This window comes from Leisingera sp. S132 (genome assembly GCF_025144465.1).
Classification (GTDB): Bacteria; Pseudomonadota; Alphaproteobacteria; order Rhodobacterales; family Rhodobacteraceae; genus Leisingera.
The window spans coordinates 2,443,649-2,666,535 of record NZ_CP083553.1 but is presented as its reverse complement, the minus strand read 5'-3'; the positions used below and the strand labels follow the sequence as shown (position 1 = coordinate 2,666,535).

At 63.8% G+C, this 222,887-nt stretch carries 219 protein-coding genes, 2 tRNA genes, 6 pseudogenes and 2 riboswitches (2 of these 229 running past the window's edge); of the genes and pseudogenes, 136 read left to right on the top strand and 91 right to left on the bottom strand.

The annotated features are described in order from the left end of the window. The 3 genes from cobN to K3725_RS13230 form a co-directional block, all read right to left on the bottom strand. Positions 1–2,030: the 5' portion of a cobaltochelatase subunit CobN gene (cobN, locus tag K3725_RS13240; RefSeq protein ID WP_260015785.1), read on the bottom strand. It extends 1,216 nt beyond the left edge of the window; only the first 2,030 of its 3,246 coding nucleotides appear in the window; it begins with the start codon at positions 2,028–2,030; its stop codon lies off the left edge, out of view. 152 nt (positions 2,031–2,182) lie between these two features. Then, positions 2,183–3,217 (bottom strand): cobalamin biosynthesis protein CobW, encoded by a 1,035-nt coding sequence (gene cobW, locus K3725_RS13235; protein ID WP_260015784.1) that lies wholly within the window; start codon positions 3,215–3,217, stop codon positions 2,183–2,185. A 2-nt stretch (positions 3,218–3,219) separates the two neighbouring features. Further along, positions 3,220–3,630: a DUF1636 domain-containing protein gene (locus tag K3725_RS13230; RefSeq protein WP_260015783.1), complete on the bottom strand. Its 411-nt coding sequence runs from the start codon at positions 3,628–3,630 to the stop codon at positions 3,220–3,222. A 96-nt stretch (positions 3,631–3,726) separates the two neighbouring features. Next, positions 3,727–3,936, bottom strand: a riboswitch (cobalamin riboswitch). Between the two features lie 51 nt (positions 3,937–3,987). Here K3725_RS13230 and cobO point away from each other — a divergent pair. Further along, a complete protein-coding gene (cobO, locus tag K3725_RS13225; RefSeq protein ID WP_039173313.1) occupies positions 3,988–4,623 on the top strand; it encodes a cob(I)yrinic acid a,c-diamide adenosyltransferase in 636 nt (211 codons plus the stop codon). 132 nt (positions 4,624–4,755) lie between these two features. On the opposite strand, the gene glpD is transcribed toward cobO, so the two are convergent. The 12 genes from glpD to metG form a co-directional block, all read right to left on the bottom strand. Beyond that, positions 4,756–6,333: a glycerol-3-phosphate dehydrogenase gene (gene glpD, locus K3725_RS13220; RefSeq protein WP_260015782.1), complete on the bottom strand. Its 1,578-nt coding sequence runs from the start codon at positions 6,331–6,333 to the stop codon at positions 4,756–4,758. Continuing rightward, positions 6,326–7,111, bottom strand: coding sequence for a DeoR/GlpR family DNA-binding transcription regulator (locus tag K3725_RS13215; RefSeq protein WP_260015781.1), 786 nt, complete (start codon positions 7,109–7,111; stop codon positions 6,326–6,328). Before K3725_RS13215 ends, glpD begins: the two co-directional genes overlap by 8 nt. Before the next feature lie 139 nt (positions 7,112–7,250). Then, a complete protein-coding gene (locus tag K3725_RS13210; RefSeq protein WP_260015780.1) occupies positions 7,251–8,330 on the bottom strand; it encodes a DUF1513 domain-containing protein in 1,080 nt (359 codons plus the stop codon). Between the two features lie 15 nt (positions 8,331–8,345). Next, complete coding sequence (locus K3725_RS13205) at positions 8,346–9,341, bottom strand: imelysin family protein (protein ID WP_260015779.1); 996 nt, start codon at positions 9,339–9,341, stop codon at positions 8,346–8,348. Then, a complete protein-coding gene (locus K3725_RS13200; RefSeq protein WP_260015778.1) occupies positions 9,341–10,870 on the bottom strand; it encodes a di-heme oxidoredictase family protein in 1,530 nt (509 codons plus the stop codon). Before K3725_RS13200 ends, K3725_RS13205 begins: the two co-directional genes overlap by 1 nt. Continuing rightward, positions 10,860–11,348 (bottom strand): bacterioferritin, encoded by a 489-nt coding sequence (gene bfr, locus K3725_RS13195; protein WP_260015777.1) that lies wholly within the window; start codon positions 11,346–11,348, stop codon positions 10,860–10,862. Before bfr ends, K3725_RS13200 begins: the two co-directional genes overlap by 11 nt. Beyond that, positions 11,296–11,589: a bacterioferritin-associated ferredoxin gene (locus K3725_RS13190; protein WP_260018609.1), complete on the bottom strand. Its 294-nt coding sequence runs from the start codon at positions 11,587–11,589 to the stop codon at positions 11,296–11,298. The genes bfr and K3725_RS13190 overlap by 53 nt, the downstream gene beginning before the upstream one ends. A gap of 188 nt (positions 11,590–11,777) precedes the next feature. Further along, entirely contained in the window at positions 11,778–13,046 is a 1,269-nt protein-coding gene (locus K3725_RS13185) for an imelysin family protein (RefSeq protein ID WP_260015776.1), read from the bottom strand. Positions 13,047–13,074: 28 nt separating this feature from the next. Continuing rightward, positions 13,075–13,554: a hypothetical protein gene (locus tag K3725_RS13180; protein WP_260015775.1), complete on the bottom strand. Its 480-nt coding sequence runs from the start codon at positions 13,552–13,554 to the stop codon at positions 13,075–13,077. After that, positions 13,551–13,721 (bottom strand): hemin uptake protein HemP, encoded by a 171-nt coding sequence (gene hemP, locus K3725_RS13175; protein ID WP_019297511.1) that lies wholly within the window; start codon positions 13,719–13,721, stop codon positions 13,551–13,553. Before hemP ends, K3725_RS13180 begins: the two co-directional genes overlap by 4 nt. Continuing rightward, positions 13,718–13,885, bottom strand: a complete 168-nt coding sequence (locus K3725_RS13170) for a hypothetical protein (RefSeq protein WP_260015774.1) — start codon at positions 13,883–13,885, stop codon at positions 13,718–13,720. The genes hemP and K3725_RS13170 overlap by 4 nt, the downstream gene beginning before the upstream one ends. Before the next feature lie 201 nt (positions 13,886–14,086). Beyond that, positions 14,087–15,805 (bottom strand): methionine--tRNA ligase, encoded by a 1,719-nt coding sequence (metG, locus tag K3725_RS13165; RefSeq protein ID WP_260015773.1) that lies wholly within the window; start codon positions 15,803–15,805, stop codon positions 14,087–14,089. A gap of 216 nt (positions 15,806–16,021) precedes the next feature. Here metG and K3725_RS13160 point away from each other — a divergent pair, with 216 nt between their 5' ends. Both K3725_RS13160 and K3725_RS13155 read left to right on the top strand, forming a co-directional pair. Further along, positions 16,022–16,792 (top strand): YqiJ family protein, encoded by a 771-nt coding sequence (locus K3725_RS13160; protein ID WP_260015772.1) that lies wholly within the window; start codon positions 16,022–16,024, stop codon positions 16,790–16,792. A gap of 75 nt (positions 16,793–16,867) precedes the next feature. Beyond that, positions 16,868–18,619, top strand: coding sequence for a flotillin family protein (locus K3725_RS13155; RefSeq protein ID WP_260015771.1), 1,752 nt, complete (start codon positions 16,868–16,870; stop codon positions 18,617–18,619). Between the two features lie 81 nt (positions 18,620–18,700). On the opposite strand, the gene K3725_RS13150 is transcribed toward K3725_RS13155, so the two are convergent. Further along, complete coding sequence (locus K3725_RS13150) at positions 18,701–18,922, bottom strand: hexameric tyrosine-coordinated heme protein (RefSeq protein WP_260015770.1); 222 nt, start codon at positions 18,920–18,922, stop codon at positions 18,701–18,703. A 104-nt stretch (positions 18,923–19,026) separates the two neighbouring features. Here K3725_RS13150 and K3725_RS13145 point away from each other — a divergent pair, with 104 nt between their 5' ends. Beyond that, the gene (locus K3725_RS13145; protein WP_260015769.1) at positions 19,027–19,467 is read left to right on the top strand and encodes a MarR family winged helix-turn-helix transcriptional regulator; all 441 of its coding nucleotides are present in this window, start codon (positions 19,027–19,029) and stop codon (positions 19,465–19,467) included. A 23-nt stretch (positions 19,468–19,490) separates the two neighbouring features. Here K3725_RS13145 and K3725_RS13140 read toward each other — a convergent pair whose 3' ends face one another. The 4 genes from K3725_RS13140 to K3725_RS13125 all read right to left on the bottom strand — a co-directional run bounded on the left by K3725_RS13140 (position 19,491) and on the right by K3725_RS13125 (position 22,931). Beyond that, positions 19,491–20,714, bottom strand: a complete 1,224-nt coding sequence (locus tag K3725_RS13140) for an MFS transporter (protein WP_260015768.1) — start codon at positions 20,712–20,714, stop codon at positions 19,491–19,493. A 114-nt stretch (positions 20,715–20,828) separates the two neighbouring features. Continuing rightward, positions 20,829–21,419 (bottom strand): YceI family protein, encoded by a 591-nt coding sequence (locus tag K3725_RS13135; protein WP_260015767.1) that lies wholly within the window; start codon positions 21,417–21,419, stop codon positions 20,829–20,831. Between the two features lie 205 nt (positions 21,420–21,624). Next, positions 21,625–22,383 (bottom strand): ImuA family protein, encoded by a 759-nt coding sequence (locus K3725_RS13130; protein WP_260015766.1) that lies wholly within the window; start codon positions 22,381–22,383, stop codon positions 21,625–21,627. A 146-nt stretch (positions 22,384–22,529) separates the two neighbouring features. Next, the gene (locus tag K3725_RS13125) at positions 22,530–22,931 is read right to left on the bottom strand and encodes a rhodanese-like domain-containing protein (RefSeq protein ID WP_260015765.1); all 402 of its coding nucleotides are present in this window, start codon (positions 22,929–22,931) and stop codon (positions 22,530–22,532) included. A 122-nt stretch (positions 22,932–23,053) separates the two neighbouring features. Here K3725_RS13125 and K3725_RS13120 point away from each other — a divergent pair, with 122 nt between their 5' ends. Then, complete coding sequence (locus tag K3725_RS13120) at positions 23,054–24,097, top strand: aldo/keto reductase (RefSeq protein WP_260015764.1); 1,044 nt, start codon at positions 23,054–23,056, stop codon at positions 24,095–24,097. Between the two features lie 218 nt (positions 24,098–24,315). On the opposite strand, the gene K3725_RS13115 is transcribed toward K3725_RS13120, so the two are convergent. Then, on the bottom strand, positions 24,316–25,299 hold the full coding sequence (locus K3725_RS13115) for a GlxA family transcriptional regulator (RefSeq protein ID WP_260015763.1): 984 nt from the start codon (positions 25,297–25,299) through the stop codon (positions 24,316–24,318). 133 nt (positions 25,300–25,432) lie between these two features. Here K3725_RS13115 and K3725_RS13110 point away from each other — a divergent pair, with 133 nt between their 5' ends. The 4 genes from K3725_RS13110 to K3725_RS13095 all read left to right on the top strand — a co-directional run bounded on the left by K3725_RS13110 (position 25,433) and on the right by K3725_RS13095 (position 29,042). After that, a complete protein-coding gene (locus K3725_RS13110; protein ID WP_260015762.1) occupies positions 25,433–26,350 on the top strand; it encodes a 3-keto-5-aminohexanoate cleavage protein in 918 nt (305 codons plus the stop codon). A 117-nt stretch (positions 26,351–26,467) separates the two neighbouring features. Then, positions 26,468–26,803 carry a hypothetical protein gene (locus K3725_RS13105; RefSeq protein WP_260015761.1) on the top strand — a complete coding sequence of 112 codons (336 nt, stop codon included), beginning with the start codon at positions 26,468–26,470 and terminating at the stop codon, positions 26,801–26,803. Continuing rightward, a complete protein-coding gene (locus tag K3725_RS13100) occupies positions 26,800–28,272 on the top strand; it encodes a carnitine 3-dehydrogenase (RefSeq protein WP_260015760.1) in 1,473 nt (490 codons plus the stop codon). Before K3725_RS13105 ends, K3725_RS13100 begins: the two co-directional genes overlap by 4 nt. A gap of 11 nt (positions 28,273–28,283) precedes the next feature. Then, positions 28,284–29,042: an SDR family oxidoreductase gene (locus K3725_RS13095; RefSeq protein WP_260015759.1), complete on the top strand. Its 759-nt coding sequence runs from the start codon at positions 28,284–28,286 to the stop codon at positions 29,040–29,042. Between the two features lie 108 nt (positions 29,043–29,150). Here K3725_RS13095 and K3725_RS13090 read toward each other — a convergent pair whose 3' ends face one another. Further along, on the bottom strand, positions 29,151–30,011 hold the full coding sequence (locus K3725_RS13090) for a helix-turn-helix domain-containing protein (protein ID WP_260015758.1): 861 nt from the start codon (positions 30,009–30,011) through the stop codon (positions 29,151–29,153). A gap of 114 nt (positions 30,012–30,125) precedes the next feature. On the opposite strand from K3725_RS13090, the gene K3725_RS13085 reads away from it, so the two are divergent. From K3725_RS13085 to K3725_RS13075, 3 genes are read left to right on the top strand one after another with little or no spacing between them, the layout of a single operon-like run. Continuing rightward, positions 30,126–30,332 carry a DUF2061 domain-containing protein gene (locus K3725_RS13085; RefSeq protein WP_260015757.1) on the top strand — a complete coding sequence of 69 codons (207 nt, stop codon included), beginning with the start codon at positions 30,126–30,128 and terminating at the stop codon, positions 30,330–30,332. Next, positions 30,325–31,239: a fatty acid desaturase gene (locus K3725_RS13080; RefSeq protein WP_260015756.1), complete on the top strand. Its 915-nt coding sequence runs from the start codon at positions 30,325–30,327 to the stop codon at positions 31,237–31,239. Before K3725_RS13085 ends, K3725_RS13080 begins: the two co-directional genes overlap by 8 nt. An 18-nt stretch (positions 31,240–31,257) precedes the next feature. After that, positions 31,258–32,160, top strand: a complete 903-nt coding sequence (locus K3725_RS13075) for an EamA family transporter (protein ID WP_260015755.1) — start codon at positions 31,258–31,260, stop codon at positions 32,158–32,160. 93 nt (positions 32,161–32,253) lie between these two features. Here K3725_RS13075 and K3725_RS13070 read toward each other — a convergent pair whose 3' ends face one another. Both K3725_RS13070 and K3725_RS13065 read right to left on the bottom strand, forming a co-directional pair. After that, positions 32,254–32,985 (bottom strand): NUDIX hydrolase, encoded by a 732-nt coding sequence (locus tag K3725_RS13070; RefSeq protein WP_260015754.1) that lies wholly within the window; start codon positions 32,983–32,985, stop codon positions 32,254–32,256. Between the two features lie 4 nt (positions 32,986–32,989). Continuing rightward, positions 32,990–33,412, bottom strand: coding sequence for a DUF983 domain-containing protein (locus tag K3725_RS13065; protein ID WP_260015753.1), 423 nt, complete (start codon positions 33,410–33,412; stop codon positions 32,990–32,992). A 200-nt stretch (positions 33,413–33,612) separates the two neighbouring features. Between K3725_RS13065 and K3725_RS13060 the strand changes: the two genes are divergently transcribed. The 4 genes from K3725_RS13060 (at position 33,613) to K3725_RS13045 (ending at position 35,587) form a co-directional block, all read left to right on the top strand. After that, a complete protein-coding gene (locus K3725_RS13060) occupies positions 33,613–34,083 on the top strand; it encodes an EF-hand domain-containing protein (RefSeq protein ID WP_260015752.1) in 471 nt (156 codons plus the stop codon). 67 nt (positions 34,084–34,150) lie between these two features. Further along, positions 34,151–34,732 carry an RNA polymerase sigma factor gene (locus K3725_RS13055; protein WP_260015751.1) on the top strand — a complete coding sequence of 194 codons (582 nt, stop codon included), beginning with the start codon at positions 34,151–34,153 and terminating at the stop codon, positions 34,730–34,732. Next, positions 34,725–35,099 (top strand): hypothetical protein, encoded by a 375-nt coding sequence (locus K3725_RS13050; protein WP_260015750.1) that lies wholly within the window; start codon positions 34,725–34,727, stop codon positions 35,097–35,099. The genes K3725_RS13055 and K3725_RS13050 overlap by 8 nt, the downstream gene beginning before the upstream one ends. Then, a complete protein-coding gene (locus tag K3725_RS13045) occupies positions 35,096–35,587 on the top strand; it encodes a periplasmic heavy metal sensor (protein ID WP_260015749.1) in 492 nt (163 codons plus the stop codon). The genes K3725_RS13050 and K3725_RS13045 overlap by 4 nt, the downstream gene beginning before the upstream one ends. A gap of 99 nt (positions 35,588–35,686) precedes the next feature. Here the strand turns inward: K3725_RS13045 and K3725_RS13040 are convergent, their stop codons facing one another. After that, the gene (locus tag K3725_RS13040) at positions 35,687–37,081 is read right to left on the bottom strand and encodes a diguanylate cyclase domain-containing protein (protein ID WP_260015748.1); all 1,395 of its coding nucleotides are present in this window, start codon (positions 37,079–37,081) and stop codon (positions 35,687–35,689) included. A 115-nt stretch (positions 37,082–37,196) separates the two neighbouring features. Between K3725_RS13040 and K3725_RS13035 the strand changes: the two genes are divergently transcribed. The 5 genes from K3725_RS13035 (at position 37,197) to K3725_RS13015 (ending at position 42,030) form a co-directional block, all read left to right on the top strand. Then, complete coding sequence (locus K3725_RS13035; RefSeq protein ID WP_260015747.1) at positions 37,197–37,481, top strand: DUF3572 domain-containing protein; 285 nt, start codon at positions 37,197–37,199, stop codon at positions 37,479–37,481. Between the two features lie 56 nt (positions 37,482–37,537). Beyond that, positions 37,538–38,227 (top strand): HAD family hydrolase, encoded by a 690-nt coding sequence (locus tag K3725_RS13030; protein WP_260015746.1) that lies wholly within the window; start codon positions 37,538–37,540, stop codon positions 38,225–38,227. Between the two features lie 246 nt (positions 38,228–38,473). Next, entirely contained in the window at positions 38,474–40,033 is a 1,560-nt protein-coding gene (locus tag K3725_RS13025) for a trimethylamine methyltransferase family protein (RefSeq protein WP_260015745.1), read from the top strand. 360 nt (positions 40,034–40,393) lie between these two features. Next, positions 40,394–40,981, top strand: a complete 588-nt coding sequence (locus K3725_RS13020) for a heme NO-binding domain-containing protein (protein WP_260015744.1) — start codon at positions 40,394–40,396, stop codon at positions 40,979–40,981. Continuing rightward, positions 40,978–42,030 carry a GGDEF domain-containing protein gene (locus tag K3725_RS13015; protein ID WP_260015743.1) on the top strand — a complete coding sequence of 351 codons (1,053 nt, stop codon included), beginning with the start codon at positions 40,978–40,980 and terminating at the stop codon, positions 42,028–42,030. Before K3725_RS13020 ends, K3725_RS13015 begins: the two co-directional genes overlap by 4 nt. A gap of 220 nt (positions 42,031–42,250) precedes the next feature. Here K3725_RS13015 and K3725_RS13010 read toward each other — a convergent pair. Both K3725_RS13010 and K3725_RS13005 read right to left on the bottom strand, forming a co-directional pair. Beyond that, positions 42,251–42,325 (bottom strand) — tRNA-Glu (locus K3725_RS13010). Between the two features lie 181 nt (positions 42,326–42,506). Continuing rightward, the gene (locus K3725_RS13005) at positions 42,507–42,779 is read right to left on the bottom strand and encodes a hypothetical protein (RefSeq protein ID WP_260015742.1); all 273 of its coding nucleotides are present in this window, start codon (positions 42,777–42,779) and stop codon (positions 42,507–42,509) included. 135 nt (positions 42,780–42,914) lie between these two features. Here K3725_RS13005 and K3725_RS13000 point away from each other — a divergent pair. Beyond that, a tRNA-Thr gene (locus K3725_RS13000) sits at positions 42,915–42,990 on the top strand. A 117-nt stretch (positions 42,991–43,107) separates the two neighbouring features. Here K3725_RS13000 and K3725_RS12995 read toward each other — a convergent pair. Next, positions 43,108–43,356 carry a hypothetical protein gene (locus tag K3725_RS12995; RefSeq protein WP_260015741.1) on the bottom strand — a complete coding sequence of 83 codons (249 nt, stop codon included), beginning with the start codon at positions 43,354–43,356 and terminating at the stop codon, positions 43,108–43,110. 32 nt (positions 43,357–43,388) lie between these two features. Here K3725_RS12995 and K3725_RS12990 point away from each other — a divergent pair. The 3 pseudogenes from K3725_RS12990 to K3725_RS12980 all read left to right on the top strand — a co-directional run. Then, positions 43,389–43,765, top strand: a pseudogene (locus tag K3725_RS12990) (hypothetical protein); the annotation flags it as partial. A gap of 19 nt (positions 43,766–43,784) precedes the next feature. Next, positions 43,785–44,153, top strand: a pseudogene (locus K3725_RS12985) (transposase); the annotation flags it as partial. A gap of 24 nt (positions 44,154–44,177) precedes the next feature. Further along, positions 44,178–44,741: pseudogene (locus tag K3725_RS12980) on the top strand (tyrosine-type recombinase/integrase); the annotation flags it as partial. 329 nt (positions 44,742–45,070) lie between these two features. Here the strand turns inward: K3725_RS12980 and K3725_RS12975 are convergent. Beyond that, on the bottom strand, positions 45,071–45,547 hold the full coding sequence (locus K3725_RS12975) for an Lrp/AsnC family transcriptional regulator (RefSeq protein WP_260015740.1): 477 nt from the start codon (positions 45,545–45,547) through the stop codon (positions 45,071–45,073). 88 nt (positions 45,548–45,635) lie between these two features. Here K3725_RS12975 and K3725_RS12970 point away from each other — a divergent pair, with 88 nt between their 5' ends. The 5 genes and pseudogenes from K3725_RS12970 to K3725_RS12950 all read left to right on the top strand — a co-directional run. After that, positions 45,636–46,685 carry a diaminopropionate ammonia-lyase gene (locus K3725_RS12970; RefSeq protein WP_260015739.1) on the top strand — a complete coding sequence of 350 codons (1,050 nt, stop codon included), beginning with the start codon at positions 45,636–45,638 and terminating at the stop codon, positions 46,683–46,685. A gap of 24 nt (positions 46,686–46,709) precedes the next feature. After that, positions 46,710–47,759: a TRAP transporter substrate-binding protein DctP gene (gene dctP, locus K3725_RS12965; RefSeq protein ID WP_260015738.1), complete on the top strand. Its 1,050-nt coding sequence runs from the start codon at positions 46,710–46,712 to the stop codon at positions 47,757–47,759. A 97-nt stretch (positions 47,760–47,856) separates the two neighbouring features. After that, the gene (locus tag K3725_RS12960; protein ID WP_260015737.1) at positions 47,857–48,393 is read left to right on the top strand and encodes a TRAP transporter small permease; all 537 of its coding nucleotides are present in this window, start codon (positions 47,857–47,859) and stop codon (positions 48,391–48,393) included. Position 48,394: 1 nt separating this feature from the next. Continuing rightward, the gene (locus K3725_RS12955; protein WP_260015736.1) at positions 48,395–49,726 is read left to right on the top strand and encodes a TRAP transporter large permease; all 1,332 of its coding nucleotides are present in this window, start codon (positions 48,395–48,397) and stop codon (positions 49,724–49,726) included. Between the two features lie 83 nt (positions 49,727–49,809). Next, positions 49,810–50,604, top strand: a pseudogene (locus tag K3725_RS12950) (IS5 family transposase); the annotation flags it as partial. 125 nt (positions 50,605–50,729) lie between these two features. Here K3725_RS12950 and K3725_RS12945 read toward each other — a convergent pair. From K3725_RS12945 to K3725_RS12930, 4 genes and pseudogenes are all read right to left on the bottom strand, one after another. Next, positions 50,730–50,918: pseudogene (locus K3725_RS12945) on the bottom strand (hypothetical protein); the annotation flags it as partial. A gap of 176 nt (positions 50,919–51,094) precedes the next feature. Beyond that, positions 51,095–51,433 carry a hypothetical protein gene (locus K3725_RS12940; protein ID WP_260015735.1) on the bottom strand — a complete coding sequence of 113 codons (339 nt, stop codon included), beginning with the start codon at positions 51,431–51,433 and terminating at the stop codon, positions 51,095–51,097. Between the two features lie 44 nt (positions 51,434–51,477). After that, positions 51,478–52,857 (bottom strand): aminotransferase, encoded by a 1,380-nt coding sequence (locus K3725_RS12935; RefSeq protein WP_260015734.1) that lies wholly within the window; start codon positions 52,855–52,857, stop codon positions 51,478–51,480. Positions 52,858–52,875: 18 nt separating this feature from the next. Further along, positions 52,876–53,091, bottom strand: a complete 216-nt coding sequence (locus K3725_RS12930; RefSeq protein WP_260015733.1) for a hypothetical protein — start codon at positions 53,089–53,091, stop codon at positions 52,876–52,878. 274 nt (positions 53,092–53,365) lie between these two features. On the opposite strand from K3725_RS12930, the gene K3725_RS12925 reads away from it, so the two are divergent. The 11 genes from K3725_RS12925 (at position 53,366) to K3725_RS12875 (ending at position 67,575) form a co-directional block, all read left to right on the top strand. Next, positions 53,366–54,082, top strand: coding sequence for a TetR family transcriptional regulator C-terminal domain-containing protein (locus tag K3725_RS12925; protein WP_260015732.1), 717 nt, complete (start codon positions 53,366–53,368; stop codon positions 54,080–54,082). Positions 54,083–54,547: 465 nt separating this feature from the next. Next, positions 54,548–55,525 carry a putative 2-aminoethylphosphonate ABC transporter substrate-binding protein gene (locus K3725_RS12920; RefSeq protein WP_260015731.1) on the top strand — a complete coding sequence of 326 codons (978 nt, stop codon included), beginning with the start codon at positions 54,548–54,550 and terminating at the stop codon, positions 55,523–55,525. 137 nt (positions 55,526–55,662) lie between these two features. Further along, positions 55,663–56,769: a putative 2-aminoethylphosphonate ABC transporter ATP-binding protein gene (locus K3725_RS12915; RefSeq protein ID WP_260015730.1), complete on the top strand. Its 1,107-nt coding sequence runs from the start codon at positions 55,663–55,665 to the stop codon at positions 56,767–56,769. Positions 56,770–56,774: 5 nt separating this feature from the next. Continuing rightward, positions 56,775–58,790: a putative 2-aminoethylphosphonate ABC transporter permease subunit gene (locus K3725_RS12910; protein WP_260015729.1), complete on the top strand. Its 2,016-nt coding sequence runs from the start codon at positions 56,775–56,777 to the stop codon at positions 58,788–58,790. A gap of 191 nt (positions 58,791–58,981) precedes the next feature. Next, positions 58,982–61,243, top strand: a complete 2,262-nt coding sequence (locus tag K3725_RS12905) for a PAS domain S-box protein (protein ID WP_260015728.1) — start codon at positions 58,982–58,984, stop codon at positions 61,241–61,243. 27 nt (positions 61,244–61,270) lie between these two features. After that, positions 61,271–62,125: a protein-glutamate O-methyltransferase CheR gene (locus K3725_RS12900; protein WP_260015727.1), complete on the top strand. Its 855-nt coding sequence runs from the start codon at positions 61,271–61,273 to the stop codon at positions 62,123–62,125. Continuing rightward, positions 62,116–62,607, top strand: a complete 492-nt coding sequence (locus K3725_RS12895; RefSeq protein WP_260015726.1) for a chemotaxis protein CheD — start codon at positions 62,116–62,118, stop codon at positions 62,605–62,607. The genes K3725_RS12900 and K3725_RS12895 overlap by 10 nt, the downstream gene beginning before the upstream one ends. Continuing rightward, complete coding sequence (locus K3725_RS12890) at positions 62,604–64,214, top strand: chemotaxis protein CheW (RefSeq protein ID WP_260015725.1); 1,611 nt, start codon at positions 62,604–62,606, stop codon at positions 64,212–64,214. Before K3725_RS12895 ends, K3725_RS12890 begins: the two co-directional genes overlap by 4 nt. 213 nt (positions 64,215–64,427) lie before the next feature. Beyond that, positions 64,428–64,620, top strand: a riboswitch (cobalamin riboswitch). Between the two features lie 140 nt (positions 64,621–64,760). Further along, positions 64,761–65,771, top strand: a complete 1,011-nt coding sequence (locus K3725_RS12885; protein WP_260015724.1) for an ABC transporter substrate-binding protein — start codon at positions 64,761–64,763, stop codon at positions 65,769–65,771. Next, positions 65,768–66,817, top strand: coding sequence for an iron ABC transporter permease (locus K3725_RS12880; RefSeq protein ID WP_260015723.1), 1,050 nt, complete (start codon positions 65,768–65,770; stop codon positions 66,815–66,817). Before K3725_RS12885 ends, K3725_RS12880 begins: the two co-directional genes overlap by 4 nt. Beyond that, positions 66,814–67,575: an ABC transporter ATP-binding protein gene (locus K3725_RS12875; RefSeq protein ID WP_260015722.1), complete on the top strand. Its 762-nt coding sequence runs from the start codon at positions 66,814–66,816 to the stop codon at positions 67,573–67,575. The genes K3725_RS12880 and K3725_RS12875 overlap by 4 nt, the downstream gene beginning before the upstream one ends. A 40-nt stretch (positions 67,576–67,615) precedes the next feature. Here the strand turns inward: K3725_RS12875 and K3725_RS12870 are convergent, their stop codons facing one another. Next, the gene (locus K3725_RS12870; RefSeq protein WP_260015721.1) at positions 67,616–68,500 is read right to left on the bottom strand and encodes a LysR family transcriptional regulator; all 885 of its coding nucleotides are present in this window, start codon (positions 68,498–68,500) and stop codon (positions 67,616–67,618) included. A gap of 104 nt (positions 68,501–68,604) precedes the next feature. Between K3725_RS12870 and K3725_RS12865 the strand changes: the two genes are divergently transcribed. The 7 genes from K3725_RS12865 to K3725_RS12835 all read left to right on the top strand — a co-directional run bounded on the left by K3725_RS12865 (position 68,605) and on the right by K3725_RS12835 (position 76,759). After that, positions 68,605–70,050 carry an aldehyde dehydrogenase family protein gene (locus K3725_RS12865; RefSeq protein ID WP_260015720.1) on the top strand — a complete coding sequence of 482 codons (1,446 nt, stop codon included), beginning with the start codon at positions 68,605–68,607 and terminating at the stop codon, positions 70,048–70,050. A 136-nt stretch (positions 70,051–70,186) separates the two neighbouring features. Further along, positions 70,187–71,170, top strand: coding sequence for a dipeptidase (locus K3725_RS12860; protein ID WP_260015719.1), 984 nt, complete (start codon positions 70,187–70,189; stop codon positions 71,168–71,170). A gap of 3 nt (positions 71,171–71,173) precedes the next feature. Then, the gene (locus K3725_RS12855; protein WP_260015718.1) at positions 71,174–72,886 is read left to right on the top strand and encodes a hypothetical protein; all 1,713 of its coding nucleotides are present in this window, start codon (positions 71,174–71,176) and stop codon (positions 72,884–72,886) included. Continuing rightward, positions 72,883–73,530, top strand: a complete 648-nt coding sequence (locus K3725_RS12850) for a DUF3726 domain-containing protein (RefSeq protein ID WP_260015717.1) — start codon at positions 72,883–72,885, stop codon at positions 73,528–73,530. Before K3725_RS12855 ends, K3725_RS12850 begins: the two co-directional genes overlap by 4 nt. A 13-nt stretch (positions 73,531–73,543) precedes the next feature. Continuing rightward, on the top strand, positions 73,544–74,551 hold the full coding sequence (locus K3725_RS12845; protein WP_260015716.1) for an Ldh family oxidoreductase: 1,008 nt from the start codon (positions 73,544–73,546) through the stop codon (positions 74,549–74,551). 106 nt (positions 74,552–74,657) lie between these two features. Continuing rightward, positions 74,658–74,858 carry an Ldh family oxidoreductase gene (locus K3725_RS12840; protein ID WP_260015715.1) on the top strand — a complete coding sequence of 67 codons (201 nt, stop codon included), beginning with the start codon at positions 74,658–74,660 and terminating at the stop codon, positions 74,856–74,858. A 77-nt stretch (positions 74,859–74,935) separates the two neighbouring features. Further along, positions 74,936–76,759: a BCCT family transporter gene (locus tag K3725_RS12835; protein ID WP_260015714.1), complete on the top strand. Its 1,824-nt coding sequence runs from the start codon at positions 74,936–74,938 to the stop codon at positions 76,757–76,759. 186 nt (positions 76,760–76,945) lie between these two features. Here the strand turns inward: K3725_RS12835 and katG are convergent, their stop codons facing one another. Continuing rightward, a complete protein-coding gene (gene katG / locus K3725_RS12830) occupies positions 76,946–79,147 on the bottom strand; it encodes a catalase/peroxidase HPI (protein ID WP_260015713.1) in 2,202 nt (733 codons plus the stop codon). Between the two features lie 207 nt (positions 79,148–79,354). On the opposite strand from katG, the gene K3725_RS12825 reads away from it, so the two are divergent. The 4 genes from K3725_RS12825 (at position 79,355) to K3725_RS12810 (ending at position 83,090) form a co-directional block, all read left to right on the top strand. Further along, positions 79,355–80,272 (top strand): LysR substrate-binding domain-containing protein, encoded by a 918-nt coding sequence (locus tag K3725_RS12825; RefSeq protein WP_260015712.1) that lies wholly within the window; start codon positions 79,355–79,357, stop codon positions 80,270–80,272. A 187-nt stretch (positions 80,273–80,459) separates the two neighbouring features. Beyond that, a complete protein-coding gene (locus tag K3725_RS12820) occupies positions 80,460–81,521 on the top strand; it encodes a Hint domain-containing protein (RefSeq protein ID WP_260015711.1) in 1,062 nt (353 codons plus the stop codon). A gap of 213 nt (positions 81,522–81,734) precedes the next feature. Beyond that, positions 81,735–82,355, top strand: coding sequence for a 30S ribosomal protein S4 (gene rpsD / locus K3725_RS12815; protein WP_260015710.1), 621 nt, complete (start codon positions 81,735–81,737; stop codon positions 82,353–82,355). Positions 82,356–82,517: 162 nt separating this feature from the next. Continuing rightward, on the top strand, positions 82,518–83,090 hold the full coding sequence (locus K3725_RS12810) for a PA14 domain-containing protein (RefSeq protein ID WP_260015709.1): 573 nt from the start codon (positions 82,518–82,520) through the stop codon (positions 83,088–83,090). Positions 83,091–83,132: 42 nt separating this feature from the next. Here K3725_RS12810 and K3725_RS12805 read toward each other — a convergent pair whose 3' ends face one another. After that, complete coding sequence (locus K3725_RS12805; protein WP_260015708.1) at positions 83,133–83,594, bottom strand: Lrp/AsnC family transcriptional regulator; 462 nt, start codon at positions 83,592–83,594, stop codon at positions 83,133–83,135. Positions 83,595–83,698: 104 nt separating this feature from the next. Between K3725_RS12805 and K3725_RS12800 the strand changes: the two genes are divergently transcribed. From K3725_RS12800 to K3725_RS12780, 5 genes are all read left to right on the top strand, one after another. Then, the gene (locus K3725_RS12800) at positions 83,699–85,123 is read left to right on the top strand and encodes an aminotransferase class V-fold PLP-dependent enzyme (protein ID WP_260015707.1); all 1,425 of its coding nucleotides are present in this window, start codon (positions 83,699–83,701) and stop codon (positions 85,121–85,123) included. 170 nt (positions 85,124–85,293) lie between these two features. Beyond that, positions 85,294–86,940, top strand: coding sequence for a peptidoglycan-binding protein (locus K3725_RS12795; protein ID WP_260015706.1), 1,647 nt, complete (start codon positions 85,294–85,296; stop codon positions 86,938–86,940). A gap of 122 nt (positions 86,941–87,062) precedes the next feature. Next, positions 87,063–88,163: a histidinol-phosphate transaminase gene (gene hisC, locus K3725_RS12790; protein ID WP_260015705.1), complete on the top strand. Its 1,101-nt coding sequence runs from the start codon at positions 87,063–87,065 to the stop codon at positions 88,161–88,163. Beyond that, on the top strand, positions 88,160–89,080 hold the full coding sequence (locus K3725_RS12785) for a prephenate/arogenate dehydrogenase family protein (RefSeq protein WP_260015704.1): 921 nt from the start codon (positions 88,160–88,162) through the stop codon (positions 89,078–89,080). Before hisC ends, K3725_RS12785 begins: the two co-directional genes overlap by 4 nt. Continuing rightward, entirely contained in the window at positions 89,077–89,895 is an 819-nt protein-coding gene (locus tag K3725_RS12780) for an extensin family protein (protein ID WP_260015703.1), read from the top strand. The genes K3725_RS12785 and K3725_RS12780 overlap by 4 nt, the downstream gene beginning before the upstream one ends. Positions 89,896–90,107: 212 nt before the next feature. Here K3725_RS12780 and K3725_RS12775 read toward each other — a convergent pair whose 3' ends face one another. After that, complete coding sequence (locus K3725_RS12775; protein ID WP_260015702.1) at positions 90,108–91,106, bottom strand: DUF2125 domain-containing protein; 999 nt, start codon at positions 91,104–91,106, stop codon at positions 90,108–90,110. 67 nt (positions 91,107–91,173) lie between these two features. On the opposite strand from K3725_RS12775, the gene K3725_RS12770 reads away from it, so the two are divergent. The 3 genes from K3725_RS12770 (at position 91,174) to K3725_RS12760 (ending at position 94,818) form a co-directional block, all read left to right on the top strand. Then, on the top strand, positions 91,174–91,704 hold the full coding sequence (locus K3725_RS12770) for a gamma-glutamylcyclotransferase (RefSeq protein WP_260015701.1): 531 nt from the start codon (positions 91,174–91,176) through the stop codon (positions 91,702–91,704). Positions 91,705–91,782: 78 nt separating this feature from the next. Continuing rightward, positions 91,783–92,973: a biopolymer transporter ExbB gene (locus K3725_RS12765; protein WP_260015700.1), complete on the top strand. Its 1,191-nt coding sequence runs from the start codon at positions 91,783–91,785 to the stop codon at positions 92,971–92,973. Positions 92,974–92,976: 3 nt separating this feature from the next. Then, positions 92,977–94,818 (top strand): peptidoglycan -binding protein, encoded by a 1,842-nt coding sequence (locus tag K3725_RS12760; protein WP_260015699.1) that lies wholly within the window; start codon positions 92,977–92,979, stop codon positions 94,816–94,818. Between the two features lie 364 nt (positions 94,819–95,182). On the opposite strand, the gene K3725_RS12755 is transcribed toward K3725_RS12760, so the two are convergent. The 3 genes from K3725_RS12755 to gloB all read right to left on the bottom strand — a co-directional run bounded on the left by K3725_RS12755 (position 95,183) and on the right by gloB (position 99,428). Beyond that, positions 95,183–96,154, bottom strand: coding sequence for a M23 family metallopeptidase (locus K3725_RS12755; RefSeq protein WP_260015698.1), 972 nt, complete (start codon positions 96,152–96,154; stop codon positions 95,183–95,185). Then, positions 96,154–98,478, bottom strand: coding sequence for an ATP-dependent Clp protease ATP-binding subunit ClpA (clpA, locus tag K3725_RS12750; protein ID WP_260015697.1), 2,325 nt, complete (start codon positions 98,476–98,478; stop codon positions 96,154–96,156). Before clpA ends, K3725_RS12755 begins: the two co-directional genes overlap by 1 nt. Before the next feature lie 176 nt (positions 98,479–98,654). Further along, positions 98,655–99,428 (bottom strand): hydroxyacylglutathione hydrolase, encoded by a 774-nt coding sequence (gene gloB, locus K3725_RS12745; protein ID WP_260015696.1) that lies wholly within the window; start codon positions 99,426–99,428, stop codon positions 98,655–98,657. A 55-nt stretch (positions 99,429–99,483) separates the two neighbouring features. Between gloB and K3725_RS12740 the strand changes: the two genes are divergently transcribed. From K3725_RS12740 to K3725_RS12695, 10 genes are all read left to right on the top strand, one after another. Continuing rightward, a complete protein-coding gene (locus tag K3725_RS12740) occupies positions 99,484–100,230 on the top strand; it encodes a class I SAM-dependent methyltransferase (protein ID WP_260015695.1) in 747 nt (248 codons plus the stop codon). 375 nt (positions 100,231–100,605) lie between these two features. Continuing rightward, positions 100,606–101,166, top strand: coding sequence for a F0F1 ATP synthase subunit delta (locus tag K3725_RS12735; protein WP_260015694.1), 561 nt, complete (start codon positions 100,606–100,608; stop codon positions 101,164–101,166). Continuing rightward, a complete protein-coding gene (atpA, locus tag K3725_RS12730) occupies positions 101,167–102,705 on the top strand; it encodes a F0F1 ATP synthase subunit alpha (protein ID WP_260015693.1) in 1,539 nt (512 codons plus the stop codon). A gap of 15 nt (positions 102,706–102,720) precedes the next feature. After that, complete coding sequence (locus tag K3725_RS12725) at positions 102,721–103,596, top strand: F0F1 ATP synthase subunit gamma (protein ID WP_260015692.1); 876 nt, start codon at positions 102,721–102,723, stop codon at positions 103,594–103,596. A gap of 21 nt (positions 103,597–103,617) precedes the next feature. Continuing rightward, positions 103,618–105,042, top strand: a complete 1,425-nt coding sequence (gene atpD, locus K3725_RS12720) for a F0F1 ATP synthase subunit beta (RefSeq protein ID WP_260015691.1) — start codon at positions 103,618–103,620, stop codon at positions 105,040–105,042. Positions 105,043–105,097: 55 nt separating this feature from the next. Further along, positions 105,098–105,511, top strand: coding sequence for a F0F1 ATP synthase subunit epsilon (locus tag K3725_RS12715; protein WP_222507776.1), 414 nt, complete (start codon positions 105,098–105,100; stop codon positions 105,509–105,511). Between the two features lie 470 nt (positions 105,512–105,981). Continuing rightward, entirely contained in the window at positions 105,982–106,776 is a 795-nt protein-coding gene (locus K3725_RS12710; protein ID WP_260015690.1) for a hypothetical protein, read from the top strand. Positions 106,777–106,815: 39 nt separating this feature from the next. Beyond that, a complete protein-coding gene (locus K3725_RS12705) occupies positions 106,816–107,748 on the top strand; it encodes an IS5 family transposase (RefSeq protein WP_260015482.1) in 933 nt (310 codons plus the stop codon). Positions 107,749–108,462: 714 nt separating this feature from the next. Beyond that, positions 108,463–110,052: a class I SAM-dependent methyltransferase gene (locus tag K3725_RS12700; protein ID WP_260015689.1), complete on the top strand. Its 1,590-nt coding sequence runs from the start codon at positions 108,463–108,465 to the stop codon at positions 110,050–110,052. 126 nt (positions 110,053–110,178) lie between these two features. Beyond that, positions 110,179–111,396 carry a PAS domain-containing protein gene (locus K3725_RS12695; protein ID WP_260015688.1) on the top strand — a complete coding sequence of 406 codons (1,218 nt, stop codon included), beginning with the start codon at positions 110,179–110,181 and terminating at the stop codon, positions 111,394–111,396. Between the two features lie 12 nt (positions 111,397–111,408). Here K3725_RS12695 and K3725_RS12690 read toward each other — a convergent pair whose 3' ends face one another. Together K3725_RS12690 and nhaC are read right to left on the bottom strand one after the other, a co-directional pair. Next, positions 111,409–112,425 carry a GlxA family transcriptional regulator gene (locus tag K3725_RS12690; protein WP_260015687.1) on the bottom strand — a complete coding sequence of 339 codons (1,017 nt, stop codon included), beginning with the start codon at positions 112,423–112,425 and terminating at the stop codon, positions 111,409–111,411. A 76-nt stretch (positions 112,426–112,501) separates the two neighbouring features. Beyond that, a complete protein-coding gene (nhaC, locus tag K3725_RS12685) occupies positions 112,502–113,974 on the bottom strand; it encodes a Na+/H+ antiporter NhaC (RefSeq protein ID WP_260015686.1) in 1,473 nt (490 codons plus the stop codon). Between the two features lie 335 nt (positions 113,975–114,309). Here nhaC and K3725_RS12680 point away from each other — a divergent pair, with 335 nt between their 5' ends. Next, positions 114,310–114,660: an H-type lectin domain-containing protein gene (locus K3725_RS12680; RefSeq protein WP_260015685.1), complete on the top strand. Its 351-nt coding sequence runs from the start codon at positions 114,310–114,312 to the stop codon at positions 114,658–114,660. On the opposite strand, the gene K3725_RS12675 is transcribed toward K3725_RS12680, so the two are convergent. Next, positions 114,657–115,058: a helix-turn-helix domain-containing protein gene (locus K3725_RS12675; protein ID WP_260015684.1), complete on the bottom strand. Its 402-nt coding sequence runs from the start codon at positions 115,056–115,058 to the stop codon at positions 114,657–114,659. The two genes, K3725_RS12680 and K3725_RS12675, sit on opposite strands and share 4 nt — an antisense overlap. Positions 115,059–115,127: 69 nt before the next feature. On the opposite strand from K3725_RS12675, the gene K3725_RS12670 reads away from it, so the two are divergent. Further along, positions 115,128–116,321 (top strand): MFS transporter, encoded by a 1,194-nt coding sequence (locus K3725_RS12670; RefSeq protein ID WP_260015683.1) that lies wholly within the window; start codon positions 115,128–115,130, stop codon positions 116,319–116,321. A gap of 53 nt (positions 116,322–116,374) precedes the next feature. On the opposite strand, the gene K3725_RS12665 is transcribed toward K3725_RS12670, so the two are convergent. Continuing rightward, the gene (locus K3725_RS12665; RefSeq protein ID WP_260015682.1) at positions 116,375–117,397 is read right to left on the bottom strand and encodes a ribose-phosphate pyrophosphokinase; all 1,023 of its coding nucleotides are present in this window, start codon (positions 117,395–117,397) and stop codon (positions 116,375–116,377) included. Between the two features lie 169 nt (positions 117,398–117,566). On the opposite strand from K3725_RS12665, the gene K3725_RS12660 reads away from it, so the two are divergent. Next, entirely contained in the window at positions 117,567–118,385 is an 819-nt protein-coding gene (locus tag K3725_RS12660) for an alpha/beta fold hydrolase (RefSeq protein WP_260015681.1), read from the top strand. A gap of 15 nt (positions 118,386–118,400) precedes the next feature. Here the strand turns inward: K3725_RS12660 and K3725_RS12655 are convergent, their stop codons facing one another. Next, a complete protein-coding gene (locus K3725_RS12655; RefSeq protein WP_260015680.1) occupies positions 118,401–118,808 on the bottom strand; it encodes a hypothetical protein in 408 nt (135 codons plus the stop codon). A gap of 98 nt (positions 118,809–118,906) precedes the next feature. On the opposite strand from K3725_RS12655, the gene K3725_RS12650 reads away from it, so the two are divergent. Further along, on the top strand, positions 118,907–119,752 hold the full coding sequence (locus tag K3725_RS12650) for a LysR family transcriptional regulator (RefSeq protein ID WP_260015679.1): 846 nt from the start codon (positions 118,907–118,909) through the stop codon (positions 119,750–119,752). A 10-nt stretch (positions 119,753–119,762) separates the two neighbouring features. Here K3725_RS12650 and K3725_RS12645 read toward each other — a convergent pair whose 3' ends face one another. The 4 genes from K3725_RS12645 to K3725_RS12630 form a co-directional block, all read right to left on the bottom strand. Continuing rightward, positions 119,763–120,797: a low specificity L-threonine aldolase gene (locus K3725_RS12645; protein ID WP_260015678.1), complete on the bottom strand. Its 1,035-nt coding sequence runs from the start codon at positions 120,795–120,797 to the stop codon at positions 119,763–119,765. An 85-nt stretch (positions 120,798–120,882) separates the two neighbouring features. After that, positions 120,883–121,089, bottom strand: coding sequence for a hypothetical protein (locus tag K3725_RS12640; RefSeq protein WP_260015677.1), 207 nt, complete (start codon positions 121,087–121,089; stop codon positions 120,883–120,885). Positions 121,090–121,201: 112 nt separating this feature from the next. Then, positions 121,202–121,684: a YcgN family cysteine cluster protein gene (locus K3725_RS12635; protein ID WP_260015676.1), complete on the bottom strand. Its 483-nt coding sequence runs from the start codon at positions 121,682–121,684 to the stop codon at positions 121,202–121,204. Next, the gene (locus K3725_RS12630) at positions 121,681–122,613 is read right to left on the bottom strand and encodes a bifunctional riboflavin kinase/FAD synthetase (protein ID WP_260015675.1); all 933 of its coding nucleotides are present in this window, start codon (positions 122,611–122,613) and stop codon (positions 121,681–121,683) included. Before K3725_RS12630 ends, K3725_RS12635 begins: the two co-directional genes overlap by 4 nt. Before the next feature lie 317 nt (positions 122,614–122,930). Here K3725_RS12630 and K3725_RS12625 point away from each other — a divergent pair, with 317 nt between their 5' ends. Next, on the top strand, positions 122,931–123,362 hold the full coding sequence (locus K3725_RS12625; RefSeq protein ID WP_260015674.1) for a hypothetical protein: 432 nt from the start codon (positions 122,931–122,933) through the stop codon (positions 123,360–123,362). 383 nt (positions 123,363–123,745) lie between these two features. On the opposite strand, the gene K3725_RS12620 is transcribed toward K3725_RS12625, so the two are convergent. Further along, positions 123,746–124,189: a MaoC family dehydratase gene (locus K3725_RS12620; protein ID WP_260015673.1), complete on the bottom strand. Its 444-nt coding sequence runs from the start codon at positions 124,187–124,189 to the stop codon at positions 123,746–123,748. A gap of 223 nt (positions 124,190–124,412) precedes the next feature. Here K3725_RS12620 and K3725_RS12615 point away from each other — a divergent pair, with 223 nt between their 5' ends. Next, positions 124,413–125,102, top strand: coding sequence for a DUF1194 domain-containing protein (locus tag K3725_RS12615; RefSeq protein WP_260015672.1), 690 nt, complete (start codon positions 124,413–124,415; stop codon positions 125,100–125,102). Positions 125,103–125,168: 66 nt separating this feature from the next. On the opposite strand, the gene K3725_RS12610 is transcribed toward K3725_RS12615, so the two are convergent. Continuing rightward, complete coding sequence (locus K3725_RS12610; RefSeq protein WP_260015671.1) at positions 125,169–126,044, bottom strand: TIGR01459 family HAD-type hydrolase; 876 nt, start codon at positions 126,042–126,044, stop codon at positions 125,169–125,171. 227 nt (positions 126,045–126,271) lie between these two features. On the opposite strand from K3725_RS12610, the gene K3725_RS12605 reads away from it, so the two are divergent. Next, on the top strand, positions 126,272–128,248 hold the full coding sequence (locus K3725_RS12605; protein ID WP_260015670.1) for a methyl-accepting chemotaxis protein: 1,977 nt from the start codon (positions 126,272–126,274) through the stop codon (positions 128,246–128,248). Positions 128,249–128,375: 127 nt separating this feature from the next. On the opposite strand, the gene K3725_RS12600 is transcribed toward K3725_RS12605, so the two are convergent. Further along, the gene (locus tag K3725_RS12600; protein ID WP_260015669.1) at positions 128,376–129,107 is read right to left on the bottom strand and encodes a response regulator transcription factor; all 732 of its coding nucleotides are present in this window, start codon (positions 129,105–129,107) and stop codon (positions 128,376–128,378) included. Between the two features lie 62 nt (positions 129,108–129,169). Here K3725_RS12600 and K3725_RS12595 point away from each other — a divergent pair, with 62 nt between their 5' ends. Then, on the top strand, positions 129,170–129,580 hold the full coding sequence (locus K3725_RS12595; protein WP_260015668.1) for a DUF995 domain-containing protein: 411 nt from the start codon (positions 129,170–129,172) through the stop codon (positions 129,578–129,580). Between the two features lie 133 nt (positions 129,581–129,713). On the opposite strand, the gene K3725_RS12590 is transcribed toward K3725_RS12595, so the two are convergent. The 3 genes from K3725_RS12590 to K3725_RS12580 form a co-directional block, all read right to left on the bottom strand. Continuing rightward, the gene (locus K3725_RS12590) at positions 129,714–130,634 is read right to left on the bottom strand and encodes a manganese-dependent inorganic pyrophosphatase (RefSeq protein WP_260015667.1); all 921 of its coding nucleotides are present in this window, start codon (positions 130,632–130,634) and stop codon (positions 129,714–129,716) included. 154 nt (positions 130,635–130,788) lie between these two features. Continuing rightward, positions 130,789–131,769 carry a TraB/GumN family protein gene (locus tag K3725_RS12585; protein WP_260015666.1) on the bottom strand — a complete coding sequence of 327 codons (981 nt, stop codon included), beginning with the start codon at positions 131,767–131,769 and terminating at the stop codon, positions 130,789–130,791. Between the two features lie 44 nt (positions 131,770–131,813). Further along, positions 131,814–132,797 carry a TraB/GumN family protein gene (locus K3725_RS12580; protein ID WP_260015665.1) on the bottom strand — a complete coding sequence of 328 codons (984 nt, stop codon included), beginning with the start codon at positions 132,795–132,797 and terminating at the stop codon, positions 131,814–131,816. 150 nt (positions 132,798–132,947) lie between these two features. On the opposite strand from K3725_RS12580, the gene K3725_RS12575 reads away from it, so the two are divergent. From K3725_RS12575 to K3725_RS12555, 5 genes are all read left to right on the top strand, one after another. After that, positions 132,948–133,622 carry a DUF2161 domain-containing phosphodiesterase gene (locus tag K3725_RS12575; RefSeq protein WP_260015664.1) on the top strand — a complete coding sequence of 225 codons (675 nt, stop codon included), beginning with the start codon at positions 132,948–132,950 and terminating at the stop codon, positions 133,620–133,622. A gap of 277 nt (positions 133,623–133,899) precedes the next feature. After that, positions 133,900–134,187: a co-chaperone GroES gene (locus K3725_RS12570; RefSeq protein ID WP_019298592.1), complete on the top strand. Its 288-nt coding sequence runs from the start codon at positions 133,900–133,902 to the stop codon at positions 134,185–134,187. A gap of 75 nt (positions 134,188–134,262) precedes the next feature. Then, positions 134,263–135,912, top strand: a complete 1,650-nt coding sequence (gene groL / locus K3725_RS12565; protein WP_260015663.1) for a chaperonin GroEL — start codon at positions 134,263–134,265, stop codon at positions 135,910–135,912. A 205-nt stretch (positions 135,913–136,117) separates the two neighbouring features. Then, positions 136,118–136,702: a GNAT family N-acetyltransferase gene (locus K3725_RS12560; protein ID WP_260015662.1), complete on the top strand. Its 585-nt coding sequence runs from the start codon at positions 136,118–136,120 to the stop codon at positions 136,700–136,702. Positions 136,703–136,779: 77 nt separating this feature from the next. Continuing rightward, on the top strand, positions 136,780–138,093 hold the full coding sequence (locus K3725_RS12555) for an alpha/beta hydrolase (RefSeq protein WP_260015661.1): 1,314 nt from the start codon (positions 136,780–136,782) through the stop codon (positions 138,091–138,093). Between the two features lie 95 nt (positions 138,094–138,188). On the opposite strand, the gene K3725_RS12550 is transcribed toward K3725_RS12555, so the two are convergent. After that, a complete protein-coding gene (locus tag K3725_RS12550) occupies positions 138,189–138,641 on the bottom strand; it encodes a hypothetical protein (RefSeq protein ID WP_260015660.1) in 453 nt (150 codons plus the stop codon). Positions 138,642–138,900: 259 nt separating this feature from the next. Here K3725_RS12550 and K3725_RS12545 point away from each other — a divergent pair, with 259 nt between their 5' ends. The 4 genes from K3725_RS12545 to K3725_RS12530 all read left to right on the top strand — a co-directional run bounded on the left by K3725_RS12545 (position 138,901) and on the right by K3725_RS12530 (position 142,494). Continuing rightward, positions 138,901–139,758, top strand: a complete 858-nt coding sequence (locus tag K3725_RS12545; RefSeq protein ID WP_260015659.1) for a DMT family transporter — start codon at positions 138,901–138,903, stop codon at positions 139,756–139,758. A 46-nt stretch (positions 139,759–139,804) separates the two neighbouring features. Then, complete coding sequence (locus K3725_RS12540) at positions 139,805–140,581, top strand: triacylglycerol lipase (RefSeq protein ID WP_260015658.1); 777 nt, start codon at positions 139,805–139,807, stop codon at positions 140,579–140,581. Continuing rightward, entirely contained in the window at positions 140,578–141,726 is a 1,149-nt protein-coding gene (locus K3725_RS12535) for an alpha-D-ribose 1-methylphosphonate 5-triphosphate diphosphatase (RefSeq protein ID WP_260015657.1), read from the top strand. The genes K3725_RS12540 and K3725_RS12535 overlap by 4 nt, the downstream gene beginning before the upstream one ends. Positions 141,727–141,870: 144 nt before the next feature. After that, a complete protein-coding gene (locus tag K3725_RS12530; protein ID WP_260015656.1) occupies positions 141,871–142,494 on the top strand; it encodes an RNA ligase family protein in 624 nt (207 codons plus the stop codon). A gap of 44 nt (positions 142,495–142,538) precedes the next feature. Here the strand turns inward: K3725_RS12530 and K3725_RS12525 are convergent, their stop codons facing one another. Continuing rightward, complete coding sequence (locus K3725_RS12525) at positions 142,539–143,615, bottom strand: 5-(carboxyamino)imidazole ribonucleotide synthase (RefSeq protein WP_260015655.1); 1,077 nt, start codon at positions 143,613–143,615, stop codon at positions 142,539–142,541. Beyond that, complete coding sequence (gene purE / locus K3725_RS12520; RefSeq protein ID WP_260015654.1) at positions 143,608–144,096, bottom strand: 5-(carboxyamino)imidazole ribonucleotide mutase; 489 nt, start codon at positions 144,094–144,096, stop codon at positions 143,608–143,610. Before purE ends, K3725_RS12525 begins: the two co-directional genes overlap by 8 nt. Positions 144,097–144,389: 293 nt before the next feature. Here purE and K3725_RS12515 point away from each other — a divergent pair, with 293 nt between their 5' ends. Continuing rightward, positions 144,390–144,704, top strand: a complete 315-nt coding sequence (locus K3725_RS12515; RefSeq protein WP_260015653.1) for a DUF1272 domain-containing protein — start codon at positions 144,390–144,392, stop codon at positions 144,702–144,704. A 203-nt stretch (positions 144,705–144,907) separates the two neighbouring features. After that, positions 144,908–145,267 carry a thermonuclease family protein gene (locus K3725_RS12510; RefSeq protein WP_260015652.1) on the top strand — a complete coding sequence of 120 codons (360 nt, stop codon included), beginning with the start codon at positions 144,908–144,910 and terminating at the stop codon, positions 145,265–145,267. 31 nt (positions 145,268–145,298) lie between these two features. On the opposite strand, the gene K3725_RS12505 is transcribed toward K3725_RS12510, so the two are convergent. Then, positions 145,299–146,582 (bottom strand): uracil-xanthine permease family protein, encoded by a 1,284-nt coding sequence (locus K3725_RS12505; RefSeq protein ID WP_260015651.1) that lies wholly within the window; start codon positions 146,580–146,582, stop codon positions 145,299–145,301. A gap of 236 nt (positions 146,583–146,818) precedes the next feature. Between K3725_RS12505 and K3725_RS12500 the strand changes: the two genes are divergently transcribed. After that, complete coding sequence (locus tag K3725_RS12500; protein WP_260015650.1) at positions 146,819–148,858, top strand: NADH:flavin oxidoreductase; 2,040 nt, start codon at positions 146,819–146,821, stop codon at positions 148,856–148,858. Positions 148,859–148,969: 111 nt separating this feature from the next. On the opposite strand, the gene K3725_RS12495 is transcribed toward K3725_RS12500, so the two are convergent. Continuing rightward, positions 148,970–149,995, bottom strand: a complete 1,026-nt coding sequence (locus K3725_RS12495) for an alpha/beta fold hydrolase (protein WP_260015649.1) — start codon at positions 149,993–149,995, stop codon at positions 148,970–148,972. Positions 149,996–150,123: 128 nt separating this feature from the next. Between K3725_RS12495 and K3725_RS12490 the strand changes: the two genes are divergently transcribed. Next, entirely contained in the window at positions 150,124–151,170 is a 1,047-nt protein-coding gene (locus tag K3725_RS12490; protein ID WP_260015648.1) for an AraC family transcriptional regulator, read from the top strand. 182 nt (positions 151,171–151,352) lie between these two features. Here K3725_RS12490 and K3725_RS12485 read toward each other — a convergent pair whose 3' ends face one another. Next, positions 151,353–151,577 carry a YdcH family protein gene (locus K3725_RS12485; protein WP_039185773.1) on the bottom strand — a complete coding sequence of 75 codons (225 nt, stop codon included), beginning with the start codon at positions 151,575–151,577 and terminating at the stop codon, positions 151,353–151,355. A gap of 181 nt (positions 151,578–151,758) precedes the next feature. Between K3725_RS12485 and K3725_RS12480 the strand changes: the two genes are divergently transcribed. The 3 genes from K3725_RS12480 to K3725_RS12470 all read left to right on the top strand — a co-directional run bounded on the left by K3725_RS12480 (position 151,759) and on the right by K3725_RS12470 (position 153,418). Further along, entirely contained in the window at positions 151,759–152,172 is a 414-nt protein-coding gene (locus K3725_RS12480) for an Hsp20 family protein (RefSeq protein WP_019298576.1), read from the top strand. A gap of 5 nt (positions 152,173–152,177) precedes the next feature. Beyond that, positions 152,178–152,402 carry a DUF1150 domain-containing protein gene (locus K3725_RS12475; RefSeq protein ID WP_260015647.1) on the top strand — a complete coding sequence of 75 codons (225 nt, stop codon included), beginning with the start codon at positions 152,178–152,180 and terminating at the stop codon, positions 152,400–152,402. A gap of 131 nt (positions 152,403–152,533) precedes the next feature. Beyond that, a complete protein-coding gene (locus K3725_RS12470) occupies positions 152,534–153,418 on the top strand; it encodes a PhzF family phenazine biosynthesis protein (RefSeq protein WP_260015646.1) in 885 nt (294 codons plus the stop codon). Between the two features lie 71 nt (positions 153,419–153,489). Here K3725_RS12470 and K3725_RS12465 read toward each other — a convergent pair whose 3' ends face one another. After that, positions 153,490–154,233: an ABC transporter substrate-binding protein gene (locus tag K3725_RS12465; protein ID WP_260015645.1), complete on the bottom strand. Its 744-nt coding sequence runs from the start codon at positions 154,231–154,233 to the stop codon at positions 153,490–153,492. A gap of 101 nt (positions 154,234–154,334) precedes the next feature. On the opposite strand from K3725_RS12465, the gene K3725_RS12460 reads away from it, so the two are divergent. Both K3725_RS12460 and K3725_RS12455 read left to right on the top strand, forming a co-directional pair. After that, complete coding sequence (locus tag K3725_RS12460) at positions 154,335–155,822, top strand: ATP-binding protein (RefSeq protein WP_260015644.1); 1,488 nt, start codon at positions 154,335–154,337, stop codon at positions 155,820–155,822. Further along, on the top strand, positions 155,782–156,183 hold the full coding sequence (locus K3725_RS12455; protein ID WP_260015643.1) for a response regulator: 402 nt from the start codon (positions 155,782–155,784) through the stop codon (positions 156,181–156,183). The genes K3725_RS12460 and K3725_RS12455 overlap by 41 nt, the downstream gene beginning before the upstream one ends. Positions 156,184–156,284: 101 nt before the next feature. On the opposite strand, the gene K3725_RS12450 is transcribed toward K3725_RS12455, so the two are convergent. Beyond that, positions 156,285–158,360: a bifunctional sulfate adenylyltransferase/adenylylsulfate kinase gene (locus K3725_RS12450; RefSeq protein WP_260015642.1), complete on the bottom strand. Its 2,076-nt coding sequence runs from the start codon at positions 158,358–158,360 to the stop codon at positions 156,285–156,287. Positions 158,361–158,596: 236 nt separating this feature from the next. Continuing rightward, positions 158,597–160,276, bottom strand: a complete 1,680-nt coding sequence (locus K3725_RS12445) for an adenylate/guanylate cyclase domain-containing protein (protein ID WP_260015641.1) — start codon at positions 160,274–160,276, stop codon at positions 158,597–158,599. Between the two features lie 133 nt (positions 160,277–160,409). Here K3725_RS12445 and K3725_RS12440 point away from each other — a divergent pair, with 133 nt between their 5' ends. Further along, on the top strand, positions 160,410–161,696 hold the full coding sequence (locus K3725_RS12440) for a caspase family protein (protein WP_260015640.1): 1,287 nt from the start codon (positions 160,410–160,412) through the stop codon (positions 161,694–161,696). A 40-nt stretch (positions 161,697–161,736) separates the two neighbouring features. On the opposite strand, the gene K3725_RS12435 is transcribed toward K3725_RS12440, so the two are convergent. Beyond that, positions 161,737–162,069, bottom strand: a complete 333-nt coding sequence (locus tag K3725_RS12435) for a hypothetical protein (RefSeq protein ID WP_260015639.1) — start codon at positions 162,067–162,069, stop codon at positions 161,737–161,739. 5 nt (positions 162,070–162,074) lie between these two features. Next, positions 162,075–163,016: a thioredoxin-disulfide reductase gene (gene trxB / locus K3725_RS12430; RefSeq protein WP_260015638.1), complete on the bottom strand. Its 942-nt coding sequence runs from the start codon at positions 163,014–163,016 to the stop codon at positions 162,075–162,077. A gap of 242 nt (positions 163,017–163,258) precedes the next feature. Between trxB and K3725_RS12425 the strand changes: the two genes are divergently transcribed. Then, the gene (locus K3725_RS12425) at positions 163,259–163,759 is read left to right on the top strand and encodes an Lrp/AsnC family transcriptional regulator (protein WP_174146456.1); all 501 of its coding nucleotides are present in this window, start codon (positions 163,259–163,261) and stop codon (positions 163,757–163,759) included. A gap of 87 nt (positions 163,760–163,846) precedes the next feature. Here K3725_RS12425 and K3725_RS12420 read toward each other — a convergent pair whose 3' ends face one another. The 4 genes from K3725_RS12420 to lgt form a co-directional block, all read right to left on the bottom strand. Beyond that, positions 163,847–164,629: a Hint domain-containing protein gene (locus tag K3725_RS12420; RefSeq protein ID WP_260015637.1), complete on the bottom strand. Its 783-nt coding sequence runs from the start codon at positions 164,627–164,629 to the stop codon at positions 163,847–163,849. Between the two features lie 699 nt (positions 164,630–165,328). Beyond that, complete coding sequence (gene pgeF / locus K3725_RS12415; protein ID WP_260015636.1) at positions 165,329–166,084, bottom strand: peptidoglycan editing factor PgeF; 756 nt, start codon at positions 166,082–166,084, stop codon at positions 165,329–165,331. A 9-nt stretch (positions 166,085–166,093) separates the two neighbouring features. Continuing rightward, on the bottom strand, positions 166,094–167,161 hold the full coding sequence (locus tag K3725_RS12410; protein ID WP_260015635.1) for a class I SAM-dependent methyltransferase: 1,068 nt from the start codon (positions 167,159–167,161) through the stop codon (positions 166,094–166,096). Continuing rightward, positions 167,158–168,057 (bottom strand): prolipoprotein diacylglyceryl transferase, encoded by a 900-nt coding sequence (lgt, locus tag K3725_RS12405; RefSeq protein ID WP_260015634.1) that lies wholly within the window; start codon positions 168,055–168,057, stop codon positions 167,158–167,160. Before lgt ends, K3725_RS12410 begins: the two co-directional genes overlap by 4 nt. Positions 168,058–168,154: 97 nt before the next feature. Here lgt and K3725_RS12400 point away from each other — a divergent pair, with 97 nt between their 5' ends. Next, complete coding sequence (locus tag K3725_RS12400; protein WP_065270086.1) at positions 168,155–168,400, top strand: accessory factor UbiK family protein; 246 nt, start codon at positions 168,155–168,157, stop codon at positions 168,398–168,400. A gap of 265 nt (positions 168,401–168,665) precedes the next feature. Next, positions 168,666–169,217, top strand: coding sequence for a 2OG-Fe(II) oxygenase (locus tag K3725_RS12395; RefSeq protein WP_260015633.1), 552 nt, complete (start codon positions 168,666–168,668; stop codon positions 169,215–169,217). 107 nt (positions 169,218–169,324) lie between these two features. Here the strand turns inward: K3725_RS12395 and K3725_RS12390 are convergent, their stop codons facing one another. Beyond that, positions 169,325–169,480 carry a hypothetical protein gene (locus K3725_RS12390; protein ID WP_260015632.1) on the bottom strand — a complete coding sequence of 52 codons (156 nt, stop codon included), beginning with the start codon at positions 169,478–169,480 and terminating at the stop codon, positions 169,325–169,327. 220 nt (positions 169,481–169,700) lie between these two features. Between K3725_RS12390 and K3725_RS12385 the strand changes: the two genes are divergently transcribed. The 5 genes from K3725_RS12385 (at position 169,701) to K3725_RS12365 (ending at position 173,704) form a co-directional block, all read left to right on the top strand. Beyond that, complete coding sequence (locus K3725_RS12385) at positions 169,701–170,777, top strand: DUF2652 domain-containing protein (RefSeq protein ID WP_260015631.1); 1,077 nt, start codon at positions 169,701–169,703, stop codon at positions 170,775–170,777. Positions 170,778–171,062: 285 nt separating this feature from the next. After that, on the top strand, positions 171,063–171,563 hold the full coding sequence (locus tag K3725_RS12380; protein ID WP_260015630.1) for a YbjN domain-containing protein: 501 nt from the start codon (positions 171,063–171,065) through the stop codon (positions 171,561–171,563). 39 nt (positions 171,564–171,602) lie between these two features. Beyond that, positions 171,603–172,418: a pyrroline-5-carboxylate reductase gene (proC, locus tag K3725_RS12375; RefSeq protein ID WP_260015629.1), complete on the top strand. Its 816-nt coding sequence runs from the start codon at positions 171,603–171,605 to the stop codon at positions 172,416–172,418. Then, complete coding sequence (locus K3725_RS12370; RefSeq protein ID WP_260015628.1) at positions 172,411–172,749, top strand: tRNA-binding protein; 339 nt, start codon at positions 172,411–172,413, stop codon at positions 172,747–172,749. The genes proC and K3725_RS12370 overlap by 8 nt, the downstream gene beginning before the upstream one ends. A gap of 1 nt (position 172,750) precedes the next feature. Then, the gene (locus K3725_RS12365; RefSeq protein WP_260015627.1) at positions 172,751–173,704 is read left to right on the top strand and encodes a D-glycerate dehydrogenase; all 954 of its coding nucleotides are present in this window, start codon (positions 172,751–172,753) and stop codon (positions 173,702–173,704) included. A gap of 37 nt (positions 173,705–173,741) precedes the next feature. Here the strand turns inward: K3725_RS12365 and K3725_RS12360 are convergent, their stop codons facing one another. After that, complete coding sequence (locus tag K3725_RS12360; RefSeq protein WP_260015626.1) at positions 173,742–174,347, bottom strand: thymidine kinase; 606 nt, start codon at positions 174,345–174,347, stop codon at positions 173,742–173,744. A gap of 372 nt (positions 174,348–174,719) precedes the next feature. Here K3725_RS12360 and K3725_RS12355 point away from each other — a divergent pair, with 372 nt between their 5' ends. The 3 genes from K3725_RS12355 to K3725_RS12345 all read left to right on the top strand — a co-directional run bounded on the left by K3725_RS12355 (position 174,720) and on the right by K3725_RS12345 (position 177,124). Next, entirely contained in the window at positions 174,720–175,184 is a 465-nt protein-coding gene (locus tag K3725_RS12355; protein WP_260015625.1) for a hypothetical protein, read from the top strand. Then, positions 175,177–175,905 carry an arsenical resistance protein ArsH gene (arsH, locus tag K3725_RS12350; protein ID WP_311202203.1) on the top strand — a complete coding sequence of 243 codons (729 nt, stop codon included), beginning with the start codon at positions 175,177–175,179 and terminating at the stop codon, positions 175,903–175,905. The genes K3725_RS12355 and arsH overlap by 8 nt, the downstream gene beginning before the upstream one ends. 499 nt (positions 175,906–176,404) lie before the next feature. Next, entirely contained in the window at positions 176,405–177,124 is a 720-nt protein-coding gene (locus tag K3725_RS12345) for a serine protease (protein WP_260015624.1), read from the top strand. A 186-nt stretch (positions 177,125–177,310) separates the two neighbouring features. On the opposite strand, the gene carB is transcribed toward K3725_RS12345, so the two are convergent. Then, the gene (carB, locus tag K3725_RS12340) at positions 177,311–180,667 is read right to left on the bottom strand and encodes a carbamoyl-phosphate synthase large subunit (RefSeq protein ID WP_260015623.1); all 3,357 of its coding nucleotides are present in this window, start codon (positions 180,665–180,667) and stop codon (positions 177,311–177,313) included. Positions 180,668–180,866: 199 nt separating this feature from the next. Here carB and K3725_RS12335 point away from each other — a divergent pair, with 199 nt between their 5' ends. The 5 genes from K3725_RS12335 to K3725_RS12315 all read left to right on the top strand — a co-directional run bounded on the left by K3725_RS12335 (position 180,867) and on the right by K3725_RS12315 (position 187,814). After that, positions 180,867–182,072, top strand: a complete 1,206-nt coding sequence (locus K3725_RS12335; protein ID WP_260015622.1) for an aminodeoxychorismate synthase component I — start codon at positions 180,867–180,869, stop codon at positions 182,070–182,072. Continuing rightward, positions 182,015–182,668, top strand: a complete 654-nt coding sequence (locus tag K3725_RS12330; RefSeq protein ID WP_260015621.1) for an aminotransferase class IV family protein — start codon at positions 182,015–182,017, stop codon at positions 182,666–182,668. Before K3725_RS12335 ends, K3725_RS12330 begins: the two co-directional genes overlap by 58 nt. Positions 182,669–183,018: 350 nt before the next feature. After that, positions 183,019–184,911, top strand: a complete 1,893-nt coding sequence (gene aspS / locus K3725_RS12325; RefSeq protein WP_260015620.1) for an aspartate--tRNA ligase — start codon at positions 183,019–183,021, stop codon at positions 184,909–184,911. Between the two features lie 284 nt (positions 184,912–185,195). Next, positions 185,196–186,581, top strand: coding sequence for a DUF1800 family protein (locus tag K3725_RS12320; RefSeq protein WP_260015619.1), 1,386 nt, complete (start codon positions 185,196–185,198; stop codon positions 186,579–186,581). Positions 186,582–186,596: 15 nt separating this feature from the next. Continuing rightward, positions 186,597–187,814, top strand: a complete 1,218-nt coding sequence (locus K3725_RS12315) for a DUF1501 domain-containing protein (RefSeq protein ID WP_260015618.1) — start codon at positions 186,597–186,599, stop codon at positions 187,812–187,814. A gap of 332 nt (positions 187,815–188,146) precedes the next feature. Here K3725_RS12315 and K3725_RS12310 read toward each other — a convergent pair whose 3' ends face one another. Then, the gene (locus K3725_RS12310) at positions 188,147–188,290 is read right to left on the bottom strand and encodes a hypothetical protein (protein ID WP_260015617.1); all 144 of its coding nucleotides are present in this window, start codon (positions 188,288–188,290) and stop codon (positions 188,147–188,149) included. 1 nt (position 188,291) lies between these two features. After that, entirely contained in the window at positions 188,292–189,011 is a 720-nt protein-coding gene (locus K3725_RS12305; RefSeq protein WP_260015616.1) for a response regulator, read from the bottom strand. Positions 189,012–189,188: 177 nt separating this feature from the next. Between K3725_RS12305 and mce the strand changes: the two genes are divergently transcribed. Continuing rightward, the gene (mce, locus tag K3725_RS12300) at positions 189,189–189,593 is read left to right on the top strand and encodes a methylmalonyl-CoA epimerase (protein WP_260015615.1); all 405 of its coding nucleotides are present in this window, start codon (positions 189,189–189,191) and stop codon (positions 189,591–189,593) included. A gap of 56 nt (positions 189,594–189,649) precedes the next feature. Beyond that, positions 189,650–189,925 carry a DUF1467 family protein gene (locus K3725_RS12295; protein WP_260015614.1) on the top strand — a complete coding sequence of 92 codons (276 nt, stop codon included), beginning with the start codon at positions 189,650–189,652 and terminating at the stop codon, positions 189,923–189,925. A gap of 310 nt (positions 189,926–190,235) precedes the next feature. On the opposite strand, the gene K3725_RS12290 is transcribed toward K3725_RS12295, so the two are convergent. Together K3725_RS12290 and K3725_RS12285 are read right to left on the bottom strand one after the other, a co-directional pair. Next, entirely contained in the window at positions 190,236–190,925 is a 690-nt protein-coding gene (locus tag K3725_RS12290; protein WP_260015613.1) for an EI24 domain-containing protein, read from the bottom strand. Beyond that, entirely contained in the window at positions 190,922–191,500 is a 579-nt protein-coding gene (locus tag K3725_RS12285; RefSeq protein WP_260015612.1) for a nitroreductase family protein, read from the bottom strand. Before K3725_RS12285 ends, K3725_RS12290 begins: the two co-directional genes overlap by 4 nt. 197 nt (positions 191,501–191,697) lie before the next feature. Here K3725_RS12285 and K3725_RS12280 point away from each other — a divergent pair, with 197 nt between their 5' ends. Then, positions 191,698–191,979 carry a DUF167 domain-containing protein gene (locus K3725_RS12280; protein ID WP_260015611.1) on the top strand — a complete coding sequence of 94 codons (282 nt, stop codon included), beginning with the start codon at positions 191,698–191,700 and terminating at the stop codon, positions 191,977–191,979. Positions 191,980–191,997: 18 nt separating this feature from the next. On the opposite strand, the gene K3725_RS12275 is transcribed toward K3725_RS12280, so the two are convergent. Then, positions 191,998–192,234, bottom strand: a complete 237-nt coding sequence (locus tag K3725_RS12275; protein WP_039185684.1) for a hypothetical protein — start codon at positions 192,232–192,234, stop codon at positions 191,998–192,000. Between the two features lie 149 nt (positions 192,235–192,383). Here K3725_RS12275 and K3725_RS12270 point away from each other — a divergent pair, with 149 nt between their 5' ends. The 5 genes from K3725_RS12270 to K3725_RS12250 all read left to right on the top strand — a co-directional run bounded on the left by K3725_RS12270 (position 192,384) and on the right by K3725_RS12250 (position 194,398). Beyond that, positions 192,384–193,097 (top strand): M48 family metalloprotease, encoded by a 714-nt coding sequence (locus K3725_RS12270; protein ID WP_260015610.1) that lies wholly within the window; start codon positions 192,384–192,386, stop codon positions 193,095–193,097. Between the two features lie 2 nt (positions 193,098–193,099). Beyond that, entirely contained in the window at positions 193,100–193,483 is a 384-nt protein-coding gene (locus K3725_RS12265) for a YigZ family protein (protein WP_260015609.1), read from the top strand. A 98-nt stretch (positions 193,484–193,581) separates the two neighbouring features. After that, positions 193,582–193,845: a DUF6455 family protein gene (locus K3725_RS12260; protein ID WP_260015608.1), complete on the top strand. Its 264-nt coding sequence runs from the start codon at positions 193,582–193,584 to the stop codon at positions 193,843–193,845. Between the two features lie 14 nt (positions 193,846–193,859). Further along, positions 193,860–194,120, top strand: coding sequence for a DUF6455 family protein (locus K3725_RS12255; RefSeq protein WP_260015607.1), 261 nt, complete (start codon positions 193,860–193,862; stop codon positions 194,118–194,120). Beyond that, positions 194,117–194,398 (top strand): DUF6455 family protein, encoded by a 282-nt coding sequence (locus K3725_RS12250; RefSeq protein WP_260015606.1) that lies wholly within the window; start codon positions 194,117–194,119, stop codon positions 194,396–194,398. The genes K3725_RS12255 and K3725_RS12250 overlap by 4 nt, the downstream gene beginning before the upstream one ends. Before the next feature lie 2 nt (positions 194,399–194,400). Here K3725_RS12250 and K3725_RS12245 read toward each other — a convergent pair whose 3' ends face one another. The 5 genes from K3725_RS12245 to K3725_RS12225 all read right to left on the bottom strand — a co-directional run bounded on the left by K3725_RS12245 (position 194,401) and on the right by K3725_RS12225 (position 197,770). Next, positions 194,401–194,643, bottom strand: coding sequence for a CDGSH iron-sulfur domain-containing protein (locus tag K3725_RS12245; protein WP_260015605.1), 243 nt, complete (start codon positions 194,641–194,643; stop codon positions 194,401–194,403). A gap of 144 nt (positions 194,644–194,787) precedes the next feature. After that, positions 194,788–195,384 carry a hypothetical protein gene (locus tag K3725_RS12240; RefSeq protein WP_260015604.1) on the bottom strand — a complete coding sequence of 199 codons (597 nt, stop codon included), beginning with the start codon at positions 195,382–195,384 and terminating at the stop codon, positions 194,788–194,790. Positions 195,385–195,473: 89 nt separating this feature from the next. Then, a complete protein-coding gene (gene rimO / locus K3725_RS12235) occupies positions 195,474–196,889 on the bottom strand; it encodes a 30S ribosomal protein S12 methylthiotransferase RimO (RefSeq protein ID WP_260015603.1) in 1,416 nt (471 codons plus the stop codon). Positions 196,890–197,066: 177 nt separating this feature from the next. Further along, positions 197,067–197,588, bottom strand: coding sequence for a hypothetical protein (locus tag K3725_RS12230; protein WP_260015602.1), 522 nt, complete (start codon positions 197,586–197,588; stop codon positions 197,067–197,069). 2 nt (positions 197,589–197,590) lie between these two features. Beyond that, positions 197,591–197,770 carry a hypothetical protein gene (locus K3725_RS12225; protein ID WP_260015601.1) on the bottom strand — a complete coding sequence of 60 codons (180 nt, stop codon included), beginning with the start codon at positions 197,768–197,770 and terminating at the stop codon, positions 197,591–197,593. 633 nt (positions 197,771–198,403) lie between these two features. Between K3725_RS12225 and K3725_RS12220 the strand changes: the two genes are divergently transcribed. Beyond that, positions 198,404–200,356 carry an AsmA family protein gene (locus K3725_RS12220; RefSeq protein WP_260015600.1) on the top strand — a complete coding sequence of 651 codons (1,953 nt, stop codon included), beginning with the start codon at positions 198,404–198,406 and terminating at the stop codon, positions 200,354–200,356. A 214-nt stretch (positions 200,357–200,570) separates the two neighbouring features. On the opposite strand, the gene K3725_RS12215 is transcribed toward K3725_RS12220, so the two are convergent. The 4 genes from K3725_RS12215 to K3725_RS12200 are packed head-to-tail and all read right to left on the bottom strand — an operon-like array spanning position 200,571 to position 205,251. After that, on the bottom strand, positions 200,571–202,067 hold the full coding sequence (locus K3725_RS12215) for a phosphomannomutase/phosphoglucomutase (protein WP_260015599.1): 1,497 nt from the start codon (positions 202,065–202,067) through the stop codon (positions 200,571–200,573). 21 nt (positions 202,068–202,088) lie between these two features. Further along, complete coding sequence (kdsA, locus tag K3725_RS12210) at positions 202,089–202,922, bottom strand: 3-deoxy-8-phosphooctulonate synthase (protein WP_260015598.1); 834 nt, start codon at positions 202,920–202,922, stop codon at positions 202,089–202,091. Between the two features lie 15 nt (positions 202,923–202,937). Further along, positions 202,938–204,614, bottom strand: a complete 1,677-nt coding sequence (locus K3725_RS12205; protein ID WP_260015597.1) for a capsule biosynthesis protein — start codon at positions 204,612–204,614, stop codon at positions 202,938–202,940. Continuing rightward, positions 204,592–205,251, bottom strand: coding sequence for an ABC transporter ATP-binding protein (locus K3725_RS12200; RefSeq protein WP_039185658.1), 660 nt, complete (start codon positions 205,249–205,251; stop codon positions 204,592–204,594). The genes K3725_RS12205 and K3725_RS12200 overlap by 23 nt, the downstream gene beginning before the upstream one ends. A 267-nt stretch (positions 205,252–205,518) precedes the next feature. On the opposite strand from K3725_RS12200, the gene K3725_RS12195 reads away from it, so the two are divergent. The 3 genes from K3725_RS12195 (at position 205,519) to K3725_RS12185 (ending at position 207,406) form a co-directional block, all read left to right on the top strand. Further along, a complete protein-coding gene (locus K3725_RS12195) occupies positions 205,519–206,112 on the top strand; it encodes a uracil-DNA glycosylase family protein (RefSeq protein ID WP_260015596.1) in 594 nt (197 codons plus the stop codon). Beyond that, positions 206,109–206,900: an SseB family protein gene (locus tag K3725_RS12190; protein ID WP_260015595.1), complete on the top strand. Its 792-nt coding sequence runs from the start codon at positions 206,109–206,111 to the stop codon at positions 206,898–206,900. The genes K3725_RS12195 and K3725_RS12190 overlap by 4 nt, the downstream gene beginning before the upstream one ends. Positions 206,901–206,992: 92 nt before the next feature. Beyond that, a complete protein-coding gene (locus tag K3725_RS12185; protein WP_260015594.1) occupies positions 206,993–207,406 on the top strand; it encodes an ester cyclase in 414 nt (137 codons plus the stop codon). Between the two features lie 73 nt (positions 207,407–207,479). Here the strand turns inward: K3725_RS12185 and yghU are convergent, their stop codons facing one another. Next, positions 207,480–208,355 (bottom strand): glutathione-dependent disulfide-bond oxidoreductase, encoded by an 876-nt coding sequence (gene yghU / locus K3725_RS12180; RefSeq protein WP_260015593.1) that lies wholly within the window; start codon positions 208,353–208,355, stop codon positions 207,480–207,482. Positions 208,356–208,627: 272 nt separating this feature from the next. On the opposite strand from yghU, the gene K3725_RS12175 reads away from it, so the two are divergent. From K3725_RS12175 to K3725_RS12135, 9 genes and pseudogenes are all read left to right on the top strand, one after another. After that, on the top strand, positions 208,628–209,146 hold the full coding sequence (locus tag K3725_RS12175; RefSeq protein WP_260015592.1) for a YHS domain-containing (seleno)protein: 519 nt from the start codon (positions 208,628–208,630) through the stop codon (positions 209,144–209,146). Positions 209,147–209,345: 199 nt separating this feature from the next. Beyond that, positions 209,346–210,321: pseudogene (locus K3725_RS12170) on the top strand (IS5 family transposase). Between the two features lie 335 nt (positions 210,322–210,656). Beyond that, positions 210,657–211,646, top strand: coding sequence for a UDP-glucuronic acid decarboxylase family protein (locus K3725_RS12165; protein ID WP_260015591.1), 990 nt, complete (start codon positions 210,657–210,659; stop codon positions 211,644–211,646). Next, the gene (gene galE, locus K3725_RS12160; protein ID WP_260015590.1) at positions 211,646–212,644 is read left to right on the top strand and encodes a UDP-glucose 4-epimerase GalE; all 999 of its coding nucleotides are present in this window, start codon (positions 211,646–211,648) and stop codon (positions 212,642–212,644) included. Before K3725_RS12165 ends, galE begins: the two co-directional genes overlap by 1 nt. After that, complete coding sequence (locus tag K3725_RS12155) at positions 212,628–214,484, top strand: glycosyltransferase family 2 protein (RefSeq protein ID WP_260015589.1); 1,857 nt, start codon at positions 212,628–212,630, stop codon at positions 214,482–214,484. Before galE ends, K3725_RS12155 begins: the two co-directional genes overlap by 17 nt. 4 nt (positions 214,485–214,488) lie before the next feature. Beyond that, positions 214,489–215,409, top strand: coding sequence for a glycoside hydrolase family 26 protein (locus tag K3725_RS12150; protein WP_260015588.1), 921 nt, complete (start codon positions 214,489–214,491; stop codon positions 215,407–215,409). A 294-nt stretch (positions 215,410–215,703) separates the two neighbouring features. After that, entirely contained in the window at positions 215,704–215,955 is a 252-nt protein-coding gene (locus K3725_RS12145; RefSeq protein ID WP_260015587.1) for a hypothetical protein, read from the top strand. A gap of 61 nt (positions 215,956–216,016) precedes the next feature. Continuing rightward, positions 216,017–216,862: a glycoside hydrolase family protein gene (locus K3725_RS12140; RefSeq protein ID WP_260015586.1), complete on the top strand. Its 846-nt coding sequence runs from the start codon at positions 216,017–216,019 to the stop codon at positions 216,860–216,862. A 157-nt stretch (positions 216,863–217,019) separates the two neighbouring features. Continuing rightward, on the top strand, positions 217,020–217,538 hold the full coding sequence (locus K3725_RS12135; protein WP_260015585.1) for a DUF995 domain-containing protein: 519 nt from the start codon (positions 217,020–217,022) through the stop codon (positions 217,536–217,538). Between the two features lie 350 nt (positions 217,539–217,888). Here the strand turns inward: K3725_RS12135 and K3725_RS12130 are convergent, their stop codons facing one another. Next, complete coding sequence (locus K3725_RS12130; RefSeq protein ID WP_260015584.1) at positions 217,889–218,488, bottom strand: GcrA family cell cycle regulator; 600 nt, start codon at positions 218,486–218,488, stop codon at positions 217,889–217,891. Positions 218,489–218,648: 160 nt separating this feature from the next. On the opposite strand from K3725_RS12130, the gene K3725_RS12125 reads away from it, so the two are divergent. Then, complete coding sequence (locus K3725_RS12125; RefSeq protein ID WP_260015583.1) at positions 218,649–219,461, top strand: ABC transporter permease; 813 nt, start codon at positions 218,649–218,651, stop codon at positions 219,459–219,461. A 5-nt stretch (positions 219,462–219,466) separates the two neighbouring features. Here the strand turns inward: K3725_RS12125 and K3725_RS12120 are convergent, their stop codons facing one another. Together K3725_RS12120 and K3725_RS12115 are read right to left on the bottom strand one after the other, a co-directional pair. After that, the gene (locus K3725_RS12120; RefSeq protein ID WP_260015582.1) at positions 219,467–220,705 is read right to left on the bottom strand and encodes an MFS transporter; all 1,239 of its coding nucleotides are present in this window, start codon (positions 220,703–220,705) and stop codon (positions 219,467–219,469) included. A 132-nt stretch (positions 220,706–220,837) separates the two neighbouring features. Next, positions 220,838–221,749: a DMT family transporter gene (locus K3725_RS12115; RefSeq protein WP_260015581.1), complete on the bottom strand. Its 912-nt coding sequence runs from the start codon at positions 221,747–221,749 to the stop codon at positions 220,838–220,840. Positions 221,750–222,187: 438 nt separating this feature from the next. Here K3725_RS12115 and K3725_RS12110 point away from each other — a divergent pair, with 438 nt between their 5' ends. After that, positions 222,188–222,887 carry the 5' portion of an aspartate aminotransferase family protein gene (locus tag K3725_RS12110; RefSeq protein ID WP_260015580.1) on the top strand. It continues 482 nt past the right edge of the window, so the window shows 700 of its 1,182 coding nt (coding positions 1–700); it begins with the start codon at positions 222,188–222,190; its stop codon lies off the right edge, out of view.

Here is a 222,887-nt window from a genome sequence, read left to right as displayed (position 1 = left end):
CATTGGCCGGTGCCGAAGATGTGCAGCCCCTCGCCGTACTGGCTTTCCTTGATGTCGCAGACAAAGGCGTCGATGCGGGTGATCGCCTCAGCCGGGGAGGTATTGGGGGTGAGGCCCAGGTCGGCCTCCACGCCGGTTCCCTGCGCCTCGGCTCGGATGTCATTGATCAGCCGGTCGCGGCGGGCAGGATCCAGGCCGTCGGCGGTGGAATATTCGTCCAGCAGGCTTTCCAGCCGCGCCATGCCTTCGGGCAGGCTGGTCTGTGCCAGTGGCGGCGGCAGGTGGCCGATGGTGACGGCGCCGATACGGCGCTTGGCCTGGGCGGCCTCGCCGGGATCGTTGACGATGAAGGGGTAGGCGACCGGCAACGGGCCGGTCAGTACCTCGGGCCAGCAGGCACCCGACAGCGCCACGGCCTTGCCCGGAAGCCATTCCAGCGTGCCATGGGCGCCAATGTGAACAAGGGCGTCACACTGGTTCTGCAGCCACAGGTAAAACGCCACATAGGCGTGGCGCGGGGTGCGGTCGAGATCGTGGTAGTCGTCGACCCGGGTTTTCACCTCGCCGCGCTCGGGCTGCAGCGCGATCAGGGCGTTGCCTGCGCGCAAGGCTTTGAAGTGAAAGGCGCCATCGCGGCAGTCAAGATCTTCTTCCGGTGTGCCCCAGGCCTCGGCCAATGTGTCCTGCAGGTCCTGCGGTAAGGTGGCGAGAGTGGCTTTGTACTCTGTGAGCGGGACGCTCAGCGTTTCCTCCATCAGCCGCAGTCCGGAGTTTTCCTGCGGCTCAACGGAATAGCCCTGATCCCAGAGCGCGCGCAGGATTTCATCGCAGGAGGCCAGTGCGTCCAGCCCTACGGCATGAGCGAGGTTGTGATCTTTCCCGGGATAGGTGGAGAGGATCAGGGCAAGGCGCTTGTCCGCATTCGGCAGTTTGGCGAGGCGCAGCCAGCCCTCGACGCGGTCGACGGCGGATTTGATGCGGTTCGCGTCGGCGCGGTGGGCAAAGCGGGAATACTGCAGGTCCGGGTCTTTCTTGCCCGGCGACTTGAAGCTGACAACGCCTGCGAAGATGCGCCCGTCAACCTCGGGCAGGACGACATGCATGGCGAGGTCGGCGGGCGAGAGGCCGCGATCGGCCTCGGCCCAGTCTTTTTTGCGCGCGGTGGAGAGGGCGACCTGGAACACCGGGCAGCCGGTGGTGCTGAGCGGCGAGGCGCTGCCGTCGGTGCCTTGGGCGGAAAAGGCGGTGGCGTTGATAATGGCCGCCGGGTTCAGTTCAGGCAGTTTTTGGCGCAGCCAGTCCGCAGCGGCGGACGCCTTGAGGCTGGCAGCAAAGGTGCCATAGGCCGCGTAGCCGCGGGCGCGCAGTTCCGCGATCAGCGCATCTACCGGGGCAGTGTCGGCGGCGGTGAGGTAGGAGCGGTAGAAGCTTACCAGCACCAGCGGCTGGTCCTGCGGCGGCAGCTCCGCGAGCACGCCCTTGGCCGGGTCATAGAAGCCGTGCTCGGGCATGGACTTGAGGCCGAGCACGGGCCCCGCGTAAAGCCCTGCTGCCAGCGACAGCTGGGCAAGTGCTGCCTGGGCGGCAACGGCACCGCCGGCATCGCACAGGGATTGCAGGCGGCGCAGGGTGGAGACGGGCAGGGTGGAGAGCTCATCGAGCCGCGCATCCTCGCGGCCGTCGGCGGGCAGGATCGCCAGCGCGATGCCCTTGCGGCGGGCCAGGTCCTGAAGAGTGGCAAGGCCGTAGGACCAGTAGCTTTCGCCACCGATCAGACGGACGAGGACGCCCTTGGCGCCCTCCAATGTCTGTTCCGCGTAGACGTCGACCGACAAGGGGTGCTTCAGCGCGACCAGGTTGGCGAGGCGCAGGGAGGGCAGTTTGCCGTCTGCGCGGTGCCAGCCTGCGGCAAAAGCGCCGAGGTCGCTGTCGGAGAAGGACAGCACCACAAGATCCGCAGGCGTCTGCCCGAGGTCCTGCGGGGTGTCGGTCTCGTCAAGGCCGTGGCTTTCGCGGAAGACGACGTGCATTAATTTCTGCCTTTCCCGGCCTTCGAAATGGAGTCCCGGGGCGAAAGCCCCGGATCGCGCCCGACCCGCCCCCATGGGCGGGCGCGATTGCGCCCACCCCGGGACGGGCGCGATCCTTTCCGCTCATGAAGTTTACGGGTCGGAAGCATAGCTTACGCTCCCAGCTCGGCGCGGATGGCCTGTTCGTCGATGTCGTCATGCTCGGCGATGACCACCAGGGCGGTCTTGCGCGGCTGCGCGCCCCAGGGCTGATCGTACTGGGCGCGCAGGCGCTCGCCCACGGCCTGAACCAGCATCCGCATTGGTTTCCCCTCCACTGCGACATAGCCTTTGACGCGCAGGATGTTGCGCTCGCGGGCGAGTTTCACGATGGCATTCTGCAACGCTTCCGGATCGGAGACTTCGCCCATTTCGACAACGATGCTTTCAAAATCGTCATGCTCGTGGTCGTGGTGGCCGTCATGGTGGCTGGGGCGGGCGTCCAGATCGTCCTCAGCAGCCGCACCCAAGCCCAGGATGATGCGCGGGTCGATCACGCCCTCGCTCATCGGAAGGATCGGCAGCTTGCGGGGTGCCTCGGCCTCGATCACCGCGCGGGCCTTCTCGATGCCTTCCTCGCCGGCCAGATCGGCCTTGGAAAGAAGTACGATGTCGGCGCAGGAGATCTGGTCCTCGAACACTTCGCTGAGCGGGGTTTCGTGGTCGATGCTGTCATCCGCCTCGCGCTGGGCTTGCACGGCGTCCAGATCGGGAGCGAACTGGCCCTTGGCAACCGCCTCGGCATCGGCCAGCGCAATCACGCCGTCGACGGTGATGCGGGAGCGGATGGCGGGCCAGTCAAACGCCTTCAGGAGCGGCTTGGGCAGCGCCAGGCCGGAGGTTTCGATCACGATGTGATCCGGCTTCTCCGGCAGCTCCATCAGCTGTTCGATGGTGGGGATGAAGTCATCGGCCACGGTGCAGCAGATGCAGCCGTTCGCCAGCTCCATGATGTTTTCCGCCGGGCAGTTCTCATCAGCGCAGGATTTCAGGATGTCGCCGTCAACGCCGGCGGTGCCGAATTCATTGACCACCACCGCCAGGCGCTTGCCCTGCGGGTTCTGCATCAGGTGGCGGATCAGGGTGGTCTTGCCCGCACCGAGGAAGCCGGTGATGACGGTGACGGGGATCTTGTTGAGGTCGCTCATGTTTACTCCTCGGAGAAGAACTTGGCCGGCGGGATGCGGGCAACGGATTGCTTGCGGAAGGTTTGCGGGCGTTCGCGCCACGGCACGACGCCGTCTGCAGTGGCGGCATAGGCGGCGGCGCCTTCCAGGATTTCGGGGACGTGCTGGTCCGGGTCGAGGTCGCCATAGACATAGGTCCAGCGCTCTTCGCCGCCGACCAGGGCAACAGCACAGCCGCGTTTGCAGGAGGACAGGCATTCCACGCCCCGCAGGCGGACGCCTTCGGGCATCCCGGCCTCTTCCAGCGCGGCGTGCAGAATGGCGCCGGGGCGGGCTGCCTCCGGGTCAGTGCCTTCGCGGCGGCAGGTAAGGCATACGGTCAGCGTGACCGGTCCCGGGTTTCTGGCAGTTTTGCCTGCCCTATCGTCAGCCATCAGTGCGTCTCCTGTCGCGGCAGGGCGTGCGGGATGGCCAGAAAGGTGCTGTCTCAAACCAGCCCCTCACCCGGTCGCAGAACACCCCGTCTGCCCGTTGATCTCGTCGTCGCTGGCAGGTCTCCCGGCTTGCGGATGCCAAGGCGCGGGGCCTTGCCGGCCATCCTGCCTTCCCGGGGTGTTTTCCCAGTGGCATGGCGGCCTCATCCGGTCACGGTCGCGGGGGCGGCTGTGCTTGAGCCTTGGCAAGGCCTTCACATTCCCTCTTCGCCTGTTTTCACAGGAACCAGCTGAACCCCCTTGCGCTATGGCGGGCTTCTTTGTCAAGACATGGGGTCAAACAGCTGGAGAGCCCCCATGAGCGAAAAGTCTGAAACCGGCATTTCAGAAGAAGAAGCCGCCCGCCACGCATCGAAAATGGCGAAGAAAAAGGCCGCGCGCGACCGGATGATGAAGACGAAGGAGGGCGAGAAGGGCCTGATCATCGTTCACACCGGACCGGGCAAGGGCAAATCCTCCTCGGGCTTTGGCATGATCATGCGCTGCATTGCCCATGGGATGCCGTCTGCCGTGGTGCAGTTCATCAAGGGCGCCTGGCAGACCGGTGAGCGCACCCTGATCGAGGAGAACTTCAGCGATCTCTGCCAGTTCTATGCGATGGGCGAGGGCTTTACCTGGGAGACCCAGGACAAGGCCCGCGATATCGCAGCCGCCCAGAAGGGCTGGGAGAAAGCCAAGGAGATGATCCTGGACGAGAGGAACACCATGGTGCTGCTCGACGAGATCAACATTGCGCTGCGGTATGAGTATCTGGATCTGGAGGAAGTGCTGGAGTTCCTGGTGGAGCAAAAGCCGCCGATGACCCATGTGGTGCTAACGGGGCGCAACGCCAAGGAGGAGCTGATCGAGATCGCTGATCTGGTGACCGAGATGGGGCAGATCAAGCACCCGTTCCGCGCCGGCGTGAAGGCGCAGAAGGGCGTCGAGTTTTAAGACCCTTTCTGAATGTCCCGCCCGGCCGATAGGCCGGGCCGCGCCAACCCGCCCCGTCAAACCAAAGGTTTGCCTCCGGCTAAACGGGGCGGCGCGACTGCGCCTCCCCTCGGGTTGGCCCGTCCCTCAGCTCTATGCGGCGAGCTGTGCAGCTTTGCCATGGATATAGGCATCCACCGCTGCGTGCTGGGTTTCATCCAGCCGCAGGCCCAGCTTGGTGCGCCGCCACAGGTAATCGTCGCCTGCACGCACCCATTCCCGGGCAATCGCCCAGTCGAGTTCACGCTCAGTGATGGTGGCGCCAAAATCCTGGCCCAGATCGCCGGCGGATTTGGCCTCGCCCAGCACCTCCCAGGCCTCGGTGCCGTAGGCGCGGATCAGGCGGCGGGTCCAGTAGGGCGAAAGGAACGGATAGTCCGCCGCCAGTTTGGCGCGCAGCGTTTCCACATCGGCTACAGCGAAATCGCCTCCGGGCAGGGCCACGCCTGCGGTCCAGTCCGCGGGCAGCTGGGGGAAAACCTCGCCGATTTTGGCCAGTGCCGCCTCCGCCAGCTTGCGGTAGGTGGTGATCTTGCCGCCAAAGACATTCAAGAGCGGCGCCTGCGCGCGGTCCAGTGTCAGCACATATTCGCGGGTGGCCGCGGTGGCGGAGCTGGCGCCATCATCATAAAGCGGGCGCACGCCGGAATAGGTCCAGACGATATCCTCTCGTGCAAGCGGCTGATTGAAGTATCCGGATGCGAAATCAATCAGATAGTCCTGCTCGGCCGCGGTGCATTCGGGCGCGGTGTCCGGGTTTGGGTGGTCGGCATCGGTGGTGCCGATCAGGGTGAAATCCTCCTCGTAGGGAATGGCGAAGATGATCCGTCCGTCGGTGCCTTGGAAGAAATAGCAGCGGCCGTGATCAAACAGTTTCGGCACCACGATATGGCTGCCGCGCACCAGGCGGACGTTTTCGCGGCTGTTCTGGCCCAGCTTCTGGTGCAGCACGTCGGCAACCCAGGGGCCGCCCGCGTTGACCAGCATTTTCGCGCGGCGCTGATGGGTGTCGCCGCTGGCCTGATCCTGCAGAGTGATCACCCAGTGATCCGCGTGGCGTTCGGCGGACAGCACCTTGGTCCGGGTCAGGATCTCGGCGCCGCGGGTTTCGGCGTCGCGGGCATTCAGCACCACCAGGCGGGCGTCCTCGATCCAGCAGTCGGAATACTCGAACGCGGTTTTGAACTTGTCCTTCAGCGGGCGGCCGGCCGGGTCGGCGGCCAGGTCCAGCTTGGCGGTGCCGGGCAGGATACTGCGTTTGCCAAGCGAGTCGTAGAAGAACAGCCCCAGACGGATCAGCCAGGCCGGGCGGCGGCCCTTCATCCAGGGCATGAAGGTCGTCAGCAGTTTCGACGTCGGCGTCTCGCTGTCGAACCGCATGTCCTTGTGGAACGGCAGCACGAACCGCATCGGCCAGGAGATATGCGGCATCGCTTTCAGGAGCACTTCGCGCTCGATCAGCGCTTCGCGCACCAGGCGGAACTCAAAATATTCGAGATAGCGCAAGCCGCCGTGGAACAGCTTGGTGGATGCGGAGGAGGTGGCCGAGGCCAGGTCGTTCATCTCTGCCAGCGTCACCGACAAGCCGCGGCCGGCCGCATCGCGGGCGATGCCGCAGCCGTTGATGCCGCCGCCGATGATGAAAAGGTCCGTTACAGGCGTGTCAGTCATTTTCGCTGCTTTCGTTTTGTCCTGCGGTCAGGATGCGGGTGCCGGCCGCCTGTGCGGCCTCGGCAAATTCTGCGGGAACCGGGCGGTCGGTGATCACCACGTCCAGATCCGACACATCGCAGATCCGCACGGGGGCGGAGCGGTCGAACTTGCTGCCGTCACAGACCAGAACTTTCTGACGCGCGTTTTTCAGGATTGCGCGGGCGACCGAAACCTCGCGCGCGTCGTGGTCCATCACCGCGCCGTCGGTGTCCAGCGCGGAGGCGCCAATGATGGCGAAATCCACCTTGTAGCGGGCGAAGAAACCGACGGCGTCCTCACCGACGATGGCGCCGTCGCTTTGCCGCACGGTGCCGCCGGCCAGGATCAGTTCCTTGGCCTGTCCGCCCATCATCATGTTGATAATGTTTATGTTGTTGGACATCACCGTCAGGCCGCTGTGGCCGGACAGCGCCCGGGCAACCTGTTCAGTGGAGGTGCCGATGTTGAGAGAAAGCGAGCAGTTGTCGGGGATCAGCTCAGCTGCCAGGGCGGCCATCGCCAGCTTGTTGCCGGCGTTCAGCTTGCGCCGGTCCTCGTAGCCCTGGCTGGCGGCGGAGCTGACGCGGACCGCGCCCCCATGCACGCGGGACAGCGCGCCCCGGGCCGACAGGTCGCGCAGGTCCGCGCGCACGGTCTGCAGGGACACGCCGAAGCGGCGGGAGAGATCCTCGACCTCGACCCGGTCCTGACGGTTCAGGAGGGAGATGATTTCGTTCTGACGGCTGGCGGCATCCATCTGCTTTCCTTTCGCTGCGATTCTGTAGCGCATCGCGTCAAAGGAGTCACCATATGTTTTCGGTTTGGTTTCGATTTCCGCGCAAACGAATGGGCGCGCCATTTCTGACGCGCCCCGCGGATGTTCCGGCTGTTCTGGGTCAGTTGAGAGGGATCAGGTGGTTGTCCCATGCCAGGTCTGCGCGGTGCAAGGGCTGCAGGCCGATGTCTGAAACCGCATAGACCTGGCCGGTTCCCGTAGTGGCTGTAAAACCGGTGGCGGAGGGAGCCAGCCCGCAGACATCTGCCATTCTGTGCTCTGCCAGCAGCACGCCGCTGACCGTGTCCATCACTTGCAGCACGCCGCCGCGCGGGGAGGTGACGCCGATTTGGCTGCCATCGGCAGAAAAGGCGATGGAGCCGCCGTAGCCCTGCATGTTCAGCACCCGCGCGTCGTCCTCGGCCAGCAAACGCGGCGTGCTGCCGGGACGGTGAAGCCCGGCAGTGGGGACTTGTTCGCCCAGATCGCCCTGCCATTGCGTGGCGAAACCAACGGTGCCGTCCGCCCGCACCGCCAGGTGGCGGATCGAATTGAGACGCAGCTCTAGCGGCAGCTCCATCTGTTCCTGCATTTCGCCGTCCAGGCTCAGGTAGCTGAGGTTGGGGCGCATGTCAGGCAGGTTCAGCTTGGCGCGGCCGCTGTCGGGGTGGGTTTCGATGCCGCCATTGGCCACCGCCAGTCCCGGCGCATCGCGGCGCAAGAGCATATCATGCGGGCCGATGCCGCCGGAGGAGAACGCGGAAATGCGGCGGTAGCCGTCTGCAGCATCCCAGACGCCGATTACGCCGCGGGCGTTCTCATAGTCGTTTTCTGTGGTGAACAGGCGGCTGCCGTCCGGGGAAAACACCCCGTGGCCGTAGAAATGGTGGCCTGCGGGAGGCTCCAGCCGGGCGAGGGCGGCACCGGTCCGGCAGTCGATGACATCGGCAAACCGGCCCGGGCGGCGGGCAAAGGCAACGGCTTCGGGACGGATGGGATGCGCGGCCGCCGCGTGGCCGCGGCCGGGCAGGGGGTGGCGGAACAGGACCCCGCCCGTTTCGGAGAGGCCCGCCAGCAGGAAGGTGCCGCTGGCATCTTTGCCCGCCGACAGGAAAGCCGGGCTGCCGGCATTGGCCCAGCTTTCCTGCGGGGCGAGGGCAGAGGCCATCAGGCCTGCCAGAAATCCGCGGCGGGAGGTCATGCAGGGCCCTTTCCGTTAGTCGCCGTCGAGCGCGTTGAACCCTGCCGCCACCCCGAGAGAGGGGCCAAGGCGTTCAGAAACAATCGCACGGAGGTCTTTCACTTGCTGGCGCAGGGCCTCGATACGGATGCGGGCGGCGGGGTCGGCGACGCCTGCAAAGACGGGGTCCTCCAGCGCTTCGGCGCGGCTGCGAACCTTGCCGAAACCCTGTGCGAGGTCTGCCTTCAGCCCAGCATCGTCCTGCGCCAGGGCCAGCGCCAGCGGTTCCATCGCGTTCAGGGACAGCAGCACATGGCGAAGGCTGCGGCCGGAGCGGCGGGTCTCGGCGCGGTTGGGGCGGGGCTTGTCATAGGTGCCAAGCGGGCGGCCCAGGCGCATATCGTCCAAGACCTGCAATCCGGTCGTCAGCGCCTTCAGTAGTTCCTGGGTGATTTCGTCTTCGCTGCGGTAGCGGGCGGCGGGCGCGTGCATTTCGGTGGCATAAGGCCCGGCCCAGTCCGCGGCGATGGCCTGTGCGGTGGCTGCAATATCCGCGCTGATGGCGCGGGTCAGGGCGCAGCGGTAATCTGCGCTGCCCGCGGTGGAGAGTTCTGGGTCATAGAGCAAGTATTCCAGCGCATAAAACCCGCGGGCGGCAATGGAATAGCTGGCGAATGCGGCCGGGTCGGTGATGCCGTCATCCTCGCGGCGGATCAGGTTGGCCAGGGCTTTGGGCGTCTTGCTGCGGCTGTCGGGCCAGAAGGCCAGCGCAAAGGCCCGGCTGTCCGTTTCCGTCGGCCCGAAGCGGTAGTGGCTGGCGGTAATCCAGGCGTCGAAGGCCGCGCCGTATGCGGAACGAAGGGTTTCGGACTGCGGTGTGCAATCTGCCTGGGCTGTGTCTGCCAGCACTGCCGCATCTTCTGCCAACTCCTTAAAAGCAGGGACGATCAACTGATCGGTAATGCTGCTGGAGAGATCCGAGGCAGCGGCAGGCGCTGCCGCGAGGGCCAGAGTCAGGGCAAGGGTGCGCATCAAAGGCTTTCCAGAAAGGAAATCAGGGCGGCGCGGTCCTGCGGCGGCAGCTCCACAACGCGGGTTTTCGCGGCTTCGGCTTCGCCGCCATGCCACAGGACGGCTTCCAGCAGGGTGCGGGCACGGTCGTCGTGCAGGAAGGCGGCGCGGGGCGAGACCTGCTGCGTCAGGCCAATGCCCCAGAGCGGTGCGGTGCGCCATTCGCGGCCCGTGGCGCGGGCTTCAGGGCGGTTGTCGGCCAAGCCCTCGCCCATGTCGTGCAGCAACAGGTCGGAGTACGGCCAGATCAGCTGGAAACTCTGCTCGGGCCGGTCTTCCAGCCGGTGGGTCACGTATTTCGGCACATGACAGGAGGCGCAGCCCGTGTCGTAAAACACCTGTTTTCCGCGTAGCACTTCGGGGTCGCCGGTGCTGCGGCGGGCGGGCACGCCGAGGTTGCGGCTGTAGAAGGTCACCAGATCCATATTGGGCTGGTCGATCTCGGTTTCACGGGAATCACCGCCGCCATGCGGAGCGGAATGGCAGGCCGCTTGCAGATCCGTGCATTCGCCCGCATGGGCCGGAAACAGCGGAGTTGAGATGCCGATATCACCGGAAAACGCGCCTGCGGACTGCTCATGCACGGTTGGCGAGCCGGCCTTCAGCCCGAAGCGGCCCAGCATGATCTGGCCGAATTCCCGCGACCAGACCAGATTGGCGCGGCCCGAAATACCGTCGCCATCCGCATCGTCCTCGTCCGTATGGGCCAGGATGTCGGCGGCGGGGATCGCCTCCAACAGGCCGAGGCCGATCATTGGCGGTGCAACGCGGGGGCTGAGCATGGCGCCCTCCGCCAGCGGGCCATAGCCGAGGCTGGCCGCTGTGTAGCTGGGGCGCCGAAGGGTGGCGGTCTCATTGCCATTCAGGGCGACCTCGATTTCCTCGTATTCGACCTGCAGCTTGTATTCCGGCGTGACGCCGGGGGCTGAGAAATCCTGCAGTTGGGTGCCATAGTTCGGATCCGGCGCGGTCCCGATGTAGCCGGTGATCTCCTGCATCTCCGGCGGCACCGGGCCGGGAATGGATATCCGCAGGAACATTGTTGTTGAACTGTAATCCGGCTGCTCCGGCACGTGGCCGCGCCCGTCCTTCAGATGGCAGCGCTGGCAGGATCGCGCGTTATAAAGCGGCCCAAGCCCGTCCGAGGCCTTGGTAGAGGCGGGCGAGAACACCCAGATCTTCTTGAACAGCCCGTTGCCGAGCTTGAATTCCAATTCCTGTTCAAAGCTGAGGCCGGCGGAATGCTGGGAGAACGCCTCGTCATCGGACCGGGCGCGCACGGTGGCCGCCCCTGCCGGCAGATCCTCGAACTGTTCCGGCGCCGAGAAATCCGTGGCGGGTGCAACTGCAGCGGCAATCCGGGCGCGTTCGGCATCGGTACGGGGAAGGGGGGAGAGGTGCGGCTCTGCCTGATACAGGCTGGCCAGATCCAGCGCTGCAAGGGGTGTGGCCGCCGCAAGTGCGGCAGCCAGAGTGAGTTTAGTCTTCAACCTCTGCCATCTTGGTGGCGTTGAGCTGGGCATAGTTTTCGGCACCGATCCGGTCATGCAGTTCAAGCTGCGTTTCGAGGAAATCGATATGGCCTTCTTCGTCCGCCATCAGCTCTTCGAACAGCTTCATGGTCACATAGTCGCCCGCGGTGTTGCAGGCGTCGCGGGCTTCCTTGTAGAGCGCGCGGGCGTCCACTTCGGCGGCAAGGTCGCATTCGAGGGTTTCTTTCGGGGTCTGGCCGATCCGCAGCGGGTCAAGCTTCTGCAGGTTCGGGTGGCCGCCGAGGAACAAAATCCTTTCAATCAATTTATCCGCGTGCTGCATCTCCTCGATGCTTTCCTCGCGGCTTTTCTTGGCCATGCTGCCCAGGCCCCAATCGTCCTGCAGCCGGTAATGCAGCCAGTACTGGCTGACCGCCGTCAGCTCATGCCGCAGAGCCTTGTTCAGATAGTCGATAACCTTGGCGTCGCCCTTCATTATTCTTCTCCCGAATTGGTCCAGCGCGTAAATTCGCAAGCTGCGCAGGTACTTCCAGCTTACTGCTGGCACGCATGGTGTCGAGGAAAAGCGGCATGCAGCCGCCGCAATCGGCGGATTTTCCCAAGGCGTGATAGATCTTGCCGGGAGTGATTATCGTTTCAGGGTCGGCGCTTCGCATCCAATTGATGGCGGCGCGAATGTCGTGGTCCGAGATCTGCGTGCAGTGGCAAACGATCATGCTGCCTGCGTCCTTGCCTGCTGGCTGTAAAGGCCAAGTGATTCCGTTGGAAAATATATCCGACAAAATTACTGGGGTTTCAAGGGTTATCCAGAGTGAAACACTCGGAAACCGGCGGGCGGCTGCTGAAGGCGGAAAGGGCCGCTTGAAGTGCGGCCCTTTGCTTGTGCGTATTTGCCCGGAAGCGCCTAGTTGAAGACTGCCGAGGGGTTGTCGAGGCTGTCGGAGCCTTCGATGGCAACGCCGTCCAGTTTCAGGGTGGAGACCACACGTTCGATCGAGCGGGTCTGGCCGATCAGCCCGTTGACGCCGCCCATCACCAGTGCTTCGCCGGAAGCATTGCCCTGCGCCAGCATCTGGTCATAGGACAGGCCTGCCTCTGCCGCGGTCTTGATGCGGCCGAGCGCCAGCATGGTGGTGGACAGCTTGGTGCGCATCTCTGCGTCCAGCGCGGCGTCCTTTTCGGCCACCAGGTCGGACAGCGACGGGCCGGACACCAGTTCGCCGTTCACCCGCACGTATTCGCCCAGATAGACATTCTGCACGCCCAGCCCGTCATAATAATGGCTGTTGTGGGTGTTGTCGGAGAAGCAGTCGTGCTCTTCCTCCGGGTCGTTCAGCATCAGGCCCAAGCGCATCCGTTCACCGGCCTGCTCACCGTAGGACAGTGAGCCCATGCCGGTCAGCATCGCGGTAATGCCTGCGTCCTCATCCGCCAGCAGCGCGCTGCGGGCGTCACCGGCCTCGCCCCACTGCGCCGCGATCCACTCCAGGTCGGAGATCAGCAGATCGGTCGCAGCCTGCAGGTATTCGCCGCGGCGGCCGCAGTTGCCGCCGGTGCAGGCATCGCCCTGCGCATAATCGGTCCAGGGACGGTCGCCGGCGCCGTGCTCCGTGCCTTTCAGATCCTGGCCCCAGAGCAGGAATTCGATGGCGTGATAGCCAGTGGCGACATTGGCCTCGACGCCGTCAGCCTCATGCAGGGCGCCTTCCAGCAGTTCCGGGGTGATCCTAGCAGCATCGATCACCTTGCCAGACAGCTCAAAACTGGGATTGGCAATCACATTGAGCGCCGCAAGGGTGTTTTCGTCGCTCGGCCCGCCATAGGAGGCATCGACATAGTCGATCAGCCCTTCGTCCAGCGGCCAGGCGTTCACCTTGCCTTCCCAGTCATCGACGATTGCGTTGCCGAAGCGGAACACCTCGGACTGCTGGTAGGGCACGCGGGCTGCGATCCAGGCAGCGCGGGCGGCTTCCAGGTTCTCCGCTGAGGGGGACGCGACCAGCGCGCTGACGGCGGCTTTCAGCACCTGCGCGGTGGCCAGGCTGTCCTGGTACTTGGCTTCGGCGATATTGGCGTAGTTGGTCAGCACTGCGGCTTTGTCAGCGGCAAGGGCAGCGGTGGCGCCAAAGGTGAGACCGGCGAGGGCAGTGCCCGCGAGAAAAACAGATTTCATCAGCTAAGTCCTTGGGTCTGTTCGGTGTTCAATGAAGAGTGGCAGTGGCCGGACGGGCCGTCTGTGCAGGCGGTTGCAGCCCCATGATCTGTTGCATCAGCAGCCCGCAATCAGAGGCAAGCTGCGCCAGTTCCGGCGCCTTGCGCGGGGTGACGATCAGCGAAGCCAGCACATGGGCGTCGTCCTGCTGGCCTTCCGCGGCCGAAGCCAGCAGGTTGGCAAAGCAGTTTTCATCCGCGCCCAGGCATTTGCAGGTCATGCCGTGGCGTACCAGCGGGCGGCGGCCATGGGTGGCGCAGAAATTGCACAAGCAGCCAAAGGCCTCAAAGGCGGCATCGGCGAATTCGGGGCCGAAGTTCACCTCAAAATCCCGGCGCATCTGTGCGCGGGTCTCCTCGCCGGAAAACCAGTGGCGCAGGTAGATCACCGCGCCGGCCTCCAGCGGCGGCAGTTCCGACAGGGTGCCGACGGTCACCCCGCCGCGGGGATGAGGGGCTGCACTGCTCATTTGGTCAGGATCAGCTTGCCTGCGCGGGTGATGCGCAGCGAATAGATCTGGCCGTTCAGCAGGATGCGGGCCTGGGTGCCGCCGCGGGTCAGGTCCTCTGCGTGGTAGGTGGGGAAGACCTCGGCGGTAGCCTCAGTAGGGACAGGTTTGGAAGTAATCTGGTTCATGGCGTGCGCCCATCGCTGAATTCCGCCCTGTCCAGAAGCCATTCCAGGCAAAAACCGGACAATGCACCGGAGGGTGCAAAGACCTGCGGCCACAATTGGCGCATGTCCTCGGACTCCGGTTCCTTGATGTCGGGGCCGCTGGGGCGGCGCGCACTGGTCGGCATGGGGGCGATCTCGGTTGATTGAATGTCACTCGGGCTCGCCCGATCCGAGTCAGGCTGGCTGGAATGCTGTATACCTGATTTATTTACTCAGTTATGTCAATCCGAGTTTTTTAGTCGGAAATGAATTTTCTGGAACAGCAAGGGGATGGCAAAAAAAAGCCGCCCAAGGGGCGGCCTTCGTTTCAGTCAATGCACGGTGCGTCAGGCGCGGGTGCCGGAAAAGCGTTCCTGCCATTCTTCTCGCTGCTCGTCGGTGATCTTGGCGAACAGCACCTCCGGCACGGTGAAGCCATGGCCTGCGGGCAGGGCGGACAGGGCCGCTGCCACGTCTTCGGGCCAGCTGCGGTCGTCGGAGTTCAGAGCTGTCATCAGTTTGTCCGAGGCTTGCGGAATGAACGGTGCCGACAGAACCGCGTAAAGGCGGATCAGGTTGAGGCCCAGGCGCACCTGCGCGGCGGCGCGCTCGGGGTCTTCCTTGAACACCGACCAGGGCGCGGCGGACTGCAGGTACTCGTTGCCTGCGACCCAGATCGCGCGCAGCTCCTGCGCCGACTTGCGGACCTCCATTGCTTCCATGTGGCCCTCGTAGGCGCGGATGCGGGTGGTGAGCTCTGCAATCAGCGCCTGCTCCTGTTCGCCATACTCGCTAGCCGAGGGCACTTCCTCGCCGAACTTGGAACGGCAGAATTTGGTGATGCGGCTGACAAAGTTGCCCAGCACATCCGCCAGATCCTTGTTCACCGACTGCTGGAAGTTCTCCCAGGTGAACTCAGAGTCGCTGCTCTCCGGTGCGTGGGACAGCAGCCACCAGCGCCAGTAATCCGCGGGCAGGATTTCCAGCGCCTGATCCATGAAGACGCCGCGGCCCTGCGAGGTGGAGAACTGGCCGCCGTCATAGTTCAGGTAGTTGAAGCTCTTCAGGTGGTCGACCATCTTCCACGGCTCGCCGGAGCCCAGAATGGTGGCCGGGAACGACAGGGTGTGGAAGGGCACGTTGTCCTTGCCCATGAATTGGACGTATTTCACATCCTCGGCGCCCTTGTCGGTTCGCCACCAGCGCTGCCAGTCGGCGTCCGTCTTACCGTTGGCTTCGGCCCATTCGCGGGATGCCGCGATATATTCGATCGGTGCGTCGAACCAGACGTAGAAGACCTTGCCTTCCATGCCGGGCCAGTCCTCGCCGCCCTTCTTGACCGGCACGCCCCAGTCCAGGTCGCGGGTGATGCCGCGGTCCTGCAGGCCGTCGCCGTCATGCAGCCACTTCTTGGCAATTGAGGTGGTCAGCACCGGCCAGTCGTTCTTGGAGTCGATCCAGGCGTCCAGCTGATCCTTCAGCTGCGACTGGCACAGATACAGGTGCTTGGTCTCGCGCACTTCCAGATCGGTGGAGTTGGAGACGGCAGAGCGCGGGTTGATCAGGTCGGTCGGGTCCAGCTGCTTGGTGCATTCCTCGCACTGGTCGCCGCGGGCCTTCTCGTATCCGCAGTTGGGGCAGGTGCCCTCGATATAGCGGTCGGGCAGGAAACGGCCGTCGGCGTTGGAGTAGACCTGTTTCTCGGTCACTTCGCGGATCAGCCCCGCCTCGGCCAGTTTGCCTGCGAAATGCTGGGTCAGCGCGTGGTTCTGCGGGCTGGAGGAGCGGCCGAAATGATCAAACGACAGGGCAAAGCCCTTGGCAATTTCCGCCTGGGTCTCATGCATCGCAGCGCAGTATTCCGCCACCGGCTGGTTGGCTTTGGCCGCGGCCAGTTCCGCCGGGGTGCCGTGCTCGTCGGTGGCGCAGAGGAACATAACCTCATTGCCGCGTCCGCGCTGGAAACGGGCGTAGAGGTCGGCAGGCAGCTGGCTGCCCACCAGGTTGCCCAGATGCTTGATCCCGTTGATATAGGGGATTGCCGAAGTGATCAGAATGCGTGCCATGCCATCCATCCAGGTAATACGTCAAAGGCCCGTCTAACGCATGGCGCAGGCGGCGGGAACCCCGCCAGCAGAATTCGCTGGAAATTAGCCGCGTGCGTGCAGTTGAGGCTTGAACTGCAATCCGGGCTGGCGCACTCAGGGGTTGTGAAACTCTATCTTAAGCCCTTGAAAGCTCACAAGAGCGTTACCATATGATTTGTATACCACGGCATACATTTGAGAGGCATTCCATCGGTGTTCAACTTCCTGCTTGATGGCGCATTTGCGCCGTTCTCCCTTGCACTCGCCCTGCTGGGCGGACTGGCGGCCCTGGAGCTTGCGGCTTTGCTGCTTGGCGGCAGCCTGATTGGCGGTGACGGCGAAGCGGGGCTTGACGCTGCAGACGGGTCCGGGGCAGGCGGGTTTCCCGATGCCGGGGATTTGGGTGCTGATGCCGCTGCGGACGCGTTGGGCGATCTGGGAGACATAGATCTTGCGGATTTCGACGGTGCGGATGCGCTGGACAATGCCGGAGCCGCAGACGCTTCGGGCAGCCTGGCGTCCTGGCTGGGTCTGGGACGGATGCCGATGCTGATCTGGCTGGCGGCAGTCCTGATGGGGTTCGGCCTTAGCGGTATCGGCCTGCAGATGGTGCTGACGTCTTATCTGGGCTTTACAGCGCCAGCCTGGATGGCGGCACTGCCCGCGGGCGCCATTGGCCTGTGGTTCGCGCGAGCCTTTGGCGGGATCTTTGCCAGAGCCTTGCCGCAAACTGAGACGGAGGCGCTGTCAGAGCGCAGCCTGGGGCGCCGCCGCGGGGTGATTACCCAAGGCACCGCAGCCCAGGGCCGCCCGGCCGAGGTGCGCGTCATGGATGGTTACGGCAATGCCCATTACCTGCGCGCCGAACCTTTTGCCGCCGGCGAGGAACTGGCCCAGGGCACTGAGGTGCTGGTGATGCGTGACCGCCGAAGGGACCGCTTCGTGCTGATCGCACTGTCTGAATAACCTGCCGGACTGGTCCGTCCGGCTCACTGAAACCCATAAAACACTGAAATCCTGTTATCCAAGGAGGCATTCCGCATGGAACTTCAATTCATGCTCATCGTGGTGGTGAGCGCTCTTGTCTTTCTTCTGGTTTTTGGCCTGGTTCTGGGCCGTCTCTACAAACGGTCATCCCGCGAGATCAGTCTTGTCCGCACCGGTGCCAACGGAAAGAAGGTCATCATGGACGGCGGCGTGCTGGTGGTGCCGCTGCTGCATGAGGTGAGCCCGGTCAACATGAAGACCCTGCGCCTGGAAGTGCAGCGCAACAATGACGGCGCGCTGATCACCAAAGACCGGATGCGTGTTGATGTTGGTGTCGAATTCTATGTCTCGGTCATGGCGACGGTTGAGGGCATCGCGCGGGCCGCGCAGACATTGGGCGACCGCACATTTGACGTGGAGCAGCTGCGCGAGATGATCGAGGGCAAGCTGGTGGATGGCCTGCGCGCGGTTGCGGCGCAGATGACCATGGACGGGCTGCACGAAAACCGCGCTGACTTTGTTCAGGAAGTGCAGAATGCCGTGTCCGAGGACCTGCTGAAGAACGGTCTGTCTCTGGAATCCGTCTCGCTGACCGCGCTGGACCAGACCCCGTTTGAAGCGTTGGATGAGAACAACGCCTTTAACGCGGTGGGTATGCGGAAGCTGGCAGAGGTGATTGCGACCTCCAAGAAGGAGCGCGCGCAGATTGATGCCGAGGCCGAGGTTGCCGTGCGCCGTGCGGCGATGGAGGCGGAGCGTCAGCGCCTGGCCATTGAACAGGATGAGGAGCAGGCCAAGATCGAGCAGGCGCAGCAGATCGAGACCATGAAGGCCGCGCAGGAGGCCGAAGTGGCCCAGCGGCGCGAGGACTCGATGCGCGAAACCGAACGCGCCCGGATTGCCCGTGAGGAAGCCATCCGCGCCGCTGAGATCGCCCGCGAAGCCAAGATCCGCGATGCAGAGATCGCCAAGGAGCGCGCGGTCCGCGAGGCGGAGATTACCAAAGAGCGGGAGCTGGAAGTGGCCGAGCAGGAGCGTCAGATCATCATCGCGCAGAAGTCCGAGGAAGAAAGCCGGGCGCGGGCATCCGCGGACCTGGCACGGGCTGAGGCGACCAAAGCAACGGAAGCAGTGGCAACCGCCCGCCAGGTGGCCGAGGCCGAGCGTCTGAAGCAGATCACCCTGATCGAGGCCACCCGTGAGGCTGAGCGCCAGGCAACCGGCATCCGCCTGGCTGCACAGGCAGAGAAGGAAGCGGCCGCCGACCGCGCGGAGGCCCGCCGCGAGGAAGCGCAGGCCGAAGCGGACGCGCTTAACATCCGGGCCGAGGCCAAGAAGAACGACATGCTGGCCGAGGCGGAAGGCAAGCGGGCGATTGTCGATGCTGAAAACGCGCTGTCGGGCGAGCTGATCCGGATGAAGATCGACCTGGCCCGGATCGAGGCGATGCCTGCGATCATCAGCGAGATGGTGAAACCGGCAGAGAAGATCGACTCGATCAAGATCCACCAGGTGAGCGGCATCGGCGCCGGTGCGCCCTACTCCGCGGCAGGGGCGGCCAGCAGCGGCGACAAGCCGGTGGTGAACCAGGCGCTGGATTCGATCATGGGCATGGCCGTGCAGATGCCCGCGCTGAAGAAGCTGGGCGAAGAGCTGGGGCTGTCGATGGAAAACGGTGTCAGTGGCGTTGCCAGCCAGGCGCTGGGTGTCGAGGCAGACGATCCCGCGCCGGCGGAGGTGCCGTTGCTGAATGGCGCAGCCGGAATGGCCGATGCGCCGGAGGCTGCGGAAGCTGCCAAAGACTGAAGGCTGGCATGAAAATCAGGAGAGGGCCGGGAAACCGGCCCTCTTTTCTTGTCCGGGTGAGTGGTGGCAGCGGCTGTCCGGTCAGCGCCAGTAATTGTTGGCCTGCGAGACAGTTTGAAAATTCACCGCCACCACATGGGAGACCGCAATCAGACTGTCGTAGTTGCTGGCATATCCCGGCCGCATCTTGTTGCGTGCGTCTTCATCGGGCTGGGTCAGCTTCACCGCCATCCGCGAAAGTTTGATTGCCAGCTGGTAGCCTTCTTCCGGCGTCTCGGTTTGCAGGTTGGGTAGCCAGGACATGTTGCCTCCATTTTGTATCGTGCGCGACCTATATTCGAACATTGACGGCGGCCGGGAGCGGAGTCAAGAAATGAATCGTGCACGATGCAATCTGAGGCTTGGTTATGACATTTACTGATATACCCACCCGGGCGAATGACCTGTTCTGCTATGGGTTGTACACGGCATCCCATGCGGTGAACCGGGCCTACGCGCCGCATCTGAAAAAGCTGGGCCTCACCTATCCGCAATATATCACACTGACATTACTGTGGGAGGAGGACGGCCAGCAGGTGAATGCGCTGGCGCAAAAGCTGGGTATGGAGACCAGTACGCTGACCCCTCTGGTGCAACGGCTGGAGGCCATGGGCCATGTCACCCGCTGCAAGAGCGCGGCGGACGGGCGCGCTGTGGACGTCCGGCTGACGGCGCAGGGCAGGGCGCTGGCGGCAAAAGCCCCGGAGGTGACAGCGTGCATGATCAGCCAGACCGGATTGACCCTGGCTGAACTGGAAGCCTTGCAGGACCTGTTGTTCAAGCTGCGGAACGGTCTTCAGCCCATGTAGCAGCGTGCCCTTGGGGAAGGACGCTACCGCCCCTCGCGCGACCGCTTCAGCAGGCGGCCAATGGTGAACGACGTGCGCGGCGCATAGACATAGCTGGTGCGCTCCTCCGGCACCGGGCGGGCACGCATCCGGTTAAGGCCGAAGACGATCAGAGCCAAGTGGCCGCAGGCGACATAGGCAAACAGCGCCGCCGGGCCGAAGCTGTCGATCAGCGCCGAGGAGACATAGGGCGAGGCGATGGCGCCAAGCGCGTACCAGAACATCAGCGCCGCCGACAGCTCAACCCGTTCGGCAGAGGTGGCAAAGTCGTTGGCGTGGGCGGCAGAGACCGAGAAGATCGGGAAGGTGGTGAAGCCGAAGAACCCGGCGGCCAGCATCACGCCCAGGGTGCCGGTGCCGCTGGCAGCCATGGTGATGCCGCAGCTGAGGATGGCGATGCCGGAGAGCCAGATCAGCACCCAGCGGCGGTCGTATTTGTCGGCGAGCCAGCCCATCGGATACTGCGCCAGCGCGCCGCCCAGGACGAAAGAGGCAAGGAAGAAAGCGATCTGGCCGATTTCCAGCCCAACCTCCTGGCCATAGACCGGGCCGACCATCCGAAAGGAGGCGGAGCTGAGCGCCGAAACGATCACACCGGCCACCGCCAGCGGTGAGCAGCGCCACGCCAGTTTGGGGCGCAGCCGGGGAGCGTCGGGGGTTTCCGGCTGGCTGGCCTTGGTCAGCGTGAGCGGCAGCAAGGCCGCACAGCACACTACGGCCAGCAGATTATACGAGATGTAAACCGCAGGCGGCAGCACCGCGATGATCAGCTGCGCCGCCAGCGAGGCGCTCATGTCGGCAATCCGGTAGGTGCCCATGGCCCGGCCGCGGGTTTCATTGGTGACCTTGGCATTGAGCCAGGCCTCGATCACCGTATAGGCGCCGGCCACGCAGAGACCGGAGGCGATCCGCATTGCCGCCCAGGCATAGGGGTTCTCGGTCAGCGTGTGGCCCAAGAGGCCCATCGCTCCCAGCGCGGTGCAGACTGCAAAGGCGCGGGAGTGGCCGACGTTGCCCATCAGCCGCGGCGCCCACCAGCAGCCAATGAAAAAGCCGAAGAAATGGGCCGAGCCGAGGAGGCCGATCTGTTCCTTGGTGAAGTTGAGCGTCAGGCCCGAGATGGCATCAAGCGGGCCGACGCCTCCGGTGGACAGCTGCAGCAGGATGACGGAAAGGAACAGGGCGGCAAAGGAGACGATCAGGCGCATAACGCTGCGACCATGACAGGCTGGCGCGGCATTGCCAGCCGGTTTCCGCCAAAGCCATGTCGTATTTCTGCGCGGCGGTGTTTTTCGGCACCTGCTCCGGTGCTGCGCCCGGGCTCAGCCTGCGCGCCGGATGCGGGCCTTGATGGCGAGGCGGACGCGGTCGGCAACCAGTTCCCCATAGCCGGTGGCGCCGAAGGCGGCGCGGCTGAGCTGGCCTGTCAGCTGCACATCCAGTTCGCTGAGGTCGTCCGGGGCGCTGCCGGGGCGGCGGTAGAGCGCGGCCTGCAGGATGAGCGGGCGGGTGGTTCCGCGCAGGGTCAGGTCTCCCTCGATCGCGGCACCATCCGAGATCCGCCCGTCCGGCCCCAGCCGGACCCGGGTGGAGCGGAAGCGGATTTGCGGGTGGCGTGCAGTGTCAAGGACACCGGCGCTTTTCAGCGCTTCGGTGGCAAAGATCAGCCCGGTGCGGGCGCGGCGGGCGTCCAGGGTGATATCGGCCTGGCTGCGGGCCAGGTTCGCCGGGTCGATGCGGATGCGGGCCTTGGTGACCGGAAGGCGCCCCTGCTGCGGCTGGCCGCTGAGCAGGAAAGTGAAGCGCACATCGGTGGCCTCTGGCATCAGCTGGTATGCCAGGGGCGCTGCACGCAGCCCTTGCGGTGCCAGCACCGCAGCGCTGAGGCAGGCGAGCAGTTTGCGCCGTTGCATTCCGGGGGTGTCCACGGGCGGTTTCCCTTGCGAGCGAGTGCTTCAGGCGCAGTGTAGCCGGATCTGCCGGGGCGGACTGCTCACTTTTGCGCGTGCTGCCGTGAGGCCGGGACGGGGAGGTTCTCCCGCCAGGTATCGGCTTTTGGCAAAGCCTCTGCCTGTTGGGCCCGGCACCGGGCGCAGCCCGGTGCCGGGCCCAATGCCGCTAGGGCAGCGCTGGCGCAGCCAGCGGTGACTGCGGTTGCGGGAGAACCCGGGAAGCCGCAGGGCGTGCGGTCTGCTGGCAGGCCGCGCCGGGCGGCAGCGGAGCGGCCTGCAGCGGGCCGCCTGCGCGGGCCCGGGTGATGTGCCAGCTGCGGGGCGGCAGGGTGCGGGCGCGCAGGCGCTGCAAGGTCCAGCACTCGCGGCTTGCCGCCCCGCAGCCGGGCAGGCTGCTGGAGGGGGGCGGCAGGCCGTGGGCGGGGGCCAGGTGCCAGCGGCTTTCGATGCCCTGGGCGCCGCCCTGGCCCGGGGTCAGCAGCAGGCCGGCCGGCGCCGGACCAAAGGTGCCGCCAGCCTCTGCCGCCAGATGCAGCCGCCGCACCGGGGTCATGGCGGGGGGCTCTGCCAGCTCTGCCACCACCAGCGCCGCGCCGCCGCCGCGCAGGGCTTCCTCCATCGCCCAGAGCAGATCCTCTGCCCGGGCGGTTTGCACGAACAGGAACCGCGAGGGGCTGGCATATTCCGCGATCCCGTCCGGATTCAGCGGCCTCGCGGCCTGTGCCGGGTTCAGCGGCCTGCCGGCCTGGGGCTGGGACAGCCACAGCACAGGCCCCTGGGCTGCAGCTGCCAGCCACAGCGCAAAACTGTGCCGGGCGGGGCCGCAGGCCTCATGCACACGGGCCAGGTCCAGCGCGATCCCCTCTGTCAGGGGCAGCGTTGGGCGGGGCTTGTGGCTGCGGCGGCAAAGCAGGTGAGTCGGCATGCTGCCACATTATCATGTTCTCTCTTTGTTCTCAACTGGCCCAAAAGGTTCCCAACTGGCCCAAAAGGTTCCCAACTGGCCCAAAAGGCTCCCAACTGGCCCAAGAGGCCTGTGCGGCGCCTTGAGCCCGTGCCGCGCGGAGGGCCTCAGCCCTCGCGCGGCACCACCGGGCCGCCCTGCTTGGCCCATTCGGTGAAGCCGCCCTCCAGATGGACCACCGGTTTCAGCCCCATCTCCATCGCCGCCCTGGCGCTCAGGGCCGAGCGCCAGGCGCTGGCGCAGTAGAACACATAAGTCTTGTCCTGGTTGAACACCGGCTTGTGGTAGGGGCTGTCCGGGTCGATCCAGAATTCCAGCATGCCGCGCGGGCAGGAAAACGCGCCGGGGATCATGCCGCTGCGCTGCAGTTCGCGGATGTCGCGCAGGTCGATGAAAACGTAATTTTCGTCCAGAACTTTCTGCTTGGCGTCCTCGACGCTCATGGTTTCGACAAGGCTGTTTGCCTCCGCGAGCAGCGCCTTGACGCCCTTGGTGATGGTTTGCGGCATCTTCTCTCCTTTCCTCGGTTTACCAGCAGGCTGGCGGGTTTGCGCCGCAGGTGCAAGCCGCTTGCACTTGCCGTCCTGCCGGTTAGGGTCGCGGGCAGATCCGCAGCAGGGGAGCGCGCAAGATGAAAATGAACCCGTTGGGCCGCACCGGCATGAAGGTGTCCGAACTGTGCCTGGGCACGATGACATTCGGCACCCAGACGCCGCAGGACGAGGCGCATGCGCAGATTGATATGGCGCTGGCGAACGGTGTGAACTTTGTCGACACCGCCGAGATGTACCCGGTGAATCCGGTCAGTGCAGAGACCCTGGGCAACAGCGAACGCATCATCGGCTCCTGGAACGAAAAGACCGGACGGCGGGGCGATTACGTCCTGGCGACCAAGCACTCCGGCGAGGGGATGAAACATGTGCGCGGCGGGGCGCCGATTTCTTCCAAGACCATTGCGCCCACCGTGGAGGCCTCGCTGAAGCGGCTGAAGACGGATTACATCGACCTCTACCAGTTCCACTGGCCGAACCGGGGCAGCTATATGTTCCGGCAGAACTGGAGCTATGATCCCTCCGGCCAGAACCGCGAGGAGACCTTGGCCAATATGGAGGACTGCCTGGAGGCACTGCAGCGCGAGGTGGACCGCGGCACCATCCGCGCCTTTGGCCTGTCAAATGAAAGCGCCTGGGGCACGGCGCAATGGCTGCGGATTGCTGACGAAAAAGGCTGGCCGCGGGTGGCCTCGATCCAGAACGAGTATTCGCTGGTCTGCCGGATGTATGACACAGACCTGGCAGAGCTGAGCGTCAATGAAGATGTGGGCCTGATGGCGTTTTCGCCGCTGGGCACCGGATTGCTGACCGGAAAATACCAGAACGGGGCGGTGCCGGAAGGCTCCCGCAAGTCGATCAACCCGGAACTGGGCGGACGGCACAGCCCGCGGGTTTATGATGCCGTCGCGGCCTATCTGGAGATTGCGGGGCGGCACGGGCTGGACCCGGTGCACATGGCGCTGGCCTGGTGCCGGACGCGGCCCTTCATGGCCTCGGCGATCTTTGGCGCCACCCGTCTGGCGCAGCTGGAGCATCTTCTGCAATCGGTAGAGCTGGAACTTAGCCAGCAGGTGCTGGACGAGATTAACGCCGCCCACCGGGCGCATCCGATGCCGTACTGATCCTATGGGCGGAGGCACTCCCGCCCGGCCTGCGGGCATGGTCATGCCCTGGGCCGGTTGGGCCGGGCGCTGCTGGCGCAGCGCAGGGAAAAATTTGCTGAGAGGCGTTCAGGGGCAGGCCTGCCCCTGAAGCGCCTTTGCCAGTTTATTCAAGGGATGCGCGTCAAGGGAGAACGGTGCTGCGCACCGCCGCTGCGCGGCCCTTGACCCGTGTTGCGTCAGTGCGCCGTGGGGCGGGCCTGTTCCTGGCGCAGGTCGCGGGCGGAGGTTCCGTGGGCGGTGCGGAAGGCGCGGGCAAAGCTCGACTGCGAGGTGAAGCCGGTCGCCATCGCCACATCCATCAGCGGCATCGCGGTGTCGGTCACCAGGCGGCGGGCCTCGGCCAGGCGCAGCTGCAGATAGTGGTCCTGCGGCGTGGTGTTGAGCTTGAGCCGGAACTGCTGCTGCAGGCTGCGCGGGCTGGTGCCCAGGGTCTCGGCGATCTGTGCCAGCGGCAGCGGCTCGTCCAGCGAGGCCTCCATCAGTACGTTGGCCTTGGCGGTCAGGGCACTGTGGCCGCGGTTGCCCAAGCGGCTTTGCGGGCGCGGCAGCGCGGACGGACCGTCGAACAGGAACAGCCCGGCGACGCGGGAGGCAAAGCCAGCGCCGTGGCGGGCGCTGATGATGTGCAGCATCATCTCGATCGCGGGGGTGGCGCCGCCGGAGGTCAGGCGGGCATCCGAGACGGTGAATCGGTCGTTGCGGGCATCCACCTCCGGGAAGCGGGCGGAGAAGTTCTCGAGGTCTTCCCAGTGGGTGGTGGCGGGGTGACCATCCAGCAGACCTGCCTCGGCCATCAGCCACGGCCCGCCGTCGATGCCGGCGATGGTGGCGCCGCTGGCGGCGATGCGGCGCAGGCCGGCCAGCAGGCTGGGGGTGGCATGGCGCGCCAGCTGGAAGCCCGCGATGACGATCAAGAGCTCGCAGCCTTGCAGACGGGCCAGCGGAAAGCTTGGCACGGTGAGGCCGCTGGTTAGCATCGGCGGCTCAGATGTGGCGCTGACGTAGTCCCAGTCGAACGCCGCCCGCCCGGCCAGCCGGTTGGCGGCGCGCATCGGGTCCACTGCGGCGGCAAAGGACAGCGTGTTGCATTCATCCAGAACCAGTACCGCTGTTTTCAGCGGCCGGTTCTCGGGCTGCAGGATGTTTTTTGCGGATTTCATCAACTTCGATTCGCCTGGTGTAAACTGTGCCGCAAAAGGCTGCGGCAGAGTCGTCTGCAACGCAAATCGGAATCTGGGGAGGAGCCTGGGGATAACCCGTGGCAAAACCCTGTACATCGAAGGGAAAAGAAAAATGCCTCTGGAAATGAACCGGGACGTCTTCATCACCTGTGCCGTGACCGGCTCTGGCGGCACCCAGGACCGCAGCCCGCATGTGCCGCGCTCGCCCAAGCAAATCGCCGACAGCGCCATCGCCGCGGCCAAGGCGGGCGCCGCCGTGGTGCACTGCCATGTGCGTGATCCTGAGACCGGGGTGCCGAGCCGCCGGCTGGATCTTTACCGCGAGGTGACAGACCGGATCCGTGATGCCGAGGTGGATGTGGTGCTGAACCTGACCGCGGGCATGGGGGGCGACATGGTGTTTGGCGACACCGAAAACCCGCTGCCGCTGAAAGAAGCGGGCACCGATATGGTGGGCGCGACGGAGCGGGTGGCCCATGTGGCGGAATGCCTGCCGGAGATCTGCACCCTCGATTGCGGCACCATGAACTTTGCCGAGGCCGATTACGTGATGACCAACACCCCCGGTATGCTGCGGGCGATGGGCAAGATGATGACGGATCTGGGCGTGAAGCCGGAGATCGAGGCGTTTGACACCGGCCACCTGTGGTTTGCCAAGCAATTGGTAAAAGAAGGCGTGCTGGAGCCGAACGCGCTGGTGCAGCTGTGCATGGGGGTGCCGTGGGGCGCGCCGGATGATCTGAACACCTTCATGGCGATGGTCAACAACGTGCCGGATGACTGGACCTTCTCGGCCTTCTCGCTGGGGCGCAACCAGATGGCTTATGCGGCGCAGTCGGTGCTGGCGGGCGGCAACGTGCGGGTGGGTCTTGAGGACAACCTGTGGCTCGATAAGGGCGTGCTGGCCGAAAACTGGCAGCTGGTTGAGCGCGCCAACACCATCGTGTCGAACATGGGCGCGCGGGTGATCGGGCCGCAGGAAGTGCGCGAGAAGCTGGGCCTGACCAAGCGCGCGCCGGCGGCGAAGTAAGTGACCGCAACGGGGGGTGACATGCGTGCACCCTCTGTGCACCGGCCATTTGGCCCTGCTTGAACTTGGGAGCGAAAACCCAATGATGCGAATGATAACCAAAAAGGGGATTTCAGCATGGTTTTGGTAATGACGCTTCCGTTTGCAGGGATTGTTGGTCTTACTGCCTTTCTTCAGGCAAGCGATGGCGGATGGAGGTACTTTGCCGCCGCGGTAGCCATGATGGCTGCAGCGTTGGCCGGTCCGGCATTTCTTCATGAGGGCTGGCAACAGAATGGGCAAATTGCGTTTCTCGTGGGAAGCGGCTTCAACGCAGGTGCATTGGTGTTGGCGGGCGCAGTGATCGGTTTGATCGGCAAGCGATTCAGTACAGCGGGAAAAGTAGGAGGCGTGGCATTTCTTGTCGGTGTTGCCACGCTATGGACCTGGACTTGGATGAGTATTCTGAAATGAAAACAGCAGCAATCATCGGCGGCGGGGTTATTGGTGGCGGCTGGGCCGCTCGGTTCCTGCTTAACGGCTGGAACGTGCGGGTGTTCGACCCGGACCCGGAAGCAGAACGCAAGATCGGCGAAGTGCTGGGGAATGCCCGCCGGAGCTTGCCCGGCCTTGGCAATGTGGCATTGCCTGCGGAGGGCAGCCTGACCTTCCATGAAACCATCGCGCAGGCCGTTGAGGGGGCCGAGTGGATCCAAGAAAGCGTGCCGGAGCGGCTGGACCTGAAACAGAAGGTCTATGCAGAGCTGCAGGCCCATTGCGCGCCGGATGCAGTGATCGGCTCCTCAACTTCCGGCTTCAAGCCGTCGCAGCTGCAGGACGGGCGCGAGAATCCCGGCCAGATCGTGGTCGCGCATCCGTTCAACCCGGTCTACCTGCTGCCGCTGGCGGAGCTGGTGACGACAGAGGCGAACCCGGCGGGCGTTGTCGACCGGGCCAAGGAGATCATTACAGCCATCGGCATGTATCCCCTGCATCTGAGGAAAGAGATCGACGCCCATGTGGCCGACCGGTTCCTGGAGGCGGTCTGGCGCGAGGCGCTGTGGCTGGTGAAGGATGGCATTGCCACCACCGAGGAGATCGACAACGCGATCCGCTACGGCTTTGGCATCCGCTGGGCGCAGATGGGTCTGTTCGAGACCTACCGGGTGGCCGGCGGCGAAGCGGGCATGAAGCATTTCATGGCGCAGTTCGGCCCCTGCCTCAGCTGGCCCTGGACCAAGCTGATGGATGTGCCGGAATTCACCGATGAGCTGGTGGACCTGATCGCGGGCCAGTCGGACGAACAGTCCGGCCAGTATTCGATCCGCGAGCTGGAGCGGCACCGGGACGACAACCTGGTCGGTATGATGCGGGCGCTGGGCGCAAACAACTGGGGTGCGGGCGCGCTGCAGAACAGTCATGACCTGAACCGCGAAGGCGAGGCCGGTCTGGTGCGCGTGATCGGGGACTTGGAAGACCTGAGCCAGCCGGTTCTGACCCAGAGCCGCGTGGTGCCGCTGGATTGGACCGATTACAACGGCCATATGACCGAGAGCCGCTATCTGGATGCCTTCGCGCAATCCACCGACCGGCTAATGATGATCATCGGCTGCGACGCGGAGTATATCGCCAATGGCGGCAGCTACTTCACCGCCGAGACCCATATCCGCCACATCGACGAGGTGCACGCGGGTGATCCGATCCAGGTGCGCACCCGGGTGATCATGGGCGCGGGCAAGAAGATGCACCTGTGGCATGAGATGTATTCGGGTGAGCGGCTGCTGGCGACGGGCGAGCATATGCTGCTGCATGTGGACCTGAAGACCCGCCGCTCGGCGCCGCCTGCGCCGCATATCGAGGCCAATCTGGTGAAGCTGGCGGAGGCGCATTCCGCGCTGCCGGTTCCGGACGGACTGGGCCGTGCCATCGGTGCTCCCCGGTGAGTTCTGAAGGGATGAGCCGGGTTCTGATCACCGCCGGCGGGTCCGGTATCGGCCGGGCGATGGCCGAGGGCTTTGCCGCCGCCGGCCATCAGGTCTGGGTCACGGATGTGAGCGCCATAGCGCTGGCGGACGTGCCGGAAGGCTGGCGGGCAACGGCCGTGGATGCCACCGATGAGGCGGGCGTCAGGGCGCTGTTCGTGGAGATCGCTGAAGCTTGGGGCGGGCTCGATGTGCTCTGTGCCAATGCAGGGATCGCCGGGCCGACCGCGCTGATCGAAGACATTGCGCTGGAGGACTGGCGCAAATGCGTGAGCGTCAATCTGGAGGGCTGCTTTCTGGCCGCCAAATACGCAGCACCTTTGATGAAGGCGGCCAGGGCCGGCTCGGTCATCGTGACATCCTCCACCGCCGGGCAGTACGGCTACCCGAACCGGGCGCCTTATGCTTCGGCCAAATGGGCGGTTATCGGCCTGATGAAGACACTGGCGATGGAGCTTGGCCCCTTTGGCATCCGCGCCAATGCGATCTGTCCCGGCGCGGTGGAAGGGCCGCGGATGGAAGGGGTGCTGGAGCGCGAGGCGGCGGCTAAGGGGATGACCCGGGATGAGGTTTATGCGGGCTATGCGTCCGGCACCTCGATGGGCCGTTTTGTCGAGGCCAGCGACATTGCCAATATGGCGGTGTTCCTCGGCTCGGATGCGGCGCGGCTGGTGTCGGGGCAGGTGATCGCCGTGGATGGCCATACCGAGAACCCGGACCCGAAGGTGTGAGCCGGGCTGAACGGGCGGGTCACGTTTCCCGGCGCGGGAAACGTCCCGGAAAACACGTGTTTTCCGAGCCGGAATTCGCACCGAATTCCGGCGGCCCTGCCGGCACGTTCAGGAAATCGCTGCCCTGAGCGCGCGGAGGCGGCCGGGCAATTGCCGGGCGGTGATATCGGCCTCGCGCACCAGATTGTCGAAATGGCTGGTGAAGGTGGCGATCCGCTCCTTGTCGCGGAAGGCCAGATAATGGGTGCCGGCGTAAAAGACACACAGAAGCGGCCCGAAGATGGTGATCGGTGAGGAATAGAGCCGCTTGGCATCAAACAGGTAGATGCGCAGCCGGGGATAGAGCTGCTCGCAAAGGCGCTCGAAATGGTCCAGCTGTTCCAGCCGCACCCCCAGCGGCAGGCCCTCGTAATAGCCAACCGCATGGGCAAAGCTGTCGAGTTCATAAAGCGGCATAGCGATTTCATAATCAGAGGGCGATTGGCGCATCCAGGTGAGCCGGTCCTCGGAGGCGCCGATGGCCTGGCCTGCGGTGCGGCCCAGGTGGGGGGCGTATTCCCATTCCAGCAGAGCGCGGGTTTTCAGCATGTCGGGGAGCGCAGCGGGCACGTGGCGGATTTTGTAGCCCTCGGCCTCCTGGTGCCAGTCGAAGATCCGTTCATCCACCAGCGCGCGGGGGGCCTCGGTCAGGGTGAGGCTGGAGGCCAGAAGTTCGGCGGCGCTTTCGGGCCGGTCAGACAGGCTGAGGAGCCAGTCGGCGGAAACCCCCAGCGCGCCGGCGCAGGCGCCAACCACATGGGCGTTCGGCAGCCGCGCGCCTTCATCCGTCAAGAGCTGCGAAATGGTGGAGCGGTCGACGCCGACGGCGCGGGCGAGTGCGCTTTGGCTGAGGCCGCTGTCGCGCAGCGCCCGGTTCAGCCTTTGCCGGAACTGCTCTGCGCGCACCCGTTTGTCGATATTTTCTATCATGTGTTCGTAAATATCACAGATGATGCATTTTGTTAACTGCATTCGGAATTCTGCACAGCCCGCGGCTGCGGTAGTTTGGAAACAAGCACTTACCAAAGAATTTCAGGAGGCAAGATGGAAACGCGAAGGCGCTCCATAGTTAAGGCCGTGATCTGGAACATCCTCGGGCTGGCCACGATGACGCTGGTGGGGCTGATTGCCACCGGGTCGGTCAAGGCGGGCGGGATGATGGCGCTGGTCAATACCGGCATCGGGTTTACGGTCTACCTTTTCTATGAGCGCGCCTGGGCCAAGATCAACTGGGGGCGCAGCCATGTCTGAGCGCTGCAGCGAATATATGCCGCGGGGCGTGGAATGGGGCACCCTGGGGCTGATCCTTGCCTGCCACGGCGGCTGGCTGGCGGCGCTGTGGCTGCTGCCTGAGGTCAGCCTGGGGCTGACGGTGCTGGCGCTGGGGGTGATGGCAGCGCTGCATTCCTCGCTGACCCATGAGGCGCTGCACGGGCATCCGTTCCGCAGCCGCCGGCTGAATGAGGCGCTGATGTTCTTTCCGCTCAGCCTGGCGATCCCCTATGGCCGGTTCCGCGACACTCATCTGGCGCATCACGAGGATGAGGCGCTGACCGACCCCTATGACGATCCGGAAAGCAATTTCCAGGATCCGGGCGTGTGGGCGGGGTTGCCGGGCTGGCGCAGGATGCTCTTGCGGGTGAACAACACGCTCTTGGGCCGGGTGGTGCTGGGGCCGCTGATCGGGCAGCTCTGCTTCATGGCGGGCGATTGGCGTCTGATGCGTAATGGGCAGCCGGGGATTGCCCGCGACTGGGCGCTGCACGGAGTCGGCTTGGCGGCGGTGATCTGGGTGGTGCTGCAGTCGCCTGCGCCCTTGTGGACTGCCGTTGCCGGAGCCTATATCGGTCTCGGCCTGCTGAAGATCCGTACTTTCCTGGAGCACCGCGCGCATGAAACCGCCCGCGGTCGAACCGTGGTGATTGAGGACAAGGGGCCGCTGGCCTTGCTGTTCCTGAACAACAACCTGCATATCGTGCACCACATGCATCCGGGCGTGCCCTGGCATGCGCTGCCGCAGCTCTACCAGGCGCGCCGGGCGGAGTTCCTGGCGGCCAATGACGGCTACGTCTACCGCAACTACCTGCAGATTTTCCGCAACTACCTGCTGCGGGCCAAGGATCCGGTGCCGCATCCGCTCTGGCAGCAGGGGGAATAAAGGCGCATAAGCGCAGGCATGTTTGCCTGGATCCCCGTTTCCATAGCCGCTGCCAGCTTTCAGACCGTGCGCTTTATGCTGCAGAAGGTCCTAAGCAGCGTGACCCTGTCGCCGGGCGGAGCCACTTTCGCCCGGTTTGTCTATTCTGCGCCCTTCATCCTGGCCGGGCTTGTCGCCTATCTGGCGGTGTCGGGACGGAGCCTGCCGGAACTGGGCGCGAAATTCTGGATGTTTGCCGCAATCGGCGGCACCGCGCAGATCCTTGCCACCGTCTGCGTGGTGGCCCTGTTCAAGCAGCGCAACTTTGCGGTCGGCATCACCTTCAAGAAGACCGAAGTCATTCAGACCGCCATCGTCGGGCTGGCGGTGCTGGGCGATCCTGTCAGCCTTGGCGGCTGGGCGGCGATCCTGATCGGGCTGGCCGCCGTTCTGGTGCTGTCCAAGACCCCGGATGCAGCAGGCCCCTGGTGGCGGCATCTGACCAACCGTGCCTCGCAGCTGGGGCTGGGGTCGGGGGTGCTGTTTGCCTTTTCCGCGGTCAGCTATCGCGGTGCCTCGCTGCAGCTGGTGGAGCTGGAGCCGATGTTCCGCGCGGGCGTGACGCTGGCCGCAGTGGTCTGTCTGCAGACGCTGTTCATGGCTTTTTGGCTGGGCCTGCGCGAGAAGGGCGAAATTGCCCGGGTCTGGGCCGCGCGCAAGGTGGCGGTCTGGGTCGGGCTCACGAGCATGGGGGGCTCTTTCTGCTGGTTCTGGGCCTTTACGCTGCAAAACGCCGCCTATGTAAAGGCGGTGGGGCAGGTGGAGCTGCTGCTGTCGCTGCTGGCATCCGTGCTGTTCTTCAAGGAAAAGGTCACGGGCCGCGAACTAACGGGCATGGGGCTGCTGGTGGTGTCGATCCTGGTGCTGGTGCTGGCCCTTTGAGGCGCCGGGCCCGCGGCAGGGCAGCCGGAATTCTGCGAGAATTCCGGCTCGGAAAACACGTGTTTTCCGGAACGTTTCCCGCGCCGGGAAACGTTACCCGTCGGCGGGCATCGGGTAGCCCTTGAGGCGCAGGAACAGGCTGGCCTCGTCGTTGTTGTGGAAATAGGGCACGCTCTGCGGCGGCTCAGCGTCGCGGACGCGGGCGGTGACTTCGGCCAGCACCACCTCAGTGATGAAGGGCAGGTCGAAGCTGCGAACCTGGCTGAGCGGGATCCATTGCAGGTGCGACAGCTCATCCGCGGCGCGGGAAAAGTCATCAAGGTCGCCGGTGATCTGGTCCGCATCGACCAGAAAGAAACGCGCATCGAAGCGGCGCGGGCGGCCCGGCGGGGTCAGAGCGCGGAACACGAACTGTATGGCGCGCGCTGAGGGGACATGGCCGGTGGCGGCAAAGCTTTGCCAGTCTTCCGGTATGTCACCGCTCCAGTTGCCTGGCTCGCCCAGGATCAGGCCGGTTTCCTCCCACAACTCACGCACGGCAGCGACGCTCAGGGCGTGGTGCAAGCCATCCGGCGCCTTGTCGGCAAGGCGGTCCTGGCAAACCGGGGAAATCGGCGAAGCGAGCGGGACATCCGCATCCGCCACGTCCACCGCGCCGCCGGGAAAGACGAACTTGTTTGGCATGAAAGCGGCCTTGGCGCCGCGCTGGCCCATTAGCACCTGCGGGTCATCGGACATCCGGCCGCGCATGGCAATCACGGTTGCCGCGTTGCGGATCGCGGTCTTGTCAGTGGTGGTTTCGCCGCTCAGAAACGTTACGCTCATCGTGTTACTGCCCTTGTCCTGCCGGGGTGTCCTTGCCAAAGCCGTGCATCCGCCGCGCCCATTGGTAGGCGATGACGATCCCCTTCATCCGCGGCAGAAGATAGAGGGAAGACGCCAGGCAGCCAATCGAGAATACCGTGAACATCACCAGCGGCTCCGGCCGCCAGGAGAAATAGACCACATGCATCATGGGCGCCATGATGTGGCCGACGATCAGGATGGTGAGGTAGGCGGGGCCGTCATCGGCGCGCGCATGGGTGAGGTCGAGGCCGCAGGTGCTGCAGCGCGTGTTCACCTTGAGATAGGAATGCAGGAGTTTTCCCTTGCCGCATTCGGGGCAGCGGCAGCGCCAGCCCTTGGCCAGGGCGGGCATGGTCGGGCGGTCGGGCTCTGTGCCGGGTGCCGTCGCGGCGGGGGACTCGGTCATGGAAATATCCTGTGTGCTGGGCACATCTTTGCGCGCTTCAGGCGGGGGCGAAAGGGGAAAGCCCGGTTTATGCGCCGGTTTGCCGCAACGGGACGGCGGCAGAAACTTTTTTCGCATTTCTGCGACGGAAGCGCGGGGGTGGGGCGTTTTTTCTGTGCATCGGGCAGCAAGAGGCTGCCGCAGGACAAAGGAAAGACGACATGAAACACGTCAAATTCATCGCCCTGATCGTGGCCGCTGCAGGTATGACCGCTGGCAGCGCGGCTCTGGCCAAGGGTTTTGGCCATCACGGGGCCGGAATGTCCTTTGAGGAGATAGACGCGGATGGCAACGGTGAGGTTAGCAAGGCCGAGATCGAGGCCATGAAGGACGCCCGTTTCGCCAAGGCGGATGCCGATGGCGACGGCAAGCTGACGCTGGAAGAAATGCAGGCACATGCGCAGGCACGGGCAAGTGAGCACGCAGCGCACATGCTAGAACGCTTTGACAAGGATGGCGATGGCGCGTTGAGTAAGGACGAGATGCCGCAGCCGCGCCGGGCGGGCAGGATGTTCGACCGGATGGACGCCGACGGCAGCGGCGGCATCTCCAAGGAAGAGTTTGAAGAGGCCCGGGCGCGTCACGGCGGCAAGCGGTGGCATGGCCACGGGGATGAAACGGAGCAGAACTGATCGCTGAGGCGTGCTGCAACAGGCGGACATACCGCGGCGCCGGCCACCTGATGGGGGGGCGGCAGCCATGAACGCAGCGGCGGGGGAGGCCTCCGATGATGCGCTTCTGGTGCTGTATGCCAATGGCGACAGCCGGGCGGCGGCAGAGCTGACCGCGCGGCTGGGGCCGCGGGTCTTTGGTGTGGCGATGCGGGTGATGGGGATCCGCGCCGAGGCCGAGGACGTGACCCAGGAGGCGATGCTGCGCCTGTGGAAGATGGCACCGGAGTGGCGGCCGGGCGAGGCGCAGGTCTCGACCTGGCTTTACCGGGTGGCGATGAACCTGTGCATCGACCGCAAGCGGCGCACCCGTGGCGGGTATGTGGATCTTGACGCGATGCCGGAGCCGCCGGATCCGGGCCGCTCGGCCGCGGAGCAGCTGCAGGACGGCGCCCGGCGGGATGCGCTGCAGGCAGCCTTGATGCAATTGCCGGAGCGGCAGCGTCAGGCGGTGGTGCTGCGGCACCTGGAAGAGCTTTCCAACCCGGAGATTGCCGGGATCATGGACATCAGCACCGAGGCGGTGGAAAGTCTCACCGCCCGGGGCAAACGGGCGCTGGCTGCGGCCTTGGCCGGGCGGCGCGAAGAGTTGGGGTATAGCGATGGCTGAGACGGACAAATCACTGCAGGAGCTGGACGGCCTGTTTGCTGAGGCGCAAAATGAGCCGCCCGCGCTGCCGGATCATCTGAGCGCCGCCATTCTGGCGGATGCGGCGCGTGTGCAGCCGGGCGGCCAGCCCGCGGAACCTGCCCGGGCGGCGCGGCAGCCGCTGTGGCGCCAATTGGCAGAGGCGCTGGGCGGCTGGCCGGCGCTGGGCGGGCTGGCTGCGGCCAGTGCAGCGGGCCTGTGGATCGGCTTGGCGCCACCCTCGTTCATGCCGGATCCGGCGGCGCTGGCCGGATTTGAGGACAGCAGCACCGCCTTTGCGGACGGCAGTTATGACATGGCGCTGATGCTGAGCGAGGATTTGCAATGACTGCGGAGGCAAAACCCAAGATGAAGCTGTGGCTGAAGCTGCTGCTGGCGGGATCGCTGGCGCTGAACCTCGCGGTGATCGGTATCGCGGCCGGAGCGGCCTGGCGGTTCAGCGGCAAGGAAAGGCACTGGCAGCGGCCTCCGTCTGTGGGGGCGATGATTTTCCGCGAGCTGGACCGGGATACCCGCAAGGCGCTGCGGCAGCGGGCGGGCGGCGATCACGGCAGCTATTTCAAGCGCCGTCATGCAGAAGGTGAGGCGGTCATTGCGGCCCTGCGAAGCGAGGACTTCGATGCTGGCGCATTGCTGGCAATGCTGCAGGGGCAGGCAGAGGCGCGTCATGCCTTCCACAGCAGCGTGCAGGAGGCCTGGGTGCGAAAGCTGGAGCGGATGGCACCGGAAGAGCGGGCGGCGTTTGCGGACCGTATGGAGACACGGATGCAGCAGGCGGGGAAGTACTGGCACCGCAAGCGGGAAGGGCGGGACTGACCTGCCTGCTGCGGGTCCTGCCCCAAGTAAACCTGACGTAAATAAAAAGGCAGCCCTGATGGCTGCCTTTTCCGCAGAAACGCAAGCGGATGGGGCGGCTCAGGCGGCCTCTGTGCGCTCCGGCGTCAGGGTCACCTGGTTGCGGCCCGCGTTCTTGGCGTCATAAAGCGCCTGGTCCGCCTTTTCGACCAGTGCCGCAGTGCTGCCGCCATGGCCTGCGCCGCCCATCACCGCGCCGACACTGATCGTGACCCTGACCGGACCGGCGGCGCCCGGTAGCTGGAACGGGGTGCTGTTGATCGCATTGCACAGGGCAATGGCCGCCAGGCCGGCCTTTGCCTCGGTGGCGCCGGGCAGCACTGCCATGAATTCCTCGCCGCCGACGCGGGCCAGCAGGTCTGCGGGCCCCAGCACCGCCTGCATGCGGCGGGCGGCCTCGATCAGCACGGCATCGCCCGCCGGGTGGCCATAGACATCATTGATCCGCTTGAAGTGGTCGAGATCGGCCAGCATGACAGCGAATTTCTCGCCGGTCTCAGAAGCTGAATGCGCCACCCGGTCCAGGAAGGGTTTGGCATATCGACGGTTGTAAAGGCCGGTCATCGGGTCCAGATTTGCAGCGCGCAGGCCATTGCGGACACTGTCGCGGAGCCGGTCTTTGCGGGCTTTGTGCTGCAGCTGCGTGTTCAGGCGCAGGGCAAGCTCCTCAACATCGAACCCGCTCTGCAGAACGTCGTGGGCGCCGCGGTCCAGCGCCTCTGCCGCGATATGCGGATCGGCGGGGTTGGGCACAGCAATCACCACCGATTTGCGGGTGGCCGCGCGGGCGCGCAGGTCGGCCAGAAGGCGCAGGCCGGGGCCGGCCGATGCCTCGTTCAGCTCAATGATGATGGCATCCGCCACAGGCGCCTGCATCAGGCCCTGAATGTCGCTGATGGCATGGGTGCGAAGCGCATAGGGCAGGGCGGGCGAGAGACGGTCTCGCCAGGCCATGGCGGTGCGCGGATCCTCGGCCACCAGGGCCACGGCGGCATTGCGCAGGCTCTCGGCGCCGGCGCGGTCGCACAGCGGCAGGATGAAGCCCTGCGAAGCGTCGCGCTGCAGGTTCAGCTCCTCGCTGGCGCTGCGTGCGCGCAGCAGGCTGCGGATGCGGGCCTGCAGGATCACGTCGTCCACCGGCTTCTGCAGCACATCGTCAATGCCAGCGGCCAGCGCCTGCAGCCGCGCCTGCTGGCCTTCCCAGTCGGAAACCGCAATCACCGGCAGATCGGCCAGCGCTTCATCTGCCGCCAGCGTGCGTTTGACATCTGCGGCGGTGCCATCGGGCAGCGACATCGCTGTGAGCACAAGGTCAGGGCGGCAGGTGCGGGCGGCCTGCAGCACCTCTGCCACGCAACCGGCCTGCACGGCATCGTAGTAGGCAGCCGCCAGCTGCACCTTCAGCATGATGCGGTTGGTGGAGACGCCGTCGATGACCAGGATAGTGCCTTGCACGCGGTATCCTTTCGCCCCTTGCAAATCCTATGATTTCCAATTTTGCTGAGACTGGTTAAAAAAACCTTTCAGATTTTTACTAAATTGGCTGCAATGCGGCAGGAGTGTGGAGAACATGCGGATTTCCGCTGATGGAGCAGAGACACTGGCGCTGAAGGCTTTGGCCTGGCTGGCTGCAAATGACGAGCTGTTACCGGTTTTTCTGGGTGCCACAGGCGCCAGCGAAGCGGATCTGCGGGCGCAGGCGGCGGAACCGGCATTCCTTGGCTCGGTGCTTGATTTTCTGACGATGGACGACACTTGGGTGATGCAGTTCTGCGATGCCGAGGGGCTGGCCTATGAGATGCCGATGCAGGCACGTATGTCGCTTCCGGGCGGTGAACAGGTGAACTGGACTTGAGAATGGCGTGGAGCGGCCCTAGGGTCGGCTCAAATTTCAGCGGATGAGGACCCGCCATGCCGGTAGACGCTTTCCTGTTCGACAAGGACGGAACCCTGTTCGACTTCGCCGCCACCTGGGACAGCTGGGCGGCAGATTTGCTTGAAACCCTGTCGCAAGGGAACTTTTCCAGTAAGAAAGCAATGGCCAAGGCGATCAGCTATGATCTGGAGCGTGCGGCGTTCAACCCGGACAGCCTGGTGATTGCCAGCTCCAACGACGAGGTGGCTGAAGCGCTTGCACCTTATGTCGCGCACATGAGCCTTGCCGAGCTTACAGAGTATCTTGCCCAGAGCGCATCAGCTGCAGATCTGGCACCGGCGGTGCCGCTGGCGGCGTTCCTTGACGGGCTGCTGGCGCGCGGCAAGGTGCTGGGGGTGATGACCAATGATGCCGAGGTTTCCGCCAGGAGCCAGCTGCAGCGGGCCGGTGTGCTGGACCGTTTTGCCTTTGTTGCGGGGTGCGACAGCGGCCACGGCGCCAAGCCGGACCCGGACCCGCTGCTGGCGTTCTGCAAGGCCGCGGGCGTGTCTCCGGACCGGACCGCCATGGTTGGCGACAGCCGCCATGACATGGAAGCGGGCGCTGCGGCCGGGATGCAGCGGATAGCTGTGCTGACCGGCATGGCCCTGCGCGAGGAGCTGCTGCCGCACGCCGATATCGTGCTGCCCGACATCGGCTATATCCCCGGCTGGCTGGACAGCTGAGGCCCTGGTATCCCGCTGCTGATTCCCGCAATTCCACAGGGGCGTGAGCAGTCCGCCGGCGCACTGCCCTTGTGCGCCGGCTTTTTTATGTGCCAGACTGGGCACAAGTGTACAGAAATGCTCCGCTCCGGCGCTTGATGCGGAGAAAACGACAGGCGGGGTCGTGAACGGACAGGTTCAGATACGCGGGAATGGCGCAGTGTTTGCCTGTCAGCACGTGGCAATTCGGACCCAGGGGAGGGCGGCATGGCAGAGACAGGCACACACAAACGGCGCGGCGGAGGCAGGGCGGGCGCGGCAGCCCGGCGCGGCAGTGCAGTTCTGGAGCAGATGCCCTGGAACCCGCCCCGCAACATCGACCGCCCCATTGAGCCGCTGAGCGAGGAAGGGGTGCAGGCCATCCACGATGGCGCCATGCGAATCCTCGAAGAGATCGGCATCCAGTTTTTCAACGAGGAAGCGCTTGGAATCTTCAAGCAGGCGGGGGTGAAGGTTGAGGGCGACCTGGTCCGGATGGACCGGGAATTTGTCATGGAAATGGTGGCGAAAGCGCCGCGGGAATGGACCCTCACCCCGCGCAACCCGGAGCGCAAGATCACTGTCGGCGGCGATGTGATGCTGTTCGGAAACGTGTCCTCGCCGCCCAACTACTGGGATCTGGAGCAGAACAAGAAGACAGCGGGCACCCGCGAGCAATGCCGCAACCTGCTGAAACTGACCCAGTATTTTAACTGCATCCACTTTGCCGGCGGCTACCCGGTGGAGCCGGTGGACATCCACGCCTCGGTGCGCCATCTGGATGTGCTCTATGACAAGCTGACGCTGACAGACAAGGCGATGCATGCCTACAGCCTGGGCAAGGAGCGGGTCGAGGACGTGATGGAGATGGTCCGTATCGCGGGCGGCCACAGCCATGAGGAGTTTGATGCCAGCCCGAAGATGTACACCAACATCAATTCCACCTCGCCGCTGAAGCATGATGAGCCGATGATCGATGGTTCACTGCGGCTGTGCCGCCGGGGCCAGGGAGTGGTGGTGACGCCCTTCACGCTGGCAGGCGCAATGGCGCCGGTGACGATGGCGGGAGCGGTCGCGCAATCCATAGCGGAATCGCTGTGCGCGATCGCGCTGTTCCAGTACGTGGTGCCGGGCTGCCCGGTGGCGATCGGCACATTCACCTCCAATGTGGACATGAAATCCGGTGCGCCTGCCTTTGGCACCCCGGAATACATGCGCTCAACCCAGATGACCGGCCAGATGGCGCGCTTTTATGGCCTGCCGATGCGGGCCTCCGGCGTCTGTGCGGCCAATGTTCCGGACGGGCAGGCGATGTGGGAGACCTCCAACTCGCTTTGGTCCGCGGTGCAGTCAGGCGCCAACATGATCTATCACGCGGCCGGCTGGCTGGAGGGCGGCCTGATCGCCAGCCCTGAGAAGTTCATCATGGACTGCGAAGTGCTGCAAATGATCCAGCGCTACATGGACCCGGCGGTCAATGCCACCGGTCCGGACGAAATCGCCCTGGATGCGATCCGGGAGGTTGGCAACGATGGCCATTTCTTTGGAATCCAGCACACCCAGGACCGCTACACCACGGCGTTCTACCAGCCGTTTCTGAGCGATTGGCGCAACTTTGAGGCCTGGGAGGCCGCGGGCGCAACCTGGACCGCGGAGCGCGCTCACAAGATGTTTAAAGAGATCATCGGTTCCTTCGAGGAGCCGCCAATGGATGCGGCGATCCGGGACGAGCTGGCGGATTTCGTGGCCCGGCGCAAGGCTGAGGGCGGGGCGCCCACCGATTTCTGAATCTTACTGCCGTGGTTGCAAAAGCGGAGGCCGGGCCTCCGCTTTTTTGCATTCTCCGGCCGGGTGGTGAAAATCCGCCGGGGGAGGGCGGCGGAGGGTGCCGCGGGCTTGCCACTGCCGCCGGGCAGGTACAGTAGTGCAGCCAGGCCGTCCGCGCGCAAGAGGTTGGCGGGCGCTCCGGTTAGGCTATAATGGCGGGGCTTTGCGCAAAATTGCTGGTGAGATTGAGAGTGCAGGTTTCGTGCTAGGGGAAGAAAAAGCAGGATTTTCAGGCGCCGGAAGCTCAACTGACCTGCTTTGTTGTGCCTTTCTTAACCAGCGCGCGTCAAGACTGTGGCATAGGCAAAGAGGGGCCATTGCATGCACGGTCTGATCAACAGGGCGATTCAGGCTTTTGTGACGAGTACCTACGGGGCGGACCGCTGGGAAGAGGTCATGGAGCAGGCCGGACTCGGTTTCACCGAGTTCGAAGCAATGCTGTATTACACCGAGGAACAATCCGGCAGCATGCTGACCGCGATGGAGACAGTGCTTGCCCGGCCGCTGCCGGAAATGCTGGAAGATATGGGCACCTTCCTGGTGTCGAACCCGCAGGTGGAGGCACTGCGGCGGCTGTTGCGCTTTGGCGGCGTGACCTATGTGGAATTCCTGCATTCCCTGGATGACCTGCCGGACCGCGCCAGGCTGGCAGTGTCCGATCTGCATTTGCCAGGGCTGGAGCTGCTGGAACAAGCGCAGGATCAGTTTGAGTTGATCTGCCAGCCGGGGCTGCCAGGATATGCACATGTCCTGATGGGGGTTCTGAGGGCGATGGCGGATGATTACGGCGACCTGGTCTTTCTGGATCACAGCGGCACCCACGGTGGTGCCGAAGTGATTTCCATCACCCTGGTTGAAACCAAATTCGCTGCCGGGCGGGAATTTGACTTGGGGGCTCATTCGTTATGATGACACTCCCGCAGCTGACTGGAATGGCAGATGTCATTTGCCCGATGTTTGTGATCGTTGATCACAAGGGGCGGATCGTTTCGGCTGGCCCGACTCTGAAGAAGCTGCGCCCGCAGCTGACCTGGGAAGGGCGGCGGTTTTTCCGGGTGTTTGACCTGTCCAGGCCGCGGTCGGTCCGGTCAGTGGAAGATCTGCTGGCCTCCGCGGGCAGCAAGCTGCATTTGCAGTTCCGGGATTTGCCGCAGACCGGGCTCAAAGGGGTATGCACACCGCTGCCGGACGGCCAGGGCGCTTTCCTGAACCTGTCCTTCGGCATTTCGGTGCTGGAGGCCGTGCGCGACTACGACCTGACAAGCGCCGATTTCTCGCCTACGGACCTGACCATCGAGATGCTGTATCTGGTTGAGGCGAAATCTGCCGCGATGGAAGCGTCGCGCCAGCTGAACCTGCGGCTGCAAGGGGCCAAGATCGCCGCCGAAGAGCAGGCCTTCACCGACACTTTGACCGGGCTCAAAAACCGCCGGGCAATGGACCATATCCTGGCACGGCTGATCAGCAGCGGCCGCGAGTTCGCGCTGATGCATCTGGATCTGGATTTCTTCAAACAGGTCAATGACACGCTGGGCCATGCTGCTGGGGATGCGGTGCTGCAGCAGGCAGCCCGGATCATGGTGGAATGCACCCGCCAGTCAGACACGGTGGCCCGTGTCGGCGGTGATGAATTTGTGATGATCCTTGAGGGGGTTCTGGATACCAGCAGGCTTGCCGCGATTGCCAAGCGGCTGATTCAGCGGCTGGAGGAACCGGTGCCGTTCGGCGGCCAAAGCTGCCGGATTTCCGCCAGCGCAGGCACGACGCTGTCCACTTGGCAAAAGGCGCCGGATGCGCAGGAGTTGCTGAACCAGGCTGACCTGGCGCTTTATGCTGCCAAGCGCGCCGGGCGGGCGCAGCATTGCTTCTACCGCGAGGGGATGGAGAAGACTGGCGGGACCGCCTCGGGGGGGGAGGCGTCTGCCAGCCCCGTTGCTGCCCGCGGCCCTGCTAAGTGACACAGGCTGCACGAGTTCAGGGAGAAGGCGGCGCGGCAGGTCTGCCCTTTTGGTGAGCGGGCCAGGTGTGCAACGGCGCAGCACCTCCGGCTCCTGCCTGCCGGCTTACCTTTGACGCTGTCTGCTTGGAAACCCGGGCCGGAGCATGGATGCTCAATCTGGCCAATTCTGCTCCCGCTGTTCTGCCGGAAGGAAGTGTCATTGCAAGAACGGGAGAAAGTGGCAGCCCGTAGGGGAATCGAACCCCTCTTTCCAGGTTGAAAACCTGGCGTCCTAACCGATAGACGAACGGGCCACTCTGTGTGTGAGGCGCTGTTTACTGATTGCGCCGCGCGGGCGCAAGGGGCTTTTTGCAGAAATGCGAAGATTTTTCTCCTGCCGGGTGTGCAGGCTAAATCCATATAAAAAAACAATAATCACCATGGCTGAAGGGCAGCCGCAAAGGTGCATTGCCTGGAGCAGTTTGGAATTTCCCTTTAGAAATCCGGTTTTCCGGTTTTGCTTGCGATGGAGCAGCGCCGTTCTCTGGTTCTTGTGGTTTGCGGATTCGCGGGCGATGCCGCACGGATGCGGGCGTGCGGCTGGCCTGGCCCGGAGATTTGGCGGCTTAAGCTAAGACAGAGCCACTGCGCCCCATGATTTTGCAGAAACAGCAGGAGCCGCAAGCGGCTTTGCCTGCTTGAGGTCGGCAGCGAACGAAGCGCAAGCCCGGTATCCGGCAGGGCTGCCGCGGCGGCCAGATGCTGCATTCCGGGCGTTTCCAATCCTTTTCCTGCAAGAGTTCTGCCGATGCGAGGCCAATTTTCAACCGGCTCGCTTTTTTGCTCAAAAGACCTCTTGCGACGGACCGCCGAAGGATGGTAAGCGCGGTTTCACAGCTCGGCGCCCCTATAGCTCAGCTGGTAGAGCAACTGATTTGTAATCAGTAGGTCCGCGGTTCGAGTCCGTGTGGGGGCACCAAATCTTCCATAAGTTACAACATCTTACAGCGGATCGAGCGAGCGCGCTCCTATTGCGCTCGGAAGCCTGTAGGCGCTATGTAAGCAAGATTTTTCAAGTTGCTTACAAAGCGCTCACCTAAATCACCACCGGCAGATTCTGAAGTTTGCCGATTATCCGGTCCAGGTCTTTGCGGGTGTCTGCGTTTTCTGTGCCGTACCTGTAAGCACGGCCAATCCGCTTCAGTGTGAAAATGTCCATTGGCGAAAAGCCATGCTCCATTAGCGTAGCTACGTGCTGCTTCGGCAGCCACTCCATCAGATCAGCGAAATAGTCACGCAGTTCTCCAATGCTCGCGTCGTGTTCCAGAGGGCGGGGGAAATTCATAGAGGCGCTCATAGGATTATGCTGTGCCGGATCACCACTCTGACCGCGGCAGCCAATACCTGTCGATCAAATACACAGAGAGGTTGGGCGAAGCTGGTATCGAGCCCTCTGTCGGCAGCGTCGGGGACAGCTATGAGTTCAAGCAGCTCCGCGCAGAGGATCAAATGATCCGGGGGATCATTTGAGTGCGCAGAACGCTCTGGCCGAGACGATCAACGGCTTGTTCAAAGCCGAGGTCATTCATCGCCGCGGCCCTTGGCGCAGCTTCGAGGCAGTGGAATACGCAACACTCGAATGGGTGGATTGGTTTAATAACCGCGGTCTGCTTGAGCCTATCGGGAACATTCCGCCGGCAGACGCAGAGGCCAATTTCTACGCCGCTCTGGAAACTGAGGATATTGCCGCGTAACTAACTGAAATCAGCCTCCGGCAAACCCGGTGCGGTTCAGTCTGATCTAGCGAGTGGAACGCCATTGGTCCGAGAGGCAATGGCGAGGGGCACCGAACTGACCAGCAACGCGATCCTGAAATGGCAGCAGGACCGGCAGGCCGAATGGCACTACATCGCGCCCGGCAAACCGATGCAGAACGGCTTCGTAGAGAGCTTCAATGGCCGCCTTCGGGATGAGTGCATGAACGAGCACTTGTTTGCGAGCCTGCGCCATGCCCGTCACCTGATCCACGCCTGGCGCGACGACTACAATCACCACAGCCCGCATTCGAGCCTCGACGGGCTCACCCTGCGGGAGTATCGCCAATGGTCAAGAGAGGACCAAACCCTGAACAGAGCTAACTGAAAAACGCGGACTCTAAGGGGAGTACGTCAACGGCCACTGTTGCCGAAACAGGTCTGGGCGATCCACGCGCGGCTCGAACTGTCGGTCAACCTGCGCGATCTTGCGCTTTTCAATGTGGCTATCGACAGCAAACTGGGAGGATGCGATCTGGTGAAACTGGCGGTTGCTGATCTGGTCAAGGATGACCGCGTGCGGGAGCGAGTTTCTGTGATTCAGAGCAAGTCCAAGCGGTCCGTTCAATTCGAACTGACTGAAAACACGCGCGAAACTGTCCTGGCTTGGGTCAAGTCCCCCGAGATGTTTGCGTGCCAGTTCATGTTCCCGAGCCGGTTCCATGACCGCCCGCACATCTCGACGCGCCAGTACAGTCGGCTCGTCCGCGACTGGGTGACGGCGATTGGTTTAGAACCGAGCGGGTACGGCACCCATTCGCTTCGCAGGACGAAAGCGGCCGAAGTTTACCGAAAGACCGGCAATCTTCGCGCAGTTCAGCTGCTCCTTGGTCACATCAAAGTGGACAGCACCGTGCGCTACCTTGGCGTTGAGCTGGAAGATGCTCTGAGCATTGCCGAGCAAATCGGCATTTGAGCCACGTTGGCGGACGGCATGTGCCGTTCGCCAATCCAGACCGGACTCGCGTTCGCGGCGCAGCGGTGGTTCTGATGAGCCCAACTTGCTCTTTGGGTTTTCTCGCTGCGTGTGTTCGCAGCACGCTGGATACCGCAGATGCAGAAAAGTACGCGCTGCCCCGCGGCGTTCAAAGCGGCCATTGATCGACGTTGCTGCATAGGTTGATCAAAGAAGGATCAAAGTGCGGGAGTAAGTAGACCTTCGCTACGCTTGCAGCGCTGAACTCCCATTTTAACAGCTTTCGGAAGAAACGGAAAATTCTGAAGGAGCTGAATTCTTCTGACAAATCAGATCGGAAGCGTCATGCCCACCTTGGTGCGCTCCATCGCAACTGAGGTGCGAAACCGGCGGACATTGGAATTTTCGAAGAACAGGCGGTGGGTCAGGGCCTCAAAGTCCTGCATGTCCTGGGCAGCGCAGATCAGGATGAAATCGGCATCACCGGTCACATAGTAGCATTGCTGCACCTGAGGCTCTGCCTTGGCGCGTTTGCGGAAGTGGTCCAGCTGATCCAGCGTTTCACGGTCCAGTTCCACCAGCACGATAAAAGTCATCTTATAGTCAAATCGGGCCGGGTTGAGGATCGCGACCTCTTGCTGGATCAGATCAGACTCCCGCAGTTTCTTGAGACGACGCTGAACCGAAGGCACCGAAAGGGCGCATTCCTGCGCCAGCTTTTCCAGTCCGATTCGGCAATCTTTCTGAACCAGGCGCAGAATTGTCAGGTCTGCTTCATTCAAATCCGCTGCGGTGAAAGATGCCATTATGAAACCTGCTGAATGAGAGAATTATTCTCAACAGTACCAGCTTCAATGCAAAATTCAAATTGTGGACGTGTGGTAAATTTTCTCTATGACACAGCCAGATCCGCTCAACTTTGCACCGAACTTCGAACGTGCCCAGGAATTTTTCCGGGCGCAGGAGAATTACGAAGCCTCACCGCTTCGCGAACTCAGCGGCCCGGACGGCGTGACCGTCCGGGCCAAGGATGAAACAGGCCGGATGGGCCTGGGTGCTTTCAAAGCGCTTGGCGCGCCTTATGCGGTGGCCCGGATCCTGCAACAGGCTTGGGAGCAGAAGACCGGCGAAACCCTGACGCTGGAGCGGCTGAACGACGCCGACATCCGTGCCTTTGCCGCCACCCATACCTTTGTCTGCGCCAGTGCAGGCAACCATGGAATGGGCGTTGCTGCTGGTGCCCGCGCGATGGGCGCCAAGGCCCGCATCCATCTGGCAAAAACCGTCCCAGAGAGCTTTGCCGAACGGCTGCGCGGCCTCGGTGCCGAGGTGGTGCGCTCCGGCGATGTCTATGATGTGAGCGTTGCTGCGGCGATTGCTGACGCAGGCGAGAGCGGTGCCGTGCTGCTGGCTGACGGCACCTGGGAAGGCTACACCGAGATCCCAAAATGGGTGATGGAAGGCTACTGCGTCATTGCCGAGGAGATGCGGGCCGAATTCGAAACCTCTGGCAGCTGGCCAACACATGTCTACCTGCAGGCAGGTGTCGGCGGCTTGGCCGCGGCGATGGCCTATATGATCCGCCATAACTGGGCCGAGCAGCCCGAGCTGATTGTTGTTGAGCCGGAAGCGGCAGCCTGCCTGCAAGCAAGCCACAACGCCGGTGCACCTACCCGCGCCGACGGCCCGGACTCCAGCATGGGGCGGCTCGACTGCAAAGAGCCCTCGATCGTGGCCTGGTACGCGCTGGAAAAGGCTGGTGTGTCCTATGTGACATTATCGGAAGAAGAAGGTGAGACCGCGGCCAGCGCAGTCTCTACCCTTGGCGTCGAAACCACCCCTTCGGGTGCAGCCGGATACGGCGCGCTGAGCAAAGGGGCACCAGTTCCTGATCAAGGCAAGGCATTCCGCCCCCTTGTGATTATTTCGGAAGGCGCCGCATAAGCGGCGCAGGAGAGGACTATCCAAATGACTAACTTCACCCGCAAGCTGCTGTCATCAGCAGTGCTGATCGTCGGCTTGGCAACAACAGCAGTCGCGGACACCTGGAAATTCGCGTCTGAGGAAGATAAAGGCGACGTCCAAGACATCTTTGCCCAAGCCTTTGCCGACAGCATCAAAGAGCAGTCGGGAGGCGACATCAAGGTGCGCATCTATTACTATGGCCAGCTGGGCACAGAAAATGACATCGTCGAGCTGACCTCCAAGGGCACCGTGCAATTCGTGTCCGTCGGAACCGGCCACCTCGGCTCTTATGTGCCTGAGGCGCAGGTTCTGGACCTGCCCTATGTGCTGGGCGGCGACACTGACGTGATCCGCAAGGTGCTGACCACCAGCCCGACCATCTATGATGGGCTGAGCGAGAAGTTCGAAAAGGTGAACCTCAAGCTGCTGACCATGATTTCCGAAGGCGAGATGGCCTGGGGCGCAAACAAACCGATCCGCTCCCCGGAAGATTTCGATGGTCAGAAAGTTCGCACCTTTACCTCGACGATTCCGGTAGAAACCTACAAGGCCTTTGGTGCCAACCCGACGCCGCTGTCCTGGGGCGAGGTCTATGGCGCACTGCAGCTGAAGACCGTCGATGGCATGGTGAACCCGGTCTACTTCATCTACAACGCCAAGTGGCATGAAGTGCAGGACTACCTGATCTTCCCGGGCCAGCAGCCCTATGTCGGCACCGTATCGACCAACAGCGAATGGTTCAGCGGTCTCCCGGTCGAGCAGCAGGACATGGTCCGCACGGCAATCGCTGCTGCGGAACAAGCTGCGCATGACTACCAGATCTCAATCAACGCCGAGAATATGGAGAAGATCAAGGCAGAGCGCCCGGACCTGGAAGTCGTGGTGCTGACCGAGGAAGAGCGCGCCGTCTTCGAAGAACTGAGCGCCAGCCTGCATGAAACCTTCTATACTGTTGTCGAAAACGCCTACGGCGATTCAGAGAAAGCCAGCGCCCGCGATGGCGCCAAGGCGATCCTGGAAGGCGTGCTGGCGGACGTAGCGGCAGCCGACTAATCTGGCTTGCTGAAACTGGAGGGCGCGGCTTCCCGCAGAGGGAGGACCGCGCCCTTCCTTGGAGCGCGCGCGCTTGCGGCGCGCGGGGGAGAAAGACATGAAAACCCTGCTGCTTGCGCTGAGCAAAAGCACCGAGTTCATCGAAAAGACCGTCATCATCCTGGCGATCCTTCTTATGATGCTGAATTCCACCGCCAACGCCATCGGCCGCTATGGCTTTGGCAAGAGCCTGTTTTTCTCGGAAGAGCTGAACCAGTTCCTGATTGTTGCGGTGACCTTCGTCGGGTTTGCTTATGCGGTCCGCAAAGGGCGCAATATCCGCATGACAGCAGCCTATGACTTACTGCCGCCGCGCGGGCGCAAGATGCTGATGATGCTGATCACCTGCACCACCAGCGTGCTCTTGATGTTCCTGGCCTATCAGGCGGTGTTCTATGTGCTGGAAATCAAGGCGGTGAACCGGTTGAGCCCGGCGCTGCAGTTCCCGGTCTACATCATCTATTCCGTGATCCCGATCGGCCTGGCTATGGCCGGGCTGCAGTATCTGATCGCCTTTATGATGAACCTCACCCACGAAGGAACCTGGCTGTCCTACGAGGTTGAGGAAAGCGAAGCCGAAGAGATCGGGGTCTGAGATGGATTTTCTGAACGATATCTTCGCGGGCGAGCTGGATACCTATGTCATCACAGCCGCATTGGTGGTGCCGATGGTGCTGCTGTTGTTCCTCAGCTATCCAATGGTGGTGCCACTGGTGGTGGCGACGCTGATCGGCCTCGTTCATTTCTCGCAAAGCGACACCGGCGTGGTGATCCAGCAGATGGTGACTGGTATTTCTCCCAACGCGCTGATTGCGGTGCCGATGTTCATTCTGGCCGCCGACATCATGGCTCGCGGCCACACCGCCAACAACCTTCTGGGGCTGATCCAGGCCTATGTCGGCCACCGCCGTGCCGGCCTGCCGATCACCGCCTGCATCGCCTGCACGCTGTTCGGCTCGGTCTCGGGTTCCACCCAGGCCACGGTGGTATCGATCGGTCAGATCATGCGGCCGCGGCTGCTGAAGGCCGGCTACAAGGACAGCTTTGTCATGGCGCTGATCATCAACGCCAGCGACATTGCCTTTCTGATCCCGCCCAGCATCGGCATGATCCTTTACGGCACGCTGGCCAACACCAGCGTCGGCGAGCTGTTCATCGCAGGCATCGGCCCGGGCATCGTTCTGGCGCTGTTGTTCTCGGTCTACTGCTACTTCTACAGCGTATGGCAGGGCGACCTGATCTCATTGGTCCCCAAAGCCTCAGGCGCGGAACGGCGGGCGGCGATCAGGAAGGCGATCCTGCCGCTTGGCTTTCCTGTGCTGATCGTTGGCGGCATCTATTCCGGCGCGGTGACACCAACCGAGGCCGCATCCTTTTCGGTGCTTTATGCGCTGATCGTGGAATGTGTGATCTACAGAGAGCTCAAGCTGGACGATGTGCTGGATTCCGCACTTAGCACCGGCCTGATTACTGCAGTTGTCTTCATTCTTGTGGGGGCCGGTCAGGCGTTCTCCTGGTACATTTCTTTTGAACAGGTGCCGCAGGGGCTGCTGGAACCGCTCAACCTCGAAGGCGCCTCGCACGAATACATCCTGTTCATCATCGCGCTGTGCTTCTTTGTAGGCTGCATGTTTGTTGACTCACTGGTGGTGCTGGTGATCCTGACGCCGATCTTCGTGCCCATTATCGACGTCTCCGGCCTAGATCCGGTGCTGGTGGGCGTCATGATCACACTGCAGATGGCGATCGGTTCGGCCACTCCGCCATTCGGCTGCGATATCTTCACTGCAATTGCGATCTTCAACAAACCATATCTTCAGGTTATCCGAGGTACCCTGCCGTTCTTCTTAATCCTGGCTCTGATGACGGCGCTGCTGATCTACGTGCCGGAGATTGCCCTGTTCTTAAGGGACTTGGCAGCCCTGTAGAACCGGGCTTCAATCCTTAGGCTCAGGCCCCATTGATTTCCGCTTGGCGGCGTGATTCACGGTTCGGAAAACGATTGGTGAACATGTCTGATCTTCTCTGGCTAACGGACACGCAAATGGCACGTCTGGAGCCCTTTTTTCCAAAGTCGCACGGCAAACCTCGTGTTGATGATCGGCGCGTGTTGAGCGGTATTATCTTCATCAATCGCAATGGCCTAAGGTGCGCGACGCCCCAGCGGCATAGGGGCCGCACAAGACGCTCTACAATCGTTGGAAGCGGTGGAGCGACAAGGGCATCTTCGCCGAGATGATGATGGGATTGGCGTCTGATCACGGCTAGACGAAAACTGTGATGATTGACGCCACCTGCCTGAAGGCTCATCGCACGGCGTCCAGTCTGGGCGTGAAAAAGGGGGGTCGTGGCCGTCTGATCCCTTGCCCGGCAGGGCATTGCGCAGCAATGTCCCGAGAGGGGGCGCACCAAAGGCGGCATGAACACAAAGCTGTACGCCATCTGCGACAGCCAAGGGCGCCCACCGAACCTCTTTGTGACAGCTGGTCAGGTCAGCGATTACATCGGCGCACGGGCTCTCGTTGGCAGCCTGCCAAAAGTAGATTGGCTGCTCGGAGATCGTGGGTGCGACGCCGATTGGTTCAGAGAAGCGTTGAAAGCCAAAGGGATACGCGCCTGCATACCCGGTCGAAAACAGCGGAAGAAACCTGTGAAGTACGACAAGCGTCGCTACAAACGGCGCAACCTGATCGAAATCATGTTCGGCAGGCTGAAGGATTGGCGGCGGGTCGCGACCCGCCACGACAGATGCCCAAAGGTCTTCCTGTCAGCCAGCGCGCTGGCGGCAATCGTCACTTGCTGGCTATCAGTCCTGAGCCTACGGTACCAGAGCGTTGTGAAGCTCGACACCCCCAAGGCTCCCATCAGCTTTGTTCGCATCCATGCGACTTCGGCCACGGCACGTTTGAGATCCTCTTCCAAATCAGGATCAACAACCAAAGTTCCTTGGTTGAGGTGTTTGGCGATTTGGTTGAGGTTATTGGCCTGACGAGTTTGACCGAGGCCTGCAAGCACTTCGGCAAGTACCTGTTGCTCCGCAACAGGTGGTTTTCGCCGGCTACGATACTTGGGAGCTTCGTCGGCCAAAACCACGGATTTGATTTTGGATGCCAGAGGCATCCACCCCCGGCTTGGGCTTCAAGTTTCTGGCGTTCCTCAGGCGTAAGGCGGAGTGAGAACGGGGCAGGACGGCTCATGGCTTCGGCCTCCGCAAAATATTCCTGTCATCTTTGAGGATGTCGTTCCAACGTGCGAGTTCCTCAAACACCTCTTCGAAATCAGGCTGAGAATGGCTGTCAGAGCGGTTCGTAGAAACTCTTTTCGTTCGCACCATCACCTTCCTTTGAAACCCTGTTTTCGTTAGTTGTCATGAGCTTACGTTGTTGTTCCTGGCGCATCCGGGGCACTTTGAAGACACATTGCATGGCAGTGACAATGGGGCTGGGCAGGTCTGCCAGTCGGGCGACGCCCAGATCGAGGCAGAGGATGCAGTGGACCCCAACCGGATGCAAGTTGCCGCACAAGCGGGGGAAGGGCGCCGTTTTCCGCGGTGCGGGAGGGCGGCGGCTTGCATGCCCGGTGGCAAGCCGGGCGCCGGGATCAAAAAACGCCAGCGCCGGGAACTTCTTTCGCACCCTCCGGTTCGGGAAGGGTGGCCGGATCCCCGGAGCTCCCTGCCTCAAGCTGCCAGTTGCGACGCGACCTGCCGGATGGCACGCTCCAGGATGTCGAACATCTCGTCGATCTGGTCCAAAGTGATGATCAGCGGCGGCGAGAACACCGCCATGTTGATCAGCGGGCGCACGATCAGGCCCATCTCCTCGCAGGCGGCATCGATCATCGAACCGAGCCTGCGCTCGGCCTCCAGATCCCCCGCCTGGCATTCGATGCAGCCCAACAGCCCTTCACCGCGGGCGTCTCCGACGATATCGAATCTCATCAGATCACGCAGGCGCGCCTGAAAATGCGGAGTGACGGCCCGGACATGCTCCAGAATGCCTTCGCGCTCGATGATCTCGATGTTCTTCAGCGCCGCAACACAGGACACCGGATGGCCTGAATAGGTATAGCCGTTGGTGTAGGAGGAGGGCGTCCCCAGATGGCTCATCTGCTCCATCAGCCGGTCGGACATGATGCAGGCGCCAAGTGGCAGATAGCCGGAGGTCAGCCCCTTGGCGCAGGTGATCATGTCGGGCTGGATGCCAAAAGCCTCCTCGGAGGCGAACCAGTGGCCGAGGCGGCCAAAGCCGGTCACCACCTCGTCGGAGATATAGAGGATGTCATTGGCCCGGCACAGCGCCCAGGTGCGCTTGTGATATCCGGGCGCCGGCACGATAACCCCGCCTGATGACAGGATCGGCTCAGCGATGAAGGCTCCGATGTTCTCCGCGCCGATCTCCGCAATGGCGTGTTCCAGATCCGCGACCTTGGCGTCGCACCAGTCCGCAACGCTCATGCCTGCGGGACGGCGGTAGGGGTTCACGTCCGGCAGGAAATGCACCAGCCGGGTCTCAAAATCGAAATGGCTCTGGTCGCGTTCCTTGCCGGTCACCGAATGCGCCAGGTAGGTGGAGCCGTGGTAGCCCTTCTCGCGGGCAATGATTTTCTTCTTCTGCGGCTTGCCGCGGCGGTTGTTCATATACTGCATGGTGCGCAGCGCCGTATCCACCGCTGTGGATCCGCCGGTGGTGAAAAACACATTGTTCAGGTCGCCCGGCGCCATGCCGGCGATCTTCCTGGCCAGCACTGCCGAGGGCTCGGTGGTATTGGTAAAGGGAGACGTATAGGGCAGCTTCATCACCTGCGCGGCGATGGCATCGGCCATTTCCCGGCGGCCATAGCCGATCTGGGTGCACCACATGCCGCCCGGCCCGTCGATGTAGCGCTTGCCGGCAGCGTCCTGCAGATGGATGCCGTCAGCGCTCTCCATCAGCATGTTGTCGTAGCCGCGCCAGTCGTCCATCGCCATCCAGGGGTGCAGCTGATGGGTGCGGTCCCATTCATGCAAGGTGTCAGGACTGGGTTCGTTGGCAAAGGCGTTCGGTTTCATCTTGGTCATTGGTATGCCTTATACGGTTTAACACGGCTGCGGCGGGGTCGCCCGCGCGCGGCTGCTGTTGAAGAAAGGCTTGCCTTTAGTGGAGGCAGGCCCCGGCCGCTTGTTCCATTGGCCTTCCTCGGTGACATGGATTTCGGCCCGGAGATCATCGGTGATGCCATCGCCGAAAGGCGCGTTGAACTCGGCCAACGCGATGTTGCGCTTGGCGGCGGGGGCAAACACCCGGGGCCGCATGCTCCGCTTTCCTCTTACTCTTGTGATTGATCCGCGCGCCGTCCGCCGGTTTGAAACCGCCAATCCCGTTCTTGCGCAGGCGGTAGCGCAGGCCGGCTTGCCTTTGCGCGCCGAGGTTGCTGCCGCGGTCAGCCCGTTGTGCCCGGCGCCGGCCGCGATGGCGTCATATCTGTCGTGCTGCCCCATGGTGTACTCCAGGTTCGGCTGTCGCTGAGAGGAGCCTAGAAGAGAAGATTTTCCGCGTAAAGTTTTTTTGAGCGCTCAAATAAATACAATGAAGCTGACAGCACCATGGAATTGTGGAACAAGGAGAAAATTGAAGTTTGGATTTCTCATGGTGGCATCACAGGGCAGTGGCAGGAAGCCGCGAAAGGAACGCAAGGAAAACGCCGACATGCGCCGGCGGCAGATTCTCGATGCAACACTGAAATCGCTTGTCGCCAACGGGCTGGCCAAGACGACGCTAGCAACAGTGGCCAATGAAGCCGGGCTTTCGCAGGGGGTTGCCGTCTTCTATTTCAAGTCCAAAACCGGCATCCTGACCGAAGCGCTGCGGGACCAGTACCAGACTTATGAGGCACATTGGCAGGCGGTCTTGGAAAAGGCGCCCGCGGATCCCGCGGTCCGGCTGCGCAAGATCATCGAAGCGGATTTCAGCGCAAGGATCTGCAATCCTAGTTCGCTCGCCGTCTGGTTTGCCTTTTTCGGTGAGCAGAACTTTGTCCCGCAATATGCCGAGATCACCGGCGAGTTCGAGGAGAAGAGGTCTCAGATGCTCGCAGAGATCTGCCGCAAACTGATGCCAGAAGACGCCGGAAAGGCGAACTTGGCTGGCGGCTGGATAGACTCGCTGACCGATGGCTACTGGCAAAAGCTGCATTTGTTCCCGCACATCTACACCAGGGAAGAGGCGCTGGAGCAGACACTGAATTTCCTTCAGATACTGTTCCCCGGCCATGCGGAGGCTTTCCAGGCAAAGGCTGTCAGTTAAGCCAGTCAGCGGCCTGAAGGGGCTTCTCCGCGTCAGCGGGTTTATCCTGAAATTTCATGGGGTAAGCCCGGGCGGCGCCACCGTGGGTGTGCCCTGCAAGACCCGCCCGCCAAGCTGGCTGCTCAGCGCACAAGTGCTCTCGCCGTGGCGGGCGTAAGGGCTTTTATGCCGAAATCCTTTGAGCGTTTCTGCTTCAGGCTGGATTGCGTTTGACACCCGTGCGTCATTTGCAACGTCACCTCCCGGGTTGGATCAGCGGCACCGGACAGGTGATGAGTATAAGTTTGGCCTATGATGTGATGGGTATTACCGATTTTTATTGATGGGCAAACCTGTCAAACTGCCAGTCGAAGAAAAAATTAAGACCAGAAAAGCCCCGTCAGAGGGTGAATCATAACAACACCAAACCAACAGAGGAAATCCATGACACAGAAAGCGTCTTTTTTAACCGCTCTGGCCTTTACCATGACGGCGGCCAGCGCGGCCTTCGCCGAGACGGAGCTGACCGTTTATACTGCGGTTGAGGCCGAAGATCTTGCCCGCTATGCCGAAACCTTCAATCAGAGCCATCCGGACATCAAGATCAACTGGGTTCGTGACTCGACCGGGATCATCACTGCCAAGCTGCTGGCCGAGCGTGACAATCCGCAGGCGGATGTGGTTTGGGGGCTGGCGGCAACCTCGCTGCTGCTGCTCAAATCCGAAGGCATGCTGGAACCCTATGCGCCTGCCGGTGTGGATCAGCTGGATCCGAAGTTCGTTGATGGCGACAGCCCGCCCAGCTGGGTTGGCATGGACGCCTGGGTGGCTTCTGTCTGCTACAACACGGTTGAGGCAGAGAAACTGGGCCTGACACCGCCCGCGTCCTGGAAGGATCTGACCGATCCGCAGTATGCCGGCCATGTGATCATGCCGAACCCCAACTCCTCCGGCACCGGTTTCCTGGATGTGTCCAGCTGGCTGCAGATGTTCGGAGAGGAGGAGGGCTGGAAGTACATGGACGCGCTGCATGAAAACATCGCGCGCTATACCCATTCTGGTTCCAAGCCCTGCAAGCTGGCGGCGGCTGGCGAGATTCCGATCGGGATCTCCTTTGCCTTCCGCGGTGCCAAATCCAAGGCCGCGGGCGCACCGCTGGAAATCATCGTGCCTTCGGAGGGCGTCGGCTGGGACATGGAAGCAACTGCCATCGTGGCCGGCACGGCAAACCTCGAAGCGGCGCAAACGCTGGTCGACTTCACGGTCACCAAGGAAGCCAACGAAATGTACAACACCGGCTATGCGGTTGTGGCTTACCCGGGCGTCGCCAAGCCGGTTGAACATTTCCCCGAAGGCCTTCTGGATGCGATGATCGACAATGACTTCGAGTTCGCCGCCAACAATCGCGCCGCGATTCTCAAGGAATGGCAGGCCCGCTACGACGGCAAGTCGGAAGCGAAATAAGCCTGCAGGGGCGGAGGGTTAGCCTTCTGCCCCTTTGTCTTCCCCGATCTCACTGCCCCATGCCCTGAGCCAAGCCGCCCGTTGACAAAAGACAGGGTGCTGCGTTGGCATATGCAAGGACCAACGATGTGCTTCAAATGACCCCGCCAAAAGAAACCTATCTGAGTATCCGCGACCTCTGGAAAGCCTTCGGCAGCTTCATCGCGCTGAAAGACATCTCCCTGGATGTGACGGAGGGCGAATTCATCTGTTTCCTCGGCCCTTCCGGCTGCGGCAAGACCACCCTGCTGCGCGCCATTGCGGGTCTGGATCTGCAATCCAAGGGCACGGTGACCCAAGGCAGTCAGGACGTCTCCAACCTGCCGCCGTCGGAACGCGACTTCGGCATCGTATTCCAGTCCTACGCTCTGTTTCCGAACCTTACCATCGAGAAGAACATCGCCTTCGGTTTGGAAAACGCAGGCCGCAGCAAGCAGGAAATCAACGCGCGGGTCAAAGAACTTCTGGAACTGGTCGGCCTGCCGGATCAGGGCCGCAAATACCCGGCCCAACTGTCCGGCGGCCAGCAGCAGAGGATTGCCCTGGCACGGGCGATTGCCACCAACCCTGGCCTTTTGCTGCTGGATGAACCGCTGTCGGCACTGGATGCCAAGGTGCGCGTCCACCTGCGCCACGAGATCAAGGAACTGCAGCGCAAGCTGGGTGTCACCACCATCATGGTGACCCACGACCAGGAGGAGGCGCTGGCGATGGCCGACCGCATCGTGGTGATGAACCACGGGGTGATCGAGCAGGTCGGCTCCCCGACCGAAATTTACCGGGAGCCGTCCAATCTGTTTGTCGCCGACTTTATCGGCGAGATGAACCAGATCAGCTCTTCGGTTGCCAAGGGCGGGCGTCTGGCTGTGGGGGAAAAGACCTTTGCCTGCCTGCCGCATGAATTTTCCGATGGCACCCCGGTCATTGCCGCCATCCGGCCTGAGGATGTGATCCCCCATGAGGCCGGGTATCTGCAAAGCAGCGGCAACCGCAACTGCATCGACGTCCAACTGGCCGAAATGGAATTCCTCGGCTCATTCTGGCGCTGCCGCCTGACCAATGAGCGTTTCGGCGGCAAGGAGCTGATTGCAGATTTCTCAATCAACGCCGTGCGGCGCCTGGATCTGGAGGCCGGCTGCCAGATGGAAATCGAACTGCCCGACAACCGGCTGATGGCCTTTGCGAAAGACGGGCAGGGGGCGTGACGCAGATGACTGATACCACGCAATCCGTCATGCCCGCTGGTCCTGTGATCAAGAGCAAGCTCAGCCGCGACGATATCATTATGCGCGGCAGCATGATCATCATCGCGCTTTACCTGGTCGTGTCGCTGGTCTTTCCGCTTTATGCGATGCTGTCGAAATCTTTCTCCACCTACCGGGTGGAGCTGTCGCAGTATGAATTCCAAGTCAGCGATGAGGCCGGGACGTTTGACGGCAGCATCCTGACCGGTGCGGACCTGAACGCCAGAACTTCCACCTTTGCCGAAACCGATCTGTCTACAGGGGCCGACGGGCGGCTGCCGGTCACTGGCTTTTTCCCGGACTTCAGCTTCCGCAGCCCGGTGATGTATCAGATCCGCAATACCTCTGAAACCGGCCGCTTTCTGATCGGCTCCAACCTGCAAACCGGCACCGAATGGGTCACGCTCGACTCCAACACCTTCCGCCGCGTGCAGCTGCGCCCCGTGAAGGCGCAGGGTCTGGACAATTTCGTCTCCTACTTCTCTACGCCCGCGCTGTTCAACTCGATCAAGAACTCGCTGTGGATTGCGGTGCTCAGTACCGTTGTCACCGTCTCGCTTGCGTTCTGGTTCGCCTACGCGCTGAACCGCAGCTGCATGAAGTACAAGGGGGTGTTCCGCCTCATCGCCATGGCGCCGATCCTGGTGCCGTCGCTGCTGCCAGGTATCGCGCTGGTCTACCTGTTCGGCAATCAGGGCATGATCAAGGAGCTTCTGTTCGGTGCCAGTATCTACGGGCCGATAGGCATCGTCATCGGCTCAGTCTTCTTCACCTTTCCGCATGCTTTCATCATCATCTCCACCGCACTGGCCATTTCGGACGCCCGTCTTTACGAGGCTGCCGCCAGCCTGCGTTCAACGCCTTGGCGCACTTTCTGGACCGTCACGGTTCCGGGCGCGCGGTATGGCCTGATCTCGGCGGCCTTCGTGGTGTTCAATCTTGTGATTACCGATTTCGGCCTGCCCAAGGTGATCGGCGGCCAGTTCAACGTGCTGGCGGTGGATATCTACAAGCAGGTGATCGGCCAGCAGAACTTTGAAATGGGGGCGGTGGTCTCTGTGGTGCTGGTGATCCCGGCAATCCTCGCCTTTGCCATCGACCGCATGGTGCAGTCGAAACAGGTGGCGCTTCTGTCGGCCCGCTCTGTCCCGTATGAACCGCAGCCGAACAAGAAGATGGACCGTATCTTCTTTGCCTATTGCACACTCGTTGGCCTGTTCATTGCCGGCCTGCTGGCAGTCTGCCAGTTTGCGGCGCTGATCAAGTTCTGGCCCTACGACCTCAGCCTCAGCCTCAACAACTACCAGTTCGACAAGATGGACGGCGGCGGCTGGGGCTCTTATGTGAACTCCATCAAGCTGGCGCTGATGACGGCAGTGGCCGGCACGGCGGTTGTGTTCTTCGGCGCCTATCTGGTGGAGAAGTCCAAGGGCTTCCACACCGGGCGCGCCATCTTCCAGATGTTTGCGATGCTGCCGATGGCAATCCCGGGCATGGTGCTGGGGCTGGCCTATATCTTCTTCTTCAACAACCCCGCCAACCCGCTCAATGCGATCTACGGCACTATGGCGATCCTGGTGGTCTGCACCGTCACCCACTTCTACACGGTGTCGCACCTGACGGCAGTCACGGCGCTGAAGCAGATGGACCGGGAGTTTGAATCCGTCGCCGCGTCGCTCAAGCAGCCGACGATGAAGCTGTTTGCCCGCGTTACGGTACCGGTCTGCCTGCCGGCGGTGCTGGACATCTCGATCTATCTCTTCGTGAACGCGATGACGACGGTGTCGGCGGTGGTGTTCCTCTATTCACCCAAGACCACACTGGCATCGATTGCGGTGCTGAACATGGACGATGCCGGCGACATCGCCCCTGCGGCAGCGATGGGGATGATGATCTTCTACACCAACGCGCTGGCGCGGATCATCCACCTGCTGGCATCGCGGGGCATCCTGAGAAGGACCCAGGCCTGGCGCAGCCGCTGACAATCGGTTTCGCCAGACAGCTAACGGGGTGGTGCAGCCATAAGGTGCGCGCCACCCTATCATGATTCCATAGATTGTATTTTAAAAATAAAAAACAGCCGCAAATGCACGCCCAGGGTGCATTGGTATCCTGTTGTTAACAGCTGTCCCCCAATTTGGCCTCGAAACGTTTATATGAGTGAGGCGAAACTATGGGTGCGAACGAAAAGGCAGCAGCGCCGGATACAGGTCAGGCCAGCAACGACCTTCAGGGGGTCGTGGACGCAATAAACCGTGTCCAGGCTGTCATTGAGTTTGAGCTGGATGGCACAATCATCACGGCGAACGAGAACTTCCTCGCTACGGTCGGTTACACGCTGGGGGAGATCCAAGGCAAGCACCATCGTATGTTCTGCGATCCGGCCTATGCGGCGTCTGATGAGTACCGGGACTTCTGGCTGCAGCTCGCGATGGGCGAGTTTTCGGCCGGCGAATACAAGCGCCTCGGCAAAAACGGCGCTGAGGTTTGGATCAACGCCTCCTACAATCCAGTGTTCGATGCGAGCGGCAAACCCTGCAAGGTGGTCAAGTTTGCCACCGATGTCACCAAGCAGAAACAACTGGAACAGGTGAACCTGCGCAAGACCACGGGATATGAGAACGCCTCTGCCGCGATGATGACCGTTGATCGGGACTTTATCGTCACCGATGTCAATGCCGCGACCCGAGAGCTGTTGAGCCGCAGTGCAGAAGCTTTTGCACAAGTCTGGCCGAACTTCGATCCGGCCCATATCATCGGCACCTGCATCGACCAGTTCCACAAGAACCCGGCCCACCAGCGCAAGCTGCTGTCGGACCCTGCCAATCTGCCATACAAGACCGACATTACCATTGGGGATTTCAAGTTTGCGCTGAATGTAGGCGGTATCTTCGATCAAAACGGCGAATATGTCGGCAATATGCTGGAATGGGACGATGTGACCGAAGCCCGGATGAACGCCGGCGTTCTGGCCGCTCTGGACCGGGCGCAGGCCATCATCGAATTCACTCCGGACGGTAAAATCACCAACGCCAACGGGAATTTCCTGGCGACTGTGGGGTATGCGCTCGATGAAATCGTTGGTCAGCATCACCGGATGTTCTGCGATCCGGACTATGCGGGTTCTCCGGAGTACAGCAAGTTCTGGGCCGATCTGGCCGCAGGAGAATATGCGGCAGGCGAATTCAAACGCTTCGGCAAGGGCGGTGCGGAAGTTTGGATCAACGCCTCCTACAACCCGATTTTGGACGCAGGCGGCAAGACCTTCAAGGTGGTGAAATTCGCCAGTAACATCACCGAAGAGAAACAGCGGACGGCTGAGCAGGACGGTAAGATGGCAGCAATCAGCCGGGCCCAGGCCATGATCGAGTTTGAACTGGACGGCACAATTCTGACCGCCAACCAGAACTTCCTGGCAACCGTCGGATATTCGCTTGACGAGATCCGCGGCCAGCATCACCGGATGTTCTGCGACCCGGAGTACACAAGTTCGCCTGAATACCGGAAGTTCTGGGCCGATCTGGCTTCTGGCGAGTTCTCGGCCGGCGAATACAAACGCTTTGGCAAGGGCGGCAAGGAGGTCTGGATCAACGCCTCCTACAACCCGGTGTTCAATGCGGATGGCAAACCGTTCAAGGTGGTGAAATTTGCCACCAACATCACCGCGGAAAAGCAGGTGGCACAGGAAGTGTCCCGGATTGCAACCCAGTTTGCTGAGCAGTCCAAGAAGATCTCGGAACAGGCCCACACGGTTGCCGGCGGCGCCCAGACCCTGGGCTGCACCACCGAGGAGATCAGCGCCTCCGTCGAGGAGCTGAGTGCCTCCATCGACTCGATTGCTCAAAACAGCAATCATTCCGACGAGATCGCCCAGAAAACCAAGGAAGAGGCCGACCTGGGGGCAAAGGCGATTGAACGGTCGATCGAAGCCATGGACCTGATCAACGCCTCTTCCGAGGAGATCAGCGAAATCGTCAAGACGATCAGCGAGATTGCCGGACAGACCAACCTGCTGGCCTTCAACGCCGCGATTGAGGCTGCGCGGGCAGGCGAACACGGCCTCGGCTTCTCTGTGGTGGCTGACGAGGTGCGCAAGCTGGCGGAGCGGTCGTCGCAATCTGCCAAGGAAATCAGCAAGCTGATCAATGAAACGGTGAAACGCGTCACCCAAGGCAGCGAGGTCTCGAGAGAGGCTGGCGCGGCCTTCACAAAGATCCTCACGGGGATCTCGGATACCACCGATTCCATCGCTCAGATCTCAGTGGCAGCAAACGAGCAGCAGACAGCGGCACGGGACGTTTCCGAGGCCATCCAGAGCATTGTGGATGCATCCGAAGAAGCTGTCATCGCGTCGGATTCCATCGCCGCTGCGACCGAGGAACTGAACAGCGGAGCGCAGGAATTGAAGACGGAAGTCGGCCGGCTCGGCTGCTGATTTATTGCATTGGCGAAAGGACCGGGGATGAGAAAACCAGACACCGACATCACCATGAGCGATGGGGATTTTTCTAAACTCCGCGCCATCGTTCACCGCAATACAGGAATAACCATCGGCGAGACCCGCAAGACGATGCTGGTCAGCCGCTTGCGGCGGCGGCTGCGGGAGGTCGATGAGCCGAGCTTTGCATCCTATATCTCCCGGCTGGCATCCGACCCTGCGGAGATGCAGGAGCTGACAAACCGGGTGACCACCAATGAGACCTATTTCTACCGCACACCGCGGGTCTGGGACTATTTCCAGAATGTGTTCCTGCCGGAATTCCACGCACGGGGAGAGAACCTGCGGATGCGGGTCTGGTCAGCCGCGGCCTCAACCGGGGAGGAGGCCCATACCATCGGCACCATCCTGGAGCAGCAGCGGCTGGAGAAACCGGGTTTCGACTATTCCGTGCTGGGCACGGATGTTTCTTCGCGGGTTCTGGATGTGGCGCAAACGGGGGTCTACAACGGCCGCTCGATTGCCCGTTTCCGCAAAGAACAGCCCGGCCTGTTTGCCAGCCACATGAAAGGCAGCGATGCGGACGGCTACAAGGCGGTGCCGCAAGTCCGGGCCCGGCTGAAGTTCAAGCTGCATAACCTGCTGGAAAGGCTCGGCGGCACCAGCCCGTTCGATGTTGTTTTCCTGCGCAATGTGCTGATTTACTTCACCGATGAAGACCAGGAGAAGATCCTCCAGCATGTCAGGGAGCTGATCAAACCAGATGGGGTTCTGTTCATCGGTGAAAGCGAGACACTGAACAACCTTCGTACCGGGTTCGAACAGCTGGCACCGATTATCTACCGTCCGTCCGCCAGAGTAAGCAGCCCATGTGCGTGAATGATGTTCAGAAAATCCATGTGCAGATCGGCCAGGTGAAAACCGGCCGGACGGGACAGTCGCTGAACGCGATACTCGGCTCCTGCATCGGCCTCGGGCTGCTGCATCCGGCCAAGGGGATCTACGGGCTGGCGCATTGCCTGCTGTCCAAGGCGCCGGACACCTCCGATGCGATCAGCGGCAGGCATGTCGATCAGGCGCTCAGGTCCTTGCAGTCGCTGATGGAGGTGTCCGGCAAGGATCTGCGCAAGCTCCAGGCGATTGTTGTCGGCGGTGCCAACATGACGATGCCCGAAGACACGGATCCCGAGCGTCTTGTCGGCAGCATCAATGCGCGTGCCGCCTACCGGGCGCTGCGGGACGCCGGCGTCCGCAACATCCACGAAGATGTCGGCGGTATGCAGGGACGGCAGGTGACCATCGACTGCTCCAGCGGCGAGTTCACTGTCAAATCCATTCCGCGCTTGGGGGTGCAGTCATGAAACCGGAAACCTCGGCCCCGCTGATCCTTGGCGCGCACAGCGCCGCCCAGGGGCATGCGGGATGCTCTGCGGACGGGGCGGAGGGCGGCGCAGCGGCCGGGCAAGCTGCGCCGCCGCCCGCAGCCAGGGCGCAGCGCAGCCACACAAACAAATACGGGTCTTTCCTGATTGACGACAGCGAATTTGCAATACCGGTCTCCTCGCTCCAGGAGATCGTGAACGAACCGGAGGATATTTCGCCGGTGCCGCTCGCGCCGCCTTTCATGCTGGGTCTGTTTAACCTGCGGGGCATGATTGTCCCGGTCATCGACCTGCGCAGCCTGCTGGAGTTCCCGGCGGCTGACAGCATCCAGGCGCGCAAGGTTGCTATCATAGAACACGGGGAACACTGCATTGGCCTGCTCTTTGACAGGACCGGCGAGGTCTTGAACGGAAAAGGCGTGGCGCGGGTGGATTTCCGCCCCAATGGCGAGGGCATCAAGGATGTCGTCGTCGATGGGGTCCTCAAATTCGAGGACGGCAAAAGGCTGGTTCAGGTTCTGGACCCGCATGAATTGCTGAATCTGGAAAAACTGCCCCGGGCGGACAATGAGGCCAGTAAGGAAACCGTCAAGCTCAACAGGGGAAAGAAGCTCGCCTGCGTGTCCTTTCAAACCGGCCACACGACATGCGCCATTGACCTTCGGCATGTGAAAGAGGTCAGAACCGTTCCCAAGCTGGAACAGTCCCTGCTGACCGGCGGCAATGTGATCGGCACCGCGAACATGCGCGGTGTCATACTGCCAGTGATAGATTTTCGCGGCTTTATGGGCGACGACGCAACTTTCAAGCTTGGGGCAACCATCCCCAAGGAACGCCGCATGCTGGTGATCGATACCCTTGAGGGGCCGGTCGGGCTCATGGTTTTCTCGATCGACAGCATCCTGCCGTATTTCGAGGATGAGGTGCTGCCCTTTGCCAAGCTGGCCCTGCCGCGCGGCGATCTGGTGAATGGGTGTCTGCTGGATAAGAACAATCAGATCGTCATGATGCTGGACCCTGGAAAGCTGCTGAGGGAGCCGAGCTTTCTGGCGGCGGCGAAGGCCTGTCAGGAAGTTTTCCCACCCGAGACGGCAGAGGCCGAGGCTGAGGAACAGGAAGCCCGGGCAGTGCGGCGCACATTCATCAAATTCACTTTCGAGAAAAGGTTCGCGCTGGACACTGCGCAGGTCAGCGAGGTGATCAACCGGCCCAAGGATCTTCTGGAACCGCCGTTTTCGTTGGAATTCGTCGAAGGAATCCTCAATTTGAGGGGGGAATTGATCACGCTGTTCAACCCGCGGATGCTATACGGGCTGCCGCCGGCGTCCAGTCAGGATCAGAAGGTTCTGATTTTCCGCCATGGCGAGCAGAAATTCGGGATTCTGGTGGATTCAGTTGATGAAATCATCATCACAACTGAAAACCGGGTGGCTGAGCTGAAATCCCTGGATCAGCAGCATGCGTCCAAAAGCATCGCCGAGGATGTCACCGGCTGCCTGCAGCATAAGACGCAGGACGGGCGCTACGAGTCGATCCTGATCCTGGACACAACCGCTCTGGTGGACCGCTGTTTCCACGCCGCCTAGCGGAGCTTTGTTGTGCTGGCGCAGTCAGACAGCGGCGGCTCCGTTCAATCAATTGCAGCCGCTCAAGCGCGGGCCGCCAGATAGTCGCGAATGCGCGTTGCTTGGGCGGATGCCTCCGGGATGTTGTGTCATCGCCCGTCCTGAACGGCGCGCTGGCCTGCCTGAAGAAATTGGCTGCCCGGCGAAGTTTTTCTTGCCGCAAGAGAGGTGATGCGCTACCCGCGCCTTACCGGTCCCGCAAGGGCTAAGAGGGAATCCGCGGCGCTGTCAGGCGCCAACCGGAACTGCCCCCGCAACTGTAGGCGGCGAGTGCTGTGCCATGATGTCACTGGACCATCCGGTCCGGGAAGACGGCGCAGGCAATGACCCGCCAGTCAGGAGACCTGCCGGTGAAAACTGAAGCACACCGGACGGGGTTGTCCGGGGAGGTTGCCGGTAACATGCGCCGCCAGCGCTGGAGGCTGCAAGAAGGGCCGGATCCCTTCGCCTGACCGGTCAATGCCCTTTCACCCGTTCTCCGGTCATTGACACATGGAGATCGAAATCATGTTTCTGCGTTCCGGCCTGATGGGCCTTTCTTTCGTTGCGGCCGCTCAGGCAGCCGCCGCCAGCGAGACCTTTCCGCTGACCCTTCAAAACTGCGGCGAGACCGTCACCTTTGAGGCGCCCGTTGCGTCCTCCGTGACCGTTGGCCAGGCTGCAACAGAGGTGCTCTATGCGCTGGGCCTGGGCGGCAAGGTGCTGGGCACCTCGGTCTGGTTCAACGATGTGCTGCCCGAATTTGCCGAGCTGAACGGCAAGGTCGAACGCCTCGCGGACAACGATCCGAGCTTTGAAAGCGTGGTGGCCAAACGCCCCGGTCTGGTGGCGGCCCAGTATGAGTGGCATGTCGGCCCCGAAGGCGTGGTCGCCAAGCGCGAGCAGTTCCATGACCTCGGCATCCCGACCTATGTGATGCCCGCAGATTGCGTTGGCAAGGACAACACCACCGGCGGTGACGGCACCCGCACCGAAATGTTCACCACCGACAGCCTCTATCAGGGCATCGAGGAACTGGCGGCGATCTTCGGCGAGGCCGGGAAGGGCGCGGAACTGGTCGCAGACTACAAGGCGCGCGAGGCCGCGGCTGTGGCCAAGGCGCAGGAGGTTGCGCTGGACGACGCCTCCGCCGTGTTCTGGTTCTCTTCGCCCGAGATGGAAAGCGACCCGTTCGTGGCCGGCCAGAAGGGCGCACCGGGCTACATGATGCAGCAGCTGGGCCTCCGCAATGTCATCAAAACCGACGAGGAATGGCCGACCGTGGGCTGGGAGACCATCGCCAAGGCCAACCCGACCGTGATCGTGATTGCCCGTATGGACCGCCGCCGCTTTGCCGCGGATGACTATGAGAAAAAGCTGGAGTTCCTGCGCAATGATCCGGTCGCCAGCCAGATGGACGCGGTCAAAAATGATCGTATCGTGGTGATGGACGCCCAGGCCATGGATGCCACCATCCGCGCCATCCCGGCGCTGGAGGATCTGGCTGCTGAACTCAGCGCGATCGGCAACGGCGAATGAGCGCAGCCGCCGCATTGGCCTGGCAGGGCATCCGGGGCGCATGCCTGGCCCTGCCAGTGCTGGCCGCGGCGGTTCTGGCTGGTGCAATGATCGGGGAAACCCCGCTTGCGCCTGACCTAGTTCTGTCCGTTCTGGCCAACAAGCTGGCCGGGGCGGGCCTGCCGGTGGACCCGGTGGACCAGGGCATCATCTGGAGCTACCGGCTGCCGCGGGCGCTGGTGGCTGCGGCCTGCGGAGCGGCGCTGGCGGTGGCTGGCGTGGTGCTGCAGGCGCTGCTGCGCAACGCGCTGGCGGACCCTTATATTCTGGGTATTTCGGCCGGCGCCTCGACCGGCGCGGTTGCGGTGACTATCGCCGGGCTTGGCGGCGGCGCCCTGTCGTTGTCCTTCGGCGCCTTCAACGGGGCGCTGCTGGCCTTTGGCTTTGTCGCCATCCTGGCCCGCGCGGCCGGGGCAGGGGGCAGCCGCGCCGCGGCGGCTCAGATCGTTCTGGCGGGTATCGCCGGTTCGCAGCTGTTCAACGCGCTGACCGCCTTTATCATCGCCAAGTCCGCCAATGCCGATCAGGCCCGCGGCATCATGTTCTGGTTGATGGGCAACCTCAGCGGCGTGCGCTGGCCGGATGTGTGGCTGGCGGTGCCGCTGGCGCTGGCGGGCTGGATGATCTGCCGGTTCCATGCCCGCGCGCTGGATGCGTTCACATTCGGCAGCGACTCCGCTGCTTCACTTGGCATCCCGGTCCGGCGGGTTCAGGTGGTGCTGATCTTTGCCACTGCGCTGATGACCGCGGTAATGGTGTCGATCGTCGGCTCCATCGGCTTTGTCGGCCTGGTGATCCCCCATGCCGCACGCTTCCTGGTCGGCCCCGGCCACCGCAGGCTGATGCCGGCCGCGGCGCTGACCGGTGCGGTGTTCCTGATCGCTGCCGACATCGTGTCCCGCATCATCATCCCCGGCCAGGTGCTGCCTATCGGGGTTGTCACCGCCTTGATCGGGGCGCCGTCTTTTGCTGTGATCCTGGTGCGCGGGCAAAGGGCTGCACGATGAAGATCGAAGCCCGCAACCTGTCGTTTGCCGTGCGCGGCAGAACCCTGGTGCAAGATGTGTCTGTGTCGGTTCAGCCAGGCGAAACGCTGGCTCTGGTCGGGCCGAACGGCTCCGGCAAGTCGACCTTGATGCGGCTGCTGTCCGGTCTCGCAAAACCAACGCAAGGGCAGGTGCTTCTGGCGGACATGCCGCTGGCCCAGCTGACACGCCGCCAGATTGCCCAGCGGATTGCCATTGTCGAGCAGCAGGCCGACACCGGCGAACGGATTACCGCCCGCTCCGTTGTGGAGCTGGGCCGTACCCCTTGGCTGTCGGTGCTGAAACCCTGGAACTTTGAGGACACCGCGCTGGTGGATAAGGCACTGGCCACTGTTGAGATGGAAGGCTTCGCAAGCCGCGAATGGGCCACCCTGTCAGGTGGTGAACGGCAGAGGCTGCACATTGCCCGCGCCTTGGCGCAGCGGCCGGGGCTCCTGCTGCTGGATGAGCCGACGAACCATCTGGATATCCATCACCAGCTGTCGATCCTGCACTGCATCCGGAACCTGAAGGTGACCACCGTGGTGGCCCTGCATGACCTCAACCAGGCGTTGACCTGCGATAAGGTGGCGGTGCTGTCGCATGGGCGGCTGGTCGCCTGTGGCGCACCTGAACTAGCACTGGCCCCAGATACGATTTCCGAGATTTTCGGGATCAAGGCGCGGTGGGTCCGCGAGGCCGATGGGGCGGACCCCTTCCTGTCTTTTCAATTGGCTTGAAGTACAGGCGGTCGCCGGCCCCGGCGGGTTCCGGGTGTTGTCAGCCCGGCGCGCCGAACAGGCCGCAGGACTGGATGAAGGTGCAGCATTCCTCTGTCAGTGCGGCAAAGCGGGACCGTTCGCGCTGGTACAGGTAGACCGCCCGCTTGTCGGGCAGATCGGCAATAGGGCGAAAGGCGGTGGCTTCCGGCATGAAGCGGGCGACCGTCTGCGGCAGCACGGTGACCCATTTGCCGGTCCGCACCATGGTGATCAGAGAATGGGTGTTGTGGATCGTCACATCGGCCTTGCTGCTGGCCTCGACAAAGCGCTCGTTACGGATCAGATCGCACAGGGCATTGCGGACAAAACCCGCAGCGGTCACATCAGCAATTTCCGGCACGGCCTCCTGCCGGTACAGCGGATGCTCCGTGGAGCAGACCAGGCCAAACCGGTCCTCGAACAAGGGAACCGCCCTTACGCCGTTCAGGGGATGATAGCCGGAGGCGATGCCAATATCCGCCTTGCCCTCCGCCAGCGCATCAAGCACCTCCTGGGTGTCTGTGTCGCGCAACTCCACCTTGAGCCCGGGGTGGCGTGCCGTCATATGCTCCAGCACCGCCGGAAAAACCAGCGCGGCGACGGAGGGAACCGAGACAATCTGCAGCAGACCGTGGGCCGCCTCTGCAGCCAATTCGATGCTTTGCACGGTCTGGTCGAAGCGCCGCACCTGCTGCTGAGCCAGTTCAAAAACCTGCGCGCCCAAAGGCGATAGCTGATTTTTGCGCTCGCCTTCAAACAGCTTCTTGCCCAGATGCTCCTCCATCTGCTTCAGTGTCATGGAAACAGCGGATTGGGTCCGGCCCAGCCTGTTTGCGGCCTCAGACAGATTGCCGGTCTGGGCCACAGTGCAGAAAGCGCGCAGCATTTCGATTTTCAACGCCATACTTCAAGAATCCTGAAGTTCTTTACAGTTTATTGAGTTTGACTGATGCGGCGTCCGGAGTCCATCCTGCACGAAACCTGAAATTCAGCATCTGGGGCTTTTCCGTGACCAAACTGAACCTGATTGCCGGCGAATGGCTGGCTGGCGAAAGCGAAATCGAAAACCGCAACCCGTCGGATCTGAACGATCTGGTTGGCATGTTTGCCCAGGCCAGCTCCGATCAGCTGGAGGCAACCCTGGATCAGGCGCAGATCGCCCAAGCCGAATGGGCGGCCTACGGGCTGGAGCGCAAGCAGGCGGTACTGATGAACATCGGCAATGAGCTGATGGCCCGCGCCGAGGAGCTGGGCACACTGCTGAGCCGCGAGGAAGGCAAGCCGCTGGCCGAAGGCAAGGGCGAGGTTTACCGCGCCGGCCAGTTCTTCACCTATTACGCCGCCGAATGCCTGCGCCAGATCGGAGAAAACGCCGACTCCGTGCGCCCGGATATCGAAGTGGACGTGCGCCGTGAGGCAGTTGGCGTGGTGGCAATCATCTCGCCCTGGAACTTCCCGACTGCGACCGCCTCCTGGAAGATCGCTCCGGCGCTCTGCTACGGCAACGCAGTGGTGTGGAAGCCGGCCAATATCACCCCGGCCTCCGCTGTTGCCCTGACTGAGATCATCGAACGTCAAGACATCCCCAAGGGCCTGTTCTCGCTGGTCATGGGGTCGGGCCGTTCTATCGGCCAGCGCCTGGTCGAAAGCCCCAAGGTGAACGCGATTTCCTTCACCGGTTCGGTGCCTGTGGGCAAGGGCATCGCGTCTGCCGCCATCCAGAACCTGACCAAGGTGCAGATGGAGATGGGCTCCAAGAACGCGCTGGCGGTGATGGATGACGCCGATCTGGATCTGGCCGTCACCCTGGCGCTGGGCGGCGCCTTTGGCGGCACTGGACAGAAATGCACCGCCTCCTCCCGGCTCGTGGTCCACGCGGCCATTCATGATGCCTTTGTCGACAAGCTTGTCGCCGGGGCACAGGCCATGAAAGTGGGCCACGCGCTGGAAGCGGGCGTGCAGATGGGGCCGGTGGTCAGCGAGCAGCAGCTGAACGAGAACCTGGCCTATGTGGACATTGGCACTTCTGAAGGCGCTGAACTGGCCTGCGGCGGCCAGCGCCTGGAGATGCCGCACGAGGGTTTCTACATGTCCCCCGGCGTGTTCCTGAACACCACCAACAACATGCGCATCAACCGCGAGGAAATGTTCGCACCGCTGACCAGCGTGATCAAGGTCGGCAGCTATGACGAGGCGCTGTCGGTGGTGAACGACACCAACTTCGGCCTGACCTCGGGCATCGTCACCCAGTCGCTGGCCCGCGCCACCCACTTCCGCCGCAACGCGCGCACCGGTGTGGTCACTGTCAACCTGCCAACCGCAGGCACCGACTACCACGTGCCCTTCGGCGGCCGCGGCGACAGCTCCTATGGCCCGCGCGAGCAGGGCAAGGCGGCGGCGGAGTTCTACACCACCGTCAAGACCGCCTACATCAGCGCCGGCAAGCCGGTCTGAGACTGAAATCCTGGCCGCGCCGAAGACCGGCCTGCCAGTTTGCGGAAGCGCCCGCCCTCCATGTTTCCCCTGTGGCGGGCGCATCCTGCCCGCCGCCTAGGGCCGGGTGCGCGATTTAGATAACCGAGGTGCTTGAATGACCGGATACCGTATCGACTGCCTGCAATATGCCAACTGGTCCGAGAAGATCTTCCGCCAGCTGCGCGAAGGCGGCGTGGACGCGATCCATGTCACCATTGCCTATCACGAGACCTTCCGCGAGACGGTCCTGAACTTCGAGAAATGGAACCGCTGGTTCGAGCAGTACCCGGATCTGATCATGAAGGGGCAGTGGGCCTCTGACATCGACAAGGCCCGCGAAACCGGCCGCACCGCTGTGTTCTTCGGCTTCCAGAACCCCTCGCCGATGGAGGACGACATCGGCCTAGTGGAGATCCTGCACACGCTCGGCGCCCGATTCATGCAGCTCACCTACAACAACCAGTCGCTGCTGGCGACCGGCTGCTACGAGGCTGAGGACATGGGGATCACCCGCATGGGCAAGCAGGTGATCAAGGAGATGAACCGGGTCGGCCTGGTCGTGGATATGAGCCATTCCGCCGACCGCTCCACCATCGAAGCAGCGGAAATTTCCAGCCGCCCGATCGCCATTACTCATGCCAACCCGCATGAATGGTCGCCGGCCCTGCGCAACAAGAAGGATGATGTCATCCGCGCAGTGACCGGCCACGGCGGCATGCTGGGGTTCTCGGTCTATCCGCACCACTTGAAGGGCAAGTCCGACTGTACCCTGCAAAGCTTCTGCGAGATGATCGCACGCACTGCCGAGAAATACGGGGTGGAGCATCTCGGGATCGGCACCGATCTCTGCCAGGATCAGCCCGACAGCATCGTTGAATGGATGCGCGTCGGCCGCTGGACGAAAGAGATCGACTACGGCGAAGGATCAGCCGCCGCGCCGGGCTTCCCGGCAATGCCTAGCTGGTTCAAGGACAACCGCGACTTTGGAAACATCGAAGAAGGCCTTCGCGCGACGGGCATGAACGATGACGAGGTCAGCGGCATCATGGGCGGGAACTGGTACCGGTTCTTCGCCGAAAACTTTGGCCCAAAGGGATAGGTCATGGAAACAACCGCGCAGACAACGATATCACGACGGGATCCGGCACAGGTCATGCGCCTCAGCCGGCTCGGTTCCTTGCATCAGTGCCGCCTCAGCTTCATGCGGGTGCTGACACGCCGCATGGCCCGGGAAAACTGGAGCTTTGCACGCCCCAAGTTCGATATCGATGCCAAGGGCGTTGGTGTGGCGGTCTATTCCGCTACCACCCCTGCGCGGACTTACTCCCTGGTTGCCTTTGCCCACGATCTGCCGCCCGAAATGCGGTCGGACCGGGTGATTGCAACCGCTTGGGATTCCACCTTTGCCCTGTTTGACGGCATCCCCACCGACGAAGATATCGAACGGCTTTCGAAAAACGTCCCCTATCAGGAGGCGGGCCGGGTCAGCGAGCGCGAGATTTCGGTGTCCCGTGCGAACCGGTCTGTGCGGCTGTGGGAACATGTGGTGTCCTCCCTGGCAGAGGGGAAGCAGCCGGATCCAGAGCAGCTGCAGGCGGTCGGATACCTGATGCGGACCACCGCTGTTTACGGCTCTGGCAAGCTGGGTGCTGCCGACCGCGAGATGATCGCCGCACGCCCCGAGTTCGAAGTTCCGTTTCAGGCAGAAATGCTGTCGGTTTTCCTGACCCGCTGGTACGTGCGCGATCTTGTGCAGCATATGGCCGACATGCGCGCCAAAGCTGCGGGGAACACTGCAGCCCGGCTGGCCCCGGAACTGGCGCGTTCGCTCGGGATCGGCAATTCAACCGGACTGGGCATGGCGCCATTCCTGTTGAACCACCCGGTTCTGTTCAACAACTGGATTGCCTCCCGCGAGGAAGCGATCCGGACCGTCCGCAGCCTGGACAGTGCGTCTGATGAAGACACGGGTTTGTTCCTGGAGCTGTTGCAGCGCAGCAAGAAGAACGTGGCGCTGTGGCACTCGGAACATGAAATTCAGGTCCGCAAGCTAAGTGAGCTGCGCAGCGATCTGGAGAAAATTGATGGCTACCTGGCCAGTCCTGAAGCTTTGAGCGGCAGCCATCCCTGGGACCGGATGTACCGCTGGGCGGAAGAGACGCTGACGCTGGAAGGGCAGGAATGGCTCGCATCGCTGATGCTGGAGCCCTATGGCGGCCTGGTGGACGATCTGAGCAACGGCATGGCCGCAGACAATACGCCGACGTTCCGCATCGCCGGTGCAATGACCATCGAGGAACTGCGCGGTCTGCTGGAGCGGGTCTATGAATGGGCCATCGGCACCGATTGGCAACAGCCGGAAAACCGTGCCCGCGCCTGGTATGTCTCCGAGGAGAAGCTTGAACCCCGTCTGGGCGAGCGTTTCGAAGAGCCAGTCGAAGAGTATGAACAGCCGCTGGCGCCTGGGCGGGACGCTGCTGCCTTGTTCAAGGCGCTGGCTCATTGGCAGGGCGATACCCGCGTTGCCGAGTTCCTGCTGCGCCACCCTGAGCACCGCCATACGGTGCGCAGGGTGCAGATTGCCGGACGTGCGCCATATGCGGAAATCCGGGACAACACGATTTCACATGATGTCCTGCCGATTGACATGCTCCGCTGCAAGCTCGCCTTTTTCGGCGCTACCCAGTTCGATCCCCGGTCCGACCGGTGGGTCCGGATCTGCATGTACGGCAATGCCCCGTATCCTCAGGACCTGTCAGCGGAAAATGCTGATTTCTGGGTCTATCCGACGCTTGAAGAGGGGGCACCGGCATGACCCATTCGCTGAATGAAATCGAGGCTATGTGCAAACGCGCGGCCCGCGGTGCCGGGTTGAGCTGGGGACTGGCCGAGGAAGCCGCAAAGGGCACCCGCTGGATCTCCTCCTTCGGCTTTCCGGGGGCTGAACTTCTGGCCGAGCTCCTGGAAATGAACGACCGCCTGCCGCCTGCCGATTTTACGCCGTCCGCGCTGGAGGGCGTTTGGCGTGCGCCGTCGGGCCGGATGAGCCCGCTGATTGCGGGGGCTGCTCTGAGCGATTGCGCGGTGCAGCTGATGGACGAAGGGCAGATCGTGATGGAACGCGTTTGCGTTCCGTTGCTGCTGGTGCCCTTCGCCGCCGGCGCGGCGCTGCGGCTGGAAACGGCGGTTTCCGTGGAATGGGCCGGCGCCCGCCTGGCAACCGACGGACGCCAGCTGTGCGCCCAGGGCGCGCCGGATGCCTATACTGCCAGGCTGGCGGACAAGGTCACCTTTACTGCCCCTGCCAGCATGACAGAACGCCGCGAGCCGGTGCTGCGCGGCAGCGCCCCGGCAGAGGCATGGGACCGCCTTGGCGTTCTTGCCCACCGCACCTATGCGCCCGCCACCGAAGCTTCGCGACTGCGCGGCGCCGGTGCCGGGCTATCCGACAATGACTGACAAAGGTACCTAAATGATCGAGACCCAGACACTTACACTTGCAGAAATTGAAGACCTGGCTTTCCGGGCGCTTGTCAAGGCTGGCACCACGGAAGCAAACGCACGTCCGCTGGCTGTGGCAACAGCCATGACCGAAGCGGACGGCGTTGCCTCGCATGGTCTCGCCTATATCCCGATCTACGCAGAGCATGTTCAGTGCGGCAAGGTGGATGGACAGGCCCGGCCTGTCCTGACACAGCCTCGCCCAGCTGTGCTTGTCGCTGACGCAGCCACCGGATTCGCGCATACTGCAATCGATATGGGTTTTGAAAAGCTGGTGCCGCTAGCCCGTGAACAGGGTGTTGCCGTTCTGGCTGTGAACAACTCCTACAACTGCGGCGTGCTGGGCATCCACACTCTGCGTCTGGCCCAGGCCGGTTTGCTGAGCTTTGGCTTCACCAATGCTCCCGCGTCCGTCGCCCCTTGGGGCGGTTCCAAACCGGTTGTTGGCACCAACCCGATTTCGGTTGCTGCCCCGGATGGCAAAGGCGATGCAGAAGTTCTGATCGATCAGTCCGCAAGCACGATCGCAAAAAGCGAAGTTATGAAACACGCACGCGAAGGCAAACCGGTTCCCGAAGGCTGGGTGTTGGATGCAGACGGCAAGCCAACTACTGATCCAGAAGCAGGTCTCAAGGGATCAATGGTGCCGTCGGGCGGCTACAAGGGCGTGAACCAAGCGTTGATGGTTGAGATTATGGCAGCAGCTATGACCGGTGCCACATTGGGTGCGGTAGCCAGCCCATTCTCGGGCACAGCAGGTGGCCCGCCGAAGACAGGTCAGTTCTTTATTGCCATCGATCCTGATGCAACCTCCGGCCAGATGTTCGGAGAACGTTTGAAGGCCCTGACCGAGTCCTTCCGGGAACAGGAAGGTGCTTTTGTTTCCGGTGACGACCGCCGCGTTAAGCGCTTGCGAGCCCGCGAAGAGGGGGTCGCTGTGAATGCTGCTCTGCTGGAGCGTGTGCGAGCAATCGCATAACCGCGCGAGGGGAGAGACTTTGACCGCTATTCCGAATGTTCTGCCCCCCTGGACTAAGAAACGCCGGTTTTCCGCGAACTCGGACGGTCCGCCGAAAACCGGCCAAATGTTCATCGCAATCGACCCGGCTGCGACAGCAAATGACGCTTTTGGTGCTGGAATGGCCGGGATCGTAGAAGCGGTGCGCGGGCAAGCCGGCGCACATCTGCCCGGAGACGGGCGTCGGGCCAAGCGCTTGCAGGCCCGTACAGACGGCGTCGCGGTCAGTACCGCAACACTGGCCAGGATCGAAGCTCAGCTGGGCTGACGCCAAATACCGGCGGTTGCACGAACCGCCGGACCATCCGCACCTTGGTGCGGCACGTGCGAAACGGGAGGAAACGCATGTCTATAAAGCAACCTTTTACGGATCTGGAGATCAAGACCTCCGACCAGGGCTTCTACAAGGGGCACAGTGTCGAGATCGCCTTGCTCAGCAAGGGGATCATGGTCGCTCTGGTTCTCTGGGCACTGGTCTGGCCGGCAAACGCCACGGGCGTTCTGGGCAGCCTCAACTGGCGTATCCTTGAGGATTTCAACGCCTTCTACATCGTTATCGTCGGTTTCTTCGCCTTTTTCCTGTTTGTGGTCGCCGCATTGCCGCAAACCGGTAAGCGGATCATGGGGGGACCGGGCCAGGGCAAAGAGTTCTCGGACTTCTCATGGTTCTCGATGATGTTCGGCGCCGGCCTCGGCGTTGGCCTCATGGTTTTTGCAACCGCCGAGCCGATGGGTCTCTGGGGCTCCAACCCTGTCGTTCTGGCGCAGGAAGTGACACCCAACACCGAAGAGGCCGTTCAATCCGGCTTCCGTTACACGTTCCTGCACTACGGTTTCCACGCCTGGGCGATCTATGTGGTGACCGGCCTGTCGCTGGCCTACTATGCCTATACCCGCGACATGCCGCTGACCATCCGCACCGCGCTGACACCGCTGTTCGGCAAGCTGATGAACGGCTTCCTGGGCCATGTCGTTGACGTTCTGGGTGTTGTTGCCACCATCCTGGGCGTCTCCGTCACCATTGGCTTTGGCGTTTCTCAGTTCGTGGACGGCGTTTACGCGGTCACCGGCATGGAATGGATGATGGACATGAGCGGTGATGCGCCTGCTCCGGGAACCGTTGGCCTGCTGGCCGGTCTCTTTGCCATCATGGGCCTGTCGATCATCTCAGCTGTCTCGGGTGTGGGCCGCGGCGTGAAGTATCTGTCGAACCTGAACTTGGTTCTGTCCCTGATCCTGCTGCTGGTGTTCGTGGTTTTCGGCTCTTTCATGTTCGCTATGACCACGTATGCTTCGGCCTTTGTGGACTACGTCCTGCATTTCACCGCGCTGAGCTTTGGCCCCTACATGCCGCAGTCGGCCGCGGACTTTGCGGCAGCGCTGCCAGCAGATGCTGCACCTTACGCCGATGCGCTGCGCGGAGGTGCAACCAATGCCTGGGGCTCCTTTGAGGGCTTCAAGACCGGCCTGGAAGGCGAAGCCGCTGCCCTGTCCGACGAGGTTCTGGCAGCAGCTTACGCTGCGGGTGAGCCGCAGCGCCAGTTTGGCTGGCAGGCGGGCTGGACCACCTTCTACTGGGCCTGGTGGATCGCGTTCTCGCCCTTCGTTGGCCTGTTCCTGGCGCGGATTTCACGCGGCCGGTCGGTGCGTGAGTTTATCCTCGGCTGTGTGATTGCTCCTGCACTGGTCTGCTTTGCCTGGATGGCCATCCTGGGCGGCACCGCCATCGACCTGGAACTGACCGGCGGCGCAGACGGCGCGATCATCGGCGCATCGAACACCGCAAAGCTGTTCGTGACCCTGCAAAGCATGATCGACGGCGGCCTGCTGTCCGGCATCACCATCATGTGCGTGGTGCTGATCATGACCTTCCTGGTCACCTCGGCAGACTCCGGCATCCTGGTGATGAACACCATCATGTCCGGCGGCGACCAGAACATCGGCAACAAGCACAAGATCGTCTGGGGCCTGATCCTGACCGCGGTCATCGGCACCCTGCTGTTTGCGGGCAAGCAGAATGGCGGGGCCGACCCGATGGAAGCGCTGAAAAGCGCGATGATCATCGGCGCGCTGCCCTTCACCATGGTCATGGGCCTGATGTGCGTGTCCCTGGCCAAGGCGCTGTTCCGTGATGGTCAGCGTGAAAAGGCTGCGGCTCCGGCCGAGTAAAGAAGCAGACACCGGGCAGCGCTGCCGCGTTTGCCCGGCTGTTACAGGAAAGCCCCGGATGGGGCGGAGAAGCCGGGGGAGTAATCCTCCGGCTTCTTTTTGCCGCCGCGCGGCGGCAGGCGCAAAACCCGCCCATAAAAAACGCCCCGGATATCCGGGGCGCTCTTTGTCTTCCGTGCCGGGAGTTCAGCCCGCCAGGTCGAACCGGTCGGCGTTCATCACCTTGACCCAGGCTGCCACGAAATCGCGGACAAAGGCCGCGGCGCCGTCATCCTGGGCATAGACCTCCGCCAGTGCCCGCAACTGCGAGTTGGAGCCGAACACCAGATCCGCGCGGGTGCCGGTCCATTTGACGGCTCCGCTGGCCCGGTCGCGGCCCTCATAGGTGCCGTCGCCGACCGGTTTCCACTCCACCCCCATGTCGGTGATGCCGGTGAAGAAATCTGTGCTCAGCACGCCAGCCCGGTCGGTGAACACGCCATGTTTGGAGCCGCCGTGGTTGGCACCCAGCACCCGCAGCCCGCCAATGAGCGCGGTCATCTCCGGCGCGCCCAAGGTCAGCAGCTGCGCCCGGTCCACCAGCATCTTCTCAGCCGGGACGCTGTACTCGGCCTTCTGGTAATTGCGGAACCCATCGGCCTCCGGCTCCAGCACCGCAAAGCCTTCGACATCTGTCTGCTCTTGCGTGGCATCGGTGCGGCCCGGGGTGAAGGGCACATCGACGGGGTGACCAGCGGCCTTGGCGGCTTCCTCAACACCAGCACATCCCCCCAGCACGATCAAATCCGCCATGGAGATTTTCTTGCCTCCGGACGCATTGGCGTTGAACTCGCTCTGCACTTGCTCCAGCGCCTTCAGCACTTTGGCCAGCTTGACGGGCTCGTTCACTTCCCAGTCCTTCTGCGGCGCCAGCCGGATGCGGCCGCCATTGGCACCGCCGCGCATGTCGGAGCCGCGGAAGGTCGAGGCCGAGGCCCAGGCCGTTGACACCAGCTCTGAAACCGAAAGCCCGGAATCAAGGACTGCCTTTTTCAGCTGCGCGGCGTCCTGCGCATCCACCAGCGCGTGATCCACCGCTGGCAGGGGATCCTGCCAGATCAGGTCTTCCGCGGGCACATCAGCCCCCAGATAGCGCGACTTCGGCCCCATGTCGCGGTGGCACAGCTTGAACCAGGCGCGGGCAAAGGCATCGGCGAATTTCTCCGGGTTGGCGTGGAACTCGCGCGAGATCTTCTCGTATTCCGGGTCCATCCGCAGCGACATGTCGGCGGTGGTCATCATCGGCGCATGTTTCTTGCTCGGGTCGTGGGCATCCACCACCATGTGTTCGGGCTTCACGTCCTGGGCTTCCCACTGCTGAGCACCCGCCGGGCTCTTGACCAGCTTCCACTCATAGCCGAACAGCACGTCGAAATAACCCATGTCCCAGGTGGTCGGGTTCGGCTTCCACGCGCCTTCGATACCCGAAGTGGTGGCGTCGCCCCCCTTGCCGGTGCCATGCGCATTGGCCCAGCCAAAGCCCATCTGCTCCATTGCGCCGGCTTCCGGCTCGGCGCCCACCAGCTCCGGATCGCCTGCGCCATGCGCCTTGCCAAAGGTATGGCCGCCTGCCACCAGCGCCACGGTTTCCTCGTCGTTCATGCCCATCCGCGCAAAGGTATCGCGCACGTCAAAGCCGGAGGCCACCGGGTCCGGATTGCCGTTCGGCCCTTCCGGGTTCACATAGATCAGGCCCATCTGCACCGCAGCCAGCGGGTTCTCCAGATCACGGTCGCCGGAATAACGCTTGTCGCCCAGCCACTCGGTCTCGGTGCCCCAATAGATGTCTTCCTCCGGCGCCCAGATATCCTCGCGCCCGCCGCCAAAGCCGAACACCGGCCCGCCCATCGACTCAATGGCGCAGTTGCCCGCCAGGATCATCAGGTCCGCCCAGGAGATCTTGTTGCCGTATTTCTGCTTGACCGGCCACAGCAGGCGGCGCGCCTTGTCCAGGTTGCCGTTGTCCGGCCAGGAGTTCACCGGCGCGAACCGCTGGTTGCCGGTGCCGCCGCCGCCGCGCCCGTCGGCGGTGCGGTAGGTGCCGGCACTGTGCCAGGCCATGCGGATGAACAGGCCGCCGTAATGGCCATAGTCGGCCGGCCACCAGTCCTGGCTGTCGGTCATCAGCGCAAACAGGTCCTTCTTGACCGCTTCCAGGTCCAGCGTCTTGAATTCCTCGGCATAGTTGAAATCCGCCTCCATCGGGTTCGACTTGGGCGAATGCTGGTGCAGGATCTTCAGGTTCAGCTGGTTCGGCCACCAATCCTGGTTCGAGGTGCCGCCGGCATCGGTGTTCAGCGCCGCGCCGTGCATCACCGGGCATTTTCCTGCGGGGGTATTTCCGTCCATTTCCATCTCCGATCGTGGCTTCAATTGTTTGAACTGCGATGTGGGGAAGCCTCCCGGAACCAATCCGCAAGCCTGAACGCCGCCTGGAAATGCAAGCGGGGCGCAGGCTGGCTGTGCCGGGTCTCCCTGTCTTTCTGACACTGAGGCTAGCAGGGAAATATCATTGGGATAAGTTGCATTTATTCATCGCTCTGATAATGAAATCCTATGACAAACGTGACCCTTCGCCAGATGCGCTATTTCGAGGCGCTGGCCCTGCACCGCCATTTTGGCCGCGCGGCGGATGCCTGCGCGGTGTCTCAGCCGGCTTTGTCTGTTCAGATCAAAGAGTTGGAGGAGGCGCTGGGGGTGCAGCTGGTGGAGCGCGGCGCCCGTCAGGTACGGCTCACCAGCCTGGGTGAGGATCTGGCTGCCCGCGTGCGCGGCATCCTGCGCTCGGTGGATGAACTGGGAGAGCTGGCACGGGCCTCGCGCGAGGGGCTCGCCGGACGCCTGCGCATCGGGGTGATTCCCACCATTGCACCCTATCTGCTGCCCTCCATCGTGGGCACACTCACCAGCCAGTACCCCGAGGCTGATATCCGGGTCCGCGAAACGGTGACGCCCAAGCTGCTGGAGGAACTGGGAGAGGGGCGGCTGGACACGGCCATCGTCGCACTGCCGGTGTCTGAGCCTTCATATGAAGAGGTGCCGCTGTTTGCTGAGCACTTTGTCCTGGTGCGCCCAGGGGAGGATGCCGGCACGCCGGTTCCGGGTCCCGAGGGCCTGCGCGAGATGCGCCTCCTGCTGCTGGAGGAGGGGCATTGCTTCCGCGACCAGGCGCTGTCGTTCTGCAATATGCAGTCCGCGGCCCCGCGGGAACTGCTGGACGGCAGCTCCTTGTCGACGCTGGTGCAGATGGTCAGCGCCGGAATAGGTGTGACGCTGATCCCGGAAATGGCGGTGCCGGTGGAAACCCGCTCGGCGGAGGTGTCGGTTGCCCGTTTCCGCGACCCGCAACCTTCGCGCACCATCGGCATGATCTGGCGCCGCAGCAACCCGCTGGCCCGGCAGCTGATGCAGGTGGCTGAGGTGGTCCGTCAGGCAGCGGACGGCCTGCGGTCCAGTTATGCGCCGATGGGGTGACGCAGGGTCGCGGCGCCGCGCCCGGGCTGACCTTTAAGCGGCCCGCCTGCTGAGCGGGGCCAAACTCCTTGGAAATGGTGCGCATTGGGCACGCTCACATGCATTTTAGCTTCCCGCTGTTTCCAGCCGCGCGCCGCATTGTTAATGTTTCGTTAATAATTAAAAGACGAAGCAGGCATACAGGCAGATGAAGACGGGCTTTCGTGGCACGTTTGTTATTTCCTGGTCGCAAACAGAGATCGACGGCCTCCCGGCGGCGCCCAAGGACGCACTTGATGCGGGGGCAGCGTGGTCCTGGCACGGAGATGCCGTGCAGGTGGATGGGCCTGCAGGGCTGTTGCGGCTTGATGGGGCAAACGGCGAGGCAGAATTGCGCCGCCGCGCGGCACGGTCCGTGCGCAGGCTGGTGGGGGCTGCGGTGCAGAACCGGACCGATGTCGATGCGGTCGAAATTGACGAGCCGCTGATGGACAGCTGGTTTGTTGTCACCAATGGGGTGCAAAGCTTCACTGCAACACTGATTGAGGCCGGGCCGGGTCAGAACCCGCTGTTGATGTTTGTCGACCAGCTGCCGCCGCGCGGCACCGATCTATGGGTCGTGCACTGCGTGCTTGGCGCTGCCGGCACAGCCCGGCCTGATGGCGAAGCCGGGGTCATCTGCTTTACGCCGGGCACGCGGATCGCAACCCCCGATGGTCCGCAACCGGTAGAGCAGCTGCGCGAGGGCGGAAAGGTTCAGACCCGGGATAATGGCGTCCAGGAAATCCTCTGGATCGGCTCCCGCCGGATCAGCGGCGCCCGGCTTTATGTCATGCCGCAGCTGCGGCCGGTCCGCATTCAGGCAGGGGCCTTGGGCATCGACCGGCCGGAGCGGGAACTGCTGGTCTCCCCCGATCACCGGATGCTGCTGCGCGGTGCCCGTGTGCGGGCTCTGTTCAACACGCCCGAGGTGCTGGTGGCGGCCGGTGACCTGGTCAATGGCTCCACCATCCAGCCCGACACTTCCGTGCGTGAAGTCACCTATATTCATCTGATGCTGGCCAATCACCAGGTGCTCTGGGCCAACGGGGTGGAAACAGAGAGCTTCCATCCCTCCAACGCATCGCTGACTGCGCTCAGCCAGCCTGACCGGGAACGCCTGTTCCGCCTGCAGCCGGAGCTGGAGCACGATCCGCTGGCCTATGGCGCCCATGCGCGCCGCAACCTCAGCGCCACCGAGGCCGCGATTCTGGGGCATGACGCAGCCTGAAGCCTTCAACCGGCAAGACCAGGGTGCTATTTCACGGCCAGAGGCGGGCGGCGGCGCGAATTTCCTGCCGGACACGCATTCACCGTGTTGACTCTGCCCCATCCCCCTATATAAGCGCGGCTTCATTGGTGTTGGTGGCCCCCGCAAGGGGATCCCTGTCATGCCGCAAGGCAAGAGGACAACGCCCTTCGAAACTTAAGAAGGAGATCAGCCGTGACCAAACGCACGTCTGCCAAGTACAAAATCGACCGCCGCATGGGCGAAAACATCTGGGGCCGCCCGAAGTCCCCGGTCAACCGCCGCGACTACGGCCCGGGCCAGCACGGCCAGCGCCGCAAGGGCAAACTGTCCGACTTCGGCATCCAGCTGCGCGCCAAGCAGAAGCTCAAGGGCTACTATGGCGACCTGACCGAGAAGCAGTTCCGCCGCATCTACGGCGAAGCCGTGCGTGTTTCCGGCGACACCGGTGAAAACCTGATCGGCCTGCTGGAGCGCCGCCTGGACGCTGTCGTCTACCGCGCCAAGTTCGTGGCAACCGTTTTTGCGGCCCGCCAGTTCGTCAACCACGGCCACGTGACCGTGAACGGCAAGCGCGTGAACATCCCCTCCTACCGCGTGAAAGAGGGCGACGTGATCGAGGTTCGTGACAAATCCAAGCAGATGGTTGCCGTTCTGGAAGCCGTCCAGCTGGCTGAGCGCGATGTGCCCGATTACATCGAAGCCGACCACTCCAAGATGACCGCAACCTTCGTGCGCACCCCCGGCCTGGGCGATGTGCCGTACCCGGTGATGATGGAACCGAACCTGGTCGTCGAATTCTACGCCAAGAACTAAGCCTGCTGCCCCTGGGGCATCTGGCGGAAGGGCTGTCCTCGCGGGCAGCCCTTTTTCTTTGGCGCGCCGGCTGTGCAGGGCGTTCGCGGCAAGCGGGTTCAAAAGCAGTGGCCCGTTTGGGCCATTGGCACTATCCTGATCCAAAACATCAGGGAGTGACCAATGAAGATCTTGATGAAGGCCGCAGCCGCAGCTGCGCTCACCATCGCGGCTGCAGCAGCAAGCGCCGCACCGCTGAAGCTCACACCGGCGAATCCGCAGCCTTCCGGCGTCAAGCCTGGACTGGCGGTGGTTTATGCCTATCCGCAGGATGTGAAGACACTGGCCGAAGCCTCCTCCGCGCTGAAAATCAGCAGTGAACCTGGACGCCCCATTGCCGGGCTGGACAACCGTGATACAGAGGAGGGGCAGAACACGCTGACCGCCAAACGGCCGATGCATGTGGCGGCCCGCATCACCGGCTATGTCAAACTCGACACGCCGGGCGTCCACAATATCGACTTTCTGACCAACGACGGGCTGCTGGCCAGGATCGGTGGTCAAGTCGTGGGTGAATACGACGGCCGCCAGTCTTGCGACAGCACCATCGTGACCCAGGTTGAGGTGCCCTCGGCCGGCTGGTACCCGGTCGATATCCTCTATTTCCAGCGTCTTGGCACCGCCTGCCTGCATATGCGCATGGGGCCGGACGGCAAGCGGCCGAAATGGATGAAAGACAGCGCCTTCGGGCACTGACAGTCTTGCCCGCAGGGCAGGGGGGACGCCCTTCCAGCGTTTTCACAAGGGCAGCGGACGCCCCTCGGCGATGGCCTCCATTGCGAAATAGGAGGTCACGCTGTCCAGTTCCACACCAGAAATCAGCCGCTGATAAACCTTGTCATAGCTGGCCATGTCTTCTGTCACCACTTTCAGCTGATAGTCGTAGTCGCCGCCGATGCGGTGGAAATCCACCACTTCGGGAATGGTCAGCACATGGCGGCGGAATTTTTGCAGCCAGTCCGCTGAATGATGCCGGGTGCGCAGCAGCACAAACACCACCAGGTCCAGCCCCAGCTGCTTGCGGTCCAGCCGCGCGGTAGAGCCTTTCAGCAGCCCGCGTTCATTCAGCGCCTTCAGCCGCCGCCAGCAGGCGTTCTGCGACAGCCCCACCTGATCCGCCAGTTCCCGCTGCGACAGGCTGGCGTCCTGCTGCAGGGCACGCAGAATAGCGCGGTCAATATTGTCTGCATTTTTGCTCATGGTTCGATCATATGACACAAAGTTTCAGCAATCTACTCAGTAAATGATAAAGTTTTTGCACTTCAAACCGTTCATGATGCCTTTACAGATTTCGGAGGCGCGACATGACACTGGCAGCATTCAAACAGACAATCCGGCAAGCGGAACAGGACGGAACCCTTGGCCGAAGCGTTATCGGCGACGGCGTGATGATCCCCGGTCTCGATGGCGAGGTGCCGCTGGTCTACGCCGACTACGTCGCCTCTGGCCGCGCCCTGCGCCAGGTGGAGGATTTTGTGGCGGAACAGGTGCTGCCCTTCTACGCCAACTCCCACACTGAGGCATCATACTGCGGCACCCAGATGACCCGCCTGCGCCGCGAGGCGCGCGCTGAGATTGCCCGCATCACCGGCGCCACCGCAGAGGACGCGGTGATCTTCACCGGCTCGGGCGCAACCGCAGGCCTGAACCGTCTGGTCAGCCTGTTCGGCGTCAATGAGGCCGCCCGCCCGGTCGTCTTCATTGGCCCGTATGAGCATCACTCCAACATCCTGCCCTGGCGCGAAAGCAACGCGGAGGTGGTGGAAATCCCCGAAGTGGCAGAGGGTGGCCCCGACCTGGAAGTGCTGGAGCGGGCGCTCAAGCAGCACGCGGACAGCGACTTGAAAATCGGCAGCTTCTCTGCCGCTTCCAACGTGACCGGCATCGTCACCGATCCCGGCCCCATCAGCCGCCTGCTGCACGCACATGGCGCGCTGGCGGTCTGGGACTATGCCGGCGGCGGCCCTTACCTGCCCATCGACATGGGGCAGGGCGGCGCCGCGCGCAAAGATGCAATTGTGGTCTCGCCGCACAAGTTCCCGGGCGGCCCCGGCGCCTCCGGCGTGCTGATCGTCAACCAGACCGCAGTGCGCCGCCGCTGCCCGTCCTGGCCCGGCGGCGGTACCGTCAGCTTTGTCTCGCCCTGGCGGCATGAATACAGCCAGGACCTGGCCGCCCGCGAAGAGGCCGGCACCCCCAACGTGATCGGCGACATCCGCGCTGCGCTGGCGTTTCTGGTCAAGGAGGCCGTGGGCCAGCAGCAGATCGAAGCCCGCGAGGAGAAATTCGCGCAGATGGCCTTGCAGGGCTGGTCAGCCAATCCGCGCCTGCGCATCCTCGGCCACCGGGATGCGCACCGGCTGCCGATCTTCTCTTTCCTGGTCTCCGACGGCGAGGGAAACCCGGTGCACCAGCAACTGTTCACCCGCATGCTGAGCGACGTCTACGGCATCCAGGCCCGCGGCGGCTGCGCCTGTGCAGGCCCCTATGCGCACCGTCTGCTGGGTATCAGCCAGCCGGAATCCGAAACTCTGTTTGCCGACCTGCAGGCAGGCGAAGAGATGAAGAAACCCGGCTGGGTGCGCCTCAACTTTTCCTACCTGATGACGGAGGAGAAGGCGCAGTACATCATTGATTGCGTCAATGAGCTGTCGATGAAGGCAGGGGAGGTTGCCGCCCGTTACAACGCCGATCCGCACACCGCACGATTCAAGGCGCAGGCGGCTTAGGCCCAATCAAATGGGGTGCTTTACGGTTTCGGGAAGCACCTCACATGCTTGTGATATGTAGGCAGCTGTCCCCCGCGTTTAAAGGGGGAAAGTCGATTTGAAATCCCCCGCGACGTCCCGCCGCCGGCATGGCAGGCTTCCAGCAGTAGTTATTTTGTTGGAGCAACGTCATGGCTCTCAAGCTTTCCGCCCCTGTGGGCGACAAGAAACGGATTACCAAGCCGGACCCGAAAACTGGCGAAAGCAAATTCAAACCGGTCAAGAACGCCCCCGCGGATGTCGAACTGGTCCGCCTGATGCTCAAGGCGAACGGCTATTCGATCGAGGTCAGCACCAAATGCGACGCCGGTTTGATCAGCACCATCAAGGATTTTCAAAAAAAGAAGCTGGGCTTCAAAAAGCCTGACGGCATCGTTGATCCCGGCATGCGCACCTGGAACGCAGGCCTGCCCAAACTGGCGGCGATGCATGCCGCCGACACCAAGGTCGAACGGGTTGAGGTCGTCGAGAACGGCAAGACCAAGCTGATCACGGTCGCCGAGTTTGAGGCCGGGCAGGAAGAATTGCGCCGCAAGCTTCTGGCCAAGGCCGAAATCATGTACGGCCAGGCGGAATCCTGGGTCGATTTCTGCAACGATGTGGAAAACACCCGCCAGGGTAACGAGACCTTCTTGAATGCGCTGACCGAATTTGCCGTCAGCATGGTCAACGACAAGACCAACCCGCCCTGGACCCCGATCCTGAATGCCCGGTCAGAGGCAAGCTTCCTCAAGACACTGACCAGCAAGAAAAAACCGGACTGGAAGAAGGTCTACAAGCAGGATGTAAAGGCCTCCAAGGCCTATAACACCGGCGGCAAGGCTTTCAAGAAATTCATCGACCAGCGGATCGCCACCGCCGGCGGCATCGTCTGGAAGCTGGAAGTGGTGCGCGAGGTCTCCTTTGCCGTGGTCGAGACCTACATGACCGCGCGTTTGGTGGCGACCAAGGGCATGTCGCCCGCCAAGGCCCACGCCATTGCTGCCGCCAGCACCGAGGCGCTGAAATCCAGTGCAGGCCAGCTGGGTGAGCATCTGGCGGGCAACAAGGTGACATGGGACGGGGCCGCCAAGAAAGTGTTCATCGACAGCTTCATAGCAGGCCTCGCAGGGGCGGCCGGCGGCAAGCTGACTGCCAAGCTTTCAGCGGGCCTCGCTGACGATCTGGCCAAGGCCGCGGCCTCCAGGCTGTCGCGCGAGATGCCCAAGAAGGCGGTCAAGGCCTTCTTTGAGAAGTTCCTGAAGTCCAAGGCCGGCGAGGCCATGGTGACAGAAGCGCTGAAGGAAACCATCGGCCTCGCCAAGCCGATGATCGAAAAGGGCCGCCCGCCGAACACCAAGGAGATCAAGGAGAGCATCGCCAAGATCCTGACCGCGGGCATCATGTCCGCAAGCGCCGGCAAGGCGCTGGAGAAGTTTTCCTCCGGCTTCACCGGGGCGGCCGAGACGTTCCTCAAGACCAAACTGGCCCCCGCCGCAATGGAGGGCGCAGTCAAGAAGGATCTCATTGCCAAATACGGCGCTAAGGCCACCGACGATTTCATCAAGCTGCATGGTGACGCGGTTTATGGCGAGATCGCCAAGCAGATTTCCGGCAAGTCGCTCAGCAAATATGCAGGCGAGGCGCTGAACGGCGCGGATGGCTCGCAATCGGCCTCGACCATGCAGAAACAGGCGAATGAGGCGATGCGCAAGGACATGGAACTGCGCAAGCAGATCCAGAAGATCATCATGGCTGAGGCCAAACGCAAGATGCCCAAGTCCGCATCTGCGCATTAACGCAGGCGCATGGCCGGGGCAGGCTGCCGCTGGGGGGCGGCAGCATGGGGGAAGCGTCATCTTGGTGCTTCCCCGCCAGCGTTTGGGCCGTTATGACGGGTTGGAATTAAGGAGCCCGTATTATGACCCAAGTCACACCGCAGCCCGGTATCATGGACATCGCTCTGTATCAGGGCGGGGCTGCCCATGTGAACGGGGTGAGCAATGTTGTGAAGCTCTCCTCGAACGAGAACCCCTTTGGCCCCAGCCCGCGCGCCGTCCAGGCGATGCAGGATGCGGCGGCCAACATGCACCGCTATCCCAGCTCGGACCACGCGGCGCTGCGGCAGGCGATCGGCGAGGTTCACGGGCTGGATCCGGAGCAGATCATCTGCGGCGCCGGCAGCGACGAGATCATCGCCTTCCTCTGCCAGGCCTATGCCGGCCCGGGGGATGAAGTGCTCTATACCGAACACGGCTTTGCGATGTACCGGATCAGCGCGCTGGCCGCCGGCGCCACCCCGGTGGAGGTGAAGGAGCGCGAGCGCGTCACCGATGTTGACGCGCTGCTGGCTGGCTGCACCGCCAGGACCAAGCTGGTGTTCATCGCCAACCCGAATAACCCCACCGGCACCATGATCAGCGAGGCTGAGGTGGCCCGGCTGGCCGATGGCCTGCCCGCGGGCGCGCTGCTGGTGCTGGACGGTGCCTATGCCGAATATGTCGAAGGCTTTGACGCCGGCGCCGCGCTGATCGGCACCCGCAGCAACGTCTTCATGACCCGCACCTTCTCAAAGATCTACGGCCTGGGCGGCGCCCGGATCGGCTGGGGCTACGGCCCCAGGGAGATCATCGGCGTTCTGAACCGTGTGCGCGGCCCCTTCAACGTCTCCAGCACCGCGCTGGCTGGGGCCGAAGCCTCGGTGCGTGACACAGACTACGTGGATCAGTGCCGGTCCGAGAACGCCAAGTGGCGCTCATGGCTGGCCAATGCGCTGGCGGAACTGGGTGTGCCGTCGGACGTTTCCAGCACCAACTTCATCCTGGCCCGGTTCTCCAGCCAGGCAGAGGCGGAGGCCTGCGACCTGTACCTGCAGGCGCAGGGCCTGATCGTGCGCCGGGTGGCGGGCTACAACCTGCCCACCGCGTTGCGCATCACCATCGGCGACGAAGACTCCTGCCGCCGCATCGCGCAAGGGGTGAAGGCTTTCAAAGAGGGCCAGGCCAAAGAGGTTCAAGCATGAGCGGACATGTTTACGGCCGCGTCGCGCTGATCGGCCTTGGCCTGATTGCATCCTCGATGTTCTGGGCGATGAAACGCGCAGGCCTTGCAGGCGAGGTCACCGGCTATGCCCGCAGTGCGGAAACCCGTGAAACCGCCCGCCGCATCGGCCTCTGCGACCGCGTTTGCGACAGCGCGCAGGAGGCGGTGCAGGACGCTGACCTGATTGTGCTCTGCGTGCCGGTCGGCGCCATGGGGCCGGTGATGGAAGACATCGCGCCGGTGCTGAAGCCCGGCGCGACCGTGTCCGACGTCGGCTCGGTCAAACGCCATGTGATCGAGGCAGTGCAGCCGCATATCCCCGAGGGCGTGCATTTCGTGCCCGCCCACCCGCTGGCAGGGACGGAGCATTCCGGCCCTGAATCCGGTTTTGCCGAACTGTTCGACAACCGCTGGTCGCTGCTGGTCCCGGTCGAGGGCACTGACCCCGAGGCCACCGCCCGCCTGCGTGCGCTTTGGGAGGGCATGGGTGCGCATGTCGATGAGATGGACGCCGACCACCACGACCTTGTGCTGGCTGTCACCTCGCACACGCCGCACCTGATCGCCTATACGATGGTGGGCGTGGCGGACGACCTGCGCCGGGTCACTGACAGCGAGGTGATCAAGTATTCCGCTGCCGGTTTCCGCGACTTTACCCGGATTGCGGCCTCCGACCCGACAATGTGGCGCGACGTGTTCCTGACCAACAAGGATGCCACGCTGGAAATCCTGGGCCGCTTCACCGAGGAGCTCTTTGCCTTGCAGCGCGCCATCCGCACCGGCGACGGGCAGCACCTGCACGACTATTTCACCCGCACCCGCGCCATCCGCCGCGGCATTATCGAAGCAGGCCAGGACACCGACGCGCCGGACTTCGGCCGGGGGCAGAAGAAATGATCCGCGCGGGGCTGATGGTTCTGGCAGTTGTGTGCGGCGGGGCTGCGCTGGCCGCCACGCCGGATGCCCTGCTGGAGCCGCCCGGCAGTTCCGCGGCGGACGCAGGCCTTGCAGCCCTCGGTGAGCCGTTGCCCGGCATGCGCCCGGTCTCCCGTCCGCAATCACAGCAGCGGCTGGCGGCAGCCTCCCGGCCTGCGGATCTGCCGCTGCTGGCCCCCGGTGCCTCCTTGCAGCCCTTTGCACGACCGGACAGGCTGCCAGAGCAAGTGCTGTTCAAGCGCCGCCAGCGCCGCAAGGGCTCGGTTTGCGGCGACATTGATATCCAGGGGGACGACGTGGGCCATGTCTCCGGCACGCAGCCCGGCTGCGGTGCCAAGGACGCGGTGCGGGTGCGCGAGATCGCCGGGGTCCGCCTCAGCCAGGCCTCACTAATGACCTGCAACACCGCCCGCGCCCTGAAGACCTGGATCAACCGTGAGGTTGAAACCGCCTTTGGCCGCGGCAACAAGGTGGTCTCCTTGCGCGTTGCCGCCCATTACGCCTGCCGCACCCGCAACAACCGCCCAGGCGCCAAGATCTCGGAACACGGCAAGGGCAGGGCCATCGACATCTCCGGTTTCACGCTTGCCAGCGGTGAAACCGTCACCGTTCTGCACGGCTGGCAGAACCGCAAGACCCGCAAGAAGCTGAAGAAGATCTGGCGTGCTGCCTGCGGCCCCTTCGGCACCGTGCTGGGGCCAGAGGCCGACCGTTATCACAGGGACCACTTCCACCTGGACGTGGCCCGCCATCGCGGCGGATCCTACTGCCGCTGACGGTGCAGTATTCAATTCAGGATCCCCTGTTCATCTGGCTCCAAGTATCCCGGAGCGCGAGGCAGAACCCCGCAAAGCAGACAGATCAGCCGAGCGCAATCCGCAGCATGAGGGCGAGCGCTCGCGGCTGAAAGTGCCCAAGGGGCACAGTACAGCCTTGGGCCGGGCGCGCTGCGCCAATGCTGCGCGGCCCTTGGCCGGCGGCGGCGGTGTCAGCGGATGATCAGCCGCGGCGCATGGCCCAGCGGCAGCGGGCCAAGCGTGACATAGCCGTCCGCAAATCCCAGCGTGATATCCAGATCGCGCGGGTTGCCGCTGGCCTCTGCCAGCAGGCCCAGCACCCGCTCCACCGTGCCGCGCAGCGCCGGGGCCAGGGCACCGCTGCGTTCGGCCATCAGCACCAGCCCGCGCCAGTTTTCCGCCTGCAGCGCAATCTCGCCCTCCGGCAGCCCTTGTTCATCGACCGTCAGCGCGCCGGTGGCCTTGAGCCGCAGACCGCCCCAGCAGGCATCTGCCAGCTTCAGATTGATCCGGCGCGGCTGCGGCCGCCGCTGCTCCAGCGCTGTCCGGTCCCAGGGCGCGTCAAAGGCAACCGTCATCTCCAGCGCCAGCGTGTCGAACCGCTCCGGCAGCGGCGCGCTGGCCGCCAAGAGCCGCCGCCAGGCCGCCCGCGGGGCAAAATCCCGGATGTCTGCAGTGATCCGGTATGCTTCCGGGGTCTCCGACTGAACTGCCCGCAGCTCCAGCGCCGCCCCGCTCAGCACCGTCTCGCCATCCGTTGCAATCTGCCAGCTGTCCGCAACAGCCGCCAGCTGCTCCAGCTCCAGCGCCGCCCCGGGCTTCAGATGCAGGCTGGCCTGCAGCCCGTCAGCGGTGATCACCGCGGTCTGGTCGTAATAGGACAGCCGCTGCGCAGCCGCCGGGAAATGCAGTTCCAGATGCCCGGGCCAGGCCGCCGGGCTGTCCAGCTCCAGCCAGTCCGCCCGCCAGGCGGTGCCGCTGCGCGGATCCGCCAGCGCCGGGCGGCTGATCCGGGTCTGGTGGCGGAACGGATACCCCCGCGTCTCCAGCCCGGCATATTCGGCCTGCCAGCCGCGGTTTTCCTGCACTTCGAACCAGGCGGCAATGCCGCGCTTCAGCCCCCAGGCCGCAGCCGCCCAGTACAGGCTCCACACCAGAAGGGCCGCAATCAGCAGTTTCACCAGGCGCATCGGATAGCCTCTTTTGTCCGGACCAGGATTGCTGTTTATAGGGAGGGCACGGAAAGGGCCAGACGACATGACAATGTGGGTATTCGGATACGGATCACTTCTTTGGAACCCCGGTTTCCCGGTGGCCCGGCGCGAGGTCGCAGTGCTGCACGGCTATGCCCGCTCCTTCTGCATGTCCTCGATCCATCACCGCGGAAGCGAGGAAAAGCCCGGCCTGGTGCTGGCGCTGGATGCGGTCGCGGACGCCCATTGCAAGGGCATTGCCCTGGCGGTGGAGGCGGGCCACGAGGAGCAGACCCTGGCGGAGCTGCGCGAGCGCGAGCTGATCTCCTCGGCCTATCTGGAACGCGACCTGGCAGTTGAACTGGCGGATGGCTCCTTGGTCACCGCCGTCACCTATGTGATCGACCCGCATCATGTGCAGTATTGCGGCGGCCTCAGCCTCGAGGAGCAGGCCCAGATCATCGCCCATGCGGTGGGCGGCCGCGGACCCAATACCGAATACCTCTATAACACGGCAGAGCATCTGGCCGAGATCGGCCTGCATGACAGCGATCTCGACTGGCTGGCGGGCCGGGTGCGGGAAATCACCGCATAAAGCCTTGGCGCTTTTGACACTTTGCTTATAGGCTGCGAACGCAATACGAGCAGTCAAAAGTGTCAGGAGCCAGGCAATATGGCGCAGCCAGACCGCAAGACCCGGCCGCAGTTCTCCCAGCCGGTGCGGCAGATCATCATGATGCTGATCGCACTGGGGCTATCGGGGTTCGGCGCCTTTGTGGCGCTGCCGCGGGTGCTGCCGGTGTTCCAGGCCAATCCCTGGCTCAACGGGTTCATCGTTTTTGTCTTCGTGATCGGGGTGCTGGCCTGTTTCTGGCAGGTGGTGCAGCTGATCGGTTCGGTGCGCTGGATCGAGCGTTTTGCCGGCGGGGACAACCAGGAACACCGCCGCCCGCCGTCGATACTGGCACCCTTGGCCTCGCTCCTGGCGACGCGCAGCGCGCGGATGCAGCTGGGCTCGGCCTCCACCCGCTCCATTCTGGACTCGGTGGCCAGCCGCATCGATGAAGACCGCGAAATCACCCGCTACATTGTCAACCTGCTGATTTTTCTGGGCCTTCTCGGCACCTTCTACGGCCTGGCCACAACCGTTCCCGCCGTTGTCGACACCATCCGCAGCCTGGCGCCGCAGGAGGGCGAAGAAGGCCTGTCGGTCTTCAACCGTCTGATGACCGGGCTGGAGGCGCAGCTGGGCGGCATGGGCGTGGCCTTCGCCTCTTCGCTGCTGGGCCTTGCCGGGTCGCTGATCGTTGGCCTGCTTGAACTCTTCGCAGGCCACGGCCAGAACCGCTTTTACCGCGAGCTGGAGGAATGGCTTTCCTCCATCACCCGCGTCAGCTTCTCCTCGGGTGAGGACGGCGGCGGCGACAGCGGCGTGGTCTCCCAGGTGCTCGACACCATGGCGGAGCAAATGGAAATGCTGCAGGAAATGTTTGTCGAGACCGCCGAGGGCCGCGCAGCGGTGGACCAGCGGCTGACAGAGCTGGTGGAAACCATCCAGGAGATGAACCGCCGTCAGGATCAGACCGGCACCATCACCGCGGCACTGGACCGGGTTGCAGTGGGGCAGGAGGCGCTGACCGAGATCCTGCGCGCGCAGGGAGAGCACGGCGGCATCGACGCCGAAAGCCGGATGCGGCTGCGCTCGATCGACGTGCAGATGCTGCGGATCCTCGAAGAAATCTCCGCAGGCCGCCAGGAGAGCCTGGCCGAGCTGCGCAAGGACATCGACCTGATGATCAAGGCTTTCGCGCGCCCGCGCGGACTGTCCCGCGGCGGTCTGCCGGACCGCGGCCCGGGGGAATAACTGATGGCCCTTTCCCGGCGCACAGGACAGCGGTTTCAGGCCTCGATCTGGCCCGGCTTCGTCGATGCGATGACCGGGCTGCTGCTGGTTCTGATGTTTGTGCTGACCATCTTCATGGTGGTGCAATTCGTGCTGCGCGAAACCATCACCGGACAGGAAAGCCAGCTTGATGAACTCTCTGCCGAGGTCCGCGCGCTGGCTTCGGCGCTGGGGCTGGAGGAACGCGAGAACAGCCGCCTGAACGCCCGGCTGGGGGCGCTGGCTTCGACACTCAACACGGCGGAACAGGATCTGGCGCAGGCCCGCAGCCTGATCACCTCGCTGACGGCTGAACGCGACCGCCAGGCCGGCGAACTGGCAGAGGCCGCCAGCCGTATCACCAGTTTCGAGGCCCAGGTTGCCGCCCTGATCGCCAGCCGCGACGCTGCTCAGGCGCGGGTTGCGGATCTGGACGCCGCACGCGAAACCCTGGAGGCGGCCCGCGCCGCGCTGCTGAGCGAGCAGGAAGCCCTGAACCTCGCTCTGGCCCAGGCCCGCGGCGAAATCGACGCCCAGGCAGAAGCCGCCCGGCTGGCGGCGGCCGAGCGTGAGGCGATGGAGGCGCTGATCGCCAGCCTTGAGACGGAGCAGGCGGCGAAGACCGAAGAAATCGCAGGCCTGCAGGAGCAACTCAATGCGGAGGAATCTGCCCGGCTGCTGGAGGCCGCAGCCGCCGAAGCCTTGCGCGAAAGACTGCAGTCGGCGGATGCCGAACTGACCGCCATGACCCTGGCCCTGGAGGCGCAGCGGCAGCAGGCGGAGGACACCCTGACCCTGCTGGCCGCGGCAGAGGCGGCCCGGAAACAGCTGGATGCGCAGCTTTCGGAGCTGGAAACCGCCCGCGCCGGCTCTGACGCCGAAGCCGGACGCCTGGCCGCGGAACTGGCCGCGGCCAAGGCCGCTCTCACCGCGGCAGAAAGCCAGTCCGAAGACCTTGATGTGCTGCGCCAGCGGCTGCTTGCCGCACTGGCCGCGCAGGAGACCGCAGAAGCCAGCGCCGCTGAACAGCTGACCCGGGCCGAAGAACGCGCCGCCCTGCTGGCCCAGGCGCGGGACGCGCTGTCGCAAGAGCAGGCGGTGTCAGAGGAAGCCCGCCGCGAAACCGCGCTGCTCAATCAGCAGGTCGCAGCCTTGCGCGAACAGCTGGGCGGCTTGCAGGCCATTCTCGACGACTACCAGGCTCGCGATGCAGCGCAGCAGGTGCAGCTGCAGAACCTCGGCCAGGACCTGAACGCGGCCCTGGCCCGGGCGGCTTCCGAGGAACGCAAGCGGCGGCTGCTGGAAGAGCAGGAGCGCAAGCGGCTGGAGGCCGAAGCGGAGGCGCTCACCGCCAAGGCACAGGACCTGGAGCGCTACCGCTCAGAGTTCTTCGGGCGCCTGCGCGATCTGCTGGGCACGCAGGAGGGCGTCCGCATTCAGGGCGACCGCTTTGTCTTTGCTTCCGAGGTGCTGTTCCCGCCCGGCAGCGCCACTCTGTCGCCTGCAGGCCGGGTGGAGATCGCCAAGGTGGTGTCGATCCTGCAAAGCGTGGTGGCGGCGATCCCGCCGGAGATCAACTGGATCATCCGGGTGGACGGGCACACCGACAATACGCCCCTGGGGGTACATCCGAAATTTGCCGACAACTGGGAGCTCAGCCAGGGCCGGGCGCTGTCGGTGGTGCGCTACATGGTGGAGGCGCTTGGGGTGCCGCCCTCGCGGCTGGCGGCCAACGGCTTTGGCGAATACCAGCCGGTGAACCCGGCGGACACGCCGGAGGCGCGCGCGCAGAACCGCCGGATCGAGCTGAAATTCACTGAGAAATAAGCGGGCTAGCCGCACCGGATGATGACCACACCGGATTTCCCGCCACACCGGAAAACCCGATGTCAGGCCGTTTGCAGCCGTCTCCAGCCTTCCCGGCGGGTGGTGCGGGGTGCAACCCGCTTCACTAATGGAGACAAGCTACTAGTTACACACGGGTTGCGGCCCCGCCGGGCAGCAGGGCAAGCTATAAACTATTGCGGATGCGGGCTTAATCAAATCCGGCAACCGGAATTCCGGCCGCTGCGCAGGCGTCTGGTGCAGGCGCGGGCGGCTCCCGCCCGGCGCCAATCCGCCCTGCAAGGGCGGCTGCGCCCGTTGGGCCGGGCAGCCGCGCTGCGGCTGCAGGACGGTCTCCCGGGATGCGTTACTGGGCCGCGATGGTCATGCTGCGCACGAAGCGGGCGATTTCGTGACCGTCCCGCAGCAGACGGGCCACGCCGGTATAGCTGCCTGCCGGCCACTGCCCGCCGCGCAGGCGCCGACCCGCGGCGCGAAAGAACTGCGCCTGGTTCTTTTGCAGCGCTTCGCTGTGGGCGACGAACTCCCCGCCGGGGCCGGTCACGTTCAGCTCCATGAAGTCCCCGGCCTGGCCGCCATAGGCATAGGCCCAGAATACAAAGGCCGGCGCATCCGGCGGCAAAGGTGCCTCATCGGCGGTTCCGGTCTTGACGGCCCCGTAATCCGGGATGGCGGTGCTGAAACCGGCGCCCAGAACGCCGCCCGCCTGATAAGGCGGCAGGCTGGCCCACAGCGTCTGCTCCGGCTGGGTTCCGCAGGTGTCCGCAGCCTCCGGGGAGAACGGATCCACGACCGCGCCGTCCTTGCGCACCGACAGATGCAGATGCGGGAACTGGGTCTTGCCCGAGAGGCCAACCTCGCCCAGCACTTCGCCGGCCTTCACCTTCTGGCCGCTTTCCACCAGGATCGAGCCGCGCTTCATATGGCAGTACTGTGTCTCCCAGCCGCCGCCATGGCGCAGCACCACGCCATTGCCGCATTCCATGCCCTCAATGCCGGCGGCATTCTCCGCCGTGGCATACTCGTCCGCCATCGTGTTGCGGGTGCCCAGCACAACCCCGTCCGCTGCCGCACGCACCTGCACGCCTGCCTGCATGTCCGTCAGGTAGGGCAGGGCGATGTCGGTGCCCTTGTGCCCGTCATAGCTGAGCGTGCCGCAGGTGAAATCACGGGCACCCGGCCCGGGATCACGGTCCACGAACTGCTGGATGTGGCAGCTTTCGCCCAGGGTGCAGTCCAGCGGAAACTGCAAACGGAAATCGCCCGCCGCGGCAGGCGCGGCGAGCGACATTGAGGTCAGCAGCGCTGCGAGGCGCATCAGTCCGCAGTCAGGAGCGGCGGCTTGTCGCCGGAAATCCGCGGCTTGCTGGGGCCTTCCAGACGCAGATCCAGCTTGCCGTCCTTGATGCCGACCTGGACCACGCCGCCCTTGGTCAGCTTGCCGAACAGCAGCTCTTCGGCCAACGGCTTCTTGATGTGCTCCTGAATGACACGGCCCAGCGGGCGCGCGCCCATCCGGTCGTCATAGCCCTTGTCGGCCAGCCATTCGGCGGCCTTGCGGGTCAGCTCGATCGACACATTGCGGTCCATCAGCTGGGCTTCCAGCTGCAGCACGAACTTCTCGACCACTTGCAGGATCACCTCTTTGCCCAGCGGCGCGAAGGAGATCACCGCATCCAGGCGGTTGCGGAACTCCGGCGTGAAGGTGCGCTCGATGGCGGCGGTGTCCTCGCCCTCGCGGCGGTCGCGGCCAAAGCCGATGGCGGCCTTTGCCTGCTCCGAGGCGCCCGCGTTGGAGGTCATGATCAGGATCACGTTGCGGAAGTTCACGGTGCGGCCGTTATGGTCGGTCAGCTGGCCGTTGTCCATCACCTGCAACAGGATGTTGTAGACATCCGGGTGCGCCTTCTCGATCTCATCCAGCAGCAGCACGCAATGCGGGTGCTGGTCAACACCATCGGTCAGCAGGCCGCCCTGGTCGAACCCGACATAGCCCGGAGGCGCGCCGATCAGTCGGGAGACCGCATGTTTCTCCATATACTCCGACATATCGAACCGCAGCAGTTCCACACCCAGCTGATCCGCCAGCTGCTTGGCCACCTCGGTCTTGCCGACGCCGGTGGGGCCTGCGAACAGGTAGTTGCCAATCGGCTTCTCAGGCTCGCGCAGGCCGGCCCTTGCCAGCTTGATGGCGCTCGACAGCGCGGTGATCGCATCGTCCTGGCCGAAGACCACGCGTTTCAGCGATTTCTCCAGATCCTTCAGCACCTCGGCATCGTCCTTGGAGACGTTCTTGGGCGGGATGCGGGCGATCTTGGCCACCACGGCCTCGATCTCCTTGACGCCGATGGTCTTGCGGCGCTTGCTTTCGATGATCAGGTGCTGTGCGGCACCGGCCTCATCGATCACATCGATTGCCTTGTCCGGCAGCTTGCGGTCGTTGATGTAGCGCGCCGACAGCTCCACCGCGGTCTTGATCGCGTCCGAGGTGAACTTGATGCCGTGATGCTCTTCGAAATAGGGTTTCAGCCCCTTCAGGATTTCGATGGAATCCTCCACCGTCGGCTCATTCACGTCGATCTTCTGGAACCGGCGGGAGAGCGCGCGGTCCTTTTCGAAATGCTGGCGGAACTCCTTGTAGGTGGTGGAGCCCATGGTGCGCAGCTTGCCGCCCTGCAGCGCAGGTTTCAGCAGGTTGGACGCATCCATGGCACCGCCCGAAGTGGCACCTGCGCCGATCACGGTGTGGATTTCGTCGATGAACAGCACCGCATCCGGATGCTCCTCCAGTTCGGAGACCACTGCCTTCAGCCGTTCCTCGAAATCACCGCGGTAGCGGGTGCCCGCCAGAAGCGCGCCCATGTCGAGCGAGTAGATGGTGGTCTCCGACAGGATTTCCGGGGTCTCGCCGGACACGATGCGTCGCGCCAGGCCCTCGGCGATGGCGGTCTTGCCGACACCGGGGTCGCCCACCAGCAGCGGGTTGTTCTTGCGGCGGCGGCACAGCACCTGGATGCAGCGCTCCACCTCGTGGTCGCGGCCGATCAGCGGATCAATCTCGCCTTCGCGGGATTTGGCGTTCAGGTCAACGCAGTATTTCGCCAGCGCCGACTCCTTCTTCTCGCCCTCGGGCGCGGTGGTCAGGTTGTCCTCTTCCTGCTCGGTCGCGCCGGTTACCGGACGGGATTCCCCGTAAGCCGGGTCCTTGGCAACGCCATGGGCGATGAAGTTCACCGCATCATAGCGGGTCATCTCCTGGTCCTGCAGGAAATAGGCGGCATCGCTCTCGCGCTCGGCAAAGATGGCGACCAGCACATTCGCCCCCGTTACCTCAGTGCGGCCAGAGCTTTGCACGTGGATCGCGGCGCGCTGGATGACGCGCTGGAAGGCAGCGGTCGGCACCGCCTCCGATCCGTCGATGTCGGTCACAAGGTTGGCAAGATCCTCATCCACGAACTCGACCAGCGACGATCGCAATTCACTCAGGTCGACGCTGCAGGCGCGCATCACGCGGGCCGCGTCGGGCTCATCAATCAGGGCCAGAAGCAGATGTTCCAGGGTTGCGAATTCATGACGGCGTTCATTCGCCAGCGCCAGCGCTGCGTGAATGGCCTGTTCCAGGGTGCTCGAGAATGAAGGCACGGGCGTGCTCCTCTGATCTTGGGTTGGCCGGTGGGGCGGTATTAACCAACCCCTCAGTTCAACCATGTGCTTATAAGGTTAGAGTTTGGTTGATAGAGCGCCGGCTTCAAGGTCTTTTCTTCATTTTGGGGTCACAATTATTTTCTCCCTGTTGCGCCCCGATATCCTTGATTGCCTTAGAAATTGTCCTTCCGCCTGCGGATTTCGGCAAAAACTTCCGTGTCTTCAGCATCTTGCATGCCCAGATTGGCTCTCACGGCACTGTCACCGGCGCGCAGGAAGGGGTTGGTGTCAAGTTCCAGCTGCAGCGAAGAGGGCACCGTGGGGGCGCCATTGTCCCTGGCCTTTGCGATATCACTCACCCGCGCCTGCAACGCCGGGTTGCCGGGGTCCACGGTGATCGCAAAGGCACCGTTAGCCTGCGTGTATTCATGTCCTGAATAAACCATAGTTTGCGGCGGCAGCGCGGCAAGTTTCGACAGGCTGGCCCACATCTGCTGCGGCGTGCCCTCAAACAGCCGCCCGCATCCCAGCGCCATCAGGCTGTCGGCGGTGAAAACCGCCGCGGCGCCGGGCATGTAAAAGGCGATATGACCAACCGTGTGGCCGGACACATCCATCACCTGCACCTGTTCGCCCAGCAAGCTGAAAGTGCCGCCGTCCGGGACTGCCATATCCAGTTCCGGCAGCCGCTGCGCGTCTGCCTCCGCACCAATCACCTTGGCGCCAAAGGCATCGCGCAGCTCTGCCACCCCGTCCACATGGTCCCAGTGGTGATGGGTCAGCAGGATCCAGTCCAGTCCCCAGCCGCGTTCCGACAGGGCGGACCTGATGGCGCCGGCCTCCGGGGCATCCACCAGCGCGGTCCCGCCCGAGGCCGGATTATGGATCAAAAAAGCATAGTTATCCGACAGGCAGGGCAGGGTGATGATCTCAAGAGGCATGGTCATTCGCCTTTACATTGCTAAACTGCGCCCAGATTGGCCGAAGCAGCAGGCGCCCGCAATGCATCTTGATGTTCAGGATCTCAGGAACTTCTACTACCGCAGCACCCTGGGGCGTGCGGCGCAGGCCTCGATCCGCGGCCGCCTGCTGGAGCTGTGGCCGGAGGCGGAGGGGCTGACGGTGGCGGGCTTCGGCTTTGCCGCGCCGCTCTTGCGGCCGTACCTGCCGGAAGCGCGCCGGGTGATGGCGCTGATGCCGGGGCCGCAGGGGGTGATGCAATGGCCTGCAGGCCTGCCCAATGTCTCCGTCCTGTGCGAGGAAACCAGCTGGCCGATCGACACCGGCCGCGCCGACCGGCTGGTGGTGATGCACGGGCTGGAAACCTCGGAACGGCCCAGCAAGCTGCTGGAGGAATGCTGGCGGGCGCTGGGTCCGGGCGGCCGCGCGATTTTCATCGTGCCAAACCGGGCGGGTCTTTGGGCGCGCTCCGATCTGACCCCCTTCGGCTATGGCCGCCCCTACACGCTGCGCCAGCTGGAGGGGCAGCTGCGGCAGCATCAGTTCGCCATCGAGCAGCACACCGCCGCGCTCTACCGGCTGCCCAGCCACAAGCGGTTCTGGCTGAAATCGGGCGCCATGCTGGAAAAGATGGGCCGCAAGCTGCCCGCGATGCTGGCCGGGGGCGTGTTCATGGTTGAGGTCAGCAAGCAGACCTATCCGCAGAAGGGCCACATGACCCGAACCAAGGCCCCGAGCCGCATCCGGGTGCTGGAAGGCTTGTCGAACCCGATGCCGGAACCGGCCTGACCCGCAGGGCGGCGGATTTCGATTCCCTGAAACTGTCCTCCGGCGCTCTGAACCGCCCGGACAGGCGGTGCGGGGGGCATATGTGACGATTTTTGCCGCAAATGCCGCTTTCCGGAATCGCCAAATCCTGCAGTTAAGCCGCACTTTTTTAAAAATCATCTGTGGTCAAAGGGCCGCACTTGGTGCAAGTCGTTGAAAACAATGGAAACATGCTTTTCCCTGTTACCGTTATAGGCAGTTGATAGGTCGCATCCGCTCTGCTAGACCCACGCTGATTTCAACGCCCCGCTGCCATGTGGGCTGACTCACGCCCCCGGACGCCTCCTGATCGCCAGGTCCGCCAACCGGGGCCAAAAACATATCGGAAGGGTGGACGTGTCCGAACCAGCTTCGATTTCTGCAGGCATTGCCGCGCGCTATGCCACGGCGGTGTTCGACATCGCGGAAGAGAATAAGGCGCTCGACAGCCTTGAAACCAGCATCAATGACCTGGCAGCCGCCCTGGCTGACAGCCAAGATCTCAACAGCCTGATCCAGTCGCCGCTGGTGTCGCGCGAAGAGCAGGGTGCCGCAATCACCGCGGTGGCAGACAAGATGGGCTTGGACCCCGTGCTGCGCAACACCCTGGCCCTGATGGCCGACAAGCGCCGCCTGTTCGTGCTGCCCGCGCTGATCGAGGCGCTGCGCGCCCGTCTGGCCGAGGCCCGCGGCGAAGTGACCGCCGAGGTGATCTCTGCCAAGGCGCTGACCAAGACCCAGAGCGAAAAGCTGGCCAAGACCCTGGCCGAGCGCGTGGGCAAGAAAGTTACCATCAATGCTTCCGTCGATGCCTCCATCATCGGCGGTCTTGTCGTTAAAGTGGGCTCGAAGATGATCGACAGCTCGATCCGCTCCAAGCTCAACTCCCTACAGAATGCAATGAAAGAGGTCGGATAAATGGGTATCCAAGCAGCAGAGATTTCTGCGATCCTGAAAGACCAGATCAAGAATTTTGGTCAAGAAGCCGAAGTGGCAGAAATCGGCCGCGTGCTGTCCGTCGGTGACGGTATTGCCCGCGTTTACGGCCTCGACAATGTTCAGGCCGGCGAAATGGTCGAATTCCCGGGCGGCATCATGGGCATGGCGCTGAACCTCGAAGCCGACAACGTCGGTATCGTGATCTTCGGCTCCGACCGCGACATTAAAGAAGGCGACACCGTCAAGCGCACCAACGCGATTGTGGACGTTCCGGTCGGCAACGGCCTGCTGGGCCGCGTTGTTGACGGCCTGGGCAACCCGCTGGACGGCAAGGGCCCGATCACCGACGTCACCCGCGGCGTCGCCGACGTGAAAGCACCGGGCATCATCCCGCGTAAATCGGTGCACGAGCCGATGGCAACCGGCCTCAAGTCCGTTGACGCAATGATCCCGATCGGCCGCGGCCAGCGCGAGCTGATCATCGGCGACCGTCAGACCGGCAAGACCGCCGTTGCTCTGGACGCGATGCTGAACCAGAAATCCTACAACGACGCCGCTGGCGACGACGAGAGCAAGAAGTTGTACTGCGTTTACGTCGCGGTTGGCCAGAAGCGCTCCACCGTGGCTCAGCTGGTGAAGAAACTGGAAGAGGCCGGCGCGATGGAATACTCCATCGTTGTGGCCGCAACCGCGTCCGACCCGGCTCCGCTGCAGTTCCTGGCACCCTATGCCGCAACCGCAATGGCGGAATTCTTCCGCGACAACGGCCGCCACGCGCTGATCATCTATGATGACCTGTCCAAACAGGCGGTTGCCTACCGTCAGATGTCGCTGCTGCTGCGCCGTCCGCCGGGACGTGAAGCTTACCCGGGCGACGTTTTCTACCTGCACTCCCGCCTGCTGGAGCGTTCGGCCAAGCTGAACGAGGACTTCGGTGCCGGCTCGCTGACCGCGCTGCCGATCATCGAAACCCAGGGCGGCGACGTGTCCGCGTTTATTCCGACCAACGTGATCTCGATCACCGACGGCCAGATCTTCCTGGAAACCGAACTGTTCTACCAGGGCATCCGCCCCGCCGTGAATACCGGTCTGTCGGTGTCGCGCGTTGGCTCCTCGGCCCAGACCAAGGCGATGTCCTCGGTTGCAGGCCCGGTTAAACTGTCGCTGGCCCAGTACCGCGAAATGGCTGCCTTTGCCCAGTTCGGCTCCGATCTGGACGCCGCCACCCAGCAGCTGCTGGCCCGTGGCGCCCGTCTGACCGAGCTGATGAAGCAGGCGCAGTACTCGCCGCTGACCAACGCCGAAATCGTCTGCGTGATCTTCGCCGGCACTAATGGCTACCTCGACAAGGTCGACGTCAAGGACGTGGGCCGCTACGAGGCAGGCCTGCTGGCCCACATGCGCAGCAAAGGCAAGGACGTCCTGGATTGGATCACCAACGAAGATCCCAAGATCAAGGGCGACGCCGCTGACAAACTCAAGGCTGCGATCGACGAATACGCCGCCACCTTCGCATAAGGAGAGAGTCGGGACATGCCTTCTCTCAAGGACCTTAAAAACAGGATCGAGTCGGTCAAATCGACCCGCAAGATCACCAAAGCCATGCAAATGGTGGCCGCGGCGAAACTTCGCCGCGCCCAGGAAGCTGCCGAGGATTCCCGGCCCTACGCCAAGCGGTTCAACGCCGTGATGGCAGGGCTGGCGGCCTCGGTCGGCGGCAGCGACTCCGCGCCCAAGCTGCTTCGCGGCACCGGCTCGGACCAGGTTCACCTCCTGGTGGTCATGACCGCCGAACGCGGCCTCTGCGGCGGCTTCAACTCGAACATTGCCAAGCTCGCCCGCCAAAAGGCGGCTGAGCTGAAAGGCGCGGGCAAGACGGTCAAGGTTCTGACCGTCGGCAAGAAGGGCCGTGACGCCCTGAAACGCGACCTCGGCAGTGATTTCGTCGGCCATGTGGACCTCAGCGAAGTCAAGCGTATCGGCTATGTCAACGCGCAGACGATCGCCAAGGACATCCTGACCCGGTTCGACGCTGGTGAATTCGACGTTGCCACGATCTTCTACTCGGAGTTCGTCAACGTCGTGACCCAGATCCCGACCGCGCAGCAGATCATCCCGGCATCCTTTGAGGCCGAGGAAGGTGAAAGCTCTGGCGCCGTCTACGACTACGAGCCCGGCGAAGAGCAGATCCTGGCGGACCTGCTGCCGCGCGGCGTGGCGACCCAGATCTTCTCGGGCCTGCTGGAAAACGGCGCATCCGAACAGGGTGCCCGGATGAGCGCGATGGACAACGCGACCCGCAACGCGGGCGACATGATCGACAAGCTGACCATCCAGTTCAACCGTTCCCGTCAGGCCGTGATCACCAACGAGCTGATTGAAATCATTTCGGGCGCTGAGGCGCTCTAAGAGACAACCGGAGACCAACAAATGGCACAAGCAAAAGGCAAGGTGACTCAGATCATCGGCGCCGTTGTGGACGTCCAGTTCGACGACCACCTGCCCGCAATTCTGAACGCACTGAACACCGAGAACGACGGCAAGACCCTGGTTCTCGAAGTGGCTCAGCACCTCGGCGAAAACACCGTCCGCACCATCGCTATGGACGCAACCGAGGGCCTGGTCCGCGGTCAGGAAGTGACCGACACCGGCGCACCGATCTCGATCCCGGTCGGCAACGCCACCCTGGGCCGCATCCTGAACGTCGTGGGTGAGCCCGTGGACGAAAAGGGCCCGGTGAACGCGACCGAGACCCGCGCGATCCACCAGCCCGCGCCTGAGTTCAACGACCAGTCCACCGAATCCGAGGTTCTGGTGACCGGCATCAAGGTGATCGACCTGCTGGCACCTTACTCCAAAGGCGGCAAGATCGGCCTGTTCGGCGGCGCCGGCGTGGGCAAAACCGTTCTCATCATGGAACTGATCAACAACATCGCAAAAGTGCACTCGGGCTTCTCCGTGTTCGCGGGTGTTGGCGAGCGGACCCGTGAAGGCAACGACCTGTACTGGGAAATGATCGAATCCAACGTGATCAAGCCGGACAACCTGGAAGAATCCCAGGTGGCCCTGGTTTACGGTCAGATGAACGAACCTCCGGGAGCCCGTGCCCGTGTTGCACTGACCGGCCTGACCCTGGCCGAACAGTTCCGCGACCAGTCCGGCACCGACGTTCTGTTCTTCGTGGACAACATCTTCCGCTTTACCCAGGCGGGTTCCGAGGTGTCCGCTCTGCTCGGCCGTATTCCTTCGGCTGTGGGCTACCAGCCGACCCTGGCCACCGACATGGGCGCGATGCAGGAACGCATCACCTCCACCAAGAACGGTTCGATCACCTCGATCCAGGCCGTCTACGTTCCCGCGGACGACCTTACCGACCCGGCACCGGCAACCACCTTTGCCCACCTGGACGCGACCACCGTTCTTAACCGCGCGATCTCCGAGCTCGGCATCTACCCCGCTGTGGACCCGCTCGACTCCTCGTCGCGCCTGATGGACCCGCAGATCGTTGGCGAAGAGCACTACAAAGTGGCGTCCGACGTTCAGCAGATCCTCCAGCGCTACAAGTCGCTGCAGGACATCATCGCCATCCTCGGCATGGACGAACTGTCGGAAGAGGACAAGCTGACCGTTGCGCGTGCGCGTAAGATCCAGCGTTTCCTGTCCCAGCCGTTCGACGTTGCGAAGGTGTTCACCGGCTCTGACGGTGTGCAGGTTCCGCTGGAAGACACCATCTCGTCGTTCAAGGCGGTTGTGGCCGGCGAATACGACCACCTGCCCGAAGGCGCCTTCTACATGGTTGGCGGCATCGACGAAGTGCTCGCCAAAGCCGAGAAGATGGCTGCGGAAGCCGCCTAAGAACGGATTTTCCCCCGCACCCCGCGGTGCGGGGGGACCCTGAAAGGAGGCCCCAATGGCACAAACGATGCAATTCGACCTCGTGAGCCCCGAGCGCGCCCTGGCGTCGCTGCAGGCCAGCGCGGTTCAGATCCCCGGCGCCGAGGGCGACATGACGGCGATGCCTCAGCATGCGCCGACCATCACCACCCTGCGCCCCGGCGTGCTGAAGGTCGAAAGCCCCGAAGGCAATTCGGAGTATCTGGTGACCGGCGGTTTTGCTGAAATCGCAGGCGACAGCCTGTCGGTTCTGGCCGAACGCGCGATCCCGATGGCCGAAATGACCCGCGATCAGATGAACGCGCTGATCGAGGAAGCCCGCGAGATGTACAAGACCGCGAAAGAGGAAGACCAGCCCCACGGCCTTGTCGAGGACGCAGCCAAGCTGCTCGCCGACATGGAAGCCCTGGGCACCCATATGTCCCTCTGATCCAACCGCGGATTGGACGATTTAGAAACCGGCTCCCGATTGGGGGCCGGTTTTCTTTTGGTTAGGAAGATTGACAATGGGGCAGGTCGGACGGCGGGCCTCACTCAGCAGAGGCTTTCTACCGTTTCAATACAGAGAGCTGCTCACGTGTGGCAAAAGGCGGGACCTTGCTGCCGTTCGCTGCACCTGCTTGGTCTCCGCTGCGGCTGCTCGGGTTCCTGGAGGACGGGCGGGGAGTTGCCGTTCGCTGCCGGTGCGAACCGCTCTAGGCGCCTTGCCAAAGCAGACTTTCGCGCGGATAGTTTTTCGGACTAAAGTCACTAGCGCGCTTGATCGCGATGCCGCATAGAATCTACTTGGGAGATGAAGGAGAAACCCGTCACTCCGACCTCCTCGAATTTGGATGTTTTGTGATGAAAGGCAAGACTGCAAATATCTAGCGCTTTCAACTATACTGAGCGAGCTCTTCCTTGAAAGATTTCCTTAAAAACGCTGTCCACAAAGAGCCGTTAGGGGCTCTTGCGATTGTTGTATCACTAGTCCCCTTCATTTATGACGTGTCAAAGAACCATATTTTTAATGGAGCGAGCCTAAGTATTCGCTGCGAAACACCATCAGATTCTGAATTCGAGCATGAAGATGGTTTCTTATTTTATGTTTCGAAGTGCCTGATTTCCAATCAGTCCCGAGAGCCAGTGTCTCTTGCTGAGATTACGCCAGTTATGTTGTCAGGCGACTACCCGTATCCCTTAATTGGTCGCCGCTCGATGTACCCAACCCTAACAAACCCTTACGTTTCTGATCTCGGTGCTCTCTATTCTCAGATGGCAAGCCAATTCCCCTTTTACTTAAAGGGCAGGGAATCTTTCTCAATCGATGTCGTATTCTTCACGTCGGTTGGGAAAATGCGTCGTATGCGGAGCGAGGATACGCAGTGTTCTAATAGCTTAAATTTCGAGCGGCTTTCCTCGGTTCAGCTCTGCTTAGACGATCACGAAAAGCAAAAAATATCGCACGGAGAAGAACAAGGTAGCGATGAGACGGCACAGTCTGATGAGACGGCACAGTCTGATGAGACGGCACAGTCTAATGATCTTGGCGCATACTCGAACACCGTGAAGGAACAGATCTACCGTGGGTATTCCTATGGTTTCGTAGATGTCGACGGATTTGGGTTAGAGATTTCGCTCGGCGACGGCACGAGGTACATTGTTGAGGCGGATCTGACGGAGGTTCTGGGTGGCTCTGTTGCGCAAATCGGGTGAGGGATTCATCTCATGAATCCAGCGTGATAGCTGGAGGGCATGAGCAGACCAACACCCCCGACCTACAAGATCAAGAACTGGCGGGCCTATAACGAAGCGCTGAAGCGTCGTGGCTCTCTGACGATCTGGTTCGATCCCGAGATGACGTGGGAGGCCCGGCCGACCGGCAAGAGAGGCCGACAGCCCATCTATAGCGACGCCGCGATCAAGACCTGCCTGACGATGAAGGTGCTGTTCCGTATGGCGCTCAGGCAGACGACCGGCTTCGTGGAAAGTCTCCTGCGATTGAGTGGATTGGACTGGTCGGTACCGGATTTTAGCACGCTTTCACGCCGCCAGAAGTCTCTCGCCGTGAACATCCCGTATCGTGGTTCTGAGGGGCCGCTACACCTGCTGATCGACAGCACTGGGATAAAGGTAGAGGGCGAAGGCGAGTGGAATGCGCGCAAGCACGGTGGCTCGAAACGCCGCGTGTGGCGCAAGGTTCACCTCGGTATCGACGAAAAGACACTGGAAATCCGGGCAGTCGAGTTCACCAGTAGCAACATTGGTGATGCGCCCATGCTGCCGGAACTGCTTAATCAGATCCCGCCCGAGCAGGAGATCGGCAGTGTCACGGCAGATGGCGCCTACGATACGCGCAAGTGCCACGATGCCATCGCCAACCGAGGTGCCAATGCCGTCGTCCCGCCCCGCAAGAACGCCAAGCCCTGGAAACCCGACACCGCAGGCGCGATTGCGCGCAACGAAGCGCTGCGGGCGTCGAAATACCTTGGCCGAGCGCTTTGGCGGAAATGGAGTGGATACCACCGCCGAAGTCGTGCCGAAACCAAGATGCACTGCATGAAACTGCTGGGACAAAGACTGATGGCACGGGATCCTGGACGTCAGGTTGCCGAGCTTCAGCTCCGTGTTGCGGTCATGAACGGATTCACCGCGCTTGGCATACCCGTCACAGAGGCAGTGGGATAAGTCCGTCTGGGGAAAGGGGAACCTTGGCCCTCAACCGATTTGCGCAACAGAGTCGTTCTGGGTTATAAATGCGATGAGGGTATCCGGAAATTAGACTGCCAAAGCTTCGGCGCAGACCAACCTAGGGTACTCAATATCGGCTCAGAGACAGAATACGGCCGTTACAACTGGCGCACCTATATGTTCATTTTTGCCGCCGTTAGCGTGATGTGGCTGACTATTAGGTTGTCGGTTTTCAGCATGTGTTCTGCAGCGCGATATTTCGAGAAACGTCGAAATGAAAATTTCAGTGACGAGGCTGACGATTGAAGCGCTAGTTCAAATAAGGGTGGTTTGCCGTTTCTTGGAGGGCCCGATTTTCGGCTTTGTTCGCCAACCAGCCGCTCATGTTTCATGGTTCTGCGACATCGATCAACGTCCACTAGCGGGCGTCGCACCGCAGCGCCTAAGGGTCGCTAAGAGTGCCTGCTTTGGGCCAGTCGAGGTGATGCGTGTCCTGCTGCACTCGCGAAGTTGTTTTCCCTGGCCGTAGTCGCTTTGGGCTCGAACCTGACCTTTGCAGGTCTAGAAGTGCGCGGCACAACGGCAGTGCAGCCAGGCTTTGCCGCCTTTATATACGCCTTCGCCGAACCAAGCCCTCCGCCCTTAACCCAATTCTCACCAAATTTTCCGAAATTGCCCTGCAGGACGTTTACCCAAACAGCAGGATTCTCCGTGACAGATTGGACCTCCGGCTATGTCGCCGGCATCGACTACACTTTCGACTTCCACCGCCAGCTGACCCCGGCCTTGCTGGGCTTTACGGCTACCGCGCAGGGGCTCCGGCACGGGCTGGACGGCGAAAACCTCACCTATTGCGAGCTGGGCTGCGGCCAGGGGTTCTCGGCCAACCTGCTGGCAGCCGCCAACCCGCATATCGAATTTCACGCGATGGATTTCAGCCCTTCGCATATTGCCGGCGCCCGCGATCTGGCGCAGGAGGCTGCGCTGGAGAACATCCGCTTCCACGAGCGCAGTTTTGAGGATTTCGGCGAGACCTCCGGCCTGCCTGCGTCCTTCGACATCATCGCGCTGCACGGTGTCTACAGCTGGGTGTCGCAGGAGAACCGCCAGCACATCCTGCGCTTTATCGCAGATCGGCTGAAACCGGGCGGCCTGGTCTATGCCAGCTGCAACACCCAGCCCGGCTGGGCGGCCGCCATGCCGCTGCGCCGGATCCTGATGGCCCGGGCAGAACAGGGCAGGGGCACCCTGCCGGAACGGATCGGCGAAGCCCTGTCCTACGCGCGCCAGCTGGCCGCCGCCGGCGGCGGGTACTTCGAACGCAACCCCGCGGTTGCCGCCCGCCTCGATCACATGGCGTCGATGCCGGAAAATTACGTGGCGCATGAGTATTTCAACCAGGACTGGACCCCTTTCTTTTTCGAGGATCTGGCCGCCGAGCTGGGCCGTGCCAAGCTCAGCTTTGCAGGCTCCGTCAGCCTGATGGACAACCTCGACTGTGTCCGCTTCGCCCCGCAGCAGCGCGCCCTGCTGGACAGCGAAAGCGATCCGCTCCGCCGCGAAGGCCTGCGCGACGTGCTGCTGAACGAGCATTTCCGCACCGATGTCTTTGTGAAGGGCAGGCGGGCCCATACCCCGCGCGGCGGCATTGGCGCCTGGTTTGCCACCCCGCTGGCGCTGATCCGGCCCTACCACGGCGGGATGCTCAAATTCCACCACCGCGGCCAGGATGTGCCGCTGGAGCAGGCGGACTACGCGCCGGTCCTGCAGGCGCTTGGACGTGGCCCGGCCACGGTGCGCGGCCTGCTGGATCAGGGCGCGTTCGGAACCATGGAATGGGGCGCCATCACCCGCATGCTGACAGTGCTGGCCGGCGCCGGCCAGATCGCCCCCGCGCTGCCGCTGGAGGGGCTGGAGAGCCGCACCGCCGCCTGCCGCGCCTTCAACCGCGCGGTCTGCAAACGCGCGGAGGAAAGCGATGCCCTGTGCCATCTGGCGTCGCCGGTCACCGGCGGCGGGGTCGGGCTGGACCGGTTTGAGCAGCTGTTCCTGCTTGCCCGCAGCGAGGGGCTGGAAACGCCCGCGGAGTGGGCGGATCTGGCCTGGCGCATCCTGGCGCCGCAGGGCCAGCGCCTGCAGCATGACGGAAGGGTGCTGGAGACGGAGGAGGAAAACCTGGCGCTGCTGCGCGCCCGCGCGGGCAATTTCGCGGCCCGCCGCCTGCCGCTCTGCGAAAGCCTCGGGGTGACGCTGGAGGACAGCAGCCAGCCGGCAGCGCAGCTGCAGGACGCCGCAGCCTGAGCCGCAAGATGACGGGGCGGAAAACGGGGCGGGAAAACACCAGCAACCCGCCCCGCATTAGCATTTCGGCAAGCACTGGCCGGTAAACAGAACCGGCACGAGACAACCACTGACAGGAACTGAAACGTGTCCTTTGAAGACCGCGCGCTGGCCGCCCAATCCACTGGCCGGGAATCGGCTTTTGCCCTTGATGAAGTGTTCTTTTCCCGCACCGATCCCCGCGGTGTGATCCAGGCCGGCAATGCAGTGTTCAGCCGGGTCGCCAAATACCCGCTGGAGGACCTGCTGGGCGCGCCGCATAAGGTGATCCGCCACCCGGACATGCCGCGTGCCGTCTTTCAGCTGTTGTGGGACACCATCAAGGCGGGCGAAACCGTCGGCGCCTATGTCAAGAACCGCGCCAAGGACGGCAGCTATTACTGGGTGTTTGCCGTGGTCACGCCCTGCGACGGCGGCTATCTCTCGGCCCGGATCAAGCCGACCAGCCCGCTGCTCAAGACAGTGCAGCAGGAATACAGCAGCCTGCGCAAGGCCGAGCAGCAAGACGGGCTGAGCCCGGAGGACAGCGCCGCCCGTCTGCTGGCCCGCCTCAAGGAACTGGGCTTTGCGGCCTACAGCGACTTTGCAGGCCACGCCCTGGCAGAGGAACTGCTGGCCCGTGACGCGGGCCTGAAACGCCCGCCTTGCGCCCGGCTGGCGGAACGCCGCGCGATGCACGCCACCGCCGGTCAGCTGTTTGAGGAGACCGAGGCGCTGGTGCAGGATTTTGAATCGATGCGCACCATCCCCCATAACTTGCGGGTCATCGCCTCGCGCATCGAACCGGCCGGCGGGCCGGTGACGGTGCTGTCCCAGAACTACAGCGCCATGTCGCGCGAGATGTCGAACTGGTTCGAGGCCCACGTCTGGGGCAAGGACAGCAACTTTCGCGCCATCAAGGGCACGGTGACCGCCGCCATCTTCGTCGAGGGCCTGGCCCGGATCCTGACCGAATGCGGCCATCAGCTGGAGCAGGAAGGCGGTACCGCGGCCGTCGACATCTCCCGCGAGCAGGGAATTCTGAGCGACCTTACGGAAATCCAGTTCAGCAAGGCGCGCGCCAGCCTGCAGGCGGTCCGGTTTGAGGCCGACCGCATCCAGAAGGCCTGCCTGACCCTGCACCGGCATTTCATGGCGCTGACCACCACCCGGGTGCTGTGCAAGATCGAATGCGCCCGGCTGGGCAACGTCGGGGAATCGCTGAACTCCATCATTGATGAGCTTGGCGTGTTCCAGGACAGGATCTCCACCCGGCTCGAACGCATTTCAGACCTCAGCACCGCCCTCGCCAGCGACGAGGCCTGAGTCAGCCTGAGCTTAAGCCTCCTTTTCCGCCCAGCTCTTGCGGAAGGAGGCAGGCGACTGCCCGTAGCGTTTCTTGAAGCGGATCGACAGCTGGGTCGCGCTGCTGAAACCGGTGGCGGCGGATATCTCTGCCACCGTCATGTTGGTCTCGTTCAGCAGCGCCAGCGCCCGGCCCACCCGAAGGTCGATGTAGAACTGCACCGGCGAGGTGCCCACATAGCGCTGGAACAGCCGTTCCAGCTGGCGCCGCGAAATCTGCGCGTGCTCTGCCACCACGCCAACCTCCACCGGCTCCTCGATGGTTTCATGCATGAACTGCATGGCGTTGATCAGATGCTGGTTGCGGCTGCTCAGCGCCACCGAATAGGCCGACTTCTGCAGCGCCTCGCGGTTGTTGGAGCGAAAGTGGATGCACATGTCCGACACAATCACCGCCAGGTCCTTGCCGTGGTCGGTCTCGATCATCTCCAGCATCATGTCGGTGGCCGCATTGCCGCCGCCGCAGGTCATCAGCCCCTTGTCGATTTCATAGAGGTTCGCAGTCGGCTCCAGACCGGGAAAAAACTCCGAGAACGACGGCTGGTTCTCCCAGTGCAGGGTAAACCGCTGGCCCTGCAGGAGCCCCGCCTGCGCCAGCGCAAAAGCCCCGGTGCAGATACCGCCAAAGCGGCTGCCGTGGGCATTCTGCCGCCGCATCCAGGCCAGCACCTTGGGGCTGGCGCTGTCAGAGGGTTCAATGCCGGCGCAGACAAAGCCAAAGCTGCCCCGCGGCAGGTCCTCCAGCCCCATGCCGGTGTTGATTTCGATGCCGTTGGAGCAGGGCACTGGCGCTGCGTCCTCGCTCAGCAGAAACCAGCGGTACAGCTCCTTGCCGGTCACCTGGTTGGCAATCCTCAGCGGCTCCACCGCAGCGCTGAAGGCCAGCATGGTCAGCTTCGGCAGAAGCACAAAATAGATGTCTTTGGGCGGCCCGTCGTAATCGACCCGGAAACTGGCCGCACCCTTCGGGACAAAGCTGCGGAATGTCATATCGCTAACCTAACAGATGGGGCGTTCACAGTGAAACGCGCGCCGGAGGGGAGGCTCCGGCGCGCGCGGGGAAGGATCAGGCGGTAAGTTCCTGCACCGGCTCGCCGCTATCCTCCCAGGACGCGATCTCATCGTCGCTGGCCTTGGGCGAGAACAGCCCGGTCATCGCATAGAAGATGCCGATGAGCGGCGACAGCCAGCAGGCAAAGGCCAGCGGGATGTACAGCAGGTTCTCGAAGTTGCCATCACCAATCCCCAGCGCCAGCGCCGAGATCACAAAGGCGCCGCCCGCGTTCCAGGGGATCAGCGGCGACACCAGCGTGCCGCCTTCCTCGATGGCGCGCGACAGGTTCAGCGGCGAATACTTCATGCCGCGGTAAACCGGCGCATACATCCGCCCCGGCAGGGCAATCGACAGATAGGGGTCACCGGCCACGGTGTTGGTCGCAACCGAGGTCAGAATGGCCGAGGTCTGGATGCCGGCAAAGCTCTTCACCCGGGCGATGATCACCTCGATGATCGCCTGCAAACAGCCGGTGCGCTCCAGCGCGCCGCCGAACCCCAGCGCCAGCAGCACCAGCGAGATCGTCCACATCATCGACTGGATGCCGCCGCGGTTCAGCAACGGGTCGATTTCCGCCACGCCAGTGTCGATGGAATAGCCGCTGTTGGCGAATGTGAAGGTCTCGTGCAGACCCGCGCCCTGGCACGCCATCGCCATGATGCCGCCGACAACCGCACCGGCAAACAGCGACGGGATGGGGGGCTGTTTCTTCACCGCCAGCACGATCACCAGCAGGGCGGGCAGCAGCATCAGCGGCGAAATCCAGAACGCCTCGTCCAGCGCCGCAGTGATCGCGTCGATCCGCTCAAACGACACTTGCGAGGTGTCGATCAGCGTGAAGCCCACCACCAGATAGATCCCCAGCGCAATCAGCATCGACGGCACGGTGGTCGGCAGCATGTTGCGGATGTGGTCGAACAGGTTGGTGCCGGTGACGGCCGGGGCCAGGTTGGTGGTGTCCGACAGCGGCGAGATCTTGTCGCCGAAGAAGGCGCCCGAAACCACCGCGCCTGCGGTCCAGTACATCGGAATGCCAAAGCCCGCGCCGATGCCCATCAGCGCCAGGCCGACCGTGCCCACGGTGCCCCAGGAGGTGCCCAGCGACACCGACACGATGGAGCACAGCACCATGCCCGCAGCCAGAAACAGCTCCGGCGACAGGATTTTCAGGCCGTAATAGATCAGCGTCGGCACGGTGCCGCTGGCAATCCAGATCCCGACGATCATGCCGACGGTGATCAGGATCGACACCGACGGCAGCGAGATGTTGATGACGTGGAACACGCCTTCTTCGATGTTGTCCCACTTGTGGCCCAGCTTCAGGCCGGCCAGCGCGGTGATGGCAATGCCGATCGCCAGCGGGATATGCGGGGTGAAGTCGCCGAAGTAGAACAGCTGGATGCCCAGCACCAAGAGGGTCAGCAGGATTGGCAGCAGCGCCAGTCCCAGACCGGGTTTTGCGGTATTCGGATCAGATGGTGACACGGGGTTTCTCCTCCCTTGGGTCAAAAACGCCTGGCTTTGGCGGATGCAGATACACACCAGAGATCGCCGCCGCGGACTCGATGCCAGCGCGCCGGAATCCACAGATATTGCGACATCCGGGGAGAACGGCCCGTTTCGGGGATGTTTGGCCGGTTGAGGGGAAATTTCCCTCGTCCGGGCCGGTCTTGCCCCTGCGCCCAGGGGGATGCAGCCGCAGCACCGCCGTCCCCCGCCGTGCGCGAAAGGCCACATATTCGGCCGCATTTCGGCTGATTTCTGGATTATCCCGCTGTATGACTTACTCTGAGAAGCGGGCTAACTGCTTGGGAACCGGAATGAAAAGGCTGCGCAATCCCCGGACCGGGGTCGAACAGGGCGATGTCACCGTCTTCTCTGATTTCGAGGAGGGCGGCGAGATGTGGACCGGCACCGGGCCGCGGGTGCGGCGCCAGCCGGTTGCTTTCAGCACCGCCTATGCCAGCCCGCCGGCGGTGCATGTCTCGGTGTCTCTCTGGGATATGGCCACCACCGCCCCGATCCGCGCGGAGCTGGTGGCGGAAAATATCACCTGCGAAGGGTTCGAGATCGTCTTCCGCACCTGGGCCGACAGCCGCGCCGCCCGCCTGCGCGCGTCCTGGCTGGCAATAGGTGAACTGCCGCACGCCGACGATTGGGACGTCGATTAAACCTCCGCCGTGATCGACCCGGCCCGCAGCAGCTTTTGAAACTTCGGGCACTCCAGATGGCTGGGCGCCGGGCAGTCCGCCACATGGCGCAGCGCCTCCTTCAGCAGCGTCAGCTCGCGGATCTGCACCTCCAGCGCATCGGCGCGCGCGTGCAGCTGCTCCCGCGGCAGATCGGGCTGGCCGTCCTTGCCGAACATGCCCGCAATCTCCTGCAGTGAAAACCCCGCCGCCTTGCCCAGCGTGATCAGCGACAGCTGCAGCAGGACCTCCGGCCCGAACTGCCGCCTGAGCCCCTTGCGCGCCGCCGAGGTGATCAGCCCCAGATCCTCGTAATACCGCAAGGCAGAGGGCGCCACGCCGGAGCGGTCCGCGACCTCGCCGATATCCAGAAGTTTCATCCTTGACCTCAAGCCGGCTTCAATTGGCAGGCTGCCAGCCTTGAACGGACAGGACAAGGAAAATCCCCGATGACGAGCAACACCCAAAACCTCTGGCGGCATCCCCAGGCCATTGCGCTGCTGATGGCCGCCAGCCTTACGGTCATGGCCAACGCCACCATCAGCCCGGCGCTGGCAGGGCTGGAGCAAGAGTTTTCAGATACGCCTGATGCGGGCTTTCTGGTGCGGCTGCTGGTCACCGCGCCCTCGCTCGGGGTGATGCTTACCGCGCCGCTGGCAGGCTGGCTCACCGACCGCAGCGGGCGGCGGCGGGTGCTGCTGGCAGGGATCTGGCTGTTCCTTCTGTGCGGCACAGCGGGCTTTTACCTGCCGGGCCTGCACCTGATGCTCATCAGCCGCTTTGGCCTTGGCATTGCGGTCGGCCTGATCATGACTGCGCAGACCGCGCTGATCGGCGATTATTTTACCGGTGCCAGCCGCCAGGCCCTGACCGGGCTGCAGATCTCCGCCCGCAATTTCGGCGGGCTGGTTTTCATCGGCACCGCCGGGCTGGCCGCCACCCTGTCGCCGCGGCTGCCGTTCCTGATCTACGGGCTGGCTGTCGTGTGCCTTTACACCGTCTGGCGCCACGCCCCCGAACCCCGGCACAGCACCGGCGGGGCAGGGCAGGCAGAGGCGCCGGGCCACCCGGCCTGGCTGCTGCTGGTCATTGCCGTCTCTGCGCTGCAGATGCTGACCAACGGGCTGTTCTTCATGATGCCGACCCAGCTGCCGTTCTTCTTTGCGTCCCAGGGCCTCAACAGCGCGCTGATGACCGGCGCCGGGCTGGGCCTGTTGTCGCTCTGCGGCGGTATCGCCGCGCTCTTTTACGGCCGGCTCAAGTCCAGGCTGCCGCACAGCGCTGTATTTGCCCTCGGCTATGGCGCGCTTGCGCTGGGGTTCACGGTACTGGCTCAGCAGGGCAGCGCCGCCCTGTCCCTCGCAGGCGCGATGGCTGTCGGCATCGGCTATGCCACGGTCTCGCCTGGATTTGTCGCGATGGCCCTGGCCCTGGCTCCGTCCGCACGCCGCGGCACTGCCGGCGCCATCCTCACGGCCTCGGTGTTCTGCGGCCAGTTCCTGTCGCCGTTCTTCACCACACCGGCCATTGCAAAGTGGGGCTACGGCGGCACATTCGGCAGTGCTGCGGCAGGTATTGCGCTGATGGCCGCAGCCGCCCTTGCCGCCGCCCTGCACGCAGGACGCCGCCGCGCCAGCGCCTGAAAAGCAAAAAGCCCCGCAATCGCGGGGCTTTCCAATTCAGTCAAACAGCCGCCTCAGCCGCCGTTGGAATACAGGCTCTCGTAGATCGGCACCAGGGTCTTGTCCTCGAACAGCGAGGACACCGATGTGCCGTGCCAGATGTTCAGGATCGCCTGGGTGAACAGCGGCGCGGTCGGCACGATGCGGATGTTGGGCGCGTTCTTCACCGCTTCGGTCGGCTGGATCGAGTCGGTCAGCACCAGCGATTTCATCACCGAGTTGCTGACCCGCTCCACCGCCGGGCCGCTCATCACGCCGTGGGTGATATAGGCGTGCACTTCCTTGGCACCGTTGTCCAGCAGCACCTGCGCCGCCTTGCACAGGGTGCCGGCGGTGTCGCACATGTCGTCGACGATCAGGCAGATCTTGTCCTTCACGTCACCGATCACGGTCATCTCTGCCACTTCACCGGGCTTCTCGCGGCGCTTGTCAACGATCGACAGCGGCGCGTTAATGCGCTTGGCCAGCTCGCGGGCACGGGCCACGCCGCCAACGTCCGGCGACACCACCATCAGCTCGTCCATCCGGTCCTTGAACTGGTCCTTCACGTCCAGCGCAAAGATCGGGCTGGCATAGAGGTTGTCCACCGGAATGTCGAAGAAGCCCTGGATCTGCGCCGCGTGCAGGTCCATGGTCAGCACCCGCTCGATGCCCGCACCGGTCAGCATGTTGGCGACCAGCTTGGCCGAGATCGGCGTGCGCGCCTTGGTGCGGCGGTCCTGGCGGGCATAGCCGAAGTAGGGGATCACCGCGGTGATGCGCTGGGCCGAGGAACGGCGCAGCGCGTCAGCGATGATCAGCAGTTCCATCAGGTTGTCATTGGCCGGGTTGGAGGTCGGCTGGATGATGAACATGTCCTCGCCGCGGACGTTCTCATAGACTTCGACGAAGATCTCGCCGTCATTGAACCGCTCGACGCGGGCATCCACCAGCCCCTGGTCGACACCGCGGTGCATGCTCATGCGGCGGGTAATGGCTTGGGCAAGAGGAAGGTTGGCGTTCCCAGCAATCAGCTTGGGTTCGTTCAAGGTCGGCATTGGCTGTTATCCCCAGGCAGCAATGGCAATGTGTCAGATTCGTGATATTGAACCCCGCTTATCATGCACTTACCCTCGCGCATAGTTCTAAGCGGGAGAAACAGCTTTTGGTGGCATCACGGCACCCCCTCTCAACCCCTCGCGGATATGCCCGGCTGGCAGGCCCCGCATGAGCAGCGCGCCGCAGGTGTTCCGCCGCAGCTTCGGCCACGGCCCGCGCGCGGTGCTGGCGGTGCATTGCTCGCTGGCCCATTCCGGCGCCTGGCGCGGGGTGGCAGAGGTGCTGGCGGAGGAAATCACCCTCACCGCCTTCGACATGCTCAGCCATGGCCGCAGCCCGGACTGGGACGGGCAGGGTAACTACCAGCTGCTGAACATGCAGGCAGGGCTTTCGCTGCTGACGGCTCCCGTGGACCTTCTGGGCCATTCCTTCGGCGCCACGGTGGCGCTGCGCATGGCGATGGCCCGCCCGGACCTGGTGCGCAGCCTCACCCTGATCGAACCGGTGCTGTTTGCCGCCGCGCAACAGGAAGACCCCGCCGCCTTTGCCGCTTTGGAGGCGGCCAGCCTTCCGGCCGAAGCCGCCTGGGAAGCGGGGGACCGTGAACTTACTACCCGGCTGTTCAACCGCATGTGGGGGGCAGGCGAGCCCAAATGGCCCGACCTGCCAGCCCCCGCCCGTGCCGCCATGGTCCGCGCCATGCCGGTGGTGATGGCCAGCCGCGCGGTGCTGCATTCGGATGCCAACGGCACCTTGGCCCCGGGCGCGCTGGAGCCCGTGACGATGCCGGTGCAGATCCTGACAGGTGCCGCCAGCCCGCCCGTGATCCCCGCCATCGCCCGCAGCCTCTGCCGCCGTCTGCCCGCAGCCGCACACACCGCGGTACCAGGCGCGGGCCACATGCTGCCAATCACCCACCCGGCGGAAACCGCCGCGCTGCTGCGCCGGTTCTGGGGGCAGGGCAGCCCGGACCCGGCTGTCGCATGAGGCCGCTCCGGTGTGTCAGATCTCCGTCACCGATGTGACCACCTCGCGGAAAAAATCGATTTTGCCGTCTTCCTGATGGGTGGTGATCAAGGTGCCGCTTTCGACCATCGCTCCGGCCAGGGCATAGTAGAACCGCTGGCGGAACCGGGTCAGAAACCAGCCGCCTCCCAGATCCTGAGATGTGCTTTCCAGGATCAGCGTGCCTTGCGGAAAGATCTCCTGGCCAAGCCGGGCCAGCACTTTGGCAAAGTCTTCGATGCCGGTGGCTGCCTGCCAGGATATATCCGCGTCGTCCTTGTAGTGATCAATGCGGAAATCGATATCGGGCGCAATCAGGCCCAGAATGGCCGGATCTCCCGCCTCAAACTGCTTCAAAACCTGATCAATGACGGGCCTTTGGGCCGCTGTTGCTGTGTCTTTCATGGGATCCCCTGTTTCGCTGCTGCAATTACTGACATCTGGCCACGTCGCTCAGGTAAAGTTAATTGCTTTGCGGGTTATCCTTGATATAGGCATATCCTATGATCGACCTGGCCCCGCTCCGATATTTCCAATCCGCCTATGATACTGGCACTTTCAGCGCCTCGGCGCGGGTGAACGGCGTCAGCCAGCCTTCGGTCTCAGCGGCCGTTTCAAAGCTTGAGGAGCATTTTGGCGGCGCCTTGTTCCAGCGCAGCCGGGACGGGCTGACTCCCACCGCGCTGGGGCATGAACTCTACCGCCAGTCCGGCGCGGTTCTGGCCCAGCTCAGCCTGCTGGAACAGCGGCTGTCAGGGCGTGCGCCGCAGGTGGTCCGGGTGCATTGCCAGCCGGATGTCCTGGTGGCGTCGTTCCGTGCCGCCTTATCCGGTTTGCGCCGGGAAAATGCCGCGCTGAAATTCCAGTTCACGGGCAGCCGGGACGACGCGGACATTCTGTTCTGTTCCGACGGCTGCGTGCCGCGGGGTTACGCCTTTCAGCCGTTGTGGCAGGAAAGCTACGGCGCAGCACTGCCGCGCAGTCATCCTCTGGCCGCGCGTGCTGAAATTGGCTTGGCGGATCTTGAAGGCGAGCCCTTGATCGCACGGCCCTACTGCCCGGGGGCGGACCAGCTGCTGATGCAGGGACAGGGAGAGGCCCCGTCCGGCATCGTTGTCGGCATCGTGGCCGAAGCGGTGCATGATGCCCAGCTTCTGGATCTGGTGGCCGCCGGGCTGGGGGTTGCGCTGGTGCCGCTCGGCCATGCCGGCGCGCAGGACGGCGTCACGGTGCTGCCGCTGTGCGGGGACAATCCGGTTCAGCGCCAGGTGGGCGTGGCACACCGCAAAACGCAGTTCGCTGCCGGGATCGCCAAGTCGGTCTGCAGCGCCTGCCAGACCGGCCGATAGGGGCAGGCCGCTAAAGCTGGCTGAGAAAAGCGCTGATCCGGTCTTCGGGCAGGGACCAGTCGCAGACGAACCGGGCGGTGACCATCTCATGCTCCGGCCCCTGCAGCAGCCCGTCCCACAGGTGGTAAATGGCGCCCGCGGCGAACAGCTCCTGATGCTTGCGGCGGGGCAGGGCGGCAAAGATCATGTTGGCCTGCGCCGGATGGGTGAAATGGGCGCCTGCCGCCTTCAGCCCTTCGGCCAGCAGCGCGGTCTTGGCATTGGCGGCGCGGGCGTTCTCCAGCCACAGATCGTCACTCAGATAGGCCAGCATTTGCGCCGACAGATAGCGGTGCTTGGAAAACAGATGCGCGCCGCGCTTGCGCCGGTACTCGAACTCCTGCGCGTGTTTGGGATCAAAGAAGATCACTGCCTCCACCCCCAGGCAGCCGTTCTTGGTGCCGCCGAACGAGACCGCATCAACCCCCGCCTTCCAGGTCATCTCGGCCGGCGTGCAGCCCAGCGACACCAGCGCATTGGTAAACCGCGCGCCGTCCATATGCACCGGCAGCCCGTATTCGCGGGCCACGCCGCAGACCGCGTTCAGCTCCGCCTGGCTGTAGACGGTGCCGAACTCCGTCACCTGCGTCAGCGACACCGGCCCCCGCTGCGGCCCGTGCACGCCGCGGGTCTCCTCGCCCTCGATGGCGGCGCGCAAGCCTTCGGAGGTCATCTTGTCCGCCTCCGTCACAAGCGTCAGCTTGGCGCCGCCGGTATAGAACTCCGGCGCGTTGCATTCATCCATGTTGATATGCGCAGGCCTGGTGCAGAACACCGTCTGCCAGGGCTGCGCCAGCGTCGACAGCGCCAGCACATTGGCGGCGGTGCCGGTGGCCACCAGATAAACCGCCGCCTCCGGCGCCTCGAAGATCTCCCGGATGCGCGCTGTCACCTCCGCCATTTCCGCATCGGCACCATAGCCCATGGCATAGCCCTGGTTGGCCCGCGCCAGCGCGTCGAGGATCTGCTGCGGCACCGGGCCGGAGTTGTCGGAGGCGAAATGCATCAGCGAAGTCCCTTGGTCAGCCAGAATATCCGCCTAGCAGTAGGCACTTCCGCCGCTGATGCCAAGCCGGCCCGGGACGGCGCTCTCAGAACATCTGCGCAAACAGCAGCCCCAGCCCGATGCCGGCAAACGTCCCCGCCGTGGCCCAAATCATCAGCTGCTTGCCAAGGTGGTACTGGTGCCAGGCCCTGATTTCACTGGCCTGCTTGCTGCTCAGGCCCAGGGTCGAAAGGAACTCCCGCGCTTTGTAGGTCTCTCTTTCGCTGAAATAGGTGCCGTGCTCGAATGGCATCTGCCGCCCTCCTCATGGGAAACCTTTTGGGATTTCCTCATCATGGCGGCGGGGGTGCATGTCTTGCAACCTTAAATTGTATTTCTGTTTAACAGTCCCGCGGACAGCAGGCTCAGCCGGTCGGTTCCTCGATGATGTGGTCTTCCCACTCCTCCTCGGAAATCTCGAACTCCGACACCGTCCAGCCGCGCACCGAAACACCCGCCTCATGCACGCTTTCGGGGGTGCCGGTCAGCAGCGGGTGCCACTCCGGCAGCGGCTTGCCCTGCCACAAGAGGCGGTAGGCGCAGGTTTCCGGCATCCAATAGGCGTGGGTGTCCAGGTTGTCCGGCATCAGCACGATGCACTCGGGGATGAACTGATGGCGGATCGGGTACTGGGCACAGCGGCAGGTGCTGTCATCCAGCAGGCGGCAGGCGACCCGGGTCAGCGCGACCTCGCCGGTCTCCTCATCCTCCAGCTTGTTCAGGCAGCATTTGCCGCAGCCGTCGCACAGCGCTTCCCATTCCTTCTGGCTCAGTTTCTGCAGCGGCTTCTTCTCCCAGAAGCGCGCGCCCAGGCCGGAGCGGTCGATCACGTCTTTTGCAGGTTTCATAGCGCCGCCAGTATATCACGCGCCTCGGCGCAATCCGCGTCCATCTGCGCGATCAGCGCATCCAGCCCGTCAAACTTCATCTCCGGCCGCAAGAAGGCCACCAGCCCGACCGACAGCGTTGCGCCATACAGATCGCCGGAGAAATCAAACACAAAGGTCTCGATATTCGGGACCACGCCCCCGAACATCGGCCGCACCCCGACAGAGGCCGCGCCGTGATAGCTGCCCTTATGCGGCCCGTCCAAAACATCGACCAGCACCGCGTAAACGCCAAAGCACGGCTGATGCAGCCCGTCGATCGACATGTTGGCAGTGGGAAAGCCCAGCTCCCGCCCGCGCTGCTCGCCGCCGATCACGGTGCCCTCGATCCGGTGCCAGTGGCCCAGCATTTCCTTGGCATCCGCAGGCCGGCCCTCGCTCAGCGCATTGCGGATCGCGGTGGAGGAGACCGCGTGCTCGGAGTATTCCATCAAGGGCGCAATGGTGACGCCAAAGCCGTACTGCGCGCCGAACCGCTGCAGGTCTTCGGCATTGCCCGCGCGGCCCTTGCCGAAGCAGAAATCGGCGCCGACGACGACATGCGCCAGCCCCAGCCCTTCAGAGATCACGTCGCGGGCGAATTCTTCGGGCGTCAGGCTCGACAGCGCGGTGTTGAAGTTCAGCTCATACAGCCGCTCCACCCCCAGCTTCTCCAGCCGGTGGGCGCGGGTCTCGGCCCGCATCAGGCGGAAGGGCGGCGCATCGGGTGCAAAATACTCGCGCGGATGCGGCTCAAACGTCATCACTCCCAGCGGCGCGTCCGGCGCCGCCGTGCGGGCCAGCTCGATCACCGACTGATGGCCCAGATGCACGCCGTCGAAATTGCCGATGGCAACAGTGGCGCCCCGGTCCTGGTGTTCGACGAATTGAAAATCTCTGACGATACGCATGGCGCATCCGTACCTGCACCTTCGCGGCGGTTCAAGCGGCCAGTGGCGGGGGAGGGAAGGAGCACACGCATCGCCGCCCGGAAACAAGCCGCAGGCGCCGGGCGAGCGCCAGCCCGCCCGCACGGGCTGGCGCTTTCGAGAGGGCAGTGCTCCCTCGTTAACTCGTACGGACGTTGCTGGGATAAACTGCCCCGAACAGGCGTCGCAGCGCCACCCCGCGGGCAGGCGCCCGCCCTCAGCAATTTTTCGGCATCTTGGTGGTTGCGCGCCGCTTGTGGGCTGTCACAATGCTCCCGCTGAGCATAACGGGATGGCACATGAACGAAATTGAGTTCGCCGAGCAGATAGATTGCAAATTCCCGTATCATGATACTGAGCAGGCAGCGGCGTTGATTGCCCAAGCCCGTTCGATCTCTTCTGCGGCCATGTTTATGGCACTCGAAGAGATTTGCAGGCCGCCAATTGGCACGGATGCTTCCAGGGACCAGATTTTCGGCCTGATAGACAAGTGGAGTTTACTGTGTGACCATCCGCTGGCTGATCAAACAGTTTCGGCGGCGAAGGCGGTAGCTTCGGGCGCAACATGGCCCGTCGAGAAGTCACTGGCTCTATTGGAACGAGTTGCCGGGTTCGAGGGCCTATATGGCGCGCTCAATATCGCTTACTTTTCTTGCGATGATGTCGATGGGGTGATTGAGCCTGAGTTTGAGCGAATTCGCAAAGACTGGGAGACAAATGCGGGGGCATAACAGTGAAGCGGAGAAGAACCTGCAGTGTGTTGCGTACCCACCGTACGCCCCCTTCACGCAATCCTCACCTGGCTCTGCCATACTCCCAAAAGATCGCGATCCCCCGCCATGGCTCCGCGCATGGGCCATGATACGAGGCGCAGGCATCTGTGAGGCTGCCTGCGCGACACCCCGGAGACCGGCCCTGATAAAAAGGGGGTCGTCCAGGATATCCTGTCCGAGCAGGCCCCCTGCGGGGTCTGTCCACCTCCATCCGGCGGCGCCGCCCCCTTAATTGGGCTTCTGCGCAGAACCGAACGGAAAGACCGGAACAACAGGCACGGCAAGAAAAAACCGCCAAGGGCAAAGGCCCCCGGCGGCTGAAACGGCTGCGTGCGGATAACTCAGTCGAACTTGCGCGACGGCGCCATCACCATGGCTTCGCCGACCAGCACCTTCTTGCCGTCCACGATGCAGCGGCAGTCCAGCTTGACCCGGCGCTTGTCGATAATGATGTCGGTCACTTCGACCTCCGCCAGCACTAGGTCGCCCGGGCGCACCGGGGCCAGGAACTTCAGCGACTGGCTCATGTAGATAGTGCCATGGCCCGGCAGCTGCTCGCCAATGACGGCTGAGATCAGCCCGGCGGTCAGCATCCCATGTGCGATGCGGCCCTCGAAAATCGTGTCCTGGGCGTAATCGTCATCCAGATGCACCGGATTGCGGTCGGTCGACACCTGGGCGAACTTCTCGATATCCTCATCGGTGATGACTTTGCGCAGGTAACGCACCATGCCCATCTCGATGTCTTCGATGCAGATGGTTCCGCGCGGCATGTTGTCCAACATTTCATCCTCCGTTCGCCCGGTCCTGATCGTGTTGCTTGACCGTTCGGCGTTGTAACTTTTGCGCGCCAGTGTGGCCGCTTGCGCAACTTTATTACTTTGCAACTGCAGAAAATCAAGCGATTCTTGAAAAGAATGGCCGCCTGGCCCGGCCCGCAGCCGCGGCTGTTGAAAACGCACAGGTTTTGCCCCAGCCTTTGCGGGGGAGTGGAGGAGGCGCGGAAAGGTGATTTTCAGATGTGCCGTTGCGGCGGCCGCAATCGCGGCCTGCACAACCGCTCAGGCGCGGGAGCGGGTTGCGGTCGAGCTTGTGCTCGCGGTTGACACCTCCGTCAGCGTGAGCGCTGAGGAGTACCGCTTTCAGATGTCGGGTATTGCCGAGGCTTTCAGAACGCCCGAAATTGCCGGCATCATCCAGAGGCAGCCCAACGGAGTCGCCGTGACGCTGGTTCACTGGAGCGTCGGAAGCCTCAACCGCCAGGCCGTGGGCTGGCGGCATTTGCACGGCCCCGAAAGCATTCTGGCGTTTTCCCGGCTGGTGGATCAGGCGCCCCGCTCCAGCGCGGGCCGCGGCACCTCGATCGCCTATGCCATCGACTATGCAACCCGGCTCATTGAAACCAACGGCTTTGACGGCACGGCGCGCAAAATTGACATCTCCGGAGACGCAAGGAACAACTCGGGGCCATCGCCCGCCCATTTCCGGGACAAGGCGGTTTCGCTGGGCATTACCATCAACGGGCTGGTCATCCCGGACGGCGACCGGGAGCTGGTGAGTTATTACCGGTATCTGGTCACCGGCGGCGACGGCTCCTTTGTCATGACGGCAAGCCGCGGCGAGGATTTCGCGGCGGCGATGCAGCGCAAGCTGTCCCGGGAGCTGGATCTGTTCCTCTCGATGAACACAGCCGAGTAAGAGCGAGGCCTGCGGCGTCCGCCGCGCTCCCTCCCCGGGTATCCTGCCCCGGCGCAGCTGGCTGTTCTACCGCAGGAAACCAATGGCATAGGTCGGTGCGGACTGCTCCTGCGCCAGGTAGGCCGTCAGCGCATCCGCATCCGGCTGGACCGAAGTCTTTGTTTCCCTGGCCGCAAGCCCGCCGGTGATGAACAGGGAATCGATGCCTTCGCCCATGGCGCCGGCAATATCCGTATGCGGCCCGTCCCCGATCGCCAGGATCTCGGAATCGGCGATCCCCGGCGCCACCTCCTGCAGCCGCAGCCGGGCCAGGTCATAGATCGGCGGATGCGGCTTGCCGAAATACAGGCTCTCGCCGCCCATCTCGGTGTAAAGCCGCGCCAGCGCCCCCGCGCACCACTCCCGCGTCTCGCCGCGGTCGACGATGATGTCGGGGTTGGCGCACAACAGCTTCATGCCCATCTGCTTGGCATAGAGGAAATCGGCCCGGTTCACTTCCGGATCCGCCATGGTGTCGAACGGCCCGCAGCAAACAATGCCCTCGGCCTCCTTCAGCGGCACCCGGGTGATCTCCACCGGATCATGGATCACGTGCAGCGGCTCGAAAAACCCAGCATCGCGCTGCCATTCGCCCATGAAGTAGACCTTGTTGCCCACCGCACCCGTGAACATCGCCGCCCGCGCGCTGTCGCCCGAGGTGGAGATCGTGTCATAAGCATCATCCGGCACGTTGAACTGCCCCAGCTGCGCCGCCACGCCCGCCCGCGGTTTCGGCGAATTGGTCACCAGCACCACGATGCCGCCCGCCGCGCGGTAGGCCTGCAGCGCTGCCACCGCGTCGGGAAAGGCGGTGATGCCGTTGTGCACACAGCCCCACAGATCCACGAACAGCGCCTTGTAGCGGCTGGAAATGTCGGAAAGGGAGGTGATGATCTGGGTCATGGCCGGGCCTTCTCGCGCAGGGATCTGTTGCGGCCAGCTATGGCAGAGACGGCGGCAGATGGCCAGTGGCCCGCGCGCCCCGGACTTGCTGCCGTTCCGTTCAGCCACCGTTAAAAATCTGCGTCGGGTCTACAGATTTTTTAAAAATTAACCCGGGTGATTTTGTCTGACCAAAACAACCTTGTGGTGAGTTTATCATGTTTCGCAGTCCCTCCATGTTTCGCACGATGCCCCTCAAACGCCGGCTGCTCCTGTCCGGCGTCATTGCAATGTGTTCGGTTCTGATCCTGGCGTCGGTGTCGCTCTTCAGCCTGTGGCAAAGCGAGCTGAACCTGGAACGCCAGATCAATGTGACCCAGGCCGTCCGGCATGAGCTGACGGCGGATATCGCCCACAGCCACGTAGCCGCGGCAGTGGTCTCGGCGGTGCTGCTGGGCCAGGACGGGGCGGAGGACCGGAAGGCGGAGTTGCAGGCCGCGATTGAGGCGGAGGCGCAGAATTTCCGTGCCGAGATGGACGCGTTGCAGGCGCTGGAGCTGCCGGAGCACATCCGCAGCATGGTGGCCTCGCTGCTGCCGCTGGTCGATGGTTTCAACAGCACCGGCGCAGAGGTAGCGGCGCTGGCCTTCACAAATACGCAGGACGGTGCCGACGCGCTGCCGGCTTTCCAGTCCTATTCTGCCAATATCTCTGAAAAGCTCTCCAAACTGGGCAAGGCGATCAAGGCCTCAGCCGCCGAAACCGCGGCTGAAGCGCGGCAGTACAACCAGAATCTGCTCTATCTGGTGCTGGGCATTTCGGCGGTTGCGACGCTCATCATGCTGCACAACTCGCGCAAGGTAACACTCAGCATCATCCGTCCGATTGAAAGAATGCGGGCCGCCCTGCGCGAAGTGGCGCAAGGTGACTTCTCGCTCAAGGTTGCTGACCGGATGCGTGCCGATGACTTTGGCGATATTGCCCATGATATCGATGCGGTTTCGGGCCGCGTGGTCAAGGCGCTGGAGGAGCAGAACAAGCTGCGCCAGCAAGGCGAGGCTGTGATCGAGCGGCTGCGCCAGGCGCTGCAGCATTTGTCCGCAGGTGACTTCAGTGACCGGATCTCCGAAAAATTCGGCGCCGAATACGAGGCTTTGCGCGCCAATTACAACGAAACCGTCGACAAGCTGAATGAGCTTCTGTCCCAGGTGGTGCAGGCCGGCGGGCGGCTGAACCGCCAGGCGGATGGCATCCGCACCGGCGCAGAGGATCTGTCGGCGCGCACCGAAAGCCAGGCGGCGACGCTGGAGCAGACCGCCGCGGCGCTGGAGCAGATGACCGCCAGCGTCAACTCCTCGGCCCAGAACGCGCAGGAGGTGCAGGGCGCGGTCGAGGCCGCCCGCGCCGATGTGGAGCGCAGCGGCGAAGTGGTCGAGGGCGCGATTGCCGCGATGAACGAGATCGAAAACTCCTCCAACCAGATCGGCCAGATCATCGGTGTCATTGACGATATCGCCTTTCAGACCAACCTGCTGGCGCTTAATGCCGGGGTTGAGGCGGCGCGGGCGGGCGAGGTCGGCCGCGGCTTTGCTGTGGTCGCCTCCGAGGTGCGGGCGCTGGCGCAGCGCTCTTCCGATGCGGCGATGGAGATCAAGGGTCTGATCAGCGCCAGCTCTGCCCATGTCCAGGACGGCGTGCACAAGGTGGATGGCGCGGGCAAGGCGCTGGAGACCGTGGTCACCCAGGTCAGCCGCATCACCGAACTTGTGGCCGGGATCTCCCGCGAGTCGGCAGAACAGGCGCAGGGGCTGAACGAGATCAATATCGGTGTCGCCCAGCTGGACTCGGTGACCCAGAAGAACGCCTCCATGGTGGAGGAAACCGGCTCCGCGATCCGCGCCATGAGCAGCGAGACCGTGGAGCTGAACCGGATGGTCGGCCAGTTCGTGCTGCTCGATAGCGCGCCGTCCGCGGCGGCCAGACTGCCGGCAGCACCTGCGGTGATGGCGCCATCGGCGCCGCCGGAGAATGCGCCAGCCTCCCATCAGGCGGTCCAGCCAAAGCCCGCGCCAGAACCGGCACAGGAACCGGAGGCAGAGCTTGACGCGGACTATGCAGAGGCCATGGCCGGCGCATTGGAGGAGGACCGCTGGGTGGATTTCAACGGAGAAGACGAAGTCTTCCCCGATGGCGAAAGCGCCGGTCCGGCGGCCCGGTCCGCCTGAGCGGCCGGCCGGGTCACAGGCCGGCAGGATGACAGGCCGGGAAGGTGACAGGCTGGGTAGGTGACAGGCCGGCTGCCCGGAGCGGATCACACAGGCGGCGGCCCGGCCCGGGCGGCCGGTGCGGCCGTTACAGGGAAATCAGCCCCTGTTTCAGCGCCAGGGCATGTTCGCGGGTGGCAGCCCCCAGCGCCTTGCGGGCATTGGCGAAATGCAGCGAAACCGCGGCCTCTGACAGCCCCAGCGTCTCGGCGATGCGGGCGGTCATCATGCCCTCAGCGAGCAGGCACAGAACCTCGCGCTGGCGCGTGGTCAGCAGCGGCCTGTCCTGAGGCGGGCAGTAGCGCTGATGCGGCGGCGGGCTGTCAGGGGTGATCGTGCTGGCCATCAGTCCCGACAGCAGGCCGATGCCCAAGGGGGTTGTCTGCGCGGCCTCTTCCGGGCCGCCGGAATAGCACAGGGTGACGGTCTTGCCGGTGCCCAGGCGGTCGCCGAAGTAGCTGCAGTGGAGAAACCCGAATCCAGTGGCCTTCAGCCCGTGATTGTAGTCCAGATGCCGGCGGCAGCGGGCGTCGCCCCGGTGCAATGTGCCGCATTCAATGGTGGCGCTGCCAGGCCGGACCAGCAGGTCGTCGATCAGCTGGTCGATTTCGATGCAGCCGAGGCTGAGATACTCCTCCATCCAGGCGCCGGGCATGTCGGTGCTGACCCAGCCAATGGAGTGAGCGGGCAGGTTGAGGCCGGCCACCAGAATGCTCTTGACGCCCATCCGCTGCGCCACATCCTGCGCGGCCTGCCAGCGTCCGCCCGGGTCCTGCGGGTGCAGCAGCCTGTCCAGCGTATCAATCAACTCGTTCTTCATACCCTCCCCAATCGCAAACCCGCCGCAACCCTCGCGCTGGCCGCGGTGCCGGCCGGCGGAGCATGGGCCGGGGCCAAGCCGAAAGAGGCCAAGGCGACGCCGCCGGAGGTGATCATGCAGCTTTATGCCGGCAAAACCTCGAACTGGAGCCGCGGCGGTCATGCCTACTGGGGCCGGACGGCAGCTTTGAGGGCGTCAGCAAAGGCGGCGATGCGGTGGGCATCGGAAAATGGTACGTGACCCGCAAGGGCAAGCTGTGCAACGAAGCCGACTGGCACCAGGCAGTGGATGGCGTGGTGAAGACCGTTTCCAACGAAAGCTGCTGGCAGTTCGTCACCGCACCGGACGGCTCGGTCTGGGAGCGTTATCTGGGCGGGGACGGCAGCTGGTACCGGCACAAGCCGGAAAAGCAGGTCAGCGGCAACAGTCAGAGACGCCTGTTCCGGAAAATCAGCAAGCGCCTGGGGCTGTAACGCGCTCCTGGCCAGCAGGCCGGTGTGGCCCGCCAACCGGAAAACGCTCCGGGATTCCCCATAACTCCAAGACCTCCCTCGACAAAAAAAGGCGCCCCGCGGGGCGCCTTTTGCCGTCTGGCTCCGGAACGGATCAGACTTTGAGGTTCGGAATGATCTGCTTCTTGCGGGACATGATGCCCGGCAGAACCACGGTGTCGCCCGCAGCATCGGCGCCAAAGGATTTGGCGGCGACGGTTTTCACCAGGTCGTTCGGCACCAGCAGGGTGGCTTCCTCGTTCAGGATGTCGACCACGAACAGCAGCACCTGATCGACGCCGTCCTCAGCCGCGACGGTGGTCATCGTCTCCATCAGCGAGGCCTTGCGGTCCAGCACCACGCCCGGCGCGGTGGTTTCCAGAACGGAGACGCGGAACTTGGTGCCGTCGACTTCGTATTCCTTGGAATCCATGCGGATCAGTTCCGCATCGGAGAAGGAGGAGACGTCGGATTTGGCGGCAAACATCTCGGCCGCATATTCGGAGATGTTGATGCCCAGATCAGCGGCCAGTTTCTCCGCTACGGCCTTGTCGTGCGCGGTGGTGGTGGGGGAGCGGAATTCCAGCGTGTCGGACAGGATGCAGGTCAGCGCCGCGCCTTTGATGGCTTCCGGCATCCTGGCGGCATCCTCGCCCATCAGGTCGTGCATGATGGTGGCGGTGCAGGCCAGCGGGCGGATGGTGATGTCGATCGGGCCTTTGGTTTCCAGGCCGCCGACCAGCTTGTGGTGGTCGATGATCGCCTGCACATCGGCGCCGTTGATGTTGGCGGGCAGCTCTGCCGGGTTGTTGGTGTCAACGATGACAACCGCCGCATCATCGGCCACGTCGGCGATGATTTCCGGCTTCTCCAGGCCCCAGCGCTGCAGCATGAAGGCGGCTTCGGTGTTCGGCTCGCCCAGCAGTTTGGGGGCCGCGGCCACGCCCTTCACCTCGTTCAGGTACCAGGCCCAAACGATCGGGGAGCCGGTGGAATCGGTGTCGGGGGATTTATGGCCGAAAACTTGGATGGTCATGGGGCTGTCCTGTTGATGCATAAGGTCAGAAAGGCGGGATTTGCGCGCCTTATAGGGCTGGCGCGCAGGCTTGTCACCCCGCTGCTGCTGCAATGCGGCGTTGTGTTCAGAGCGGGGATCGGGGCAGGGGCCGGAGCCGGGTTAAGACCGCATCTCAGAACGGCGCGCGTTCGAGCGTGTAGCCCTGTTGCTGCAAGAGGTTCAGAACACCGGTCTCGCCGGGCAGGTGCAGCGCGCCGGCGGCGACAACGATATGGTTGCCTGCCGCGGCCTCGATCACCGGGATCCAGTTGCGGTTACGGGTGTCGATCAGCTCTGTCATGGTGTCCTGCCACAGCGCCTCGCGCTCGGCCCGGGTCAGTGCGCCGCTGTCCAGGAAGTCGCGTTCGCTGAGGAACAGGGCATAAAGCGCCTGTTCGTCGAAATAGGATTCAACGGTGGTGATGAAGCCGTCGGTGCCGCTGCCCAGCATGGCGGTAAAGGCGCGCAGCTGGCGGATCTGCTCTTCCAGCGGGTCAGAATCCATCAGCCGGATGATCGTCATCGGATCCTCCAGCGACCGCACCGGCACGCCCGCGGCTTCGGCGGCTTCTCCCAGGCGCAGGTCGAGGCCGCGCTTGATGTCCTTGTCCTGGCGCAGGCAGGGCGGGAAGGCCAGCGACAGTGCCAGGAACCAGGGCCGCATCTTGGCGGCCATCCACACCGGCATGCCGTGGTTGCGGATGATGGCGGCCAGCTCCTCCCACTCCTGCGGCGGCAGCCGGTCGATCAGGCTGGGGCCTTCGGTGATCAGCATCAGCGAGGGGGTGCGGGCCAGTTCCGCCTCAAAGCCGGCCTTGTCGGCGGGGCTGGCCTCCATCAGCAACAGGTCCGCCTGCTGTACCAGCGGTGCCAGGTCCGCGGTGATCTGCGCCATCCGCGGATCATTCACATGCAGGGTGCCGACCACATGCACGGTGCGGCTGCCGCGCCGCGCAATCCAGTGGTTGCCTTCGGCAAACGGCATCGCGCTGATGCGGGCCTCAAGGCCGGCGCGTTCCTGCTGGGTCATGGTGGTGCGCTGGTCGGTGCCGGTGCAGGCGGCCCAAAGGGAGGCCGGCAGCAGCAGGAAAAACACGGTCAGAAAGAGGCGCATGAAATATCAGTCCTGAAAGAGTGGAACGGCTTGGCCGGGGCAGCCTACCACGGGGCGCGGGTCAGGCTGAAGCCCCTGGCCTGGAGAAGGTTCAAAAGGCCGTTTTTGCCCGGCAGATGAGCGGCGCCAACGGCGATCACGATGCGGTCCTGGCGGGCCGCATCAATCACCTGCATCCAGCGGAGGTTGCGCTGGTCCAGCAGGCGGCGGTTGTACTGCGCCCACAGCCGCCGGGTCTCGGCATGGGAAAAGCTGCTGTACTGGGCGCTGATCCAGGGGGCGAGCACGAAGGAGGTCCAGACGCTCTGGTCGAAATAGGCCTCAACCGGGGTGGCGTCCTCGGGCTTGTCCGACTGGATCAGCTGCAGTTCAAGCTCCAGCATCCGGGCCTGATCCCGCAGCGGCAGGCCGGAAATGGCGGCCAGCGCCTGCTCTGGCGTTTCCAGCGCCCCCACCGGGATCCGCTTGCGGCGGGCGAAATCCGCGATCCGGTCATCCAGCCCGCGGCGCAGGCCGAAGCCGTAGGGGCGGCAGCCGCTTTGCACCACGAACATCGAGATGGCCCAGGGTTGCATCCGGTTCATGGTTTCCAGGCTGGCGCCCGCGGCCCGGGTGGTCAGCTTGAAATGCTGCCAGGCCTCCGGCGTCAGCAGGTGGCGCAGCTCGCGCCCCTGCGGCAGCAGGAAACTGCGCGCCACGGAGGACGGCATCTGGTCCAGCCGCTCCATGTTCTGATCCGAGGTCTCGAGGTAGATCGCCTGGGCCGAGATCAGCGCCGGCCGCAGGGTGCGCATCACCTTGGCCATGCGGGCATCGCCGCCGTGCATGGTGCCGATCACATGGATGGTGCGGCGGCCCTTGGCGGCGACCCAGTGGTTTCCTTCGGAAAACGGAGTGGCGGCCATTTCGCGGTCCAGCTGCGCCTGGGTGGCGGGCGGCAGGTGCTCGCGGTAGTCGATGCCGCGGCAGGCGGCAAAACCGGCGGTGGCCTGCAGTAACAGCGCAAGTGCCAGTGCAATCCGTTTCATCACGCGCCCTTTCCCCGGGGTTCCGGAACTCTTGGCCTGACTTATGAGCCTAGGGCGGGGCAGGGGGGACGGCAATGCAGAACCCTGCGTTGCCCCGTAAAACCCGGGCGGCGGATTGCCATCGGTGCAGCTTCCTGCCAGTCATGGGGCATGGAACGCGAGGATCAGCTTTATGCGCCGGTGAAGACGCTGCTGGAGGCCCAGGGCTATGCCGTCAAGGGCGAGGTCGGGGCCGCCGATGTGGTGGCGGTGCGCGGCGCGGAACCGCCGGTGATTGTCGAGCTGAAGCTGAAATTCTCGCTGTCGCTGTTCCATCAGGCGATTGCCCGGCTGGCGGTCACCGATCACGTCTATATCGCGGTGCCGCGGCCCGGCGGGCGGCAGGCGCGGCGGATGATGAAGGACAATCTGGCGATGTGCCGGCGGCTGGGGCTGGGGCTGATCACGGTCCTGGCGGACGGGCGTGCAGAGGTGCATTGCGACCCCGGCCCCTATGCGCCCCGCAAGTCGAAGAAGAAACAGGCACGGCTGCTGCGCGAGTTCCAAACCTTGCGCGGCGATCCCAATGCGGGCGGCGCCACACGGCATGGCATTGTCACAGCCTACCGCCAGGATGCGCTCGCCTGCGCCGCGCATCTGGCTCAAGCGGGCGCTTGCAAAGGCGCCGCAGTTGCCAAGGCGACCGGCGTTGCGCGCGCCACCCAGCTGATGGCGAGGAACCACTACGGCTGGTTCGAGCGTGTGGAGACCGGCGTTTACCAGCTGACGGATGCGGGCCGCGCGGGTCTGGTGCATTGGGCGGAGAGCTGGGAAGAAAAGGCGTGAAAGGAAGCACTGAGGGCGGTGCCCGTCCGCGGGCGGAAGCGAAGCGCCCGCACATGTGGGCGGTCGGGCGCTGCCCGGCGTTCCGCCGGGCGGAAACCCGCGATGAGCCGTTCTCCGGGTGCCAGGAAAAATTCTTCTTTCTCCCTGTTGACTCCCTCAGACCTCATGCCTAGCTTCCCCTCGTTAGCACTCAGCCTTGTTGAGTGATAACGGCCCCGCCGGGGAGGCGGAGGTCCAACTGATAACAACCTTTGAGCCTTTTTAAGGAGCTGCAAAGATGGCATTGAAACCGCTTCATGACCGCGTGCTGGTGCGCCGCACCGAAAGCGAAGAGAAAACCGCGGGCGGCCTGATCATCCCCGATTCCGCCAAGGAAAAGCCGAGCGAAGGCGTTGTGGTTGCATGCGGCGCAGGCGCCCGCAAGGACAGCGGCGAGCTGATCGAGATGGCCGTGTCCGCTGGCGACCGCATCATGTTCGGCAAATGGTCCGGCACCGAGATCACCGTCGACGGTGAAGAGCTGCTGATGATGAAGGAAAGCGACATCATGGGCATCATCGAGTAAGACCCCGGGATTTTCCCAAGTCTGCTCTGATCCCTGATCGCTGAAACACACAGAATTTCTCTAGGAGAGTGAAAAATGGCTGCTAAGGACGTCAAATTCGACACCGATGCCCGCAACCGCATGCTGAAAGGCGTCAACATTCTGGCCGACGCCGTGAAAGTGACCCTGGGCCCGAAAGGCCGCAACGTGGTTCTGGACAAATCCTTCGGCGCACCGCGCATCACCAAGGACGGCGTGTCCGTGGCGAAGGAAATCGAACTGGAAGACAAGTTCGAGAACATGGGCGCCCAGATGGTGAAGGAAGTTGCTTCCCGCACCAACGACGAAGCCGGTGACGGCACCACCACCGCAACCGTTCTGGCCCAGGCCATCGTCAAAGAAGGCCTGAAGCAGGTTGCTGCCGGCCTGAACCCGATGGACCTGAAGCGCGGCATCGACCTGGCAACCGCCAAAGTCGTGCAGGGCATCAAGGACATGGCCCGCGAAGTGAAAGACTCCGACGAGGTTGCGCAGGTTGGCACCATCTCCGCCAACGGCGAAGCTGAAATCGGCCGCCAGATCGCTGACGCGATGCAGAAGGTCGGCAACGAAGGCGTCATCACTGTCGAAGAGAACAAAGGCATGGAAACCGAGACCGACGTGGTCGAGGGCATGCAGTTCGACCGCGGCTACCTGTCGCCCTATTTCGTCACCAACCCCGACAAGATGGTCGCGGATCTGGAAGACTGCATGATCCTGCTGCACGAGAAGAAACTGTCTTCGCTGCAGCCGATGGTGCCGCTGCTGGAGCAGGTGATCCAGTCGCAGAAGCCGCTGCTGATCATCGCTGAGGACGTCGAAGGCGAAGCGCTGGCAACCCTGGTTGTCAACAAGCTGCGCGGCGGCCTGAAAATCGCAGCCGTCAAGGCGCCGGGCTTCGGCGACCGCCGCAAGGCCATGCTGCAGGACATCGCGATCCTGACCGGCGGCCAGGTGATCTCCGAGGATCTGGGCATGAAGCTCGAGTCCGTCACCATGGACATGCTGGGCACCGCCAAGAAGGTCTCCATCACCAAAGACGAAACCACCATCGTCGACGGTGCTGGCGAGAAGGCCGAGATCGAAGCACGTGTTGCCCAGATCCGCACCCAGATCGAAGAGACCACCTCTGACTACGACCGCGAGAAGCTGCAGGAACGCGTTGCCAAACTGGCAGGCGGCGTTGCCGTGATCCGCGTCGGCGGCATGACCGAAGTGGAAGTGAAAGAGCGCAAGGACCGTGTGGACGATGCTCTGAACGCAACCCGCGCAGCTGTGCAGGAAGGCGTGATCGTCGGCGGCGGTGTTGCCCTGGTGCAAGCCGGCAAAGGCCTGGACGGCCTGGAAGGCGCCAACGCTGACCAGAACGCAGGCATCAACATCGTCCGCAAGGCCATCGAAGCGCCGCTGCGCCAGATCGCCGAGAACGCAGGCGTTGACGGTGCCGTGGTTGCCGGCAAGATCCGCGAGTCCTCGGACAGCGCCTTTGGCTACAACGCGCAGACCGGCGAATATGGCGACATGTTCTCCTTCGGCGTGATCGACCCGGCCAAAGTGACCCGCACCGCGCTGGAAGACGCGTCTTCGGTTGCTGGCCTGCTGATCACCACCGAAGCCATGGTTGCCGACAAGCCCGCCAAAGAAGGCGCGGCAGGCGGCGGCATGCCCGACATGGGCGGCATGGGCGGCATGGGCGGCATGATGTAATCACAAATCCCTTTGGGATTTGGGATGAGGCGACAGGCGGTTGGCCCCTAGGGCCAATCTGCCGATAGCCGCACCGCTCAATGATGCGAATTCGGGGCTGCCTTCGGGCGGCCCCTTTTCGTTTGGTGCAGGGTCAAGAAGGCCCGCCTTGCGGGCCTGCCTCCGGCGGGAGTATTTGTGCAAAGGTGAATGCGGGAGGTTTAGGATGGTTGTCGGGCCGGATTTTTCGAGCAGCGTTAAGGAAGAGCATTTTGACGAGGTCGAGGCGCTTTTGCTAACCGCCTTTCCCACTGATGCCGAAGCGCGGCTGGTGCGGCAGCTGCGGGTGGACGGGGACATGCTGTATGAGTGCCGCAAACCCTGGGAGGGCAAGATCGGCGGCTACTGCGCGTTGAGCCGGATGCAGGCGCCGGAAGGCTGGGCCTGTCTGGCGCCGATGGCGGTACGGCCGGAATGGCAGGGCGGCAGGCTGGCGGAGAACAATCCGAACATGGAGGTTGGTGGGCCTAAGGATGAACTATTTCGCAGCCCATGGCGGTTCGGCACTCGCATGCTGCAGGAGCTTGAAAGCTGGTACGAATTACGTTCCGAAAGGCTTCGGAAACGTTTGCCTGAAACCATCGTTGTTCTGGGAAAACCCTCCTTTTATGGCCGCTATGGTTTCAGCCGGGAGCGGGCGCAGAAGCTCAAGAGCCCCTATCCGCTGGACTACACGCTGATCCTGCGCCGGGGCGATGACGTGCCGGAGGCGGAGCTGATCTATCCGCGGGCGTTCTCTGCTGGCGCCTGACACGAAGATTTCAGTGGCCGGGCGTGGGGGAGCGGGCTAGCTTTTTGAGAGACGCGCAACAGGGAAGGGTCCGGCACATGGCGATACCGGCAGGGCCGATGCTGGCCCGTCTTTTGCTGGCCTTGCTGATTGCGGGCTGTGCGGTCTCCCCGGTGGACCGGCTGGCCAAGCCGCCAAATCTTTATACAACCGGGCTCAACTATCAGGCGGAAGAGGTGCCTGAGGCGCAGCGCTCGGTGGCGCCGCGGCTGCTCTATGTCACCAACCGGTCGCAGCGGCTGAACGGCGACGGGTCGGTGACCTATCTGGCGGAACGGTCGGACTCCATGGCCTTCGGCACGGCGCAGGTGCAGTTCACCAGGGTGCAGGACTGGCCGGAACTTGTGGCGCTGACCCATGCCGATGGAAAGGGGCGGCTGCCGCGGCTGAAGGTGGCGGGATACCGCGATGGCATCCGCTTTTCCAAGACGCCCTTGCCGGCCGAGCGGCGGGACGGCCGGGTTGTGACAGAGGCGCGGGCGGAGCGGGAGTATGCCGCCTATTCGGCGGCGTTCCGCAAGGCGGTGGCGGCAGAAGTCAGGCGGGCTGGTACCGGCCGCATCCTCTTGTTTGTGCATGGTTTCAACAATGATTTTGACGATGCGCTGACCACACTGGCGAATATCTGGCACTATGCCGGGCGCCGCTCTGTGCCGATGATGTTCTCCTGGCCTGCGGGCAATTCCGGCCTGTTCAAGTATTTCCGCGACCGGGAGGCGGGTGATTTTTCGGTGTTTCACCTGAAGGAGATGCTGGACCTGCTGGCCTCGGTTCCGGAGGTGGAGGACATCGACATCGTGGCCCATTCCCGCGGCAGCGATCTTGCGACCACGGCACTGCGCGAGTTGGTCATCCGCGAGCGGGGGCGGGGGCGGCAGCCGAAGCTGACCTTGAAAACCGGTACTCTCATCCTGGCGGCGCCTGATCTGGATGTGGGGTTCGTGCGGCAGCGGCTGATGAGCGAGCGGGTCTTTGCGGCCTTCGAGCAGGTCAACGTCTACATCAACCCTGAAGACCAGGCGCTGGCCCTGGCCTCGGTTCTGACCCGGGAGTCGCGGTTCGGGCGGCTGGATGCCACCGATTTCGCCCCGGGTGAACTGGCGTCGCTGAAGAAGGTGGGGCTGGTGCATTTCATCCGCGTCGAAGGCGCGGGCGGCTCGGGCCACTCCTATTTCCGGGACAACCCCGGTGCGATGTCCGACATCGCGCTGGCGCTGAGGACGCGGGCTTTTCCCGGCGGCACCCTGCGCCCGCTGGAACTCGACCACGACAATATCTGGACCCTGCACCCGGACTACCCGCTGGACCGCCTGCCGGACCTGGACCTGGACTTTGTGCAGGAGCGGCGCTGAGGGGGCAGGACGCAGGCAGCAGCCATCCATCCGGATGGCTTTGGCTGCTGCCCCGATGAGCCGCCCCTGAAGCAAGGTGTCCCGGGCGTTCGGCGTCAGTCGTAGACCATCAAGGTAAGGCGGCCCTTGTTTGAAACATAGCCGGAGACATTATAGGTGGTCCGGCCAACCTTGACCTTGGCGCCTCCGGCACCGGCGCCGGGGATATCCGGCTTGAGCATGCCGCCGGTGTGCCGTGCCAGGGCTTCGGCCAGCCGGTTAATGTCCCCGACCGAAGGTTTCGGCCGGCGGGTGCCGTAGTTCAGGACGGCAGCTTCGCATTTCCGCCCCTCCTCTCCGGAGGCAAAGAAATGCATGCCCGGTGCCAGTTGCGGCTGATAGGCGGCAAAGGATGTCCTCATGCTGGCCACGGAAAACTCCGGAGCATTCCTTATGCAGCCCTGCTCGAAGCTGTACAGCACGCTGGACAGAACGGGATCGGTGGACAGGCGGGAGGTTTCGTAAACCTGAGGCTCAGAGGCGCCGCACGCGCTTAGGAGGGTGGCCAAAGCTGCGGCGCACAGAAGGGTTTTTCGCAAAGGATGGTTCCTTGAATTGGAGAAAATGTTCAAAGCTCTGCGGAAGGGTGTGCCTTGGCTGTCTGTCATTTTTGTGCGCGAAGCGTGGCGGCTTTTGGCCCCGCGGGACGGATGAGGGATCTGCGGTCTTGCCGCAGGCGCAGGCCTGCATGGACCCGCCGACGCGCACTCCGGCGTCTGCACAAAAAATTCAGTAGCGTGCCGTGTGCAGCCGCGGTAGCCATTGAAAATGCGCCTGTTTCTTCTTGTCTCTCTCACTATGGCGGCCTTTGCCGCGAATTCCATTCTCAGCCGGCTGGCCATCGGGGCCGGGCATATGGATGCGGGCAGCTTTGGCCTGCTGCGGCTGGCCTCGGGGGCTGCAATGCTGTTGATGCTGTGCCGGATGCAGGGGCTGGCGGCGCGGCAGGATTTGCGGGCGAGCCTGCAGGGCGGGGCGGCGCTGACGCTTTACATCGCCGGGTTTTCGCTGGCCTATCAGCAGCTTGATGCGGGCCTTGGCGCATTGCTGCTGTTCGGGGTGGTGCAGGTCACGATGTTCCTGTGGGGTGCGCTGCGGGGCAATCCGGTCAGCGGTGGTCAGGTGGCAGGCGCGGTGCTGGCGTTTCTGGGGCTTGCCTATGTTGTGTGGCCGGATGGCTCCGGCGCGGTGCCGTTGGGGGCGTCTCTGCTGATGGCGGCGGCTGGCTTGGGCTGGGGGATCTACAGCATTCTGGGGCGCGGTGCGGCGCAGCCGCTGGCGGCGACGGCGGTGAATTTCCTGTGGTCCACGGCGATGTTCCTGCCGGTGGCGCTGTGGCTGGGCAGCAGCACGGTGAGCCTTTATGGCGCGTCTCTGGCGGTACTGTCGGGCGCGGTGACCTCCGGCATCGGCTATGCGCTGTGGTACCGGCTGCTGCCGCAGATCCTGCCTGCGGTGGCCGCCACCGTGCAGCTGAGCGTGCCGGTGATCGCGATCCTTGCCGGGGCGGCCCTGCTGGGGGAGGCGATCGGCCTGCGGCTGGTCTTTGGCAGCGCGGCGGTGCTGGGCGGCATCGCACTGGTGGTGCTGCGGGCGCCTGCACGCAAAGCACTGGCGGCGAAGTAGGAACCGGGGGCTTCCCTGTGCCGCCGCTTGCGCTTATCTGGGCGTCATGCGTGATGTTCTGAAATCCCTGTTGACCGCTGCTGCGGTGCTGCTGCCGCTGCCCGCGGCGGCCGATTGCGTGATCCTGCTGCATGGGCTGGCGCGCTCCGAGACCTCATTTGCGGTGATGGAGGAGGTGCTGCAGTCGCGCGGGTATTCCGTGGTGCGGCCCGGTTACCCGTCAACGGAGGAGCCAGTGGAGACGCTGGCGGAGCAGACCTTGCCCGCGGCCTTTGCCGCCTGCGGCGGGGAGACAACCCATGTGGTCAGCCACTCGATGGGGGGTATCCTGCTGCGCCAGTGGCTGCAGGGCAATCACCCTGAAAACCTGGGAAGGGTGGTGATGATGGGGCCGCCCAACCAGGGCAGCGAGCTGGTGGATGAGCTGGGGGACTGGGAGGTTTTCGGCTATCTGAACGGCCCCGCCGGGCTGCAGCTGGGCACCGGGGCGGACAGCTTGCCCAAGACGCTGCCGCCGGTGGCGTTTGAGCTGGGCGTGATTGCGGGCAGCGAGACGCTGAACCCGGTGTTTTCCGCGCTGATCCCGGGGCCGGATGACGGCAAGGTCTCTGTCGAGAGCACCAAGGTGGAGGGCATGGCGGCGCATCTGACGCTGCCGGTCACCCATACCTACATGATGAACAATCCGCAGGTCATGGCGCAGACGCTGCATTTCCTGGAGGAAGGCCGGTTTGAGCCCAGCCTGGGCTGGCTGGCGGCGGTGGAAGAGATCATTGGCGAGGCGTGCCAGCTGAATGGCGGCTGTGAAGAGGCAGAGAAATGACGTTGGAACTGACTCTGCAGGGCGGTGATGTGCTGCGCCCCGGCGGGCTGGACAAGGGCGGTGAGATCGCCATCGCGGACGGACAGGTGGCAGAGGCGCCCGCCGGCCGCACGGTGGACCTGTCGGGCTATCTGGTGCTGCCGGGGATTGTGGATGCGCACGGCGACGGCTTTGAACGCCACCTGGCACCGCGGCGCGGCGCGATGAAGCAGATGGCAGAGGGCGTCGTGGCCGCTGAGGCGGAGCTGGCGGCCAACGGCATCACCACGGCGGTTCTGGCGCAGTTCTATTCCTGGGAGGGCGGCCTGCGGGGCCCGGAGTTTGCGGCGCAGGTGTTTGAGGGCATCAAGGCGGTGCGCGGCTCTGTCGTCACTGATCTGCTGCCGCAGCTGCGGTTGGAGATCCACATGCTGGAGGACTATGCCGGGCTGGCTGCGAAGGTGGCAGACTGGCAGGTGCCTTATGTGGTGTTCAACGACCACCTGCCGCATGACCGGCTGGCAGCGGGCAAGAAGCCGCCGCGGCTGACCGGCCAGGCGCTGAAGGCGGGGCGCAATCCGGAGGTGCACTGGCAGATGCTGAAGGACATGCACGCGCGCCGGGATGAGGTGCCGGGCTGCTTGGATGCGCTCTGCCGCGAACTGGCGGCGCAGGGCGTGCGCCTCGGCAGCCATGATGACCAGACGGCTGAAGACCGCGCGATCTGGCGCGAACGCGGGGCGCGGATTGCGGAATTCCCGGAGACGCTGGAGGCGGCAGAGGCGGCGCGGGCGGCGGGTGATCCGGTGATCCTCGGCTCCCCCAATGTGGTGCGGGGCGGCTCGCACAAGGGCAATGCCTCCGCTGTCGAACTGATCGCCATGGGGCTGTGCGATGCGCTGGCCTCGGATTATCACTACCCCAGCCCGCGCCGCGCGGCGCTGATGCTGGAACGCTCGGGTTTGCTGGAACTGGCGGGTGCCTGGGGCTTGGTCTCGCAGGGGCCGGCACAGCTGCTGGGTCTGGCGGACCGGGGGACGCTGGAGGCAGGTAAACGCGCAGATATTCTGGTGCTGGACAAGGCAACCCAGCGGGTGGCGGCGACAATTTCCGGCGGGCGGGTCAGCTATATGTCGGGGGAAGTGGCGGGCCGTTTTCTGGCCTGAGGAGGAAGCGCCGCGCATCAGGCCGGATGGCCCTCTTTGCGGCGCGTGAAACCGGCGGACCCGCTTTCACCGGGGGCATTGCCGCAGAGGGGAGCCCCGGATAGGCTGCGGCCAAAGCCATTTCCTGCAGAAGAATTTTTTGACATGACCCGAAAATACGGCCGCACCTTTCACCTGCCGCAGTCGCCAGGGGCAACCAGCGATGACAAGATCCTGCAGGATACCTCAGCGTTGCTGGCGGAGGCGCAGGTGGTAATTACTGAGAAGATGGACGGTGAAAACACCACAATCCACCCCGGCGGTTGCCATCCGCGCAGCCCAGATGCGCGGTATCATCCGTCGCGGGACTGGATGAAAGCCTTTGCTGCGGGGATTTCCCCGGCACTGAAGGAAGGGGAGCGGATTGTGGGTGAATACATGTTTGCCCGCCATGCCATCGCCTATTCAGCACTGCCCAGCTATTTCCTTGGGTTCGCCTGGATCGTTAACGGGGTGATCCAGCCTTGGGAGGAAACGCTAGCCCGGTTTGGCGAATTGGGGATTGTCAGCGTGCCGTTGCTGTACTGCGGGCCTCCCTCTGAGCAGGTGATCCGGGAGACCATCTCTGCGCTGGATTTGGAGACACAAGAAGGGTTCGTGATCCGCTCCGCCCGAAAATTCGCTGAGAAGGATATGACGACGCTTCTGGCAAAGTACGTTCGGGCAGACCACGTGCAGACAGAAGTGCATTGGATGAATGCGGAGATTGTAAAAAACGGCCTCATCTGAGGCCGCTTGCCGCTCCAATGCGCTAAATTTCCTGACGCGAAGCCTTACCCCTGCGCCTTAACCACACGGTTCACATGGCCCATCTTGCGGCCCGGCTTGGCCTCGGCCTTGCCATAGAGGTGGAGGGCGCAGTCCGCCTCTTTCGCCAGTTCCGGGATGCGGTCCACGTCGGCGCCGATCAGGTTTTCCATCACCACGTCGGAATGGCGCTGGCCGTCGCCCAGCGGCCAGCCGGCCACCGCACGGATGTGCTGTTCGAACTGATCCACGGTGCAGCCGTTCTGGGTCCAGTGGCCGGAATTGTGGACGCGCGGGGCGATCTCGTTGACGATCAGGCCCTGGGGCGTGACGAAGAGCTCGACACCGAGGACGCCGACATACTCCAGCGCATTCAGGATCTTGCCTGCCATCAGCACCGCGTCCATGCGCTGCGACGTGCTGAGCTTGGCGGGCACGGTGGTGGTGTGCAGGATGCCGTCGCGATGGACGTTTTCGCCAGGGTCGAAACAGGCGATCTCGCCGCTCACGCCGCGGGCGGCGATCACCGAGACCTCGTGGCTGAAATTCACAAAACCTTCGAGGATCGAGGGCGCGCCTGCCATGGCGGCGAGCGCTTCGCCGGCGTCTTCCGGGGACTTGATGCGGGCCTGGCCTTTGCCGTCATAGCCGAAGCGGCGGGTTTTCAGGATCGAGGGCGCGCCGGTCTCTGCCAGCGCTGCATCCAGGCTGGCCTGATCACTGATGTCGGCAAAAGGCGCGGTTTTCAGGCCGAGGTCCTGCAGGAAGGTCTTTTCCGTCAGCCGGTCCTGGCTGATCCGCAGCGCCTCGCGGCCTGGGCGGATCGGCCTTTGCGATTCCAGCAGGTCCAGCGCGGAGGTCGGGATGTTTTCGAACTCATAGGTGATCACATCGACAGAGGCTGCGAAGGCGGCCAGCGCCTCTGCGTCCTCATAGCCTGCGGTGGTCACACGGTCGGCGACATGGCCTGCGGGCGGGTTGGCGCCGGGCTCAAAGATATGGGTCTTGAAGCCGAGTCGGGAGGCCGCGACCGAGAGCATCCGGCCCAGCTGGCCGCCGCCGAGGATGCCGATGGTCGAACCGGGGGCAAGAACGTCAGTCATCAACGGGTTCCTCGGGGATGGAGGCGGAGAGGGCGTCGCGCCAGTCGTCCAGCCGCTGGGCCAGCGCGGGATCCTGCAGTGCCAGGATGCCTGCGGCCATCAGGCCTGCGTTGGCGGCGCCGGCGGCGCCGATCGCCATGGTGGCAACCGGGAAGCCCTTGGGCATCTGCACGATGGAATAAAGCGAGTCGACGCCGGAGAGCGCGCGGGTCTGTACCGGCACGCCGACCACCGGCACGCGGGTTTTGGAGGCCACCATACCGGGCAGGTGGGCGGCCCCGCCGGCGCCTGCGATGATCACCTGCAGGCCGCGGCCGGCCGCGGATTTGCCATAGCTCCACAGCCGGTCCGGGGTGCGGTGGGCGGAGACGATCTTGGCCTCGTATTCAACGCCCAGTTCATCGAGGATATTGGCGGCTTCCTTCATGGTGGGCCAGTCGGATTGGCTGCCCATGATGATGCCCACTTTGATGTCACCCATGGATGGTGGCTCCTGTCACGGCTTGTGGAGCGCGCACTATAGGGAAAGCTGCGGTTTTCGCAATGCGGGCCAGGCCGGAAAACCGCGGGAATTGCCCTGTTTTGCAGGGGCCGGCGCTATGCCGCAGGTCTGCGGGCAGGGGAGCGCTCCCGCCCGCGCGGGAATGCAGGCAAGCTGCACCGCCCCCGCGGTTGGGCGTGGCGCCGCGCTGGCGCGCGGCGCGGGCGCTTGCGGCGGGGCTTGCGGGACATTGGCAAGCGGGGCAGGGTGGCGGCTGGATCAGGGAGGACAAGATGCTGGAACTGCGCCCCAATTGCGAGCTGTGCGACAAGGATCTGCCGCCCGATGCGGCGGATGCAAGGATCTGCAGCTATGAGTGCACCTATTGCGCGGACTGCGTGGAGCGGGAGCTGCACGATGTCTGCCCGACCTGCGGCGGCGGCTTTGCGCCGCGGCCGATCCGGCCAAAGCGGGCCTGGCGGGAGACGCTGAAGCTGGGGCTGGAGAACCATCCGCCGTCAACCCGGCGGGTGCATTCGAAGTTCACCCGTGCGGATATCGCCGCGCATGTGGCGCGCATCCGGCATCTGAAGCCTGAGGAGCGGTGAGGATGATCAGGTTTTTCATCCGTTTGTTGTTCGGGGAAGCGCCGCGTCGTCGAAGGCCGCCGACAGTTGCGACGGCTATCCGGAGTGATGTGTAAACAGAAAGTGCTTCCAAATCGGCGGTGCGATCAGAGGCCGGGAATACTGTTGCTAGTGGTTCTGGGCTAAAAGCTGTCGAGAAATCAACCCTGACTGGACATTGCTTTGTGGTCGATGGCGATACCATCCGGATCGGAAGCGTCAGCATCCGTTTGGCCGGAATCGATGCGCCGGAGCTGGACCATCCATGGGGGAAGAAAGCTAAATGGGAGCTTGTGAGCCTGTGTAAAGGGCAGGTCATCACGGCAGAGGTAGAACCCGATCAATCATATGATCGATTGGTCGCAACCTGCTATTTGCCGGATGGTTGCGATCTGAGTGCGGAAATGGTGCGCTGTGGTTTGGCGTTGGACTGGCCCAAGTTTTCGGACGGTAAATATGCGCATCTTGAGCCGGAGGGGGCACGGAAAAAGCACTGGAAAGCTGCGGCTCGGCAGCGCGGCCATATGCGAACATTTCACAAGTAGAAGGAGCCGCCGTGGCGGCTCCCGCAAGGGATCAGTCCCGCTGCTGCGGCAGGATCAGGTTCAGAAGCAGGCCCGCAACACCGGAGAGGCCGATGCCCGCGAGGGTGAAGCCTTCGCCGAATTGCAGGGTCAGGCCGCCGAGGCCGATGATCAGAACGGTGGAGATGATCACCATATTGCGGGCCTCAGAGAGGCTTTCGCCCAGTTTCGCGAGCACCGACAGGCCAACCACGGTGACCATGCCAAAGAGCAGGATCATGATGCCGCCCATCACCGGCATCGGGATGGTCGAGAGCGCGCCGGAGAGCTTGCCCGCAAAGGACAGCGCGATAGCGAAGATGGCGGCCCAGGTCATGATCGCCGGGTTGAAGGCGCGGGTCAGGGTGACGGCGCCGGTCACCTCGGAATAGGTGGTGTTGGGCGGCCCGCCCAGAAGGCCCGCGGCGGCGGTGGCGAGGCCGTCGCCCAGCATGGTGTTCTGGATGCCGGGTTTTTCCATGTAGTCGCGCTTGGTCACGCTGGAGATCGCCATGATGTCGCCGAAGTGCTCAATCGCGGGGGCAATGGCGACCGGCAGGATGAACAGGATGGCGGCGAGGTTGAATTCAGGCGCGACAAAGCCCGGCACCTTGAACCAGGGGGCATCCGCCAGCGGGGCGGTGTTGACCAGCGCCTCGCCAGAGACGGCGCCGATGACCAGCGCGGCGATGTAGCCCGCGGCGACGCCAGCGAGGATCGGCACCACCCGCATGATGCCGCGGCCCAGGATCGCCGTCAGCATAGTGGCGCCCAGCGAAATGGCGGCGAGCAGCAGGGCGGTGTTGCGCGGCATCACCTGGGTGTCACCTGCAAGTCCGGTGGCCATGTTGACGGCTACCGGCGCCAGCGACAGGCCGATTACCATGATGACCGGGCCGACCACCACGGGCGGCAGCAGCCGGTGCAGGAAGCCTGCGCCAAAGGCGCGGATGGCAAAGGAGAGCGCCACGTAAAGCAGGCCCGCCGCCGCAAGGCCGCCGGTGGTCGCCGCCATGCCCCAGGTCTGCACGCCGTAGATGATCGGCGCGATGAAGGCGAAGGAGGAGGCCAGGAACACCGGCACCTGGCCGCGGGTCACGATCTGGAAGATCAGCGTGCCAAGTCCTGCGGTGAACAGCGCGACGCTGGGGTCGAGGCCCGTCAGCAACGGCACCAGCACCAGCGCGCCGAAGGCGACAAACAGCATCTGGGCGCCGACAAGGGCTTGTTTCGGGGTGAATTTGTAATCTGCGCTCTGGCTGGGGGGCGCGGAAGTGTGATCGCTTGCGGAGGTCATTTTCGGTCTTTTCCCGGGTCCTTGAAGTCTTGCCGCGGCAGGCTGATACAGGTGCCGCTGGCAAAATTGTGCTGCTCCTAAACGGAAAATCCGGCTTTGACCATCCGGTCAGAAGGAGAAACCGCAGGCGCCGGACAGGGTGTCGCAACAGGGGCCGGGAGATGCCGGTTTTCTGCAAGCCGCGGCGGCGCCGGGCGGTTGTTCTGGTGGGGAAATGTTGCCCGGAAACCTTCTTCATGACCCAGCAGACCGACCCGCTTCTCCAGCCCTTGCAGCTGCGCCACCTGACCTTGCGCAACCGGATCATGAGCACGGCGCATGCGCCTTCGTTCCAGGAGGGCGGCCATCCGCGCGACCGCTACCGGCTGTACCATGAGGAGAAGGCGCGGGGCGGCCTTGCGCTGACGATGATTGGCGGCTCGACCAATATCGCGCCGGACAGCCCGTCGGTGTTCGGTCAGCTTTATGCGGGCGATGACAGTATCATCCCGTGGTTCCAGAAACTGACGGGCGGGGTGCGCAACCATGGCGCGGCGGTGATGTGCCAGATCACCCATATGGGCCGGCGCACCGCCTGGGATGACGGCCACTGGCTGCCGGTGCTGGGGCCATCCGGGCGGCGGGAGCGGGCGCACCGGGCATTTCCGAAGGTGATGGAACAGGAGGATATCTCCCGCGTTATCAAGGATTTTGCCGCCGCGGCAGAGCGCTGCCGGCAGGGCGGGTTCGACGGGATCGAGCTGTTGTCTCACTCGCATTTGCTGGGGCAGTTCCTGTCGCCGCTGGTCAATTGCCGGGAGGACGATTACGGCGGGTCGCTCGACAACCGGCTGCGGCTGACGCTGCAGGTGCTGGAGGCGGTGCGCGCGGCGGTGGGGCCGGATCTGATCCTCGGCATGCGGGTCACGGGGGATGAACTGGCGGAGGGCGGCCTCAGTGCCGCCGACTGCATCGCAGCCGCGCAGAAGATCGCCGCCACCGGCGCGGTGGATTTCCTGAACGTGCTGGCGGGTGCGCCGTATGACGATCTGGGACTGGCGGGCTGGGTGGCGCCGATGGGGATGCCCGCGGCGCCGGATCTGACTGTGGCGGGCGCGATCCGCGCGGCGGTGGATCTGCCGGTGTTCCATGCCGGGGGCGTGGCCGATATCGCCACCGCCCGCCATGCCATCCGCGATGGGCAGGCGGACATGATCGGCATGACCCGGGCGCATATGGCCGACCCCTATCTGGTGCAGAAACTGCAGCGCGGCGAGGAGGAACGCATCCGGCCTTGCGTGGCGCTGGGCTACTGCGTCGACCGGGTTAATCAGGGCAAGCCTGCGGTCTGCGGGCATAATGCGGCGACGGGGCGCGAAGCGGTGATGCCGCATGTGATCTCCCCCGCGCCGGAGCGGCGCAAGGTGGTGGTGGCCGGCGGCGGCCCGGCCGGGCTGGAGGCTGCGCGGGTGGCGGCGGAGCGCGGCCATCAGGTGGTGCTATTCGAGGCCAGCGGGCGCCTGGGCGGCCAGATTGCGCTGGCGGCCAAGGGCATGACCCGGCGCCAGATCTGGGGCGTGGCGGATTGGCTGATCCGTGAGGTGGAGCGGCTGGGGGTGGACGTGCGCCTCAATACTTACGCCGAAGAAGAGGATGTGCTGGCGGAGGCCCCGGATGCGGTGATCGTGGCCACCGGCGGCTGGCCGGAGGCTTTGGACATTCCCGGCGGGCCTCTGGTGACGTCCAGCTGGGAAGTGCTGAGCGGCGAGGCGCGGGTTGCGGGAGAGGTGCTGCTCTTGGATGAGGCCGGCGATCACGCCGCGCTGGTCTGCGCGGATGTGATGGCGCGGATGGGCTGCGCGGTCACCCTGGCGACGCCGGACCGGATGGCGGGGCACGACCTGGGGCCGACGAACTCTGCCGTGGTCCTGCGCGATCTGACGCGGCAGGGGGTGCTGTTCGAGAGCCTGCTGGAGCCGGTGTCTGTGGCCGCCGAAGGCAGCCGCAAGCGCATCACCCTGCGCCATGTGCTGACCGGAGAAGTGCAGGAGCGGCTCGCGGACCATGTCGTCTCGGAGCATGGGGTCACGCCCGCCGAGGACCTGTATCACGCGCTGAAGCCCGGGTCGCGCAATCTGGGGCAGCTGGATCATCAGGAGATGATTGCAGGCCGCAGCCCCTTTGCGCAAGCGAACCCGGCGGGGGCATACTGGCTGGCGCGCGCAGGCGACGCGGTGGCGGGGCGCAATATCCATGCCGCCGTCTATGATGCGCTGCGGCTGTGCAAGGATCTCTGACGCCTGCCGCATCGCACGCCCGCAGCGCGCCGTCAGGCGCGCTGCGATGCCGAACGCCTCGGCCGCGCAGCTTTGCTGCACGGTCAGGGGGCGGGAGACCCGGCTGGCGGTTCAGTTGCTGCGGAAAAATGCGACGACTTCCGCGATGATCTGCTGGTGTTTGGCGGCCCGCTCTGCACCGCCGCCGCGGCAGATGATTTCGTCGCCGGGCTCTTCGGCAGCCAGAATGGTCTCTCCGGCGGGCGTGCAGACGCCCAGAAAGTCGAAATGCGAGAGCGTCTGCGGCTCGATGTAGCGCAGGCTGGCCGCGGGCAGGGCCTGAACCAGTGCCCGGGATTCGATGTCCAGCGTCAGGCCGGAGTTCATGACGGGCGCGCCGTAGACCAGCATCGGGCGGGTGATCCGGGCCAGGCTGTCCTTGGTCAAGCTTTGGGTGCCGCCGAGGTCGAACAGCGCAAAGCCCTTGATCCGGGGATCGGACAGATCTGCCTCCATGCGGGCGCGGTCCTCAGGCGTTTCGGCGATCTTCCAGCCCTTCAGAATGCCGCAGACCAGGTCGCCGGGCAGCTGGCTGCAGGTGTGGGCAAACCTCTCTGCATCATAGCGCGCGCCGGCCAGCAGTGCTGCGGTGAAGCCGCCCAGCGAGTGCCCGGCCATATAGATGCGGTCCGGTTCGGTGAGGCCCTGCCACTCCGGCGCGGCCTGCAGGTGGTCCAGAACGCGGGAGATGTCGCGCGGGCGTTCCCACAGCTGGCGGCTGAGGTCCGGCTCGCGCGACCAGGTGGAGGTGCCGGGGTGACTGATGGCCGCCACGGCAAAGCCTTGCCGGGCCAGCGCCGCGGCCAGCCAGGCCTGGTTCAGGGCGTTGCCGTACATGCCGTGCGACAGCACCACCAGCGGGAACGGACCGGGGGCCGGCGCTGCGCCACGCGCCGCCTGCGGCGCTTCCCAGACCTTGCTGTCATAGAGCGGCGTCAGCGGGGGCGCGCCTGTTGCGGGATACCACAGCAGGCCCTCCAGCGGGCGGCTGTCCTCAGTGGCGGGGATCTTCAGCTCCTGCAGGCCGGGCAGGTAGGATTGCGCCGTGGCGGCGGCCGCGGTGCAGAGGAAGGCCAGGGTAAAGAGAAGGGGTTTCATAAACGTCTCCGGGGTGTGTTTCCAATGCCCCTGACCCTGGGCGGCTGGCGCAATTGCAGCAATGCCTCCAGCGGCTTATAGCTGTCCTGAAACCTGATGCAGGACAGGACAGCAGGGAAAGAGGACAGATGGACAGCAGCACAATGCTCTCCCTTCCGCTGCCGGTGATGACGGCGGCCCTGTGCGGCGCGCTGGCGGTGCTGATCTGGCGGGCGGAGCTGGGCTGCCGCCGGGCGAACCTGCTGTTTGCCGCCTTTTTTGGTCTCTCCGCCCTGGCGGCGCTGCTGGTCGGCTTGCGGTTCGGCTATGGAATCAGCGCCCTGATCCCGCTGCAGCGCATCCTGCCGGTGTATTTCGGGCCGCTGCTCTATCTGGGGTTTGCGGCGCTGGCACCGAAGGGCGGGCGTTTCTTCCGCCAGGCAGCCATGCATCTGGCAGCGCCGGCCGCCGGGCTGGCCCTGTTCTGGCTGCTGGTCGCGGACCTGCGGTATCTGGACTGGCTGATCAGCGCCAGCTACCTGGGGTATGCGGCGGCCCTGACCGGGCTGTGGCGCAAGGGGCCTGATGCGCTGGCGCAGGCGCGGCTGGACCGGGCAGGCCAGCTGCACCGCTGGATGCTGCGGGCTGCCGGGCTCTTGGGTTTTGTGCTGCTGCTGGATACCGCGATTGCCGCCGATTTCGCCCTGTTTGGCGGTGCCCATGTGCCGGCGCTGATCTCGGCGGGGACGGTGCCGCTGCTGATCATGCTGCTGGCCGCGCTGTCTGTGCTGCCGGCAGTGTTTGCGCCGCCGCGCCGGACGCCGGCTGCCGCCGCGCCCGGAAGTGAGGCTGCCCGCACCGAAGCAAGGCTGCGGCAGCTGCTGGACCGCGAACAGCTGTATCTTGATCCGGACCTGTCGGTGCAGCGGCTGGCCCGGCGGCTGCACATCCCGGCGCGGGACCTGTCGGCAGCGGTGAACCGGACCCAGGGCGTGAACGTCTCGCAATATGTGAACGGCTTCCGCCTGGCCCATGCGGCAGAGCTGCTGGCCGCCAGCGAGGGCAGCGTGACGGAGATCGCCGCCCGGTCAGGCTTCCTGTCGCGGTCCAATTTCTACCGCGAGTTCCAGCGGGTTTACGGCGAAACGCCGGCCGGGTACCGCAAAACCCGGGCAGAACAGGACGCAACCGCCTGACCCAGCGCCGGCCCGCAGCGCGCCGCAAGGCGCGCTGCCATGCCCAACGCCTGTCCGGCGCAGCTTGCCTGCGCGGAAAAGGGGGCGGGAGGCCCTGTTCAATCAAGTGAAACAGCTGCGTTCTGCAGCAGGGGCCCGTGCGCCTTTGGCACAGGCTGGCGCGCCGGGCATCCGGCGCGGGGTCAGGCGATGATGTCCGGGGTCAGCCGGTCTTCGATCAGGGCGATCTTGTCCTTCAGGATCAGCTTCTGCTTTTTCAGCCGCCGGATCGTCAGCTGGTCGGCGGTGCCGCGCTCTTCCAGCGCGGCGATGGCCTCGTCCAGATCGCGGTGCTGCCTGCGGAAAACCTCGAGCTCGACCTTCAGGACCTCGTCCGTCTTCATCGACACATCTGTGGGTGCATTCATGGGGGACTCAATCGGGCTTATGAATGAAGTGAGAATGAAGATACTTCGTTAAGGGCTTTTCCGCTAGACCTATGGGCACATGGTCTTGTGAATCCATAAAGAACTTCCCATATTCTTGGGGAAGCGGCTGCCGGTACCGGGGCCGCGGATATCCGTCGCTTTGGCATAAAGGACGAACAGCGTGTCGAAACTAACCTTGGGCTCTTACCCGCATATGCTGGGGTTCGAGCAGCTGGAACGCCTCCTGGAACGCTCGGCAAAATCGGGCAACGAAGGCTATCCCCCCTATAATATCGAACAGACATCAGACCATTCCTACCGCATCACCCTGGCCGTGGCCGGTTTCGCCGAGGAGGATCTGGCGATCACCGTCGAGGACCGCCAGCTGGTGATCCGCGGCCGCCAGCGCGACGACAGCGAGGGGCGGGTGTTCCTGCACCGCGGCATCGCGGCGCGCCAGTTCCAGCGCATGTTCGTGCTGGCCGATGGCGTCGAAGTGGGCGAGGCGGTGATGGAAAACGGGCTCTTGCATGTGGATCTGACCCGTGCGCGGCCTGAAACCGTGGTTCAGACAATCAGTATCAGAAAGGGGTAAGAGCAATGCACACACCGTTTGACTTCAAGGATTCCGGAGACCGGACCGTCTATGTGAAGGCGGTTGCGGTGGCAGATCTTCCCAAGGACGTGCAGGCAAACGCCGGCGGGCGCGAGCTGCTCTATGCCGTGCATGATGCTGAGGGCGGCCAGCTGGCGCTGGTGGCTGACCGCAGCCTGGCCTTTGTGCTGGCGCGGCAGAACGACATGACACCGGTGCCGGTGCACTAGGCGGTTAGAGTCAGGTCCAGTCCGCGGCCTGTTGCAGAGCCAGCGGATTGACTCCGGGGGTTTGGCCCCCATGATGCGGAAGGCGGGCGCTGGCCCGCCTTTTTTGATGCCTTTCAAGCCGGGAGATGCAGATGGCGCGCTATGAGTTCGACTGGGTGGATGCGTTTTCGGACCGCGCGTTCGGCGGCAACGGATGTGCGGTGGTGCACGGCGGGGCGCATTTGCCGGAAGCGGTCTGCACCGCTTATGTGCGGGAGACCTCGCTGGTGGAATGCACATTCACCGGCCCGTCGGAGGTGGTGGATGTCAAGGTGCGCTACTTCCTGGCCAGCCGCGAGATTCCCTTTGCCGGCCATCCGACCATTGCCACGGTGGCGGCGATGCGGGACCGCGGGCTGATCGCGGGGGACAGCCTCACCCTGGAGACCGGCGCCGGGATCGTGCCGGTGAAGCTGGACGGCGATCTGATCGAGATGACGCAAATTGCGCCGGAGTTCGGCCCCTTTGCCGATCCCGCGCTGGTGGCGGCGGCGGTGAGCCTGCCGGTGGAGGCGATCGTGGGGCAGCCGCAGAAGGTCTCCACCGGGCTGCCGTTCTGCGTCACCGTGCTGCGCGACCGGGCGGCTCTGGAGGCGGCGGAGCTGAACCTGGAGGCGCTGGCGGACTTGGGCAAGTCGCTGGGCGCCGATGGCATCGACATGATGGAGCCGTTTCTGGTCACGCTGGAAGGGGCGACGGCGGCGGGAGACACTTTCTCGCGCCTGCTGATGGCGCCGCCGAGCCCGCCGGAGGATCCCTTTACCGGGTCGGCCACCGGGGCGATGGCAGCTTACCTGTGGACGCATGGCCTGATGGACAAGGCCGGGTTCACCGCCGAGCAGGGTCACGGGCTGGGCCGCCCGGGCCAGGCGCGCGTGGAACGGATCGGCGCGCCGGATGCGATCGAAGGCGTGCGGGTTGCCGGGCAAGGTTTCGTTCTGATGCGCGGCACGGCGGATCTGCCGGAGATGGTGTAGCTGAGGGCCGCCGGGGGCTGTCCCTGGCGGCCTGATCCCTCAGGCTGGCCATTTTCAGTGCCGCGCTGGTCCTAGCCGCCGGTCAGAAGGGCGGCGATCACCCCCTCTGCCTGCAGGGCGGCTATGGCGCGGTTGAACTCCTCCAGATGCCGGGAGGCCCCCGAGGCTTTGGACAATCCGAAATGGGATGTGCGGCTGTCAATTGGCGTGGCCATGCGCCGGGCCTTGTCCTGCCAGCCGGCCGTTACCAGGATGTGCCGACCGACCGCTGCATCCGTTGCCACAAGGTCCACGCGGCCGAGCACCAGAAGCTCCATCAGGGTCTGGATATCCCGGGCGCGGGTAATGCCCTGCCGGCTTTCAAAGGCGGTCTCCATGCCCTCGTCCACATAGGAGCCCGTCAGCATCCCGAGCCGCAGATGCGAGATGGTGCTGAAGCTGCCGTCCCAGGCAAAGCCCTCCGGGAATTGATCCGGCCGGTGCCAGAGGACCGATTGCTCGTCAAAGGTGGCGTCGGTGAACGCCATGTATTCCGCGCGGTCAGGGTTCGGGAAGAGCGGCAGAACCCCGTCCATGGTGCCGTCGCGGGCCTCTTGCTGGCATCTTTTCCAGGGCAGCAGGGTCACCGTTGCGGTCAGGTTTTCAATCCGCGCGGTGACGGCCTCCAGCAGCGCAACCTTCAATCCGCCGCTGGCCGGCCCGTATGTGCCCAGGGTGTAGGGCGGATAGGGATCGTAGCAGAACTGCAATTCCTCGGCCTGGGCTGCGTGCGCGGCAAACAGGAAGCTGAGCAGAAACGGCGCAATTTTTGACACAACAGGTCTCCCTTACGGATGCTGGATATGCTTTAACATGAATGCCTTAATATGATATCAACCCTGAGTGGATATCAAGGCAAGGGCATAAGGGTACAGAGTTGACCATTGCGGATGATCAGAACGGGCAGGCTGCTGCCGCCAGCTCCGGCGGGTGGACACCTTGGTTTCTTGCCTCTGCCTGGGCCGAAGGGCTGCGCAGCACTGTCGCGCGCAGGTTTGCCTTTTGGACGATCCTGTGCAGCACGGTGCTGGCGCTTTTGATGACGTCCGCCCAGCTGGCTGCTGACTTTCACCGGGAAAAACGCGATCAGGATGCGGCTCTTGGCAAAATCGAAGTGTCCATTTTGCCCAGTCTGGCAGAGAGTGTCTGGCTGCTTGATGACACTTTGATCCGGACCCAGCTTGCGGGGATTGCCCGGATTGAGGGGGTCAGAAGTGCCGAGATTACCGGGGCCGGGATCTCCTACCGCACGGTGGGGGAGGCATCCGCAACGGGGTACCGTATTGAACTGCCGATCCTGCGCCAGGTGAATGGCAGGACAGACACTCTGGGCGTGTTGACGGTCCATGCGGACTATGCCCGCATCTGGGGCCTGGTCCTGAGCAGGGCGCTGGTCATCCTGGCAACCAACTGCCTGAAGACAGCGGTAGTGAGTCTGGCGATCCTGCTGATTTTCCGGCACCTTGTCGGGCGCCATCTGTCCAGCCTGTCCAGATTTGCCAGCAGCTATGACCCGGAGGAAAAGGGGCAGAGGCTGGTGCTGGATACGGCGCGGTCCTTTCCGGGCGGCGGCACGTCCGAGTTCGACACCCTGGAGGCGGCCATCAACGGGTGGAGCGAGGCGTCGGAAACCTATGCCGAACAACTGCGGAACGCGAACCAGGAGCAGGCGGAGTTTACCTATGCCCTTTCCCATGACCTGAAGTCGCCGGTCAATACCATGGCGATGCTGATCGATGAGCTGGCGGAAGCCGGCGCGCTGGGCGGGGAGGAGCAGGAAATCCTGGGTGACATGCGAGCCACGAATGCGCGGATGGGGGCGCTTGTGGATGATGTGCTGGGGTATGCCCGGCTTGTCCAAAGCGGTTTTGAGGCTGAAGGCGTGGATCTTGCAACGCTGGTTCAGGACGTGGTCAAGGATCTGGCGGCGGACATCCGGGCCGCAGACGCCAGCATTGAGACAGGCCGCCTGCCGGTGGTCTGCGGGCACCCGGCGCAGCTGCGGCTTTTGTTTCAGAACCTGATCGCCAATGCGGTCAAGTTCCGGAAGCCGGGTGTGAAACCCATTGTCCGCCTGACTGCGGAAACCCGGGCCGAATGTTTCGCCGTCACAGTGGCGGACAACGGCATCGGTGTTCCACAGGAGCACCGGGACAAGATTTTCGGCCTGTTCAAGAGGCTTCATACGCGTGCTGCCTATGAGGGTTCGGGAATCGGCCTGGCCACCTGCCGCCGTGTGATCTCAAATCATGGCGGTGAGATTTCCATTCAAGACGGACTGGATGGCGGAACAGCCTTCCTTTTGAAACTGCCAAGGAGCTTTAATGACGAAACCCATTCAGCTGGCGGTTCTGATCGACGATGAGAAGATCGATCAGCGCCAGTACCAGCGCATCATGAACAAGTCGGGACTGGTGGAGGAGGTGCTGGGGTTCACCTATGCCGATGAGGCGCTGGAGCATTTGAAGGCCAACCCCCAGCTGGAAGTTGATGTCATCCTTCTGGATATCAACATGCCCAGAATGGACGGTTTCCAGTTCCTGGAGGCTGCGAGCCGGGAAATCGGCGAAGGCTTTGCCAAAAGCGTCGTGGTCATGATCACGACCTCGCTGAACCCGGAAGACAAGGCGCGGGCCATGCGTTTTGACGTGGTGAAGGATTTCCTGAACAAGCCTTTGACGGTGGAGCATGTGAAGCAGATTGCGGCACTGATCGCGTCACACTAGCCGTGCGGCCCTGGGCGGCAGCGCGGGCGGCCCTGCTGTTGCGGAAAGGAAACGGCCCGCCGGATGGCGGGCCGTTTGTGTTTCTCGCTGTGCCGTCAGGCTCAGGCCTTGATCAGGCCCATGCTTTCCAGCTTCAGCAGAACCTGGTGGGCGCAGTTGTCAACGTCGACGTTCTCAGTCTCGACCGACAGCTCCGGGTTGGCCGGCACGTCGTAGGGGTCGGAAATGCCGGTGAACTCCTTGATCTTGCCTTCGCGGGCCAGTTTGTAGAGGCCCTTGCGGTCGCGGCGCTCGCATTCCTCGATCGAGGTGGCAACATGCACTTCGACAAAGGCGCCGAACTGTTCCACGTCCTCGCGCACGGCGCGACGGGTGGTGGCGTAGGGCGCGATCGGGGCGCAGATGGCGATGCCGCCGTTCTTGGTGATCTCGGACGCAACATAGCCGATGCGGCGGATGTTGAGGTCGCGGTGCTCTTTGGAGAAGCCCAGCTCGGAGCTGAGGTTCTTACGCACGATGTCGCCATCGAGCAGGGTGACCGGGCGGCCGCCCATTTCCATCAGCTTGACCATCAGCGCGTTGGCGATGGTGGACTTGCCGGAACCGGAGAAGCCGGTGAAGAACACGGTGAAGCCCTGCTTGGAGCGCGGCGGCTTGGTCTTGCGCAGCTCGGAAACGACCTCGGGGAAGGAGAACCACTCGGGGATTTCCAGGCCCTCGGCCAGGCGGCGGCGCAGTTCGGTGCCGGAGATGTTCAGGATGGTGACGTTGTCGCGGTCTTCGATCTCGTCGTTCGGCTCGTACTGGGCGCGCTCCTGCACATAGACCATGTGTTTGAAGTCGACCATTTCGATGCCCATTTCGCCCTGGAACTCGCGGAACAGGTCCTGCGCGTCATAGGGGCCATAGAAATCGTCGCCGGCGGAGTTCTTGCCGGGGCCTGCGTGGTCGCGGCCGACGATGAAATGGGTGCAGCCGTGGTTCTTGCGGATCAGGCCGTGCCAGACCGCCTCGCGCGGGCCGGCCATGCGCATCGCCAGGTTCAAGAGCGACATGGAGGTGGTGGCGGCCGGGTATTTGTCCAGCACCGCCTCGTAGCAGCGGACGCGGGTGAAGTGGTCGACGTCGCCCGGTTTGGTCATGCCGACAACCGGGTGGATCAGCAGGTTGGCCTGGGCTTCGCGCGCGGCGCGGAAGGTCAGCTCCTGGTGGGCGCGGTGCAGCGGGTTGCGGGTCTGGAAGGCAACAACCTTGGTCCAGCCCAGCTTGCGGAAGTAGGCGCGCAGCTCATTCGGGGTGTCGCGGCGGGCGCGGAAGTCATAGTGCACGGGCTGCTGGATGCCGGTGACCGGGCCGCCCAGATAGACCTTGCCGGCCTGGTTGTGCAGGTAGTTGACTGCCGGGTGGGCATCGTCATCGGCGCCAAAGACCTTCTCGGCCTCTTTCGCCTTGTTCGGCACCCAGTTGTCGGTGACGGTCATGGTGGCAAGGATCACGCCTTCCTGGTCGCGCAGGGCAATGTCCTGGCCCGCGTCCAGCTTGGCGGCGAAGTCTTCGGACACATCCAGGGTGATCGGCATCGGCCACAGGCTGCCGTCGGTCAGGCGCATGGTGTCGACGACGCTGTTGTAATCAGCCTCGGACAGGAAGCCCTTAAGCGGATTGAAGCCGCCGTTCATCAGCAGTTCCAGGTCGCAGATCTGGCGCGGGGTCAGGTCCCAGCTGACCAGGTCGGCTGCTTCGACTTTCAGTTTCTGGGCGCTTTCGTAGGAGACATAAAGCTCAGGGATGGGAGCCAGATTGCTTTGCATCGGGTTGGTCCTGTGTTTGAGAGGGGGGAGGCCGCTAGCGGAGCCGGTGAGTTCCGCGTGCAGCGCATTGTATTCTGCGAGCTTGCGGGCAAGGAATTGATCGGTGAGCCGCACTTTTTCCGCCGCACCCCGGGTGGTCAGCGAATAGGCGAACCGCTGCCGCTTGTCCGGGCCGGGGCGGGCGCTGATGGTGATCAGGCCGCTATCGGCCGCAGCGCGCAACAGGGTGTTGAGCCGCCCCAGAGAAATCCCCACCGCGGCGGCGGTCGCGCGCTGCGAAGCATCCGGCGCCGTATCAAGCTGGCGCAGGAGGCGGAACAGCAGGTCTTCGCCTTCAGGGGTGGATATGGAAGCGGGTTCGGTCACGGGCGGCGGCAGTACGGTCAACGGGTTAAAAGTGTGTTCACGCGTGAACGCATTGCATGATCCGCCCCGGATGCAAAGCAGAAACTGGCGGCGGGCGGCGAAATTCTGCTGCGTTGCAGGGCTGCAACGGGAGCGGGTGGCCGGGGGGATTGTTCTCCCGCGGCGTGCCGGGCCGGATGGCTGGTGCGGCAGCGGGCTGCGGGGCAAACAGGTGTTTTGCGCCGGGGCCCCCGGGCCTAACGCTGTTCTCCGGCCAGGGTACGCGGCAGGGCGGCGGCATGGGGCACGGGCAGGGCGTCCAGCGGCAGGGACACGCCGCGCAGCTGGAAGGTTTCAAGCGCCAGATGGGCCGAATCATAGCCTGCGGCTTCCAGCACCTGGGCAGAGATCAGCAGCTCCACGCCCAGGTCCTTGGTCTTGGCCTCCAGCCGGCTGGCGGTGTTGACGCTGCCGCCGATGATGGTGCGCGGGGCATGGGCGGCGCTGCCGATCTCGCCCAGCACCAGATCGCCCAGGTGAATGCCGATGCCGATGCGGACCTCCGGTTCGCCGTCAGCGGCCAGTTGCGCGTTGAAGTCCTGCAGCGCGCTGCCGATGGCGGCGGCGGCCTCCAGCGCGGCAGCGGCGGAACGGGCAGGGGTTGCGGCCTCAAACAGTGCCAGCAGCCCGTCGCCGAGGTATTTGTCCACTGTGCCGCCCGCATTTGTGATGGCAGGCACGATGGCGTCAAAGAAGCGGTTCAGCAGGAACACCACGTCATAGGGCAGCTGGCCTGCGGTGCGGGCGGTGAAGCCGCGCATGTCGAGGAACAGCACCGCCAGCTGCTGCTCGCTGCCCTGGCTGGCATGGGCGCGGCCGCGGCGGCCGTCGGGGCGGAACAGGCGGGTGACGGTCAGCGGCGCCTGCGGGCGGATCTGGCAGGCCAGCCGCATGTTGGCGGGGGCCTTGACGCGTTCCAGGCTGCGGGCCTCGGGCGGCTCGGGCGGCGGCAGATGCTCGCCGCCCTCATCCAGCACCACGCGGCAGGTGGTGCAGCGCCCCTTGCCGCCGCAAAGCGAGGTGTGCTGGACACCGCCCGCGCGCGACATCTCCAGCAGGGTCATGCCGCGCTCTGCCCGGATTTCGGGGCCGAAGGCATAGCGGATGGTGACCGCCCGGCGGCGGCGGATGAGCTTGCGCAGAAGGTAGGATGCGGCAGCAAGACCGAGCAGCGCAAAGAAGATCATTAGCCACCGGCTTTCGGTTGCAAACATCTCGGCAAAGGCCTGCTGGCTGGGCCAGTTGAAGTCCGCCATCAGCGCGGCGCGCTCGGTGCCTTCGACAAACAGATCATAGATGCGGCGGCCCTCTGTCAGCAGGCCGGCAAAGGCAAAGGCGGGGATGAACACGGCGATGCCGGCCATCCAGGGGATCAGCGGGCGCCACCAGCGGGTGAGCCGCAGCCAGTAGTGCAGCCCCATGCAGCCGTGGATCCAGACTGCCAGCAGCAAAAGGCTCTGCTGCCAGATCTCGGGCGAGGCCCACATCAGGATGATCTGATAGGGCATCTCGTCATTGGTGCCGTAGACCTCGTGCGAGTAGCGGGTAAAGACGATGTGGGCGATTAGCTGCAGCGGGATCAAGAGGCCAAGCACGGTCTGCAGCGCCTCGCCCCAGCGCATCCGCAGGCTGCGGCGGCGGGCCAGGTTCCACAATGCCAGCCCGGCGTGCAGGATCAGCGAGGTGCCGAGGATCAGGCTGCCCAGCAGGCTGCGGGTGATCACCTGGCGGGCGTCCTGAAACTCATCCATCCATTCGGGTGAGATCAGCCCGAGGCCGATGTTGAGGAAATGGAAGAAGGCAAAGGTGAGCAGTACCAGCCCGGTGATGATCCGGGCGCGGGTGATCCAGTTGCCTTGCCAGAGTGCGCTTGCCACGGTCTGCCCTTCCGCTTGCCTGTTCTGCTGCCAAACTGGCCGCGGCGGGCGGGGCGGTCAAGCCAGAGGCTGGGTTGATTGCGCCCTTGGGCCTGTGCCACGGTGGCCGGGCATTGGTTTAACGGGGATTAATATGGTGTTGAATTTTCTGAAGGCTGCGCTGCTGGGTGTGCTGGCGCTGCTGTGGTCTGCGCCGCTGGCAGAGGCCGGGCGGCGGATCGCCTTGGTGCTGGGGAATTCGGATTATGAAAACGCCTCCTTCCTGCCCAACGCGGAGCGGGACGCACGCGATATCGCCGCGGCGCTGCGCAGCATCGGGTTCGAGGTGCATGACGGCTACAACCTGAGCCGCCGGGATACGCTGCGCCTTGCTCAGCAGGTCACTGGCCAGCTGCAGCAGGACGACACCGCGCTGTTCTATTACTCGGGCCACGGTGTGCAGCTGGGGGCAGAGAATTTCGTGCTGCCGGTTGATGTTGCAGGATCGGATGAGCCGGAGCTGAAGTCCGCCTCGGTAAGCCTGCAGGCGATCCTGCGCGAGATGGAGCTGCGCGCCGGGCGCAACATCATCGTGCTGGATGCCTGCCGCAACAACCCGTTCCAGTCGCGGATGGCGGCGCGCAGCCTCGGCGGCGCGGCGCGGGGGCTGGCGCGGGTGGATGCGGGCGTCGGCTCCTACATCGCGTTTTCCACCCAGCCGGGCAATGTGGCGCTGGACGGCAGCGGCCGCAACAGCCCCTTCACGGCGGCGCTGCTGCGGCATCTGCCGCGCAATGAGGACCTGCACGCGATGATGCGGCGGGTGCGGGCTGATGTGGTGGCGGAAACCGGCGGCAGCCAGGTGCCGTGGGAGAACTCGTCGCTGATTGACGAGGTCTATCTGGCGGCGCGCGGGCAGGCCGCGCCAGATCCGGCTGGCGACCCTGCTGCCGCCGTTCAGGCGGTGCCGTCCGGGCAGATCCAGCCGCGCGCGCAGCAGTTCGGCTACCGGGTCGCTGGACTGGACCCGAATGGGGACGGGTTCCTTGCCTTGCGGGACGGCACCACATCCGGTGCGCGGCGGCTGGCCAAGATGGTGGAGGGCACGCGGCTGGCGGTGCTGGCACAACGCGGGCGCTGGCTGCAGGTGCGGACCGAAACCGGGCTGGAAGGCTGGGCGCATTCCAACTGGATCCGCAAGGATGCCGCCGCCAGCGCCGCTGCGCCTGTTGCGCAGAACCAGTGCGACGCCCTGTGGTTTCAGCGCAATTCGATCTTTGCCCGCCGCGGCTATTGTTTTCAAAGCGCACGCGGGCAGGCGGCGTTTTCCAATGCGGGCTGCATTCCCGGCGTGCGCGCAGGAGAGGTGCCGCTGAGCGCAGCGGAGCGTGATGAGGTCAGCCGGCTGAAGGCACAGGAACAGCTGCTGGGGTGCCGCTAGGTTTCCGGGCGCGGAGCTGGTGCCCGCCGCAAAAGCGGGGTCAGCCCTCCAGCCCCCAGCCGTCCGGTGCAAACCCGTGGGAAAGGGCGGCGCGGGTGGCGACTTCCTCGCCGATCCAGATGCCGGTGGCAGAGATGATCTGATCGGGCAGGGTGGCGGTCAGACAGGCGGGGTCATCGCCCTCTGCCTCGAAGAACTGGCAGGCATAGCCCTCGCGGCTCAGCTCCTCTGCCAGCGGGCGCCAGTCGGCGCCGTCGCGGGCGGGGACGAAGACATAATCCACGTCCGCCACCTCCGGCAGGCCGTGTTCGGCCTGCAGATCGTTGAATGCCGCAACGGTTCCGGCCCGTTGCGCGGCGAAATCATGCGGCATCCCTGTTACTCCTGTTCCGCCAGGAAGCGTTCGGCGTCGAGCGCCGCCATGCAGCCCATGCCGGCCGAAGTGACCGCCTGGCGGTACTTGTGGTCGGTGAGGTCGCCCGCGGCAAAGATGCCGGGGATCGAGGTCTCGGTGGAGCCGGGCTTGACTTGCACATAGCCGCCGTTATGCAGCTCCAGCACGTCCTTGACCAGCTCGTTGGCCGGCGCGTGGCCGATGGCGACAAAGACGCCCTTGCAGGGAATTTCCTTCAGTTCGCCGCTCTGCACGTTCTTGACCACGACGCCTTCGACCCCCAGCGGGTTTTCGGTGCCGACGACCTCTTCCAGGGTGTGGAACCACAGGGTCTCGATCTTCTCGTTCTTCATCAGGCGGTCCTGCAGGATCTTCTCGGCGCGCAGTTCGTCGCGGCGGTGGATCAGGGTCACCTTGGAGGCGAAGTTGGTGAGAAACAGCGCTTCTTCGACGGCGGTGTTGCCGCCGCCGATCACCACGATCTCCTGGCCGCGGTAGAAGAAGCCGTCGCAGGTGGCGCAGGCGGAGACGCCAAAGCCCTTGAATTTCTCTTCCGACGGCAGGCCCAGCCATTTGGCGCGGGCGCCGGTGGCCAGGATCACCGCGTCGGCGGTGAAGGTGGTGCCGCTGTCGGCCTTGGCTACGAAGGGGCGCACGGAGGTGTCGAGCGAGGTGATGTAGTCGCCGATGATCTCGGTGCCCATCGCCGCCGCGTGCTCCTGCATCTTGATCATCAGATCGGGGCCCTGTACCTCGGTGAAGCCGGGGTAGTTCTCGACTTCGGTGGTGGTGGTCAGCTGGCCGCCGGGTTCGATCCCCTGGACCAGGATCGGCTCCAGCATGGCGCGGGCGGCATAGACCCCCGCGGTATAGCCGGCAGGCCCGGAGCCGATGATCAGAACCTTGGTGTGGCGCGTCTCGCTCATATGTGTGTTCCCCACGTAATGCAGCCTGGCGGGCGTGCCGCCGTCAGGCAATGCATATAGCGGCAGGGTGCGCGCTCTTAAACCCCCAAGGCTTGGCATGCGGCGGGATACAAATTTGCCGCAGGTTTGCGCATTGCGTCTTGCGCCTTTGCGGCACACAGAATATTGCGCGGCGATGAAACAATATTGCGCAGCCTGGCGGCGGTGCTATAAGAAACGCAAATCTCACAGGAGTTTCCGGCATGGTCACAACCCGTCTTGATCCGATTGATCGCAAGATTTTGTCGGAGCTTCAGGCCGATGGGCGGATGACCAATGTGGAGCTGGCCAAGCGGGTCGGGATTTCGGCGCCGCCGTGTTTGCGGCGGGTGCGGGCGCTGGAGGAGGCCGGGCTGATTCACGGCTACCACGCGGATGTGAATGCCCGCGAGCTGGGCTTTGAGGTGCAGGTCTTTGCCATGGTGGGGCTGGAGAGCCAGGCTGAGGCGGAGCTGAGCGCCTTTGAGGAGAAATGCCGCAGCTGGCCCCTAGTGCGCGAGTGCCACATGCTGAACGGCGAGGTGGATTTCATCCTGAAATGCGTGTCGCCGGACCTCAGCACCTTCCAGAGCTTCCTGACCGGCGATCTGCTGACCACCCCGAATGTGGCCAGCGTGAAGACATCGCTGGTGATCCGCGGCGCCAAGGATGAGCCGGGCGTGCCGTTTGAGGTGCTGGAAGAGCGGCTGGCGCGCGAGGCCTGAGGCGCGGCAAGGGCGGCCTGGTCAGAAGGCGGGCCGGACAAAGGCCGTGCCGGATAGAGGGCGGGCCTGATACCCGCCGCTCCCGGTTCACAGCATCGCAAGTCCCGGCTGGCTGATGCTGTCGGCCCTTGGGTGCGCCAGCGGTCCGAAGCCCTGGATGCTGTCGGTATGGGCAAAGAGATTCAGGAACAGCGTCTTGATCGCATAGCTGGCCAGCTTCAGCGCGTCCGGGCCCGGGTGGTAGGTTTCAAAGGCCAGGCCGCCGACGGTGATCACCGCGTGGCGCGGCAGGCAGAGGTGGTAAAGATCCACTGGCGCCGGCGGTGCGGTTTCAAAGATGCTCATGCCGTCCTGAAATTCGGAAGCCAGCGTCAGCAGCTGCTCGTCGCCCGCGCCTTGCAAATGCGGCGGCGTGCGCAGGAGGCGTGCGGCAGGGCCGGACACCAGGCTGGCAGAGGGTTTCTGCAGGCCCAGGCTGTCGGCCATGAAGCTGGTCAGGGTGCAGCTGCGGCCGCGGCTGCCGGAGCGCCCGGGCAGCACGCTGGTGCGGCCGATCCAGACCAGCGGCTGGCTGCCGCCGCCGAAGGTCAGGATCTCGTCGCCGGGCAGCAGATCCTCGACCGCAATCGGGCCTTGGGCGGTTTCCACCAGCGAGCCGCGGGTGAAGGCGCAGAAGGCGTCCTCGAACAGCGGCAGGGCCGGGGCGATGTGACGGGTTTCCGAGATGCCGCCGCCGGGCAGCAGGCAGCTGACCTCGTAGCGGCGCAGCTGCGGCTTGATGGTGCTGCGAAGTGCGGCGGGGTCCTGCAGGATCGCAGTGGCCTCGACGGCATTGGCTGCAGCCCTGTGCAGCGACTGGGGGATGGTCATGACAGCAGACCTTTCCTTTCAAACTGCCCGCTTGCATCGGCCCCCACCGGCAACACAGACGTGCTTGAACAATTTATGACACCAGCTTGCCCGGATTTAGCTCAAATTGTCAAAAAATCTGAAGCAAACTGGTTAATGCACTTGTTAAATCCTGCCGGGTGCTGACGCAGCGCCAGCGGTGTGCAGGACCAGGCCGGTTGGATGCCCCCTTGGCGGCTGGCCGGGCTGGCGCAGATGCGCCAGGGGTGGCCGCCGCAGGGGCATCCGTCCCCGGCGTTAACCCAGTTTGCGTACTGATCCCTGATGAGGCGCCTGGCCGTTGCTGAAACGGAGGGATCCCCAGGGCAGGGGAGCGGCGCCGCTCCTGGCGGAGCGGATGATCGAGGCAATGAAGCGCGTGTTCATTTTCATGGTCAGTCTGTCCTTCGCCCGGCAGGTCCGCCCGTCGTTTCGGGCGGCTGCAGTTTTGTCTGGTCTGACCTGTTTATGGGCAGCCTTTGCGCCCTGAATATGGCCCGCAAAGGGCATTTTAAGTCCCGCTGCAAGAGGACCTGCCGCTGCGCCGCGCGACAAGGCATTTCGGTATGCGGTTGAATTTATTCGAAAATACAAAGGCGTCTGGGAGGGTTTCCGCAACGGAAACAGCGAATACGGCGGATTTTATTAAAATCCGCCATAATTGGAGTGGTTGCTGGAAGCTTAAAGCCGGATGCAGGAGATCAGGCGTCCGTAGTCGGCCTCTTTCGCGTGGGTTGCACGGCGGAAGGAGTAGAATTTCCCGGCATCGGAATAGGTGCAGTGGCGGCTCCATTCCGCGGCGCCGATACCGGCCTGACGCAGCTTGTGGAGGCCAAGGCCGGGCAGATCGAACAGGTAGCGGTCGCCTTCGCCGTTGGCGAAGAAACGGGCATAGGCATCGTCCTGCCCCATGAAGTCGTCAAAGAACTCCGGGCCGACCTCATAGGCGCGCTGGGAGATTGTCGGGCCGATCACGGCAGCGGTGTTGCCGCGGCTGGCGCCGAGGCCTTCCATCGCGTCCAAGGTGGCCTCCAGCACCCCGTCCAGGGTGCCGCGCCAGCCAGCATGGGCGGCGCCGATGACGCCGGCCTTGGGGTCGTGGAACAGCACCGGCTGGCAGTCGGCGGTCAGGATCGAGAGCGCAATGCCCGGCACATTGGTGACCATCGCGTCTGCCCGCGGGCGGTCTTGCGTGGGTTCCGTCACCACCTGAACATCGGCGCTGTGCACCTGATGCACGGCGCTGAGGTGGTCCGGCGGCACCTCCATCGCGGCGGCGACGCGGTTGCGGTTGATCTGCACGGCCTCGCGCTGGTCGGTGGAGCCGAGGCCGCAGTTCAGGCCGCTGTAGATACCTGAAGAGGCGCCGCCCTTGCGGGTGAAGAACCCGTGCCGCACCGGGCCAAGCAGATCGGACGTGAGAATTTCAAGCGTCATGGTTAGCCATCATGGGTTCAATCCTGGCGGAGGGGCGGCCTGCGAAGGATAGAGGCCGAGCACTTTGAACAGGTTTCCCATTTCGCCGGGGTGCGTCAACCGCCGATGTGCCGCGATCAGGGTTTCCAGACCGTCCCCCTGGAGGGGAGCGGCGAGAGCGCGGGCGCGGTCCGTGATGCCGAGCCGTTCCAGGAACACCCCCTGCGGCGTGAGGCGGGTAAAGGCGCAACCGGCGGTTTTTGCGGCCAGCGCCAGCGCCTCGAAGTCCACATGCGCGGTCAGATCGGCCTCGCCCGGCGCTTGCAGCGGATCGGCGGGTTCATGCGCGCGCAAGGCCTGCAGCGTGTCTCCCAGTGCCCGCCAGTCGCCGTAGTCCACGATCAGCGCGGCGCCGCCATGGGCCGCGATTCGGGCGGCGATGGCCTGGATAACGGGGGCGGCGGCCTCGCAGATCTCGACCAGATCGCCGTCGCTTGTGTCCGCCAGGCGGTGGGCCAGCGCGGGCTGCGGCGCGGCGGGGCTGAGGCCGAAGGCCAGCGCGCCCTCCTGCAGGCCGATGCGTTTCTCGCTCCAGCCGTCGCCTGCGCGGAGGAACTGGCGCACGGGCAGGGCGTCGAAGAATTCATTGGCGGCGAGGAGCAGCGGCTGGTCCGGCAGGGCCTCTACGCTGTCCATCCATACGGGCGCATAGCCCTCCAGCGTGCTGGCCTGAACGCCGCGCAGGGCGGGGGAGGCTTCCACCAGGTGGATCTGCATGGCGGCGTGAAAGCCCGGCACGCCGCGGGTGGCGCGCAGGAGGTCGGCCATCAGGGTGCCGCGGCCGGGGCCGAGTTCCGCCAGGGTGAAAGGATCGGGCGATCCCTGGTCGAGCCAGGCCTGGGCAAGGGAAAGGCCCAGCAGCTCCCCGAACATCTGGCTGATCTCCGGTGCGGTGGTGAAATCCCCCTTGGCGCCCAGCGGGTCTCGGGTGGTGTAATAACCGAACTGCGGGTGCAGCAGGCAGTCGGCCATATACTCGGCCACAGAGATCGGGCCGTCTGCGCGGATGCGGGCAGTCAGGTGGTCCCTCAGGCTCATGCCGTGCTCCGGGCCGCTTGGCGGGCGCGGAGCAGGAACCAGAGGCCGATGGCGATCATCGGCAGCGACAGCGCCTGGCCTTGGGTGAGGCCGATGCCGTCAATCTGCCAGGCCAGACCCAGCGGGTTGCCGGGGGTGACGAACTGGGCATCCGGCTGGCGGAAGAACTCGACAATGAAGCGGGCGAGGCCATAGCCCGCCAGGAACACGCCCAGGAGCCGGCCGGGGGTGTGGAACGCATTGCGGCGCCAGGCGAGGTGCAGCAGCAGGGCGCCAAGGATCAGCCCCTCCATCAGCGCCTCGTACAGCTGCGAGGGGTGGCGGGCGCAGAGTTCGCCCAACGCCTGGCCGCAGTCCTGTGCTGCCTGGCCAGGGAAGGCGACGCCCCAGGGCAGATCGGTCGGGCGGCCCCAAAGCTCGGCGTTGATGAAATTGCTGAGACGGCCCAGCAGCAGGCCCGGCGCCACGGTATGGGCCACCAGATCGGCCATCTGCAGGCGCGGAATGCCGTGGCGCGCGGCGTAGATCCAAGAGGCGGCGATCACACCAATGAGGCCGCCGTGAAAGGCCATGCCGCCCTGCCAGATTTTCAGGATTTCCGCAGGGTTCGCCAGATAATAGTCGGGCTGGTAGAACAGCACGAAGCCGAGCCGTCCGCCGAGGATCACGCCGAGGATGATCCAGGTCAGCAGATCCTCCACCTGTTCCGGTTTCATCGGCGGCTGGTTTGCGGGCCAAAGGGCGGGGCGGCGCAGCGCGGCAACGGCCAGGCGCCAGGCGATGACAATGCCCGCGATATAGGCCAGCGCGTACCAGCGCAGGGCAAATTCGAAACTGCCGATGGCGATCGAGAAGATCTCGGGCGAGAGGTCGGGGAAGGGGATCATGGCCTGCATGTGCGACTGAATGCCTTTGGTCCTTGGGAGAAGTCAACGGCTTGCAGCCGCGCGCGTGCTTCCCCATATAGGAGGCAACCCCGAGACGGAGAAGAACATGCAGACCCGCAACAAGATCCTGGACGATATTTCGCAGCTGATGACCAATGCGATGGGCGTGGCCCAGGGCGCCAAGGATGAGGCGGACACCGCGCTGAAGGGCATGATCGACCGCTGGCTGGCCGACCGCGATTTCGTCACCCGCGAGGAATTCGACGCAGTGCGCGCAATGGCCCAGAAAGCGCGCGAGGAGAACGAGGCGCTGAAGGCCCGTCTGGACGCGCTGGAGGCGGCGCAGAAGTAAGACCAAGCGCTGGCGGGCAGGCTGACTGCCCTGCGGCGAATGAGAGCCTGCGGCAGAGCGGTCTGCGGCGGGCTTTTTTGTGCCTTGGAGGTCCCGGGCGGTGCAGGCTGCCCGCCCGGCTGGAAACCTCTGCACTGCGCGCATGGCTGCCCTGCGGGCCCGTGGATGGAAACAGGTCGCTTTCCGTCCGCGGGGTCGAAAACTGCGCAGCAGTTTGCGGGCCCCGCGGTACATGCTGCCTCAGCTTCATCAGAGGGATCACAGCATGGTGTCTGTCTTTACGGTGCCGGGGGCGTTCAGCACGCAGGAATGCGCGGAGATCATCCGCAAATCAGAGGAGGCGCCGGACAGCGAGGCGCTGCTGGTGGGTCAGACCCGCGATCACAACCTGCGCCGGGGCAGTGTGGTGTGGCTGGATGATGTGCCGGGGACCAGCTGGGTGATGGACCGGCTGATCTCTGTGGTGCGGCGCGCCAACAAGGAGCGGTTCGGCTTTGACCTGCGCGAGTTTGCTGAAAGCCCGCAGGCGGCCAGCTACAAGGCCAGGGACGGCGGCCATTTCGCCTGGCACTCCGACATTGGCGACGGTCCGGTGGCAGGCAAGCGCAAGCTGAGCCTGGTGGTGCAGCTGAGCAAGCCCGGATCCTATGACGGCGGTGATCTGGAGATCATGCCCGGCGCCCATGTGGTGGCCGCCAGCCGGGTGCAGGGCAGCGCTACGGTGTTCCCCAGCTTCCTGCTGCATCAGGTGACGCCGGTCACCCGCGGCGAGCGCAAGTCGCTGACCGTCTGGGCGCACGGTCCGGCCTTCCGCTGAAGGCACTGCCCGCCTGCTGCGGCGGCAAGCGGGCAGATCCGGACGCCGGACATGGCACAGAAGCCCGGGACGGCTGCGGGGAAGCCGGGGCTGCGCCCGGCCTGCGGTCAAACGGCGAAGATCCAGACGCCGGTCAGGCTGAGGATCAGGTAGACCAGGGTATTGACCATCCAGCGGATCAGCCCGGCCTCGCCCTCCGGGTCGACCCCCAGGCGTTCACAGACTTTGGTTCCGGGCCAGAGGAAGGCTTCGGAGAGGGTCATGGGCGTGCTCCTTTGCGGGTTTAATAGGTATTCGCAGTGCTTGTTCAGAATCTTTAGGTGAAATAATAGGCATTGTAAATGCATATTAATACTGCCCTCCTTGACCTGCGGTCTTTGGCGGACGGGGCGGCCACCCATGCGCCATGTCCGATATGTTCTGCTATACTGGTCCCGGGCTGCTTTGGCGGCGCCCGGGTGTGTTAGGCGGGGGACAGAGACGATGGCGGCACAAAACGGCTATATGCTGATTGCGGATATTTCCGGGTACACCCAGTTTCTGACCTCTTCGGAGCTGGACCATGCCAATCCCATCCTGCAGTCGCTGCTGCAGGCGGTGGCAGAGCAGGTTGGCGAACCGCTGCACTTCTGGAAGCTGGAAGGCGACGCGGTGCTGGCCTATTCATCCCGGGCTGAGCTGGTCTCCGGCGATCTGCTGCTGACGTTTTGCGAGAACCTGTACAATGCCTTTGCCGGACGGCGGCAGGATATCGTGGCCAATACCACATGCCCCTGCCGCGCCTGCGCCAATGCGGGCGGGCTGGACCTGAAGGTAATCGTCCACTACGGCGCCTTTGAGGAGATGCAGGTGGGGCCGGTCAAGGATCTGTCCGGGGCTGACGTGATCCTGGTGCACCGGATGACCAAGACAGAGGCCGCGGCGGAAACCGGCGTGCGCAGCTATGCGCTGTTCAGCGATGCGGCGGTAGAGGAGATGCAGCTGCAGGCGGCGATGCAGCCCTATGCGCAGGCCATCGAGCATTTCGGCGATGTCTCCATGCAGGTCTATGACCTGGCCCGCGCCTGGGAGCACTTCCGTGCCGGGCAGGAGCGGGATTTCCTGGAGGAGGCCGATGGGGTCTGGACCTACCGGCGCCGGTTCGACGCAGCGCCGCAGCTGATCTGGGAAGCGCTGACCGCGCCGGAGTTCAAGCTGCGGTGGATGGACAGCGTCAGCGCCATTGACATGGATAACCCGCAGGGCCGCCTGGGGCCGGGATCGGTCTATCACTGTGCCCATTCGCTGGCGGAGTTTGTCTACAGGATCACGGACTGGCAGCCGTTTGACTATTTCTCGACCCGGATCAAGGACCCCGCACGGGAGGGCGTTGAGCTGCCTGAGACTTACCACCTGACGCCGGACGGTGACGGGACCGCGCTGCGCTATACTATGGGCCGGGCCTATGACCGCGCGGGCAACCGCTCTGAGGCTTCCGAGCAGGAGGGGGCCGGATTCCTGTCGGAATTCTGGCCGGTGTCCTTTGACGCGATGGATCTGCAGGTGTCGCGGCTGTCCTGAGCGCAGGCCTTCACAGCATACAAATGACCGGGTTCACGCGGCTGTCCGGGGTTTACCTCAGCGGCTGGTGGCGTCATAGTCGCGCAGCCGGCATTTAGGGGGCTGTGGATTGTTCATCCACAAGTTATTGCAGTTATCCCCTAAATAAAGGGTTGCCAGATCACCTTTTCAGCTCCACCATATCTAGTATGGGAGCGGGGATGCCTCCCCGGCCCGTAGCACAAAAACCTAGCTATAGGGCGCCTATGGGCCCTGGTGTGCTAGGCAAAAGAGAGAGGTGGCATCATGGCACTATCCGAGCTTCACCTGGAAGAAGACGTCCATCCGATCGACATTGTCGAGACCTTGGCGTCGCACCACGACTGGGACTTCGACAGGGTCGGGGACGATCAGATCGCGATGTCGGTGGAAGGGCAGTGGCGCACCTATTCGCTGACCCTGGCCTGGTCGGGCTATGAGGAATGCCTGCGGCTGGTCTGCAGCTTTGAGATGGAGCCGCCGGAGGCGGAGCTGCCGCGGCTGTATGAGCTGATCAACAGCATGAACGATCAGTGCTGGGAGGGCTCCTTCACCTATTGGGCTGACCACAAGCTGATGCTGTTCCGGTACGGGCTGATGCTGTCCGGCGGCCAGATGGCAAGCCCGCAGCAGATCGACGCGATGCTGAATGCAGCCGTCGCCAATGCGGAACGCTACTATCCGGCGATCCAGCTGGCGGTTTGGGGACAGCGCAGCCCGCAGGAGGCGATGCAGGTCGCCATTGCAGAGGCCTACGGCCGGGCGTAAACCTTGCCCTGAACCTGAATTCGAGGGGAGGGGCTAAAGATGGATATGCAGGATATTGCTGCACGCGGCCTGGTGCTGCTGGGCTGCGGCAAGATGGGATCGGCGATGCTGGCCGGATGGCTGGAGGGCGGATTGCCCGCATCCTCGGTCTGGGTGATCGATCCGAACCCGTCGGACTGGCTGAAGGGCACCGGCGTCCGTATCAACGCAGAACTGCCCGCAGCGCCGGGAATCGTCCTGATTGCCGTGAAGCCGCAGATGATGGGCGAGGCGCTGCCAACGCTCCAAAGCTACGGCAATGGCTCCACCCTGTTCATCTCGGTGGCGGCAGGCACCTCGATCGCAACCTTTGAGGATGTTCTGGGCGCGCAGTCGCCCATTGTCCGCGCGATGCCGAACACGCCGGCCGCCGTGGGCCGGGGCATTACCGCGATCATCGGCAATACCCATGCAGGCGATGCGGATCTGGACCGCGCCGAGGGGCTGCTCAAGGCCGTGGGGCAGGTGGTGCGGCTGGAAAACGAGGGCCAGATGGATGCGGTCACCGGCGTCAGCGGCTCCGGTCCCGCCTACGTCTTTCACCTGATCGAGACGCTGGCCGTTGCGGGCGAGGCGCAGGGGCTGCCAGCAGAGCTGGCGATGCAGCTGGCCAAGGCAACCGTCGCTGGCGCCGGCGCGCTGGCAGAGGCGGCAGAGGAAAGCCCCAGCCAGCTGCGCGTCAATGTGACCAGCCCCAATGGCACCACCCAGGCCGCTTTGGAGGTGCTGATGGATGATGACGACGGCTTCCCGGCACTGCTGAACCGCGCGGTGGCAGCGGCCACCAACCGCTCCAAGGAGCTGTCGCGTGGCTGAGATCAATTTCGACGACTTCATGAAGGTCGACATCCGCGTCGGCGAAGTGGTCCGTGCGGAGCCGTTTCCCGAGGCGCGCAAGCCGGCAATCAAGCTCTGGGTCGATTTCGGGCCGGATCTTGGCGTAAAAAAGAGCTCAGCGCAGATTACGGCGCATTACATGCCGGAAACGCTGGTGGGCAAGCAGGTTCTGGCCGTCGTAAACTTCCCGCCGCGGCAGATCGGCAAGTTCCTGTCAGAGATCCTGGTGCTGGGCCTGCCGGATGAAAACGGAGAGATATTCCTGGCGGGTCCCGATGGACAGGTCCCGCTGGGCGGGAGGATGCACTGAAATGAAAATCTGGATTGCGCGGCCGATGACGGCAGCGGTCACGGCACGGGCGCGGGAGGCCTTTGCTGATCTGGAAATCCGCGAGACCAACGCGGTGATGAGCGAGGCGGAGATGCTGCGTGCACTGCGCGACTTCGACATCGTGGTGCCGACGCTGGGCGACAGGTTCACGGCGGAGATCTTTGCCAAGGCGGGCACACCGCGCTGCAAGCTGCTGGCCAACTTCGGCGTTGGCTACAACCATATCGACGTCGAGGCTGCGCGGGCGGCGGGTGTCGAGGTGACCAATACGCCGGGCGCGGTGACCGATGCCACCGCCGATATCGCGATGACGCTGATCCTGATGTCGGCGCGCCGCGCCTCTGAGGGCGAGCGGATGCTGCGCAAGGGCGATTGGGAGGGCTGGCACCCGACCCAGATGCTGGGCCTGCACGCCACCGGCAAGCGCGTCGGCATCGCCGGCATGGGCCGCATCGGCCAGGCGATTGCGCGGCGCTGCCATTTCGGGTTCGGCATGGACGTGTCCTATGTGGCGCGCTCCCCCAAGGATCTGGACTTCCCCGCGGACCGCGCCGAAAGCCTGATTGCCATGGCGGGCGAGGTGGATTTCCTGGTGGTGGCGGTGCCGGGCGGGCCTGAGACCACGCATATGATCAACGCCGGTGTGCTGAACGCCATGCAGTCCCATGCGCATCTGATCAACATCGCCCGCGGCGAAGTGGTGGAGGAGGCGGCGCTGATCGAGGCGCTGCAAAACCGCCGTATCGGCGGCGCGGGTCTGGACGTCTATGAGTTCGAGCCCAAGGTGCCGCAGGCGCTGATTGATCTGGACAACGCTACCCTGCTGCCGCATCTGGGCACCGCGACCGAGGAGGTGCGCAGCAACATGGGCCATATGGCGCTGGACAATGTCGCCGCCTATCTGGCCGGCGCGGCGCTGCCGAACCGGGTCTGAGCCAAGCCGGACGGGCAGCCGGAATGATGCAGCCGCCCTACGGGGCGGCTGTTCTGTCTTTGGGGGTATCGCCCACCGCCTCGCGCCAGTGGCGGCGGCAGAGCGAGACATAGGTTTCATTGCCGCCGATCTGCACCTGGTCGCCCTCGGTCAGAACCTGGCCCTGATCGTCCTGGCGCACCACCATCGTGGCCTTCTTGCCGCAATGGCAGATGGTGCGCACCTCGCGCATCTCATCGGCCAGCGCCAGGAGGGTGGCAGAGCCGGGAAAGAGTTTGCCCTGAAAATCCACCCGCAGCCCGTAGGCCAGGACCGGCACCCGCAGGTCATCGACCACGCGGGCCAGCTGCCAGACCTGTTCCGGTTCCAGGAACTGCGCCTCATCGACAAAAATCGCGGCAACCGGGCCTTGGGCCAGGCGCGCCTCGATACGGGCATAGAGGTCGTCGCCGGCAGAGAACATGTCCGCCTCCTCGCCGATGCCGATGCGCGAGGCGATCCTGCCGGTGCCGGCCCGGTCGTCCAGACGGGCGGTCAGCAGGTAGGTCTCCATGTGGTTTTCACGGTAGTTGTGCGACGCCTGCAGCAGCACCGTCGACTTGCCCGCGTTCATGGTGGAATAGTTGAAATAGAGCTTGGCCATGGCGGCGGGTTTACCTGCAAGGGGGCGCCGGGGAAACCGGATTCTTGGAGGGCAGGGCGGCCCAGCCGGGGCGCCGGAAGGCCCCCCGGGGCAGGCGCGGCCAGGGTGGAACAAAACCCCTTTTGGCGGCCAACGCCATTTGCCCCGGAGAGCACAAGTTCCGGGCAGACCAATTACCCTGAAAGGCAGGACGTCACTCACCCATCCTGCTTTGCACTGGACAACAGATGCCAATTGCACCATGTCACTTGCTAAATCCCTGAAAACCTGAGGGATGGATAAGGTATCGCAATTCCTCTACAACTCGGATATGGGAAATTAACTGGTTCGTTCCCCATGGGGGCACGGCGGGTCAAGCCAGGCAGGAAATTTATGGCGGAAATCGGGACGTATCTGAAAAAGCACACCGAGGCGCTGGTCAAGGATGTGGGCATTGAAGCTGCCTGCCAGATCACCGGCAAATCCAAGGCCACATTGGGCCGGTATTATTCGGACAATGCCGAACATGCCGACCGGTTCATGCCGGTGGATGCTGTGGCCAAGCTGGAAAGCGCGGCCTCCTATCCGCATGTGACCTCGGCGCTGGCGGATCTGAAAAACATCACGCTGTCCTACAACGGCAACGGCAGTGCTGAGGAAACCGGCCGCAGCGGCGGCGTCAATTCCGATGTGATCGCCCTCAGCCAGCGGTTTGCCCAGCTGATGTGCGAATACCAGTCTGCGATGGAAGACGGCATCATCACCGTCAACGAGGCAAAACGCCTGTTGCGCGAAACCGTGCTGCTGCAGCAGGTGCTCTTGGACATGAAGCTGCACCTGGAAGAAGAAAGTGCCTGACAGCCCTGACCTGAGCGATCTGCCCGGAATAGCGGCGGATCAGCTGCATCCGGCTGACGTGGACTTGCTGGCCGCACCCGGTGATCCGCGCCACCCGCCGCGCATCCTGCTGCTGTACGGCAGCCTGCGTGCGGTGAGCTATTCCCGCAAGGCCGCGGAAGAGGCGGCGCGGGTGCTTCGCGCCCTGGGCTGCGAGACGCGGATATTCGACCCGTCCGGCCTGCCGCTGCCGGATGATGCGGGCGCGGCGGAGCATCCCAAGGTGGCGGAGCTGCGCGAGCTGGCGGTCTGGTCCGAGGGCATGGTCTGGTCCAGCCCGGAGCGCCACGGCGCGATGACCGGCATCATGAAGCTGCAGATCGACTGGCTGCCGCTGTCCCTGCAGGGCGGCATCCGCACCACCCAAGGCAAGACGCTGGCGGTGATGCAGGTGTCGGGCGGGTCGCAAAGCTTCAATGCCGTGAACCAGATGCGCATCCTGGGCCGCTGGATGCGGATGCTGACAATCCCGAACCAAAGCTCGATCCCCAAGGCCTGGCTGGAGTTCGAAGAGGGCGAGCGCCTGCCCGACGGCCCGTTCTACCGCCGCCTGGTGGATGTGATGGAAGAGCTGGTCAAATTCACCTGGCTGGTGCGCGGCCGCAAGGCGTATCTGGTGGACCGCTACTCTGAGCGGGTGGAGAGCGCGGAAGAGGTGCACAGGCGGGTCTCGCAGAAATAGGCGGGCGGGTTTGCCTGACATCAAGCTGACAGAGCCCCGGCGGTGCCGGGGCTTCTTTGTTTCCGGATCATGCCTGGAAAGACGGGAGAGCCGCTTGCCTCCATGCTCATCCCATAGGTGTGGCTGGCGGTTAAGCAATTGGGCAGGCACAGAGGCCGCGCATTAGCGGGTTGTTAAGGCTTGTTTGCGCCGCAATTGGGCTGCGGTGTTACCAGCGGTGGAGGAAAAGGCGTAAAAACAGCGAAAACCGCGGATTTTCCTCCTAACGAAACAGATCGGATTTTCGCGTCTTTTTCAGGGGTTTTTCCGAAATTTGATCACGCCCGTTAAGTAAATAAGGCGTTTACGCGCTGAGGCAGCGGCAAAATACCCGCCTATTAAGGCACTGTTAACCCTGTCTTATTCTGCACATCTTTCTGCCTGCGCGGCACCGCAGCAGGCCCCATTCCAGCCGCACAGCTCACCGACATTGGAGATGTGGGAACATGGAGTGAGTGACATGAAACGACTGCTTGGAATTGCCGCCGCCGTAGCCATCGCCACCGTCTGCAGCGCAGGCAGCGCCGCCGCAGATGGGCAGGGGGCCGCAGTGCAGACGGTTCCGGGCTGGCAGGCCGTGGGCCGGCTGAACATCGGCGGCAGGGCCATGTGCACCGCGACGCTGATTGCGCCGGATCTGGTGCTGACCGCCGCCCATTGCCTGTTTGACGTCCGCCATGGCCGCCGCGTGAACCCGCGCAGCATCAAGTTTGAGGCGGGACTCAACGGCCGCCAGTCCACGGCAGCGCGCAAGGTGGCCAAGGCAGTAATCCACCCCGGCTACCGCCATGGCCAGACCAGCCAGTTCCAGACCGGAACCGACATTGCCGTGCTGCGCCTGGACCGGGCCATCAGCGGCGATGTCATCCGCCCGCTGTCGCTGGCCGCAGCGCCGCAGAAGGGCGCGCAGGTGGATGTGATGTCCTATTCCCACAGCAACGCCACCTCGCCCCGGCTGCAAAGCGCCTGCCAGGTGATCGCGGCGCGCCAGACGTCGGTCATCACCACTTGCCGGGTCGATTTCGGCGCCTCCGGCTCGCCGGTACTGCAAACCCGCCCGGGGCGGCTGCCGCAGCTGGTATCGGTGATTTCCTCCAAGGCGCGGATGAGCGGCCGCGGCGTGTCGCTGGCTGCCCCGTTGGGACGTGAACTGCAGGTGCTGATGCGCGAGGCTGGGTGAGGCGGGCCCGCACACAGATACTGTTGCTGCCAGCGCGCGGCATCAGAATGCGAAACAGCCCCGCTTGGTTCCCCCGGGGCTGTTTCCATTCCCGGCGTCAGGGCTGCAGCGCAAAGCAAAAAGCCCCGGGATATCCCGGGGCTTTTTTCGTTCTGATCCGTGTCGCGCAGGGCATCGCTGCGGGGATTACCCCTGCAGAGATTTTACCTCGACATCCCCTTCGGCCTGGGCCTTGATCGCACGCGCGGCGGCGTTGGAGCCGGCCGCGGTGGTGAAGTAGGGGATCTTGTCATAAAGCGCGACGGAGCGCATTTCCTTGCTGTCCTCGACGGCCTGGGCGCCTTCGGTGGTGTTCATCAGCAGCTGGACGTCGCCGTCCTTCAGCATGTCCACCACATGCGGGCGGCCCTCATAGACCTTGTTCACCAGCTCGCAGGCCACGTTCTGGCCTTCCAGCCAGTTCTGGGTGCCGCGGGTGGCGACCAGGGTAAAGCCCTGCTCGATCAGGATCTGCGCGGCCTCCAGCATCAGCTGGCCCTTGTCGGCATCCTTGATCGAGATGAAGGCGCGGCCCTTGGACGGCAGCACCATGCCAGCGCCCATCTGCGCCTTGAGGAAGGCGCGGGCAAAGGAGCGGTCCCAGCCCATGACTTCGCCGGTGGAGCGCATTTCCGGACCAAGGATGGTGTCGACGCCCGGGAAACGGGCAAACGGCAGCACCGCTTCCTTGACCGAGAACCAGGGCATGTCCGGATCGGCCAGGGTCATCGGGTCGGCCATCGGGGTGTTGACGTCATAGCCTGCATCCGGCTCATAAGGCGGGCGCATCGGGAAGTTCGTCAGCGGCTCGCCGGCCATCACGCGGGCGGCGATAGAGGCGATGGCGCTGTCGGTGGCCTTGGCCACAAACGGCACGGTGCGCGAGGCGCGCGGGTTCACCTCGATCAGGTAGATCTCATCGTCCTTGATCGCAAACTGCACGTTCATCAGGCCGACCACGTTCAGAGCCAGCGCCAGGGCGTTGGTCTGGACCTTGATCTGCTCGATCATGTCCTTCTCAAGCGAGTAGGGCGGCAGCGAGCAGGCACTGTCGCCGGAGTGCACACCGGCTTCCTCGATGTGCTGCATGATGCCGGTGACGTGCACGTCCTTGCCGTCACACAGCGCATCCACGTCCAGTTCGACCGCGCCGGCCAGGTAGCTGTCCAGCAGCACCGGGCTGTCGCCGGAAACGACAACGGCCTCGGCGATGTAGCGCTTGAGCTGGTCCATGTCGCGGACGATTTCCATCGCCCGGCCGCCCAGAACATAGGACGGGCGGATCACCAGCGGGAAGCCGATTTCGCCTGCGATTTCCAGCGCTTGCTCGTCGGTGGAGGCGATGCCGTTCTTCGGCTGCTTCAGGCCCAGCTGGTTGACCAGTGCCTGGAAACGCTCGCGGTCCTCGGCCAGGTCGATGGCGTCGGGCGAGGTGCCCAGGATCGGGATGCCCTCAGCCTCCAGCGCGTTGGCCAGTTTCAGCGGGGTCTGGCCGCCGAACTGCACGATGACGCCGTGCAGGGTGCCGTTGTCCTGCTCGACCCGCAGGATTTCCATCACATGCTCGAACGTCAGGGGTTCGAAATACAGCCGGTCCGACGTGTCATAGTCGGTCGACACGGTTTCCGGGTTGCAGTTGATCATGATGGTTTCATAACCCGCGCCGGTCAGCGCAAAGCAGGCGTGGCAGCAGCAGTAGTCGAACTCGATGCCCTGGCCGATCCGGTTGGGGCCGCCGCCAAGGATGACGACTTTCTTCTGGTCCGATGGGCGCGCCTCGCATTCCACATCGCCAAAGGCCGGGGCCTCGTAGGTCGAGTACATATAGGGCGTCTGCGCCTCAAACTCGGCGGCGCAGGTGTCGATCCGCTTGAACACGGCGTTGACGCCAGCGGCGCGGCGGGCCTTGCGGACGTCGGCTTCTTTTTGGCCGGTCAGATTGGCCAGGCGCGCATCGGTGAAACCCAGCATCTTGAGCGCGCGCAGGCCCGCGGCGTCGGACGGCAGGCCGCCGGTGCGGATTTCCGCCTCGGCCTGGACGATCTCGCGGATGCGGGCCAGGAACCAGGGGTCGAATTTGGTGACGGCGTGGATCTCGTCGTCAGACAGTCCATGACGCATAGCCTGGGCAATGGTGCGCATCCGGTCGGGGGTCTGCTTGCCGATCGCCTTGATCACCGCGGCGGTGTCGCCTGCGGGCTCCCACGCACCGGCGCCAACGCCGTCGATCATCACTTCATCAAAGCCGGTGAGGCCCGATTCCATCGAGGCCAGCGCCTTTTGCAAGCTCTCATGGATGGTGCGGCCGATGGCCATCGCCTCACCCACAGACTTCATCGCGGTGGTCAGGTAGGGTTCGGAGCCGGGGAATTTCTCAAAGGCGAATTTCGGGATCTTGGTTACGACATAATCGATGGTCGGCTCAAACGACGCGGGCGTCACCTTGGTGATGTCGTTGTCCAGCTCGTCCAGGGTGTAGCCCACCGCCAGCTTGGCCGCGATCTTGGCAATCGGGAAGCCGGTCGCCTTGGAGGCCAGCGCCGAGGAGCGCGAAACCCGCGGGTTCATTTCGATCACCACCATGCGGCCGTCGGCGGGGTTCACGGCCCATTGCACGTTGGAGCCGCCGGTTTCCACGCCGATCTCACGCAGCACGTTGATCGAGTGGGTGCGCATGATCTGGTATTCTTTGTCGGTCAGCGTCAGCGCCGGCGCCACGGTGATCGAGTCGCCGGTGTGCACGCCCATCGGGTCGACGTTTTCGATGGAGCAGACGATGATCGCGTTGTCCGCCTTGTCGCGGACCACTTCCATCTCATACTCTTTCCAGCCCAGCAGGCTTTCATCGACCAGGATCTGGTTCACCGGCGAGGCATCCATGCCGGAGCGGCAGAAGTGGATGTAGTCATCGCGGTTATAGGCGACGCCGCCGCCGGTGCCGCCGAGTGTAAAGGCCGGGCGGATGATCGCGGGCAGGCCGATCTCGTCCAGCGCGTCCAGCGCGATGCGGACACCTTCGTCCAGGTCGGCGGTGCCGTTTTCGCGCTTGGGCGCGGTGACGATGGTGGCCTTGGGGTTTTCGATGCCCAGGCGGTCCATCGCTTCGCGGAACAGCTTGCGGTCTTCGGCCATTTCGATGGCGTCGCGCTTGGCGCCAATCATCTCAACGCCGAATTTCTCCAGCACGCCCATTTCTTCCAGCGCCAGCGAGGTGTTGAGGCCGGTCTGGCCGCCCATGGTGGGCAGCAGCGCGTCGGGGCGCTCTTTCTCGATGATCTTGGCGACAACCTCGGGCGTGATCGGCTCGATATAGGTGGCATCCGCCAGGCCCGGGTCGGTCATGATGGTGGCGGGGTTGGAGTTTACCAGGATGACCCGGTAGCCCTCTTCGCGCAGCGCCTTGCAGGCCTGGGCGCCGGAGTAGTCAAACTCGCAGGCCTGCCCGATGACGATCGGACCGGCTCCGATGATCATGATCGACTGGATGTCGGTTCTTTTAGGCATGGCCATATTCCTTTGGTTGACGCGCGGGCAGCTTTGAATCACGGACGCTGGCGTGCGCCCAAATTGTCCTGCGTTATAGGGACCGCGCAGAAAGGTTCAAGGGGTATCGGAAACGGAATTGGAAATGCCGCATCCACCCCTTTTGTTCGCATAGCGAACAGATATATGTGGGGGCAAGAAACTCGCGGAGATTTTTTCAGTGCGGATTCGCTTTGACCGGGGCCCCAAGGGGGCTGGCACATGCTTTGACCAGCCGCTGCGCATGATCCGCGCGGACGGGCCGGAAGAGGTGCCTGCCGCACTGGCGGCGCTGGATGCGGCGCGGGGCGCCGGGCTTTGGCTGGCGGGTTATGCGTCTTACGAGCTGGGCTATGCGCTGGAGCCGAAACTGGCGGGGCTGATGCCTGAAGAACGTCGGCTGCCGCTGATCTGCTTCGGGGTTTATGGGGAGCCAAAGCAATCTGACACAGAGGGCTGTGCCCGTCCGCGGGCGGAAAGCGAAGCGCCCGCCCGGGGGGGGGGACGGGCGCTGCCCGGCGTGCCGCCGTGCGATGCAGGATTGGAGAATGTTACCCCGCGCTGGTCTTACGACCGTTACACCGAGGCCTTCACTGAGGTGAACCGCAATATCGGCAAGGGCGACATCTATCAGGCCAACCTGACCTTCCCGATTGATGCGGACGCCTATGGCACTGCCGAGGAACTCTATGCCGCCTTGCAGGCCAAGCAGGCTGTGGGCCATGGCGTTCTGGTCGAACAGGACGGTCTGCCGGACCTGCTGTCGCGCTCGCCGGAGCTGTTCTTCCGCACCGACGCGGAGGGCGTCATCGAGACCCGTCCGATGAAAGGCACCCAGCCGCGCAGCGACGATCCGGTCGAGGACGCCCGCCGCCGCGACTTCCTGCGCCAGGACGAGAAGAACCGCGCCGAAAACCTGATGATCGTCGACCTCCTGCGCAATGACATCAGCCGCGTGGCGCAAACAGGCTCGGTGCATGTGCCGGAGCTGTTTGCGGTCGAGAGCTACGCCACGGTGCATCAGATGGTGTCGCTGGTGCGGGCGAAACTGCGGTCTGATGCGGGTCTGGCAGAAATCTTTGCTGCACTTTTCCCCTGCGGGTCCATTACCGGCGCGCCTAAGATCCGGTCGATGGAGATCCTGGCGGAACTGGAACCCTGGGCGCGCGACATCTATTGCGGCACCATCGGCTGGGCAGCGCCGGATGGCGCGTCCGAGTTCAACGTGGCGATCCGCACCCTGATGCTGGAAGAGGGCCGCGCAACGCTCAACGTGGGCGGCGGCGTGGTCTGGGACAGCACCGCGGAATCGGAGTATGAGGAAGCGCTATGGAAAGCCCGGTTCGCCCGCGTGACGCCATCCAGAACGATCCCGCTTTCCGCCTGATCGAGACGCTGGGCTGGTATCCGGGGCAGGGGTTCCGGCACCTGCAGCCGCATCTGGCGCGGATGGGGCGCAGCGCGGCGGCCTTTGGCATTCCCTTTGATCCTGATGAAGTGCAGGCGGTTCTGGCTGAGGCCGCCGGCGAAGCGCCGCTGCGCTGCCGCCTGACGCTGGATGCGGCTGGCCAATTGGCGCTGACCACGGCTCCGCTGGGCGGCACGCCTTCTGAATGGCGGCTGGGGGTCGCGGAGACCCGGCTGGAAGCGGACGACATGTGGCTGCAGCACAAGACCACCCGCCGCGCGCTCTATGACACTGCGCGGGCCGCGCTGCCGGAAGGCGTGGATGAGCTGCTGTTCCTCAACCAGCGCGGCGAAGTCTGTGAGGGCACCATCACCACTCTCTTTGTGACCCGTGCGGATGGCCGGATGGTGACGCCGCCGCTCAGCTGTGGCCTGCTGCCGGGGATCTTGCGGCAGGTGGTGCTGGAGTGGGGGGGCTGCCAGGAGGCTGTGCTGCATATTGAGGACCTGAAAGGCGCAAGAGCCATCCATATGGGCAACTCCCTGCGCGGGCTGATCCCGGCACGGCTGGTGTAACGGGCGCGCTCCCGCGGACAAAAGGACCGCCGGCTGGCGCCAGCGGGCCGTTGCCCTTTGGGCCCGGCAGCGCACCCTGGGGTGCGCTGCGCGCCGCGCCGCAGGCGCGGCGCCTGGCCCAACGCCTGCTGGCCGTTCGCGCCAGCGATGGGCCGGGAAGGGGCGGGAGATCCCCGATAGCGTAGAGAACCGCCGATTTCAGGCGTTCGTCTGCGCCGAAATGGCCCTGTTTGCTTGACAAGCGCGCTGCAACCTTGTGTACCACCCCGGACGAATTCAAGCGCCCTTTTGCGCATTTCCCGAATGACGGTCCCCAAGGACCCGCGACCCGCATAACGAAAGGCCGAGCCATGCACGCCTACCGCAGCCACACCTGCGCCGAACTGAACAAATCCAACGTCGGTGAAACCGTCCGCCTGTCGGGCTGGGTCCACCGCGTCCGCGACCACGGCGGCCTGTTGTTCATCGACCTGCGCGACCACTACGGCGTGACCCAGGTGATGGCCGACCCGGACAGCCCGGTGTTTGCCGAGATCGAGAAGGTGCGCAGCGAATGGTGCATCCGCATCGACGGCAACGTGCTGGCCCGCGATGAGAGCCTGGTGAACCCCAAGATCCCGACCGGCGAGGTCGAGGTCTTCATCCGCGACATCGAGGTGCTGGGCAAATCCGAGGAACTGCCGCTGATGGTCTTTGGCGAGCAGGAATACCCCGAGGAAACCCGCCTGCGCTACCGCTACCTGGACCTGCGCCGCGAGAAGATGCAGAAGAACATGGTGCTGCGCGCCAATATGATCCAGTCGATCCGCAAGCGGATGTGGGACATCGGCTTCAACGAATACCAGACCCCGATCATCACCGCCTCCAGCCCCGAAGGCGCGCGCGACTTCCTGGTGCCGTCGCGCCTGCACCCGGGCAAGTTCTATGCGCTGCCGCAGGCGCCGCAGCAGTTCAAGCAGCTGATGATGGTCTCGGGCTTTGATAAGTATTTCCAGATCGCGCCCTGCTTCCGCGACGAGGACCCGCGCGCCGACCGGTCGCCTGCGGACTTCTATCAGCTGGACATGGAAATGTCCTTTGTCACCCAGCAGGATGTCTTTGACACCATCGCGCCGGTGATGGCGGGCGTGTTCGAGGAATTCGGCGGCGGCCGCAAGGTGGACGCAGCCGCCGACTGGCCGCAGATCTCCTACAAGGATGCCGCCAAATGGTACGGCACCGACAAGCCGGACCTCAGGAACCCGATCAAGATGCAGGACTGCTCGGAGCATTTCCGCGGATCGGGCTTTGCGATTTTCGCAAACCTGCTGGAAAACGAAGGCACCGAAATCCGCGCCATCCCGGCGCCGACCGGCGGCTCCCGCAAGTTCTGCGACCGGATGAACAAGTTTGCCCAGGGCGAAGGCCTGCCGGGCATGGGCTATATCTTCTGGCGCGAAGTGAAGCTGCCTGAGGAAGCACTAGGGAACCCGGAGCACGAACTGTTCCAACTGGCGGAACAACAAGCCATGGAAGGTGCAGGTAATGCTGAGTATCGTCGCAACGATCTGACGACTTATCGTGAAGCCGCAGGCCCGCTGGCCAAGAACATCGGCCCCGAGCGCACCGAGGCGATCCGCCAGCAGCTGGGCCTGGGCGTCGGCGATGCGGCCTTCTTCCTGGGCGGCAAGCCGAAGGCGTTTGAAGGCGTCGCAGGCAAGGCCCGCACCGTCATCGGCGAGGAACTGGGCCTCATCGATAAAGACCGCTTTGCCTTTGCCTGGATCGTCGACTTCCCGATCTACGAAAAGGATGAGGAAACCGGCAAGATCGATTTCGAGCACAACCCGTTCTCGATGCCGCAAGGCGGCATGGACGCGCTGTTGTCCGACCCGCTGGCGGTCAAGGGCTACCAGTACGATCTCGCCTGCAACGGCTATGAGCTGGTTTCGGGCGCGATCCGGAACCACAAGCCGGAGATTATGTTCAAGGCGTTTGAAATCGCGGGCTACGGCGAAGATGAAGTCAAGAAGCGCTTTGGCGGCATGGTCAACGCCTTCCAGTACGGCGCCCCGCCGCACGGCGGCTGCGCGGCCGGCATCGACCGCATGGTGATGCTCTTGGCCGATGAGGCCAACATCCGCGAAGTCATCATGTTCCCGATGAACCAGCGCGCCGAGGACCTGATGATGTCGGCGCCGTCGGAACCGATGGCCGAGCAGCTGATGGAGCTGGGGCTGCGGCTGATCCCGCAGGATCAATAAGCTCTGCAAGAGTTTTGGTGGAGGCCCGGGCAAACGTCCGGGCTTTTTCATGTGCGGCAGTGCGCAGCCGGAATTTTGCGAAAATTCCGGCCCGGAAAACATGCGTTTTCCGCGCCGTTTCCCGCGCCGTTTCCCGCGCCGGGAAACGGCTCCGGCGAATGAAAGCCGCAGGGCAGGCGACGGAGACCGCGGAAACTTGCGTATCACTTGAAATTGGCCTGTGGACCGGAGCGGCGATGCTCTAACCTGCGAGCAGTCAGGCGAACCAGGGAGAAAGCAGAGCGATGCGGTTTGACGGGGAACTGGCCGAGATCCGCTTTGGCGCCGGGCTGTCGCCACTGCTGCCGCCGCCGGTCTCGGCGGCGGACATGCTGGAGCGGCTTGAAGGGCCTGATGATGCCGCGCGGGCCTTTCCGGTGCCCGGATTCAATCAGGCAATGGCCGGGACCCGGACCTTCTGGCAGCTGCAGACAGAGCGCAGGCAGCAAGAGGGCAAGCCCGGGTACGAGGCTGCGGACAAGGCCTTCAAAGACTTCCGGAGGCAGCGCAATCACGCACGCATCGGATGGCACGGCCAAAACCTGCTGCGCCATGCCCATACCCGTGACGGCTTTCGCGAGCGGCTGGCGCTGTTCTGGGCCGACCATTTCACGGCGCAAGGCAAGAACGCCGCTTTGCGGGTCTTGGCGGCACCCTACGCGGAAACCGTGATCCGGCCGCATCTGGCAGGCCGGTTTGAGGATATGCTGACTGCGGCCGTCACCAGCCCGCTGATGCTGCATTATCTGGATCAGAGGAACTCTGCCGGTCCGGCCAGCCGCGCCGCAAAGCGGCACAAGCGGTTGTCAGGGCTGAACGAGAACCTGGCGCGCGAGGTGCTGGAATTGCATACGCTGGGGGTGGACGGTCCCTACAGCCAGTCGGATGTGCGCCAGCTGGCTGAATTGTTCACCGGGCTTTCCTTCAATGCCAAGGACGGGTTCGTTTTCCGGCCCGGGATGGCAGAGCCTGGCGCCGAGACAGTGCTGGAAAAGGCATACGGTGGCGGCAAGCCGGAGCTGGAGCAGGTGCTGGCCGCCCTGCGCGACCTAGCCCGCCATCCCGCCACCGCACGCCATACCGCCCGGAAACTGGCGGTGCATTTCACTGCCGATGTGCCGGACCCTGATTTGGTGGATCACATGGCAGCGCGGTATCAGTCCACCGGCGGTGATCTGATGCAGGTCTATGCGGCGCTGCTGGAGCATCCGGCGGCCTGGGCGCCGGAATTGCGCAACGTGAAGCCGCCGTTCGACTTTCTGGCCTCTGCCTGCCGGGCGCTGGCGGTGCCGGCGGCGCGGGTTGCACGCCTGAAACCGGGGCAGGTGAACCGTCTGCTGCTGGCGCCGCTGACGCCGATGGGGCAGGCTTGGGAGTTTTCCGGCGGACCGGATGGCTGGCCCGAAGCAGATACTGCCTGGATCACCCCGCAGGCCCTGGCCGCCCGGTTGCGCTGGACGATGACGGCGCCGCGGCGGCTGCTGCAAGACCTGCCGGACCCGCGGGACTTTGCTGGGGCAGCCTTGGGGTCCTATGCCAATGAGCGCGTGCGTTTTGCGGCCCGCGCTGCGGAAACCCGGACCGAAGGGATCGGCCTGATCCTTTCCTCCCCTGCGTTCCAGCGCCGCTGACAGGAGGCCGTTGTGATGAACCTGACCCGACGTTCACTGCTGACCCGCTCTGCCGCGCTGGGCTGCTCGCTGGCGGCCAGCCCGCTGCTGACCCCGGTCACTCTTGCCGCCGCCCCCTGGGAGACCAGGCTGGTGGTGATCATCCTGCGCGGCGGCATGGATGCGCTGGATGTGGTGCAGCCTTATGGCGATCCGGATTATGCCGGGCTCCGGCAGAGCCTGGCGGGCGGCCCGGATGCGGGGGCGGCGGACCTTGACGGATTCTATGCGCTGCACCCGGGGCTGGCGCCGCTGCTGCCGCTGTGGCGCGCGGGGCAGCTGGGATTTGTGCAGGCGGTCTCCACGCCCTACCGCGACCGGCGCAGCCATTTCGACGGCCAGGATTTGCTGGAAGCGGGCACTGCCGGGCTGGGGCAGGCGGAGGGCGGCTGGCTGAACCGGCTGCTGCAGCTGATTCCGGGGGCCGAGGCGCGCACCGCCTTTGCCATCGGCCAGGAGCGGATGCTGCTGATGGAGGGAGACGCGCCGGTGTCGCAATGGGCGCCGGGCGCCGGCCTGGTGATGAGCCCGCAGGCAGAGCGGCTGGCGGGGCTGCTGATGGAGGAGGATCCGCTGTTCCACGCCGCGCTGAACGAGGCGCTGGAGCTGACCCGGCAGGATCTCTCCCTGGGGGCCGGGGGCGGCGGCAGTGATGCCGAAGACATGATGATGTCCATGATGAAGGCGCCCAAGGGCAAGGCGCATGCGGAGGTTGCCGCCTATGCGGCGCAGCAGCTGCGCGGCGGCACACGGATTGCGGCCTTCTCCATCAATGGTTGGGATACGCATCAGCAGCAGGCCAATGGCCTGAAAAACGCGCTCGGCCGGCTGGCAGAGACCATCTTGACCTTGCAGAGCGGGCTAGGGCCGGAGGCCTGGGGCAAGACGGCGGTGGCGGCGGTGACGGAATTCGGCCGCACGGTGCGTGAGAACGGCACCGGCGGCACCGACCACGGCACTGGCGGCGCGCTGCTGCTGGCAGGCGGGGCCATCCGCGGCAGCCGGGTGCTGGGCCGCTGGCCGGGGCTGTCGGAGGCGGATCTCTATGACCGCCGCGACCTGATGCCCACCGAAGATGTGCGCAGCCCTCTTGCCTGGCTGCTGCATGGGCTGACCGGTGCCGGGCGGAGCAGGCTGGAGGCGGATGTGTTTCCCGGCTTGGACATGGGGAGCAACCCGGGGCTGCTGCTGTAGGGGCGTGCGATCCATGCCGCAACGCGGGCACAGCCAGGGGCGCGCCGGTCCAGCTTCGTTCTGGAAACGGTCCGTCCCGCTCCGCCCGGCCCATCCCGCCCGGCCCGGCACCGCCTGACAGGCGGTGCCGGGCCAAAGGCCGCCAAGCGGCACGGCGCAAGCCGTGCGGCTGCGGGCGCGGGAGCGCTGCGGGAAAGAAGGGGAGAGAAGGGGGCGCGGACGGATCCTGCCGGACCGGTGCGATGCGGGCAGACTGGCGCTGAGCGATCCTGCCGCCTGCGGATCTTCCTGCTGCAGCCTGCCGGGGCGGCAGCAGCTGGCTCTGAGAGGGCCTAGCGTCTGCGCGGCTGCAGGATCAGGGCCTGGCCGCGGGCCGTGCTGGTAAGGTTGCGGCGGATGGCGCGGGCTTCCAGGCGGACCTGGCCGTAGAGCACGATGATCAGTGTGGCGAGGGCGAGGATGCAGGTTTCCAGCATGTCAGATCGCCGCGCGGCGCTGCAGCCGTTCCTGCACCAGCCCGGCCAGCGTGGCGGCGTCCTGGGTGAGCGGTTTGCCCTTCTTGCGCGAGCGGGCCAGACGGTCCGCGGCATCGGCCAGCGGCCGGTCGCCGGCGCTGCGGGCAACGCCGCCCACGAATTGCGCAAGATAGGCCAGGGTCTTTTCCTCCTGCCCCATGTTCAGAACATCGGCGGCATGGGCCATGTCGTCCCGGAAGGCGATCAGGTCCGGCTGCACCGTTTCATCGTTCAGCAGCCGCGGGCCGGAAGGCTGGCGGTCTGCAGGCATGCTGGACAGCACCGCCTGCTGGAAAGCGGCCAGCGAGGTGATCGGCTTTTCCAGGAACCCTGCGGCGCCGGCCTCAATCGCGGCCTCCGCCAGAGCGGGATCGCCGGAGGTGGCGAGGATCACGCCGGGGCGCGGGCTGGCGTCCGCCAGTTCGCGGATCAGGTCAAGGCCGGAACCGTCCGGCAGCCCGACATCGGCGATCAGCACCGAAGGCCGGTAGACCTGCAGATGGCGGCGGGCGGATTTCAGGCAATCGGCGCGCCGGATCCGGGCACCGCTGCGCAAGCACAGAAGGCGCAGCGCCTCGCAGGCAAAGCGGCTGTCCTCCACCACCAGGATGGTCAGCCCCAGAAGCGGGCGGCGGGTGGTGGGCAGGCGCTGGGCAGCAGCAAACAGTTCCGAATCGTCCATAACATATGCTCCTTGCGGGATATGATCCGACGCTAGGGAATCGAGGCTAATTACTCGTTAACGCAGCGCGCGCTGTTGCCGGATGCCGCGCCCCGTGCGGATTGGCGCACTTGCCGCGGCGCAGCAAAATCCCCATAACCGCAGCGGAGGAATGTTTGTGAGAGGAGCACAACAGAGATGATCGGCCGCTTGAACCATGTTGCCATTGCTGTCCCCGACCTGGAGGCGGCCTCGGCACAATACCGCAACGCGCTGGGGGCCAAGGTCGGCGCCCCGCAGGATGAGCCGGAACACGGCGTCACCGTGGTGTTCATCGAACTGCCCAACACCAAGATCGAGCTGCTCTATCCGCTGGGGGAAAACTCCCCCATCAACGGCTTCCTGGAAAAGAACCCGGCCGGCGGCATCCACCATGTCTGCTATGAGGTCGAGGATATCCTGGCGGCGCGCGATCACCTGCAGGCCGAAGGCGCCCGGGTGCTGGGCACCGGCGAGCCGAAGATCGGCGCCCATGGCAAGCCGGTTCTGTTTCTGCATCCCAAGGATTTCAACGGCTGCCTGGTGGAACTCGAGGAAGTTTGACGCTATGAGCACCCTGTCCCGGCTGCGGGGCAGGGCAACTCCGGGAGATCAGGGACATGGGCATTACCTCCGCAATCGTGCTTTACGCGGTGATCTGGTTTATGACCTTTCTGGTGATCATCCCGGTCCGGCTGGAAACCCAGGGTGACAAGGGCGACGTGGTGCCCGGCACCCATGCAGGCGCCCCGGAGAAACACTTTCTGAAGCAGAAGGCCTGGATCACCACCGGCGTCGCCGCGCTGCTGTGGGCCGCTATCTGCGCGATCATCCTGTCCGGCGTGATCTCGGTTCATGATTTCGACTGGATGGGGATGATGCCGGAACAGCAGTGATCCGGTTCCGTATCTGACCAGAAAGACACCAGGATCTCCCGCCCGGCCCGGGAGGCATTGAGATGCCTCAGGGCCGGTTGGGCATGGCGCCGCGCTGGCGCGCGGCGCGGTTGCGGCCAGCCCGGCGGGCTGGAGCGGGCCAGGGGACAATTGATCAATTGAAGATATTTGCTGAGACGCGCTTTAAGGGCAGGTCTGCCCTTAAAACGCCAACTCGAGTGTATTCCGGCCTGCGCCGCGTCAAGGCTGAACCGCGCTGAAGCGCGGCGGCTGGCGCCGGCCCTGACCCGGCTGCGGCCGGGGCGGGAGCCTATCTGCGGGCCAGCGCGTGGTAGATATGGGTGAAGGTGGCGGCGCCGAGGATCGGGATCACCAGATTCACCAGCGGCACCGACAGCGGCACCGCCATCAGCGTGCCGGCGGCCCAGATGGTGGTGGAGTGGCGGCGGCGCAGTTTCTTGGCCTCCGCGGTGCCGACCCGGCGCGCAGCTGCAAGGGTGAAATACTCCCTCCCCAGCAGGAAGCCGTTGAGCCCCCAGAAGATAAACAGCGCCGCGGGCGGGAACATCACGTAAAGAAACAGCGCCAGGATGTTGGCGGCAATCAACAGGCCGAGGAAGTTCACCGTGTCCCTGACCGCGTCCCAGAACGGCACCTTGGCCGCCGCGGGCAGGGCGGGGTAGTGCTTGTCCTCCACTGCCTGGGCGACTTCGTCCAGGAACATCGAGGTGAAGGCCGAGGCCACTGGGATCATTAGAAACACAGATAACAGCAGAACCAGGAAAACCGAGCCGACGGACAGAATGTCGTCCAGCCAGGTGACTTCCCCCAAGAGCGGCAAAGCTGTCTCCGGCCCCACCAGCCACTGCACCAGCAGATAGAAACCCAAGCAGGCCGCGATCAGCAGGGCAATGGTCAGCCCCAGCCCCAGAAACAGCACCTTGCGGAAGCGCGGATCGCCAGTCTGGCCGAGGGTCTTGAAAAAGGCGGTGAAGATCATGCGCTCATCCAGGTTGTGATTGCGTCGAGGTCAGGGCGCGGGCGCTCCGGCGGGGCAGCGCTCTCGGTGGCGATATGGATTATGCCGGCGATGCGCTCGTTCGCTGCGAGGCCAAAGGCGGCTTCGCAGAAGCCCCGGTCATGGCTGGCCCAGCCGCTGAGCCAGTTGGCGCCCCAGCCGGCTGCCAGCGCTGCATTCAGAAGTGCCAGGCAGACGGCGCCGGCGGAATAGGTCTGCTCAATGGCGGGCACCTTGGGGCTGTCCTTCTGCACCTCGACCACCACAACCGCCAGCTGGCCCTGATCAAACTGGCTGCGGCCCTTGGCAATGTCCTCCGGGCTCTTGCCAAGGCGCTGGCCGCAGTCCTCTGTCAGTTCTGCCAGCCGCGCCATCGCAGGCCGCTCCACCACGACAAAGCGCCAGGGCTCCAGTTTGCCGTGGTCGGGCGAGCGGGCGGCGGCGGTCAGGACCGGCAGCAGCTCTTCGCGCGTGGGGGCGGGCGCCACCAGCGTCTTGGCCGGGCGCGAGCGGCGCGACAGCAGGAAATCAAGGGCTGCGTCATTGCGTGCAGGCATATGTGAAACCTTTATACATCTGGTGCTGCCTATCTCGGCAGCCATGGGCGTTTTTTCAAGAGCCAAGGGACCTTGCAGGCCATCTGTGCCGGAAAGGCCGCAGGCGGCGGGGCTTGGGTTACGCTGTGCGGGTGATAGCTGGCGGAGGGCGGCAAAGTCTATGGCCTTTGCCGCCCGTAAAGGGCATGTGTGGCGGTATGGGGAAACCGAAAAGGAAAGACCTGCCGGATCTGGGCCATTTGTGCGTTCCGGGCGCGGAGATCGCGGTGCGCGCCACGCCCAAGGCGGCACGCAATGCCGTCGTGCAGGCGGAGGGCGTGCTGAAGGTCTTTGTCACCGCGGCGCCGGAGAACGGCAAGGCCACCGAAGCCATCCGCAGCCTGCTGGCCACGGCAATGGGCACTGCGGTGTCGAACCTGGAATTGCGCCGGGGCGCAACTTCCCGGGACAAGGTGTTTGCCTATACCGGGCCGGGCTAAGAGACAGGGTCCTGAGCGCTAGTCTTCGCCAACCAGCCGGTAGACGCCTTCGGGCAGGTCCAGTGCGGCGGCGAGATCCCGCACCTGCAGGTGCGAGAGGGTGATTTTCTGCACGCTGTCGGTGCGCGGGTCGTATTGCTCGACCGTGACGCATTCGGCAAAGGAATTGATGGTCACGTCCTCGTTGAGCGGAACACCGTTCTCGTCAACAAGGGTGATGACCGTCGAGTCGAATTCATGTTCGATGGTAAACATGCCCCCAGCCTGCACTGCGCACCGCCTGCTGGCAAGGCCTTGCAATTGCACATGATCATTCCAATGTAACGGCGAACTTCCGCCGCCAGGCAATTGCCTTCCCCAAGGCTTGCGCGGTACGGTGCGGACGAATTGCAATAGGATGTGCCATGCGCCGTTTTCTGTGTCTCATCGCCCTGACCGCCAGCGCCTGCAACATGGTGGTTGAACCCGCGCCCCAGCCTGCCCGGACCGCACCGCAGCAGCCGGTGCAGGGTCTCGCGCCGGGCGAGGCGCAAAGCGCCTTTGCCGCCGTCACCCGCCGGGTGGAGCCAGTGGCGGAGCGGGAATGCCGCAGCCGCACCCAGGGTTTGAACTGCGATTTCCTGATCCGCATCGACCCGGATCCGAACGCCGCTCCCAACGCCTATCAGAGCCTGGACCGCAACGGCCGCCCGGTGATCACCTTCACCCGGCGGATGCTGGGGCAGATCGCCAACCATGACGAGCTGGCCTTTGTGATGTCGCATGAGGCCGCCCACCACATCCGCGGACACCTGGCGCGGCAGGCGACGAACTCGGCGCTGGCCAGCGCCGGTGCCGGGATTCTGACGGCGCTGGTCGGCGGGGATCCCGGCGCGGTGTCCACCGCGCAGGATTTCGGCGGCTTTGTCGGCGCCCGCACCTACTCCAAGAACTTTGAGCTGGAGGCGGATGAGCTGGGCACCATCATCACCCATAAGTCCGGCTACCGGCCCAGCGTCGGCGTGCGCTTCTTCAACCGGCTGCCGGATCCGGGCGACCGGTTCCTCGGCACCCACCCGGCCAACCCGGACCGGGTGCGGGTGGTGCAGGCGACCATAGACCGCAACAACCTGAACTGACCGTGCCTGCCAGGGACACCTCTGCCCCCGTGCTGGAAAAGCTCGGCGTGGTGCTCAGCGACCGCGGCTCGAAATACGCGGTCACCGGCGCGCGGGTCACCTCGCGCGGGGAGGTGGATGCGGTCCTGGCGGAGCTCAAGACGGACCGCGCCTACGCCAAGGCGACCCACAACACCTGGGCGGCGGTGCTGCCGACCGGCGGGCTCAAGGCTGATGACGGTGAAAGCGGCGCCGGCATGGTGATCCTGCGGATGCTGGAGCGCGAGGGGATCACGGATCACGTCATCATCGTCACCCGCTGGTACGGCGGCAAGAAACTGGGCGGCGACCGGTTCCGCCGGGTGCAGGACGCGGTGCGCGCCTATCTGGACCACCTGGCCGGTTAGCCCGGCGTGAAAATCCCCGGCGGTTGACCTGAGTCAAATCCATACCCGCCGCCTGCGGCTAAGCTGCCCCGGCAATGCATGATTACGGGGTATGCGCGATGACCGCCGAAGCTGATCTGAAGACCCACGCCGAATTGTTCGACCGGATGGCTTGCGCCGTTGGCCTTGATCTGGAGGAAGAGGCCGTGTCCGGCAATCTGCGCTTTGACGAGATTGCCGAGGCGGTGCTGCGCTGCACCCGCTGCGGCGGTGTCGGCGCCTGCCGCAAATGGCTGGCCGAAGGCCCGCGCCCCGGCGCCGAGGCCCCGGATTTCTGCCGCAACCGCGACCTTCTCGGCTATCTGAACGAGAGCCAGGCGTAACAGGAGCTGATGCCATGCAGCCGCTGGGCGATCCCCTTTACCATCTGCGCCTGATGGCCCGGATGGGCCAGGCCACGGGCGTTGACCTGGCCGCCGCCTTTGCCTCCGGCGCCATCACCCACGAGGACTGGGCCGCGATGATCACCCGCTGCCGGGGCTGCGATGCGCCCGCGCAGTGCGCGGCCTTTCTGGATGCCAATACCGGCGCCGGTGCGCCGATGCCCGGCTGCCGCAATGCGGAACAGCTGATGCAGCTGAAGGGCCGCGGCGCATGAAGGACATGGCAACGGAGGCAGAGGGCCCCGGCAATATCTTCCGCCACCTGTGGCTGCTGCGCGCCGTGGCTGAGGCCGCGGGCGTCGATCTGGACGCGTCGGTGAAGGCTGGCTGCCTCAGCGGTCTGGATTACGCCCGCATGGTCACCAGCTGCCGCAGCGCCGGCTGCAGCAAGTCCTGCGCCCTGTGGCTCTCCGCCCGCCGCGATGATACGCCCGCGATGCCGGAGTTCTGCCCTAGCGCGGAAGTGTTCAAACGGCTGATGCCCGGTTCCTGATCCTAGAGCTTGGAGTGGCTGCCGTCACACAGCGGCTTCTTGCCTGAGTGCTTGCAGCCGCAGAAGAACACTTTCCCGTCCTTCTCTGCGGTGTACTTCACCGGCTCGAAATCCGTGCCCTTGTGCGAGCCGTCGCAGAACGGCTGCCGCGAGGACTTGCCGCAGGCGCACCAGAAATAGGTCTTTCCTTCCGTTACCTCGACGGGGAAGGGGGCTTTCTGGGCGATGTCCGGAGTGTCTGTCATAGCTGGGCGCTCTCCCTGGCTGGTTGCGATTTAGGAGAGCGTAGCAGGGATTTGGCGTGAGGGGAGGGGGAAACCCAAAGCCCGCGCAAGGCGCGGGCAGCGCCCGACCCTCCCCACGGGAGGGCGCTTCGCACCCACCCAGGGTCAGGCGCTGGGAGGCGTCAGTTTTACAAAGCCGCTGTTAGAGAGAACGGACAATGCCAGCGTTAGGTGGGTTTCTTCCATTTCAGTAAGAATGGCGTCTTCAATGCCCCTGCTGTCAAAGGCAGTCATGGACGCTAACCCACACAAAGCCAGCACATGGCAGTTCAACAGATGTTCAGCGTACCTACGATTGAATGCTGCATCATACGAATAAGGCAGGCCGCCTGTTAGGTGGTCCAGCCCTTCGTGCAACGAAAGATGGCTGATCCCCGAAAGTTGCCCGTAGATTCTGCCTAAAGAACCGAAGGCCTTTAGGCGGGGTGTGCTGCCATCAGCCTGCTTTCCTGCAAGTATACCGCGAAGGCACTCTACGCCCTCAAGTTCCTGCCTGATTAAAGTTGACGCACCTACATATTGAGCGTTCTGAATTGCCGCTTCTACCAAAGCAATATTCTGAAACATAGCTGCAGAAACTGCGCTACGTCGTTGTAAGTCTTCGTCAATCTGAAGCAAGGAAATGCCCTCGCTCCTTTCAAAGACCGAAATCACTGCTGAAAACGCGCAGTCGTTAGCGAAGGCCAAGTCAGTCAGCTCCAAGCGCCAATTAGGCAGACTCGACTGCAATCCTTTTAGCGTTTGCCTATAGTGGTGAGCTTTTTGGAAAAACTCGAAATCAGGTTCCTGGGTTATAACACCCGCCCCCACAGGTCATACTCCCCGGCCTCGTCCACCTCGACCGTCACCAGATCGCCGGCCTGCAACCCGTCCGTTCCCTCATCAATGAACAGGTTGCCGTCAATCTCCGGCGCATCCGATTTGGTGCGGCAGGTGGCGATGCCGTCTTCGTCGATGTCGTCGACGATAACCTGCATCGTCTGGCCGACCTTGGCCGCCAGCTTGGCCTCGGAGATCGCCTGGGCCTTCTTCATGAACCGCTCCCAGCGCTCCTGCTTTACTTCTTCCGGCACATGGTCCGGCAGGTCGTTGGAGCGCGCGCCGTCGACGTTTTCGTATTTGAAGCAGCCGACCCGGTCCAGCTGCGCCTCGTCCATCCAGTCGAGCAGGTGCTGGAACTCCGCCTCGGTCTCGCCGGGGAAGCCGACGATGAAGGTGGAGCGCAGGGTGATATCGGGGCAGGTCTCGCGCCAGGCGCGGATCTCGTCCAGCGTTTTGGCCGCCGCCGCGGGCCGTGCCATGCGGCGCAGCACGTCCGGGTGGGCGTGCTGAAAGGGGATGTCCAGATAAGGCAGCAGCGCATTTTCAGGGTCCGCCATCAGCGGCACCAGGTCGCGCACAAAGGGGTAGGGGTAGACGTAGTGCAGCCGCACCCACAGGTCCTCCGCCGGGGCCAGCTTGCCCAGCTCGCGGCTGAGGTCGAGGATATGGCTGCGGACCTCTTCGCCCTTCCAGGGGTGCGTGGAATACTTGCGGTCAAGACCATAGGCAGAGGTGTCCTGCGAAATCACCAGCAGTTCGCGCACCCCGGCCTCGACCAGTTTTTCCGCCTCGCGCAGCACCGCGTGCACCGGGCGCGACGCCAGTTTTCCACGCATGTCCGGGATGATGCAGAACTTGCACTTATGGTTGCAACCCTCTGAAATCTTGAGATAGCTGAAGTGCCGCGGGGTCAGTTTCACACCGGCTGCGGGCAGCAGGTCCACGTAAGGGTTCGGGCTGGGCGGCACCGCGGAATGCACCGCGTCCAGCACCTGCTCGTACTGATGCGGGCCGGTGACCGCGTGGATGCGCGGGTGATGCTCGCGGATATAGTCCGGCTCGGCGCCCAGGCAGCCGGTCACGATCACCTTGCCGTTTTCCTTCAGCGCTTCGCCGATCGCCTCCAGGCTTTCCGCCTTGGCGCTGTCGAGGAAGCCGCAAGTGTTGACGATCACCGCGTCGGCGCCCGCGTAGTCGGGGGAGATGCCGTACCCTTCGGCGCGCAGACGGGTCAGGATCCGCTCGCTGTCCACCAGCGCCTTGGGGCAGCCGAGCGACACCATGCCGAGGGTCGGCTGGCCGTCACGGGGCGCCTCGCGGAACTGCGGTTCCGGGGCAAGGTCGGGGCGGAGGCTGGGCGGGTTGCTGGACGGGGTACGGGTCATGCGCGCGCATATATCAGGAATGCGGCAGGAGGCAAGGAAAACAGGGGGTGCCGGGCGTGCACCCCCTGTGCACCGTGCCCGCATTTTCGCCTCTGCGCTGCGTTCCTTGCTGACGCTTTCGATTGCCCCCCACTGGAAAGAGTTTTGGGGGTCAATTGATGCCAATGAAGACGCAGTTCAGGCCTGGACCTTTACGGCAGTCTTGTGGAACGGCAAAAAGACTTCATTTTTTATGGTTACAGCGGGTTCTGTGAATTCAAAATCCAAGTGCCGCAGATATCTGATCGCTTTTTTGTTCTTTTCGTGAACGACGTTTTCAAGCCGTTCAAATTGTTTTCCGAAGGTCTCTATTATTTGAATGGATGCTTTGACCCAGCGCATATAAACTTCCGGCCTTTCCAGGGCGGTCGTGCCGATGGCCCAGATTTTAGCAGTATTGCTTTCCGGTTGGGGCTGGGTGATGCCAAGTATCACCACAATTTGGTCTCCGTAATATGCGCTTGCTGAAAAGGCGCTTCCATTGACGGACTCAATAATCATTGATCGCAAATCAAAAGTAGGTGCCGGACACATTAGCTGCCATTCAACGAAATCTGCACTTCTCACGTGTTGCAGAACAAAATCGACATCAGCGGCGGTTACGCCACGCAGGCCACTTGATGTATCAGCAGCCTGCGTTTTTGTTGCAGTGAGACACATGCTCAGGAAACTTTTTCCGCAATAAGCGCGGCGGTTTCGATCAGCGCAGGGTCAACATTTTCAGTGATCATCTGGGCCAACTCGATGTAAAGTTTATCGCTTTTTTCGAAAATTACTTCAGCGGTGCCGCAATTTTTGGAGGTTATGTAGGCGCATTCAGGCCCCGGTCCAGACCAACACATAATAGAAATCCTTTCTGGTTTTGACGTGCCATGCAATTTAAGCGGAAATTTGACTCACTTGATGGCGATCATAGAAAAAGCACCATGGGTTGCGGTTTGCAAGCTTAAATTGCTTTAATTTTCCAGGGATGTGTTTTGTTTGGCTGCCGGGCGCGGGCTGAATGGGCGGTTATTGGCTGATGGCGGCAAAAGTTTGGTGCCGGTGCCGATTTTTCTGTGGAAAATACTGTGCTGGGAGGCGAAAGTGCCGGATTGCGGTCTTGAAAAGATTCATAAGCCGATACGGTTGCCTGAGACTCCTGGGCCGCCATCGGCCATATCCTTTCCAAGCGCAGCTGCCAGAGGACATGCGTTCTTCTTTGGCCTGCGGCAGCGGTTCCGGCTGCGGTGAGACGACTCATTTCCCGGCTCGCTTGCGATCCGTTTCACGCCCGTCCCCGCCCCGTCATGCCGGAGGAATGCTTGCAGCACGGCGGCGGGCGTGAAACGCCCACCCTCGGGGTCAGGCGCGAACCTACCGGTAAGTGACGCCTTAGCAGGTCCATTACTTACTTCATTGCACCCGCCCGCCCACGCGGTAAGCTGCGCAAAACCCGTTGGGGAACATGGGGCAAGGCATAGAGGAGCGGGATGATGAAGCTGATTTTCCGGGTTGTGACGGCGCTGGTGCTGACGGTTGTGCTGCTGGCCGGGCTGGTGCTGCTGCTGCCGGGCGAGAAAATCGCGCGGCTGGCGGCGGATCAGCTGGAGACGCAGACCGGGCGCAAGCTGGCGTTCGGCGGCAAGGTGCGCTTTACCTTCTGGCCCACGCTGGGCGTCAAGGCGGATGCGGTGACGCTCTCCAATGCGGACTGGGCCGGGCCGGAGCCGATGCTGCAGGCCGAACGGCTGACCATCGGGGTCTCTGCCGCCGACCTGATGCAGGGTGATGTGCGGGTCACTGAAGTTTCTGCCATCCTGCCGCACCTGAACCTGGCCACCAACGCCGAGGGTGTTGGCAACTGGGTGATGGGCGGCACCGGCGGGGCTCAGGGCGGCAGCGCAGCCACTGACGGCGGCGCAGGCTCAGCCGGCGGCGCGCTGCCGCTCCGGATCGAGGCGGTGGAGCTGACCGGGGCCTCGCTGCGCTATGCAGCCCACGGCGAGGCGCCGGTGGAGATGAAGAACATCGACCTCAGCCTCTTGTGGCCGGATCCGGCGGGCACCGCCAGTGCAAAGGCCACGCTGCGCCCGGCGGGGGAACCGGTGGAGGTCGACGCCGAGATCGGCACCTTTGCCGCCTTCCTGGCTGGTGAGGTGTCCTCGATCGGGGCAACGGTGTCGGTACCGGGCGGCAAGGGGCGGTTTGACGGCCATGCCGGTATCAATGGCGAGGCCAGCGGGCGGCTGACCTTCGGGGCAGAGGATGCCCTGAAAACAGGCGTGGCGCTGGGGGTGTTCCTGCCCGATGCGCTGGCGCAGAAGGGGGTGTTTGCGGCGGATGTGACCTATACCGCCGACGGGCGGCTGTCGATGCGCGACCTGGCGGTGGAGCTGGGCGCCAACCGGCTGACCGGCGCGGCGGATGTGGCGTTCAAAGACCGCCCCGATATCACTGCCCAGCTGCAGGGCGGGGCGCTGGATTTCAGCAGCCTTGGCGGCACACAGGGCAGCTCCGGCGGCGGGTCCGGGACTGCAGGCGGTGCATCTGCTGCCAGCAGCTGGCCGCAGGATCCCATTGACGCCTCGGCGCTGGGGCTGGCGGATGCAGTGGTGGATCTGAGTTTCGACAGCCTGCGCACCGGCGGCGTGACGCTTGGCGCCAGCAAGCTGAACCTGACGGTTGAGAGCAGCCGCGCGGTGCTGAAATTCCTGCCCGCGGCGATGTTCGGCGGCCAGGTGCAGGGGCAGGTGGTGGCCAACAACCGCAGCGGGCTGTCGGTGGGCGGCAATCTGACCTTCAACGGCATCCGGCTGGAGCGCGCTTTGGGGGAGACCGCGGGTTATGGCCGGCTGAACGGCGAGGCGCTGGGCGCGCTGGAGTTCCTTGGCTCCGGCAATTCGGTGGCTGCCATCATGCGCTCCCTCAGCGGCAAGGGCTGGCTGGAGGCGGGCAAGGGGTTCTTCACCGGCTTCGACCTGGAGCAGCTGATGCGCTCAGGCGGAAATGGCGGAAGCACCGTGTTTGACCAGCTGACCGCCAGCTACACGATCGAGGGCGGCAACCTCAGTAATCAGGACCTGCTGGTATTGCTCAAGGGGTTCCGCGCCGAAGGCAAGGGCCGGATCGGCCTGGGCGCGCGCGACATCGATTATCTGTTCTCGCCGCAGCTGGTCCGGGCGGGCAGCGATCAGGTGCTGACCATCCCGGTACGCATCCGCGGCAGCTGGGACAATCCGGACATTCGCCCGGATTTCAGCCAGGCGCTGCAACCGAAGATCGACGAGATCGAGCAGGAGGCCAAGGACCGGGTGCGCCAGAAACTGGCCGAGGAACTGGACCTGGAAACCGAAATCGCGCCGGAGCAGGATATCAACGACCTGCTGAAACAGCGCATCGAACAGGAAGCCCGCGACCAGCTGCTGAAACTGCTGGGCGGCGACTGAGCCGATCAGCCGAAAGCCGGGTCAAGGAAGGCCGGGAGGCCTCCGGGCATAGCCCGGCCAGTCCTTGACGCGGCTGCAGGCGTCTTACACTGGAAATGGCGCATCTAAGGGCAGGCCTGTCCTTGGATCGCTTCTCAGCCAAAGAAAAAGCGCCCGCCGGAGGCGGGCGCGGATCGCCTGCGTCAGCAGGCGAAATCCCTCATGTGAGCCGGGATCAGATGGTCTGGTCGTAATCGCCCACCAGCGGCTCGGTGCGGATCACCGCGTCGATATCGGCAAAAATAGCCCGCATCTCGTCTTCGCTGTCGGAGCTTTCGCAGACCACCACCAGGTTCGGCGTGTTGGACGACGCCCGCACCAGGCCCCAGGAGCCATTATCGAGGATCACCCGGGCGCCGTTCACGGTCACCACTTCCTTGATTGCCCGGCCTGCGAAGCTGTCGCCCGCCTCATGTTTGGCAACCAGCTTCTGCACCAGACGCTCCAGCACGGCGTATTTCTCGGTGTCGGCGCAATAGGGCGACATGGTCGGGGTGGACCAGGTCTTGGGCAGCGCCTTGCGCAGGTCCGACATCGACATATTCGGATTGCGGTCCAGCATCTTGCAGACCTCAACCGCGACCCGCATGCCGCAGTCGTAGCCGCGGCCGACCGGTTCGGCCAGAAAGTAGTGGCCGGACTTCTCAAACCCCGCCAGGGCGCCGATTTCCTTGACCCGCCGCTTCATGTGGCTGTGGCCGGTCTTCCAGTAATCCGCTGTCACACCGTTCTTCTGCAGCTCGGGGTCGGAGGCGAACAGGCCGGTGGATTTCACGTCGGCGACAAAGGTGGCGTTCGGGTAGAGCTTCGACAGATCGCGGGCCATGATCACGCCCACCTTGTCGGCAAAGATCTCCTCGCCCTCGTCGTCGACCACGCCGCAGCGGTCGCCGTCGCCGTCAAACCCAAGCGCCAGATCGGCGCCGGAGGCCTTCACCGATGCCGACATGTCGTGCAGCATCTCCATGGCTTCGGGGTTGGGGTTGTAATGCGGGAAGGTGTAATCCAGCTCGTTGTGGCTCTCGACCACTTCGACGCCGATGCGCTTGAACAGCTCCGGCGCAAAGGCAGACGCCGTGCCGTTGCCGGTGGCGCAGACCACTTTCAGCGGGCGGGACATTTTGAAACCGCCGGCCAGGTCGTCGAGGTAAGCTTCCTTGACGCCCTCCACGAACTCATAGGAGCCGCCGGGGGCGGGCTGGCCTTGGCCGTTCAGCACGATGTCGCGCAGCTCACCCATTTCGTCCGGGCCATGGGTCAGCGGGCGGTCAAAGCCCATCTTGACGCCGGTCCAGCCGTTGGGGTTGTGCGAGGCGGTGACCATGGCGACCGCAGGCACATCCAGGTGGAACTGGGCGAAATAGGCCATCGGCGACAGCGCCGGGCCGATGTCTTTGACCTGAATACCGGCCTGCATCAGGCCCAGGATCAGGGCGTTCTTGATGGCCAGCGAATAGTCGCGGTAGTCGTTGCCGACCGCGATCACCGGGTCGATGCCGCGTTTGCGCATCTGGGTGCCGAGGCCCAGGCCCAGGGCGGTCATGCCGGGGAGGTTGATCTCCTCCGGGTATTTCCAGCGCGCGTCATATTCGCGGAAGCCGGTCGGCTTGATCATCGCATCGCGCAGGAAGCTCCAGGTGTTCGGGGTCACCTCGGACAGCGGTTTGGTCATGTCTGAAATCTCTTTACTGGATCAAATACGGATGGGGTCGGCCTTGGCCAGCGCATCAAAGCGCATCAGGCTGCCGATCAGCTGCGGCATCTGGTCGAGGTAGATCATGTTCGGCCCGTCGGAGGGGGCATTGTCCGGATCCTGATGGGTCTCGATGAAGACGGAGGCGATGCCCAGCGAAACGGCTGCGCGCGCCATCAGCGGCGCAAACTCGCGCTGGCCGCCGGTGGAGCCGCCCTTGCCGCCGGGCTGCTGCACCGAATGGGTGGCGTCCATCACCACCGGGTAGCCGCCCTGCGCCATCTGCGGCAGCGACCGCATGTCGGCCACCAGGGTGTTGTAGCCAAAGGAGGTGCCGCGCTCGGTCAGCAGGATGTTCTGGTTGCCGGTGCTTTCCACCTTGGCAACCACATTGGCCATGTCCCAGGGCGCCAGGAACTGGCCCTTCTTGATGTTCACCGCCTTGCCGGTGTTGCCTGCGGCCAGCAGCATGTCGGTCTGGCGGCACAGGAAGGCCGGGATCTGCAGGATATCGACGGCCTCAGCCGCCACGGCGCATTGCGCCTCAGTGTGGACATCGGTCAGCACCGGCACGCCGAATTCGCGGCGGATGGTGTCCAGCACCCTCAGCCCCTCGTCGATGCCCAGCCCGCGCTTGCCTGACAGCGAGGTGCGGTTGGCCTTGTCGTAAGAGGCCTTGAACACGAACTGCGCGCCTGATTTGTCGCAGGCTTCCTTGAGCTGCCCGGCAATCATCCGGGCGTGGTCTGCGGTTTCCAGCTGGCAGGGGCCGGCAATGATGGTCAGCGGACGATCATTGCCGACGGTGAGACCGGCGATATCGATGTTTTTCATGGGTACCCGATGGCTTTACGATGACACCTGCTCCCGCAGGATGGACGCGGTGAGCGAACACATCAGGTAGATACCGGAAAAGATCAGGAATGCCAAAACGGTATTCTCGAATTTGCGCGGATAGGAGGGTTCCTGGCTGGCAACCGGCTCCACCGCGGTGGTCAGGTAGCGCACCTGGCGGTTGGCCTCCATCCGGGTGGTTTCCATTTGCTGCAAGGCCGATTGCAGCATCAGGTCGCGGGTTGCCAGATCAGCCTGGGCCATCTGGATCTGGATGCGCAGGCTGGCCAGCGAATTTTCGCCGGCGGAGGCGTCGACCATCCGGTTGTTGAGGCTGGCAATCACCGTCTCCAGCCGTTTGATGTCGGCTTCGGCGCCGGACACCTTGGCGCGGTTGGGGCGTGTATTGTCCTGCAGCGCGGCCAGCTCCAGCCGTTTTTCCTCCAGCTGGATCTCAAAGGTGCTGATCTGCGACCGCAGCGCGGCAACCACGCCCTCGGGGTCCAGAACCGCGCCCTGCTGCTGCAGCACCACAAGGCTGCGCTGCGCGGCCCGGCGTTTTTCCTCGGCAGCGGCCAGCGCGGCCTCGGATTCGGCCATCTGGTCGGCCCGTTTCTGCTGCGAGAGGTTGTTCACCTTTTCCTGCGCATAGGAGATCAGCCTGCGGGAAAACTCCGCCGCCACTTCGGGGTCGGCGGCAGAGACCTCCATCCGGACCACGCCTTCGGTGGGGTCGTAGCCGATCTTCACGTTGCGCTTGTAGGTTGCAAAGGCCTGCTCGTTGGTGGGGTCCGCTTCCAGCCGCTGGATCGGGTCCAGCCAGTCCTGGGTGAAATGCGTCCGGAAGCCGGATTCCGCATCCAGCCGCAGCATCGCCTCCTTGGATTGCAGGTAGTCCTGCACCGCGATCGAATCCTGGCTGGTGGCAAATTGGGTGCCGCTGAGCAGCCCGCCAACGCCGCCGCCCGCGCCGCCATCGGCCTGCAGCACCAGGAAGGCGGATTTGGAGGAGTACATCGGCGTGGCCACCGAATAGAAGTAATAGCCTGCGGCCAGCGTCGGCAGCATCACGAAGAATGCCAGACGCGCCGCGAGCAGCGACAGCTTGCGGCGGCGGCGGCGCGCAATGTCGCGCTGGATGTCCTGGATTTCGCGGGCGCGCCGCTCTGCCGGGCTCAGCTCTGCCGCCGGCAGGTTGCTGCGGCCGGCCGGAACCGTCTGCGGCAGCTGGATGGAGCCGGGGGCAGGCGGGCTGCCCGCGGGCTGCGCCTTGTTCTGGGGCACCACCAGTTCCAGCATGTTGGCGCGTTTGAACGGGTCGATGCCGCGCTCGCGCAGCATCCGCACCGCCTCAAAGTCGGAGGTTGCGGGCAGGTTGTGCTTTTGCGCCATCCGCCGAGCCAGGCGCAGCTGGCGGCCGGTCAGCCCTTCCTGGCGGATCGCGTCGAGATCGGATTCCATCCTGGTTTCGCGGGCTGAGCTGACCATGCCCGAGACCGGTGCTGCGGACCTGCCGGCACCGGCAGATACGGGGGCAGATGCGGGGGCCGCGGCTGCGGGCGCGGCAGTGTCCGCCGCAGGCCTTGCGGCTGCAGCGGCAGTCTGCCCCGGCCCCTGCGGCCTGGCCTCGCTGCCGTCCGCAGGGGCGCTGCGGCGGATGCGGAACTTCTTAGCTCTCGGTTTCGTAGTCATAGAGCTGTTTCGCTTCTTCCAAAGTGTCAAACATGTGCAGCTGCCCCTGCAAAAGCACGGCAGCTGAACGGGCAAATTTTTCCAGCGTCTGGGCCTGGTGGGAGACGATGATGATGGTGGTGGTCTGCAGCCGTTCCTGCAGGATCTCGCCGGCCTTGCGGTTGAACTCCACATCGGTGGTGGAGGGCATGCCTTCGTCGATCAGGTAGATGTCGAAATCCAGCGCCAGCATCAGCGAGAAGCTGAACCGCGCCCGCATGCCTGAGGAATAGGTGCCCACCGGCTGGTCGAAATACTCCTTGAGCCCGCAGAGCCAGCGGCAGTAGGCCTCTACGTAATCCGGGTCCAGCCCGTAAAGCTTGGCGATGTAGCGGCAGTTTTCCATGGCTGACAGGCGGCTGATGACGCCGCCCATGAACCCGAGCGGAAAGGACACCTTGCAGTTGCGGCGGATCTCGCCCTCATCGGGTTTTTCGAGGCCCGCCATCATGTTGATCAGGGTGGTCTTGCCGGTGCCGTTCGGGGCCAGCACGCCCAGCGATTTGCCGGGCTCAATGCGGAACGACACGCGGTCAAGGATCACCTTGCGCTGGGTTCCTGTCCAAAAGGACTTGCTGACGTTCTCAAACTCAAGCATCGCTTGTTCCGGTACTGCCTGTGCGGCCCTCTGGCGGGCTCTCTCAACTGCCTCATTGCCCAGGCGCTTGCAGGGCGCCTATGGCCCTTTCTTATCAAAAGAGTGTTAATGGCCTACGCGGTGAATTTGGCCTTATTATGTCGAATTGTGACATAAACCATCAACCAATTCTTAACCATTTTGCCGCGGATACGGGGCCTGGGAGCCTGAAAATGCGGGCAGAAGACGTTTGCGGGGTGCCAGGTGACTGTTTCCGGACCTGAAACAATGGAAAGCAGCCTGCGGCTGAAGGACCAGATTCGCAGCTGCCGGATCTGCGCAGAGCGCTTTGCCGCCACCGCCACCGCGCATGAACCGCGCCCGGTGGTGTGGTTCCGCCCGGCGGCCCGGATCCTGATTGCAGGCCAGGCGCCGGGGCTGCGGGTGCATGAAAGCGGCCGTCCCTTCACCGATCCCTCCGGCGACCGGCTGCGGGCCTGGCTGGGGCTGAGCGAGTCGGAGTTTTACGACAAGGACCGCGTTGCGGTGGTGCCGATGGGGTTCTGTTTTCCCGGCTACAACGGCAAGAAAGCCGACCTGCCGCCGCCTGCGGTCTGCGGCAGGACCTGGCATCATCAGGTGATGGACCATCTGCCGGAGGTGCAACTGAAGGTTCTGGTCGGCGCCCATGCGCAACGCTATCACCTGGGGCTGAAGGGGCCGGTGACGGCGCTGGTGCAGGGCTGGCGGGATCATGCGCCGCAGGTCTTCCCCTTGCCGCATCCCTCGTGGCGTAATACCGGGTGGCTGAAGAAAAACCCCTGGTTCGAGGCGGAGCTGCTGCCGGTTCTGCAGGCCCGGGTGAAGGAGCTGATGCGATGACAGGTGAAACCCCGCTGGATCTGGCCCATGCCGCGATGGAAGCCGCGCCCGAGGATGATGCCGCCCGGCTGCGCTTCTATGAGCGGCTGGCGGATGCAGAGCTGTTCCTGATGCTGGAGGAGGAGGCCGCCGGGGAGCAGATTTCGCCGGTTCTGTTTGACACCCCCGACGGTGCCTTTGTGCTGGTCTTTGACCGCGAGGAACGGCTGGCGCGATTTGCCGGCGAGGCGGTTCCATACGCGGCGCTGTCGGGCCGGGTGATTTGCCAGATGCTGGCCGGGCAGGGGATCGGGCTTGGGTTGAACCTGGAGGTGGCGCCCTCTGCCTTCCTGATCCCGGCTGAGGCCATCAGCTGGCTGCACCAGACCCTGGGTCACGCGCCAGAGGAAGTCGAGGCAGGCGTCACTGAATTCACCGCGCCCAAGGGCCTTCCGGAGGCGCTGCTGACGGCGCTGGACGCCAAGCTTGCAACCGCGGGCGGGCTGGCGGCGGCGGCTTATCTGGCCGGGGTCCGCTACAAGTGCGGCGGGCAGGGGCATCTGCTGGGCTTTGTCGGCGCCAAGGAGGCAGCGCAGGCCTCGCTCGCCAAGGCCGCCAGCGAGGCGCTGACCTTCTCCGGCATCGAGGCCGGGGCGATGGATGTGGGCTTCTTCGAGGCAGAGGACCCGGTGGCGGCCAGCCTGGCCCGCGCCGGTCTGCGCTTTGACCTGCCGCAGCCCAAGGCGCCGCAGGAAATCAAACCCGTCACACCCGGCAGCGACCCGGATAAACCGCCGCGGCTCAGGTAGGCATTTCTCGCCCCCCGCCGATTTCGCCTTATCTGCTGCTGCAAGGGCAGGGCTGCGGCCCGTGCCCGGCAACTCAGCAGGGAGGGGAAACGATGTCCATCAAACAAACCGCACATGATTTCTGCGAGGCTTGTGACGCGGGCAAAGGGTGGGAGGTGTGCCGGGAATGGTGCACCCCGGACGCCACATTCTCCGTCCAGGCGGATGCGCTGGCGGAGATCAGCACGCTGGCGGATTACACCGAATGGGCTAAGGGGCTGCTGACCCCGATGCCGGATGCCCATGCAGAGTTCAAATCCCTGACGGTCGATGAGGACGCCAGCCGCGCGATCCTGTTTGCGGTGTTCCATGGCACCCATACGGTGGATGCCGGCAACGGCGCGCCGACGGGCAAGACGGTTGCCTCGGACTACGTCTATGTTCTGGACTTCGATGGCGGCAAGATCCGCCACATGACCAAGGTCTGGAACGACGTGCACGCCCTGACGCAGGTGGGCTGGATGTAGCCGGAAAAGAAAGCGCCCGCTGCGCAGCGGGCGCTTTGACTGTCTGAAACCTGCCTATTGCAGGGTGGGACGGTTACTCTGCCGCTTCCAGCTTGTCCTGGGTGCGGGTCTCGAAGTCGCTGGCGTCGTGGCGCTCATGCAGCTGCATGGCCGGGTCGCCGGAGGTGCGGTTCACCATGCGGCCGCGCTGCACCGCCGGACGGGCGTCGATGGCCTTGGCCCAGCGGACCACGTTGGTGTAGCTCGCCGCATCCAGGAACTCGGCCGCGTCGCCATAGTTGCGGCCCAGAACCAGCTGGCCGTACCAGGGCCAGATGGCAATATCGGCGATCGTGTATTCGTCACCCGCAATGAACTCGCGCTCTGCCAGCTGCCGGTCCAGCACATCCAGCTGGCGCTTGGTTTCCATGGTGAAACGGTCGATCGGATACTGGAATTTCTCCGGCGCATAGGCATAGAAATGGCCGAAACCGCCGCCCAGGTAGGGCGCGCTGCCCATCTGCCAGAACAGCCAGTTCAGGGTCTCGGTGCGGGCCGCGCCCGCCTTGGGCAGGAAAGCGCTGAACTTCTCTGCCAGATGCAGAAGGATCGAGCCGCTTTCGAAGACCCGCACCGGTTCCGCGCCGCTGCGGTCCAGCAGGGCCGGGATCTTGGAATTCGGGTTCACATCGACAAAGCCGGAACCGAACTGGTCACCATCCCCGATCTGGATCAGCCAGGCGTCATATTCGGCTTCCTTGTGGCCTGCGGCCAGCAGTTCCTCGAACATCACGGTGACCTTCACCCCGTTCGGGGTCGCCAGCGAGTAAAGCTGGAAGGGGTGCTTGCCCGCCGGCAGGTCCTTGTCATGGGTCGCACCGGCGATGGGGCGGTTGATGGAGGCAAACTCGCCGCCGTTGGCTTGTTCCCATTTCCAGACTTTCGGCGGGGTATAAGGGGTATCGCTCATCTGTCGGCCTTGTCCTGATTGTTTCCTGTTGCATCTCAATCGCACGCGCTGCGGCGACCGGTTCCGGCAGAGATAAGGGGGATTTCGGAAATTCCAATGACTGGAAGGTCTGCACGCGGAAATTTTACAATCTGCTCACATCCTCTCGTCCCCGGACACAGAGCCGTGAGCCCCCCTTCGCATTTGCCGCAGCGGCAGTAATGTCAGTGCCAAGGCCGGTGCGCTGGACCGGTGCCCCATTTGAAGCGATCACCGATGAAAGGAATGACTTCATGAAGCGTCTTGTTTTTGCTGCTGCGGCAGCGCTGTCCTTTGCCCTGCCGGCCTTTGCCGGCGAGCAGTACGTCGATGGCACCGGCTATGCGGTGTCGGGCTATGACGTGGTGGCCTACCGCAGCCTGGAGATGAATCCGCCCGGCACGCCGCAGACCGCCCCGGTGCGCGGCAATGCGGCGTTTACCGCCGACTACAACGGTGCCACCTGGGCGTTCTCCTCGGCTGAGAACCGTGACAAGTTCGCCGCCAACCCGGCCTATTATGCGCCGCAGTATGACGGCCACTGCGCCTACGGCGTCTCCAAGGGCGGCAAGGTGCCGGCCAACCCGAACCTGTGGCGTATCGTCGATGACAAGCTCTATCTGAACATCACCGACGTTGTGGTCGGTTTCTGGGAAGAGGACATCCCCGGCAACATTAACCTGGCCGAAGGCAACTGGCCGGGCATCGAGCCCAAGGCTGCCTCTGACAGCGTCATTCCGAAGTTCACCTCTGAGGGTCCGGTTGCGAACTGACTGCGGCATGCAGGCAAGGCGAGCGCTTTGCCTGCATGAAATCAAAGGCGGCATTATGAGCCAACGCAGCGAACGGCTGTCTCAAGCCGAGATTGTTGAGAAACTCCCTTTTGATTTGCGAATAGGTGGCTGATTGGCCTTTTTTGTACAAATCGGGTGAGGGATTCACTGCGTGAATCCAGCGTGATAGCTGGGATGCATGAGCAGTTGGGCCCCTACGAGATACAAGACCACGAACCGGTCGTCTTTCAATGAAGCACTGAAGCAACACGGATCTCTGATCATCTGGTTTGATCCGAGGATGATCTGGACGCCGCCGCCGGTTGGCAAGCGCGGTCGCCGGTGCCAATTCAGCGTCGCCGCGATCCGAACCTGTTTTACCCTGAAAGTACTGTGGGGGTTGCCACCGAGGCAGACGACGCGCTTAGTGCAAAGCCTTCTGCGGCTGGCCGTTCTGGACTGGGCTGTGCCGGACTTAAGCGCCCTGTGCCGCCGGCAGCGGAAGCTGAACGTGAGTATACCGTTCCGCGGTGGCGGTGGCCCGCAGAACCTTCTGATCGATAGCACCGGCATCAAGGCAGAAGGCGCAGGTGAGTGGAACGCCCGCAAGCACGGAGGCCCCAAGCGGCGCCTCTGGCGCAAGATACATTTTTAGAATCGACGAGGAAACGCTGGAAGTCCGGGCCAACGAGGTCACCAGCAGCAACATCGGCCCCTCTCGGCAGAATTGCCATGCAAATCGCCTGCCGGGTAGTGGATGTGCCCATTTTGACCGATCTCCGGGACCAGATCCCGGCTGACGAGCAGATCGGTTCGGAGACTGCCGACGGTGCCTGCGACACCCGCAAATGCCGCGAGGCGATCGCCGCCCGTGGTGGTGCCGCTGATATCCCGCCCCGAAAGAATGCGGCGCCCTGGAAGCCGGCGAGCCCGGGCGCGCTGTCACGAAACGAAGCCCCGCGCGCATCAGAGTATCTCGGCCGCGCCATCTGGCGACGGTGGAGCGGATATCACCGCCGGAGCCGGTCGAGTCAAAGGTGAACTGAATCAAGCTGCTCGGCCAATCCCTGATGGCAAAAGTCTTCGACCGACAGGTCGCTGAACGCCAGATCCGGATCGCGGTGCTGAACTGTTGCACCGCTCTCGGCATACCTCTCATAGAGCCCGTAGAGTAAATCCGTCCCGGGAAAGGGGCCCTGCGGTCAGATCAGGATTTGTGCAACAGCGCCTTGCCGAAAGGTAAAATTTGACATTTGCACCGGTCAGTCAAGATTAAAACAAGATGGGGGCGGGTCTATGGGAGGCCCGCGGGAATGCGCGTTAGAAGAATGAGTTAAAGCAGAACTCCACGGCATGCAGAGAGGCCAGAGCGGGCCGCCCGGATTTTAGGACAGCCCGCCAAAGAACGAGCATAGCATGACGGGTCGCGCCTCTGCAGGGGGAACTGCGAATGCATCGCGGTCTATATCGGGGAACCAAGCGGCTTGGTTCGCGTGAAAACTTGTCATCCGTGGCTGGGAAAAGCGGAGCCAGATCCGTTCTCGTGGCCGGCGGCGCCGGATTTCTAGGTGCCGAACTATGCAGACGTTACTTGCAGAAAGGCTTTGATGTCACCTGCTTGGACGACCTGTCCAGCGGCCGCCTGGTCAATCTCAGTGGGCATCTGAACCACCCGGGCTTCACTTTCCTGCGGCAGGACGTTGCAAAGCCCCTGCAGCTGGAGACTTCGTTTGAATACATTTTCAACCTGGCCTGCCCGGCGTCGCCGCCGCGCTATCAGGCGGATCCGCTGCAAACGCTGAAAACCTGCCTTTTCGGCGCCTTTAACCTGCTGGAGCTGGCCCGGGCCACCGGCGCGCGGATTCTGCAGGCCTCAACCTCCGAAGTCTACGGCGATCCGCTCGTCAGCCCGCAGAAGGAGAGCTACGCGGGCAATGTGAACACTTTCGGGCCGCGATCCTGTTATGACGAGGGCAAGCGGGCGGCGGAAACCATCTTCCACGACTACCACGACTGCTATGGAGTCGACCTGCGGGTGGCGCGGATATTCAACTCCTACGGGCCCGGCATGGATCCGCAAGACGGCCGGGTGGTGTCGAATTTTATTACCCAGGCGCTGGTGGGTGACTCAATCACAGTATTTGGCGATGGCACGCAAACCCGGTCATTCTGCTATCTGGACGACACCGTCGACGGTTTGATTGCTCTGATGCACAGCCCGTCAACCGAGTTTGAGCCGGTCAACATCGGCAACCCCAAGGAAACCCCGGTCGGGAAACTGGCGGAACTGGTGCTGCAGAAAATCGGCAGCAACTCCCGGCTGTCCTACCTCGACCTGCCGCAGGATGATCCGAAACAGCGGCGCCCTGACATCAGCAGGGCCAGAAAACGGCTGGGCTGGGAGCCCAAAGTCAACCTGAGCGACGGGCTGGACCGCACCATCGGCTATTTCCGGAGCGAGCTTGCCGCCTCGGGCAAGATTGCTCCGGGGGCGATGTGATGCACCGCCCTGTGGTGCTGGTCACGGGCGGTGCCGGTTTTATCGGCAGCCATGCTTGCCTGCAGCTGGCGGAAGCCGGTTACCAGCCGGTGGTGGTCGACAATCTGCGCACCGGCAACCGGGATGCGGTGAAATGGGGGCCGTTCGAACAGCTTGATGTCCGCGATTGCGGTGCCTTGGCTGCCGTCATCCGCAAGCACCGGTGCGACGCGGTGATGCATTTCGCTGCCGCGGCCTATGTCGGGGAATCCGTTGCCAAACCCGGCCTCTATTATGATCTCAACTGCGGCGGCATGATTGCGCTGCTGAAGGCGATGCAGGACGCGGGGGTTGGGACGCTGGTGTTTTCCTCCAGCTGCGCCACCTACGGGGTGCCGGACGTCCTGCCCATAACTGAGGGCAGCCCCCAGAACCCGGTGAATCCCTATGGGCGCAGCAAACTGATGTGCGAACAGATGATCAGCGATCAGGCCGCAGCCGGAGACCTGCGGTTTGCCCTGCTGCGCTATTTCAATGCCTGCGGTGCTGACCCGCAGGGGCGGCTGTTTGAACGCCATGACCCGGAAACCCACCTGATTCCGCTGGTTCTGATGGCAGCATCCCGCAGGGCGCCGCCGCTGCAGGTGTTCGGCACCGATTACAACACGCCCGACGGCACCTGCATCCGGGACTATATCCATGTGACGGATCTGGCGCGGGCGCATGTTCTTGCGTTGCGCCGCCTGCTTGGGGGCAGCGATAGCTTTGCCCTCAACCTGGGCACCGGCACCGGCCACTCGATCAAGCAGATCATCCGGACCGCCGAGGCCGTCACCGGACAGCCCGTGCCCTGGAAAGCCCAAGCCCGCCGCCCGGGCGATCCGCCAGAGCTGGTCGCGGATACAGATATGGCGGCCAGGCTGCTTGCGTTCCGCCCCCGGCATTCCACGCTGCCGGAGATCATCCGCCATGCGGCACCCGGCTTTGGACTGGAGGCATGTGATGACGCCTGCCTGTGATCACTTCTCTGATCACCAGGGCCATGGGCCGCAGCAAGTACCGCTGGTGCCGCTGCTGCGCGGCAGGACCGCGTGGTCTTACCATGCTCTGATTGCGGCCTGGGCGGTTGCTGCGCTTTGGTTCTGGGGCTGGTGGTTCCTGCCGGAGCATCAGACCAGCGGCATTCAATACTGGGTTGCTACCGCCGGCCTGGGCTGGCTGTTCTTTCTGCAGATGCTGTTCGTGATCATCTTCCGCCGCGCTATGGTGCCCGCCGGGGACCCGCCGGATCCGGCTTCCGCAAGGGTGGCGATGATCGTTACCAAAACCCCCTCGGAACCGTTTTCCGTCCTGAAGACCACGCTTTCAGCGATGCTGGCGCAAAGCTACCCGCATGACACCTGGCTGGCGGATGAGGACCCCGATCCTGAAACCATCGCTTGGTGCGAGGCCCGCGGAGTGCGGATCTCCACCCGCCGCGGACGGGCCGATTACCACCGCAAGGAATGGCCGCGCCGGACCCGCTGCAAAGAAGGCAATCTTGCGTTTTTCTATGACACCTACGGCTACGAAAACTATGATTTTGTGTCACAGCTGGATGCTGACCACGTGCCCTCGCCGAATTATCTGACTGAGATCATGCGCGGCTTTTCCAGCCCCGCGGTCGGCTATGTCAGCGCACCGAGCATCTGCGCCCGCAATGCCGGGCAAAGCTGGGCGGCGCGGACCCGGCTGCATACTGAAGCCGCCTTTCACGGCGTGTTTCAGGCCGGCTATGCGGCGGTGCTGGCGCCGATGTGCATAGGCTCGCATTACGCGGTGCGCACCAAGGCGTTGCGCAGCGTCGGCGGCCTGGGGCCGGAACTGGCCGAGGACCATTCCACCACCATGCTGATGAACGCCGGCGGCTGGCAAGGGGTGCATGCCTTCAATGCCATCGCCGAGGGCGACGGACCTGCCAATATCGCCGACCTCTGCACCCAGGAATTCCAATGGTCGCGCAGCTTGCTGACCATCTTCCTGCAGTTCACCTCCGGTTATTTCACCCGGCTGACGCCGCGGCTGAAGTTTCTGTTTCTGTTCTGCCAGCTGTTCTACCCGATGTTCGCAGGCTTCATGGCGCTGCTTTATCTTCTGCCTGTGCTCGCACTGCTGTTCGACTTCCGTTATGCCGAAGTCACCTATCCAGCCTTCATCCTGCATGCGGCGCCGCAGATTCTGGTCCTGACGGTGCTGGCCTACCGGCTGAAGGCGGACGGCTATTTCCGGCCCGCAGACTGCAAGGTGATCAGCTGGGAGAAGACCCTGTTCCTGGGTATCCAGTGGCCCTGGGTGCTGTGGGGCTGCGTAATGGCGGTGCGCGACAAGATCGCGGGCGGCTTTGTCGATTTCCGCATCACTCCTAAAGGCGATGCCACCAAAGCCACCCTGCCGGGCCGTATTATTGCGGTCTATGCGGCGCTGGCGCTTGGCTGCTTCCTGCCGATTTTGCTGGTGGACAGCGTCCGCGAGGCGCACGGTTTCTATCTTTTGGCGTCGATCAATGGTATGTATTACGCGGTTATCACCGCCGTGATCGTGGGTCTGCACTACCGGTCCGCTGGCGGGGTACGGCAGATGCTGCGGCTGCCCGGGCTGGCAAAGATGGCGGTGCCGCTCTCGCTTTTCTGCATGGCCGCCGTCTCTGTGAATGAGCGCGGAATGGAAAGCCTTTACGCCCTGTCAAAAGGGCTGGAGCCCTACCGGATCATTCGTGAGGAATATGCCGTAGCAGGCGCCGGAATGGGCGGGCCAGGGACAGTCATTCTCATTTACGATCCGGGCCGGATAGACTCCGGTCCCGGGAATGATCGGGAGTAATACAATGAAGCAGCAGCACCGTATTGCCATGCATATGACCTTCTGCGCTACGGCGCTGGCCACGGCTTTGTCCGGCGCCGTTTCCGCCGCGCCTCCGGGAGAATTGCCGTTTGGCGTTTATGATCCGGACGGGCGGTTTTCCGAGGATCCCGATGTCCAGATCGAACATCTGTTCCTGCCCTGGGAGGACGTCCATCTGCCCTCGCTGCAGGATGCCGACACCTATGCTGCCGAAAGAAACCGCGCGGTCCTGGTCACCATCGAGCCCTGGACCTGGACCCGGGACGAGCGCAATACCCCCGCCCATCTGATCGAGGGGATCGCAAACGGACAGTATGATGCCAACATGCGGGCGATCTGCGCGGCGCTGAGTGAGTTCCAAAGCCCGGTCACCATCCGGTGGGCGCAGGAGATGGAAGACGCAAGCGGCCAGTTCATCTGGGCCAACTGGAACCCGGACACTTATATCAGGGCCTACCGCCGCGTGATCGATGTTTGCCGCCAAGTATCGGAGGATTTCGACTATATGTGGTCGCCGCTGGGCCATGATGGTTTTGCTGATTACTATCCGGGCGATGACTATGCGGATGTGATCGGCCTGTCGGTTTTCGGCCTGCAGCAATGGGAGCGCGATGTGCTGGGGCAGGAGCAGACATTCCGCGATATTCTCACCCCGCGCTACCAGCAGGCGCTGCAATTCAGGCGGCCGATTGTGGTGGCCGAACTGGGCTATGTCGGCAGCGACGAATATGTCGAGCGCTGGAACCAGGATGTCCGCCAGGATCTGAAAGACTTTCCTGAGCTGCAGGCGGTGGTCTATTTCAATCAGCAGGAAGTTTACCCCTGGCCGGACGGCTACGGGCTGCCGGACTGGCGTTTTCCCGGCAACGCGCTTGGATCTCAAGCTGCCGAACTAAGCCGCTGACCGGGCCATAGCGGCGGATTCCCGCCGCCCGGCCCGTCCCGCGCACCAGCCAAGGCACCACGCCGGACGGCCGTTTATTCTCAGCATCTTACTTCCGGGCCGCCTCCCAAAAAGGGGGCGGCCCATCGTAACGGATGCTGGCCGATCCGCTGCAGTTTTCCAAATCTCAACATCTTGCTGCGCAAAATCTTGGTATGCGGCAGCGGATTTTGCTAAGTACCGGTATCATGATGCCGGAACGGAGTGACACAACTGCCGCCGGGTCATGCTGGGTATACAGGCAGGAGACAGTGAATGTTATGTCAATTCGCACGCGCAGTTTGCGTGCCGGTTCTGGCGTTTGCGGCTATTGGAGTATTTGCCGCTGAAGCCAGCGCCTCCTCTTCGACAAAAGCTGCGGCGCAATCCTACGGAAAACTGAACCTTTTGCGCGGCGCGGAAACCCGCCGCCCGGTCCGGCTGAGCGGCCCCGCTTCGCTTGGCAACGGCAGCTACATCTGCTCGCCTGCGGGCTTTGGCAAACGCTCGCGCTGCTACAAGAACTGACACAGGCGGCACCTGCTGCGGGCTTTCGCAGATAGCGCCAGCCGATTGAGGCAGAGCAAGAATGATCAGGTTGTTACTGGCGGCCTGCGCCCTGATGGCGCTGGCACAGACAGGACAGGCGCAGCGCGCCGGTGTTGGCGCCTGGGAAAACCCCAGCTACACGATGCTCGGCTGGATCGAGGATCAGCCGGGGCTCGGCTGGTACTACGACTGGCGCACCGACCAGATCGAACACAAAGGACCGCTGCGCCGTTCAGTGGAATTTGTGCCGATGATCCACAGCGCCGGCAATATCGATGATCCAATTGTTTCCAGCCGCCCGGTGCATGCCCTGCTTGGTTTCAACGAACCCGACGGCAACGGCGGCGGCCATCAGGCCGGCATGAGTGTGGCCGAGGCCATAGCACTGTGGCCCAGGCTTGAAGCGCGCGGTCTGCGCTTGGGCAGCCCGGCGGTGACGCGGGACAACACCCTGGGGGCCGGATCCTGGCAACGGCGCTTCATGGCCGAGGCAGAGCGGCGCGGGCTGCGCGTCGACTTCATGGCGGTGCATTATTATACAACCGACGGGGATACGGACCATTTCCGCGACTGGCTGATCGCGGTTCACCGGGAATACAAGCGGCCCGTCTGGGTGACCGAGTTTGCCTATATAGACTGGGATCGTCCCGGCCGGGCCACACACCGGGACAACGCCCGCTTCATCCAGGCCGCGATCCCAATGCTGGAGAGACTGCCGTTTGTCGAGCGCTATGCCTGGTTTTCGGCAAACCCCTACCCCTGGAACGGCCGCACACCGCGGATCAACCTGGTAACGGACGGGCTGAACCCGACCCCCGCGGGCACGGCCTTCAGCCGCGCCGTGGCTGCCGCAGCGTCCTACCGCTCTGCCGGTCTTGACCGCTAAGCAGCGGCTTTCGAAACTTTCCGGCCTGTCCCGGCACGCAGGGCCTGCCCGCCGCTGCTCCAACCGGCTGCCTGGCGGGCTGCGTTGGAAAAAACCGTGGAACAACGCAGGCTTCGCCCTATTTGTTAGCAGTGTAAGCAGCGGTGGGGGTATCGTTATGGGATTTCGGTTTGGTATTGCTTCTGTGCTGGCGGCTGTGTTTCTGATGCCTGCCGGCGCGGATCCGGCCAGGGCAGATTTCCAGTTCGGTTCACATGTCCCCAAGGACGCCACAACGCCGGAACCGGCGGATCTGTACCGCATGTTCGCCGGGCAGACCGAGGACTGGGGCAGCGGCTCCTATGCCTATTGGGCCCCGGACGGTACTTTCTGGGCGGTCAACGAAGCCGATCAAAGCGTCGGCCGCGGCCGCTGGCATGTCACCACCCTAAGCCGCATGTGTTATGAAGGCACCTGGGCCTGGCGCCAGGACTTCGGGATCGAAACCCGCCGCGCCCGCAACTGTTCCTTCTACCGCCGGGATGCCGCCGGCGAGATGTGGTCCACAACCGGAAGCATGGCTGACCCCTGGTTTCCGTTCTCCGGGGCAAGCCTGAGCGCAGGCAACACGGTCGCCGCAAGATATTCTGCATTACTGGCAACGCTCGGCATTTCGGAACTGCGGCTCCTTGATTAACCAGAAGCAATCCTTAGCTGTTCGCCAACCCTGCTAGGGTCGTTTCAATTCCGGCCGCTTTCGCTTAGATCCAAATGCCCATCCGCGCCATTTGGAATGTTTTGTCTTGTATTGCGCACGACTTTGGCGATGTCTGTTGTAGGCGTCAGCCGGAATCAAGCGTCCAAGGCAACCCGAAGGTTTGCAATGCCGGTATAGGCGTTAGCCCATCCGATGCCTGGAAAGGTCTGTTTCCTGCAGGATGCTGGACAAAGCACCTTACCGCGCGCCCCGTTCACCAGTCGGCAGACCTTTTAAGCAAAAAGCCCCGGACGCAGTGCCGGGGCTTTGAAATCTTCGGGCTGCGCCGGTCAGCGGCGGCGGTCGCGGCGCGAGGACATCGGCTGGAACGCCACGCCCACATGCGCCTCGCAGTAGGGTTTGCCCTGCTGCGAGGGCAGGCCGCAGAACCAGAAGTCCTCGGTTGCCGGATCGCCGACCGGCCATTTGCAGGTGCGCTCGGTCAGTTCCATCAGGCTCAGCTTCTTGGCCTTCTTCTCGATCTCGTTGACCTTGGCCAGCGCCTCGGGGCTGATTTCATTGGCCGAAGGCTGCGGCGGCAGCGGCTGGCCGGCCGGGATGATCTGACGGCGGGCAGGCGTTGCGGGCTTGGCGTCTGCCACGGGCTGGGCCGCGGCCGGGCGGGCCGGTTCGGTCTTGGGCTGCGGCTTGGGCTTGGCTGCGGCTGCGGCAGGTTTCGGCGCGGCGGTCGCGGGGGCGGCGGCCGGCTTTTCCTTCGGCTCAGCCGCCTTGGATCCGCCGCTGTTGCGGTTGGACAGGCCGAGCCGGTGCACCTTGCCGATCACGGCGTTGCGGGTGACGCCGCCCAGTTCCTTGGCGATCTGGCTGGCCGACTGGCCCTCGCCCCACATTTTCTTGAGCAGTTCGACGCGCTCGTCTGTCCAGGACATCTGTTGCCTTTCCAAGCTAATAGCGGCCCCAGGGGTTCTGCGGCCGCCATCATATTCCGTGTGATCCCCTATTCTAATCACTGCGGGCGGAGTTACAAGGCATCTTGCGCCTATTGCCCCAGCCGTTATGCAGTCAGGCAAGCGAAACGCGGGGGGCAGCATGGCAGAGCAGGGCTATCAGGTGGAACTGGGCACGCGCCGGTTCGGGCGGGTGAACTGGCTGGGGCTCAGGGCGCTGGCCTGGCGCGAGGTGAAGCGGTTCCTGGCGGTCTGGACCCAGACCTTGCTGGCGCCGCTTGTGACCGCGGCGCTGTTCCTGATGATCTTCAACATCGCCATCGGCCCCAAGCGCGGCGATGTGATGGGGGTGCCGTTCCTGACCTTCCTGGCGCCGGGCATCATGATGATGACGGTGATCCAGAATGCTTTTGCAAATACCTCATCCTCCATCGTTATTGCCAAGGTGCAGGGCAATATCGTCGACACGCTGATGCCGCCCCTGTCGGGGCTGGAGATCCTGCTGGGCTATCTGGCCGGCGCGGTGGCGCGCGGCACGCTGGTGGCGCTGGGCATCGGGCTGGGGCTGATGGCGGTCTTGCAGATCGTGCCTGCGCACCCGCTGGTGGCGCTGGTTTTCATCGTGCTGGGGGCGGCCTTCCTGGGCGGTCTGGGCATCGTCGCCGGCGTGTTCGCCGACAAGTTCGACCAGATGGCAGCGATCACGAATTTCATCGTGACGCCTTTGGCTTTCCTGTCTGGCACGTTTTATTCGGTGGAGGCGCTGCCGCCGGTTCTGAAAGTGATCTCGCATCTGAACCCGGTGTTCTACCTGATCGACGGGGTGCGATTCGGGGTGATCGGCACCTCCGACAGCCCGCCCTTGCTGGGGCTGATGGTCTGCGGCAGCGCCACCTTTGCCGTCTGCCTGCTGGCCTGGGTGATGCTGCGCACAGGCTACCGCCTGAAACCCTGACGCCTTCATTCCGCGGGCAGGGGATCCTCTGCAGGCGGAGGTGCCGCCTTCTTGCGCCCCAGCCGCGGATGCAGCTTGCCCGCCAGCAGCGCCGCAAAGGCCGCCGCCGCACCGCCAGCCGCAAAGATCCCGGCCAGCGGCGACACCATCAGCACCAGCCAGGCGGCCCCGGGCGTCAGGATGCCGGAGATGTCCCGGTAACTGGAATAGACCGCCGACATCTCCGTCCGCTCGGAAGGTTTCACTGCCATCAGGAAGGGCAGCCCGCCGCAGATGTCCAGCAGGATCAGCGCCGCGGACCCTGCCATCAGCAGACCCACCGATACCGCGGGCCAGCCCTGCAGCGCCGCCGCCGCGCTGAAACAGGCCGCGACGGTCAGAAACCCCGTGCGCACCGCCCTCCGGATCGAATGCCGCTGCACCCAGCGCTGCAGCAGCGGCGCGCCGAACAGGCAGGCGTTGGTCACGGACAAGAGGATGCCGCCCAGTTCCTGTCCAAGCCCCTTTTCGATGGCGAAGATCGGCAGGTAGACCACATAGATCCACCAGCCGGCCGAGCGGATCACCGCAAACAGGAAGCCGGTGATCAGCCGCGGCTGCTCCAGAAAGCGCGGCAGGTATGTCAGCGGGCTGGAGGCCGTGCCGCGGGCGCGGGCGATCTGCTTGCCGTTGCCCATCCGCATCCACCAGAAGGCGGCAAGCATCATGAGCGCCGCCGCGGCAGAGATCAGGAACGGGGCAGGCGGCCACCAGTCCAGCAGCAGCACGCCGGCCATCGGCCCGGCGGTCCAGCCAAGCGCCGAGTAGAACATCCGCGAGGTCTCGCATTTGCCCAGCTCAACCCGGGAAATGTAGTCCAGCACATAGGCGTTGAAACAGATGAAGGTGGTGACAGCGGCCACGGTGTTGAGCGCCAGCGCCATCAGCACCGAAGCCGGGCTGCCCTCGATCGCCAGCGCGGCCGAAGCCACGAACATCGCCGCGCCCAGGGAGTAGGCCCAGCGGCGCGGCACCAGCCGCACCAGCGCGGGGACCATCAGCCCGGCCAGCAGCGACAGGATACCCACCGCGAAATATGAGGCCGAGACCAGCCCGGCATCTCCCAGCGCCCGGTACATGATCAGCGGAAACACCGAGATCAGCGTGCCGCGCACCACTGCCTCCAGCCCCGCCAGGATGCCGAAGTCCCGGACCGAGGGCACCGGCGCGTGGCGCAGCCATTCCGGGATTCGCCGCTCGTGCATGGTCGCGCTCCTGTCCTGCTGGGGTCAGGGTGGCGCGGCCGGCAGGCGGAAAATGCCTGTTTTCGACCTCAGCGTCGCCGCCGGGCCAGTGGCGTGAAAAATCTTTTTTGCGAGGGGCGGACCGGGCGCGGTTTATTTTGCGCCCGCTGCCGCGCGGCCCGCAGGCGGCCGGACCCGGCCTTCGCGCCAGGCCAGAACAGCAGCGCCCGCCAGGATGATGCAGGCGCCGAGGAAGGAAATGGCATCCGGCACCACGCCAAAACCGAGGAAATCGTACAGCGCGGCAAAGACCAGCGTGGCATAGCTGAATGGCGCCACAAAGGAGGCATCGGCCCGCGCCATGCCGTTGATGAAACAGGCCTGCGCGCAGGCCATCAAGAGTCCCAGCGCCGCAAGCGCTGCCCATTGCGCCGGGCTCGGCATCTGCCAGACCGGCAGCACCGCGCCGCTGGCAATCAGCATGCCCAGAAGGTTGTTGAACCACAGCACCTGCAGCGGCCCCTCACGGCCTGCGAGTTTCTTGATGAAAATCAGCTCCAGCCCCATCACAGCCGCCGCGCCCAGGGCCAGCAGCGCCGCCGGCTGGAAGCTGGCGGGCGTCGGCCTGAGCAGGATCATCGCGCCCACCATCGCAATCAGCGCCGCGCCCCAGCGCCAGGGTCCGACGCGTTCGCCGAGGAGCGGGATCGCCAGCAGCATGCCAAAGACCGGGTTCAGGAAGGTGATCGCGGTGGCATCGGCCAGCGGGATATAGGCCACCGAGGCAAACATCAGCGTGACCCCGGCCCAGCCAAAAGAGGTGCGCCCGATGTGATAGCCCCAATGCGGGCGGATAAAGCGCGGGCGCAGGATCAGCACAGCGGTTGAAATTGCGATGAAGGCAAACAGAAAGCGCCCGTGGCTGATCTGCAGCGGATGCAGCGGCGCGCCCAGCACATCTGTCCCCAATGACTTGGCCAGCAGTGTGGTGCCCGCAATGAAGGTGGTGGCCGCCAGGATCAGGGCGGCGGCCAGGGCCGGGTTCTGCGGAGTGTTGCGCGTCATGGCACCAGCGGTGCGGCAAGCCGCCGCGGGATGCAAGGGGAAAGGCTTCGGCAGAAGCCGGAACTTTCCTCGCGGGCAGGGGCGCTGCCCCGCAGGTTTGGAGAAGAAGGGGCGCTGCCCCTCTTGGCCTTTGGCCAATTCACCCCGGAGTATTTCTCCAAAGGTGAAAGGGGCGGGCTGCGGGCGGCGGCAAATTGGCGGGACGGGTTGCACAAAAGGGGTTTTCTTTCATCAAAACCTCCACTATGGAACCTCCTCATGATCAAACGCGCCTACACCCCCATCTCGCGACGCCGACGCCGCCTGGCGTAACCGGCCCTTGATCCCCTGTGCCTGCCGTGCAGCACATCCTCCATTTGAAATCCATTGATCCACCGTTGACCCAAGGCCAGGCTTCCGTCACAGCTTTGGCTTCCACCTTTGAAAAGGATGATCCCGATGATCCCGTCCGTTCTGCCGACCTACAACCGTGCCCCGCTTGAGTTCGTCAAAGGCGAAGGCGCCTGGCTGACCACGGCGGACGGGCGCCGATTCCTGGATCTGGGCTCCGGCATCGCGGTGAACGCGCTGGGCCATGCCCATCCTGCGCTGGTGGAGGCGCTGACTTCTCAGGCGCAGAACCTGTGGCATGTCTCCAACCTCTACCACATCCCGCAGCAGCAGGCGCTGGCCGACAGGCTGGTGGAGCATACCTTTGCCGATACCGTGTTCTTCACCAATTCCGGCACCGAGGCCTGCGAGCTGGCGGTGAAGATGGCGCGCAAGTTTTTCTACGACAAGGGCCAGCCGGAGCGGGTAGAGATCATCACCTTCGACGGCTCTTTCCATGGCCGGTCGTCTGCGGGTATCGCTGCCGCGGGCTCCGAGAAGATGGTCAAGGGCTTTGGCCCGCTTCTGCCCGGTTTCGTGCATCTGACCTTCGGCGACCTGGACGGCGTCACCGACGCTATCTCAGAGAAGACCGCCGCCATCATGATCGAGCCGGTGCAGGGCGAGGGCGGCATCCGCCCGGTCCCGGATGCAGAACTGAAGGCGCTGCGCCAGATCTGCGACGACAACGGCCTGCTGCTGATCCTCGACGAGGTGCAATGCGGGGTGGGGCGGACAGGCAAGCTGTTTGCCCATGAATGGGCAGGCA

Bases quoted from the DNA above. Each gene is read 5' to 3' on its own strand.
- cobW (WP_260015784.1), bottom strand. From the start codon at position 3,217: ATGAGCGACCTCAACAAGATCCCCGTCACCGTCATCACCGGCTTCCTC.
- K3725_RS13230 (WP_260015783.1), bottom strand. From the start codon at position 3,630: ATGGCTGACGATAGGGCAGGCAAAACTGCCAGAAACCCGGGACCGGTC.
- cobO (WP_039173313.1), top strand. From the start codon at position 3,988: ATGAGCGAAAAGTCTGAAACCGGCATTTCAGAAGAAGAAGCCGCCCGC.
- glpD (WP_260015782.1), bottom strand. From the start codon at position 6,333: ATGACTGACACGCCTGTAACGGACCTTTTCATCATCGGCGGCGGCATC.
- K3725_RS13215 (WP_260015781.1), bottom strand. From the start codon at position 7,111: ATGGATGCCGCCAGCCGTCAGAACGAAATCATCTCCCTCCTGAACCGT.
- K3725_RS13210 (WP_260015780.1), bottom strand. From the start codon at position 8,330: ATGACCTCCCGCCGCGGATTTCTGGCAGGCCTGATGGCCTCTGCCCTC.
- K3725_RS13205 (WP_260015779.1), bottom strand. From the start codon at position 9,341: ATGCGCACCCTTGCCCTGACTCTGGCCCTCGCGGCAGCGCCTGCCGCT.
- bfr (WP_260015777.1), bottom strand. From the start codon at position 11,348: ATGAAGGGCGACGCCAAGGTTATCGACTATCTGAACAAGGCTCTGCGG.
- K3725_RS13190 (WP_260018609.1), bottom strand. From the start codon at position 11,589: ATGATCGTTTGCCACTGCACGCAGATCTCGGACCACGACATTCGCGCC.
- K3725_RS13185 (WP_260015776.1), bottom strand. From the start codon at position 13,046: ATGAAATCTGTTTTTCTCGCGGGCACTGCCCTCGCCGGTCTCACCTTT.
- K3725_RS13180 (WP_260015775.1), bottom strand. From the start codon at position 13,554: ATGAGCAGTGCAGCCCCTCATCCCCGCGGCGGGGTGACCGTCGGCACC.
- hemP (WP_019297511.1), bottom strand. From the start codon at position 13,721: ATGAACCAGATTACTTCCAAACCTGTCCCTACTGAGGCTACCGCCGAG.
- K3725_RS13170 (WP_260015774.1), bottom strand. From the start codon at position 13,885: ATGCCGACCAGTGCGCGCCGCCCCAGCGGCCCCGACATCAAGGAACCG.
- metG (WP_260015773.1), bottom strand. From the start codon at position 15,805: ATGGCACGCATTCTGATCACTTCGGCAATCCCCTATATCAACGGGATC.
- K3725_RS13155 (WP_260015771.1), top strand. From the start codon at position 16,868: ATGGAACTTCAATTCATGCTCATCGTGGTGGTGAGCGCTCTTGTCTTT.
- K3725_RS13150 (WP_260015770.1), bottom strand. From the start codon at position 18,922: ATGTCCTGGCTACCCAACCTGCAAACCGAGACGCCGGAAGAAGGCTAC.
- K3725_RS13145 (WP_260015769.1), top strand. From the start codon at position 19,027: ATGACATTTACTGATATACCCACCCGGGCGAATGACCTGTTCTGCTAT.
- K3725_RS13140 (WP_260015768.1), bottom strand. From the start codon at position 20,714: ATGCGCCTGATCGTCTCCTTTGCCGCCCTGTTCCTTTCCGTCATCCTG.
- K3725_RS13135 (WP_260015767.1), bottom strand. From the start codon at position 21,419: ATGCAACGGCGCAAACTGCTCGCCTGCCTCAGCGCTGCGGTGCTGGCA.
- K3725_RS13130 (WP_260015766.1), bottom strand. From the start codon at position 22,383: ATGCCGACTCACCTGCTTTGCCGCCGCAGCCACAAGCCCCGCCCAACG.
- K3725_RS13125 (WP_260015765.1), bottom strand. From the start codon at position 22,931: ATGCCGCAAACCATCACCAAGGGCGTCAAGGCGCTGCTCGCGGAGGCA.
- K3725_RS13120 (WP_260015764.1), top strand. From the start codon at position 23,054: ATGAAAATGAACCCGTTGGGCCGCACCGGCATGAAGGTGTCCGAACTG.
- K3725_RS13115 (WP_260015763.1), bottom strand. From the start codon at position 25,299: ATGAAATCCGCAAAAAACATCCTGCAGCCCGAGAACCGGCCGCTGAAA.
- K3725_RS13110 (WP_260015762.1), top strand. From the start codon at position 25,433: ATGCCTCTGGAAATGAACCGGGACGTCTTCATCACCTGTGCCGTGACC.
- K3725_RS13105 (WP_260015761.1), top strand. From the start codon at position 26,468: ATGGTTTTGGTAATGACGCTTCCGTTTGCAGGGATTGTTGGTCTTACT.
- K3725_RS13100 (WP_260015760.1), top strand. From the start codon at position 26,800: ATGAAAACAGCAGCAATCATCGGCGGCGGGGTTATTGGTGGCGGCTGG.
- K3725_RS13095 (WP_260015759.1), top strand. From the start codon at position 28,284: ATGAGCCGGGTTCTGATCACCGCCGGCGGGTCCGGTATCGGCCGGGCG.
- K3725_RS13090 (WP_260015758.1), bottom strand. From the start codon at position 30,011: ATGATAGAAAATATCGACAAACGGGTGCGCGCAGAGCAGTTCCGGCAA.
- K3725_RS13085 (WP_260015757.1), top strand. From the start codon at position 30,126: ATGGAAACGCGAAGGCGCTCCATAGTTAAGGCCGTGATCTGGAACATC.
- K3725_RS13080 (WP_260015756.1), top strand. From the start codon at position 30,325: ATGTCTGAGCGCTGCAGCGAATATATGCCGCGGGGCGTGGAATGGGGC.
- K3725_RS13075 (WP_260015755.1), top strand. From the start codon at position 31,258: ATGTTTGCCTGGATCCCCGTTTCCATAGCCGCTGCCAGCTTTCAGACC.
- K3725_RS13070 (WP_260015754.1), bottom strand. From the start codon at position 32,985: ATGAGCGTAACGTTTCTGAGCGGCGAAACCACCACTGACAAGACCGCG.
- K3725_RS13065 (WP_260015753.1), bottom strand. From the start codon at position 33,412: ATGACCGAGTCCCCCGCCGCGACGGCACCCGGCACAGAGCCCGACCGC.
- K3725_RS13060 (WP_260015752.1), top strand. From the start codon at position 33,613: ATGAAACACGTCAAATTCATCGCCCTGATCGTGGCCGCTGCAGGTATG.
- K3725_RS13055 (WP_260015751.1), top strand. From the start codon at position 34,151: ATGAACGCAGCGGCGGGGGAGGCCTCCGATGATGCGCTTCTGGTGCTG.
- K3725_RS13050 (WP_260015750.1), top strand. From the start codon at position 34,725: ATGGCTGAGACGGACAAATCACTGCAGGAGCTGGACGGCCTGTTTGCT.
- K3725_RS13045 (WP_260015749.1), top strand. From the start codon at position 35,096: ATGACTGCGGAGGCAAAACCCAAGATGAAGCTGTGGCTGAAGCTGCTG.
- K3725_RS13035 (WP_260015747.1), top strand. From the start codon at position 37,197: ATGCGGATTTCCGCTGATGGAGCAGAGACACTGGCGCTGAAGGCTTTG.
- K3725_RS13030 (WP_260015746.1), top strand. From the start codon at position 37,538: ATGCCGGTAGACGCTTTCCTGTTCGACAAGGACGGAACCCTGTTCGAC.
- K3725_RS13025 (WP_260015745.1), top strand. From the start codon at position 38,474: ATGGCAGAGACAGGCACACACAAACGGCGCGGCGGAGGCAGGGCGGGC.
- K3725_RS13020 (WP_260015744.1), top strand. From the start codon at position 40,394: ATGCACGGTCTGATCAACAGGGCGATTCAGGCTTTTGTGACGAGTACC.
- K3725_RS13015 (WP_260015743.1), top strand. From the start codon at position 40,978: ATGATGACACTCCCGCAGCTGACTGGAATGGCAGATGTCATTTGCCCG.
- K3725_RS13005 (WP_260015742.1), bottom strand. From the start codon at position 42,779: ATGCAGCATCTGGCCGCCGCGGCAGCCCTGCCGGATACCGGGCTTGCG.
- K3725_RS12995 (WP_260015741.1), bottom strand. From the start codon at position 43,356: ATGAATTTCCCCCGCCCTCTGGAACACGACGCGAGCATTGGAGAACTG.
- K3725_RS12975 (WP_260015740.1), bottom strand. From the start codon at position 45,547: ATGGCATCTTTCACCGCAGCGGATTTGAATGAAGCAGACCTGACAATT.
- K3725_RS12970 (WP_260015739.1), top strand. From the start codon at position 45,636: ATGACACAGCCAGATCCGCTCAACTTTGCACCGAACTTCGAACGTGCC.
- dctP (WP_260015738.1), top strand. From the start codon at position 46,710: ATGACTAACTTCACCCGCAAGCTGCTGTCATCAGCAGTGCTGATCGTC.
- K3725_RS12960 (WP_260015737.1), top strand. From the start codon at position 47,857: ATGAAAACCCTGCTGCTTGCGCTGAGCAAAAGCACCGAGTTCATCGAA.
- K3725_RS12955 (WP_260015736.1), top strand. From the start codon at position 48,395: ATGGATTTTCTGAACGATATCTTCGCGGGCGAGCTGGATACCTATGTC.
- K3725_RS12935 (WP_260015734.1), bottom strand. From the start codon at position 52,857: ATGACCAAGATGAAACCGAACGCCTTTGCCAACGAACCCAGTCCTGAC.
- K3725_RS12930 (WP_260015733.1), bottom strand. From the start codon at position 53,091: ATGCGGCCCCGGGTGTTTGCCCCCGCCGCCAAGCGCAACATCGCGTTG.
- K3725_RS12925 (WP_260015732.1), top strand. From the start codon at position 53,366: ATGAAGCTGACAGCACCATGGAATTGTGGAACAAGGAGAAAATTGAAG.
- K3725_RS12920 (WP_260015731.1), top strand. From the start codon at position 54,548: ATGACGGCGGCCAGCGCGGCCTTCGCCGAGACGGAGCTGACCGTTTAT.
- K3725_RS12915 (WP_260015730.1), top strand. From the start codon at position 55,663: ATGACCCCGCCAAAAGAAACCTATCTGAGTATCCGCGACCTCTGGAAA.
- K3725_RS12910 (WP_260015729.1), top strand. From the start codon at position 56,775: ATGACTGATACCACGCAATCCGTCATGCCCGCTGGTCCTGTGATCAAG.
- K3725_RS12905 (WP_260015728.1), top strand. From the start codon at position 58,982: ATGGGTGCGAACGAAAAGGCAGCAGCGCCGGATACAGGTCAGGCCAGC.
- K3725_RS12900 (WP_260015727.1), top strand. From the start codon at position 61,271: ATGAGAAAACCAGACACCGACATCACCATGAGCGATGGGGATTTTTCT.
- K3725_RS12895 (WP_260015726.1), top strand. From the start codon at position 62,116: ATGTGCGTGAATGATGTTCAGAAAATCCATGTGCAGATCGGCCAGGTG.
- K3725_RS12890 (WP_260015725.1), top strand. From the start codon at position 62,604: ATGAAACCGGAAACCTCGGCCCCGCTGATCCTTGGCGCGCACAGCGCC.
- K3725_RS12885 (WP_260015724.1), top strand. From the start codon at position 64,761: ATGTTTCTGCGTTCCGGCCTGATGGGCCTTTCTTTCGTTGCGGCCGCT.
- K3725_RS12880 (WP_260015723.1), top strand. From the start codon at position 65,768: ATGAGCGCAGCCGCCGCATTGGCCTGGCAGGGCATCCGGGGCGCATGC.
- K3725_RS12875 (WP_260015722.1), top strand. From the start codon at position 66,814: ATGAAGATCGAAGCCCGCAACCTGTCGTTTGCCGTGCGCGGCAGAACC.
- K3725_RS12870 (WP_260015721.1), bottom strand. From the start codon at position 68,500: ATGGCGTTGAAAATCGAAATGCTGCGCGCTTTCTGCACTGTGGCCCAG.
- K3725_RS12860 (WP_260015719.1), top strand. From the start codon at position 70,187: ATGACCGGATACCGTATCGACTGCCTGCAATATGCCAACTGGTCCGAG.
- K3725_RS12855 (WP_260015718.1), top strand. From the start codon at position 71,174: ATGGAAACAACCGCGCAGACAACGATATCACGACGGGATCCGGCACAG.
- K3725_RS12850 (WP_260015717.1), top strand. From the start codon at position 72,883: ATGACCCATTCGCTGAATGAAATCGAGGCTATGTGCAAACGCGCGGCC.
- K3725_RS12845 (WP_260015716.1), top strand. From the start codon at position 73,544: ATGATCGAGACCCAGACACTTACACTTGCAGAAATTGAAGACCTGGCT.
- K3725_RS12840 (WP_260015715.1), top strand. From the start codon at position 74,658: ATGTTCATCGCAATCGACCCGGCTGCGACAGCAAATGACGCTTTTGGT.
- K3725_RS12835 (WP_260015714.1), top strand. From the start codon at position 74,936: ATGTCTATAAAGCAACCTTTTACGGATCTGGAGATCAAGACCTCCGAC.
- katG (WP_260015713.1), bottom strand. From the start codon at position 79,147: ATGGACGGAAATACCCCCGCAGGAAAATGCCCGGTGATGCACGGCGCG.
- K3725_RS12825 (WP_260015712.1), top strand. From the start codon at position 79,355: ATGACAAACGTGACCCTTCGCCAGATGCGCTATTTCGAGGCGCTGGCC.
- K3725_RS12820 (WP_260015711.1), top strand. From the start codon at position 80,460: ATGAAGACGGGCTTTCGTGGCACGTTTGTTATTTCCTGGTCGCAAACA.
- K3725_RS12810 (WP_260015709.1), top strand. From the start codon at position 82,518: ATGAAGATCTTGATGAAGGCCGCAGCCGCAGCTGCGCTCACCATCGCG.
- K3725_RS12805 (WP_260015708.1), bottom strand. From the start codon at position 83,594: ATGAGCAAAAATGCAGACAATATTGACCGCGCTATTCTGCGTGCCCTG.
- K3725_RS12800 (WP_260015707.1), top strand. From the start codon at position 83,699: ATGACACTGGCAGCATTCAAACAGACAATCCGGCAAGCGGAACAGGAC.
- K3725_RS12795 (WP_260015706.1), top strand. From the start codon at position 85,294: ATGGCTCTCAAGCTTTCCGCCCCTGTGGGCGACAAGAAACGGATTACC.
- hisC (WP_260015705.1), top strand. From the start codon at position 87,063: ATGACCCAAGTCACACCGCAGCCCGGTATCATGGACATCGCTCTGTAT.
- K3725_RS12785 (WP_260015704.1), top strand. From the start codon at position 88,160: ATGAGCGGACATGTTTACGGCCGCGTCGCGCTGATCGGCCTTGGCCTG.
- K3725_RS12780 (WP_260015703.1), top strand. From the start codon at position 89,077: ATGATCCGCGCGGGGCTGATGGTTCTGGCAGTTGTGTGCGGCGGGGCT.
- K3725_RS12775 (WP_260015702.1), bottom strand. From the start codon at position 91,106: ATGCGCCTGGTGAAACTGCTGATTGCGGCCCTTCTGGTGTGGAGCCTG.
- K3725_RS12770 (WP_260015701.1), top strand. From the start codon at position 91,174: ATGACAATGTGGGTATTCGGATACGGATCACTTCTTTGGAACCCCGGT.
- K3725_RS12765 (WP_260015700.1), top strand. From the start codon at position 91,783: ATGGCGCAGCCAGACCGCAAGACCCGGCCGCAGTTCTCCCAGCCGGTG.
- K3725_RS12760 (WP_260015699.1), top strand. From the start codon at position 92,977: ATGGCCCTTTCCCGGCGCACAGGACAGCGGTTTCAGGCCTCGATCTGG.
- K3725_RS12755 (WP_260015698.1), bottom strand. From the start codon at position 96,154: ATGCGCCTCGCAGCGCTGCTGACCTCAATGTCGCTCGCCGCGCCTGCC.
- gloB (WP_260015696.1), bottom strand. From the start codon at position 99,428: ATGACCATGCCTCTTGAGATCATCACCCTGCCCTGCCTGTCGGATAAC.
- K3725_RS12740 (WP_260015695.1), top strand. From the start codon at position 99,484: ATGCATCTTGATGTTCAGGATCTCAGGAACTTCTACTACCGCAGCACC.
- atpA (WP_260015693.1), top strand. From the start codon at position 101,167: ATGGGTATCCAAGCAGCAGAGATTTCTGCGATCCTGAAAGACCAGATC.
- K3725_RS12725 (WP_260015692.1), top strand. From the start codon at position 102,721: ATGCCTTCTCTCAAGGACCTTAAAAACAGGATCGAGTCGGTCAAATCG.
- atpD (WP_260015691.1), top strand. From the start codon at position 103,618: ATGGCACAAGCAAAAGGCAAGGTGACTCAGATCATCGGCGCCGTTGTG.
- K3725_RS12715 (WP_222507776.1), top strand. From the start codon at position 105,098: ATGGCACAAACGATGCAATTCGACCTCGTGAGCCCCGAGCGCGCCCTG.
- K3725_RS12705 (WP_260015482.1), top strand. From the start codon at position 106,816: ATGAGCAGACCAACACCCCCGACCTACAAGATCAAGAACTGGCGGGCC.
- K3725_RS12690 (WP_260015687.1), bottom strand. From the start codon at position 112,425: ATGACATTCCGCAGCTTTGTCCCGAAGGGTGCGGCCAGTTTCCGGGTC.
- K3725_RS12680 (WP_260015685.1), top strand. From the start codon at position 114,310: ATGAAAAGGCTGCGCAATCCCCGGACCGGGGTCGAACAGGGCGATGTC.
- K3725_RS12675 (WP_260015684.1), bottom strand. From the start codon at position 115,058: ATGAAACTTCTGGATATCGGCGAGGTCGCGGACCGCTCCGGCGTGGCG.
- K3725_RS12670 (WP_260015683.1), top strand. From the start codon at position 115,128: ATGACGAGCAACACCCAAAACCTCTGGCGGCATCCCCAGGCCATTGCG.
- K3725_RS12665 (WP_260015682.1), bottom strand. From the start codon at position 117,397: ATGCCGACCTTGAACGAACCCAAGCTGATTGCTGGGAACGCCAACCTT.
- K3725_RS12660 (WP_260015681.1), top strand. From the start codon at position 117,567: ATGAGCAGCGCGCCGCAGGTGTTCCGCCGCAGCTTCGGCCACGGCCCG.
- K3725_RS12655 (WP_260015680.1), bottom strand. From the start codon at position 118,808: ATGAAAGACACAGCAACAGCGGCCCAAAGGCCCGTCATTGATCAGGTT.
- K3725_RS12650 (WP_260015679.1), top strand. From the start codon at position 118,907: ATGATCGACCTGGCCCCGCTCCGATATTTCCAATCCGCCTATGATACT.
- K3725_RS12645 (WP_260015678.1), bottom strand. From the start codon at position 120,797: ATGCATTTCGCCTCCGACAACTCCGGCCCGGTGCCGCAGCAGATCCTC.
- K3725_RS12640 (WP_260015677.1), bottom strand. From the start codon at position 121,089: ATGCCATTCGAGCACGGCACCTATTTCAGCGAAAGAGAGACCTACAAA.
- K3725_RS12635 (WP_260015676.1), bottom strand. From the start codon at position 121,684: ATGAAACCTGCAAAAGACGTGATCGACCGCTCCGGCCTGGGCGCGCGC.
- K3725_RS12630 (WP_260015675.1), bottom strand. From the start codon at position 122,613: ATGCGTATCGTCAGAGATTTTCAATTCGTCGAACACCAGGACCGGGGC.
- K3725_RS12625 (WP_260015674.1), top strand. From the start codon at position 122,931: ATGAACGAAATTGAGTTCGCCGAGCAGATAGATTGCAAATTCCCGTAT.
- K3725_RS12620 (WP_260015673.1), bottom strand. From the start codon at position 124,189: ATGTTGGACAACATGCCGCGCGGAACCATCTGCATCGAAGACATCGAG.
- K3725_RS12610 (WP_260015671.1), bottom strand. From the start codon at position 126,044: ATGACCCAGATCATCACCTCCCTTTCCGACATTTCCAGCCGCTACAAG.
- K3725_RS12605 (WP_260015670.1), top strand. From the start codon at position 126,272: ATGCCCCTCAAACGCCGGCTGCTCCTGTCCGGCGTCATTGCAATGTGT.
- K3725_RS12600 (WP_260015669.1), bottom strand. From the start codon at position 129,107: ATGAAGAACGAGTTGATTGATACGCTGGACAGGCTGCTGCACCCGCAG.
- K3725_RS12595 (WP_260015668.1), top strand. From the start codon at position 129,170: ATGGGCCGGGGCCAAGCCGAAAGAGGCCAAGGCGACGCCGCCGGAGGT.
- K3725_RS12590 (WP_260015667.1), bottom strand. From the start codon at position 130,634: ATGACCATCCAAGTTTTCGGCCATAAATCCCCCGACACCGATTCCACC.
- K3725_RS12585 (WP_260015666.1), bottom strand. From the start codon at position 131,769: ATGCGCCTCTTTCTGACCGTGTTTTTCCTGCTGCTGCCGGCCTCCCTT.
- K3725_RS12580 (WP_260015665.1), bottom strand. From the start codon at position 132,797: ATGAAACGGATTGCACTGGCACTTGCGCTGTTACTGCAGGCCACCGCC.
- K3725_RS12575 (WP_260015664.1), top strand. From the start codon at position 132,948: ATGGAACGCGAGGATCAGCTTTATGCGCCGGTGAAGACGCTGCTGGAG.
- K3725_RS12570 (WP_019298592.1), top strand. From the start codon at position 133,900: ATGGCATTGAAACCGCTTCATGACCGCGTGCTGGTGCGCCGCACCGAA.
- groL (WP_260015663.1), top strand. From the start codon at position 134,263: ATGGCTGCTAAGGACGTCAAATTCGACACCGATGCCCGCAACCGCATG.
- K3725_RS12560 (WP_260015662.1), top strand. From the start codon at position 136,118: ATGGTTGTCGGGCCGGATTTTTCGAGCAGCGTTAAGGAAGAGCATTTT.
- K3725_RS12555 (WP_260015661.1), top strand. From the start codon at position 136,780: ATGGCGATACCGGCAGGGCCGATGCTGGCCCGTCTTTTGCTGGCCTTG.
- K3725_RS12545 (WP_260015659.1), top strand. From the start codon at position 138,901: ATGCGCCTGTTTCTTCTTGTCTCTCTCACTATGGCGGCCTTTGCCGCG.
- K3725_RS12540 (WP_260015658.1), top strand. From the start codon at position 139,805: ATGCGTGATGTTCTGAAATCCCTGTTGACCGCTGCTGCGGTGCTGCTG.
- K3725_RS12535 (WP_260015657.1), top strand. From the start codon at position 140,578: ATGACGTTGGAACTGACTCTGCAGGGCGGTGATGTGCTGCGCCCCGGC.
- K3725_RS12530 (WP_260015656.1), top strand. From the start codon at position 141,871: ATGACCCGAAAATACGGCCGCACCTTTCACCTGCCGCAGTCGCCAGGG.
- K3725_RS12525 (WP_260015655.1), bottom strand. From the start codon at position 143,615: ATGACTGACGTTCTTGCCCCCGGTTCGACCATCGGCATCCTCGGCGGC.
- purE (WP_260015654.1), bottom strand. From the start codon at position 144,096: ATGGGTGACATCAAAGTGGGCATCATCATGGGCAGCCAATCCGACTGG.
- K3725_RS12515 (WP_260015653.1), top strand. From the start codon at position 144,390: ATGCTGGAACTGCGCCCCAATTGCGAGCTGTGCGACAAGGATCTGCCG.
- K3725_RS12505 (WP_260015651.1), bottom strand. From the start codon at position 146,582: ATGACCTCCGCAAGCGATCACACTTCCGCGCCCCCCAGCCAGAGCGCA.
- K3725_RS12500 (WP_260015650.1), top strand. From the start codon at position 146,819: ATGACCCAGCAGACCGACCCGCTTCTCCAGCCCTTGCAGCTGCGCCAC.
- K3725_RS12495 (WP_260015649.1), bottom strand. From the start codon at position 149,995: ATGAAACCCCTTCTCTTTACCCTGGCCTTCCTCTGCACCGCGGCCGCC.
- K3725_RS12490 (WP_260015648.1), top strand. From the start codon at position 150,124: ATGGACAGCAGCACAATGCTCTCCCTTCCGCTGCCGGTGATGACGGCG.
- K3725_RS12485 (WP_039185773.1), bottom strand. From the start codon at position 151,577: ATGAATGCACCCACAGATGTGTCGATGAAGACGGACGAGGTCCTGAAG.
- K3725_RS12475 (WP_260015647.1), top strand. From the start codon at position 152,178: ATGCACACACCGTTTGACTTCAAGGATTCCGGAGACCGGACCGTCTAT.
- K3725_RS12470 (WP_260015646.1), top strand. From the start codon at position 152,534: ATGGCGCGCTATGAGTTCGACTGGGTGGATGCGTTTTCGGACCGCGCG.
- K3725_RS12455 (WP_260015643.1), top strand. From the start codon at position 155,782: ATGACGAAACCCATTCAGCTGGCGGTTCTGATCGACGATGAGAAGATC.
- K3725_RS12440 (WP_260015640.1), top strand. From the start codon at position 160,410: ATGGTGTTGAATTTTCTGAAGGCTGCGCTGCTGGGTGTGCTGGCGCTG.
- K3725_RS12435 (WP_260015639.1), bottom strand. From the start codon at position 162,069: ATGCCGCATGATTTCGCCGCGCAACGGGCCGGAACCGTTGCGGCATTC.
- trxB (WP_260015638.1), bottom strand. From the start codon at position 163,016: ATGAGCGAGACGCGCCACACCAAGGTTCTGATCATCGGCTCCGGGCCT.
- K3725_RS12425 (WP_174146456.1), top strand. From the start codon at position 163,259: ATGGTCACAACCCGTCTTGATCCGATTGATCGCAAGATTTTGTCGGAG.
- K3725_RS12420 (WP_260015637.1), bottom strand. From the start codon at position 164,629: ATGACCATCCCCCAGTCGCTGCACAGGGCTGCAGCCAATGCCGTCGAG.
- pgeF (WP_260015636.1), bottom strand. From the start codon at position 166,084: ATGACGCTTGAAATTCTCACGTCCGATCTGCTTGGCCCGGTGCGGCAC.
- K3725_RS12410 (WP_260015635.1), bottom strand. From the start codon at position 167,161: ATGAGCCTGAGGGACCACCTGACTGCCCGCATCCGCGCAGACGGCCCG.
- lgt (WP_260015634.1), bottom strand. From the start codon at position 168,057: ATGCAGGCCATGATCCCCTTCCCCGACCTCTCGCCCGAGATCTTCTCG.
- K3725_RS12400 (WP_065270086.1), top strand. From the start codon at position 168,155: ATGCAGACCCGCAACAAGATCCTGGACGATATTTCGCAGCTGATGACC.
- K3725_RS12395 (WP_260015633.1), top strand. From the start codon at position 168,666: ATGGTGTCTGTCTTTACGGTGCCGGGGGCGTTCAGCACGCAGGAATGC.
- K3725_RS12390 (WP_260015632.1), bottom strand. From the start codon at position 169,480: ATGACCCTCTCCGAAGCCTTCCTCTGGCCCGGAACCAAAGTCTGTGAA.
- K3725_RS12385 (WP_260015631.1), top strand. From the start codon at position 169,701: ATGGCGGCACAAAACGGCTATATGCTGATTGCGGATATTTCCGGGTAC.
- K3725_RS12380 (WP_260015630.1), top strand. From the start codon at position 171,063: ATGGCACTATCCGAGCTTCACCTGGAAGAAGACGTCCATCCGATCGAC.
- proC (WP_260015629.1), top strand. From the start codon at position 171,603: ATGGATATGCAGGATATTGCTGCACGCGGCCTGGTGCTGCTGGGCTGC.
- K3725_RS12365 (WP_260015627.1), top strand. From the start codon at position 172,751: ATGAAAATCTGGATTGCGCGGCCGATGACGGCAGCGGTCACGGCACGG.
- K3725_RS12360 (WP_260015626.1), bottom strand. From the start codon at position 174,347: ATGGCCAAGCTCTATTTCAACTATTCCACCATGAACGCGGGCAAGTCG.
- K3725_RS12355 (WP_260015625.1), top strand. From the start codon at position 174,720: ATGGCGGAAATCGGGACGTATCTGAAAAAGCACACCGAGGCGCTGGTC.
- K3725_RS12345 (WP_260015624.1), top strand. From the start codon at position 176,405: ATGAAACGACTGCTTGGAATTGCCGCCGCCGTAGCCATCGCCACCGTC.
- carB (WP_260015623.1), bottom strand. From the start codon at position 180,667: ATGCCTAAAAGAACCGACATCCAGTCGATCATGATCATCGGAGCCGGT.
- K3725_RS12330 (WP_260015621.1), top strand. From the start codon at position 182,015: ATGGAAAGCCCGGTTCGCCCGCGTGACGCCATCCAGAACGATCCCGCT.
- aspS (WP_260015620.1), top strand. From the start codon at position 183,019: ATGCACGCCTACCGCAGCCACACCTGCGCCGAACTGAACAAATCCAAC.
- K3725_RS12320 (WP_260015619.1), top strand. From the start codon at position 185,196: ATGCGGTTTGACGGGGAACTGGCCGAGATCCGCTTTGGCGCCGGGCTG.
- K3725_RS12315 (WP_260015618.1), top strand. From the start codon at position 186,597: ATGAACCTGACCCGACGTTCACTGCTGACCCGCTCTGCCGCGCTGGGC.
- K3725_RS12310 (WP_260015617.1), bottom strand. From the start codon at position 188,290: ATGCTGGAAACCTGCATCCTCGCCCTCGCCACACTGATCATCGTGCTC.
- K3725_RS12305 (WP_260015616.1), bottom strand. From the start codon at position 189,011: ATGGACGATTCGGAACTGTTTGCTGCTGCCCAGCGCCTGCCCACCACC.
- mce (WP_260015615.1), top strand. From the start codon at position 189,189: ATGATCGGCCGCTTGAACCATGTTGCCATTGCTGTCCCCGACCTGGAG.
- K3725_RS12295 (WP_260015614.1), top strand. From the start codon at position 189,650: ATGGGCATTACCTCCGCAATCGTGCTTTACGCGGTGATCTGGTTTATG.
- K3725_RS12290 (WP_260015613.1), bottom strand. From the start codon at position 190,925: ATGATCTTCACCGCCTTTTTCAAGACCCTCGGCCAGACTGGCGATCCG.
- K3725_RS12285 (WP_260015612.1), bottom strand. From the start codon at position 191,500: ATGCCTGCACGCAATGACGCAGCCCTTGATTTCCTGCTGTCGCGCCGC.
- K3725_RS12280 (WP_260015611.1), top strand. From the start codon at position 191,698: ATGGGGAAACCGAAAAGGAAAGACCTGCCGGATCTGGGCCATTTGTGC.
- K3725_RS12275 (WP_039185684.1), bottom strand. From the start codon at position 192,234: ATGTTTACCATCGAACATGAATTCGACTCGACGGTCATCACCCTTGTT.
- K3725_RS12270 (WP_260015610.1), top strand. From the start codon at position 192,384: ATGCGCCGTTTTCTGTGTCTCATCGCCCTGACCGCCAGCGCCTGCAAC.
- K3725_RS12260 (WP_260015608.1), top strand. From the start codon at position 193,582: ATGACCGCCGAAGCTGATCTGAAGACCCACGCCGAATTGTTCGACCGG.
- K3725_RS12255 (WP_260015607.1), top strand. From the start codon at position 193,860: ATGCAGCCGCTGGGCGATCCCCTTTACCATCTGCGCCTGATGGCCCGG.
- K3725_RS12250 (WP_260015606.1), top strand. From the start codon at position 194,117: ATGAAGGACATGGCAACGGAGGCAGAGGGCCCCGGCAATATCTTCCGC.
- K3725_RS12245 (WP_260015605.1), bottom strand. From the start codon at position 194,643: ATGACAGACACTCCGGACATCGCCCAGAAAGCCCCCTTCCCCGTCGAG.
- rimO (WP_260015603.1), bottom strand. From the start codon at position 196,889: ATGACCCGTACCCCGTCCAGCAACCCGCCCAGCCTCCGCCCCGACCTT.
- K3725_RS12230 (WP_260015602.1), bottom strand. From the start codon at position 197,588: ATGTGTCTCACTGCAACAAAAACGCAGGCTGCTGATACATCAAGTGGC.
- K3725_RS12225 (WP_260015601.1), bottom strand. From the start codon at position 197,770: ATGTGTTGGTCTGGACCGGGGCCTGAATGCGCCTACATAACCTCCAAA.
- K3725_RS12220 (WP_260015600.1), top strand. From the start codon at position 198,404: ATGAAGCTGATTTTCCGGGTTGTGACGGCGCTGGTGCTGACGGTTGTG.
- K3725_RS12215 (WP_260015599.1), bottom strand. From the start codon at position 202,067: ATGACCAAACCGCTGTCCGAGGTGACCCCGAACACCTGGAGCTTCCTG.
- kdsA (WP_260015598.1), bottom strand. From the start codon at position 202,922: ATGAAAAACATCGATATCGCCGGTCTCACCGTCGGCAATGATCGTCCG.
- K3725_RS12205 (WP_260015597.1), bottom strand. From the start codon at position 204,614: ATGACTACGAAACCGAGAGCTAAGAAGTTCCGCATCCGCCGCAGCGCC.
- K3725_RS12200 (WP_039185658.1), bottom strand. From the start codon at position 205,251: ATGCTTGAGTTTGAGAACGTCAGCAAGTCCTTTTGGACAGGAACCCAG.
- K3725_RS12195 (WP_260015596.1), top strand. From the start codon at position 205,519: ATGGAAAGCAGCCTGCGGCTGAAGGACCAGATTCGCAGCTGCCGGATC.
- K3725_RS12190 (WP_260015595.1), top strand. From the start codon at position 206,109: ATGACAGGTGAAACCCCGCTGGATCTGGCCCATGCCGCGATGGAAGCC.
- K3725_RS12185 (WP_260015594.1), top strand. From the start codon at position 206,993: ATGTCCATCAAACAAACCGCACATGATTTCTGCGAGGCTTGTGACGCG.
- yghU (WP_260015593.1), bottom strand. From the start codon at position 208,355: ATGAGCGATACCCCTTATACCCCGCCGAAAGTCTGGAAATGGGAACAA.
- K3725_RS12175 (WP_260015592.1), top strand. From the start codon at position 208,628: ATGAAGCGTCTTGTTTTTGCTGCTGCGGCAGCGCTGTCCTTTGCCCTG.
- galE (WP_260015590.1), top strand. From the start codon at position 211,646: ATGCACCGCCCTGTGGTGCTGGTCACGGGCGGTGCCGGTTTTATCGGC.
- K3725_RS12155 (WP_260015589.1), top strand. From the start codon at position 212,628: ATGACGCCTGCCTGTGATCACTTCTCTGATCACCAGGGCCATGGGCCG.
- K3725_RS12150 (WP_260015588.1), top strand. From the start codon at position 214,489: ATGAAGCAGCAGCACCGTATTGCCATGCATATGACCTTCTGCGCTACG.
- K3725_RS12145 (WP_260015587.1), top strand. From the start codon at position 215,704: ATGTTATGTCAATTCGCACGCGCAGTTTGCGTGCCGGTTCTGGCGTTT.
- K3725_RS12140 (WP_260015586.1), top strand. From the start codon at position 216,017: ATGATCAGGTTGTTACTGGCGGCCTGCGCCCTGATGGCGCTGGCACAG.
- K3725_RS12135 (WP_260015585.1), top strand. From the start codon at position 217,020: ATGGGATTTCGGTTTGGTATTGCTTCTGTGCTGGCGGCTGTGTTTCTG.
- K3725_RS12130 (WP_260015584.1), bottom strand. From the start codon at position 218,488: ATGTCCTGGACAGACGAGCGCGTCGAACTGCTCAAGAAAATGTGGGGC.
- K3725_RS12125 (WP_260015583.1), top strand. From the start codon at position 218,649: ATGGCAGAGCAGGGCTATCAGGTGGAACTGGGCACGCGCCGGTTCGGG.
- K3725_RS12120 (WP_260015582.1), bottom strand. From the start codon at position 220,705: ATGCACGAGCGGCGAATCCCGGAATGGCTGCGCCACGCGCCGGTGCCC.
- K3725_RS12115 (WP_260015581.1), bottom strand. From the start codon at position 221,749: ATGACGCGCAACACTCCGCAGAACCCGGCCCTGGCCGCCGCCCTGATC.